This window comes from Streptomyces sp. NPDC026377, assembly GCF_055567715.1.
In genome coordinates, this window is record NZ_JBVHPV010000001.1 from 1 (window position 1) to 190,231 (window position 190,231).

Annotated in this window: 141 protein-coding genes, 2 tRNA genes, 1 pseudogene and 1 riboswitch; of the genes and pseudogenes, 51 read left to right on the plus strand and 93 right to left on the minus strand. The window is 71.9% G+C overall.

What is annotated here, in order from left to right:
• Window positions 1–382: 382 nt before the first annotated feature.
• Complete coding sequence (locus tag ACZ4MU_RS00005; protein ID WP_467869069.1) at window positions 383–1,390, minus strand: stage II sporulation protein M; 1,008 nt, start codon at window positions 1,388–1,390, stop codon at window positions 383–385.
• 165 nt (window positions 1,391–1,555) lie between these two features.
• On the opposite strand from ACZ4MU_RS00005, the gene ACZ4MU_RS00010 reads away from it, so the two are divergent.
• Window positions 1,556–2,542, plus strand: a complete 987-nt coding sequence (locus ACZ4MU_RS00010) for an RDD family protein (RefSeq protein WP_467869071.1) — start codon at window positions 1,556–1,558, stop codon at window positions 2,540–2,542.
• 71 nt (window positions 2,543–2,613) lie between these two features.
• Here the strand turns inward: ACZ4MU_RS00010 and ACZ4MU_RS00015 are convergent, their stop codons facing one another.
• From ACZ4MU_RS00015 to ACZ4MU_RS00050, 8 genes are all read right to left on the minus strand, one after another.
• Window positions 2,614–3,231, minus strand: coding sequence for a hypothetical protein (locus ACZ4MU_RS00015; protein ID WP_467869073.1), 618 nt, complete (start codon window positions 3,229–3,231; stop codon window positions 2,614–2,616).
• A gap of 208 nt (window positions 3,232–3,439) precedes the next feature.
• The gene (gene ahcY, locus ACZ4MU_RS00020) at window positions 3,440–4,897 is read right to left on the minus strand and encodes an adenosylhomocysteinase (protein ID WP_467869075.1); all 1,458 of its coding nucleotides are present in this window, start codon (window positions 4,895–4,897) and stop codon (window positions 3,440–3,442) included.
• Between the two features lie 365 nt (window positions 4,898–5,262).
• Window positions 5,263–6,228: a cation diffusion facilitator family transporter gene (locus tag ACZ4MU_RS00025; protein WP_467869077.1), complete on the minus strand. Its 966-nt coding sequence runs from the start codon at window positions 6,226–6,228 to the stop codon at window positions 5,263–5,265.
• A 69-nt stretch (window positions 6,229–6,297) separates the two neighbouring features.
• Complete coding sequence (manA, locus tag ACZ4MU_RS00030; RefSeq protein WP_467870545.1) at window positions 6,298–7,464, minus strand: mannose-6-phosphate isomerase, class I; 1,167 nt, start codon at window positions 7,462–7,464, stop codon at window positions 6,298–6,300.
• A 116-nt stretch (window positions 7,465–7,580) separates the two neighbouring features.
• Window positions 7,581–8,723 carry an SIS domain-containing protein gene (locus ACZ4MU_RS00035; RefSeq protein ID WP_467869079.1) on the minus strand — a complete coding sequence of 381 codons (1,143 nt, stop codon included), beginning with the start codon at window positions 8,721–8,723 and terminating at the stop codon, window positions 7,581–7,583.
• Window positions 8,724–8,819: 96 nt separating this feature from the next.
• Window positions 8,820–9,002 carry a Trm112 family protein gene (locus ACZ4MU_RS00040; protein WP_467869081.1) on the minus strand — a complete coding sequence of 61 codons (183 nt, stop codon included), beginning with the start codon at window positions 9,000–9,002 and terminating at the stop codon, window positions 8,820–8,822.
• A gap of 202 nt (window positions 9,003–9,204) precedes the next feature.
• Window positions 9,205–10,566: a phosphomannomutase/phosphoglucomutase gene (locus tag ACZ4MU_RS00045; RefSeq protein WP_467869083.1), complete on the minus strand. Its 1,362-nt coding sequence runs from the start codon at window positions 10,564–10,566 to the stop codon at window positions 9,205–9,207.
• 230 nt (window positions 10,567–10,796) lie between these two features.
• A complete protein-coding gene (locus ACZ4MU_RS00050) occupies window positions 10,797–11,216 on the minus strand; it encodes a DUF3499 domain-containing protein (RefSeq protein WP_358832918.1) in 420 nt (139 codons plus the stop codon).
• Window positions 11,217–11,489: 273 nt separating this feature from the next.
• Here ACZ4MU_RS00050 and ACZ4MU_RS00055 point away from each other — a divergent pair, with 273 nt between their 5' ends.
• Window positions 11,490–11,960, plus strand: a complete 471-nt coding sequence (locus ACZ4MU_RS00055; RefSeq protein ID WP_467869085.1) for a metallopeptidase family protein — start codon at window positions 11,490–11,492, stop codon at window positions 11,958–11,960.
• A gap of 42 nt (window positions 11,961–12,002) precedes the next feature.
• On the opposite strand, the gene ACZ4MU_RS00060 is transcribed toward ACZ4MU_RS00055, so the two are convergent.
• The 3 genes from ACZ4MU_RS00060 to ACZ4MU_RS00070 form a co-directional block, all read right to left on the minus strand.
• On the minus strand, window positions 12,003–13,571 hold the full coding sequence (locus ACZ4MU_RS00060) for a DUF5719 family protein (protein WP_467869087.1): 1,569 nt from the start codon (window positions 13,569–13,571) through the stop codon (window positions 12,003–12,005).
• Window positions 13,568–17,296, minus strand: a complete 3,729-nt coding sequence (locus tag ACZ4MU_RS00065) for a glycosyltransferase family 2 protein (protein ID WP_467869089.1) — start codon at window positions 17,294–17,296, stop codon at window positions 13,568–13,570. Before ACZ4MU_RS00065 ends, ACZ4MU_RS00060 begins: the two co-directional genes overlap by 4 nt.
• A 177-nt stretch (window positions 17,297–17,473) precedes the next feature.
• Complete coding sequence (locus tag ACZ4MU_RS00070) at window positions 17,474–17,737, minus strand: WhiB family transcriptional regulator (protein WP_067159810.1); 264 nt, start codon at window positions 17,735–17,737, stop codon at window positions 17,474–17,476.
• Between the two features lie 668 nt (window positions 17,738–18,405).
• Here ACZ4MU_RS00070 and ACZ4MU_RS00075 point away from each other — a divergent pair.
• From ACZ4MU_RS00075 to ACZ4MU_RS00085, 3 genes are read left to right on the plus strand one after another with little or no spacing between them, the layout of a single operon-like run.
• Window positions 18,406–18,969 (plus strand): cysteine dioxygenase, encoded by a 564-nt coding sequence (locus ACZ4MU_RS00075; protein WP_467869091.1) that lies wholly within the window; start codon window positions 18,406–18,408, stop codon window positions 18,967–18,969.
• A gap of 13 nt (window positions 18,970–18,982) precedes the next feature.
• A complete protein-coding gene (gene cofD, locus ACZ4MU_RS00080) occupies window positions 18,983–19,939 on the plus strand; it encodes a 2-phospho-L-lactate transferase (RefSeq protein WP_467869093.1) in 957 nt (318 codons plus the stop codon).
• The gene (locus tag ACZ4MU_RS00085; protein ID WP_467869095.1) at window positions 19,936–21,315 is read left to right on the plus strand and encodes a coenzyme F420-0:L-glutamate ligase; all 1,380 of its coding nucleotides are present in this window, start codon (window positions 19,936–19,938) and stop codon (window positions 21,313–21,315) included. The genes cofD and ACZ4MU_RS00085 overlap by 4 nt, the downstream gene beginning before the upstream one ends.
• 174 nt (window positions 21,316–21,489) lie before the next feature.
• On the opposite strand, the gene ACZ4MU_RS00090 is transcribed toward ACZ4MU_RS00085, so the two are convergent.
• The 3 genes from ACZ4MU_RS00090 to ACZ4MU_RS00100 form a co-directional block, all read right to left on the minus strand.
• On the minus strand, window positions 21,490–22,518 hold the full coding sequence (locus ACZ4MU_RS00090; RefSeq protein ID WP_467869097.1) for a DNA-3-methyladenine glycosylase family protein: 1,029 nt from the start codon (window positions 22,516–22,518) through the stop codon (window positions 21,490–21,492).
• A gap of 508 nt (window positions 22,519–23,026) precedes the next feature.
• Entirely contained in the window at window positions 23,027–24,109 is a 1,083-nt protein-coding gene (manB, locus tag ACZ4MU_RS00095) for a mannose-1-phosphate guanylyltransferase (RefSeq protein WP_467869099.1), read from the minus strand.
• Window positions 24,110–24,224: 115 nt separating this feature from the next.
• Window positions 24,225–25,568, minus strand: coding sequence for a peptidoglycan recognition protein family protein (locus tag ACZ4MU_RS00100; protein WP_467869101.1), 1,344 nt, complete (start codon window positions 25,566–25,568; stop codon window positions 24,225–24,227).
• 138 nt (window positions 25,569–25,706) lie between these two features.
• On the opposite strand from ACZ4MU_RS00100, the gene ACZ4MU_RS00105 reads away from it, so the two are divergent.
• From ACZ4MU_RS00105 to ACZ4MU_RS00120, 4 genes are all read left to right on the plus strand, one after another.
• Window positions 25,707–26,459, plus strand: coding sequence for a TIGR03089 family protein (locus ACZ4MU_RS00105; protein ID WP_467869103.1), 753 nt, complete (start codon window positions 25,707–25,709; stop codon window positions 26,457–26,459).
• Window positions 26,460–26,817: 358 nt separating this feature from the next.
• Window positions 26,818–28,290: an LCP family protein gene (locus ACZ4MU_RS00110; protein WP_467869105.1), complete on the plus strand. Its 1,473-nt coding sequence runs from the start codon at window positions 26,818–26,820 to the stop codon at window positions 28,288–28,290.
• A 220-nt stretch (window positions 28,291–28,510) separates the two neighbouring features.
• A complete protein-coding gene (locus ACZ4MU_RS00115; RefSeq protein WP_467869107.1) occupies window positions 28,511–30,247 on the plus strand; it encodes an LCP family protein in 1,737 nt (578 codons plus the stop codon).
• 105 nt (window positions 30,248–30,352) lie between these two features.
• Window positions 30,353–32,068 (plus strand): LCP family protein, encoded by a 1,716-nt coding sequence (locus tag ACZ4MU_RS00120; RefSeq protein ID WP_467869109.1) that lies wholly within the window; start codon window positions 30,353–30,355, stop codon window positions 32,066–32,068.
• Between the two features lie 78 nt (window positions 32,069–32,146).
• Here ACZ4MU_RS00120 and ACZ4MU_RS00125 read toward each other — a convergent pair whose 3' ends face one another.
• Window positions 32,147–33,157: a glycosyltransferase family 2 protein gene (locus tag ACZ4MU_RS00125; protein WP_467869111.1), complete on the minus strand. Its 1,011-nt coding sequence runs from the start codon at window positions 33,155–33,157 to the stop codon at window positions 32,147–32,149.
• Window positions 33,158–33,275: 118 nt separating this feature from the next.
• Between ACZ4MU_RS00125 and ACZ4MU_RS00130 the strand changes: the two genes are divergently transcribed.
• A complete protein-coding gene (locus ACZ4MU_RS00130; RefSeq protein ID WP_467869113.1) occupies window positions 33,276–34,739 on the plus strand; it encodes an LCP family protein in 1,464 nt (487 codons plus the stop codon).
• Between the two features lie 126 nt (window positions 34,740–34,865).
• Here the strand turns inward: ACZ4MU_RS00130 and ACZ4MU_RS00135 are convergent, their stop codons facing one another.
• The gene (locus ACZ4MU_RS00135; protein WP_467869115.1) at window positions 34,866–35,390 is read right to left on the minus strand and encodes an acyl-CoA thioesterase; all 525 of its coding nucleotides are present in this window, start codon (window positions 35,388–35,390) and stop codon (window positions 34,866–34,868) included.
• A 220-nt stretch (window positions 35,391–35,610) separates the two neighbouring features.
• Here ACZ4MU_RS00135 and ACZ4MU_RS00140 point away from each other — a divergent pair, with 220 nt between their 5' ends.
• Both ACZ4MU_RS00140 and ACZ4MU_RS00145 read left to right on the plus strand, forming a co-directional pair.
• Window positions 35,611–36,945, plus strand: coding sequence for an LCP family protein (locus ACZ4MU_RS00140; RefSeq protein ID WP_467869117.1), 1,335 nt, complete (start codon window positions 35,611–35,613; stop codon window positions 36,943–36,945).
• Between the two features lie 203 nt (window positions 36,946–37,148).
• On the plus strand, window positions 37,149–38,399 hold the full coding sequence (locus ACZ4MU_RS00145) for an LAETG motif-containing sortase-dependent surface protein (protein WP_467869119.1): 1,251 nt from the start codon (window positions 37,149–37,151) through the stop codon (window positions 38,397–38,399).
• Window positions 38,400–38,684: 285 nt separating this feature from the next.
• Here the strand turns inward: ACZ4MU_RS00145 and ACZ4MU_RS00150 are convergent, their stop codons facing one another.
• Window positions 38,685–39,053 carry a hypothetical protein gene (locus tag ACZ4MU_RS00150; protein WP_467869121.1) on the minus strand — a complete coding sequence of 123 codons (369 nt, stop codon included), beginning with the start codon at window positions 39,051–39,053 and terminating at the stop codon, window positions 38,685–38,687.
• Window positions 39,054–39,066: 13 nt separating this feature from the next.
• Window positions 39,067–40,323, minus strand: coding sequence for a helix-turn-helix domain-containing protein (locus tag ACZ4MU_RS00155; protein ID WP_467869123.1), 1,257 nt, complete (start codon window positions 40,321–40,323; stop codon window positions 39,067–39,069).
• A gap of 166 nt (window positions 40,324–40,489) precedes the next feature.
• On the opposite strand from ACZ4MU_RS00155, the gene ACZ4MU_RS00160 reads away from it, so the two are divergent.
• Window positions 40,490–41,155, plus strand: coding sequence for a class I SAM-dependent DNA methyltransferase (locus ACZ4MU_RS00160; RefSeq protein WP_467869125.1), 666 nt, complete (start codon window positions 40,490–40,492; stop codon window positions 41,153–41,155).
• On the opposite strand, the gene ACZ4MU_RS00165 is transcribed toward ACZ4MU_RS00160, so the two are convergent.
• On the minus strand, window positions 41,060–41,824 hold the full coding sequence (locus ACZ4MU_RS00165) for a hypothetical protein (protein WP_467869127.1): 765 nt from the start codon (window positions 41,822–41,824) through the stop codon (window positions 41,060–41,062). The two genes, ACZ4MU_RS00160 and ACZ4MU_RS00165, sit on opposite strands and share 96 nt — an antisense overlap.
• 45 nt (window positions 41,825–41,869) lie before the next feature.
• On the minus strand, window positions 41,870–43,027 hold the full coding sequence (locus ACZ4MU_RS00170) for an acyl-CoA dehydrogenase (RefSeq protein WP_467869129.1): 1,158 nt from the start codon (window positions 43,025–43,027) through the stop codon (window positions 41,870–41,872).
• Window positions 43,028–43,216: 189 nt separating this feature from the next.
• On the opposite strand from ACZ4MU_RS00170, the gene ACZ4MU_RS00175 reads away from it, so the two are divergent.
• A complete protein-coding gene (locus ACZ4MU_RS00175; RefSeq protein WP_467869131.1) occupies window positions 43,217–44,542 on the plus strand; it encodes a UDP-glucose dehydrogenase family protein in 1,326 nt (441 codons plus the stop codon).
• Window positions 44,543–44,566: 24 nt separating this feature from the next.
• Here the strand turns inward: ACZ4MU_RS00175 and ACZ4MU_RS00180 are convergent, their stop codons facing one another.
• The 4 genes from ACZ4MU_RS00180 to ACZ4MU_RS00195 form a co-directional block, all read right to left on the minus strand.
• The gene (locus ACZ4MU_RS00180; RefSeq protein ID WP_467869133.1) at window positions 44,567–45,814 is read right to left on the minus strand and encodes a dipeptidase; all 1,248 of its coding nucleotides are present in this window, start codon (window positions 45,812–45,814) and stop codon (window positions 44,567–44,569) included.
• A gap of 430 nt (window positions 45,815–46,244) precedes the next feature.
• On the minus strand, window positions 46,245–47,429 hold the full coding sequence (locus ACZ4MU_RS00185; RefSeq protein WP_467870547.1) for a dipeptidase: 1,185 nt from the start codon (window positions 47,427–47,429) through the stop codon (window positions 46,245–46,247).
• A 5-nt stretch (window positions 47,430–47,434) separates the two neighbouring features.
• Window positions 47,435–47,965 carry a 5-(carboxyamino)imidazole ribonucleotide mutase gene (gene purE / locus ACZ4MU_RS00190; RefSeq protein ID WP_467869135.1) on the minus strand — a complete coding sequence of 177 codons (531 nt, stop codon included), beginning with the start codon at window positions 47,963–47,965 and terminating at the stop codon, window positions 47,435–47,437.
• On the minus strand, window positions 47,962–49,101 hold the full coding sequence (locus ACZ4MU_RS00195; protein ID WP_467869137.1) for a 5-(carboxyamino)imidazole ribonucleotide synthase: 1,140 nt from the start codon (window positions 49,099–49,101) through the stop codon (window positions 47,962–47,964). The genes purE and ACZ4MU_RS00195 overlap by 4 nt, the downstream gene beginning before the upstream one ends.
• A gap of 208 nt (window positions 49,102–49,309) precedes the next feature.
• Between ACZ4MU_RS00195 and ACZ4MU_RS00200 the strand changes: the two genes are divergently transcribed.
• Entirely contained in the window at window positions 49,310–49,825 is a 516-nt protein-coding gene (locus tag ACZ4MU_RS00200; RefSeq protein WP_467869139.1) for a GtrA family protein, read from the plus strand.
• A 5-nt stretch (window positions 49,826–49,830) separates the two neighbouring features.
• Here the strand turns inward: ACZ4MU_RS00200 and ACZ4MU_RS00205 are convergent, their stop codons facing one another.
• Together ACZ4MU_RS00205 and ACZ4MU_RS00210 are read right to left on the minus strand one after the other, a co-directional pair.
• Window positions 49,831–51,093, minus strand: a complete 1,263-nt coding sequence (locus tag ACZ4MU_RS00205) for an ATP-binding protein (RefSeq protein ID WP_467869141.1) — start codon at window positions 51,091–51,093, stop codon at window positions 49,831–49,833.
• A 47-nt stretch (window positions 51,094–51,140) separates the two neighbouring features.
• Window positions 51,141–51,818 carry a response regulator transcription factor gene (locus tag ACZ4MU_RS00210; RefSeq protein ID WP_100574199.1) on the minus strand — a complete coding sequence of 226 codons (678 nt, stop codon included), beginning with the start codon at window positions 51,816–51,818 and terminating at the stop codon, window positions 51,141–51,143.
• Window positions 51,819–52,389: 571 nt separating this feature from the next.
• Here ACZ4MU_RS00210 and ACZ4MU_RS00215 point away from each other — a divergent pair.
• Window positions 52,390–53,910 (plus strand): peptide MFS transporter, encoded by a 1,521-nt coding sequence (locus ACZ4MU_RS00215; protein ID WP_467869143.1) that lies wholly within the window; start codon window positions 52,390–52,392, stop codon window positions 53,908–53,910.
• 84 nt (window positions 53,911–53,994) lie between these two features.
• On the opposite strand, the gene ACZ4MU_RS00220 is transcribed toward ACZ4MU_RS00215, so the two are convergent.
• From ACZ4MU_RS00220 to ACZ4MU_RS00245, 6 genes are all read right to left on the minus strand, one after another.
• Window positions 53,995–55,434, minus strand: coding sequence for a hypothetical protein (locus ACZ4MU_RS00220; protein WP_467870548.1), 1,440 nt, complete (start codon window positions 55,432–55,434; stop codon window positions 53,995–53,997).
• 38 nt (window positions 55,435–55,472) lie between these two features.
• On the minus strand, window positions 55,473–56,564 hold the full coding sequence (locus ACZ4MU_RS00225) for a hypothetical protein (protein WP_467869145.1): 1,092 nt from the start codon (window positions 56,562–56,564) through the stop codon (window positions 55,473–55,475).
• Window positions 56,561–57,445 (minus strand): hypothetical protein, encoded by an 885-nt coding sequence (locus tag ACZ4MU_RS00230; protein WP_467869147.1) that lies wholly within the window; start codon window positions 57,443–57,445, stop codon window positions 56,561–56,563. Before ACZ4MU_RS00230 ends, ACZ4MU_RS00225 begins: the two co-directional genes overlap by 4 nt.
• 33 nt (window positions 57,446–57,478) lie before the next feature.
• Window positions 57,479–58,135 (minus strand): peptidase, encoded by a 657-nt coding sequence (locus tag ACZ4MU_RS00235; protein ID WP_467869149.1) that lies wholly within the window; start codon window positions 58,133–58,135, stop codon window positions 57,479–57,481.
• A gap of 197 nt (window positions 58,136–58,332) precedes the next feature.
• A complete protein-coding gene (locus ACZ4MU_RS00240) occupies window positions 58,333–58,803 on the minus strand; it encodes an ATP-binding protein (protein ID WP_467869151.1) in 471 nt (156 codons plus the stop codon).
• Between the two features lie 80 nt (window positions 58,804–58,883).
• Window positions 58,884–59,252, minus strand: coding sequence for an STAS domain-containing protein (locus tag ACZ4MU_RS00245; RefSeq protein ID WP_467869153.1), 369 nt, complete (start codon window positions 59,250–59,252; stop codon window positions 58,884–58,886).
• A gap of 377 nt (window positions 59,253–59,629) precedes the next feature.
• Between ACZ4MU_RS00245 and ACZ4MU_RS00250 the strand changes: the two genes are divergently transcribed.
• A complete protein-coding gene (locus ACZ4MU_RS00250) occupies window positions 59,630–60,502 on the plus strand; it encodes an RNA polymerase sigma factor SigF (RefSeq protein WP_467869155.1) in 873 nt (290 codons plus the stop codon).
• A 50-nt stretch (window positions 60,503–60,552) separates the two neighbouring features.
• Here the strand turns inward: ACZ4MU_RS00250 and ACZ4MU_RS00255 are convergent, their stop codons facing one another.
• The gene (locus tag ACZ4MU_RS00255) at window positions 60,553–61,245 is read right to left on the minus strand and encodes an aspartate/glutamate racemase family protein (protein WP_467869157.1); all 693 of its coding nucleotides are present in this window, start codon (window positions 61,243–61,245) and stop codon (window positions 60,553–60,555) included.
• A gap of 54 nt (window positions 61,246–61,299) precedes the next feature.
• Between ACZ4MU_RS00255 and ACZ4MU_RS00260 the strand changes: the two genes are divergently transcribed.
• A complete protein-coding gene (locus ACZ4MU_RS00260; RefSeq protein WP_467869159.1) occupies window positions 61,300–61,917 on the plus strand; it encodes an HD domain-containing protein in 618 nt (205 codons plus the stop codon).
• Window positions 61,918–61,988: 71 nt separating this feature from the next.
• The gene (locus ACZ4MU_RS00265; protein ID WP_467869161.1) at window positions 61,989–62,888 is read left to right on the plus strand and encodes an NAD(P)H-binding protein; all 900 of its coding nucleotides are present in this window, start codon (window positions 61,989–61,991) and stop codon (window positions 62,886–62,888) included.
• Here the strand turns inward: ACZ4MU_RS00265 and hutI are convergent.
• From hutI to hutU, 4 genes are all read right to left on the minus strand, one after another.
• Window positions 62,867–64,036, minus strand: coding sequence for an imidazolonepropionase (hutI, locus tag ACZ4MU_RS00270; RefSeq protein WP_467869163.1), 1,170 nt, complete (start codon window positions 64,034–64,036; stop codon window positions 62,867–62,869). The two genes, ACZ4MU_RS00265 and hutI, sit on opposite strands and share 22 nt — an antisense overlap.
• Window positions 64,037–64,428: 392 nt before the next feature.
• Window positions 64,429–65,760 carry a formimidoylglutamate deiminase gene (locus ACZ4MU_RS00275; protein WP_467870550.1) on the minus strand — a complete coding sequence of 444 codons (1,332 nt, stop codon included), beginning with the start codon at window positions 65,758–65,760 and terminating at the stop codon, window positions 64,429–64,431.
• The gene (locus ACZ4MU_RS00280; RefSeq protein ID WP_467869165.1) at window positions 65,757–66,947 is read right to left on the minus strand and encodes an allantoate amidohydrolase; all 1,191 of its coding nucleotides are present in this window, start codon (window positions 66,945–66,947) and stop codon (window positions 65,757–65,759) included. Before ACZ4MU_RS00280 ends, ACZ4MU_RS00275 begins: the two co-directional genes overlap by 4 nt.
• Before the next feature lie 200 nt (window positions 66,948–67,147).
• Window positions 67,148–68,809 (minus strand): urocanate hydratase, encoded by a 1,662-nt coding sequence (gene hutU / locus ACZ4MU_RS00285; protein WP_467869167.1) that lies wholly within the window; start codon window positions 68,807–68,809, stop codon window positions 67,148–67,150.
• Window positions 68,810–68,923: 114 nt separating this feature from the next.
• On the opposite strand from hutU, the gene ACZ4MU_RS00290 reads away from it, so the two are divergent.
• Window positions 68,924–70,246, plus strand: a complete 1,323-nt coding sequence (locus ACZ4MU_RS00290) for a type III PLP-dependent enzyme domain-containing protein (protein WP_467869169.1) — start codon at window positions 68,924–68,926, stop codon at window positions 70,244–70,246.
• 357 nt (window positions 70,247–70,603) lie between these two features.
• Here the strand turns inward: ACZ4MU_RS00290 and ACZ4MU_RS00295 are convergent, their stop codons facing one another.
• Window positions 70,604–71,443 carry a MurR/RpiR family transcriptional regulator gene (locus tag ACZ4MU_RS00295; protein WP_467869171.1) on the minus strand — a complete coding sequence of 280 codons (840 nt, stop codon included), beginning with the start codon at window positions 71,441–71,443 and terminating at the stop codon, window positions 70,604–70,606.
• 145 nt (window positions 71,444–71,588) lie between these two features.
• Here ACZ4MU_RS00295 and ACZ4MU_RS00300 point away from each other — a divergent pair, with 145 nt between their 5' ends.
• Window positions 71,589–72,002 (plus strand): hypothetical protein, encoded by a 414-nt coding sequence (locus ACZ4MU_RS00300; protein WP_467869173.1) that lies wholly within the window; start codon window positions 71,589–71,591, stop codon window positions 72,000–72,002.
• 318 nt (window positions 72,003–72,320) lie between these two features.
• Here ACZ4MU_RS00300 and ACZ4MU_RS00305 read toward each other — a convergent pair whose 3' ends face one another.
• On the minus strand, window positions 72,321–73,313 hold the full coding sequence (locus ACZ4MU_RS00305) for an SGNH/GDSL hydrolase family protein (protein ID WP_467870553.1): 993 nt from the start codon (window positions 73,311–73,313) through the stop codon (window positions 72,321–72,323).
• A gap of 188 nt (window positions 73,314–73,501) precedes the next feature.
• Between ACZ4MU_RS00305 and ACZ4MU_RS00310 the strand changes: the two genes are divergently transcribed.
• From ACZ4MU_RS00310 to ACZ4MU_RS00320, 3 genes are all read left to right on the plus strand, one after another.
• Window positions 73,502–74,878 (plus strand): cystathionine beta-synthase, encoded by a 1,377-nt coding sequence (locus ACZ4MU_RS00310; RefSeq protein WP_365105764.1) that lies wholly within the window; start codon window positions 73,502–73,504, stop codon window positions 74,876–74,878.
• Between the two features lie 389 nt (window positions 74,879–75,267).
• Window positions 75,268–76,488: an acetyl-CoA C-acetyltransferase gene (locus tag ACZ4MU_RS00315; RefSeq protein WP_467869175.1), complete on the plus strand. Its 1,221-nt coding sequence runs from the start codon at window positions 75,268–75,270 to the stop codon at window positions 76,486–76,488.
• Between the two features lie 596 nt (window positions 76,489–77,084).
• On the plus strand, window positions 77,085–77,876 hold the full coding sequence (locus tag ACZ4MU_RS00320) for a hypothetical protein (protein ID WP_467870555.1): 792 nt from the start codon (window positions 77,085–77,087) through the stop codon (window positions 77,874–77,876).
• 135 nt (window positions 77,877–78,011) lie between these two features.
• On the opposite strand, the gene ACZ4MU_RS00325 is transcribed toward ACZ4MU_RS00320, so the two are convergent.
• The gene (locus ACZ4MU_RS00325; RefSeq protein WP_467869177.1) at window positions 78,012–78,335 is read right to left on the minus strand and encodes a hypothetical protein; all 324 of its coding nucleotides are present in this window, start codon (window positions 78,333–78,335) and stop codon (window positions 78,012–78,014) included.
• Window positions 78,336–78,470: 135 nt separating this feature from the next.
• Between ACZ4MU_RS00325 and ACZ4MU_RS00330 the strand changes: the two genes are divergently transcribed.
• A complete protein-coding gene (locus tag ACZ4MU_RS00330; protein ID WP_101388640.1) occupies window positions 78,471–78,701 on the plus strand; it encodes a DUF4287 domain-containing protein in 231 nt (76 codons plus the stop codon).
• Between the two features lie 122 nt (window positions 78,702–78,823).
• On the opposite strand, the gene ACZ4MU_RS00335 is transcribed toward ACZ4MU_RS00330, so the two are convergent.
• A complete protein-coding gene (locus tag ACZ4MU_RS00335; RefSeq protein ID WP_467869179.1) occupies window positions 78,824–79,696 on the minus strand; it encodes a Bax inhibitor-1/YccA family protein in 873 nt (290 codons plus the stop codon).
• A gap of 464 nt (window positions 79,697–80,160) precedes the next feature.
• Window positions 80,161–80,242: transfer RNA gene (locus ACZ4MU_RS00340), tRNA-Leu, on the minus strand.
• 397 nt (window positions 80,243–80,639) lie between these two features.
• Here ACZ4MU_RS00340 and ACZ4MU_RS00345 point away from each other — a divergent pair.
• Window positions 80,640–81,410: an ABC transporter ATP-binding protein gene (locus tag ACZ4MU_RS00345; RefSeq protein WP_467869181.1), complete on the plus strand. Its 771-nt coding sequence runs from the start codon at window positions 80,640–80,642 to the stop codon at window positions 81,408–81,410.
• A 68-nt stretch (window positions 81,411–81,478) separates the two neighbouring features.
• Window positions 81,479–84,004 carry an ABC transporter permease gene (locus tag ACZ4MU_RS00350; RefSeq protein WP_467869183.1) on the plus strand — a complete coding sequence of 842 codons (2,526 nt, stop codon included), beginning with the start codon at window positions 81,479–81,481 and terminating at the stop codon, window positions 84,002–84,004.
• 76 nt (window positions 84,005–84,080) lie between these two features.
• On the opposite strand, the gene ACZ4MU_RS00355 is transcribed toward ACZ4MU_RS00350, so the two are convergent.
• The 14 genes from ACZ4MU_RS00355 to ACZ4MU_RS00420 all read right to left on the minus strand — a co-directional run bounded on the left by ACZ4MU_RS00355 (window position 84,081) and on the right by ACZ4MU_RS00420 (window position 99,524).
• Window positions 84,081–85,355, minus strand: coding sequence for a phospholipase D-like domain-containing protein (locus tag ACZ4MU_RS00355; protein ID WP_467869185.1), 1,275 nt, complete (start codon window positions 85,353–85,355; stop codon window positions 84,081–84,083).
• A gap of 99 nt (window positions 85,356–85,454) precedes the next feature.
• Window positions 85,455–86,750, minus strand: a complete 1,296-nt coding sequence (locus ACZ4MU_RS00360; protein ID WP_467869187.1) for a class I SAM-dependent methyltransferase — start codon at window positions 86,748–86,750, stop codon at window positions 85,455–85,457.
• Between the two features lie 207 nt (window positions 86,751–86,957).
• A complete protein-coding gene (locus ACZ4MU_RS00365) occupies window positions 86,958–88,337 on the minus strand; it encodes an NAD(P)/FAD-dependent oxidoreductase (RefSeq protein WP_358833757.1) in 1,380 nt (459 codons plus the stop codon).
• 380 nt (window positions 88,338–88,717) lie between these two features.
• Window positions 88,718–89,632: a Ppx/GppA phosphatase family protein gene (locus ACZ4MU_RS00370; protein WP_467869189.1), complete on the minus strand. Its 915-nt coding sequence runs from the start codon at window positions 89,630–89,632 to the stop codon at window positions 88,718–88,720.
• Entirely contained in the window at window positions 89,629–90,165 is a 537-nt protein-coding gene (locus ACZ4MU_RS00375) for a DUF501 domain-containing protein (protein ID WP_467869191.1), read from the minus strand. Before ACZ4MU_RS00375 ends, ACZ4MU_RS00370 begins: the two co-directional genes overlap by 4 nt.
• Window positions 90,166–90,221: 56 nt before the next feature.
• A complete protein-coding gene (locus ACZ4MU_RS00380) occupies window positions 90,222–90,698 on the minus strand; it encodes an FtsB family cell division protein (RefSeq protein WP_467869193.1) in 477 nt (158 codons plus the stop codon).
• A gap of 99 nt (window positions 90,699–90,797) precedes the next feature.
• The gene (eno, locus tag ACZ4MU_RS00385; RefSeq protein ID WP_467869195.1) at window positions 90,798–92,087 is read right to left on the minus strand and encodes a phosphopyruvate hydratase; all 1,290 of its coding nucleotides are present in this window, start codon (window positions 92,085–92,087) and stop codon (window positions 90,798–90,800) included.
• A 574-nt stretch (window positions 92,088–92,661) separates the two neighbouring features.
• On the minus strand, window positions 92,662–93,360 hold the full coding sequence (locus ACZ4MU_RS00390) for a transglycosylase family protein (protein ID WP_467869197.1): 699 nt from the start codon (window positions 93,358–93,360) through the stop codon (window positions 92,662–92,664).
• Between the two features lie 2 nt (window positions 93,361–93,362).
• Window positions 93,363–93,560, minus strand: a riboswitch (cyclic di-AMP (ydaO/yuaA leader).
• A gap of 259 nt (window positions 93,561–93,819) precedes the next feature.
• Window positions 93,820–94,818: a transglycosylase family protein gene (locus ACZ4MU_RS00395; protein WP_467869199.1), complete on the minus strand. Its 999-nt coding sequence runs from the start codon at window positions 94,816–94,818 to the stop codon at window positions 93,820–93,822.
• Window positions 94,819–94,950: 132 nt separating this feature from the next.
• A complete protein-coding gene (locus ACZ4MU_RS00400; protein ID WP_467869201.1) occupies window positions 94,951–96,186 on the minus strand; it encodes a cytochrome P450 family protein in 1,236 nt (411 codons plus the stop codon).
• 167 nt (window positions 96,187–96,353) lie between these two features.
• Complete coding sequence (locus ACZ4MU_RS00405) at window positions 96,354–97,325, minus strand: nucleoside triphosphate pyrophosphohydrolase (protein ID WP_467869203.1); 972 nt, start codon at window positions 97,323–97,325, stop codon at window positions 96,354–96,356.
• 44 nt (window positions 97,326–97,369) lie between these two features.
• A complete protein-coding gene (locus ACZ4MU_RS00410; protein WP_467869205.1) occupies window positions 97,370–98,029 on the minus strand; it encodes a SurA N-terminal domain-containing protein in 660 nt (219 codons plus the stop codon).
• Window positions 98,030–98,097: 68 nt separating this feature from the next.
• Entirely contained in the window at window positions 98,098–98,532 is a 435-nt protein-coding gene (locus tag ACZ4MU_RS00415) for a GtrA family protein (protein ID WP_467869206.1), read from the minus strand.
• Entirely contained in the window at window positions 98,529–99,524 is a 996-nt protein-coding gene (locus ACZ4MU_RS00420; RefSeq protein ID WP_467869208.1) for a glycosyltransferase family 2 protein, read from the minus strand. The genes ACZ4MU_RS00415 and ACZ4MU_RS00420 overlap by 4 nt, the downstream gene beginning before the upstream one ends.
• Window positions 99,525–99,713: 189 nt before the next feature.
• Between ACZ4MU_RS00420 and ACZ4MU_RS00425 the strand changes: the two genes are divergently transcribed.
• Complete coding sequence (locus ACZ4MU_RS00425) at window positions 99,714–102,188, plus strand: YfhO family protein (protein ID WP_467869210.1); 2,475 nt, start codon at window positions 99,714–99,716, stop codon at window positions 102,186–102,188.
• 28 nt (window positions 102,189–102,216) lie between these two features.
• Here the strand turns inward: ACZ4MU_RS00425 and ACZ4MU_RS00430 are convergent, their stop codons facing one another.
• From ACZ4MU_RS00430 to ACZ4MU_RS00455, 6 genes and pseudogenes are all read right to left on the minus strand, one after another.
• Window positions 102,217–103,101, minus strand: a complete 885-nt coding sequence (locus ACZ4MU_RS00430; protein WP_467869212.1) for a glycoside hydrolase domain-containing protein — start codon at window positions 103,099–103,101, stop codon at window positions 102,217–102,219.
• A gap of 110 nt (window positions 103,102–103,211) precedes the next feature.
• Window positions 103,212–103,793 (minus strand): hypothetical protein, encoded by a 582-nt coding sequence (locus ACZ4MU_RS00435; RefSeq protein WP_467869214.1) that lies wholly within the window; start codon window positions 103,791–103,793, stop codon window positions 103,212–103,214.
• A 13-nt stretch (window positions 103,794–103,806) separates the two neighbouring features.
• Window positions 103,807–114,570 (minus strand): LamG-like jellyroll fold domain-containing protein, encoded by a 10,764-nt coding sequence (locus ACZ4MU_RS00440; protein WP_467869216.1) that lies wholly within the window; start codon window positions 114,568–114,570, stop codon window positions 103,807–103,809.
• 353 nt (window positions 114,571–114,923) lie between these two features.
• A pseudogene (locus ACZ4MU_RS00445) lies at window positions 114,924–116,330 on the minus strand (serine/threonine-protein kinase); the annotation flags it as partial.
• A complete protein-coding gene (locus ACZ4MU_RS00450) occupies window positions 116,327–116,740 on the minus strand; it encodes a hypothetical protein (protein ID WP_467869218.1) in 414 nt (137 codons plus the stop codon). The gene ACZ4MU_RS00450 and the pseudogene ACZ4MU_RS00445, both read right to left, overlap by 4 nt.
• A gap of 110 nt (window positions 116,741–116,850) precedes the next feature.
• Entirely contained in the window at window positions 116,851–118,908 is a 2,058-nt protein-coding gene (locus ACZ4MU_RS00455; RefSeq protein WP_467869220.1) for an HsdM family class I SAM-dependent methyltransferase, read from the minus strand.
• A gap of 181 nt (window positions 118,909–119,089) precedes the next feature.
• Here ACZ4MU_RS00455 and ACZ4MU_RS00460 point away from each other — a divergent pair, with 181 nt between their 5' ends.
• Window positions 119,090–119,800, plus strand: coding sequence for a hypothetical protein (locus ACZ4MU_RS00460; protein WP_467869222.1), 711 nt, complete (start codon window positions 119,090–119,092; stop codon window positions 119,798–119,800).
• A 32-nt stretch (window positions 119,801–119,832) separates the two neighbouring features.
• On the opposite strand, the gene ACZ4MU_RS00465 is transcribed toward ACZ4MU_RS00460, so the two are convergent.
• Both ACZ4MU_RS00465 and mfd read right to left on the minus strand, forming a co-directional pair.
• Window positions 119,833–120,516, minus strand: a complete 684-nt coding sequence (locus ACZ4MU_RS00465) for an HNH endonuclease family protein (RefSeq protein ID WP_467869224.1) — start codon at window positions 120,514–120,516, stop codon at window positions 119,833–119,835.
• A 219-nt stretch (window positions 120,517–120,735) separates the two neighbouring features.
• On the minus strand, window positions 120,736–124,284 hold the full coding sequence (mfd, locus tag ACZ4MU_RS00470) for a transcription-repair coupling factor (protein ID WP_467869226.1): 3,549 nt from the start codon (window positions 124,282–124,284) through the stop codon (window positions 120,736–120,738).
• Between the two features lie 250 nt (window positions 124,285–124,534).
• Between mfd and ACZ4MU_RS00475 the strand changes: the two genes are divergently transcribed.
• The gene (locus tag ACZ4MU_RS00475; protein ID WP_467869228.1) at window positions 124,535–125,695 is read left to right on the plus strand and encodes an acyltransferase family protein; all 1,161 of its coding nucleotides are present in this window, start codon (window positions 124,535–124,537) and stop codon (window positions 125,693–125,695) included.
• 66 nt (window positions 125,696–125,761) lie between these two features.
• On the opposite strand, the gene ACZ4MU_RS00480 is transcribed toward ACZ4MU_RS00475, so the two are convergent.
• Window positions 125,762–128,341, minus strand: coding sequence for an ABC transporter permease (locus ACZ4MU_RS00480; RefSeq protein WP_467869230.1), 2,580 nt, complete (start codon window positions 128,339–128,341; stop codon window positions 125,762–125,764).
• Window positions 128,338–129,126: an ABC transporter ATP-binding protein gene (locus tag ACZ4MU_RS00485; protein WP_467869232.1), complete on the minus strand. Its 789-nt coding sequence runs from the start codon at window positions 129,124–129,126 to the stop codon at window positions 128,338–128,340. Before ACZ4MU_RS00485 ends, ACZ4MU_RS00480 begins: the two co-directional genes overlap by 4 nt.
• A 579-nt stretch (window positions 129,127–129,705) precedes the next feature.
• Here ACZ4MU_RS00485 and ACZ4MU_RS00490 point away from each other — a divergent pair.
• Together ACZ4MU_RS00490 and ACZ4MU_RS00495 are read left to right on the plus strand one after the other, a co-directional pair.
• On the plus strand, window positions 129,706–130,038 hold the full coding sequence (locus ACZ4MU_RS00490; protein ID WP_467869234.1) for a DUF485 domain-containing protein: 333 nt from the start codon (window positions 129,706–129,708) through the stop codon (window positions 130,036–130,038).
• Window positions 130,035–131,633 (plus strand): sodium/solute symporter, encoded by a 1,599-nt coding sequence (locus ACZ4MU_RS00495; protein ID WP_467869236.1) that lies wholly within the window; start codon window positions 130,035–130,037, stop codon window positions 131,631–131,633. The genes ACZ4MU_RS00490 and ACZ4MU_RS00495 overlap by 4 nt, the downstream gene beginning before the upstream one ends.
• A gap of 76 nt (window positions 131,634–131,709) precedes the next feature.
• On the opposite strand, the gene ACZ4MU_RS00500 is transcribed toward ACZ4MU_RS00495, so the two are convergent.
• From ACZ4MU_RS00500 to ACZ4MU_RS00510, 3 genes are all read right to left on the minus strand, one after another.
• Window positions 131,710–132,612 (minus strand): cellulose-binding protein, encoded by a 903-nt coding sequence (locus ACZ4MU_RS00500; RefSeq protein WP_467869238.1) that lies wholly within the window; start codon window positions 132,610–132,612, stop codon window positions 131,710–131,712.
• Between the two features lie 302 nt (window positions 132,613–132,914).
• Window positions 132,915–135,782, minus strand: coding sequence for an SUKH-4 family immunity protein (locus ACZ4MU_RS00505; protein WP_467869240.1), 2,868 nt, complete (start codon window positions 135,780–135,782; stop codon window positions 132,915–132,917).
• A gap of 5 nt (window positions 135,783–135,787) precedes the next feature.
• On the minus strand, window positions 135,788–136,762 hold the full coding sequence (locus ACZ4MU_RS00510) for an SMI1/KNR4 family protein (RefSeq protein ID WP_467869242.1): 975 nt from the start codon (window positions 136,760–136,762) through the stop codon (window positions 135,788–135,790).
• A gap of 287 nt (window positions 136,763–137,049) precedes the next feature.
• On the opposite strand from ACZ4MU_RS00510, the gene ACZ4MU_RS00515 reads away from it, so the two are divergent.
• Both ACZ4MU_RS00515 and ACZ4MU_RS00520 read left to right on the plus strand, forming a co-directional pair.
• Window positions 137,050–137,652 (plus strand): YwqJ-related putative deaminase, encoded by a 603-nt coding sequence (locus tag ACZ4MU_RS00515; RefSeq protein ID WP_467869244.1) that lies wholly within the window; start codon window positions 137,050–137,052, stop codon window positions 137,650–137,652.
• Window positions 137,653–137,662: 10 nt separating this feature from the next.
• The gene (locus ACZ4MU_RS00520) at window positions 137,663–138,157 is read left to right on the plus strand and encodes an SUKH-3 domain-containing protein (RefSeq protein WP_467869246.1); all 495 of its coding nucleotides are present in this window, start codon (window positions 137,663–137,665) and stop codon (window positions 138,155–138,157) included.
• A gap of 296 nt (window positions 138,158–138,453) precedes the next feature.
• On the opposite strand, the gene ACZ4MU_RS00525 is transcribed toward ACZ4MU_RS00520, so the two are convergent.
• Window positions 138,454–139,782, minus strand: a complete 1,329-nt coding sequence (locus ACZ4MU_RS00525; protein ID WP_467869248.1) for a sensor histidine kinase — start codon at window positions 139,780–139,782, stop codon at window positions 138,454–138,456.
• Between the two features lie 317 nt (window positions 139,783–140,099).
• Between ACZ4MU_RS00525 and ACZ4MU_RS00530 the strand changes: the two genes are divergently transcribed.
• The 5 genes from ACZ4MU_RS00530 to pth all read left to right on the plus strand — a co-directional run bounded on the left by ACZ4MU_RS00530 (window position 140,100) and on the right by pth (window position 144,352).
• Window positions 140,100–140,171: transfer RNA gene (locus tag ACZ4MU_RS00530), tRNA-Gln, on the plus strand.
• Between the two features lie 128 nt (window positions 140,172–140,299).
• On the plus strand, window positions 140,300–141,787 hold the full coding sequence (glmU, locus tag ACZ4MU_RS00535; protein ID WP_467869250.1) for a bifunctional UDP-N-acetylglucosamine diphosphorylase/glucosamine-1-phosphate N-acetyltransferase GlmU: 1,488 nt from the start codon (window positions 140,300–140,302) through the stop codon (window positions 141,785–141,787).
• Between the two features lie 117 nt (window positions 141,788–141,904).
• A complete protein-coding gene (locus ACZ4MU_RS00540) occupies window positions 141,905–142,879 on the plus strand; it encodes a ribose-phosphate diphosphokinase (RefSeq protein ID WP_358836491.1) in 975 nt (324 codons plus the stop codon).
• 203 nt (window positions 142,880–143,082) lie between these two features.
• Window positions 143,083–143,670: a 50S ribosomal protein L25/general stress protein Ctc gene (locus ACZ4MU_RS00545; protein ID WP_467869252.1), complete on the plus strand. Its 588-nt coding sequence runs from the start codon at window positions 143,083–143,085 to the stop codon at window positions 143,668–143,670.
• 88 nt (window positions 143,671–143,758) lie between these two features.
• Window positions 143,759–144,352, plus strand: coding sequence for an aminoacyl-tRNA hydrolase (pth, locus tag ACZ4MU_RS00550; protein WP_467869254.1), 594 nt, complete (start codon window positions 143,759–143,761; stop codon window positions 144,350–144,352).
• 67 nt (window positions 144,353–144,419) lie between these two features.
• Here pth and ppc read toward each other — a convergent pair whose 3' ends face one another.
• Window positions 144,420–147,149, minus strand: a complete 2,730-nt coding sequence (gene ppc / locus ACZ4MU_RS00555; RefSeq protein ID WP_467869256.1) for a phosphoenolpyruvate carboxylase — start codon at window positions 147,147–147,149, stop codon at window positions 144,420–144,422.
• A 228-nt stretch (window positions 147,150–147,377) separates the two neighbouring features.
• On the opposite strand from ppc, the gene ACZ4MU_RS00560 reads away from it, so the two are divergent.
• From ACZ4MU_RS00560 to ACZ4MU_RS00570, 3 genes are all read left to right on the plus strand, one after another.
• On the plus strand, window positions 147,378–148,406 hold the full coding sequence (locus ACZ4MU_RS00560) for an acyl-CoA desaturase (protein WP_467869258.1): 1,029 nt from the start codon (window positions 147,378–147,380) through the stop codon (window positions 148,404–148,406).
• Window positions 148,406–149,104: a TetR family transcriptional regulator gene (locus tag ACZ4MU_RS00565; RefSeq protein WP_467870556.1), complete on the plus strand. Its 699-nt coding sequence runs from the start codon at window positions 148,406–148,408 to the stop codon at window positions 149,102–149,104. The genes ACZ4MU_RS00560 and ACZ4MU_RS00565 overlap by 1 nt, the downstream gene beginning before the upstream one ends.
• 291 nt (window positions 149,105–149,395) lie before the next feature.
• Window positions 149,396–151,087, plus strand: a complete 1,692-nt coding sequence (locus ACZ4MU_RS00570) for an FG-GAP-like repeat-containing protein (protein ID WP_467869260.1) — start codon at window positions 149,396–149,398, stop codon at window positions 151,085–151,087.
• Window positions 151,088–151,149: 62 nt separating this feature from the next.
• Here the strand turns inward: ACZ4MU_RS00570 and ACZ4MU_RS00575 are convergent, their stop codons facing one another.
• Both ACZ4MU_RS00575 and ACZ4MU_RS00580 read right to left on the minus strand, forming a co-directional pair.
• The gene (locus tag ACZ4MU_RS00575) at window positions 151,150–151,509 is read right to left on the minus strand and encodes a VOC family protein (RefSeq protein ID WP_467869262.1); all 360 of its coding nucleotides are present in this window, start codon (window positions 151,507–151,509) and stop codon (window positions 151,150–151,152) included.
• Window positions 151,509–152,510: a methyltransferase domain-containing protein gene (locus ACZ4MU_RS00580; protein ID WP_467869264.1), complete on the minus strand. Its 1,002-nt coding sequence runs from the start codon at window positions 152,508–152,510 to the stop codon at window positions 151,509–151,511. The genes ACZ4MU_RS00575 and ACZ4MU_RS00580 overlap by 1 nt, the downstream gene beginning before the upstream one ends.
• Window positions 152,511–152,641: 131 nt before the next feature.
• Between ACZ4MU_RS00580 and ACZ4MU_RS00585 the strand changes: the two genes are divergently transcribed.
• A complete protein-coding gene (locus ACZ4MU_RS00585) occupies window positions 152,642–153,139 on the plus strand; it encodes a MarR family winged helix-turn-helix transcriptional regulator (protein ID WP_067159986.1) in 498 nt (165 codons plus the stop codon).
• On the opposite strand, the gene ACZ4MU_RS00590 is transcribed toward ACZ4MU_RS00585, so the two are convergent.
• Window positions 153,098–153,877, minus strand: coding sequence for a response regulator transcription factor (locus ACZ4MU_RS00590; RefSeq protein WP_361391627.1), 780 nt, complete (start codon window positions 153,875–153,877; stop codon window positions 153,098–153,100). The two genes, ACZ4MU_RS00585 and ACZ4MU_RS00590, sit on opposite strands and share 42 nt — an antisense overlap.
• 228 nt (window positions 153,878–154,105) lie before the next feature.
• On the opposite strand from ACZ4MU_RS00590, the gene ACZ4MU_RS00595 reads away from it, so the two are divergent.
• Window positions 154,106–154,549, plus strand: coding sequence for a GNAT family N-acetyltransferase (locus ACZ4MU_RS00595; RefSeq protein WP_467869266.1), 444 nt, complete (start codon window positions 154,106–154,108; stop codon window positions 154,547–154,549).
• Between the two features lie 70 nt (window positions 154,550–154,619).
• Here ACZ4MU_RS00595 and galK read toward each other — a convergent pair whose 3' ends face one another.
• From galK to rsmI, 13 genes are all read right to left on the minus strand, one after another.
• A complete protein-coding gene (gene galK, locus ACZ4MU_RS00600; RefSeq protein WP_467869268.1) occupies window positions 154,620–155,765 on the minus strand; it encodes a galactokinase in 1,146 nt (381 codons plus the stop codon).
• Window positions 155,758–156,738, minus strand: coding sequence for a UDP-glucose 4-epimerase GalE (galE, locus tag ACZ4MU_RS00605; protein ID WP_467869270.1), 981 nt, complete (start codon window positions 156,736–156,738; stop codon window positions 155,758–155,760). Before galE ends, galK begins: the two co-directional genes overlap by 8 nt.
• Window positions 156,735–157,784 (minus strand): galactose-1-phosphate uridylyltransferase, encoded by a 1,050-nt coding sequence (gene galT, locus ACZ4MU_RS00610; RefSeq protein WP_467869272.1) that lies wholly within the window; start codon window positions 157,782–157,784, stop codon window positions 156,735–156,737. Before galT ends, galE begins: the two co-directional genes overlap by 4 nt.
• A 182-nt stretch (window positions 157,785–157,966) precedes the next feature.
• On the minus strand, window positions 157,967–158,641 hold the full coding sequence (locus ACZ4MU_RS00615) for a helix-turn-helix transcriptional regulator (RefSeq protein WP_467869274.1): 675 nt from the start codon (window positions 158,639–158,641) through the stop codon (window positions 157,967–157,969).
• Between the two features lie 264 nt (window positions 158,642–158,905).
• Window positions 158,906–160,747 carry an outer membrane protein assembly factor BamB family protein gene (locus ACZ4MU_RS00620; protein ID WP_467869276.1) on the minus strand — a complete coding sequence of 614 codons (1,842 nt, stop codon included), beginning with the start codon at window positions 160,745–160,747 and terminating at the stop codon, window positions 158,906–158,908.
• 49 nt (window positions 160,748–160,796) lie between these two features.
• Window positions 160,797–162,578 carry an outer membrane protein assembly factor BamB family protein gene (locus tag ACZ4MU_RS00625; RefSeq protein ID WP_467869278.1) on the minus strand — a complete coding sequence of 594 codons (1,782 nt, stop codon included), beginning with the start codon at window positions 162,576–162,578 and terminating at the stop codon, window positions 160,797–160,799.
• 257 nt (window positions 162,579–162,835) lie between these two features.
• Window positions 162,836–164,641, minus strand: a complete 1,806-nt coding sequence (locus ACZ4MU_RS00630; protein ID WP_467869280.1) for an ABC-F family ATP-binding cassette domain-containing protein — start codon at window positions 164,639–164,641, stop codon at window positions 162,836–162,838.
• Between the two features lie 325 nt (window positions 164,642–164,966).
• On the minus strand, window positions 164,967–165,857 hold the full coding sequence (locus ACZ4MU_RS00635) for a 4-(cytidine 5'-diphospho)-2-C-methyl-D-erythritol kinase (RefSeq protein WP_467870558.1): 891 nt from the start codon (window positions 165,855–165,857) through the stop codon (window positions 164,967–164,969).
• A 35-nt stretch (window positions 165,858–165,892) separates the two neighbouring features.
• On the minus strand, window positions 165,893–166,753 hold the full coding sequence (gene rsmA / locus ACZ4MU_RS00640; protein ID WP_467869282.1) for a 16S rRNA (adenine(1518)-N(6)/adenine(1519)-N(6))-dimethyltransferase RsmA: 861 nt from the start codon (window positions 166,751–166,753) through the stop codon (window positions 165,893–165,895).
• On the minus strand, window positions 166,750–168,123 hold the full coding sequence (locus tag ACZ4MU_RS00645; RefSeq protein WP_467869284.1) for a ubiquitin-like domain-containing protein: 1,374 nt from the start codon (window positions 168,121–168,123) through the stop codon (window positions 166,750–166,752). Before ACZ4MU_RS00645 ends, rsmA begins: the two co-directional genes overlap by 4 nt.
• A gap of 141 nt (window positions 168,124–168,264) precedes the next feature.
• The gene (locus ACZ4MU_RS00650; protein ID WP_467869286.1) at window positions 168,265–169,137 is read right to left on the minus strand and encodes a TatD family hydrolase; all 873 of its coding nucleotides are present in this window, start codon (window positions 169,135–169,137) and stop codon (window positions 168,265–168,267) included.
• Window positions 169,138–169,167: 30 nt separating this feature from the next.
• On the minus strand, window positions 169,168–169,593 hold the full coding sequence (locus ACZ4MU_RS00655) for a hypothetical protein (RefSeq protein ID WP_467869288.1): 426 nt from the start codon (window positions 169,591–169,593) through the stop codon (window positions 169,168–169,170).
• 181 nt (window positions 169,594–169,774) lie between these two features.
• Complete coding sequence (rsmI, locus tag ACZ4MU_RS00660; protein WP_467869290.1) at window positions 169,775–170,653, minus strand: 16S rRNA (cytidine(1402)-2'-O)-methyltransferase; 879 nt, start codon at window positions 170,651–170,653, stop codon at window positions 169,775–169,777.
• A 96-nt stretch (window positions 170,654–170,749) separates the two neighbouring features.
• On the opposite strand from rsmI, the gene ACZ4MU_RS00665 reads away from it, so the two are divergent.
• The 5 genes from ACZ4MU_RS00665 to ACZ4MU_RS00685 all read left to right on the plus strand — a co-directional run bounded on the left by ACZ4MU_RS00665 (window position 170,750) and on the right by ACZ4MU_RS00685 (window position 180,317).
• Window positions 170,750–172,522, plus strand: a complete 1,773-nt coding sequence (locus ACZ4MU_RS00665; RefSeq protein ID WP_467869292.1) for a dolichyl-phosphate-mannose--protein mannosyltransferase — start codon at window positions 170,750–170,752, stop codon at window positions 172,520–172,522.
• 354 nt (window positions 172,523–172,876) lie between these two features.
• Window positions 172,877–176,083: an NACHT domain-containing protein gene (locus tag ACZ4MU_RS00670; protein ID WP_467869294.1), complete on the plus strand. Its 3,207-nt coding sequence runs from the start codon at window positions 172,877–172,879 to the stop codon at window positions 176,081–176,083.
• A 351-nt stretch (window positions 176,084–176,434) separates the two neighbouring features.
• On the plus strand, window positions 176,435–178,075 hold the full coding sequence (locus tag ACZ4MU_RS00675; protein ID WP_467869296.1) for a penicillin-binding transpeptidase domain-containing protein: 1,641 nt from the start codon (window positions 176,435–176,437) through the stop codon (window positions 178,073–178,075).
• 106 nt (window positions 178,076–178,181) lie between these two features.
• Entirely contained in the window at window positions 178,182–178,670 is a 489-nt protein-coding gene (locus ACZ4MU_RS00680; protein ID WP_467869298.1) for a YbaK/EbsC family protein, read from the plus strand.
• A 486-nt stretch (window positions 178,671–179,156) separates the two neighbouring features.
• Window positions 179,157–180,317 (plus strand): serine hydrolase domain-containing protein, encoded by a 1,161-nt coding sequence (locus tag ACZ4MU_RS00685; protein ID WP_467869300.1) that lies wholly within the window; start codon window positions 179,157–179,159, stop codon window positions 180,315–180,317.
• Window positions 180,318–180,323: 6 nt separating this feature from the next.
• On the opposite strand, the gene ACZ4MU_RS00690 is transcribed toward ACZ4MU_RS00685, so the two are convergent.
• Genes ACZ4MU_RS00690 through ACZ4MU_RS00700 form a run of 3 tightly spaced genes read right to left on the minus strand, consistent with a single transcriptional unit; the run spans window position 180,324 to window position 182,927 of the window.
• Window positions 180,324–181,130, minus strand: coding sequence for an energy-coupling factor ABC transporter ATP-binding protein (locus ACZ4MU_RS00690; RefSeq protein WP_467870560.1), 807 nt, complete (start codon window positions 181,128–181,130; stop codon window positions 180,324–180,326).
• The gene (cbiQ, locus tag ACZ4MU_RS00695) at window positions 181,106–181,867 is read right to left on the minus strand and encodes a cobalt ECF transporter T component CbiQ (RefSeq protein WP_467869302.1); all 762 of its coding nucleotides are present in this window, start codon (window positions 181,865–181,867) and stop codon (window positions 181,106–181,108) included. The genes ACZ4MU_RS00690 and cbiQ overlap by 25 nt, the downstream gene beginning before the upstream one ends.
• A 1-nt stretch (window position 181,868) precedes the next feature.
• A complete protein-coding gene (locus ACZ4MU_RS00700) occupies window positions 181,869–182,927 on the minus strand; it encodes an energy-coupling factor ABC transporter permease (protein ID WP_467869304.1) in 1,059 nt (352 codons plus the stop codon).
• A 200-nt stretch (window positions 182,928–183,127) separates the two neighbouring features.
• Between ACZ4MU_RS00700 and ACZ4MU_RS00705 the strand changes: the two genes are divergently transcribed.
• Window positions 183,128–183,478, plus strand: coding sequence for an SsgA family sporulation/cell division regulator (locus ACZ4MU_RS00705; protein WP_467869306.1), 351 nt, complete (start codon window positions 183,128–183,130; stop codon window positions 183,476–183,478).
• A gap of 124 nt (window positions 183,479–183,602) precedes the next feature.
• On the opposite strand, the gene ACZ4MU_RS00710 is transcribed toward ACZ4MU_RS00705, so the two are convergent.
• Both ACZ4MU_RS00710 and ACZ4MU_RS00715 read right to left on the minus strand, forming a co-directional pair.
• Window positions 183,603–185,834, minus strand: a complete 2,232-nt coding sequence (locus tag ACZ4MU_RS00710) for an MMPL family transporter (protein ID WP_467869308.1) — start codon at window positions 185,832–185,834, stop codon at window positions 183,603–183,605.
• A gap of 97 nt (window positions 185,835–185,931) precedes the next feature.
• Entirely contained in the window at window positions 185,932–186,507 is a 576-nt protein-coding gene (locus ACZ4MU_RS00715; protein ID WP_467869310.1) for a TetR/AcrR family transcriptional regulator, read from the minus strand.
• A 154-nt stretch (window positions 186,508–186,661) separates the two neighbouring features.
• On the opposite strand from ACZ4MU_RS00715, the gene ACZ4MU_RS00720 reads away from it, so the two are divergent.
• A complete protein-coding gene (locus ACZ4MU_RS00720; RefSeq protein WP_467869312.1) occupies window positions 186,662–189,955 on the plus strand; it encodes a S41 family peptidase in 3,294 nt (1,097 codons plus the stop codon).
• Window positions 189,956–190,231 lie beyond the last annotated feature (276 nt).

The following is a 190,231-nucleotide window of genomic DNA, read 5'->3' on the forward strand; positions in this document are numbered from 1 at the left end:
GTTCTCAAGGTACGGACGCTTCCTTTGTTCCCGTTTCCGGGCCCTCCGGGCGCTTCCTTCGTTTCCGACTCTATCAGACTCTTTCGTGTCCGATTCCCTGTCAGCGGGATTCGCTTTCCAGGTTTTCGCTTTCGCGTTTCCCTTTCCGGCGGTTCCGACTCTATCAGAATCATTTCGGCCGAACTAATCGGCATCGTGATTCGAATCCATCGGAATGGCTCTGCGGAAATCGCATTTCCGTTGAGAGCGAGAGAAGACTAGCCAGTGCGTCCGAACTTGTCCAGTCCGTCGCAACCGTTTGAATCTACCTCCCCACGCAGACCGTGTCAACGGTTTTTGTGGGCGAAGAGGACAGTACCAGGTCAGACGGGTCGTACGCACATCAGGCGGCGGTGGGAACGCCCGCGCTGCGGTCCGGTTCATCGACGTCACCCGTCTCGCCCTCGCGTACGGCTCGGCGGCCCAGGACGTACACGTACAGGAGAAAGGCCAGCTCGGCGACGATGCCGATGGCGATGCGAGTCCAGGTCGGGAGGCCGGAGGGGGTGACGAACGCTTCGAGCAGGCCGGAGACGAACAGGACCAGGGCCAGGCCGATGGCCATTCCGAGGGCCGCGCGGCCTTCTTCGGCGAGGGCGTCACGACGGGTGCGCGGCCCGGGGTCGATGACCGTCCAGCCGAGACGCAGCCCTGTGCCCGCGGCTACGAAGACGGCGGTCAGTTCGAGGAGGCCGTGCGGGAGGATCAGGCCGAGGAAGGTGTCCAGGCGGCCGGCCGAGGACATGAGGCCGATGCCCACGCCCAGGTTCAGCATGTTGGAGAAGAGGACCCACAGGACCGGCAGGCCCAAGAACGCGCCCAGGACCAGGCACATCGCCGCTGCCTGTGCGTTGTTCGTCCAGACCTGGGCCGCGAAGGAGGCGGCCGGGTGGCTCGAGTAGTACGTCTCGTACTCGCCGCCCGGTCGCGTCATGTCCTTGAGCGTCTCCGGAGCGGCGATCGACGCCTGGACCTCCGGGTGGGTACCGATCCACCAGCCGATGATCGCGGCCAGTGCCGTCGAGATCAGGGCCGCCGGAATCCACCATCTACGCGCGCGATAGACGGCTGCCGGGAACCCGGCGGTCAGGAAGCGCGCGGCGTCGCGCCAGGATGCCCGGCGCGTGCCGGTCACCGTGGCGCGGGCGCGGGCGACGAGCTGGGTGAGACGGGCCGTGAGCTGCGGGTCGGGCGTCGAGGACTGTATCTGCGACAAGTGCGTCGAGGTGTGCTGGTAGAGGGCGACGAGTTCGTCGATTTCCGCGCCGGTCAGGCGGCGGCCACGGCGCAGCAGGTGGTCGAGTCGGTCCCACTCGTGATGGTGGGCGGTGACGAAGACGTCGAGGTCCATGGTCGGCTGCTGCTCCAGGCACTGGGTGCGTACGGTCCGTCCTACTGCGGCGCGCTGCGGGCCAGCTTGGCAGACTGAGGATTCCGAGGGTCGGGGAAGGTCGCCGCTTCGGCGGCCTCGGTGGAGGTCGTCGTCCCGGCGGCGACCATGAAGGGTGGGGAATCAGTGAGTGCGCTGGTCACGGGGGACGCGGTTGTGCTGGGGCTGCGGCCCGCGCGACTGCCCAGTCGCGCGCTCGCGCTGCTCATCGACATGACCGTGGCCTGGGCCGGCTATCTGATCGTCTCGTTCACGCTGTTGTTGGCCACCGCTTCCCTCGACGACGCGGCACAGGCGGCGATAGCCGTCGCCCTGTTCGTCCTCGTCCTCGTGGGTGTGCCCATAGCCGTCGAGACGCTGACGCACGGGCGCTCGCTGGGGAAGCTCGCATGCGGTCTGCGGGTGGTGCGTGACGACGGCGGGCCCATTCGTTTCCGGCACGCGCTCGTGCGCGGAGCCATGGGTGTCGTGGAGATCCTGCTGACCTTGGGGGTCGTAGCCTGCATCGCGTCGCTGGTTTCGGGTCGGGGGCGGCGGATCGGGGACGTGTTCGCGGGGACCCTGGTCGTACGCGAGAGGGTGCCCGCCGGGCGGCCCGTCGCCGTTCCGCCGCCTCCGCCCTGGCTGATGGGACGTTTCTCCGGACTCGATCTGTCGGCAGTGCCGGATGCGCTGTGGCTGGCCGTACGGCAGTACCTGACCCGGATGGGGCAGCTCGACGCGCAGGTGAGCTGGGCGATGGCGGTCCGGCTGGCCGATGACCTGGTGGCGCGGACGGGGGCGCCGACGCCGGAGGGGGTGCCTCCGGCGGCTTATCTGGCGGCGGTCGTCGCCGAGCGGCAGGCGCGTGACGCGAGGCGGGCGTTCGGGGCGCCCCAGGGCGGGGCGCACTTGCCCGCGCTCACCCCGATGCCCATCCCCCACGCGCCGGTCTGGAGTGCCGCTCCTGCGCGTACGCCCTCGGCGAGCACGCCGCCCGTCTTCGCGCCTCCCGCGCCTCCCGCGACGCCCCCGTCCGTCCCCCTGCCGAGCGCCGGCCCCTCGGCCCCGGTGCAGCAGGCCGAGCCCGGGTCGGGTGCCAAGTCGGCCACCGGCTTCGTACCGCCTGCCTGAGCTGTCCCCTCCGCCTCGCGGGACCCGGGGCCCGCAGATGTCGCCCCGCCCGCAAGGTCACCGGACAGGCTCTACGGGCTCCAGACCGACGGCGGGCTTTCGAGGGATTCGAGCTCGATTCCCGGCGCCGCGAGGACCACGTCGCCGGCGATGTGGACGCTGTGCTGTTCCCCCGTGTCCAGGGCGCTGACCTGGTACTCGTCCACGGTCAGGGGGCCGTTGTCAGTGGCGTGCGCTTCACTGTTCACCAGGGCCCAGGACTGGTCGAGGGTGCGGGGGGCCAGGACCGGGTCGGTGAAGGCGACGAGGCGTACGCGGGTCGCGGGGGAACCGGGGGTGAGGCGGAGCAGACGTGACGTGGCGATGAGGAAGGCCGGGGACGCGCCGGTGAAGGCGTGGGCGGGGACATTGCCTTCGGTGGCGTGGATGCCGGTGGGGTCGGTGCGGACCCAGGTGACGCCGTCGAGGGCGGCACCGCGCACCTGCCAGCTGCTGGCGTGGAGTTCGAGGCGGATGGGGCGGCCGAGGTCGTCGAGGGCGAGATCGACGGAGCCGGCGGGGTCGCCGGAGGGGGTGGTGATCTGCGAGACGTAACGCCAGCCGGAGGGGCCGGGCGCGCAGTGGAAATGTTCTTCACCGAGGGGGGTGTGGTCGTGCGGGTCGTGAAGCGAATACCGGCCGCGGGGCATGGGGTCCTGTGGTCCTCGGGGGCGTAGGGGTGGACCGTTGTACGGAGGCGGGGTACGGGGCAGGCCCCCGGCACGGGGGTCCGGGGGCCTGCCTGGTACCGCTGCGCTCGGCACTGCGTACTGCGTGACGCCTGGCGTCGTCGGTACCGCTTCGGGTCTGCCGGTACCGCGGCTGCCGGGTCCGTGAGGTACGGGCCCGGCGGCGGGATCAGTAGCGGTAGTGGTCCGACTTGTACGGGCCCTCGACCTCGACGCCGATGTAGGCGGCCTGCTCGGGGCGGAGCGTCGTGAGCTTCACGCCGAGCGCGTCGAGGTGGAGGCGGGCGACCTTCTCGTCGAGGTGCTTGGGCAGCACGTAGACGTCGGTCGGGTACTCCTCGGGCTTGGTGAACAGCTCGATCTGGGCCAGGGTCTGGTCCGCGAACGAGTTGGACATCACGAACGACGGGTGGCCGGTCGCGTTGCCCAGGTTCAGCAGGCGGCCCTCGGAGAGGACGATGAGGACCTTGCCGTCGGGGAACGTCCAGGTGTGGACCTGCGGCTTGACCTCGTCCTTGACGATGCCGGGGATCTTCGCGAGACCGGCCATGTCGATCTCGTTGTCGAAGTGGCCGATGTTCCCGACGATGGCCTGGTGCTTCATCTTGGCCATGTCGGCGGCCATGATGATGTCCTTGTTGCCCGTCGTGGTGACGAAGATGTCGGCCTTGTCGACGACCTCGTCGAGCGTGGTGACCTGGTAGCCGTCCATCGCCGCCTGCAGGGCGCAGATCGGGTCGATCTCGGTGATGATCACTCGGGCGCCCTGGCCGCGCAGGGACTCCGCGCAGCCCTTGCCCACGTCGCCGTAGCCGCAGACGACGGCGGTCTTGCCGCCGATGAGGACGTCGGTGGCGCGGTTGATGCCGTCGATCAGGGAGTGGCGGCAGCCGTACTTGTTGTCGAACTTGGACTTGGTGACCGCGTCGTTGACGTTGATCGCCGGGAAGAGGAGGGTGCCGTCGCGGTGCATCTCGTAGAGACGGTGGACACCGGTCGTGGTCTCCTCCGTGACACCGCGGATCTCGGACGCGAGCTGCGTCCACTTCTGCGGGTTCTCGGTGAGGGTGCGGTTCAGCAGGGTGAGGATGTGGGCGTACTCCTCGCTGTCCGCGGTGGACGGGTCCGGGGCCGCGCCGGCCTTCTCGAACTCGACACCCTTGTGGACCAGGAGCGTGGCGTCACCACCGTCGTCCAGGATCATGTTCGGGCCGCCGGTCGGGGAGTTCGGCCACGTGAGGGCCTGCTCCGTGCACCACCAGTACTCCTCCAGGGTCTCGCCCTTCCAGGCGAAGACCGGGACGCCCTGGGGGTTCTCCGGGGTGCCGTTGGGGCCGACCGCGATGGCGGCGGCGGCGTGGTCCTGGGTGGAGAAGATGTTGCAGGAGGCCCAGCGGACCTCGGCGCCGAGCGCGACGAGCGTCTCGATCAGGACGGCGGTCTGCACCGTCATGTGCAGGGAGCCGGTGACCCGGGCGCCGGCGAGCGGCTGGCTGGCGGCGTACTCCTTGCGGATCGACATCAGGCCGGGCATCTCGTGCTCGGCGAGGGTGATCTCCTTGCGCCCGAAGGCGGCGAGAGAGAGGTCGGCGACCTTGAAGTCCTGGCCGGCGTCGACAGTCGTCATGCGAGCTGCTCCTCATGGGTGGGTCGAGGGTGGTTGCGGAAGGTCTGCGGGCGCACCTGGGCAGGGCGAGGGCCGCGCGCACCCGCGGGTGCCCGGCGGACATCGCATGTCCGGGTGGACACCGGAGTGCCCATGGGCACCCAGCGGCGCCCGTCGCGCTCACAGCGCAGTCCGTCGGAGGCCCTCTCTCCCTCGGCCGGTACGCGGGGCGTATCGACCGACCGCCATCAGCAGCGACGTCTGGCTCTGGTCACGAATCTACACCGATCGGCCCAGCCGCCCCCAGCCCGTCCCGGATGACGAACCGCGGGAATCCAGGGGCGGGAGCCCCCCGGGGGCATGCCCGGCCGAGGGGAACCGCCTGCTCAGTGCCCGGTGCCTCCGGGCGTGGCCGCCGGGTCCGGGCCCGCTGCGGCTTCCGTCGCGCTGTAGATGTCCGGTTCCAGATAGATCACGCGGGCGATCGGCACGGCCTCGCGGATACGGGCCTCGGCCTCGTTGATCGCGCGGGCGACCTCGGCCGCCGTGTCGTCGTGCCGGACCGCGATCTTGGCGGCGATCAGCAGCTCCTCCGGGCCCAGGTGCAGGGTCCGCATGTGGATGACGGAGGTGACGGTGTCACCGTCGACGATCGCCGTACGGATCTTGTGCACCTCCTCCAGGCCCGCCGCCTCACCGAGCAGCAGGGACTTCGTCTCCACCGCCAGGATCAGGGCGATCAGGATCAGCAGGATGCCGATGCAGAGGGTGCCGATGCCGTCCCAGACGCCGTCGCCGGTGGCCAGCGCGATTCCGACACCGCCGAGGGCGAGCACGAGTCCGATGAGCGCGCCGAAGTCCTCCAGGAGGACCACGGGCAGCTCGGGCGCCTTCGCCCGGCGCACGAACTGCGACCAGGAGAGCGAGCCGCGCGTCTCGTTCGACTCCTTGATGGCCGTGCGGAAGGAGTAGCCCTCGGCGATGATCGCGAAGACGAGGACGCCGACGGGCCAGTACCAGGCCTCGATCTCGTGCGGGTTCTTGATCTTCTCGTAGCCCTCGTAGACGGCGAACATGCCACCCACCGAGAACAGGACGATGGAGACGAGGAAGGCGTAGATGTAGCGCTCGCGGCCGTAGCCGAAGGGATGCTGCGGTGTCGCCTCACGCTGGGCTTTCTTGCCACCGACCAGCAGCAGGCCCTGATTGCCCGAGTCGGCCAGTGAGTGGACGCTCTCGGCGAGCATCGACGACGAGCCGCTGAAGAGGAACGCCACGAACTTGGCTGCCGCGATCGCGAGGTTGGCGCCCAGCGCCGCCACGATCGCCTTGGTTCCGCCTGACGCACTCATACGTGCACGTGTTCCCTTCGTCGTTGGCGCGGCCGCCCGGGTGCCGCCATTCGGCCGCACATTGTTGCATCAGGCCACGACAGTGGCGCGAAAAACGGTGCCCGCTCCGGACAGCCCGGCCTTTTCACCTGCCCGCAGGAAGGCCGCCTGACCGGGAGTGAGGCGCAGGTCACCGAGGTCCAGGGCACCGGCGGTGCACAGGACGATCTGCGGGGTCGCGGCCGTCAGTTCCGTCGGAGCGGCGCCTTCCGGTCGTACGAAGCGGGAGAGGCGGAACTCCTCGATCGGGGTCCCGTAGACCTCCTCGCCGGTTTCCGACGCCTCGGGGCGCAGCACGCCGGGGTCGCCCGCCTCGAAGCGGACGATCCGCAGGAGTTCGGGGACGTCCACGTGCTTCGGGGTCAGGCCGCAGCGCAGCACGTTGTCCGAATTGGCCATGATCTCCACGCCCATACCGCTCAGATACGCGTGCGGGACGCCGGCGCCGAGGAACAGCGCCTCACCGGGCTGGAGTCGGACGTGGTTGAGGAGCATGGCCGCGATGACGCCCGGGTCACCCGGGAAGTGGTGGGCGAGTGCGGCCCAGACCTGGTGGATGTCGTCGCCCAGGCGCTCGCAGGCCGCGGCGGCCTCGGTCACCGTCGCCGCCATCTCCCGCGGGTCGGCGGTCAGTACGGCCGTGAGGACCTCGCGCAGCGCCGCCTCCTCGGGGTGCGCGCGCAGGAGGTCCACGTACGGCTTGAGGGAGTCCACGTCGAGCGCGGCGAGGAGATCCGCGGATTCCTCCGGAGCCCGGAACCCGCACAGGCCTTCGAACGTTGTCAAGGCACAGATCAGTTCGGGCTTGTGGTTGGCGTCCTTGTAGTTGCGGTGCGGGGCGCCGAGCGGAACGCCCGCGCTCTCCTCGTCCGCGTAACCCCGCTGTGCCTGGGCGAGATCGGGATGCACCTGAAGCGAAAGGGGGGCGCCTGCCGCCAGCACCTTCAGAAGGAAAGGAAGACGGGGACCGAACTTGGCGACGGCCGCGTCACCGAGCTCCGCCGTCGGGTCCGCCGCGATGACGTCGGAGAGCGCTGCCTCGCCCGCGCCCCGGTCGACTCGGGACGGGGCGCCCGGATGCGCGCCCATCCACATCTCCGCCTGCGGTTCGCCGGTGGGGTCGGTGCCGAGCAGCTCCGGGATCAGCGTCGTGGAGCCCCAGGCGTAGGGGCGCACGGTGTTGGCGAGACGGTCCATGGTTCGCGTGGTCACTTTCGCGTGGTCGTGTACGGAATCGGTCGCCGCGTGCCGCCCGTGTGCCCCGGCGGCCGTCCGGCGTCGATCACCCCGGGGTCGTACCGCACGGCACTGCCCTACGCCGGGGGCGGTGTCGAGGCGAGGGTGAGATAGGCGCTCGTGAAGTCCGCGAGGGCGAGGAGTTCCGCAAGGCACTCCAGCTCCGAGCCTTCCTCCGGCTCCAGTTCGCTGATCTGCGCGTCGTGGCCCAGGACGAGTTCGCGTGCCGCCGGAGCGGCGGAGAGCCCGCCGGCCGGGCGGTCGCGGAACAGGACGACGCGGGCGTGCAGCGTCGCGGGCTCCTCCACGCGGTCGCGGAAGAAGTCGTCCGGGTCGGCGCCCTCTCCGAGCGAGCCCGCGAGCAGGATCGAGTGCGACGCCAGCGCCTCGGGCAGCTCGCCGGCGAGCGCGGGGCGGCCCGCGAGCTCGGCCAGTACGGTCGCGAAGCGGCGGCCCGCCGGGGCGGCGCTCTCGCCTTCCGTCCAGATGAGGGGGAAGGAGTCGGCGAGTTCCGCCGCGAGGGTCTTCGCCGGGTTGCTGTACGTGGCGATGGCCGGGCCGCAGCGTTCCGCGGTGCGGTCGAGCCGGTCGGCGACCTTCTCCAGCGTCTCGGCGGGCGCGGAGATCAGTCCCAGGCGGTCGAGCAGGGCGAGGATGGGGGTGAGCAGGGCCCACAGGGCGCTCGGGGAGGCGGCCGGGGTGGACCCGTCCTCGTACAGCTCGTGCGGGGCCGTCGCCAGCGGCACCACCAGGCCGTGCACCCCGTCGACGGCCTCGGAGAGCGGGGAGCCCTTCGGGGCGACGGCCACGACCGTGCAGCCCCGGCGGTAGGCCTGCTCGGCGAGGAGGGCGAGGCCGGGCTCGCTGCCGTCCGTCGTGGTGATGAGCAGGAGGTCGACCGGGCCCGCCCAGCCCGGGAGGTTCCAGCGCAGGGCGCCCGCCGCGGCGGCCACCCCGGTCGGGACCAGCCGGGAGACCGGTGCGGAGGCCCCGGCCAGCGCCGCGACCAGATCGGCCACGCCCGCGGCGGCGGTGCCGGGGCCCGCGACGAGCACGGCGCGGGGGCGGCCCTCGGGGCGCAGCTCCGCGATGCCCGCCTCCGCGGCGTGCCGGGCGGCAGTGCGGACGCGGGCACCGGCGTCGGCCGCTCCGCGCAGCAGGCCGCGGCGGTCCGCGCGGGCCAGGGCTTCCGGTGCGTCGAGCAGTGACTCGTCGAGCATGTGCGGCGGCCTCCGGGGCGATCGGGGTTCCGGGTCACTCGGTTCCGGCGGGGCGCCGGTCGGGGGTCCGCGGGACGGGGTCCACGCGGGGCGGGATCACGCCGGGCGGCGGGCCTCGTCCACGAGGAGTACGGGGATGCCGTCGCGGACCGGGTACGCGAGGCCGCAGTCCGTGCCGGTGCAGACCAGCTCGGGCGTCTCCTCGGCCGTCGCGTCCTTGAGCGGGGCGTGGCACGCGGGGCAGGCCAGGATGGAGAGGAGGCCGGCTTCGAGCGGCATGGGGGTCCTTCCGGAACGTCTTCGTCGTCGCGTATGCGTGGATCGGGTGCCTGGATTCAGTTGCCTGGGCCGGGCCTTGTCACCCTACCGCCGGGGTGCGGTGCGAGCTTCCAGGATGGCCGGGCCGGGCCGGTGGTGGCGGGCGGCCCGGTGACGGACCGGCGGGGCCCCGGATCCCGGGCCCCGGCGGTCCGCCGCGCGGTCACGCCCGTACCAGCGCCAGGACCTCGTCGCGCACCTTCGCCATCGTCGGTTCGTCGCGCGCCTCCACATTCAGCCGGAGGAGGGGCTCGGTGTTGGAGGGGCGCAGGTTGAACCACCAGTCGGCCGAGGAGACCGTCAGACCGTCCAGCTCGTCCAGGGTGACGCCCTCGCGGCTCGCGAAGGCCTCGCGGACGGCCTCTGTACGGGCGGTCTGGTCGGTCACCGTCGAGTTGATCTCGCCGGAGCCCGTGTAGCGGTCGTACTCCGCCAGCAGCCGGGAGAGCGGGGCCTCCTGCGTGCCGAGGGCGGCCAGGACGTGCAGGGCCGCCAGCATGCCGGTGTCGGCGTTCCAGAAGTCCTTGAAGTAGTAGTGCGCGGAGTGCTCGCCGCCGAAGATCGCGCCCGTACGCGCCATCTCCTGCTTGATGAACGAGTGGCCGACGCGGGTGCGGACCGGGGTGCCGCCGTTCTCGCGGACGACCTCCGGGACGGACCAGGAGGTGATCAGGTTGTGGATGACCGTTCCGCCGGGGTGCTTGGCCAGCTCGCGGGCGGCCACCAGCGCGGTCACGGCGGACGGTGAGACGCCCTCGCCGCGCTCGTCCACCACGAAGCAGCGGTCGGCGTCCCCGTCGAAGGCGATGCCCAGGTCGGCGCCCTCGGCGCGGACGCGCTCCTGGAGGTCGACGATGTTGGCGGGGTCGAGGGGGTTGGCCTCGTGGTTGGGGAAGGTGCCGTCGAGCTCGAAGTACATCGGCACCAGCGTCAGCGGCAGACCGGCGAAGACGGTGGGGACGGTGTGGCCGCCCATGCCGTTGCCCGCGTCCACGACGACCTTGAGGGGGCGGATGCCGGAGACGTCGACGAGGGACTTGAGGTGCGCGGCGTAGTCGGCGAGGGTGTCGCGCTCGTCGATCGTGCCGGTGGTCGCGGCCGGTTCCGGCGCGCCCGACTCCGACCAGCTCTCGACGAGGGCCCGGATGTCGGCGAGCCCCGTGTCCTGGCCGACCGGGGCGGCGCCCGCGCGGCAGAGCTTGATGCCGTTGTACTGGGCCGGGTTGTGGGACGCGGTGAACATGGCGCCCGGCAGGTCGAGCCGGCCGGACGCGTAGTACAGCTGGTCCGTGGAGCACAGGCCGATCAGGGTCACGTCCGCGCCCTGGGCCGCCGCGCCGCGCGCGAAGGCCGCCGAGAGGCCCGGCGACGAGGGGCGCATGTCGTGTCCGACCACGATCGCCTCGGCGCCCACCACCCGGACGAAGGCCGCTCCGAACAGCTCGGCCAGGGACTCGTCCCACTGATCCGGCACCACCCCGCGGACGTCGTACGCCTTCACGATCTGCGACAGATCAACAGCCACGGCCCAACCCTTCTGAAAATCACCTGCGGAGACATGCGGCCCCCAGGACCGAGGCTACCGGCTGGGGGTGTCGGGGCTGCGGTGCCTGTGGAGAACGCCGCAGCCGTCGTTCTGCAACGCGGATGCCCCCGAGTGCGGCTGGTCCAACGCGCGCGTGCCGAGATTCCACGCCGCGGGCATTCCACGCGGCGGTCCGCCGTACGCGGCGGTCCGGCGGGCACGCCCGCTTCTCAGGGTTCGGGCGAGCGCAGTACGCGGAGGTGGCCGCGGCGGGCGACCTCCATGGGGTCGGCCGCGCGGGCGCCGCCGGCCTCGGCGGCGCGCTCGTGGGGGCGGGCCGCTTCCCGTACCGCGTTGGCAAGCGCTTCCAGGTCGTCACCGCTGGGGCGGGCCGGGGCGGAGGCGTCGGTGAGGCGGACGACCTCCCAGCCCCGGGGCGCGGTGAGGCGCTCACTGTGCTCGGCGCACAGGTCGTAGCAGTGGGGCTCGGCGTAGGTGGCGAGCGGACCGAGGACTGCGGTCGAGTCCGCGTAGACGTACGTCAGTGTCGCGACGGCAGGGCGGCCGCACGCGGTGCGCGAACAGCGACGTACAGGGCTCACGACGTTGGACGGTACCGCACTCTTGAGCGGGCCGCGACGACTCTCCACCGGGTCACTCCACCGTGTCGCGGTGTGAGCTCGGGCACAGCGGCCCTCTGAGCAACTGGGCTGACCTGCACAGGAGGAGGGGCGCACGGTGTGTGACGAGGGCATTGACGTTCCGTACTTGAGAATCTTCCGGTCAAACGACGTGAAATCCACTGTCCCGTATGGGCCGGTAATCGCTCTCAACCGAGAGAGAAACGGTCATCGCGCGACATGCCGTGGAGGGGGCCGCCGCCGCGATCGCGCGGCGCTCCGGAGGGCTACGCTGCGTCAGTGATGGACACTTCCCGTTCCGGCACCGGCGCCGGACCCGACTCCGTACCGCCCGGCCCGCGGCCCCGCCGCCGCGACCGGCACGGCAGGGGCATGCGCGGCCCGGTCGCCCCGCCGCAGGTGCCGCTCTCGGTGAGCCGCGCGGAGAGCTTCCGCGATCTGGTGCGGGACTCGGTGGAGCGGCTGGAGCGGCGCTGGCCGCAGTTGGCCGACGTCGACTTCCTCGTCTCCGACGTGCCGCTGCCCGAGTCCGACGACGACGGATGGAGCGACGAGGCCGTGCCGCTGGGGCGCGCGCTGCCCGCCTCCAAGGGAACGCCCGCGCGGATCGTCGTCTACCGGCGGCCCGTCGAGATCCGCACCAAGAGCCGCGACGAGCGGGCCCTGCTCGTCCACGAGGTCGTGGTCGAGCAGGTCGCCGAACTCCTCGGCCTCGCACCGGAGTCGGTCGATCCCCGCTACGGACAGGACTGAACCGCACCCGAAAAGGTCCCTCTCGGGCGCGGTCGGCCCGGCTCAGTCGTCCAGGACCGACAGATCCTGCTTCGCGGCCGGGACCGCCACTGTCCCCTTGTCGTCGGGGAGCGTCTGGACGGTGAACATCGGGATGCCGTCCTGCGGCAGCGCCAGGGTGCGGGAGGCGTAGACGGGGCCGCTGCCCGGCTGGGTCTCGACGGTGAGCGCGTACGAGCCCTTGAGCCCGGAGGGGACGGGCGGCTCCACCGCCAGCGTGGTGCCGGGCTTCACGGTGTACGTCTTGGTCTGCGGCTCGCCGCCCTCGGTGCCGGGCGACGCGGTGACCTTGACGGTGGCGGCGGCGGTCGGCGCGGTGAGGGCCAGCGTCGAGCCCTTGGCCCGGTTGTCGGTGACCGTGGACCGGTCGCCGACCGGCGCGGTGGCCGGAATGTAGGCGGTCTCCTGCTTGTCACCCGTGCCGCGCACGACCCGAAGTGCCGCCGCGACAGGCGTTTTTCCGCCATCCGAAGATGGGGTGAGGAACAGGGAACCCGCCTCACCCCTCGTCACGTTCTTCAGATCGAAGGACGCCGTCATCCCCGACTTCACGTGGACGGTGTCCAGACCAGCAGGGGAGAAGCTGCCGCTCGCACCGGCCAGCCTCACCTTGAGATCGGCGTCGTCGGCGCCCTTGGCGTACACCACCAGGCGTACGTCGGTGGCGTCGCCCGGGATGCCCGGGAGGACCTGGCTCGCCGCCGGGTCGGCCGACGCGGACAGCCAGTCCGCGCCCGCCTTCGCGTCCGAGGCCTGCATGACCGCGCCCACCCGCCCGGAGCGGGTCGTGACGTGAACGGTCAGGTCGTCGGCCGCCGCCGAGGTCAACGTTGACAACAGAACAGGGACGCTGGATTTCGCGGGGACCGTGATCCCCTCCCCCACCTCCGACTTGATGGGGCCGTCCTTGCCGAACAGCTCGACGTCGACGACCGCCGCGCCGTCGTCCGGGTTGGTCAGATGGACGTAGTCCTGCCGGGTTTTGGCGGTGGATGCGCCCGGGAACCAGAAGTCGGTGTCGGGCTCGGTGCAGCGGGTGCCGAGCACCGCGCGCGCGTCGCCCGCCGAGACCACCGTGGTCTGCTGCGCCGCCCAGCCCGGCGCCAGCGGGCCGTCGGCGGACCCGGCGAGGGCGGGCGCGTCGGCGCCGTCCGCCGTGGCCGACGCGGGCCTGCCGGGCTCCTTGAGGGTGACGACCGCCTTGCTGGGGTCGGGCTTCTCGGGGGTCTTCCCCTTCTTGCCCTTCTTGTCCTTGTCCGCCTTGGCGGTGGCCCTGGCGGGCGTGCCGTCCGTGAGCGGGGTGACGGCGGGCTTCAGCACGGCGCCGCCGGCCGTGCCCGCCTTGGCGCCCGCGTCACCGCCCTTGGGGGTGTACGTGGTGTACGTGGTCTCCGCCAGGTCGGAGAGGCTGGGCGCCGGGCAGAGCAGGCTGGAGCGCTCGACGGGCAGCCGCGCCGGGCCCTTCGCGTCCGCCTTCACCGAGTCGCCGCCCGGCGCGGTGACGGCCGCGAAGCCGGTGACGGCGGCGAGGGCGACGGCGGCCGCGATCAGGGAGAGAGTGCTGCGGTTCACTGGTTGCTCCCGTCGGGGCGGTGCGGCTGCTCGGTGTCGTGGCCCTGGCCGTCAGGGCTCTGGCCGGGGATGCGGCCGCCGTGGTCCTGCCCCTGGCCCGGAGCCTGCTCCCCGCCGTAGCCATAGCCGTAGGGGTCGTACGCGGGCTCCTGCGGCGGGTACTGCTGCTGGTACGGGTCGTACTGCTGGTACTGCTGCTGGTACGGGTCGTACTGCTGCTGGGGGTACTCGGCGTCGGTGTATCCCGAGCCGTCCCACTGCCCGTAGGGCTGCTGGGGCACCTCGGCGTACGGGGTGCTCGCGTACGGGTCGGCCCCGGGTGCCGTGGGGGCGGAGGACGGCGGGGGCGGGAAGTCCTGGCCGGCCGGGCGGTCGGGCTCGGCCGACGGGTCGGCTGCGGACTCCCCGGCCTCGGCCTGGGCGCGCAGGCGGCGGGCGCGGCGGCCCTCGCCGTCGCGCGCGGGGGGCAGCTCCGGCTGCTCCTCCTCGGGCAGGTCGTCGTCGATCCGGCGGCGACGGCCCGGCAGGGCGAGCACGACGAGCACCAGGGACAGGAGCGACTGGGTCCAGATCCACGCGGTGTGGGTGAAGGGGGCGTCGTAGGTGACATCCAGGCGGCCGCCGGAGGCGGGCAGTTGGAAGCCCTGGGCCCAGCCGTCGACGGTGGTCTTCTTCAGCGGCTTGCCGTCGAGGGTCGCGGTCCAGCCGGGTGCGGCCCGGTCGGCGATGCGCAGGACGCGGCCGTCCGCACCGGCGGGGATCTTGGTGTGGACGCCGACCGGGTCGGCGGCGACGGCCACCGGCTCGGCGACGGGCTGCGCGGAGCCCCCGGCGGTGGCGGTGGCGGCGGTGGCGGGCGGCATGATGACCGCGCGGGCGACCTGCCGGTCGACCCGCCACAGGGCGCTGCCGTCGAGCTGGCTGAGCCGGCTGAGGCCGGGGGTGGTGTCCAGGACCCGTCCGAAGGCGTGGGGGGCGCCGTCGCGTACCAGTACATAGCGCACGGCGAAGCCGCTGAGCTGGGAGGACTGGTCGGCGCCGGAGCCTGCGACCAGATTGGCGACGACCTTGTCCAGACGCGGGTCGCTGCCGCCGGAGGCGGCGAGTTCGGCGTCGCCGAGGCGGCCGCCGGAGCCGCGGACCAGGGTGTAGGAGACCTTGGCGGGCGAGGTGCCGCCCAGGACGAGGGTGCGGGCCTGGTCGCGGGTGCCGCTCTCCTCCGCCACGAAGGCGGGCACCTGCACCGGATCGCGGCGCTCAAGGGGCCCGTCGGCGCCGCGCAGCATCCAGCCGCCCGCGGCGATCAGCGGGGCGAGGGCGGCGGCCAGGGCGATCAGCGCGGCGACCGGCTGGCGCCAGCCGAAGCCGTGGGCGGCGACGCGCTCCTTGGCGCCCTCGGCTCCGAGCACGGCGGCGGCGATCAGGGCCAGGCCGTAGACCAGGGTGGCCGGGCCCGCCCAGCCGTCGTTGTTGGAGAGGGCGGCGAAGAGGAGGCCCATGAGGGCGACGACCCAGGCGGCGCGGATCGCGAACTCCCGCTCCCCGCGCAGCAGTGCGGCGAGCGCGGCCAGCACGAAGCCGACGAGGAGGAGTCCGCCGACCGTCTTGGGTCCGCCGGGGCTCGCGCCGAGCAGGTCGAGCGCGGAGGCCGCGCCCTTGCCGTACTCCAGTCCGGCCTCGCGGAAGAAGCCGGACGGGCCGGTGAGCAGGGTCAGCGACCACGGGGCGAGGATCAGCAGGGGGGTGCCGACGGCGGCTAGGAAGCGCAGGCCGTAGGCGGTGAGGTCGTCGCGGCGCAGCGCCAGGACCGCGAGGCCGAGCAGCACCGCGAGCGGCCAGACGACCGGGGTGAAGGCCATGGCGGCGGTGAGCAGCAGCGCGTACGTCCAGGTGGCGCGCCAGGAGCCGCGGCCCTCGGCGCGCAGACCGGCGGCGGTGATGCCCGCGCGCGCGATCGGCGGCAGGAGGACGGCGAGGACGGCGGTGCCCAGCCGGCCGGTGGCGAGGGCGCCGGTGGCGGCGGGCAGAAGGGCGTAGGCGACGGCCGCCCAGGCGCGCAGCAGGCGCGACTCGACGAGCGGACGGGAGGCGAAGTAGGCGGTGAGCCCGGCCAGCGGGACCGAGCAGACCAGCAGCAGGGTCAGGGCGAAGCCGGTGGAGCCGAAGCAGAGGGCGGCGAGGGCGGCGATGGCCGCGAGGTAGGGCGGGGCGGTCTGGGTGCCGCCGGTGCCGACGGGGTGCCAGGCGTCCGCGTAGCGGCCCCACAGCTCGCCGACGCCCGAGGGCGAGGGCAGCAGGGCGCCCCCGGAGAGGGCGCCGCCGCCGAGGAGTTCGCGGCAGGCGATTAGCGAGATCAGCAGGAGCAGGGCGAACAGGACGGGAGCGGGCTTGCGGGCGATCTTCTTCAGCCGCGCGAACTGCTCGATCTCCAGGAAGTCGGCGTCGTCGCCGCCGGGGCCGGACTCGACGGCGCCGTGCCGGGAGCCGCCGGTGTCCTCGGTGCCCGCGCCGAAGCTGGTGGCGACCTGTTCGACGGTGGCGCGGACGGTGGCGCCGGGCGGCGGGAAGAGCGGACGCAGTTCGCTCGCCTCCACCGCCGCCTTGCCGCGTCTCTTGCGTCCGGCGAGGATCCGGCCGGGCCGCAGCAGGGTCGCGGACAGGCCCATGATCTCGTCGACGGCCTGCCCGGGTGCCTTGCCCAGCAGATAGGCGAGGGTGCGCAGGACGGTGCCCACGACGATGCGCAGGAAGACGTAGGGCAGCGCGGCGGGACGGGAGTTGACGAGCATCGTGTAGACGGCGCCCGCCTTGTCGACGCGGTGCGGGTCGACGGCGGAGCGGCCCGCGCAGTCGACGGTGCGGCGCTCGCGGGCGGCGGCCTCGGCGTGCCGGACGACGGCTTCGGGGGCGACGAGGACGGAGTGGCCGGCGGCGTGCGCGCGCCAGCACAGGTCGACGTCGTCGCGCATCAGCGGCAGCCGCCGGTCGAAGCCGCCGAGCTCCTCCCACACATCGCGGCGGATGAGCATGCCGGCGGAGGAGACGGAGAGCACCGGGCGGACCTGGTCGTGCTGGCCCTGGTCCTGTTCCCGCCGGTCCAGGCCGGTCCAGCGGCGGCCGCTGCGGGCGATGGAGACGCCCACTTCGAGCAGCTGCTTGCGGTCGTACCAGCCGCGGAGCTTGGGGCCGACGATCGCGGCGTGGGCGTCGGAGTCGGCGACGCGCAGCAGTTCGGCGAGGGCGTCGGGCGCGGGGGCGCAGTCGTCGTGCAGCAGCCAGAGCCACTGCACGGGTTCACCGTGCGGCAGTTCGGGCAGGTCGTAGCTGTCGTCGCGCCAGCTGCGGGAGACGGGGTCCCAGCCGCTGGGCCGCTTCAGATAGGTGAGTTCGTCGGGGCCGAGCACCGGCGCGGTGCGGACGGTCTCGTCGACGGCGGCGCCGAAGCCGGTGCGGCGCGCGAGGTGCAGGACGCGTTCGTCCCCCAGGGCCTCGGTGACCAGACGGGCGGAGTCGTCGGCGCTGCCGGTGTCGGCCGCGTACGCGCTCTGTACGGGGCGTTCCTGGCCGAGCAGTCCGGCGAGGGCGTCGGGCAGCCAGCGCGCGCCGTCGTGCGAGACGAGCACTGCGGTGACGACGTGTCTCGGGAACTCGGGTGCGTGGGCGGAAACGAGCGGTGATGCCGCGGCCTCGGAGTACGGGGCCGTCGACTGGCTGTGCACGGACATCGAGGTACGGGCCCCTCCGGCCGGGGTCCGGGGGTTGGGGGCCCCGGAGGCTGCTGTGCTGACTGGCAGCGCCCCACACTAATGGCTGGGGAACACGGCAGTCCGCCGCCCGCGGGAGCCGGGGGGAGCCGGGCGGGTCCCGGAGGGGGACCTCAGGGGGCAAAGGCCCCGAAAAGACTAGACCGCCGCCTTCTTCAGACGACGGCGTTCCCGCTCGGACAGCCCGCCCCAGATGCCGAAGCGTTCGTCATTCGCGAGGGCGTATTCGAGGCACTCGGAGCGGACTTCACAGGCGAGGCAGACCTTCTTCGCCTCTCTGGTGGAGCCGCCCTTCTCGGGGAAGAAGGACTCGGGGTCGGTCTGGGCGCACAGTGCGCGCTCCTGCCAGCCGAGTTCCTCGTCCACATCGTCGACCAGCAGCTCCTGGAACACCTCGGTCATGTGCACCCCTCGTCTGTCTTTGCTGCCCCGTGATGCTGCCGTTACCGATTTCGGCCGAACGACACGAGTGAAATTACAAGTGTGTGGATCCGGGCCAGTCAAGCCGAGATCTGCTATTGGGCCCCGTATTCACTCTGCGGAACCAAGCCTATACGGAAAGTGTTCAAATCGGCAAAAACCATGACACATGCCATTGGCCCAATCGCACTTCCCTCACCTGCCCAGAGAAGACGAATCCAAAATCGATCTTGTTGCATCCGGCCGGAGGGAGCGATGGGGATCACAGTCCGGTCACGACGGCGCCGCGGTGTTTGCCGATGCGGTTGCAGCGCCACATCTCCGGCGCTGCCCGTGCACAAACCTTTCTCCGGGCGCCGTAACCGGATGAGGTGAAACATTGCGGCCAAATCGGGTATTGAGTTGACAGCTCGGCTGTTCTTGGTCACCTTTGACGCATGCCAGCAACCACAGCGCTCTTCGCGACCCACCTCCGTGGGTTCCGCAGCGCTGTCCAGGCGCGCTGTTGCTGTTCCAGCTGTTGATGCCGTAGCGCTCCAGCCTTCCTCCGTGTTCTGTCCGGCCCCCCGGGCCCTCGCGCATCCGCGCGCACACGCCTTCGCGACACCCCGCACTCGTCACCGAGTCCCTGCCGAGGAACCACCGCACCCATGAACAGCGACAGCGACCTGCAGATCGCCGGCGACATCTTCGAGGTCCTGCACCTCCTCCAGCCCGCCCGGGAGCACCCCGCGACCGTCGCCGACTTCGTCGGCCTGGCCCGCTCGATCGCCGCCGACCGCGCGCAGTGGGCCCCGCTCGTCCAGTACGACGCGACCAGCCGCTGGTACCACCGGCTGCGCACCGGGCCCGGCTACGAGGTGTGGCTGCTGTCCTGGGTGCCCGGGCAGCGCAGCGGACTGCACGACCACGGCGCCTCCTCGGGCGTCCTGACCGTTTTGCAGGGCGAGTTGAGCGAGCGCACCGAGCGCGGCACTCGCGCGCTGGCCGCCGGCTCCCAGCGCGTGTTCGCGCCCGGCTATGTCCACGAGGTCGTCAACGACTCGCTGGAACCGGCCGTCAGCCTGCATGTGTACTACCCGGGCCTGACCGACATGCCGATGCACGCGAGCCAGGCCGCTCAGTCCACGGCCGCCGCTCAGTCCACGGTCGCCGGTCTGTCCACAGCCGGCGCTCTGTCCACAGCCGCCGCCCAGGATGTCGTACCCGCCTGACAGACTGCTGTCCATGCGCATTGTGGTTCTGGCCGGCGGCATCGGCGGTGCCCGTTTCCTTCGCGGCCTCAAGCAGGCCGCGCCGGACGCGGACATCACGGTGGTCGGCAACACCGGTGACGACATCCATCTGTTCGGGCTGAAGGTCTGCCCCGATCTCGACACGGTGATGTACACCCTGGGCGGTGGCATCAACGAGGAGCAGGGCTGGGGCAGGAGCGAGGAGTCCTTCCACGTCAAGGAGGAACTCGCGGCGTACGGGGTGGGACCCGGGTGGTTCGGCCTGGGCGACCGCGACTTCGCGACCCACATCGTCCGTACGCAGATGCTCGGCGCGGGTTACCCGCTGAGCGCGGTGACGGAGGCGCTCTGCGCCCGCTGGCAGCCGGGCGTCCGGCTGATCCCGATGTCCGACGACCGCGTCGAGACGCATGTGGCGGTCGAGGCCGACGGGGAGCGGAAGGTCATCCACTTCCAGGAGTACTGGGTGAAGCTGCGGGCGTCCCTCGACGCCACCGCCGTGGTGCCGGTAGGGGCGGAGCAGGCCAAGCCCGCGCCGGGTGTCCTGGAGGCCATCGCCTCCGCCGATGTGATCCTCTTCCCGCCCTCCAACCCGGTCGTCAGCATCGGCACCATCCTGGCCGTGCCCGGCATCCGCGAGGCGATCGCGGATGCGGGGGTCCCGGTGGTCGGGCTCTCTCCGATCGTCGGGGGCGCGCCGGTGCGGGGCATGGCGGACAAGGTGCTGGCCGCCGTCGGCGTGGAGTCGACGGCCGAGGCGGTCGCCGAGCACTACGGGTCGGGCCTGCTCGACGGCTGGCTGGTCGACACCGCCGACGGCGCGGCGGTGGAGCGGATCGAGGCCGCGGGCATCCGCTGCCGCGCGGTCCCGCTGATGATGACGGACCTCGACGCGACGGCCGCGATGGCGCGCGAGGCGCTGACGCTGGCGGAGGAGGTGCGCGCATGACGGCCGAGGCCACCGCAGCCGCCGGGGCCACCGCAGCCGCTGCCCCCAGGGCCGTGGCCGTCCCGCCCTCGTACCGGGTACGGGCCGTGCCCGGGATACCGGAGGTGCGGGCCGGGGACGATCTCGCGCGGCTCATCGCGGCCGCCGCCCCCGACCTCGTGGACGGGGACGTCCTGCTGGTCACCTCGAAGATCGTCTCCAAGGCGGAGGGCCGGGTCGTCGAGGCGGCGGACCGGGAGGCGGCGATCGACGCCGAGACGGTACGGGTGGTGGCCCGGCGCGGCGCCCTGCGCATCGTGGAGAACCGGCAGGGCCTCGTCATGGCCGCGGCCGGGGTCGACGCCTCCAACACCCCCGCCGGGACCGTGCTGCTGCTGCCCGAGGACCCCGACGCCTCCGCCGAGGCGATCCGGTCCGGGATACGGGCGGCGCTCGGGGTCGAGGTGGGCGTCCTGGTGACGGACACCTTCGGGAGGCCCTGGCGCGCGGGGCTCACCGATGTGGCGATCGGCGCCGCGGGCGTGCGCGTCCTCGACGACCTGCGCGGGGGCACGGACACGCACGGCAACGAGCTCAGCGCGACGGTGGTGGCCAGCGCCGACGAGCTGGCGGGCGCGGGCGACCTGGTCAAGGGCAAGGCGGCGGGGTTCCCGGTCGCGGTGGTCAGCGGCCTCGCGCACCTGGTGACGGGGGGCGGCGTGGGTGACACGGGTGGCCCGGTGGGTGCCCGGGCGCTGGTGCGGGACGCGGCCGACGACATGTTCCGCCTCGGCACCTCGGAGGCGATACGGACGGCGGTGACCCAGCGGCGTACGGTCCGGACGTTCACCGACGAGCCCGTGGACCCCGGCGCGGTGCGCCGCGCGGTGACCGCGGCCGTCACGGCGCCCGCGCCGCACCACACCACGCCCTGGCGGTTCGTACTGCTGGAGTCCGAGCGGTCGCGCACCCGGCTGCTGGACGCGATGCGGGACGCGTGGATCGCGGACCTGCGGGGCGACGGGAAATCCGAGGAGTTCATCGCCAAGCGGGTGCGCCGGGGCCAGGTCCTGCGCGACGCGCCGTATCTGGTGGTGCCGTGCCTGGTGATGGACGGCTCGCACACCTACGGCGACCCGCGCCGGGACGCGGCGGAGCGCGAGATGTTCGTGGTCGCCATGGGCGCGGGCGTCCAGAACTTCCTGGTGACGCTGGCGGCCGAGCGGCTCGGCTCGGCGTGGGTGTCCTCCACGATGTTCTGCCGCGAGGTCGTACGGGAGGTCCTCGACCTGCCCGCGCACTGGGACCCGATGGGCGCGGTGGCGGTCGGACATGCGGCCGGGGCGCCCAGGGAGCGGGCTGAGCGGGGGGTGGAGGGGTTTATTGAGGTGCGGTGAGGGGTTTGGTGGTGGGGGGCGGTAGGGGTTTGGTGGGGGGCGGTGAGTGCTTGCCCCGGAGGCGCGTTGCACGCTTCGTCGGCGGGGTGCGGTGAGCGCTTCGCTGGAGGGGACGTGCGTTGAGCTCTTCGCCGTACGGGGTGGGTTCTTTCTGCGCTGACGTGACGCCCTCGTCTACAGCGCGCCGATGTTGCCCGGGGTCATCCGGGGCGCGCGGCGCGGTGGGGTGCGGCCGCTGAGGAGGATCAAGCGCGTGGCTCGGTGGCGCTGGCCGGCATACGGGGCCAGGAGCTCCAGCATCGCGGCGTCGTCGGCGGTGCGGTCGCCCGCCAGGGCGTACCCGACGATGCTCGGCAGGTGGTAGTCCCCGACGCTGACCAGGTCGGTGGCGCCCATCGCGCGTTGCAGCGTCTCGGCGCTGGTCCAGGGGCCGATGCCGGGGACGAGGTGGAGCCTCGCGGCGGCCGCCTCCTGGTCCAGGGCGATGGCCTCCTCCAGTCGGCGGGCCACGCGTACGGCGCGCAGGATCGTCGACGAGCGCTTGGCGTCCACCCCCGCGCGGTGCCACTCCCAGGACGGGATCAGGGCCCAGGTCCTGGCGTCGGGCATCACGTACATCCGGCCGGGGGCCGGGCCGGGGGCGGGCTCGCCGAACCTGCACACCAGCAGCCGCCAGGCGCGGTAGGCCTCGTCCGTGGTGACCTTCTGCTCCAGGATCGACGGGATCAGCGACTCCAGGACCAGCCCGGTCCGGGTCAGGCGCAGGCCCGGGCGGCGGCGGGCGGACTCGGCGAGGAGGCGGTGGCGGGGGGTGAAGCCGGTGGGGTCGTCGGCGTCCCCGAGGAGCGCGGGGAGGTTGTCCAGCAGCCACTCGGCGCCGGGGCCCCATGCCTCGGCCTCGGCGCGGCCGGCGCGGAGGGCTACGCGGAGGGTGCCGGGGCCCTGGGGGGTGCGGGAGGTTCGCCAGACTGAGCCGTCGGGGGTGGTGCGGAAGGTGGGGTCTGCGGGGCCCCTTCGCAGGGGGGCCAGGACCAGGGGGAGGTCCAGGGGGGTGGGGGGAGTGTAGTGGCGGTGGTGGGGGATGTGGGTGGGGGTGGGGGTGGGGGGGTGTGATGGGGGTGGGGGGGTGCGGGTGGGTAGGGGGATGTGGCCGCCTCGCACGGTGGTGCGGGTGGGGGTGCGGGGGGTGAAGCGGCCTGCCACGCTTCTGAGACTACTGGGTTCTTTTCCCCACCCCGCCCCTTCCCGTAAGCCCTGGGCGGGCGGCCGGGTGGGGGTGAGCCCCTGTGCCGGGGCTGCGCCCCGAGACCGCCCTCCTTTTGGGGCTGCGCCCCTGGACCCCCTGTTCGTCTGCGGGTGGGTGGGGCCTGGTCGCGCAGTTCCCCGCGCCCCTTCAGGGCCGGGCCTCGTCTGCGGGTACGTGGACGGCTGCTCGCGCCGTTTCCCCGCGCCCCCCTCAGGGCCGGACCTCATCTGCAGGTACGTGGACGGTTGCTCGCGCCGTGCCCCGCGCCCCTTTGGGGGCTGGGGTGCTGGATTTTTCTGGGCTCGGGCGGCAGTGGCTCGGCGGTCAGCATCCCCGAGGGGCCGCGGGCCCCTTCAGGGGCGCGGGGAACTGCGCGACCGGCCCCCACCCACCCCGCACGGCAAACCGACCACAAGCCCCACCCCGGGGCGCGGGAGGGGGGGGCCGGGGCGTAGCCCAAGGAGGTTATTCGTCCGAGGAGAAGCGGAGCGATGCTCCGGGGATCCTCGCCCCGCACCACACCCGTACCCCGTCCCGGAGTTCGTTGTCCGGGCCCACCCGCGCCCCGTCGCCGATCACCGCGCCCGCCAGCACGCAGCGCTCCCCCACCACCGCACCCGCCCCGACCAGGGAGTCCGTGAGTACCGCTCCGGGCTCGACCACCGCGTCCGCCAGGATCGTGCTGCCCGTGATGCGGGCGCCCGCGCCGATCACCGCGCGCTCGCCGACCACCGTCCCGCCGGTGAGCTTCGCGTCCGGGGCCACCGAGGCGCCGGGCAGGACGATGCGGTCGCCGCAGCGGCCGGGGACTGCGGGGGACGGCGCCCGGCCCAGGACCAGGTCGGCCGAACCCCGGACGAAGGCCTGCGGGGTGCCCAGGTCCAGCCAGTAGGTGGAGTCGACCATGCCCTGGAGGTGCGCTCCCGCCGCCAGCAGGCCGGGGAACGTCTCGCGCTCCACCGAGACCGGCCGCCCCGCCGGGATCGCGTCGATCACCGAGCGGCGGAACACGTACGCCCCCGCGTTGATCTGGTCGGTGACGATCTCCTCCGGCGTCTGCGGCTTCTCCAGGAACGCCGTCACCCGCCCGTCCGCGTCCGTGGGGACGAGGCCGAACGCCCGGGGGTCGGGCACCCGGGTCAGATGGAGGGAGACGTCCGCCCCGGAGGAGGAGTGCGTCCGCACCAGGGCGCCGATGTCCAGGCCGGTGAGGATGTCCCCGTTGAAGATGAGCACCGGCTCGTCCGGCCCCGAGCGCAGCCGCGACGCCACGTTCCTGATGGCGCCGCCGGTGCCCAGCGGCTCCGCCTCCGTCACGTACTCCAGGTGCAGCCCCAGCGCCGAACCGTCGCCGAAGTACGGTTCGAAGACCTCGGCCAGATAAGACGTCGCCAGCACGATGTGCTCCACACCCGCCGCCCGCGCCCGGGCGAGCTGGTGGGTGAGGAACGGAACGCCCGCCGCCGGGATCATCGGCTTGGGCGTGTGCACCGTGAGCGGGCGCAGCCTGGTGCCCTTGCCGCCGACCAGGAGGATCGCTTCAGTCACCTGTCGTCTCTGCTTCCTGCTGGGGCCGGGCGGAATCGTTCGTTCAACTACGGCCGGCCAGTTTATGCAGACGGGGCGCGCCCGGGCGGTACGCCCCCGCCCGGCCGCGCCCCGGTCAGCGCCGGCCCTGGAGCCGGGCCGACGACGACCGTGCCTTGCCGAGCTTCTTGTACAGGCGTGCCCCGGGGCACTCGGTGGCGAAGCCGTCCCGGTGCCCGGAGATGGCGTTGAGCCTGACGCTTCGTCCCTTGCGGTAGAGGTTCCCGCCGCCCGACGTGAGATGCGTGGTGCCAGTGGGATTCACCCCGTACAGACCGAGCTTCCAGGCGGTCAGACGGGCGATCGCGTCGAGGGCGTCGGCGGTCGGGTTGGTGGAGGTGTACGTCCCGATGACGGCGACGCCCATGGAGTTGGTGTTGAAGCCGAGCGTGTGCGCCCCGAGGACCGGCTTGGCCACGCCGCCGGCCCGGCCCTCGTAGATGGTCCCGCACTTGTCGACGGCGAAGTTGTAGCCGATGTCGCGCCAGCCGCTGCTGAGCACGTGGTAGCGGTAGATGCTGCGCAGTACGGACGGCGCCTGCGAGCAGCGGTAGTTGTTCCCCGACGCCGTGTGGTGCACGAAGGCGGCCTTGACCTTGCCGGTGTAGACGTAGCCGCGTTCGCGCAGGCCCTCGTCGGCGCCCCAGCCCCGGCGCGTGATGATGCGCGGGCGCGGCCCGATGTACGGGCGGGCCGCCGCCCCCCGCGCCCCGGCCTGCGGGGTCAGCGCGCGCTCGCGCCCCGGGCCGTCCTCCTGCTCCGCCTCGTCCGCCGCGCCCACCCCGTCCGGGTCCGCGCCCGGGTCGACCAGGTCGACGTGGAGGCCGCGGGGCAGCCTGCCGGGAGTCGTCCGGCCGGGCCCGGACGCCTCCGGCCGTACGCGCACCTGGACGCCGTCCGAATGGCCCACCCACAGCGGGGCGGTGGAGCCGTGGACGCGCGCGGCGTCGTCCTCGGGGCTGCCGGGGTCGGGGGCGTGCTCCTGGTTGTGGGTGTCGACGTCCTGCCAGCCGGACCAGGTACGGGACCCGACGGCCCGGGTGCGCACCTGAACGGTGCCGTGGAGTTGGTCCCTGGCGTCGTCCCAGACCACACCGAGCAGTGAGAAGGGTTCGGTGCCGCGCTCGGGCAGCCCCACGGCGCGGGCGGCGCCCAGCGTCCGGTCGCTCGTGCCCAGTGGGGCGAGCGGCAGCGACTGGGTGGAGCCTGCCGGTTCGGCGGCGGACGAGGACGAGGCAGCACCGGCCGAACGAGTGAGGGATGTGGCGGCAGCGGGCGAGGAAGCGGCAGACGTGGAAACGGCGGGCGAGGACACCGCGGAGGACACCGGTCGGGTCGCCGCGTCGGCGGACGTGGCGAGCGGCAGCGCGAGCGCGGTGGCGCACGCGACCGAGATCGAGGATGCAAGGAGTGCACGCATGCTGACGATCGTGGACATAAGCGTATAAATCTGTCCATCCCAGAAGTCGCCCGGAACTGACGGGTCGTCGGCCGACCGGTCTACGCGGACGGTCGTATCCCCGGGCGCGCCCACCGCCCCCACCCGTACGCTTGCCGCGTGAACGCCAGCGACCGCACCCCCGCCGACCTGCTGCGATCCGCGCTCGCCGCGGACCCGGCCCGCCCCCTGGTCACCTTCTACGACGACGCCACCGGCGAACGCGTGGAACTCTCGGTGGCCACCTTCGCCAATTGGGTGGCCAAGACCGCCAATCTGCTCCAGGGCGACCTCGCCGCCGCGCCCGGTGAACGCCTCGCGCTGCTGCTGCCCGCGCACTGGCAGAGCGCCGTCTGGCTGCTCGCCTGCCACTCGGTCGGCGTGGTCGCCGAGGTGGGCTCCGACCCCGCGGGCGCGGATCTCGTGGTGGCGGGGCCGGACGCGCTGGAGGAGGCCCGCGCCTGTTCCGGAGAGCGGGTGGCGCTCGCGCTGCGCCCGCTCGGCGGCCGCTTCCCGCAGGTCCCCGCCGGGTTCCAGGACTACGCGGTCGAGGTGCCGAGCCAGGGCGACCGGTTCGCGCCGTACGCGCCGGTCGACCCGACGGGGCCCGCGCTCGCCGTGGACGGAACCGAGCTGAGCGCGGCCGAGCTGGTCGAGCGCGCCCGCGCGGAGGCCGGGGCCCTGGGCCTGGAGCCCGGTTCGCGGCTGCTGTCGGCGCTCCCGTACGACAGCTGGGAGGGGCTGGCGCGCGGGCTGTACGCGCCGCTGGCCGCGGGCGCCTCGGTGGTGCTCTGCCGCAACCTGGACCAACTGGCCGACGGCGGGCTGGAGAAGCGGGTCGAGAGCGAACGGGTCACGCACCGCGCGGTGTGACCGGTCGGCGTGACCGCCGGACCCCTTCCGGGCGACCGGCCGGGTGACCGGCCCTGTGACGGGTGCGTGACCGGCCGTGTGACGGGTGCGTGACGGGTTCGCGCCCCGCCGGTACGGCCGCCCCGGCCCGTCCGCGACCGCCAGAACGGTCCTCGGACACCTGTCGCACCTTCGTCGCGCACACCCGGTACGACCATCCCTCCGGCGCCACCCTTGTGGCCCACAGCGGGCCGAGTCCCCGGGGTCCCGGGCTCAACTCCGGTGGATGATCGGCGGTACGCCACACAACCAAGCGCGCGCGACGACCGTCTACCGGGGTGCCCCGGCGGCTTTCCGTACGCCGCCGACCCCGTGAAGGATGGACGCCGACGTGACCGACAGCCCGCCCCGCGAGCCCGACCACCGGGCCGAGGACGAGCCACGACCGGACACGCCGACGCCCCCGGAGCCGTCCGGACCCCCCGTGTCCCCGCACGCCCCGGCCGACGCGGAGAAGTCCGCCGAGCCCGGTGAATCCGACGCCGCGGGCACGCCCGACGCGACCGAACCGCCCGAGGCGACCAGGCCGACAGCCTCGACCGAGCCGGGAACGCCGACCGGGCCGGAAGCCTCGGCCGACACCCCCGGAACAGCCGACGCATCCGGAACACCCGACGCCCCCAGCACCCCCAACCCCCGCCGCCACTGGCTGCGTTGGACCGCCCTCGGGGTCTCGTTCCTCGTGCTGGCCGCCGCCGGTACCGGGTGGTGGATCTACAACAAGCTCGACCACAACATCCGCACCGACACCACGGCCGCCGCCGAGCTGGAGCGCTACGAGAAGGAGCGCCCCCCGCCCGGCACCGGCAACGCCCAGAACCTGCTGCTCATCGGCTCGGACTCGCGCGCGGGCAGCAACAGCGCGTACGGCCGTGACGACGGCGGGAGCCAGCGCTCGGACACCACGATCCTGCTGCACCTGGCGGCGGACCGGAAGTCCGCGACCGCCGTCTCGCTGCCGCGCGACCTGATGACGGACGTACCCGACTGCCTCAAGCAGGACGGCACCCGCTCCAGCCCCCAACTGGCACAGTTCAACTGGGCGTTCGAGTTCGGCGGCGCCGCCTGCACCATCCGTACGGTGGAGAAGCTCACCGGGATCCGGGTCGACCACCACATGATCGTCGACTTCAGCGGTTTCAAGGACATGGTGGACGCGGTCGACGGTGTCGAGGTCTGCCTCAAGGAGCCGGTGGACGACCGGCAGGCGCATCTGAAGCTCCCCGCGGGCCGCCAGACGCTCCACGGCGAGCAGGCGCTGGGCTTCGTCCGCGCCCGGCACGGCTTCGGTGACGGCAGCGACACCGAGCGCATGGACCGCCAGCAGCAGTTCCTCGGCTCGCTGGTGCGCAAGGCGCAGAGCAATGGCGTACTGCTCAATCCGACCCGGCTCTATCCGGTCCTGGACGCGATGACGAAGTCGCTGACCACCGACCCGGGGCTGAATTCGCTGCGGGATCTGTACGACCTGGTGCGCGGGATGCGCGGCATCCCGACCGACAAGGTGCAGTTCCTCACCGTGCCGCGCCGGCCGTATGTGAACGACATCAACCGCGACGAGCTGGTCCAGCCGGACGCGCGGCTGCTCTTCCAGCAGCTCAGGGACGACCGGCCGCTCCATGTGGCGCCCACGGGCTCCGCGCAGCAGGAGAAGGGGGACACCCATGGCGGGACGGGATCGCCCGAGGGGGCCGACGGCTCGGGCTCGGACGACAAGCCCGACGATCCGGCTTCCCCCACTCCGACCCCGACGTACTCGGGTTCGAATGCCGCGGTGGGCATGTGCGAGTAAAGCGTGTGCCAACGGATAAGAAGCCGCGAGACGGATTGGGTGGATTGCCCGGTTGTAAGGGGCGTGGAATTTGTCACGGCCGTCGCTCTTGGCTCAACTGGACAGATAGTGTGACGCGACCCGGTGCTTGTGGCCTCCGGGGCCGGACACCGCAGGATCGAATGACTGAGCGCTTTGGGGGAAGTGACTCGAGTGGCACCGACGGAGGACTAAGGCAACCGTGGATGCGCAGAGCCGTGGGCGGGCAGAGGAAGTCGACCCGGCAGACCAGTGGGTGCTCAACCCGGAGACGGGCAATTACGAATTGCGACTGACTCCCTCCGGACCGCAGTCGTCCCCGTCCTCCTCGTCCCCCTCGTCCTCCTCGGCAGACGCCCCCGCTCGCAGAACCACCGCACCCGGCAGAGGCGGCCCCCGCCGCCGCGAGGTCCCCGGCCAGCGTGACAACCGCCGCGCGCCGGGCGCCCCGGACGGACCGGCGGCCGCCGCGGGCCGGCGCAAGCCCAAGCCCAAGGCCTCCCGCAGGAAGAAGGTGCTGGTCTGGACGGGCGGTGTGCTGGGGTTCGTCCTCGTCGCGGGCTCGACCGGCGCGTACCTGCTCTACCAGCACTTCAACAACAACCTGAACACCGTGGACGTCGGTGACGCGGGCAGCAAGCACGCCACCTCCGACGGGCCGGTGAACATCCTGATCATCGGTACGGACAAGCGCACCGGCAAGGGCAACGAGGGGTACGGCGACAAGGGCAGCGAGGGCCACGCCGACACCAACATCCTCTTCCACGTCTCCAAGGACCGGACGAACGCGACCGCGCTGTCCATCCCGCGCGACCTGGTCACCAACATCCCCGAGTGCCCGACCAAGCAGAAGGACGGCTCCACCAAGACGGTCCGGGCCGAGTCGATGGTGCGCTTCAACACCAGCCTCGGCCAGGAGGGCCGCGACCCCGGCTGCACCATGCGGACGGTCAAGGAGCTCACCGGGCTGAGCGTCGACCACTTCATGATGGCCGACTTCAACGCGGTCAAACAGCTCTCGACCGCGGTCGGCGGGGTGAAGGTGTGCCTGACCAAGCCGGTGAACGACCCCAAGTCGCACCTGAAGCTGCCCGCCGGTGTCTCCACGATCAAGGGCGAGCAGGCCCTGGCGTTCGTCCGGACCCGGCACAGCTTCGGCAACGAGAGCGACCTCGACCGGATCAAGCAGCAGCAGCAGTTCCTCAGTTCGATGATGCGGCAGATGAAGTCCGACTCGACGCTGAGCAGCCCGACCAAGATGTACGGACTGGCGAACGCGGCCACCAAGGCGCTCACGGTCGATTCCGGAATAGGGTCGATCAAGAAGCTGACCAGCCTTGCCCAGGACCTCAGCAAGGTCGATCTCAAGAACGTCACCTTCACGACCGTTCCGGTCATCGACAATCCGGCCGACGGCAAGGTGCACAAGACCGTGGTCATCGACCCGGTCAAGGCGCCGCAGGTGTTCAGCATGATGCGCTCGGACGTGTCCTTCACCGAGGTGAAGAAGAAGGAGAGCCAGGCCAAGGACGCCCAGGCGGCGCTCCTCAAGGGCGCCCGCGCCCAGGCCGCCGCCGTGCGCGTGCGGGTGCTCAACGGCGGGGCGGTGGCGGGCTCCGCCTCCCAGACGCTGGTGTGGCTGCAGAACAGCAAGGGCGTGCTGAAGTCGGACAATGGCGGCAACGCCCCGGCGAAGCTCGCGACCACCACGCTGACCTACGCACCCAACCAGGCCGACCAGGCACGTAAGCTCGCTGATCTGATGGGTCTGCCCGCGACCGCGCTGAAGCCAGGGAGCCAGGACGCGGTCGGGAAGACGCCGATGGTGCTCACCCTCGGCGCGGACTTCAAGGGCGCCGGGGTGCCGATCGTCGCTCCGGCCAAGGCGCCCGAAGGCATCCAGAAGGTCGAAGCGGACAAGTCGGTGTGCGCCAAGTGACACCCGCGTACGCAACTGATGCGTACGCGACTGGCGTGTGCCAAATGATGAGAGGTTTTCGGCCCCGATCGGGTGCGGAGACCACCTGAGACAGGGGGTATTGGGGTGGGGCAGAACAGCGTGCGCGGGGAGGGAACGCGGCCGCGTCGTGAGCGGAACGCCGATCAGCTCGGCTGGGACGAGTCGCTGTACGGCGAAGAGGCGGGCGGCGGGCGGCCGCCCGCTCCGCGCTCGTCCGGCGACGGCGCGGACGAGGGCACGGGCGCACCCGAGAAGGAGACGGCCGCCGACGGCGGCCACCGGCGCGGCGGTCCGCGCAAGCGGGTGAAGAAGAAGGGCAAGAGACGCGTACTGCGCTGGGTGGCCTCGACGCTCGCCCTGCTCATACTCGGCACGGCCGGCGCCGGTTACCTGTACTACCAGCACCTCAACGGCAACATCCGCAAGGGCGACCGCAGCGCGGGCGGCTCCAACGCCAAGAAGACCGCGGCCAACGCCGACGGCCAGACCCCGCTGAACGTGCTGCTGATCGGCTCCGACAGCCGCAACTCGGCGGAGAACCTGAAGCTGGGCGGATCGAAAAACAGCGTCGGCGCCCCGCCGCTCGCCGACGTACAGATGCTGATGCACGTCTCCGCGGACCGCAAGAGCGCCTCGGTGGTCTCCATCCCGCGCGACACCCGGGTCGACATCCCGGCGTGCGTGGACCCGAAGACCAAGAAGACGGTCCCGGCCACCAACAACCTCATCAACATGGCGCTGGCCCGGGGCGGCGCGGGCTGTGTCCTGGACACCTGGGAGAAGCTCACCGGTGTCTACATCGACCACTGGATGATGGTCGACTTCGCGGGCGTGGTGGCGATGGCCGACGCGGTCGGCGGCGCCGACGTGTGCGTCAAGCAGAACGTGTACGACGGGCCCAAGCCCAAGGTGTCCGGCGGCTCGCACCTGCGGCTCACCGCGGGCACCCACAAGGTCAAGGGCGAGCAGGCCCTCCAGTGGCTGCGCACCCGGCACGCCTTCGAGAGCGACCTGGGCCGCTCCAAGGCCCAGCACATGTACCTGAACTCGGTGATGCGCGAGCTGAAGAAGCAGAATGCTTTCACCGACACCGGGCGGATCATGAACCTGGCGGAGACGGCCACCAAGTCGCTCCAGGTCTCGCGTGAGCTCGGCACGGTCAAGAAGCTCTACGACCTCGGCATGGAGCTCAAGAGCGTGCCGATGGAGCGGATGAACATGCTGACCATGCCCCGCATCCAGGACCCCAAGAACAAGGACCACGTGCTGCCGGCGCCCGGCTCGGCCGAGACGCTGTGGTCGATGCTCCGCGAGGACAAGCCGCTCGACAAGAAGGACGAAGGACCGGCCAAGCCGGAGAGCAAGGGCCCGGCGGCCACCCCGGCCGGCTCGCTCGCGCTCACCGTCGTCAACGGCACCGGCGCGAACGGCGCCGCGCCCACCCAGAAGCGGGCCGGAACGGTCGCCGACACCCTGAAGAACAAGGGCTTCTACAAGGCGAAGGCCTCCGACGTCCGGGGCGCGGCCGCGGTCACCACGCTGACCTACCCCAAGAGCGCGGGCGCCCAGGGCAAGGCCGACGCGCTGTCGGTGGCGACCGCGATGGAGCTGCCGTCCAGCGCGGTGAAGGTCTCCGCCGACGTCTCCACGCTGACCCTCACGGTCGGAGCCGACTGGCGCACCGGCGCCACGTACCCGAAGAAGGCCGCCGAGGACAGCGACCCGCTGAAGGGCACGGAGAACGTCAACGGCGCCAACAAGTCGGACTGCATGGACATCTACTGGCCCTACCGCTGGTAGCGGGCGCGTACGCGCGAGGGGGCGCCCGGTGCTTCACGGCACCGGGCGCCCCTTCTTCGTTTCGCGTACGGTCCGGCGTCAGACCCTGACGGCCGGGCGGCGGCTCGCGATGACCTTCCTCGCCAGCGCCTTCGGGCTGGTCAGGAAGCCGTAGCCCCAGGACATGTGCATGGTGGCGAGCGCGACGGGGATCTGCAGGCGCGCCTTGAGGGACAGCCCCCGGCCCGCCGGGAGGGAGCCCGCCGTTATCGCGGCGAGGTAGCCGGCCGGGATCACGAAGCCCACCGGGGTGAGCACCGCGCCGACCACGACGCCCGCCGCGATCGCGCAGACGGCGGTCGGCGGGGCGAGGTAGCGCAGGTTGATGGAGCCCTCGTGGTAGCGGGCCACGACATGGCGCCACCGGCCGTAGTCCTTGTACTGCTTGGCCAGGGCGCGCACGCTCGGGCGCGGGCGGTACTGCACCTTCAGCTCGGGCGAGAACCAGATGAGGCCGCCCGCCTCACGGATGCGGAAGTTCAGCTCCCAGTCCTGGGCGCGGATGAACTCCTCGTTGTAGCCACCCTGTTGCTCCAGGGCCTCGCGCCTGAAGACGCCCAGGTAGACCGTCTCGGCCGGGCCCGCGGCGCCACCGGTGTGGAAGGCCGCGTTGCCGACGCCGATCTTGGAGGTCATGGCGGCCGCGACCGCGTCCTCCCAGGCGTTCTCGCCCTCGGCGTGCATGATGCCGCCGACGTTCTGCGCGCCGGTCTCCTCCAGGAGGCGGACGGCGGTGGCGATGTAGTTCGGGGAGAGCATGCCGTGGCCGTCCACGCGCACCACGATCGGGTGGCGGGATGCCTTGATGGCGGCGTTGAGCGCGGCGGGGGTACGCCCGGTGGGATTGGGGACGGTGTGGACGCGGGGGTCCTCCCGTACCAGCTCGGCGGCGATCTCGTCCGTACGGTCCGTGGACGGGCCGAGGGCGATCACCACCTCCATCTCGCCGTCGTACTCCTGTTCCAGGATGTGGCGGACCGAGTTGCGCAGATGCCGCTCCTCATTGAGGACCGGCATGATCACGGAAACAGCGGGGTGCGTGGCGTTCATCGTGGTTCACGTTACCGCGAACGGGGGACACCGTTGCGCGCGGCCGGGGCGGCGCCCGTTGTCGCAGATCGTATGGGCCTACCGTGCCGCTGTCCCCCTTTCGCCCGCGGAGGTCCCCGTGCCCACGCCGCCCCGCTCCCGCTCCCCCCGTACCGACCCGCCCCGCGCCAGACAGCAGGACGAGCGGCCCCGCTGGGGCATGCGGATGGCGACGACCCTCTCGGTCCTCGTGCTGGGCGCGGGCGGGGTGGGCCATGCCGTGGTGACGGGGCTCGACGGCGGGATCGGGCGGGTCGACCCGTTCAAGGACATGAAGAACCGGCCGCAGGCGGGCCACGGCACCAACATCCTCCTGGTGGGCACGGACGGCCGGGACAAGGTCACCCCGCAGGAGAAGGAGAAGTACCGCCTGGGCGGGGCGCCCTGCCACTGCACCGACACGATGATGATCGTGCACGTCTCGGCGGACCGGAACCGGGCGAGCGTGGTGAGCATCCCGCGCGACAGCTACGCGGAGGTCCCCGAGCACACCGACCAGAACACCGGCGAGCACCACAAACAGCACCCCGTGAAGATCAACGCGGCGTACGCGGAGGGCGGGCCCGCGCTGACGGTTCGCACGGTGGAGCACATGACCGGCCTCAAGATGGACCACTATCTGGAGGTCGACTTCACCAGCTTCATGAAGACGGTGGACGTGCTCGGCGGGGTGCGGATCTGCGCGGCGAGGCCGCTGAAGGACTCCTACTCCGGTCTCGACCTGCCCGCGGGCACGCACCGCCTCGACGGCGGCCAGGCGCTCCAGTACGTACGCTCCCGGCACACCGACGGCTCGGCCGACCTGGGCCGGATGCAGCGCCAGCAGAAGTTCATGGCGGCGCTGATCCACGAGGCGACGGGGTCGGGGGTGCTGATGAACCCGGTGCGCTTCCGCCAGGTCGCCTCGACGCTGCTGTCCTCGGTCCGGGCCGACCAGGGCTTCGGCGCGGAGGAGATCCTCTCGCTGGGGCGGACGATGCGGGACTTCTCCCCCGCGTCGTCGGAGTTCGCGACCGTGCCGATCGGGCAGATGAGCTTTCCGGTGAAGGGGATCGGCTCGACCGTGAAGTGGGACCCGGCGAAGTCCCGCAAGCTCTTCACCGAGCTGCGCGAGGACCGGCCGCTGGCGCGGCCCGTGCCGCGCACCCAGGACGCCAAGGGCCGCCCGCCCGGGACGACGGTCGAGGTGGCTCCGGACCGCATCCACGTCCAGGTGTACAACGGCACCCGCACGGACGGCCTCGGCCGTCGCGTCGACGACGCCCTGCGCGCGACGGGCTTCCGTACCACCGGGAAGCCGCTGGCGGGCGGCGCGGGCGACCTCCGCCGCACGCTCGTCGAGTACGACCCCCGCTGGGACCGCTCGGCGCGGTCCCTGGCCGCGGCCCTGCCCGGCAGCGACCTGCGCCCGGTCAAGGGCCTGGGTCCCACCCTGAAAGTGACGGCGGGCACGGACTTCACGGCGGTGCGCCCGGTGCGGGCGGAGGCGACGGGCGCGGGAGAGTTCGACACGGTGACGGGTGACCAGGCGGTGTGCCCGTGACGGGGCACGGTCGGTGACGGAGCGCTGCCAGACGGGGCAGGATCCGTGACGGAGTCCTAGCCATGACGGGTCACCGCCCATGACGCGGCGCGGCTTTCGGCGGCCGGGGGCCACCGCGTCCCGCGCTCAGTCGTCCAGGCCCTCCGCCGCCCGCTTCTCCCGGAGCTCCAGGATCGCGCGGCGCCGCGCCAGCCGGTGGGTGCGGCGGATCTGCGCCTCCTGGTAGCGGCGCTCGTCCCGCTCCGTCTCCGGCAGGACCGGCGGCACCGCCCGGGGCTTGCCGTCCGCGTCGACCGCCGCGAACACCAGGTACGCCGAACCGACCTGCTGCGCCGGGGTGGACTCGTTCCACCGCTCGGCAAGGACCCGTACCCCGACCTCCATGGAGGACCTGCCGGTCCAGTTGACCTGGGCCTTCACATGGACCAGGTCCCCGACCCGCACGGGCAGCAGGAACGCCATCTCGTCCATGGACGCCGTGACCGCCGGGCCGCCGGAGTGGCGACCGGCCACCGCTCCCGCCGCGTCGTCCACCAGTTTCATGATCACACCGCCGTGGACCGTGCCCAGGAGGTTGGTGTCGTGGGCGGTCATGATGTGGCTCAGGGTGGTACGGGACGCCGAGGTCGGCTTGCCCGGAAGATCAGTCATACGCCCAGCTTAGGGCGTGTCTTTTGGATCTTGTCGGCTTCGGTTGTGCCGCAGACGTGCGTGCCGGCCCCCGCGACCCAGGCAAGATCCGAAAGACACGCCCCGAGCCGGACCGGTCATGCGTTCATCGCGCGGACATTGCATCAGCTGTGCAACAGCACGGGCCCAGATCCCCACCCACCCTGTCAGACACGCGGGGGACCCGTGCATGCTTGACGGCATGAACGACGGATGGTCCGACGACGACCGCGGCGAGCGCTACGGCCGCGGCAGCTCCGCCGCGCAGCCGGAGGGCCCGCGCGTGATGCGCCATGTGCAGCGCCCCGCGGGCTCCGCGCCCGCGCGCCCGCAGCGCCCGGTCCCGCCGCAGCAGCCCTCGTACGACGACGGCGACGGCTACGGGCAGCAGCGGTACGGCGACGGTGTGCCCGCACCGGGCTCGTACGACAGCGGCTACAGCGACGGCCAGGTCTACGGCTCCCCGTCCGGACGCGGTCCCGGCGGGCCCGGCGGCCGGGGTCCCGGCGGCCCGGGCGGCGGGCCCGGCGCGGCGAGTTCTCCCGCGCGCCCCCGGCCCAACTGGCGGCGGCGCGTCATGGTCGGCTCGCTGGTCCTGGTGGTGACCGTGGTCGGCGTCGGCGTCGGCACGTACTTCTGGGCCGACGGCAAGGTGCGCCGCGAGGTGGACCTCTCCAAGGTCATCGAGCGCCCGGGCGACGGCAAGGGCACCAACTACCTCATCGTCGGTTCGGACTCCCGCGACGGGCTGTCCAAGGACGAGAAGAAGAAGCTGCACACCGGCTCCGCCGAGGGCAAGCGGACCGACTCCATGATGATCCTGCACACCGGTGACAACGGGAACACCATGATCTCGCTGCCGCGTGACTCGTGGGTGCGCATCCCCAGCTTCAAGGGCTCCCAGTCCGGCAAGCTGTTCCCGGCCAAGGGCCACAACAAGCTGAACGCGGCGTACGCGATGGACGGCCCCGAGCTGCTGGTGCGCACCATCGAGGCCAACACCGGGCTGCACATCGACCACTACGCCGAGATCGGCTTCGCCGGCTTCGCGGACATCGTGGACGCGGTCGGCGGCGTGGAGATCGACATCCCGCAGGACATCAAGGACAGGGACTCGGGCGCCGACTTCAAGAAGGGCAGGCAGACCCTCGACGGCCAGCAGGCCCTCGCCTTCGTCCGCAACCGCCACGGCTACGCGGCGGGCGACCTGGAGCGCACCAAGAACCAGCAGCGCTTCCTTTCGGCCCTGGCCAGCCAGACGGCGACTCCCTCGACCGTGCTCAACCCGTTCAAGCTGTACCCGGTGATGGGCGCGGGCCTGGACACGCTGATCGTCGACAAGGACATGGGCCTGTTCGACCTGGCCGACATGTTCTGGGCGATGAAGGGCGTCACCGGTGGTGGCGGCACGTCGATGAACATGCCGATCTCGGGCAACGGTCCGCAGTCGTCCCTGGTGTGGGACAGCGGGAAGGTCAAGCAGCTGGTGAACGAGCTGAACAACGACCAGAAGGTCACGGTGAGCGCAGCGCGCTGACGCCCCATCAGATACCCTCCGGCGCGACAAGACTCACAGAGAAACCACAGGGCACTGCACAACTGCCCGCCCTTGCCCCGCTTTGCCCGCCCAACTGGTGGGCCTGGCGGGGCTTTTGGCGTGAAGAAACCTCTACTGCGCCCCTTGTTCCGGCCATACGATCTCCGGCGTTCGTGGATTCTCCCGTACTCCGAAGGGCTGTAGTGAACATTCGCCGTGCTCTGGCGACGGCCGTCGCCGCCGCTGTGACCGCGCCCGTGGTGATCCTGTCGGCGGGCCCCGCGCTCGCCGACGTCCAGCCGGCCGCGCAGACGCAGAAGAAGCCGACCCTCGCGGAGCTGGAGAAGGCCGCCGCGACGGCGAAGAAGGCGTACGAGGACGCTCTCGCCGGGGAGACGGCGGCCAGGGCGGCCCTGGACGCGCTGGACTCGCCCACCGACCCGCTCAACGCGGCTCGCCTCGACACGGCGAAGAAGGCCGGTGAGGCGGCCGCCCGCAAGCAGGCGGCCGACCAGGCGCTCGCCCAGGCCGAGTCCGCGCTCCAGGGGCTGCCCGCCGAGGCGACGAAGGACGTGCGGGACGCCGCGCAGAAGAAGGTCGACGAGGCCAGGAAGGACGTCGAGAAGGCCACCGCCGACAAGGCCGCGGCCGACGTCCTGGCCAAGAATGCCGCCGACGCCTGGAGCGACGCGAGGGTCCGGGCGGCGCAGAAGATCGAAGCGGCGCAGAAGGAGGTCGCGAAGGCCCTGGCGGCGAAGGAGGCCGCGGACAAGGCGCTCGCCGACGCCAGGAAGGCGGCCGAGGAGCCGGTCTGCGACCCCGGCAGCCTGCTCGTCACCGCGGCCCTCACGGACCTGCCGTCCCGGATCACCGCGGGCACCAGCACCGACTTCTCGCTGCGGATCACCAACGGCACGGACAAGGCCATCGACAAGCTCCGGGCGTTCACCTACGTCTGGGCCGCCGACAAGAGCCACCGCAGGATCTCCGGCAGCCTGCTGCACCTCCAGTGGTCCACCGCCACGTCCCGGGGCTGGAAGGACGTCGACAGCCTGGACCGCGCGGGCACGGTCGAGAACCTGCGGGCCGGAGCGCACACCGACATGAAGCTCCGGCTCACCCTCGACGCGAAGACCCCGGCGGGCCAGGGCTTCGCCTTCGTCTCGGCCCTCAAGGGTGAGAAGTCCTGCGACGGCTCGGAGCCGCCGATGACCAAGTACCCGTTCGAGATCCTCGCGGCCGGCACCGGGTCCGGCACGGGGAAGAAGAGCACCTCGGACACCAAGCCGCTGGGCGGCACCTCCACCACCCCCCTGAACACCGCCACCACCGGCCAGCTCGCCGCCACCGGCTCCTCCTCCGCCACCCCCCGGCTCGCCCTGGCGGGCGGGGCGGCGGTGGTGGCCGGGGCGGGGGCGATGCTGGCCGCGCGCCGCCGCCGCACCGACGGCTGAACACCACTCCCGCAGCACGCCTCGGGCCCGTATCCGCGACGCAACGGATACGGGCCCGCGGTGCTCGGCCGCTACGGCGGGTTCCGCGCCAGCACGATGCGCTGGGCCTGGTTGGTGCCCTCGTAGATCTGCGTGCTTTACGGCATGTAACGCCCTGACCTGCATGAACACCCCTCCTGCGGAGGGTACCCCCAGCATTTCCCCATGATCATCAGGTAGTCACCGGGCCTGGCCGCTTCGGACCGTCTGGTCGTGCGTTGGGCACGTGGCCAAGCAGTGTGGGCCCTAACTGACCAGACTCTCTGCGATGGCCTCGAAGATGTCCGCGTCGGTTTCCTGCTGCCACTTCGGGAGATCGGCCCAGTCAGCGACGTATCCCGGCTTCGGGTCCTCAAAGTGCTTGAACATCTGCGCAGTCCAGCAAGTCGCCACGAACCGGCTCTTTTGCTCCCGAGAGAGCCTGGACGCGTGACCACCGCTGATCTCGACGAACTGGCGGACCTGCTCATACACGGCGTCTGCGGCTTCGCGTTCCCATTGGGGCGTGTCATCCCAGGGGGTGACGTACCCGGCTTTGGGCTCTCCAGGGAAGTGTCGGTGAACTCCTGCGATCCACGCTTCCCGGAACAGTCGTGCACCTGCGATCTGCGACATGCCATCCCTCTCGTTACGGCGTGCTCAGCATGGCGATGGCCGCCCCCAGCTCCGCCACACGATGGTCGTTGCTCAGGGGGCCGAACTTCTCGCACAGGGCTTGGAGTCTACGGGCGACGTATCCGGAGGCTGAGGCTTGGGCCAGGCCGAGAGCTTCCCGGCCGTACGTGACGAGCTGCTCGGGGTCGCGTCGCTTTGCACCGATAGCCGCAAGGTCGGTTGGCACTGCCCCCCTTCGGCGGTATGAGTGTCCTGCTGCCAGAGCGGTCTGGTTCAGCGCCCGCTTGAGGGTCTCTTCCGCCAAGTCGAGGCGGCCAAGCTGGACGTATCGGGCCCCACGCTCTTCACCCAGCCGGTCGCCGTCGAACCGAAGCCAGCCACCGTTCGTGCAGTCTGTGGTGAGGTGCTGAACTTCCTCAGCTCGGTCCAGTGCCCGTTCGCATGCTGACAAGTCGCCGAGTCCAGCATGCGCTTCGGCCTGTACTGATGCGACCCAGTACCGGGTAGCGAGGCCGCTATCACCCCGATCTGCGACGCGTTCAGCGGCTTTGAGGATTTGGGCGGCTTCTTGGCAGCGGCGCTCGGACATGTCCACATAGGCGTGCCGAACGAGGGCGCAGGCCCACATGTCATACGCCCTTGCGTCCTTGCTGACGGAAGCTGCCAGCGAGTACGCGGCGGCTGCGTCGGTGTACCGATTGGCGTCGAAGGAGACTTCACCAGCCAGTTGGAACAGGTCGGCCGCCGCATGCAGGAGCGGGCGGGAGTTGCCCTGAGTCCCCGCCGCCAGGGCTTCGTTCAGAGTCGTGAGCTGGTCACGGACGATGGGATAAACAGCGCCCTTAAATCGGGCCATCTGATAGACCTGCCAAAGGTGGCTGTTCATCCGCGCGAAGTCTGCCGGTGCGCCCCGGCAGACCCCCTCGGCAAGGGCTTCTGCCTCATCGAGTGGCAGGGCAGTCAAGACCCCACTGACGGTGAGGATGCGGAGGAACTCGCGGCGGATCATTTCGTCGGGGTCTCCCGCGCCTGTCTGGTCACTGGACTGACGTTCGGCAGCTTCCTGGTCCGTGGCTCGTGGCGGCGCCAGGAGGGCGTCAAGCTCGGTGAGGCTGACTTCGAGGGCGGCGGCCAATCCTCGTCGCTGGGGTGGCTGAGGTTTGATTTTGCCACCTTCCCAGCGTCCGACCGTCGTGCGGTCCACGCCGAGCAGCTCGGCCAATTCCTCCTGACTGTAGCCCAAGGCCTTGCGCCGTTCCGCCAGTCCCATGACGGCCCCTTCCTGTGCCCTAGACCTGCTGCATTCGCGTGCATGGAGCTGCCTCAAGAGTGCCGCATTGATGCCGTGGAGCGCTTGAACTCCTCCCGCTTTCCTTGGGGTTGCCGCAAATGAACGCGGTGGCGAACCTGCTGAAGGGTGCGGACATGACTGCGGAGTGGGAGCCGGGTACTGCGGTGTTCGACAAAGGCAGCCAGATGGTCGGAGTCGTCCACGAGCAGCGCGGCACCAAGCTGACCTTGTACCCCCGGTCTTCTGCTGGACGCAGTACCAGGGGCATGGACCGGGGCCGGAAGTGCTGGGGCAGCCGACGACCGCTCTTGAGATCGGATGCGGTACTGGGCGGGCTGTCGCATTTCTCGCGGAGCAGGGTGTCAAGGTCACGGGCATTGATCTCTCGCCCGTCATGGTGGACAGCATCACCCACCGGTGGGGCTCGCTCGGCGCGCGGTTCGTCTGTGCGGAAGTGCTGGAGCATCTGCGCGAGAACCCGGAGACGTACGAGGCGATCTATTCGATTTTTGGGGCGGCCTGGTTCGCCGACCCCGCACGCCTCTTCCCCTTGGTGGCGCAGCGGCTCACTCCCGGCGGAGTCTTCGCCTTCTCGCAGCCCCCCGCCATCCCGGGCGCCTACGGACCACAGGGCATGTACAAGGGCGGGTTCGCCGGGAAGGCGCTGTTCACCTACCGCTACAGCTACACCCCCAAGGAGTGGGAAAGCCTCCTTCTACGGGCCGGATTCGAGACAGCGGAAGTGCGGGTTCTTGACGCCCCGGAGCCTGACCACATCGGGACCTTGATTGGTCGTGCTGTGCTGAGCTGAGCCAAAGCAAAGCAAGAACGCCCCGGCCATCCTGGCCGGGTTCTGCTCACGCTGGGAGTTGGCCGGCCGCGACACAGAGCGACGGGAATCGTCACCGTTCAGGTCACGCTCCGCGCTGGCCGACTGGGCCTTCGAGTGACCGTAATCGTCACCGTGCAGCGTCAGAACCGTTTTCGGGCGACCGGTCTTCCCTTCCCGTTCCACGGTCACGACGATTCCGGGGAGTTCCTTGACCTCCGCTGCGGTCGCCCCCACGTACGGGAGGATTTGGGAGGACGTGGCCCGTCCCCCGTGGAGTTCGATCCGGGCGCGGACCTTGTCCGCGAGGCTGAGCGGCTGCCGCATCACGTTCGGAGCCTCGGCTCCCTTGGTGATCCGTACAGCGTCCTGGACGGAGCGGCGCACGAGGGAGAACGCGGCCCCCAGCATCTCGTCCGTGATGGTCTCGGAGCATTCAGCGGCGGCCAGGCAGCCCGCGACCCTGAGTGTCTGCTCGGCGGTGCGGTCGCCTGAGAAGAACACACACGAACGGCCCCCGGCGTCACGCCAGGGGCCGTGGTGTTTGTGCAGGTCGGAGGCGGTTTCCCGCGCGGCGTCAGCCCAGGATTTCCCCAGCATGACGCCCATGATCGGGCCGAAAAGGGCCCGAACGGACCGGAGGCCGATCACGGGCCGCGAACCCTCGAAAGTTGCCGCTGACCTGCGGAAACGTTGCTACGGCAGGTTCCTCGCCATGACGATCCGCTGAACCTGATTCGTGCCCTCATAAATCTGCGTGATCTTGGCGTCGCGCATCATGCGCTCCACCGGGTAGTCACGGGTGTAGCCGTAGCCGCCGAGGAGCTGGACGGCGTCCGTGGTGGCCTCCATGGCGACGTCGGAGGCGAAGCACTTCGCCGCCGCGCCCAGGTACGTCAGGTCCGCGTCGCCGCGCTCGGAGGCGGCGGCGGCCTGGTAGGTCAAGGCGCGGGCGGCCGAGATCTTCATCGCCATGTCGGCGAGCATGAACTGGATGCCCTGGAACTCGGCGATCGGCTTGCCGAACTGCTTGCGCTCCTTGACGTAGCCCTTGGCGTAGTCGAGGGCGCCCTGGGCGATGCCGAGGGCCTGGGCCGCGATGGTGATGCGGGTGTGGTCCAGGGTCTTCATGGCGGTGGCGAAGCCCGTGCCCTCGGCACCGATCATGCGGTCGGCCGGGATGCGGACGTTGTCGAGGTAGACCTCGCGCGTCGGGGAGCCCTTGATGCCGAGCTTCTTCTCCGGGGCGCCGAAGGAGACGCCCGGGTCGGACTTCTCGACCACGAAGGCGGAGATGCCCTTGGAGCGCTTCTCCGGGTCGGTGACGGCCATCACCGTGTAGTAGTCGGAGACGCCCGCGTTGGTGATCCAGCGCTTGACGCCGTTGAGCACCCAGGAGTCGCCGTCGCGCACCGCGCGGGTCTTCATGCCCGCCGCGTCCGAGCCCGCGTCCGGCTCCGAGAGGCAGTACGAGAACATCGCGTCGCCCTTGGCCAGCGGGCCCAGGTACTTCTTCTTCAGCTCCTCGGAGCCGGAGAGGATCACCGGGAGCGAGCCGAGCTTGTTCACGGCCGGGATGAGGGAGGAGGAGGCGCAGACACGAGCCACCTCCTCGATCACGATGACGGTGGCGAGCGCGTCGGCGCCGGCGCCGCCGTACTCCTCGGGGACGTGGACGGCGTGCAGGTCGTTGGCGACCAGGGCGTCCAGCGCCTCCTGCGGGAAGCGGGCCTCCTCGTCGACCTCGGCCGCGAACGGCGCGATCTTCGCCTCGGAGAGCGAGCGGATCGCGTCGCGGAGCATGTCGTGTTCTTCGGACGGGCGGTACAGGTCGAAATCAGCCGTTCCGGCCAAGGTGACTCACTCCCCAAGGGCGCTAACTACCGTTAAGTAACCTCAATTTTAGTGGGGTGTACGGCCCAGGGCATACGTGAGTTTGACGACAGGCGGACGAAGGCCGTGATCAAGGGGGATCGCAGGCCGCGCGGGGGCCCGACTATGCTCGGGCAGCGCCCTCAAGCCCGTACCTTCCAGGAGTACCGCATGGCCCTCAAGATCACTGTGATCGGCACCGGATACCTCGGGGCCACCCACGCCGCGGCCATGGCGGAGCTGGGGTTCGAGGTGCTGGGCCTCGACGTGGTCCCGGAGAAGATCGAGCTGCTGGCGCGGGGGCGCGTGCCGATGTACGAGCCGGGGCTGGAGGAGCTGCTGGCCCGGCACGTCGGCGGGATCGAGGGCTCCAGCGGGCGGCTGCGCTTCACCACCTCCTGGGAGGAGGCCGGCGCCTTCGGCGATGTGCACTTCGTCTGCGTGAACACCCCGCAGAAGCACGGTGAGTACGCGTGCGACATGTCCTACGTCGACTCCGCCTTCGCCTCCCTCGCGCCGCATCTGCGCGAGGGCGCGCTGGTGGTGGGGAAGTCGACCGTGCCGGTCGGATCCGCCGCACGGCTGGCCGAGACGTTGCCCGAGGGCGTGGAGCTGGCCTGGAACCCGGAGTTCCTGCGCGAGGGCTTCGCCGTGAACGACACCCTGCACCCCGACCGCATCGTGGTCGGCGTGGAGAGCGAGCGGGCCGAGAAGCTGCTGCGCGAGGTGTACGGGACGCCGATCGCGGAGGGCTCCCCCTTCGTGGTGACCGACTTCCCCACCGCCGAGCTGGTGAAGACCTCCGCCAACTCCTTCCTCGCCACCAAGATCTCCTTCATCAACGCCATGGCCGAGGTGTGCGAGGCGGCCGACGGCGACGTGGTGAAGCTGGCCGAGGCGATCGGGCACGACGAGCGCATCGGGAAGAAGTTCCTGCGGGCCGGGATCGGTTTCGGCGGCGGCTGCCTGCCCAAGGACATCCGCGCCTTCATGGCCCGGGCCGGGGAACTCGGCGCCGACCAGGCGCTCACCTTCCTGCGCGAGATCGACTCCATCAACATGCGCCGGCGCGGCCAGATGGTGGAGATGGCGCGCGAGGCGCTGGGCGGCGGGTCCTTCCTGGGCAAGCGGGTCGCCGTGCTGGGCGCGACCTTCAAGCCGGACTCCGACGACGTACGCGACTCGCCCGCGCTGAACGTGGCCGGGCAGATCCACCTCCAGGGCGGCCAGGTCACCGTCTACGACCCCAAGGGCATGGACAACGCCCGTCGCCTCTTCCCCACGCTCGGGTACGCGGACACGGCGCTGGACGCGGTCCGGGGCGCGGACGTGGTGCTCCACCTCACCGAGTGGCGCGAGTTCCGCGAGCTGGACCCGGCGGCGCTGGGCGAGGTGGCCGACGCCCGGATCGTGCTGGACGGGCGCAACGCGCTGGACGCGGTGAAGTGGCGCGAGGCGGGCTGGACGTTCCGGGCGATGGGTCGCCCGCGCGCCTAGCGCAGGGGGGCGCCGCCAGCACGCCTAGCGCGGGGGGTCCAGCTCCTCGATGGTGGCGGTGGAGGGGCCCCTTCGCGGCTGCGCGGCGCGGGCCGCGAAGTCGACGTCGCGGATGACCCGGGCGAAGTTGCCCCAGGTCAGCGCGGCGAGCTCGGTGTCGTCCCAGCCCCGGTCGATCAGCTCGGCGAGCAGGACCGGGTAGCTGGAGGCGTCCTCCAGACCGAGGGTGCGCGGGGCGTCCTCCGGCAGGCCGTACCCGCCCGAGAGACCGATGTGCTCCGGTCCGGCGGCCTCGCGCAGATGCTCGATGTGGTCGGCGACGTCCTGCACGCACGCGGGCCGCCCGGCGCGGGCGACCTGCGCCGGGGCGAAGCTCACCAGACACACCCCGCCGTTCTCCGGCAGCTCCGCGACGAGTTCGTCGGTGACGTTGAGCGGGTGGTCGGTGAGGGCGCGGGCGGCCGAGCGGGTGAAGATCAGCGGGGCCTTGGCCGCGCCGAAGGTGTGGCGGACGGTCTCGGGGGCCGCGCCGGACAGGTCGATGACCATCCCGAGCCGGTTCAGCTCCCGTACGACCTCCTGCCCGAAGCGGGTCAGGCCCGCGCGGGCCCAGGCGACCGTGGCGGTGAGGGTGACCGCGCGGACGCCGAGCGCGTGGTACGCCCGGACCGTGCCCAGCGAGTCGCCCAGCGCGTGGGCGGCGACCGGCCCGAAGAGCGAGGCGATACGGCCGTGGTTGCGGGCGTCGGCCAGGTCCCCCACGGCGTGCGCCGTGCGCAGCCCCTCCGGGCAGGCGTCGACGAGCGTACGGATGCGGTCGACGCGCTCCAGCGTGGCGCTGACCGGGTCCGGGCAGTCGGCCGGGACCATCAGCGACCACAGCTGCGCTCCGACGCCGCCGTGCCGGAGCCGGGGGATGTCGGTGTCGAGCGAACTCTCCCCGAGCTCGACGTCGTGCCACGGGGTGTGCACGAGCACCTGGGCGAGGGTGTTGTACCCGTCGGCGACGGGGTGGGCACGCAGCAGGGCATGAATCCGGGCACGCACCTCCGGGTCGAGGGTGTCCCCGGGGGGCTCGGCTTCCGGGTCCCGCCTGCGGGGGGCGGTGCTTTCGCGGGGCGCGGTGGGGTGGTCGCTCTCGCGGGGGGTGGCGGTGTGGTCGGGTTTGTTGGGTGCGGGAGTGTGGTCGCGTTCGCCGGGGGAGGCGGCGGGGTGGTCGGGTGCGCCTATCCCGGCGGTGGCGGCGTCGGCCTCGTCCTGCAGATCTGCCATGACAGCCTCCCGGTTCGACCTCGACGACGGCAGCGGTACGGTCAGCGTCACACGGGTGGGGCGTGGGGTCGCGACGGCTGTGGCGTTCGGGGGACGCGGGGGGTTCGGCCGGGGCGTCGTGTGCGGGTGAGGTGTGGTTGCTCGCGCCGTTCCCCGCGCCCCTGATCGGCCCGGGGTACGTATGCGGGTGCGGTGTGGCGGGTCGCGCCGTTCCCCGCGCCCCTAAAACCATCCGTCGTCTGCGGGCCGTCGTGGGCTGGTCGCGCCGTTCCCCGCGCCCCTGAGGGGGTCCCCGGCACCCGGCGGCAGAGCTCAGCCACGGCCCCCCAGGGGCGCGGGGAACTGCGCGAGCAGCCCCCACCCAGCCGCAGGTGAGCAACGGCCCGGGGCGCAGCCCCATCGGGGCCCGGGGCGCAGCCCCACAGCCGGGTTAGCCGTCCAGGGACTCCCGGGTTGCCAGTGACGGCCCCCGGCGGGACCGTTCGTCCCGCGCCACCCCCTCCGCATCCCGCAGCACCCGCACCGCGTTCCCCCACGTCAGCTTCGCCACGTCCGCCTCCGACCAGCCGCGGCCGAGCAGCTCGGCGATCAGGTTCGGGTAGCCGGCGACGTCGTCCAGGCCGGACGGGGTGAACGCGGTGCCGTCGAAGTCCCCTCCGATCCCGACGTGGTCGATCCCCGCCACGTCCCGCATGTGGTCGAGGTGGTCCGCCACCGTCACGACGGTCGCCACCGGGCGCGGGTGCGCCGCCTCGAAGGCGGCGTGCAGCGCCATCGCCTCCGGCGAGGTGTCCAGCGCGTGCAGCCCGTGCGCCCGCAGGTTTTCGTCGGCCGCCGCCGTCCACTCCACCGCCGCCGGCAGGATGAACTTCGGAACGAAGGTCACCATCGCCACTCCCCCGTTCGCGGGCAGGAGCGACAGCACGTCGTCCGGCACGTTGCGCGGGTGGTCGCAGACCGCCCGCGCAGACGAGTGCGAGAAGATCACCGGCGCCACCGACGTCGCCAGCGCGTCCCGCATCGTCGTCGCCGCCACGTGCGAGAGGTCGACCAGCATGCCGAGCCGGTTCATCTCGCGGACCACCTCGTGGCCGAAGGGGGACAGGCCCCCGACCCCCGGCGCGTCCGTCGCCGAGTCCGCCCACGCGGTGTTGTCGTTGTGGGTGAGCGTCATGTAGCGGACGCCCAGCGCGTACAGCGCCCGCAGCGTGGCGAGGGAGTCGTTGATGGAGTGGCCGCCCTCCGCGCCCTTGAGCGAGGCGATGCGGCCCGCCGCCCGCGCCTTCTCCATGTCGTCCGCCGTCAGCGCCCCCGCCAGCTCCCCGGGGTAGCGCGCGATGAGCCGGTCGACGCAGTCGATCTGCTCCAGGGTCGCGCTGACCGCCTCGTCGCCCGCCATGTCGGTACGGACGTAGACCGACCAGAACTGCGCGCCGACGCCGCCCGCCCGCAGCCGGGGGATGTCGGTGTGCAGATGCTCGCTCTGGTCCCGGCCCACGTCACGGCGGTCGAGGTCGTAGCGGACCTGGTTGCGCAGCGCCCAGGGCAGGTCGTTGTGGCCGTCGACGACGGGGTGCTGGGCCAGCAGCGTACGGGCCCGGGCGAGGTGGTCCACCGTGCTCACTTTCCGAAGCCGAAGGACGCCGAGGTCTCCACCTTCGCGCGCAGGCGCCTGCCCTTCTCGGTCGCCTGGTCGTTCAGCTCCTGCTGGAACTCCCGCATACGCGCCAGGAGTTCGGGGTCGTGGGCGGCCAGCATACGGGCGGCCAGCAGACCCGCGTTGCGGGCGCCGCCCACCGACACCGTCGCCACCGGCACCCCGGCGGGCATCTGCACGATGGACAGCAGCGAGTCCATGCCGTCCAGGTACTTCAGCGGCACCGGTACACCGATCACGGGCAGCGGGGTGACCGAGGCGAGCATGCCGGGCAGATGGGCCGCGCCGCCCGCGCCCGCGATGATCGCCTTCAGACCGCGGCCCGCCGCCTGCTCGCCGTACGCGATCATCTCGTGCGGCATCCGGTGCGCGGAGACCACGTCGACCTCGTACGGGATCTCGAACTCGTGCAGGGCCTGGGCGGCGGCCTCCATCACGGGCCAGTCGGAGTCCGAGCCCATGACGATGCCGACGAGGGGGGAGGTGGTGCTCATTCGGTGATCGTTCCTCTGAGGTAGTCCGCCGCGTGGCGGGCGCGCTCGCGCACGTCCGCGAGGTCGTCGCCGTAGGTGTTGACGTGGCCGACCTTGCGGCCGGGCTTCACGTCCTTGCCGTACATATGGATCTTGAGCTGGGGGTCACGGGCCATGCAGTGCAGATACGCGTAGTACATGTCCGGGTAGTCGCCGCCGAGCACGTTGCACATGACCGTCCACGTCGACCTCGGGCGCGGGTCGCCCAGCGGAAGGTCGAGGACGGCCCGGAGGTGGTTGGCGAACTGCGAGGTGATCGCGCCGTCCTGGGTCCAGTGGCCGGAGTTGTGCGGGCGCATGGCCAGCTCGTTGACGAGGATGCGCCCGTCGCGGGTCTCGAAGAGCTCCACCGCCAGGTGGCCGACCACGCCCAGCTCGTCCGCGATGCGCAGGGCCAGCTGCTGGGCCTCGCCCGCCAGCTCCTCTCCGAGGTCCGGCGCGGGGGCGATCACGGTGTCGCAGACGCCGTCGACCTGCACCGACTCCACGACCGGGTAGGCCACGGCCTGGCCGTGCGGGGAGCGCACCACGTTGGCGGCGAGCTCGCGGGTGAAGTCGACCCTCTCCTCGGCGAGCACGTCCACGCCCGCCTTGAAGGCGTCGGCGGCGTCCGCCTCGGAGCGTACGAACCACACGCCCTTGCCGTCGTAGCCGCCGCGCACGGTCTTGAGGATGACGGGGTAGCCCTCGCCCTCCGCCGCGAACCGCGAAACGTCGGCCGGGTCCGCCACCAGCCGGTGGCGGGGGCAGGGCGCGCCCATCGCGTCGAGCCTGGCGCGCATCACCCCCTTGTCCTGGGCGTGCACCAACGCGTCGGGCCCCGGCCGGACGGGAATGCCGTCCGCCTCCAGGGCCCGCAGGTGCTCGGTGGGTACGTGCTCGTGATCGAAGGTGATCACGTCGCAGCCGCGCGCGAAGGCACGCAGCGTGTCCAGGTCGCGATAGTCGCCGATGACGACCTCGCTCACCACCTGGGCCGCCGAGTCCTGGGGGGTGTCGCTGAGCAACTTGAATCTGATGCCGAGGGGGATGCCCGCCTCGTGGGTCATACGGGCGAGCTGACCGCCACCGACCATGCCGACTACCGGGAACGTCACACCCCCAGGGTATCGGGCGTCCCCCCGGGCCCCGGAAGGAGCCGGTCCGGGTGGCGGAGAGCGCTCGCCGGAGGCCGGGTGTGGCCGGGATTCGCGGGCGTCCACGAGCAATGCCCAGAGCCGCTGGTTAGCATGGCCGGGTTGGCGTACGACGTATGACACCGATTCCGAGCACCACCACCGATCCGAACGGGGCTGAGCGATCACCATGAGTGAACGGGGCGCATTGCGTACGCGGCTGCAGCTGCTCGCCCGGGAGATCGCGAAGTTCGGCGCCGTGGGCGCCGTCGGATTCGTCGTCAACGCGATCGTCTTCAACCTGTGCGTGCACGTGGCCCACCTCGCGGTGGTGCGCTCCGGTGTGATCGCCACCGCCGTCGCCATCGCCACGAACTACGTGGGCAACCGCTACTGGACCTACCGGCACACCGAGGGCGGCCGGCGCAGCCGGGAGCTGATGCTCTTCCTGCTGTTCAGCGGCATCGGCCTGGTGATCGAGAACGGTGTGCTCGCGCTCTCGCACTACGGCTTCGGCTACACCTCGACGGTCGCCGACAACATCGCCAAGAACGTGGTGGGCCTGGGCCTGGGCACGGTCTTCCGGTTCTGGTCGTACCGCACCTGGGTGTTCCGGGCGCTGCCCGCCCGGGAGGCGGTGGAGACCGCCGAGTCCTTTCTCGGCGACGCCCCCCAGCCCTACGCCCGCCACCACTCGGGGTCGTAGACCGCTCATCTGACGGTCTGCTCCGGTTCCCGCGGGCCGCGCGCCACCCGGCTCAGGAACAGGGCGAAGACCGCGGGCTGCTGCTGGAGCATCTCCAGGCGCCCGCCGTCCGCCTCGGCGAGGTCGCGGGCGACGGCGAGGCCGATGCCGGTGGAGTTGCGGCCGCTGATGCTCCGCTCGAAGATCCGCGCCCCGAGTTCGGGCGGCACCCCCGGCCCCTCGTCGGTGACCTCGACCACCGTCTGGTTGCCGGTGACGCGGCTGCGCACCGCGACGGTCCCGCCGCCGTGCATCAGCGAGTTCTCGATCAGCGCCGCGAGCACCTGGGCGACCGCCCCCGGGGTGCCCACCGCCCGCAGCCCCTGCTTGCCGGAGCGGACGATGGCGCGGCCCGCGCTGCGGTAGGCCGGGCGCCACTCCTCCAGCTGCTGCTTGACCACCTCGTCGAGGTCGAAGACGACGGCCGAGCCGGTGCGGGGGTCGCGGGAGTTGGTCAGCAGCCGCTCCACCACGTCGGTGAGCCGCTCGACCTGCGTGAGCGCGATCGTCGCCTCCTCCTTGACCGTCTCCAGGTCGTCGGTGAGCGCGATCTCCTCAAGCCGCATCGAGAGCGCGGTGAGCGGGGTGCGCAGCTGGTGGGAGGCGTCGGCGGCGAGCCGGCGCTCGGCGGTGAGCATCCGCCCGATCCGCTCGGCGGAGGAGTCCAGGACGTCCGCGACCCGGTCCAGCTCGTGCACCCCGTACCGCTTGTGGCGCGGGCGCGGGTCGCCGGAGCCCAGGCGCTCCGCGGTCTCGGCGAGATCGGTGAGCGGGGAGGCGAGCTTGTTGGCCTGGCGTACGGCCAGGAGCACCGCGGAGACGATGGCGAGCAGCGCCACCGCGCCGATGATCAGCAGGGTGCGCCCGACCTCGCGGGTGACGGTGGAGCGGGACTCCTCGACCAGGACGTTCTCGCCGCGCGCGCCCATGGCGCTGCCACGGATGAGCGAACCGCCGGGCCGGGTGCCGAGCTCGATGGGGGCGCGTCCGGGGATCTCGATGCGGGCGTAGCGGTCGGGGCCCACGCCCGCCAGCGACTGCGCGCCGACCGCCTCGCCCGCGAGCATCCGGCTGTCGATGACACTGACCAGCCGCAGCGCCTCGGAGTTCACGCTCTCCTGGGCGCTGCTGCTGATCGTCCTGGTCTCGACGATGACGAGGGAGACGCCGAAGACGGCGATCACCACGAGCACCACGGCGAGCGTGGAGTTGATCAGTCGGCGGCGCATGCCTCAGTGTCCCAGGACGCGAGGGAGGACAGCGGCGTACCCGGCCGTCAGCTCTTCTCGAAGCGGAAGCCGACGCCCCGGACGGTGGCGATGTAGCGCGGGTTGGCGGCGTCGTCGCCGAGCTTCTTGCGCAGCCAGGAGATGTGCATGTCGAGGGTCTTGGTCGAGGACCACCAGGTGGTGTCCCAGACCTCGCGCATCAGCTGGTCGCGGGTGACGACCCGGCCCGCGTCGCGCACCAGGACCCGCAGCAGGTCGAACTCCTTGGCGGTGAGCTGGAGCTCCTCGTCGCCCATCCAGGCGCGGTGCGACTCGACGTCGATCCGCACCCCGTGGGTGGCGGGCTGGGGGGCGGGCTCGGTGGCGCCGCGCCGCAGCAGGGCCCGGACCCGGGCCAGCAGCTCGGCCAGCCGGAACGGCTTGGTGACGTAGTCGTCGGCGCCGGCGTCCAGGCCGACCACGGTGTCCACCTCGTCGGCGCGGGCGGTGAGCACCAGGATCGGGACGGTGTGGCCCTCGGAGCGCAGCCTGCGGGCCACCTCCAGGCCGTCCATGCCGGGCAGGCCCAGGTCGAGCACGACGAGGTCGGCGCCTCCCTGGAGTCCGGCGTCGAGGGCGGTCGGGCCGTCCTCGCGGACCTCGACCTCGTAACCCTCCCGACGCAGTGCGCGGGCCAGCGGCTCCGAGATGGACGCGTCGTCCTCGGCGAGCAGTACACGGGTCATGGGGGTGATGGTAGTCCGCGACCGGGAGGGGCTGTCCGTGGAACCGGTCAGGGGCCGCGGGGGCTTCGCGGCCGCGCCCGTTCCGGATCGCGGCCCGGTCACTTCTTGATCGTCCGGAGGCCGTTCCTTGGTCGTCTCCGGGCCGTCCGCCCCTGCGGCTCTGGGATGCGATCCTGATGAACACCTTCGAATGTGGGCCGATGGTTCCAGCAACGCCTGTGATCCATCTCTCAAGTCCTTCCATATGCGGCTGTGTGGTGTCGTATGGTGTCTCAACGCCTTTAGCACTAACTCGGGGACCTTTGGCCTGCTTGGCGCGCCAAGGGTCTCTTTTCTGCGAAGGAACCGGAATTGTTGGTTCCGAATACAGTGAATGACCTATGGGCCGGGCCCCGGGCGCGATGGTGCGCCCCGGGCGTGGATCCCGGTGGGTCCGTCCTCTCGACTCCGTCACCACGGATGCGAACCCCTCGGGCGTAGGGGCGGGCGGTCTCCTGCCGGTGCCGGCCACCCCCCACCGGGCGCGATCACCGCTCACGAAGCGCGCGTCCCGAGCAAGCAAGGATCGACCATGGCGTCCAGCCTGACGAAGGACTCGGCGAGCACCACCGGTTCCGAGAAGACCTTCTTCGGCCACCCCCGCGGCCTGGCCACTCTCTTCATGACCGAGATGTGGGAGCGCTTCTCCTATTACGGCATGCGCGCCCTTCTCGTGTACTACCTGGTCTCCGGCGGCGCCGACGCGGCGACCGGGGCCCAGGGCGGCGGCCTCGCCATGCGGGCCACCACGGCCACGGCCATCTACTCCGTCTACGTCTCCATGGTCTACCTCATGGCGATGCCGGGCGGCTGGTTCGGCGACCGGGTCTGGGGTGCCCGCAAGACGGTCACCATCGCCGGTTCCGTGATCATGTGCGGTCACCTTGCGCTGGCCCTGCCCGGCCAGGCCCCGTTCTTCCTCGGTCTGATCCTGGTCGCCGTCGGTTCCGGCCTGCTCAAGGCCAACATCTCCACGATGGTCGGCCACCTGTACAACGGCGCCGACGACCCGCGCCGCGACGGTGGCTTCACCGTCTTCTACATGGGCATCAACCTCGGCGCCTTCGCGGCCCCGCTGGTGATCGGCACGGTCGGCAAGGAGCACAACTGGCACCTGGGCTTCGCCCTCGCCGCGCTCGGCATGGCCCTGGGCCTGGCCCAGTTCCTCCTCGGCACCAAGCACCTGAACCCGAAGAGCAGCCTCGTCCCGAACCCGCTGTCGCCCGCGGAGCGCAAGGCCGTCCTGGTCAAGACCGCGGCCGCCGTCGCCTCGCTCGCCGTCTTCTACGGCGTCGTGGTGGCCATCGGTGCCTACACCCTGAACTGGGCGCTGGTCCCGCTGACCCTGGCCGGTCTGCTCATCCCGATCGCCGTCCTGGTCCGCATCAAGCGCGACAAGGACCTGTCGACGGCCGAGCAGTCGAAGATGAACGGCTACATCTGGCTCTTCGTCGCCGCCGCCGTCTTCTGGATGATCTACGACCAGGGCGGCTCGACCCTGTCGCTCTTCGCCGACGACAAGACCGTCGACAACGTGGCGGGCCTGCACTTCTCGGCCACCTGGTACCAGTCGCTGAACCCGCTGTTCGTGATGGCGCTGGCCCCGGTCTTCGCCTGGCTGTGGCTGTGGCTGGCGCGGAAGAACCAGGAGCCGAACACCATCGTGAAGTTCGCGATGGGCCTGGTCATCATCGGTGCCTCGTTCTTCGTCTTCATCGTCCCGATGAACATGGCGGGCGACAGCGGCAAGGTCTCCCCGATGTGGCTGGTCTCGATCTACATGATCCAGACCATCGGTGAGCTGTGCCTCTCCCCGGTCGGCCTCTCGGTCACCACGAAGATGGCCCCGCAGAAGTACGCCTCCCAGATGATGGGCGTCTGGTTCCTCGCGGTCACCGCGGGCGACTGCTTCACGGGTCTGCTCTCGCTGGCCGGTGTGAGCCTCAACGGGCTCGGGATCATCGCGATGGAGGCCTCGATGGCCGCCGTCGCGGGCCTCGCGATCTACATGTACCGCAGGAAGGTCCAGGAGCTCATGGGCGGCGTGCACTGACCGCCGCACCACCTCCGTAGGGCCGAGGGCCGCCGCACCTGTCCGGGTGCGGCGGCCCTCGCCCTTTCCGCGCGTACGGGACGCTCAGCGCGTGCCCCGCAGCCGCCGCCACGGGGTGAACGTGAAGACCGCGCCGCCCAGCAGGACGGCCGTCCCGGCGACGAGGCCGAGGGCGCGCAGGGCGCCGCGGTCGCCTCCGCCGGTCTCGGCGAGGCCGCCGGAGGCGCCCGTACCGCCGGACGCGCCCGCGCCGCCGCCCGGGGTACCGGCCGAGCCGCCGGACGTACCCGACCCGCCCGACGCACCGCCCTGCTGGGCCGTGGTGTCGAGCTCCAGGGAGACGGGCGCCGTGCCCTTGACCGTGCACGGGATGATGATCTTCGAGCCGCCCAGGGTGACGTCGATCGTCAGCGTGCCGGGGCTGAGGGTCGACCTGCCGCTCGCGCCCGGTTTGTAGCTGCCGGTCATGTCGGAGAGGCTGACCGGGTCACCGGCGTTCAGGGGGCCGGAGTTGGGCGCGCCCGTCACCGTCACCGCGCCCTTGTCGGCGCCGCCGACGGTGATCTGCATGGACGGCTTCAGCGCGCCCGCCGGGAGCGGGGCAGGGCTGTTCATGACGCCCTTGGCGGTCTTGACCGTGAGGTCGTAACTCCCGCCGTTCTTCCTGGCGTTGACCGTCACCTTGGAGTTGATGCTCGCCGGGCCGGGGGACTTGCAGGCGAAGACGACCGCGACCTCCTTGCCGGGGAAGTCGCTCTGTCCGCCGGTGCCGCCGGTCGTGCTGCCGCCACCCGTGCTGCCGCCCGTGCCGCCCGTACCGCCTCCCGTCGTCGTGGTGCCGCCGGAGGCCGTGGTCCCGCCGGAGCTGGTGGTCCCGCCGCTCCCGGTGGTTCCGCCCGAGCCCGTCGTCCCGCCGGAGGCAGTCGTCCCGCCGGACGTCGTGGTGCCGCCGCTCCCGGTCGTCCCGCCGGAGGCAGTCGTGCCGCCCGACGTCGTCGTACCGCCCGACGTCGTCCCCCCGCCGTCCGTCACCTTGATCGTCGCCCCGGCCGCCACCGCCGCCTTCGAGGCGCACTTGGTGTCCGTCGGGATCGGCTTGCTGACGTTGATCGTGTACTTGTCCGGGGTGAGCGTGACCTCGCCCGCCTTGGTCAGCTTCAGCCGGGCCTTCATGTCCGGCAGGACCATCGGGCTGTTCTTGGGTATCGGCGGGTTCTGCCGCGGCCCCTCCACCGCGAGGTCGGCGCTCTGCGCCCCGGCCACCTTCACCGTGCCGGACGGCTTGACGGTGTCCTTCTCCAGGTCGAGCACATCGGGGTTCTTCGACGCGGCCTGGACGGTCTTCCAGACCACCTCGACCTCGTCGCCCACCTTCGCCTCGGCGGGCGCGGTGATCTGCACCCTGGTGGTGCCCTCCACGGGCGGCAGACCGGAGATGGGGGGCGGGATGCACTCGGTGGCGTAGGAGACCTCTGCCGCCCGGGCGGGCCCGGCGGCCAGGACGATCCCCGCGCCGCCGAGCATCAGCGCGATGCCGGCCGCGCTCGTCCTCCGTTGCGTGGTCACGTATGTCCCTTCGTCGTGGGGGTGTTCGGACGCTTCTCGGTCGGTGCGGAGTCCGGGGTGAACCACGGCAGGGACGTCGTCGCCGTACGCGTGGCGGGGGTGCCGTCGTCGGGCGGCGGGGGCGGGGGCGGTCCGGGGGCGGTGGTCCGGGGGGACCGGCCGGGAAGGACCCGGCGGGCACCGGCCGTCCGGCCCCGCCGCGCGTGCCCCGCCCCGCTCGGGCGGACCCTGTCCACCACGGCCATGCCGATACGGAACGCCGCCGCCGGGACGACCAGGCACAGCAGGATCCAGAAGAGCGTCACGCCCCAGGGGCGGCCCACGCCCCACGGCTGGGTGGCGAGCACCTTCGGCCCGTACTTCACCAGGACCTGGTAGTCGCCGTGCGCGCCCGCGGGCAGCTCGAAGCCCAGGCGGACCTCGGCCTTGCCGCCGGGCGCGACGGTGCCCTTCCACTGCCGCTCCTCCCAGCGCGGCGCGAACACGCCGTGCGAGGTGCCCACGTGGAAGACCGGGTCCTTCACCGGCGCCGGGCCGAGGTTGCCGACGGTGACGACCAGCGTGCGCGAGGGCGGCGCCCCGAACCAGGTGAGGATCCCGCTGCTCCCCTTGAGCTCGGGCGCGGTCAGGACGCTCAGGCGCCCGGTGCCGGACTGCTCGGGCAGCGGGGCCACCGGATGGCCCGTGATCCGCACCTCGGCGTCCACCGCGACCGACTCCCCCGTCACGGTGGCCACGTGCACCACACAGGGGCAGGGCTTGGGTGGCGCGGCCACCGGCAGCGGCTTGCTGAAGGACCCCCTGGCGTCGGTGGTCACCGCCCGTCCGTCCGCGTTGGCGCAGGAGTTGGTGCCCCCGATCACCCCCTGCCCCGGTGTGGACTGGCCGCAGACCAGCAGCATCAGGAGCGCGCCGGGCCGCCAGCCGGTGCCGCTCGCGGTGATCTCGCCGCCCTCGGCCGCCTCCTGCCGGGAGAGCGTCACGACGGGTCGCGCGTCCTCGGCGCTCGCCACCGCCGGTGGCGCCGCGGCGGTGAGCGCCGGCAGCAGGGCCGCGAGAAGTGCCGCCCCTGCCGTACACCCCCTCACGACGCCGCTCCCGTCGCCGACTCAGCCACGGGCCGGGCTTCCCGGGGGTCTGCGGCTTCCCGCCGGCGCCGTCGGCGTAACCACAGCGCCGCTCCCCCGCCCGCCACCGCGCATCCGGCGCCCGCCACCGGCCCCCACGGCACGATGGCCGCCGAGGCCGTACCCTCGGCGCGGGCGGCGCCGGGCGCCGTCGCCGTCAGACGCACCTCGACGCGGCCGAGGGCGGGCGGGTGCCACGGCTCGGTCAGCTCGACGCGCCCGCCGGGCGGCAGCTCCACCGGCAGCGGCCGGGCGGAGCGCCGCAGCCGCTGTCCGAACAGCCCGCCCACACGCACGGCCAGGCTCGGGGCGAGCGCCGTGTTGCCCCGGTTGACCAGGGCGTAACGGATCAGCGAGCGGGCCTCGTCGACGGTCACGTCCTCGACGGTGAGCGCGGCCAGGACGGGCCCCGCCACCCGCACCCGGACCCGCACCCGCTCCTGCCGGCCGCCGCCGGAGGCGACCAGCGCCGCCGTGCGGCCGCCGGGCGGCGTGCCCACCGGGACGGTGACCGCGAACGGCACCTCGGCCCGGGTGCGCGGTGGTATCCGCACCTCGGCGGCGGCCGGCGCGATCCAGGCACCCGCGCCGGTGGCGGTGCCGTCGTCGGCGCTTCCGCGCACCCGCAGGGTCAGCGGGCTTCCGGTGGGGTTGGTGAGCGAGAGCCGGTCCTCCAGGACGGAGCCGGGCGCGCCCTCCAGGTAGAAGTACGCTCTGCCGCCCCCGCCCGAGGCGGGCGCGGCGCTCCACTGCCCGCCGGCGGCGTGCGCGGCGGGGACGGTGGGGGCGGTCAGGGCCAGGGCCGCGGCGAGCACGGCCGGGCGGATCGGTCGCGGCGGCATCGGCGGCTCCCGGTCGGGCGTCGGTAGGGACGGTCAGCCGTGCGCGCGGGCCCCGCGCCGGGTCAGCCACAGCACCCCGGCCGCGCCGGTGAGCAGGACCGTGCCGCCGAGCGTGCCGAGGGCGAGGGCGGAGTCGAGCGGGCCGGTCCTGGGCAGCGACGGGGCGGCCGCGGGGGCGCCGGGTGCGCCGGTGACGTCCAGGGAGAGGGAGGGGCCGGGGCTGTTGCCCGGGGTGCAGGTCGTGGTCGTGCCCAGCGCCTTGATGGTGAGGACCGAGGCGGTGAAGGTGACCTTGCCCGACGCCTTGGGCGTGTACGTACCGCTCAGATCGCTGATCTTGATGGGGCTGTTGGCGGGGATCTCGGCCGTGTTGGCGGGGCCGGAGACCGCCACCGTGCCCTTGTCGGCGCCGCCGACCCCGACGACCGCGCTCGGCTTCATCGCGCCGGGGCCCAGCGCCACGGGGCTGGAGGAGACGCCCTTCTGGAACGACATGGTCAGTCGGTAGGCGGCGCCGCTTCTGACGGCCTTGATGTCGATGGGCGACACCGCGCTCTTGGGCCCGATCGGTGTCTCGCACTTGTAGTTGACGTCCACGACGTCGGCGTGGGCGGCCGGGGCGGCCATCAGCACCACCGGGCCCGCCACCGCAGCCGCAAGGGCGAGTGCTGTCCGCTTCTGGTACGACACGTACGACACCTCGAATTTCCCTCGGTCCCGAGGCCGTTCACGTTACTGACGGCACATCAGATTGGGCGTCAAGGTACGCCGGGGACCTTGTGGAGGGAAGACACACAGCACAGCGGATGACGGACGCGAGTGACGTGAGTGCCCCGAGCGGGCACCCCGTGCGGACATCCGCGGTCGCCGCGGGCGGGGAAGGCGCCCTACGCGGGCGCGGCGAGCTCCGCCCAGACCATCTTTCCGGGCACTCCGGGGGTCCTCAGGACGCCCCAGTCCAGACAGAGCCGCTGGACGATGAACATGCCGTGGCCGCCGGGCCGTCCCGCGCGGTGCGGAGTGCGGGGCGCGGGCTGGCCGGGGCCGAGGTCGGTGACCTCCAGGCGCAGCACCTTGGAGGTGAGGGCGACGCGCAGCTGCTCGGGGCCCTCGGCGTGCAGACAGGCGTTGGTGACCAGCTCGGAGACCACGAGCAGGACGTCCTCCGCGGCGGCGCGCCGGTCGGCGGTGGCGGCCGGGAGCCAGCCCCACTCGTACAGCGCCTGGCGGGTGAAGTCGCGCGCCAGGGGCACGACGCCACTGGCCCCCTCCAGGGCGAGGACGCGCGAGGCCGCCGCCGGGGCTCCGTCCGGCTCGGAGCCGCGGTCGCCCGGCTGATGCTGCCGGGTGGTGCTCATCAGCGCTTCACCTCACCGATTCACCGAACGCCTGGTTCGCCAACGTCTTGGGTCTGGTCTCCTGCCCCGCAACCGCGAGGTCAGTCGTCCAGTGCGGCCTCGAGCGAATCATGCACGGCGAAGACCGCTTCCGCCCCGGTGATCTCGAAGACGCGGGCCACCACGGGAAGCATCCCCGCCAGATGGACCCCGCCGCCTGCCGCCTCGGCCTTCAGCCGGGCGCCGAGCAGCACGTTCAGCCCCGTCGAGTCGCAGAACTCCAGCTGCGCGCAGTCGACGACCAGCCGGCTGCGGCCCGCCGCGACCGCGCTCTCCAGCGGCTCGCTGAGCAGCTCCGCCGTGTGGTGGTCCAGCTCGCCCACGGGCGTGAAGATCTCACTGCGGCCGTGCGAGCGGACGCCGACCTTGAGACGGCCCCCGTTTGCGCTTCCGACCGTGCCGCGGTCCATGCCCGTCCCTCTTCGCCGTGATCGCCGTGATTCGCCGTGCCACACCGTAAACGGTGCGGCCGTGGTTCGTGTCGCCCTTCCCGGTGCTTTCGCTGTGCTCCCCGTCACAAGTGACGCACCTCTCCGCACACGTCACCGGACACGGCTCCGTACACGCGGACTCCGCGAGAACACTACGCCTTCCCTACGCCCGCCGGAAGCCGAACACCACCCCGAACCGGACATATAGTAACAACTCGCCCTTGCGGCGGTAGGACCAAAGCGGGTAGGGGTAGGAGAGACAGTTTTTCACCGCGACCGGCCATGGAGGCGCCGCACACCGATCCGCCACGTATGGGCATCGGCAGCCATATGCCGAGAACGATGGAGGAGACCCCATGTCACCCCGGCTCGACGCATCCCTGGATACGTCGGCAACGCACGTACCGCACACCACCGTCGAGGGACTCGCCGATCTCCCGGAGATCCCTCCCTACGAAGACATCGCGCCGCTGGACGCGCGGGCCCTGTCGAAGACGCTCTTCGCCCGGCTCGACTCCCTCGAAGAGGGCACCCCCGCGTACGCCTACGTACGCAACACGCTCGTCGAACTCAACCTCGCGCTGGTGAAGTTCGCCGCCTCCCGCTTCCGCTCGCGCAGCGAGCCGATGGAGGACATCATCCAGGTCGGCACCATCGGCCTGATCAAGGCGATCGACCGCTTCGAGCACGACAGAGGCGTGGAGTTCCCCACCTTCGCCATGCCGACCATCGTCGGCGAGATCAAGCGCTTCTTCCGCGACACCTCCTGGTCCGTCCGGGTCCCCCGGCGCTTGCAGGAGCTCCGTCTCGACCTGGCCAAGGCGGGCGACGAACTCGCCCAGCAGCTGGACCGCTCACCGACGGTGGGCGAGCTCGCCGAGCGCCTGGGCATCAGCAAGGACGAGGTCGTCGAGGGGATGGCGGCGAGCAACGCCTACACCGCCAGCTCGCTGGACGCCCAGCCCGAGGAGGACGACACCGAGGGCGCGCTCGCGGACCGGATCGGCTACGAGGACCACGACCTCGAAGGCGTCGAGTACATCGAGTCGCTCAAGCCGCTGATCGCCAGACTGCCCGCCCGGGACCGCACGATCCTGTCGCTGCGGTTCGTCGCCAACATGACCCAGTCCGAGATCGGCGAGGAGCTCGGCATCTCCCAGATGCACGTCTCCCGGCTGCTCTCGCGCACCCTCACCCGGCTGCGCAAGGGGCTGACGGTGGAGGAGTGATTTCCCCCGCCCGCACGAGGGCCCGTCCCCCCGGGGGGACGGGCCCTCGGCTATGGCGCCAGCGCGGCGGCGACCGCCGCCTCGGCGTGCAGCCGTGTGGTGGGGAACACCGGTACGGGGCTGTGTTCCTGACGGATCAGCAGCTCGATCTCGGTGCAGCCGAGGATCACGCCCTCGGCGCCCTCGGCGACCAGCCGCGCGATCACGTCCCGGTAGGCGCCGCGGGACTCCTCCCGCACCACTCCCAGGCACAGCTCCTCGTAGATGACCCGGTGGACCAGGGCGCGGTCGTCGGCGTCCGGGACGAGGACGTCGAGCCCGTGCGCGCGCAGCCGGTCGCGGTAGAAGTCCTGCTCCATGGTGAAGGCGGTGCCCAGCAGCCCGACCCGCCGCACACCCCGGGCCCGTACCGCCGCGGCGGTCGCGTCGCCCAGGTGCAGCAGCGGTACACGGACGGCCGCGGCGACCTGGTCCGCCACCTTGTGCATGGTGTTGGTGCAGATCAGCACGAGATCGGCGCCGGCCGCCTCCAGGCCCTTCGCCGTCGCCGCCAGCACCTCGCCCGCCCGCTCCCACTCCCCGGCGCGCTGGAGCTCCTCGATCCCGGCGAAGTCGACGGAGTGCAGGACGCAGCGGGCCGAGTGCAGTCCGCCGAGCCGCTCGCGTACGAGCTCGTTGAGGAGCCGGTAGTACTCCGCGCTGGACTCCCAGCTCATACCGCCGATCAGTCCGATGGTCTTCATCGCGCCACTCTAGGCTGTGCTCACAACTGACCGCTGTGGACGAGGGGCGGGGCCGTGGGCAAGCACGAGACGACCGAGGTCGCGGGGATCGGGATACCGCGGGGGCGGGCGGCGGAGGCGGCGCGCACGGTCTGCGCGGAGTACGCCGACGCGGCGCTGTACCACCACTCGCTGCGGTCGTACTTCTTCGGCGCGGCCTGGGCCCGCGAGCGCGGCCTGGACTACGACCGCGAGCTGTTCTTCGTCTCCGCGCTCCTGCACGACCTGGCGCTCACGCCGCCCTTCGACAGCCACAGCCTGCCCTTCGAGGAGGCGGGCGGCCATCTGGCGCGGGTCTTCACGGCGGGCCTGGGCTGGCCGGACGCGCGCCGCGACCGGGCGGCCGAGCTGATCGTGCTGCACATGCGCGACGACGTGTCGCCGGAGGTGGACGTGGAGAGCAGGCTGCTCCAGGTGGGGACCAGCGCGGACGTGTCCGGCACGGGTCTCGAGGCCTTCGGCGCGTCCTTCCGGGCGGAGTTGGTGGAGGCGTATCCCCGGCTGGACTTCGCGCAGGCGTTCGTGGGCCTCTTCCACGACCAGGCCCGGCGCAAGCCCGGGTGCGCGGCGGCGGAGCTGGTGGCCGGGGGCTGGGAGAAGCGGGCGCTGGGCAACGGGCTGGATCGCGCGTAGCGGCCCCCTGTGGGCATGCTGGCCGCCGAGGGCTCGCCGGCCGCGGCGGCCAAGACCGCCAGGAGGCCTGTATGACCCCGGTGAACCCGGTCGTCGCCGTGACCGGAGCCAGTGGAGCCGTCGGCGGGCGGGTGGCGCGCCGGCTCGCCGAGCGGGGCGTGGCGACCCGGCTGGTGGGCCGCAGCCCCGGGCGGCTGCCGGAGCTGCCGGGCGCGGTCAGGGCGGCGCCCGCCGCGTACGGGGACGCGACCGCGATGCGGGACGCGCTGGCGGGGGCCTCGGCCATGCTGATGGTGTCGGCCCACGAGTCCCCGGGCCGCGTCCGCGAGCACACCACCGCCGTGGACGCGGCCGTCGCGGCGGGGGTGGACCGCATCGTGTACGTGTCGTTCCTCGGCGCCGCCCCGGACGCCGCGTTCACCTTCGCGCGCGACCACTGGCACACCGAGCAGTACATCCGGGGCACGGGCCTGGCGTACACGTTTCTGCGCGACAGCCTCTATCTGTCCGGGCTGGCCGCGATGGCCGGGCCGGACGGGGTGATCCGGGGCCCCGCCGGGCACGGCCGGGTCTCGGGCGTCGCCCACGACGACATCGCGGACGTGGCGACGGCCGTGCTGCTGGGCGAGGGCGGGGGCAGGCCCGGGGGCGGAGAGCACGACGGCGCCACCTACGACGTCACCGGCCCCGAGGCCCTGACCCTCACCGAGGTGGCGGCCGAGCTGAGCCGGGTGACCGGCCGGACCGTCACCTATGTGGAGGAGACCCGCGAGGAGGCCTTCGCCTCACGGGCCGGATACGGCGCCGAGGAGTGGGAGGTCACCGGCTGGGTGAGCTCGTACGAGGCGATCGCCGCCGGTGAGCTGGCGGGGGTCGCCGACACCGTGCCCCGTCTGACCGGCCACCGCGCCCAGTCCTTCGCCGAGTACCTGAAGGCGCATCCGCACGCCTACCGGCACTTGACGCCCTGACGCCAGACGTCGGTGACCAGCGGCACGCCGGGCCGGTAGGCGAGGTGGACGTGGCTGGGGGCGTCCAGCAGCGCCAGGTCGGCGCGGGCGCCGGGCGCGATCCGCCCGACGTCGGTGCGCCGCAGCGCGGCGGCGCCGCCGGCCGTGGCGGCCCAGACGGCCTCGTCCGGGGTCATCCCCATGTCCCGTACGGCCAGCGCGACGCAGAACGGCATCGAGGACGTGAACGAGGAGCCCGGGTTGCAGTCCGTGGACAGCGCGACGGTCACCCCCGCGTCGAGCAGCCGCCGGGCGTCGGGCCACTGGGCGCGGGTGGAGAACTCGGCGCCGGGCAGCAGGGTCGCGACCGTGGTGCCTGCGGCCAGCGCGTCGACGTCGGCGTCGGTGAGGTGGGTGCAGTGGTCGGCGCTGGCCGCGTCGAGCTCGACGGCGAGCTGGACGCCGGGCCCGTGGGAGAGCTGGTTGGCGTGCACCCGGGGGGTGAGCCCCTTGGCCTTGCCAGCGAGCAGGATGGCCCGGGCCTGGTCGCCGTCGAACGCGCCCTTCTCGCAGAAGACGTCGACCCAGCGGGCGTACGGGGCGCAGGCATCCAGCATCTCGCCGGTGACGAGCGCGACATAGGCGGCCGGGTCGTCGGCGTACTCGGGAGCGACGATGTGCGCCCCGAGGTAGGTCACCTCGTCGGTGTGCTCGGCGGCGATGCGCAGGGCGCGGGCCTCGTCCTCGACGGTGAGGCCGTAGCCGGACTTGGTCTCGAAGGTCGTCGTCCCCTGGCGCAGGGCCTCACCGAGGTAGCGGGCTACGTTCGCGCCCAGCTCGGCGTCGGTGGCTGCGCGGGTGGCGGCCACGGTGGTCCGGATGCCGCCCGCCTTGTACGCCTGGCCCGACATCCGGGCGTTGAACTCCCGCGTGCGGTCGCCGGCGAAGACGAGGTGGGAGTGGGAGTCGACGAAGCCGGGGAGGGCGGCGTGGCCGGTGGCGTCGTGGACCTCGTCGGCTGCGGGGGCGTCTTCGGCGCGGCCGACCCAGGCGATGGTGGGGCCGTCGATGACGACGGCGGCGTTTTCGATGAGGCCGAGGGGGGTGGGGCCGAGGATGGGGTCGTTGGTGATGAGGGTGGGGATGTGGGTGATGAGGGTGGTGGACATGGTTCCTCTCCGGTGTGTTCTCCCCCGCCCGGCCCCTTCCCGAAAGCCCTCTGGCGGGCGGCCGGGGGGCGTCGCTGTCGGCAGGCCGATGGGTGACTGGCTGACTGATTCGCGCAGTTCCCCGCGCCCCTTGAGGGGTCGTGTCCCGTCTGCGGGACGGTGGTCGGCTGGTCGCGCAGTTCCCCGCGCCCCTTCAGGGCCCGGTGGTCGTCCGAGGGCGCTTGGGCTGCGCGTGTGCGTCCGCCGCGCCCCCAGGTGCCCAGGGGCGCGGGGAACCGCGCGAGCGGCCCACCACGGTCCGCAGACGAAGGCGGGGTCCGGGGGGTGCGGCCCCCGGTAGGCCGTCTTCGTCCCGGCCGCCCGGGCGAGGGCTTTCGGGGCGGGGCGGGGACTCACTCCCGGAGGGACGCCACCGCCGCGGCCAGGGCGGAACCCACGTCCGGCACCCCCAGGTGCACCCCGCCCCGCACCACCCACCGCCCCCCCACCACCACATCCCGCACATCCGCCGCCGAAGCCGCGAACACCACCGTCTCCGCGCCCAGCCGCGCCACCGGCCCCGCCGTACGCACCGTGTCCAGCGCGACCGTGGCGAAGTCGGCCAGGGCGCCCGGCGCGAGGCGGCCCGCCTCGTCCCAGCCCAGGGCCGCGTGCCCGTCCGGGGACGCCGCCCGCAGCAGCGCCGCCGCCGTCCAGTGCCCCCGGGTCCGCGTACGCAGCCGCTCGTTCAGCTCCATGGCCCGCGCCTCCTCCAGCAGGTCGACCACCGCGTGGCTGTCGCTGCCCAGCGAGAGGGGGGACCCGGCGCGCTGGAGGGCGACCGCGGGGCCGATGCCGTCGGCGAGGTCGCGCTCGGTCGTCGGGCACATGCACGTGCCCGTCCCCGACCCGCCCAGCAGCGCGATGTCCTCGTCGGTGAGGTGGGTGTTGTGGACGCCGGTGGTCCGCGGCCCCAGCACCCCGTGGTCCGCCAGCAGCCGCGTCGGCGTGCACCCGTGCGCGGCCAGACACGCCTCGTTCTCCGCGACCTGCTCGGAGAGGTGGACGTGCAGGGGCGCCTGGCGCTCCTCGGCCCACGCCGCGACCTCGCGCAACTGCTCCGCGGGCACCGCCCGTACGGAGTGGATCGCCGCTCCGATCCGTACGCCGTCGCGCGGCTTGAGCAGCGCCGCCCGCTCGGCCCACGCCTGCGCGGTGCCGTCGCTGAACCGGCGCTGGTGGGCGTTGGGCGGCTCGCCGAAGCCGGACGACAGATACGCCGTGTCGAGCAGTGTGATGCGGATCCCGGCCTCGTCGGCGGCCGCGATCAGTGCCTCGCCCATCGCGTTGGGGTCGGCGTACGGCGTGCCGCCCGGCGCGTGGTGCAGATAGTGGAACTCGCCCACCGCCGTGATCCCGGCGAGCGCCATCTCCGCGTACACCGCCCGTGCCAGCGCGTGGTACGACTCGGGCGTGAGCCGCGCCGCGACCGCGTACATCGTCTCGCGCCAGGTCCAGAACGTGCCCGAGCCGACCTGGACCGTGCCGCGCAGGGCCCGGTGGAAGGCATGGCTGTGGGCGTTGGCCAGCCCCGGCAGGGTGAGACCGCGCAGGACGGCGGCGCCGGGCGGCGGCGCGTCGACTCCCTTGCGCAGGGCCGTGATCCGCCCGTCCGCGACCTCCACCAGCACGCCCGGTTCGACCACGGGGTCGAGCCAGGCGTGCTCCAGCCAGTACGACGTCACCTGCACGCCAGCCCCTCCAGAACGTCGGCGAGTGCGAGCACCCCGGCCACGCAGTCGTCCTCACCGGCGAACTCGGCCGGGGAGTGCGAGACGCCCGTGGGGTTGCGTACGAACAGCATGGCGGTCGGGACCGTCCCCGAGAGGATTCCGGCGTCGTGTCCGGCGCCGGTGCCGAGGACGGGGGTCCGCCCGCCGAGGATCTTCGCCAGTTCGTCGCGCAGGGCGTGCTCGAACTCGACGACGGGCGTGAACGACTCCCGTACGACGGTCAGGTCCACGCCGTCCCGCTCGGCGCGCTCCTCGGCGGCCCGCCGGACCGCGGCGACGACGGTGTCGAGGGTCGCCTGGTCGGCGGCGCGCGAGTCCAGCCAGCCGCGCACCAGGGACGGGATGGCGTTGACGCCGTTGGGCTCGCAGGAGATCTTGCCGAAGGTGGCGACCGCGCCCGCGAGTTCGGCCTCGCGGCGGGCCGCGAGGACGGTCTCGGCGTACGTCAGCATCGGGTCGCGCCGGTCCACCAGGCGGGTGGTGCCCGCGTGGTTGGCCTCGCCCGCGAAGTCGAACCGCCAGCGGCCGTGCGGCCAGATGGCGGAGGCGATGCCGATCGCGTCGCCGCTGAGGTCCAGGGCGCGGCCCTGTTCCACGTGCAGCTCGACGAACGCGCCGATCCGGGCGAGGCGTTCGGGGTCGGGGCCGATGGCTTCGGGGTCGTACCCGGCGCGCTCCATCGCCTGCGGCAGGGCGACCCCGTCGCCGTCGCGCAGCCGGTGCGCGGCCTCGACGGTCAGCTGACCGGCGGCGAGCCGGGAGCCGACGCAGGCCAGGCCGAAGCGGGCGCCCTCCTCGTCGCCGAAGTTGACGAGGGCGAGAGGGCGGGTGGGCACGGCCCCGCGCCTGCGGAGCTCGTCCAGCGCGGCGAACGACGACACGACGCCGAGGGGGCCGTCGAAGGCGCCGCCGTCGGGGACGGAGTCCAGGTGCGACCCCGTGACGACGGCGTCCCCGGCGGTGGGGTCGCCCGACCAGGCCCACTGGTTGCCGTTGCGGTCGAGCTCGTAGGTGAGCCCGCGGGACTCGGCCTGGGCCCGGAACCAGGCGCGGCAGTCGCTGTCGGCGGGCGTCCAGGCGAACCGGCGGTAGCCGCGGGTGCCGGTGTCCCGCCCGATGGGGGCGAGATCGCGCCACATCTCGTGGAACGAGGGGGCCTCCCCCGCCCGGGGGCGGGTGGAGGCGGAGGGATTCCCCGGGGGCTCCGCCCCCCGCCCCCCGCCAGGGACGTGCGCCCCTTCAGGGGCACGGGGAACCGCGCGACCAGCCCCCACCGACGCGGACCCGACCGCCGACCCGGGGCCCCCCGGGCCGAGAGGGGCCGACGGGGTCCCCCCCGTCACGCGTCACCCTCGCGCATCGGAACCCGCACCCCGCGCTCACCCGCGACCTCGTCGGCGCGGTCGTACCCCGCGTCCACGTGCCGGATCACACCCATCCCGGGATCGTTCGTCAGGACGCGGCGGATCTTCTCGCCCGCCAGCGCCGTCCCGTCCGCCACCGTCACCTGGCCCGCGTGGATGGAGCGGCCCATGCCGACGCCGCCGCCGTGGTGCAGGGAGACCCAGGACGCGCCGGAGGCGACGTTGACCATGGCGTTCAGGAGCGGCCAGTCCGCGATCGCGTCCGAGCCGTCGAGCATCGCCTCGGTCTCCCGGTACGGGGAGGCCACCGAGCCGCAGTCCAGGTGGTCGCGGCCGATCGCCAGCGGGGCCGCCAGCTCTCCCGACGCCACCATGTCGTTGAAGCGCTCGCCCGCCCTGTCCCGCTCGCCGTAACCGAGCCAGCAGATCCGCGCGGGCAGGCCCTGGAAGTGGACGCGCTCGCCCGCCATCTTGATCCAGCGGTGCAGCGACTCGTTCTCCGGGAACAGGTCCAGGATCGCCTTGTCCGTCTTGTGGATGTCGGACGCCTCGCCCGACAGCGCCGCCCAGCGGAAGGGGCCCTTGCCCTCGCAGAAGAGCGGGCGGATGTACGCGGGCACGAAGCCGGGGAAGTCGAACGCCCGCGCGTATCCGGCGAGTTGGGCCTCGCCCCGGATCGAGTTGCCGTAGTCGAAGACCTCGGCGCCCGCGTCCATGAAGCCGACCATCGCCTCGACGTGGCGGGCCATGGACTCCCGGGCGCGGGTGGTGAAGCCCGCCGGGTCCTTCGCCGCGTACGAGGCCATGTCGTCGAAGTCGACGCCGACCGGCAGATACGCCAGCGGGTCGTGCGCCGACGTCTGGTCGGTCACGATGTCGATCGGGGCGCCCTCGGCCAGCATCTGCGGCACCAGCTCCGCCGCGTTGCCGAGCAGGCCGATGGAGAGCGGCCGGCGGGCGTCGCGCGCCTCGACGGCGAGCTCCAGCGCGTGGCGCGGGCTGTCGGCCTTCACATCGAGGTAGCGGTGCTCGATACGGCGCTCGATGGCACGCGGGTCCACGTCGATACAGATCGCGACGCCGTCGTTCATCGTCACGGCGAGCGGCTGGGCGCCGCCCATGCCGCCGAGACCGGCGGTGAGCGTGATGGTCCCGGCGAGCGTGCCGTTGAACTTCTTCGCCGCCACCGCCGAGAACGTCTCGTACGTGCCCTGGAGGATGCCCTGGGTGCCGATGTAGATCCAGGAGCCCGCGGTCATCTGGCCGTACATGGTCAGGCCGAGCTGCTCCAGGCGGCGGAACTCCTCCCAGTTCGCCCAGTCGCCCACCAGGTTGGAGTTGGCGATCAGGACGCGCGGGGCCCACTCGTGGGTCTGCATCACGCCGACCGGGCGGCCGGACTGCACGAGCATCGTCTCGTCCTGCTTGAGGGTCCGCAGCGTACGGACCATGGCGTCGAACGAACGCCAGTCACGGGCCGCCTTGCCCGTCCCGCCGTAGACGACGAGCTTGTCGGGGTGCTCCGCGACCTCCGGGTCGAGGTTGTTCTGGAGCATCCTCAGGGCGGCTTCCTGCTGCCATCCCAGGGCGCTCAGTTCCGTACCGCGCGGTGCCCGTACGGGGCGGGGTCCTGACATGGCGAGGCCTCCTCACGACGTGACTCAGATATTCACATCCTGGCCGTCTGAATAGAACTAGTCAATACATCGGTACGTCTGCGCGTCGGCCGACCCGGTGATTGGCTGGAAGCCATGACCGACACCGAGGCGGCGGCGCGGCGCGACCAGGCGGTGCGGGCGGCCGTGGAGCAGGGCCTCGTCGGCCCCGGTGTCCCGCTGGCCGCCTTCCTGGACGTCACCGGCATCCGGGCGAGCGCGGCCGCGCTGACCTCCGCCTTCGCGGCCGTCACCGACGCGCCCGTGCTGCACGCCTTCGCCGTGAAGGCGTGCCCGCTGGTGCCGGTCCTGCGGCTGCTCGCGGCCGAGGGGCTCGGCGCGGAGGTCGCCAGCCCCGGCGAGCTGGCCCTGGCCCGCGCCGCCGGGGTCGCACCCGGCCGCACGGTCCTCGACTCCCCCGCCAAGACCCCCGCCGAGCTGTGCGAGGCCCTGGCCCTGGGCGTCGCCGTCAACGCCGACAACCCGCAGGAGCTGGCCCGCCTCGACGCGCTCGTCGCCTCCGTCGCGACCGCCTCACCGCTCGGTCTGCGGGTCAATCCGCAGGTGGGCGCGGGGTCCATCGGCGCGCTCTCCACGGCGACGCGGACGTCGAAGTTCGGGGTGGGGCTGCGGGACGAGGGGGCGCGGGAGTGGGTCGTGGCGGCGTACGCGGCCCGCCCCTGGCTCACCCGGCTGCACACCCACACCGGCTCGCAGGGGGTGCCGCTGGAGCTGATGGCCGAGGGGGTGCGGGCGGCGTACGAGCTGGCGGAGGAGGTCAACGCGCGCGTGGGCCGCCGGCAGATCGACACGGTCGACCTCGGCGGGGGACTGCCGGTGAACTTCGCCTCGGACGAGGTGAGCCCGACGTACGGCCAGTACGCGCGGCTGCTGCGGGCTCGGGTGCCCGGGCTCTTCGACGGCTCGTACGCGCTGGTGACCGAGTTCGGCCGGTCGCTGCTGGCCAAGCACGGGACGGTGCTGGCGCGGGTGGAGTACGCGAAGACGGCCGGGGGGCGGGCCATCGCGGTCACCCACGCGGGCGTGCAGATCGCGGCGCGCACGGTGTACGCGCCGCGGTCCTGGCCGCTGCGGATCGCCGCGTACGGCCCCACGGGCCGCCCCAAGCCCGGGCCGCCCGTCCTCCAGGACGTGGCGGGGCCGGCCTGCTTCGCGGGGGACCTGCTGGCCTCGGCGCGGCCGCTGCCGCGGCTGGACCAGGGGGACCATGTGGCGGTGCTGGACACCGGGGCGTACTGCTTCGCCCACCACTACGCGTACAACAGTCTCGCCAGACCGCCCGTGCACGGCTTCACGACGTCCCCGTCGGGGGTCCGCTTCGCGGTGGTGCGGGAGGGGCAGACGGTGGAGTCCGTAGTGGCGGAGTCGGGCGGCGCAACCCCGGACGCGCTGCTGTAGCCCGCGGCCCCCGCGGCCCGGCGGGGCCCGGCTCGCACAGTTCTCACCTGCGGGCCGGTGGCGGGTTGCTCGCGCAGTTCCCCGCGCCCCTGAGGTATCCCCCCGCGGCCAGAATTCCCAGCTGAGCCACAGCCCCCCGAAAGCGCCCCCGGCGCCCGAGCCCCGTACCCCCAAGGGGCGCGGGGAACTGCGCGAGCAACCCACCACAGCCCGCAGACGAAAGCGGGTCCCAGGGGCGCGGGGAACTGCGCGAACGGCCCACCACCACCCGCAGCCGACCCCCGGGCCGAAAAGGGGCGCGGGGAACTGCGCGAGCAACCCGCCACACACCCGCACACAAACCCCGGGCAACCCCAACTACTCCACGAACAAGCCGCGCCCCGCGGCCCCCGCGTCGAACTCCTCCAGCCGCGCCTGCGCATCCGGCAACCCGTCGCACATCGCCTCCAGCAACACCCTCCCCAGCAGCATCGGCGCACACGCCGTGTCGAAGGCGAGGCCCGTGCCGACCGCGGCCGGGATCAGCAGGTCGCTGTGGCGCGCCACCGGCGCGAACGCGGAGTCGGCGACCGTGACCACCACGAGCCCCCGCGAGCGCGCGTACGCCAGCGCGTCCACCACCTCCCGGGGATGCCGCGGCAGCGCGAAGCACAGCAGCGCCGACGCCCCGGCCCGCGACGCCGCGTCGATGCGGTCGACCAGCATCGACCCGCCCTCGTCGAGCAGGCGCACATCCGGATGCACCTTCGCCGCGAAGTACGCGAAGCCCCGCGCCTGCGAGGAGGCCGCGCGCAGCCCGAGCACGGGCAGCGGCCGCGACGCGGCCAGCAGCCGCCCCGCCTCCTCCACCGGCGCCGGATCCGCCAGCAGCCCCGCCAGATGGCGCAGGTTCTCGATCTCGGCCTGCACCGCCTGCTGGTACTCGTTGTACGCGTCCTCGCCCGTCGCGGGCGCGTCCGCGGGCACCATCTCGCGCAGATGGCGCCGCAGCGCCGGGTACCCGTCGAAGCCCAGCGCGACCGCGAAGCGCGTCACCGAGGGCTGGCTCACCCCGGCCAGCTCCGCCAGCTCCACGCTCGACAGGAACGGCACATCGGCGGCCCTGCGCACCATGGAGTGGGCGATCCGCCGCTGGGTCGGCGTCAGCCGACGCCCCTCGAAGAGCTGTTGCAGCCGCGCGGCAGGGCCGTCGCTCATGCCGTCCCCCTTCCTCACGCCCGTGGCTCCGGGGCCACCACCACGATATTCAGTCGCGCAGCACTCTGCATGACCATATGCAGAGGAGCAAGTACGGGGGCTACCCCCACTGTGCCCGCGCCGCGCGCTCCGTACCGTGGACGGCATGGAAGCCCGCGACGCCGAACTGCGCAAAGAACTGGACGCCACCCTGCGGGCTCGCAGGGAGCTCGGCGAGGAGTACGAGCCCGCGCTCGTCGACTCGTTCCTGGAGAAGGTGGAGCAGCGCCTCGACCCGGCGATCGACCGCCGGGTGCGCCGCCAGCTCGCCGAACAGCAGATGGTGGTGGCCCGCGGCGGCCGCCCCGCCGGCCGGCACCCCGACCTCGGCTTCGCCGAGCGCTTCGGGTTCGGCATGATCTCGCTGGTCCTCGCCATCCCGCTGTCCGCGATCGGCGCCGTGAACGCGGGGCTCAGCGGGCTCTTCATCACCTGGGCGGGCATCTTCGGCGTCAACGCCGTGCACGCCGCCCGCCCGTGGCCGTGGCCGCGCCGCCGGGGCGACGACGCCACCGACTGAGGGCGGACGGCGGAGAGAAAGCTGAGCGCGGGGACCGCCGCACCCCCGGTCGCCCGGGGGGCGGGACGACGGCGGTCCCCGCGCGGGACACGGTCCCGGGTCAGGGCCGGTCGCCGCGTCCTGGGCGTCCGGGAGTCCGGGAGCCGCTCCGGAGGTCCTCGACGCCGCTGGTGGTGCCGGCCGGGTCTCCCCGTCCGACACCCCTCACTGTGCCGTACGTGTGTTAAGCGCGTGCTGCGCGGACATGTCGTGCCCGTACCGGTTCCGCGACGAATGTGACGGCCCGCCACTTCCCCGGCGCCGTACGGGACTCAGCGCTCAGGGGTGGGCCGGATGCGCCGGGTGCGCGGTGGAGGGTTCGGTCGCGGTCAGCCGCCGCCGGCGCCGGTGCTTGAGCAGGGCCCAGGGCGCGCGGGCCGCGCTGACCTCGGTGCCGGGCTCCGCCGCCGCCTCCGCCGCCGCCTTGGCCACCGGCAGGATGTCCTCGTCGCGGTCCGCGTCCAGCCGGTCGGCGTCCGGCCACAGTCCGAGCGACGCGCAGAGCGTGGGCAGGACGGCCATCGCCGCCGTCGCGTACCCCTCGGCCGAGGGGTGGTAGTTGTCCGGGCCGAACAGCTCGCGCGGGTTCGCCTCGAACTCGGGGCCGAGCAGATGGCCGAGCGAGACCGTCCGCCCGCCCTGCTCGACCACCACGATCGTCTGCGCCGCCGCCAGCTGCCGCGAGACGCGCCGGGCCAGGAAGCGCAACGGCTGGTAGACCGGCTCGACCGAGCCGAGGTCGGGACAGGTGCCCACGACCACCTCCGCGCCCGCCGTACGCAGCCGCCGCACCGCACCCGCCAGATGCCGCACCGAGGTGGTGGCCGGCATCCGGTGGGTGACGTCGTTGGCGCCGATCATGATCACGCAGACGTCCGGGACACGCGCCGGGTCCGCCAGCATCAGCGAGACCTGGCGGTCCAGGTCGTCCGACTGGGCGCCCGGCTGCGCCACGTTGCGCAGCGTGACCATCCGCTCCGCCACCGCCGCGAGCCCCGAGGCGAGCAGCGCCCCCGGGGTCTGCCCGGCCCGCCGCACGCCCTGCCCGGCGGCTGTCGAGTCACCCAGGATGCCGAGCCGCAGCGGGGCCGTGCCATTGGCGAACGCCACCCCGTACAGCCCGTCGGCGCTCGGCGGATGCGGGGCGGTGGCGCCGCCCACCGAGCGCCTGGCCAGCGCCGCCTCCGCGAGCAGCACCCCGACGGCGGCCGTGGCGAGCAGCCCGATCCCGCCCCCGCCGAACGCCGCGCCCGCCGCGATGCGACGCGCCACCCTCGCCCGTGACCCCGCCGACATCCCGGCCGACACGGTCGACACACTCCCAGCCACCGCCACCTCCTTGGAGCCGTACATCAGCTACCTGCCCGGTGACGGGTGTCGCTCAATCCCGCTGTGAGGTGAACGGGCGCTCGCCGTGCGCATACGCTGGCGGGACCATCACGGAGACCCCGGAGACAACGGTGCAATTCCACGACTCGATGATCAGCCTCGTCGGCAATACCCCGCTGGTGAAGCTCAACAGTGTGACCGCGGGCATCCAGGCGACCGTCCTGGCCAAGGTCGAGTACTTCAACCCGGGCGGCTCGGTCAAGGACCGGATCGCCGTGCGCATGATCGAAGCGGCGGAGCAGAGCGGCGCGCTCAAGCCGGGCGGCACGATCGTGGAGCCCACCTCGGGCAACACGGGTGTCGGTCTCGCGATCGTGGCCCAGCAGAAGGGCTACAAGTGCATCTTCGTCTGCCCGGACAAGGTGTCACTCGACAAGATCAACGTTCTGCGGGCGTACGGGGCCGAGGTCGTCGTCTGCCCGACGGCGGTCGACCCCGAGCACCCGGACTCGTACTACAACGTCTCGGACCGCCTGGTGCGCGAGACGCCCGGCGCCTGGAAGCCGGACCAGTACAGCAATCCGAACAACCCGCGCTCGCACTACGAGACCACCGGTCCGGAGCTGTGGGAGCAGACCGACGGCAAGATCACGCACTTCGTGGCGGGCGTCGGCACCGGCGGCACGATCACCGGCACCGGCAGGTACCTCAAGGAGGTCTCCGGCGGGGCCGTACGGGTGGTCGGCGCCGACCCCGAGGGCTCGGTCTACAGCGGCGGGTCGGGCCGTCCGTACCTGGTCGAGGGCGTGGGCGAGGACTTCTGGCCGACCGCCTACGACCGTGAGGTCACGGACGAGATCGTCGCGGTCTCCGACAAGGACTCCTTCCAGATGACCCGCCGCCTCGCCAAGGAGGAGGGCCTGCTGGTGGGCGGCTCCTGCGGCATGGCGGTCGTGGCGGCGCTGCGGGTGGCGGAGGGGCTGGGCCCGGACGACGTGGTCGTCGTCCTGCTCCCGGACTCCGGCCGCGGCTACCTCTCCAAGATCTTCTCCGACGAGTGGATGGCCGGGCACGGCTTCCTGGAGGAGGCGGGCCCGTCCGCCCGCATCGGTGACGTCCTCGCCGACAAGGAGGGCGCGATGCCCTCCCTCGTCCACATGCACCCCGAGGAGACGGTCGGGGAGGCGATCGAGGTGCTGCGCGAGTACGGCGTGTCGCAGATGCCGATCGTGAAGCCCGGCGCGGGTCACCCGGACGTGATGGCGGCCGAGGTCATCGGCTCGGTGGTGGAGAAGGAGCTGCTCGCGGCCCTCTTCGCGCAGCGCGCGTCGCTCTCCGACCCGCTGGAGAAGCACATGAGCCCGCCGCTGCCGCAGGTCGGCTCGGGTGAGCCGGTGGCGGAGCTGATGTCGGTGCTGGGGGAGGCGGACGCGGCGATCGTGCTGGTCGAGGGGAAGCCCACGGGCGTGGTGAGCCGCCAGGACCTCTTGGCGTTCCTGGCGAAGTAGCCGCACCCCTTTTGCCCGGGCGGCCCCCCGGCTCCCTCCTCTGCTTGTCCACCGGACGGGCGGGGGCGGGGGAACGGGGGGCCGTTTTTCACCTGCGGGCTGGTTGTGGCCGGTCGCGCAGTTCCCCGCGCCCCTCGGTGGTCGGCCGCAGCCGGAGAACACAGCTCAGCCACAGCCCACCCAGGGGCGCGGGGAACTGCGCGAGCGACCACCCACCGGCCCGCAGACGCACCCCGGGCCAAAAAGGGGCTTCGCCCAGCGCCCGTCCACGCAGGGGACTGAGCGGGCGCTTAGAAAAGAGGCCCGTGTCACACGCGCCGACCGATGACCAACCCCGTACGTACGGGTAACTTCCCAGAGAGCCCGCCCGCTTAGCCTCTGGAGCCGTGATGCCCGAAGCCGTGATCGTCTCGACCGCCCGTTCCCCCATCGGCCGCGCCTTCAAGGGCTCGCTCAAGGATCTGCGGCCGGACGACCTCACCGCCACCATCATCCAGGCCGCCCTCGCCAAGATCCCCGAGCTCGACCCGCGCGACATCGACGACCTGATGCTCGGCTGCGGCCTCCCCGGCGGCGAGCAGGGCCACAACCTGGGCCGGATCGTGGCCGTGCAGATGGGCATGGACCACCTGCCGGGCTGCACCATCACCCGTTACTGCTCCTCCTCGCTCCAGACCTCCCGGATGGCGCTGCACGCCATCAAGGCGGGCGAGGGCGACGTCTTCATCTCGGCCGGTGTCGAGATGGTGTCGCGGTCGGTGAAGGGCTCCTCCGACGGGATGCCCGACACCCACAACCCGTTCTTCGCCGAGGCCGAGGCCCGTACCGCCGCCGTCGCGGAGTCCTCCGGCGCCTCCTGGCACGACCCGCGCGAGGACGGCCTGGTCCCGGACGCGTACATCGCGATGGGCCAGACCGCCGAGAACCTGGCGCGCGCCAAGGGCGTCACCCGCGCGGACATGGACGAGTTCGGCGTACGGTCGCAGAACCTCGCCGAGGAAGCCATCAAGAACGGCTTCTGGGAGCGGGAGATCACCCCGGTCACCACCCCGGACGGCACCGTCGTCAGCAAGGACGACGGCCCGCGCGCCGGCGTCACCGTGGAGGGCGTCCAGGGCCTCAAGCCCGTCTTCCGCCCCGACGGCATGGTCACCGCGGGCAACTGCTGCCCGCTCAACGACGGCGCCGCGGCGCTGGTCATCATGAGCGACACCAAGGCCCGGGAGCTCGGCCTGACCCCGCTGGCGCGGATCGTCTCCACCGGCGTGACGGGCCTCTCTCCCGAGATCATGGGTCTCGGCCCGGTCGAGGCGTCGAAGCAGGCCCTCAAGCGCGCCGGTCTCACCGTCGGCGACATCGACCTCTTCGAGATCAACGAGGCGTTCGCCGCCCAGGTCATCCCGTCCTACCGCGACCTGGAGATCCCGCTCGACAAGCTGAACGTCAACGGCGGCGCCATCGCCGTCGGCCACCCCTTCGGCATGACCGGCGCCCGCATCACCGGCACGCTCATCAACTCCCTCCAGTTCCACGACAAGCAGTTCGGCCTGGAGACGATGTGCGTGGGCGGCGGCCAGGGCATGGCCATGGTCATCGAGCGGCTGAGCTGAGCTGGAGCGGAGGGTAGGGGTCGCCCGAGGAACGAGGGCGGCACCTGCCCGCAGCGGAAGCGAAGCGAACGCGACCAAGTCGGCGCGCGGCTGAGCTGAGCTGGAGCGGAGGGTAGGGGTCGCCCGAGGAACGAGGGCGGCACCTGCCCGCAGCGGAAGCGAAGCGAACGCGACCAAGTCGGCGCGCGGCTGAGCTGAGCTGGAGCGGAGGGTAGGGGTCGCCCGAGGAACGAGGGCGGCACCTGCCCGCAGCGGAAGCGAAGCGAACGCGACCGAGTCGGCGCGCGGCTGAGCTGACGAAGCCCTACGCTGCGGCGGGGGCGGCTTCGGCGGCCGGGGGCGGGATCGCCCCCGGACACCGTTCCACCCCCGCCGCTTCCGGTTCGTGACCGAATCTCCCCCAGGATGTGACGTATATCCCGAGGGAGAGAGATCCGCCCAGGTCACAGCGTTTTCAGGGGGAGCGGGGATAAACCTCAGGCACAAAGACCTGTCCGTTTCGTGACGTAATGCACTGACAAGGGGAGCGGACGCCCGACAAGCTGATGTAGGAAGTCGGGGAATCGTTTGAATCCGGGAGTAAGTCAGTGAGCGCCATGTCTTTTGCCCTGCTGCTGACCACGGCCGCCTCCACGGCCGTGGGCGCCGCTGCCCTGCACGCCGCCCACGGGCTGCGCAGGCAGGTCGTGGCGCTGCGCGCCGACCTCGCGGCCACGAACGCCGGTCCGGCCGCCACCGTGCCCCACCAGGCGCGCGGCGGCGAGACCCCCGTCGCCGAGATACGCGCGGCCGTCGCCGAGGCGCTGGCCGAGGAGCGGGAGCGCGAGCTCGCCGAGGCGCGGGCCTTCTGGGCCGCGCAGGAGGCGCGCGACGCGGCGGACGCCCCGTCGCTCCTGGGCGGCCTCTCCGGCCTCGGGGAGGACGCCTCGCTGTTCCTCCCCCGGCAGTCCGACTTCGTCGGTCTGGAGGGCGTGGAGCTGTCCCCCGAGCCGTACGAGGAGTTCCCCGAGGACTCCCCGGAGCTGGCCGCCGCCCGCCGCCGCCACCCCTCGCACCCCGACTTCGTCCCGGCCCAGACCTCGGTCGTGGCCGACCACGAGTCCACGGTGGCGCGTCTGGAGCAGCTGGCCGAGGCGCGCACGGCGCTCGCGGACGTCCGCCCGGGCCCGCTGGGCACCCTCGACGTCTACGTCTTCGCCGACGGCACCACGCTGTGCATGACCCCGGGCCACCGCGAGACCTCCGAGCGCCTGGCCGAGGCCCTGCGCGAGGGCGAGGCGCCGGTGCTGCTGGGCGGCTCGGGCATCTCGGGCGCGTACGCCCTGACGTTCTCGTGCGGCGAGGAGAGCGTGTACATCCTGGCGGACCGGGTCATCGCCTCGCTGTAGGCCCGGCGCGACCGGTCACCGCTCCAGCGCGGCCCCCCTTCGGCGCCGTTACCCCTTCAGCGCCGCGACGCGGGGCGCGAGCTGCCGCACGGACCGGGCGTCGCGCGGCAGTGCCGGGTCTCTGTCCGCCGCGTCCTAGCCGAACGCCCTGCGCACCGCCCCCTCCACCAGCCCCACCGCCTCGGCCAGTCCGTCGGCCGGAGCCGCGCCCGTGCGCAGGGCCTCGGCCAAATCGCGGCCCGCCACCGACACTTGGTCCGCGACCGCGAACGCCCCCGCGTCCGGCATCACGCGGGGCTCGGCGCCGGGGGTCTCGGCGCGCTGGGCCCGGGCCGACAACTCCCTGGCCAGGGCGAGTGCCTCGGCCGCCGCGCCGCGGCGCAGACGGCTCTCGGGAGCGCCGCGCAGACGGTCGGCGAAGCGGTCCACGGCGGCGAGGAGCGGGGTCACATCAAGCACGCCGCGACCCTACGCGCCGCCCCGGGACTGTTGCCAATGCGCGCACGCTCAGGCACGGTGACGTGAAGGACCGTCCCCCGCGTTCCGGCCCCGCCCGGGCGGGGGGACCCCCAGGCAATGCGTCCGGAGGCGCCGATGTCCCAACTCTTCTCCGAAGAAACCCATCGCAACCTGCTCTCCCGCATCCCCCACTGCACCGGTCGTGAAGTCTCCGACTGGCTCCGCACCGTCGACGAAGGCCCCTCCCTCGTGAGGTTCGAGGAGAAGGTCAGCTGGCTCCGCAGCGAGCACGACCTCGCGTACGGACACGCCAAGGCGATCATCCACGAGTACGACCTGAGGCGGGCCGCGCGCCGCCTGCTCTAGGAAGGAACCCCTTTGTGCTCCGCCCCGCCGCGACCCCCGGCGGGGCGCAGTGCTGCCGGGCGGACGCGAAGGGGCCCGCCCGGCTCTCGCCGGACGGGCCCCTTCGCACTGCGTGACGGGCGTCAGTCGTCGCCCTGGAGGATCGCCACCAGACGCAGCATCTCCAGGTAGATCCAGACGAGCGACATGGTCAGGCCGAAGGCGGCCAGCCACGACTCCTCGCGCGGGGCGCCGTAGGTGATGCCGTCCTCGATCTGCTTGAAGTCCAGCGTCAGGAAGAAGCAGCCGAGCAGGATGGCGAGCACGCCGACCGCGAAGCCGAGCGGGCCGAAGCTGCGCAGGCCGCCGCCGTCGGCACCGCCGAACGCGACCACCAGCAGGTTGACCGCCATCACCAGGACGAAGGCGATCGCGATGGTCATACCGACGCGCGCGTACCGCGCGGTCACGCGGACCCAGCGCTGCTTGTAGGCGAACAGGGTGGCGCCGGAGACCGCCAGCGTGCCCAGGACCGCCTGGAAGGGCGCGCCGGACCAGCGCTCGTTGTACATCTCACTGATCACGCCGAGGAAGACGCCCTCGAACGCCGCGTACCCGATGATCAGCGCCGGGACGGGCTTCGCCTTGAACGACTGGATCATCGCCAGGACGAACGCCACCAGGGCCGAGCCGAACGCCAGGCCGTAGCTGGTCGACGAGACCGGCAGCAGCGTCCAGGCGAGCACCGCGGCGACGGCCACGGTGCCCAGCGTGATCGCGGTGCGCGAGACGACGTCGTCCATCGTCATCGCGGTGCCGCGGGCCGGGGCCTGGGGGGCGCCGTACTGCGTGTCCTGCTGGGCGTAGGGATTCGTCGCGTACGGGTTCGTCGCGTGCGGGTTCGTCGGTGCCTGCGCGTACGGGTTGCCCCCGGCCTGCGGCGCGGTGTTGAAGCCGGCGTAGCCGTTGTCGCGGCTGAACCCCCGTCGCGAGAAGACCGGGTTGCTGCTCCTCATCTCACTCCTCCATGGCCGCCCTGTGCGACCTTGATGTCAAGGGTAATGGGAAAGCAAAACAATCCCCTAGTGCTCTGGGAGGATCTTTCCTCGCCAGGCAGGACGTACACCAGGGGGCTCGCGGTCACAAGAGTGCCACGGACGGTGTCCGGGCGGTTCCCGGGCGGCGGCGGCCGGAGGTGGGTGGCGGGCCGGGCGGGACCTCCGGGGCGGGGCGGGACACCTCGGCGGGGCGGTTCCGGGGCGCCGGAGGGATGGCACACGGGTGGCGTCGGATGGGTGGCTCCCGGGTGGCGCCGGTGGGGTGGCTCCCGGGTGGCGCCGGTGGGCCGTACCGGGGGCGCGCGGAAACCGTTCACCCACGCACCGGTCATTCGCCGGTAATCGGCCATACGGAGCGCTGTCCGGTCGTTCCGCCCACCGAATTATCGGTTCTCCACGCTCTCCCCCGAGGGGGTGAGAGGTGCCCGGAGCCGGACTTGAACCGGCACGGCCCGAGGGCCAGCGAGGTTTAAGCTCGCCGTGTCTGCATTCCACCATCCGGGCTGGTCGCACGGTTCCTGCGTTCGCCCGAAGAGCCTATCGGGACGGCTCCCCCGCCCGGCGGGACGATGGCCGATGTTGTCTTATTTTATTGACGCTTGAGTGGGCGTCAGCCCGATCGAGAACCCTTGCGGCACATGCCGGAGGCGGTTGGCAGGCATACCGGTCAGCCGGACTGTGCGTAGCGGAATGACGCGAATTCGACTCCCGCCCGAGGGCCGTGCGGACGGCCGGCGGGGGCGGCGGCGCCTAGGGGACGGTGTCATACCGCAGGAGGAGGCGGGGGGCGCCCGCATAAGACTCAAGACGGCCCGCGAACGGGCACAGGGACTGACGATCCGGGGCCCGGCCGCGTCAAGGATGGAGGAGTCCCCGCACCACGTCCGACAGGAGCCTTCCGTTGACCACCATCCCCACCGCACACCGCGCCACCGCGGTGGCCGCCCGCGCCACCGAGCTGTCGAAGGTCTACGGAGCGGGCGAGACCCAGGTGGTCGCGCTCGACCGGGTGACGGTCGACTTCCACCGGGGCGAGTTCACCGCGATCATGGGCCCCTCGGGCTCCGGCAAGTCCACGCTGATGCACTGCGTGGCCGGGCTCGACTCCTTCAGCTCCGGCTCGGTCCGCATAGGCGACACCGAACTCGGCTCGCTCAAGGACAAGCAGCTCACCCAGCTGCGCCGCGACAAGATCGGCTTCATCTTCCAGGCGTTCAACCTGCTGCCGACGCTCACCGCGGCCGAGAACATCACGCTGCCGATGGACATCGCCGGCCGCAGGCCGGACAAGGAGTGGCTCCAGCGGGTCATCGACATGGTGGGCCTGTCCGGGCGGCTCTCCCACCGGCCCACCCAGCTCTCCGGCGGCCAGCAGCAGCGCGTGGCCGTGGCCCGCGCCCTGGCCTCCCAGCCCGAGATCATCTTCGGTGACGAGCCGACCGGAAACCTGGACTCCCGCGCGGGCGCCGAGGTCCTGGGCTTCCTGCGCAACTCCGTGCGCGAGCTCGGCCAGACCGTGGTCATGGTCACCCACGACCCCGTCGCCGCCTCCTACGCGGACCGCGTGATCTTCCTCGCGGACGGCCGGATCGTCGACGAGATGCTGCGCCCGAGCGCCGACGGCGTGCTGGACCGCATGAAGGAGTTCGACGCGCTGGGCCGCACCAGCTGACCTCGGGGCACCGCCCCCGCCCGTTCGCCCCTTCGCCCGGCCCCCACCCCAGGACTGAGAAAAGCCCCATGTTCAAGACCGCCCTGCGCAACGTGCTCGCGCACAAGGCCAGGCTGCTGATGACCGTGCTCGCCGTGATGCTCGGCGTGGCCTTCGTCTCCGGCACCCTGGTCTTCACGGACACCCTCAAGAGCGCCTTCAAGAACCAGTCGGCCAAGAGCTACGACCATGTGGCCGTCGCCGTCACCTCGTACGGCGGCGGCGACGACAAGAAGGACCCCGGCGTCAGCCGTCAGACCGTCCGCAGGATCGAGGCCCTCGACGGGGTCGCCTCCGTCAACGGGCGCGTCGACGGGTTCGCCGGCGTCGCCGACCGGCACGGCAAGCTGATCGGCCAGGGCTGGGCCAACAAGGGCGGCAACTACTCCCCGGGCAAGGACGGCAAGGACCCGGCGTACACCTTCACCAGCGGCTCCGGGCCGGTGCGGGACGGGCAGATCGCGCTCGACGAGGACACCGCGTCCAAGGGCGGGTACGCGGTCGGTGACCGGGTGCGGGTGGCGACCAACGGGCCGGTGAAGACGTACACCCTCTCCGGTGTCTTCACCACCGAGGACGGCTCGGTCAACGCGGGCGGCAGCCTGGTGCTCTTCGACACCAAGGTCGCCCAGGAGCTCTACCTCAAGCCCGGCTTCTTCGAGAACGTCAACATCTCCGCCACCCCCGGCACCGACGCGCGGAAGCTGCTCGACCGGGTCGTCCCGCTGATCCCCGAGCACGCCACGGCCAGGACCGGCCAGGCGCTCGCGGACCAGGAGGCCGACGACATCGAGCGGGGCCTGAGCGCGCTCAACCAGACGCTGCTCGCCTTCGCCGCCATCGCGCTCTTCGTCGGCGTCTTCCTGATCTCCAACACCTTCACCATGCTGGTCGCCCAGCGCACCAAGGAGCTGGCCCTGATGCGGGCGGTCGGCGCCTCGCGCTCCCAGGTGCGGCGCTCGGTGCTCACCGAGGCGCTGGTGGTCGGCGTCACCGCGTCCGCGGTCGGCTTCGGCCTGGGCATCGGCCTGGCGGCCGGGCTGCGCTCCGCGATGTCGGCGTTCGGCATGAAGATCCCGGCCGGTTCCCTGATCGTCACGGCCACCCCGGTGATCGCGGCGCTCGCGGTCGGCGTCCTGGTGACCCTGATCGCCGCGCTGCTGCCCTCCTGGCGCGCCGCGAAGATCCCGCCGGTGGCGGCGATGAACAGCGTGCACGCGGCGCCCACCGCCAAGTCCCTGGTGGTACGGAACACGATCGGCGCGATCATCGCGCTGCTCGGCGCGGGCGCGGTCCTCGCGGGCGCGGCGGCGGGCAAGGACGGCAAGGCGATGATCGGCCTCGGCGCGTTCCTGGCGCTCGTCGGCATCATCGTTCTGATCCCGCTGCTCTCCCGCCCGGTCATCGCGCTGGTCCGCCCGGCGCTGGGCAAGGTGTTCGGCGTCTCCGGCAAGCTGGCCGGGCAGAACGCGGTGCGCAACCCGCGCCGCACCGGCGCCACCGCCTCCGCGCTCGCCATCGGCCTGACCCTGGTCACCGGTCTTTCGGTGCTCGGCATCACGCTCGGCAAGGCCATCGACAAGACGACGACCGACAACATCAGGGCCGACTACATGGTCACGATGGCGAACGGCGGCGACCTGGACAAGTCCGTGGTGCCGGAGCTGCGCAAGGTCCGGGGCGTCACCGCGGTCTCGCCGAAGCAGTCCTCCAGCCTGAAGCTGGACGGCTCCGACCGCGAGGTCTCCGGTGTGACGCCGGGGGACATCGAGCGGGTGCTGCGCGTGGAGACGGTCTCCGGCTCGCTCGCCACCCTCGGCAGCGGCCGGATCGCCGTGGACGACGAGACGGCGAAGAAGCACGGCTGGAAGCCGGGCACCGCGCTGGCGGCCGAGTTCGACGACAGGAAGAAGACGAAGCTCACCGTCGGCGCGGTCTTCAAGAAGCAGGAGTTCCTTTCCCCGGTCCTTGTGGCGACCACGGTGCTCGACCCGCACGAGAGCCGGTCGTACCTCCCCGAGGTCTACGTGAAGATGGACGGCGGCGCCACCGAGGCCAACGAGCAGGCGCTGGTCAACGCCCTCGGCGACAACCCGGCGATCAGCTTCATGGACCAGAAGGACATCCGTGACACCTTCGGCGGCATGATCAACACGCTGCTGAACATCATGTACGGGCTGCTCGCGATGGCGCTGCTGATCGCGGTCCTGGGCGTCGTCAACACCCTGGCCATGTCGGTGTTCGAGCGGCAGCAGGAGATCGGGATGCTGCGGGCGATCGGTCTGGAGCGCGGCAAGGTCAAGCGCATGATCCGGCTGGAGGCGGTCGTCATCTCGCTCTTCGGCGCGGTGATCGGCGTGGGGCTCGGCACCTTCCTGGCCTGGGCGATCGGCCAGACCATCAAGGGCTCGATCCCGGCGTACGCGCTGGTCGTCCCGTGGGACCGGATCGCGCTGTTCCTGTTCCTCGCGGGCCTGGTGGGTGTCCTGGCCGCGATGTGGCCGGCCCGCAGCGCCGCCCGTCTGAACATGCTGACGGCGATCAAGACCGAGTAGCGGCGGAAGGCAGAAGAGCGAAGGGCCCGGGACGGCATCAGCCGTCCCGGGCCCTTCGCGTCTCCGTCTGCGTACGTCAGCTGCCGGCGCAGTACGACATCAGCCGGTCGTGGTTGGCCTTGAACTGGTCGTAGACCGCGTCGTCGTTGATCTTCAGGATGGTCTCGTCGTTGGAGCGCAGCGCCTGCCACGAGTAGTTGTGGCTGCCGGTCCAGACGATCTTCTCGTTGGTGACGCCCTCGTACGTGCCGTTCACCAGCAGGTACTTGGAGTGGACGCCGATGTTGACGGTGTGGCCTGCGGGCGGGGTCTCCCAGCACTCCACGCGCTGGGTGAGCTGCCCGGACAGGATCGACTCGACGGTCCTGCCCATCGACGGGACGTCGGGGTCCTTGCCGCCGCCCTGGGGGTTGGCGTCGGCCGCCAGGTACACCTTGCAGCCCGCGTCGACCATCTGCGTGAGCTTGGTGGCGATCTGGTCGCGGTAGAACAGGTTGGCCGCCATCCGCACCTCGGAGTGCTGGGTGGAGGAGCAGGCGACCTTGTCGAGGATCAGCTTGACCGTGTCGGTGGCCGGGTCCGTCGAGTAGGTGGTGCCGGACGTCTCCTTGCGCGGGAAGAAGTACGTCTTGTAGTTGGCGTTGGTCGAGCTGGTGGGCGTGGAGTAGTAGGAGTTGTTGCTCGTGCCCGCCGAGCCGTTCGCCACCTGGTCGTTGAAGTACGCCTGGTAGTTGGCGTAGAGACCGGCGTCGATGAGCGTCACGGCGTTGTTGAAGAGGTCGGTGCGCTGGGTGCCCGACATGTTGGCCGAGGTCTGCACCACGACGTTGTCCGCGCCTCCCGTGTGGGAGAAGAGGAAGAACTTGTTGTGGTTGATCGAGCCGTCGTCGGTGGAGTTGAGCTTGCGGTTGGCGATGCAGGCGCGGCCCTGCGGGCAGGACAGGATCCAGGACGCCTTGGTGCGGTCGGTGCCGAGCGCGGCGGCCAGGTTCTCGTACTCGCCGCCCTTGGTCAGCTCGGCGCCGTCGGGCTTGAAGTTGTGCGACTTGTAGTCGACGACGAGCTTCACGGCGACGCCGCGGTCCTTCGCGGCGATCAGCGCGGTGCGCAGGACGTCGTCGGTGAAGGTGTACATCGACATCTGGATGGTGCTGCCCGCGGGGGCATCGTTGACCAGCGAGACGACGTAGTCGCGGATCCTGTCCTGGTCGGCGGTGGTGCCCGAGGGGTCGTTGAAGATCGCCCCGTCGGTGACCGCGACGGTGTCGGCCGAAGCGGCGCCCGGCCCGGCGAGGACGGACATCACGGCAACGGCCAGGCCGAGGAGCCAGGTTCTGCGGTGGCGGTGCACACCGGCCTCCAGTGCATAGGGCTATGAATAGCACGTACATGACAAATCGGACGGCAAGATCCCGTCCGGCCTGTCGAAGGTATCAACGCGTCCCGCCCGCTACCGGTCCGGGCTCCCCCACCGGCGCGCGCGCAGCGGCATCCCCGAGGCGCCGCCCCGGCCCGTCTTCACCGCCAGGATCTGGTTGACGCCGATCCGGTTGTGCTCGAAGGAGAGGGCGCAGGCCGCCATGTAGAGCCGCCAGACCCGGGCCCGGCCCGGGCTCGTCAGCCGCACCGCCCGCGCCCAGTCCGCCTCCAGGTTGCCCACCCAGCGGCGCAGGGTCAGCGCGTAGTGCTCGCGGAGCGCCTCCACGTCCCGCGCCTCGAACCCGGCGTCCTCCAGGGTCGCCAGCGTCCGCCCGAGCGGGGCCAGCTCCCCGTCGGGGAAGACGTACGCGTCGATGAACTCGTCCACGTGGTAGCCGGCTTCGTCGCCCCCGGGGCGCCGGGCGATCTGGTGGTTGAGCAGGCGCCCGCCGTCCCTCAGCAGGGCGTAAAGGTCGTCCGCGTACTCCCGGTAGCGCACCGAGCCCACGTGCTCGGCCATCCCCACCGAGGAGATCGCGTCGTACGGCCCGTCCCCGACGTCCCGGTAGTCCTGCACCCGGATCTCGACCCGGTCGGCCAGGCCCTCCTCGGCGACGCGCTTGCGGGCGTGGGCGGCCTGTTGGGCGCTGAGGGTGATGCCGACGACCCGGGCGCCGTGGTGGCGGGCGGCGTGCAGGGCCAGCGAGCCCCAGCCGCAGCCGACGTCGAGCAGCCGGTCGCCCCCGGCGAGGCCGAGCTTGCGGCAGACCAGCTCCAGCTTGTCGTACTGGGCCTGTTCCAGGGTGGCGCCGGGGTGCTCCCAGTAGGCGCACGAGTAGACCATCGAGGGGCCGAGGACCAGCTCGTAGAAGGCGTTGCCCACGTCGTAGTGGTGGCTGACGGCCTGCCGGTCGCGGCGTCTGGTGTGCAGCGGGCCGCTGCGCCGGCGCAGCTCCTCGGCGGGCGGGGCGGGCGGCGGCAGGGGCCCGCCGAGCCGCAGCAGCTCGCGGACGGCGGCCCGCGGCGCCGGATCGCGCAGGGGACGGACCGCGGGCCCGCCGCGTTCCCAGAGCAGCCCGGCCACCAGGTCCAGAGCCCGGTAGAGGTCCCCCTCGATGTCGAGCTCACCGGCCACCCAGGCGCGGGCCAGGCCCAGTTCGCCCGGCTTCCACAGCAGCCGGCGCAGGGCGCGGCGGTGGCGCAGCACGAGCACCGGGGCGCCCGGCGGGCCCGCCTCGCTGCCGTCCCAGGCGCGGACGCGGACCGGGAGCTCCTCGCCCAGGAGTCCGCGGGCGAGAGCGGTCAGCCGCGTGGCGGCGTCGGCCATGGCGCACACCTTCCGTGAAGTCGTCCCCGGCGAGCCCAGCACCTTGCCCGGACAAGATTGCCCCGGGCACCGGCCGTCCCGCTACGGCGCCACGGGCGTACCGGGGTGACGTGCGGCGGGGCCGCCGGGCGCGCACGCCGAAGGGGCCGCCCGCACCACGGATGGCGGACGGCCCCTTCGGGCGTTGCTAGGGGAGGCTGACCGGGGTCAGGAGGCCTTCGCCTTCTCCTCGACCTTCGCGGCCGGGGCCGGGGCGGGCTTGGCGGCCTCGTAGAACTCCTCGCGCGGAGTCTCCATGGCGCCCAGCGAGACGACCTCGCGCTTCAGGAACATCGCGAGCGTCCAGTCGGCGAAGACACGGATCTTGCGGTTCCAGGTGGGCACGGCCAGACCGTGGTAGCCACGGTGCATGTACCAGGCGAGACGGCCCTTGAGCTTGATCTTCATCTTGCCCATGACGATCATCGCGACGCCCTTGTGGAGGCCGAGGCCCGCCACCGCGCCCTTGTTGGCGTGGGCGTACTCCTTCTGCGGGAAGCCCCGCATGCCGGAGACCACGTTGTCGCCGAGGACCTTGGCCTGGCGCAGCGCGTGCTGGGCGTTCGGCGGGCACCAGGCGTTCTCCACACCGGCCTTGCGGGCGGCGAGGTCCGGGACCTGGGCGTTGTCGCCCGCGGCCCAGATGTAGTCGGTGCCCTGGACCTGGAGGGTGGGGGCGGTGTCGACGTGGCCGCGCGGGCCGAGCGGCAGGCCGAAGCGGGCCAGCGCCGGGTTGGGCTTGACGCCCGCGGTCCACACGATGGTGTTGGAGTCGACCTCCAGGCCGTTCTTCAGCACCACGTGACCGTCGACGCAGGAGTCCATGGACGTCGAGAGGTAGATCTCGACCCCGCGGCCCTCCAGGTGCTCCTTGCCCCACTTGCCGAGCTGCGGCCCGACCTCGGGAAGGATCTTGTCGGCGGCGTCGACGAGGATGAAGCGCATGTCCTCGCGCTTCACGTTGGTGTAGTACTTGGCCGCGTCGCGGGCCATGTCCTCGACCTCGCCGATCGTCTCGGCGCCGGCGAAGCCGCCACCCACGAAGACGAAGGTCAGGGCCTTGCGGCGGACGTCCTCGTCGGTCGTGGAGTCGGCCTTGTCCAGCTGCTCCAGGACGTGGTTGCGCAGACCGATGGCCTCCTCGACACCCTTCATGCCGATGCCCTGCTCGGCGAGGCCGGGGATCGGGAAGGTGCGGGAGACCGCGCCGAGGGCGACGACCAGGTAGTCGAAGGGCAGCTCGTAGGCCTCACCGACGAGCGGCGAGACCGTGGCGACCTTGCGGTCCTGGTCGATGCTGGTGACACGGCCGGTGAGCACCTCGGCTCCGCGCACGACGCGTCGCAGCGGGACGACGACGTGGCGCGGGGAGATGCTGCCTGCGGCGGCTTCGGGGAGGAAGGGCTGGTACGTCATGTACGACCGCGGGTCGACGACCGTGACGGTCGCCTCGGCGTAGCGCATCTTCTTGAGAATGCGCCGTGCCGCGTACAGGCCTACGTACCCACCGCCTACGACGAGGATTCGGGGACGCTCCGTGGTGCTCATGCCATCGAGTATCCACCCCCCTGTGGAGCCTCGCTCGTGCGCCCCTTCACAAGGTCCGACGGGGTCTCTGCTACACTTCGCGGCCCACGTGACCGAGGTCATGGTGGCCGGAGGGAACCAAGGTACCGGGGAGAACGTTGTTCACCCCTCCTGAACTGGCCCTCACAGCCGCGCGTGGGCTAGACCACTGGGTCGGGAAACACGCTCGTAACACCGGGTCGACCCCCTGGATCGCGCCCTGTTGAGCCGTGCGGCCTACAGAAGAGAGGCCCACCGCCCCCATTCGGGGCCGACGAGCGGGTTTTCCTTGTGAAGAACTTCACGAACTTTCTCGCGGAGGGTGCTCCGGAGGGCCCGCCAGGGGCCCTCCGGAGCCGGTTTCACGCGATCGACCAGGCGATTCCGTCGAGGATGTCGTGCTCGCTCACCACGACCTCCGAGGCCCCCGTGCGCTCCATGACGGCCGTCAGGACGAGCGCGCCCGCGGCGATCACGTCGACGCGGCCGGGGTGCAGCACCCCGATCGCCGTGCGCTCCTCGTGGGTGGAGGACAGCAGGCGCTCGGTGACCCGCTTGACGTCCTCGTAGGGGATACGGGAGTGGTGGATCGCCGCCGAGTCGTACGCGGGCAGGCCGAGCGCGATCGCGGCGACCGTGGTCACCGAACCCGCGAGACCCACCAGGGTGCGCGGCTCGCGCAGCGGGACCGTGCGCCCGGCCTCGTCCAGGGCGGCCTCGATGTCCGCCCTCATCGCCGCGATCTGCTCGGGCGTGGCCGGGTCCCCGGGGTGGTGGCGCTCGGTCATCCGGACGCACCCCACGTCCACCGAGCGGGCCGCCCGCACATGGCGCGAGCCGACCACGAACTCGGTGGAGCCGCCGCCGATGTCGACCACCAGGTAGTCGCCGTCGGCGTGCAGCTCCTTGGTGGCGCCGGTGAAGGAGAACTCGGCCTCCTGGTCGCCGGTGATCACCTCGGGTTCGACGCCCAGGATGTCCACCACGCCCCGGACGAACGCGTCCCGGTTCTCGGCGTCGCGCGAGGCGGAGGTGGCCACGAAGCGCACGCGCTCGGCGCCGAACTCCTCGATGACCGCCGCGTACTCGCGGCAGGCCGCGAAGGTGCGCTCCAGCGCCTCGGGGGCCAGGCGGCCCGTGCGGTCCACGCCCTGGCCCAGGCGCACGATCGTCATCCGGCGGTCCAGGTCGAGGAGTTCACCGGTGGCCGGGGCCGCGTCGGCGACCAGGAGGCGGATCGAGTTCGTCCCGCAGTCGATGGCGGCGACCCGGGTCACTTCCCGTCCTCCCCGGGCACGCAGGGGGTGACGCAGGGGCCCTTCGCCCACCACTCGGGGAGCATCGCGATCGCCTCGTCGCCCAGCGGGTTGACGCCGGGGCCTGCCGCCAGCGAGTGGCCGACCAGCACGTGCAGGCACTTCACCCGGTCCGGCATGCCGCCCGCGCTGGGGAAGCCCTCCAGGACCTCGATGGCGTCACGGCGGGCGATGTAGTCCTCGTGGGCGGCGCGGTAGGCCGCGGCCAGCTCGGGGTCGGTCGCCAGACGCTCCGTCATCTCCTTCATGACGCCGTTGGCCTCCAGCGTGCCGATCGCCGACGCGGCCCTCGGGCAGCTCAGGTAGTACGTCGTCGGGAAGGGCGTGCCGTCGGGCAGCCGGGGGGCCGTCTCGACCACGTCGGGGTTGCCGCACGGGCAGCGGTGCGCGATCGCGCGCAGTCCGCGCGGCGGGCGGCCCAGCTGCTCCTGGAAGGCGGCGATGTCCGCCTCGGTCGGCTCGGTGCGGGGAGTGCGGGGCGGGGGCGTTTCCATCGCGGTATCTGTCTCAGTCTCTGTCTGTCTGGATCGGTCGCCGGCGGTTCACGTCGTCAGTCGCCGGGGCGGTCGGCCTTGTCCACGCCGTCCCAGAGGTTCTGGTGCCAGGGGCGGCCGGTGGCGGCCTTGCCGTCGCGGCGGCCCTTGCCGGCCGACGGGTCGGTCACGGTGTAGCCGGTCTCGCCCGGGAACTGCATGTGCAGGTGCTCACGGGCCAGCCGCTTGATGTACGCGTCGTCCTGGAGCCGCGCCTTCTCGTCGCGCAGCCGCTCGACCTGCGCGGCCGCGTCGTGCTCCTTGCGGCGCTCCTCGGCGATGTCGCCGCGCTGCGACACGTACTGGCGCATCGGGTACGCGAGGGCCACCACCAGCGAGCACATCACCAGGGCGAGCAGCGCGGCCCGCCCGGTGAGCCGGGAGCGGCGTGCCTGGCGCTTGCTCTGCGACCGGTAGACACGGGCCGCGGTCTGCTCGCCGAGCACCTTGAGCCGGGCCGCGGTGGAGAACCGGTCCCGGTTGCCCTTGGCCATGTCGCCCCGCTCCCCTCACGTACGTACAACGTCCCCGGACACGGTACGGGACCGCGGCCGGGGACGTACGTACGACAGGGCGGTGGGCCCTGGCCGTGCCTACTGGTTCGCGGGGCGGAAGCGCGGGAAGGCGCTGCGGCCCGCGTACACCGCGGCGTCGTCGAGGATCTCCTCGATGCGCAGCAGCTGGTTGTACTTGGCGACGCGCTCGGAGCGGGCCGGGGCGCCGGTCTTGATCTGGCCGCAGTTGGTGGCGACGGCGAGGTCGGCGATGGTGACGTCCTCGGTCTCGCCGGAGCGGTGCGACATCATGCACTTGAAGCCGCTGCGCTGGGCCAGCTCGACGGCGTCGAGGGTCTCGGTCAGCGAGCCGATCTGGTTGACCTTCACCAGCAGGGCGTTGGCCGACTTCTCCTCGATGCCGCGGGCGAGGCGCTCGGGGTTGGTCACGAACAGGTCGTCACCGACGAGCTGGACCTGGTCGCCGAGCCGGGCGGTGATGGTGCTCCAGCCGGCCCAGTCGTCCTCGAAGAGCGGGTCCTCGATGGAGACCAGCGGGTACGCGGCGACGAGCTCCGCGTAGTAGTCGGTCATCTCGGCGGCCGTGCGGGACTGGCCCTCGAACTCGTACTTGCCGTCCTTGTAGAACTCGGACGCGGCGACGTCGAGGGCGAGCGCGACGTCCTTGCCCGGGGTGTAACCGGCCTCCTTGATGGCCTCCAGGATCAGGTCCAGGGCGGCGCGGTTGGAGTCCAGGTTCGGGGCGAAGCCGCCCTCGTCGCCGAGGCCGGTGGACAGGCCCTTGCGCTTCAGGACGGCCTTGAGGGTGTGGTAGACCTCGGTGCCCCAGCGCAGCGCCTCGGAGAAGGACTCCGCGCCGATCGGGGCGATCATGAACTCCTGGATGTCGACGTTGGAGTCGGCGTGCGACCCACCGTTGAGGATGTTCATCATCGGAACGGGCAGCAGGTGCGCGTTCGGGCCGCCCAGGTAGCGGAAGAGCGGCAGGTCGCTGGCCTCGGAGGCGGCGTGGGCGACGGCGAGCGAGACGCCGAGGATGGCGTTGGCGCCGAGCGAGCCCTTGTTGTCCGTGGCGTCCAGGTCGAACATCGCCTGGTCGATCAGGCGCTGCTCGGTGGCGTCGTAGCCGACGAGCTCCGGGCCGATCTGCTCGATCACGGCGAGGACGGCCTTCTCGACGCCCTTGCCCTGGTAGCGGCTGGGGTCGCCGTCACGCAGTTCGATGGCCTCGAAGGCGCCCGTGGAGGCGCCGGAGGGGACGGCGGCACGGCCGGTGCTGCCGTCGTCGAGGCCGACCTCGACCTCGACCGTGGGGTTGCCTCGGGAGTCCAGGATTTCCCGGGCTACGACGACGTCGATGGACGGCACGAGCATCTCCTTCTGGGATGTGACGCGGAAAACGCCGGGCCGCGTGGTCCGGCACCCCTGAGCCTAACCGGCTCCGGGGCATCCACCAGCCGACCGACCGGCCCGTGGGACGAAACGGGGGGCAAAATGTTCCCGAACAAAACAAACCCCCGCGCCCTGCGGGTCCCCTGCGGGATGCGGTGCGGGTCCCCTGCGGGATGCGGTGCGTATTCGTCTGCGGCCCGGTGGGGGCTGGTCGCGCAGTTCCCCGCGCCCCTTCGGGTGCCTAGGTGCGCCTTTGTCCGCGGACCGGCTGGGGCTTGGCGCGCAGTTCCCCGCGCCCCTGGTGGTGCGGGCACCTACAGGGGCGCGGGGAACTGCGCGGGCAACACACCACCGGGCCGCAGGCGAACCCCCGGCCGAGAAGGGGCGCGGGGAACTGCGCGATCAGCCAGCGACGGCCCGCGGACGAAATCCCGGCTCGGAAGGGGCGCGGGCAACCCGCCACCGGCCCCCGGCCCAAGAAGGGGGGTGGGGGCCGTGTGCTCGGCCACAGACGGACCGCAGGCCCCGCACCCCCGGGCCGGGAGGAGGCTCAGCTCAGGTGGAGCTGCTGGTTCACGTAGATCAGGTTGGCGTCCTTGACGACGTCCTTGTTCAGCTCGAACAGCTTCTCCCAGCCGCCCTTGACCCCGTGCGCCGAGGCGATGGACCCCAGGGTGTCCCCGGCCTTCACCTGGTACTCGCCGTCGCCGGTCTTGACCGGGGCCGGACGGGACTCGCCGCGCGAGGCGGGGGCCGACTCGCGCTTCGGGGCGGGCGCGGCCTTGGGCGCGGCCTTCTTCGGCGCGGCCTTCTTCGGCGCGGCCTTCTTCGGCGTGGCCGGGGAGCCGGACGTGTCGACGTTCGCGGCCGAGCCGCCGGCGGTCAGGTTGCCCGCGCCGGCGCAGGACCAGGCACCCGGGCCCTGCATGGCGAGCAGCCGCTCGGCCGTGGCGATCTGCTGGCCCTTGCTGGCCAGGTCGGCGCGGGAGGCGTACTGCGTGCCGCCCGCCGCGGCCCAGGAGGACTGCGAGAACTGCAGACCGCCGTAGTAGCCGTTGCCGGTGTTGATGGACCAGTTGCCGCCGGACTCGCACTGGGCGACGGCGTCCCAGGTGGAGACGGAGGCGGCGGAGGCGGAGCCGGCGGCCATCAGCGGGGCGGCGACAGCGGCACCGGTGACACCGGCCAGCGTGACGACTCGGACGGCCTTGGACGGGCGGCGGTGCTTGCCCTTGCCGGAAAGCAGCATGGAGTTCTCCTCACCGACGCCTGCGAGGTGAGCTGTCGGGTTCGGGCGAGTGAGTGGCCCGGCCGCGCCCAGTGGCGCGTCTTCACCCCAAGCCGTTCCCTGGCCGCTTCGTACGTCTCGCCGTATGGCGTACGTCCCTCAACGGCCGGGCCCGGCGCTTACCTTGGGTCCCCCGCTCCTGCCTACGGCGCACAGAGCGTCGACTGTTCCCCGCGACCGGCGGCAGGATTCGGCGTTCCCGGTCGAAGGGGCCCGTGGTGACGAGCGCTTCGACCGTAAACACACCAACCCCTGATGTTCAAAGGGGCACATCAGGGAGAAATCGCCCCTCCCGACCCTCCCGCAACCCCCGTTTCCGCAGGTCGGGGGCGTAAGGCGCGTACCGGACGGACGGGACAGGGCAGTTGACGGAAAGAGACCCATGTCTCACTTGCGCAGAAGTGGACATAGGCCCCTGAACTACCCCTTGACCGGGGCCGGGTTGTCCGTCTTCGCCGGGTTCAGATCAAGGTTCTGGCCAGGCAGGATGAGGTTCGGGTCGGCGCCGATCGTCTTCTTGTTCGCCTTGTAGAGCGCGGACCAGCCGCCCTCGACCTTGTGCGAGCGCGAGATGTCCCACAGATTGTCGCCGGGGCGGACGGTGTAGTCGCCCTCGGCGGCGAGCACATCGCCCGACTCGCGTGACTCGGCGTCACCTCGCGAGGCGTGACGCCCCGATTCATGAGCGTTGTCCGTATTGCCCGGCTCGGTGGTCGCGGGGGTACCGGTCTCGGCCGGGTCCGGGGTGCCGCGGTGCTTGCCGCCGGTGGCGGACCCCGTGGCGGGGCCGGTGGCCGTGCCGGCGGGCTCGGTCGCGCCGTCCGTGCCGGTGGAGCCCGGCTTGCCGCTCGCGCCCGTGGACGGCGCCGAGGGCGTCGTGGAGGACTTGGGGGCGGTCGAGGACGACGGGGACGGCGTGGTGGACGCCGGCGGCTTCTTGGCGGGCGCGGACGGCGTGGCCGTGGTGTCCGGGGTCGCGGCCCCCTCCTCGGAGGGGACGTACGGCGAGGGCGTGGCGCCCGGGTCCACGGACGGGGCGCCGCCGCCCGTGGTGAGCCCGGAGATCCCCGAGCAGCTGGTGAAGGCCTTCGGGCCCTTCGCCGCGAGCACCTTCTCGGCGACCGCTATCTGCTGCGCCCGGCTGGCCAGGTCGGCGCGCTCGGCGTACGCCGTGCCGCCGTATTCCTGCCAGGTCTCCTGGGAGAACTGGAGCCCGCCGTACAGTCCGTTGCCGAAGTCGGCGCTCCAGGCGCCGCCGCTCTCGCACTCCGCCACGCTGTCCCAGGTGGACGCGGTGGCGGCGCTGGCGCCGCTCGCCGCGAAGAGCGGAAGGGCGAGGGCCGAGCCGGTCACCCCCGCCGCGACGACGAGTGCGGGAGCCTGGCGGGGGCGGCGGTGCCGTCCGTTCCCGGAGCGCATGCTGTGGCCTTCCGTGTGACTACGTCTATGACTGCTGAGCCGGGCGGGAAGCCTGGTTTGGCGAGTCGAGGGGTGAACGTAGCCGTACTCGAACGCTTGTCACAAGTCGATGCACCCGCGATAACGCGAACATCACAGTTTTGACGGACCGTCAGTTCCGCTGGGTGTGAACGCGACCGGAAGCGTGCGCAGTCCACGCATGATCAGGCCGCCCCGCCAGCGCAAATCGGCAGGATCTGCCGCTAGGCGCAGGTCAGGCAGGCGCCTCAACAAGGTGGCCAGCGCGGTCCTCGCCTCCAGTCTGGCCAGGGGTGCGCCCAGGCAGTAGTGGATGCCGTGGCCGTAGCCGAGGTGCTGGTTGTCGCGGCGGCCGAGGTCGAGCGTGTCGGGGTCGTCGAAGCGCTCGGGGTCGCGGTCGGCGGCGGCCAGCACGACCAGCACCGGGTCGCCCGCAGCGATGTCCTGGCCCCCGATCGTCAGCGGGCGGGTGGCGAAGCGCCAGGTGGCCATCTCCACGGGCCCGTCGTAGCGCAGCAGTTCCTCGATGCCGGTGTCCAGCAGGTCCGACTCCCCGGCCGCGAGCGAGGCCTGCAGCCGCTCGCGCTGCCCGGGGTCGCGCAGCAGCGCGTACATGCCGTTGCCGATGAGGTTCACGGTGGTCTCGAACCCGGCGAACAGGAGGATGAAGGCCATCGCCGCGGCCTCGTTCTCGGTGAGGTGCTCACCGTGGTCGCTGGCGCGGATGAGGCCGGAGATGAGGTCCTCGCCCGGGTTCTCCCGCTTGCGGTGGATGAGTTCGAGGAGGTAGCCGCGCATCTTCTTCACCGAGCGGGCCACGCCGCCGCGCGGGCCCTTGCCGTGCCGGATCATCATCCCGGCCCAGTCCCGGAAGTCGTCCTGGTCCTCGCGCGGGACGCCCAGCAGGTCGCAGATGGCGTAGATGGGCAGCGGGAAGGCGAACTCGTGGATGAGGTCGGCCTCCCCGCCCGCCGCGAAACGGTCGATGAGGGCGTCCGTCAACTCCTGCACCCGGGGCGCGAATTCGGCGACCGTACGCGGGGTGAACGCCTTCGACACCAGCCGCCGCAGCCGGGTGTGGTCGGGCGGGTCGATGTTGAGCAGATGCGTCATGAGCTCGGCCTTGCGCTCGCCCGGGATGCCCGTTCTGCCCCGGGCGTGCGCGGGCTCGTCGTGGTGCGCCGGGTTCTTGGAGAGCCGCTGGTCGGCGAGGGCCTGGCGGGCGTCCCCGTACCGCGTCACCAGCCACGCCTCGACCCCGCTGGGCAAGGTGGTGCGGCGCACGGGCGCGTGCTCCCGCAGCCAGGCGTAGGCAGGGTAGGGATCGGTGGCGAACTCCCAGGTGAACATCTCCGGGGCGGGGGGTGCCCCTGGCGGCGCCTGGTCCGGCGGGGTGGAGTGGCGGCCGGGGGCCCGGGTCGGCGGGGTCGGGGGCTGGGTGGCCGGGGTCGGGGCTCGGCCCGGGTCCTGGCCCGGAGTCGGGTCCTGGTTCCGGGGGTTCGTAGGGCTCACCGGTGTCAGGCCGTTTCCGTCGTGCGGATCGCGTCGCGGTACGCGCGTGCCGCCGCCCGCAGGGCCGCCTCCGGGTCCGTGCCGTCGGCCTCCGCCGCCACCGCCAGGGCGAGCAGCCGGTAGCCGATGCCCTCGCCGGAGGGCAGGGGCACCTCCAGGCCCGCCGTGCGGACCCGGGACGCCAGCTTGGCGGCGAGGGCGAGGCCGGGCTGGCCGAGGGGGATGCCATCGGTCACCGAGTCGCGGCGCTTCTCCTCGGCCTTCTGGCGCAGCCAGTGCTCCTTGACCTCCTCGGGCGTCTCGGCGTGCGCGTCACCGAAGATGTGCGGATGGCGGTGGATCAGCTTCTCCACGATCGTCCCGGCCACGTCGTCGATGGAGAACGGGTCCGCCCCGTCCTCCGCGCCCCCCTCCTCCGCGATCCGCGCGTGGAAGACGACCTGGAGCAGCACGTCCCCCAGCTCCTCGCGCAGCTCGTCGCGGTCGCCCTCCTCCACCGCCTCGACCAGCTCGTACGCCTCTTCCAGGGCGTACTTCGCCAGCCCCTTGTGGGTCTGCTGGGACGACCACGGGCACTCGCGGCGGATGCGGTCCATGACCTGGACGAGGTCGAGCAGCCGGGCGCCGGGCAGGTCGTACGAGCCGGGCAGCAGCTCCAGGTCGGGCATCGCGACCCGGCCGGAGCCCGCGAGCCGGGCCAGCCCGTCGGTGAGCCGGCGGTCGCCCTCGCCGGAGGGCAGGACGACGACCGTACGGCCCCCGGCGCACGCCGCGAGGAGCTCCTGGGCATCCGGCTCCGCGATCTCGGCCTCGACGCCCGCCTCGCGCAGATACGGCAGCTGCGGGTGGCCGGGGTCGGCGCAGAGCACCCGGTCGGCGGCGCGCAGCGTCTGCCACGCGGGCCAGGACAGCAGCCCGGGGGCCACCCGGTGGCTGGCGGTGAGCAGGACGACGCGGCCGGGTTCTTCGAGAGTCACCTCTCGAACCTACCCCGGCCGCCCGCCGCACCCGCCCCGGCCCGTCAGCCGGTGACGGGGGCCTCCTGCTCCGGGGCGTTCCGGGTCACCTGGGCGATCCACGGCGTCTTGGTGTCGGCGAGCTGGATCGCCTTGTCGTCCCAGGTCCCGTACCGCGGGTTCACGTCGATCTTCAGCTTCTTCGACGCCTCGTTGAGCGTCCTGGTGACGGAGGCCTGGCCGGTCGGCGTGGCGAGGTCGGCGCCGGTCGCGGCCGCCAGCCTGGTGAGCTGCACCTGCTCGCGCACCGCGTCGTCGATCTGGCCGGGGGCGACCCCGCGCTGCTGGAGGAGCATGGCGGCGAGCGCCTGCTCCCCGCCCGCCTGCCGGGCCATCGCCGCCCGCGCCTGCTGGAGCTCCTTGCGGCTGACGCTCACCCCGGCGTCGGCGGCGGCCCGGTCCAGCACCTTGTCGAAGATCAGGCCGTGCAGCTTGGCGCGGCTGAGCTGGCCGGTGTTCCGGATGAGCTGGGCGGACTGCGGCGAGGCCTGCTGCGCCGTACGGACGTCCTTGACCTGGGCCTGGAGGGCGGAGACCGGGATGCGGTCGCCCCCCACGACGGCGGCGGCGCCCGGATGGGCCTCGCTGCCGCAGGCGGTCAGGAGTGGCCCCGCGCCGAGGAGCGCGACACAGAGGGCGAGTGCGGTGCGACGGCGGCGGTGCAAAGGAGCCTCCCGGCGGATCGTGCGACAGTGCAGCGACCAGATGACCTATGACCTTGCGGTGATCGATGTTAGGCAGTCTCAGTGGTGTGGGCCACTGATTCGCTCAACGATTCGGCCGTCCCGCGGGTCTCGGGCCGCAGCATGATCGTCCGGGAGAGGACGAAGGTGACCGGGATGGCCGCCGCCGCGGCGATCAGCGGGGCCCAGGTGCTGCTGAGGCCGAGCAGGTCCACCAGTACGTACATCCCGGTCGTGGTGATCACGAAGTTGGCCGCGTTGGTGAGCGGGAAGAGCAGGAACTTCCGCCAGGTGGGCCGGGTGCGGTAGGTGAAGTACGAGGTGAGGAAGAAGGAGCCGACCATGGCCAGCAGGAAGGCCGTGACATGGGCGGCCACGTACGGCAGCCGCGGCAGGAAGAGCAGGTACAGGCCGTAGTACGTCCCGGTGTTCACCGCCCCCACCAGGGCGAACCGGACGATCTGGGCGGCGGTTCCCCGGGTCATCGGCGGGCGAACTCCCGGTCGGGGTGCTGACGCGGCAGCCGCCCGTCGGCCGGCGGAGCCGACGGCTCCGCCGCCCCCACATTGGTGTCCTGCACCAGGAAGTGCGGACGGCGCTTGACCTCGTAGTAGATACGGCCGACGTATTCACCGACCACGCCCAGCATCACCATCTGCACACCGGCGAGCGCGGTCACGACGACGAGCAGGGTGACATATCCGGGGGTGTCCACGCCGTTCACCATCGCGACACCGACGATCCACGCGGAATACGCCGTGGCGATCCCGAGCAGCAGCATTCCGAGATAGACGGCCGCCCGCAGCGGCTTGTTGTTGAACGAGATCATCCCGTCCAGGCCGTAGTTCAGCAGCTTTCCGAACGTCCAGGCGGAACGCCCCTGCTCCCGCACCGCGTTCTCGTAACTGAACGTGGTGGTACGGAATCCGACCCAGGCGAAGAGCCCCTTGGAGAAGCGGTTGTACTCGGTGAGTTCGAGCACCGCGTCGACCGTCCTGCGCGAGAGCATGCGGAAGTCTCCCACGCCGTCGACCAGTTCCACATCGACCAGGCGGTTGATCAGCCGGTAGTACAGGCGAGCGGTGAGGGTGCGGGTGACGCGGTCGCCCTTGCGGGTGCGCCGGGCGATCACCTGGTCGTGGCCCTGGGCCTGCAGGTCGAGCATGCGGCCGATCAGCTCCGGCGGGTGCTGGAGGTCGGCATCCATGATCACCACGGCGTCCCCGGCGGCGTGCCGCAGCCCGGCGAGCATCGCCGCCTCCTTGCCGAAGTTCCGACTGAAGGAGACATAACGGGCGCGCGGGTCGCGGGCGGCCGTCTCCTGGAGCAGCGCGAGCGTACGGTCCTTGCTGCCGTCGTCGACGTAAAGGAGCTCGAATTCCGCGTCGAGGCGGGAGATTTCCCTGGTCACCTGGTCATGGAAGCGGCCGATGATCTCCTCTTCGTTGAAGCAGGGCACGACAATCGAGATGAGCACGGTTCTCCCCCGTCGATACGGAGCGCGGAGTACGGCTGTGGCAGTCAACGAAGAACAACCGGGAAAGACGTCCGGGGCGGATTCACCGAATGACGGCCGGGCGTCGATTGCGTGAACTGAGCTCCCGGCCCGCTGATTTACCCGCACCGGTCCGGCATATTCGACGGCAGCGAACAGCAGAGGATCCCCATGCCGACTCTCGAAGCCGTCCAGCTTCCCCCCGCCGCCCCGCCCGCGCCCGCCGGAGCGCGCCGCCCGCGCGCACGGGCGTCCGCCCTCGCGGCCCTGGTCACCGTGGTCGCGGTGTGCGCCGCCGACGCGGTCGCCCGGTCCTTCCCCTTCGGGCGGCACACCCGCGGCGTCAACGACCTGGGCAACCAGTTCGTCCCGTTCCATGCCCATCTGTGGGACCTGCTGCACGGCCGCGCCCACGGCGGCGCGCTGGTCAACTGGCAGTCCGGGTACGGCACCTCGTTCCTGCCCGACATCGGTACGTATCTGGGCAGCCCGTTCGCGCTGCTGGTGGGGGTGTTCCCGCGCGACCGGATCGACCTCGCGGTGTATGTGATCACGGTCCTGAAGACGGCCGCGGCGGCCGTCGCCATGACCGTTCTGCTGCTCGCCCTGCGCCCGGGCGCGGGGCGGCGCTGGGTGGCCGGGGTGCTGGGGGCGGCGTACGCGCTGTGCGGCTGGTCGGTGATCGAGGCGACCTACAACCCCATGTGGCTGGACGGTCTGATCGCCTTCCCGCTGCTCTGCCTGGCCGGCGAGTGGGCCAGGACCCGCACCCGCCCGCTGGCCGGGCCGGTCGTGGTGGCGCTGGCCTGGACGGCGAACTTCTACACCGCGTACATGGCGACGATCGGCGCGGCCCTGGTCCTGCTGCTGCGGCTGTTCCTGGAGGAGACGCCCGGGGGGACGGGGACGGGCGCGCGGGCGCGGCTGTGGGCCCTGGCGCGCGCGGGGTGGACGACGGCGCTGGGCATCGGGCTCTCGGCCCCCGTCCTCTTCACGGTGTTCCTGGGCACCAAGCACGCGTATCCGGGCTGGAGCAAGGAGTTCGAACCGGTTCCGTGGAGCGACTTCCTGGCGCGCTGGCTCCCGGCGACATACAGCTTCTCCAGCCCCGCCCTGTTCCTTGGCACGGGGGCGCTGTTGCTCGCGGGCGCGCTGGCCTTCCACCGGGCGGTGCCGGAGCGCGAGCGGTACGCGTGGACGGGCCTGGCGCTCCTGGTCGCCCTCTCCTTCCAGTGGAAGCCGACGCATCTGGCGTGGCACGCCTTCCAGACGCCCAACGGCAGCCCGTACCGCCAGACGTTCGTGCTCAGCGGCATCCTGGTCATCGCCGCGTGGATCTGCGTGGCGGACGGCCTGCCGGAGAGGCGCGCGCTGCTCGGCGGGGGCGGGGTGCTGGCGATGATCGCGGGTGGGGCGGCCTTCAGCGAGCTGGTGTCGCCGTGGTCCTACCCCCTGTTCTTCGGCGGCCTGGCGGCCACGCTGGGGGCGCTGCTGGTCGCCGGGCGGGCGCGGGGCCGCCGGGCGGTGGCGCTGACCGCCGTACTGCTCCTGTCCGGGGCGCAGACCGCGCAGGCGGCGGTGACGGTGGCGTACGGCGACCGGGAGCGGCTGCACCGGCTCGACAGCTATCCCGCGTGGGGCGCGGCGCACGACGCGCGCGAGGAGGCGGTGGCCGGGGCGGACGGCTGGCCCGCGTACCGCACGGACCCGGGCCGGCGCCAGCTGACGGGCAACGACCCGCTGCTGGTGGGCGGCGAGGGCGCGTCGTACTACAGCAGCCTGACGCCGGACGTGCTGACCAGGACCATGACGGCGCTGGGCGGCGGCTGGACCTCGCGCGGCCGGTCCGTGCAGAGCCTGGACAACCCGGTGACGGACGCGGTGTTCGCGGTGGGGGCGCGGGTGCGGGCCGGGAAGGACGGCCGCCCGGAGGTCACCCGCGCCCCGGTGCCGCCGCTGGTGACGGTGCGGGGCGGTGGGAGCCCGGAGTACGGCGCGTCGCCTTTCCGGAACCAGGAGTTGCTGCTGGGGGCGCGGGTGTACACGCTGCCGCGCACGGTCGCCGAGGGGTGTGCGGCCGGGCAGGAGGCGTTCCTGTGGGCGCCGCAGTACACGGGGTGGGCGCGGCTGGGCACGGCGGGGAAGTGGGTCGAGTTCCGGGGCGGGGCGCCCAAGCGGCGGGCGGCGCTGGCCCCGCTGGGCGTCTCGGCGGGCCCGTCGTCCCGGGTGGTGCTGCGCCCCGCGTATCAGAAGGCACAACTGGGCTGTCTGGACCGGGGTGCGCTGACGGCTGCGGTGGAGCGGCTGCGGACGACGGGGGCGAGCGAGGTGGAGGTCACCGGCAGCGGGATACGGGCGGTGCTGCCCGCAGGGGCGGCCGGGACCGCGGTGTTCGCGATGCCGAGGATCGCGGGGTGGCGGTGCGCGGTGGACGGGGCCGCGGCCGGGCCCGCGGGAGCGTATCTGGGGCTGGTGTCGGTGGAGCTGCGGGGTTCGGCCTCCCCCACGGCCGTCTCCTGCTCCTTCCGCCCCCCGGGGCTGAGGGCGGGTTCGGCGGCGGGGGTGGCGGGGCTGCTGGGGCTGGGCGTCACGGGGGTGTGGGCGGCGGTACGCAAACGGCGGGCCGGGGCGCCGGTGCGCCCCTGACCCGCCGCTGTGCGTCCGGTGTGACCGGCTACTTCGCCACGACCGCGACCATCGAGTCCCAGGCGTTGCGGTCGACCGTGAGGGTCACACCGCCGTAGGTCTCCTTCTTGTTGATGGCGTACTGGTGGCCACGGCGGTGGCCCGACCACTTGGTCCCGAAGGGGTAGTTGGTGGTGGTCGACTCCGTGTCGTCGTACGCCGCGTACCAGATCGCGTCGGGCATGTCGGTGCCCGGCGAGACGGCGGCGACGGCGGCTGCGCTGGAGGAGGCGAAGCCGTAGTAGCCGGTGCGGTAGCCCTTGGCGTGCAGGGCCTTGTTCCAGGCGCGGGTGTAGGTGAGGACGGTGTCCTTGCAGGAGGTGTTCGTGAGGTCGAACCCCTCCATGTCGAGGTAGACCGGGCTGCCGGGCCGCATCCCGAGGGCGTTGGCCTTGGCCCCGGCGTCGGCGCCGTCCGTGGCCCCCAGGGAGGCGGCGGTCGAGGCGGTCATCTTCTCCGGGTTGCTGCCGGACTTGCAGGGCGGCTGCGCGCCGACGTAGAGCGGGATGAGCTTCCACCCCACGGCGCTGACCGCCTTCACCCAGTCACGGGTGAGCTGCGGCTGCGCGCACCCCCGGTTCTTGCCCCCGATGTACACGGCGGCGCCGCCGTACGGGGAGGCGGTCTTCCAGGTCTTCATCTGGGCGAGGGTGGGGGCGGTGCAGGTGTCGAAGGCGCGGCCGGTGTAGGTGGCGGGCTTGGAGAGGGAGACGGGGCGGGCGGGGCCGGCCGCGGTGGCGGCGGCCCCACTCCCACTCGCGCTTCCGCTCCCGGAGGCGGCCTCGGCGGTGAGCGCACCGGCCACGAGGAGGAGGATGCCGCCGGTGGCCATGGCTATGGTGCGGTGCTTTTTGGTGGTGCGGTGCTTGGACACAAAGCTCCTGGAGTACTCGGAGGAGTCGGACGGCCAAAGCCGTTTGGGCGCAGAGCGGAAAACAGGGCGACGAGCCGGAGATCCGGCTCGTCGCCCTGCGGAGCGTGTACTCAGTCGGTGCCGCGCACCCAGCTCAGGATCGCCTCGCGGTAGTGCATCGACTCTTCACCGCTCGTCATCCTGAGTTCGAACGCGTCGCGTGGCGTGAAGCCCGCGTCCCGGGCGAATACCCGGGACGCCAGCTCCGCTTGGCCTTCGCTTTCGAAGGCCAGCCAGCAGGAGTGCCCCTCCGGCGGTACCACGCCGTTGCGGTCGAGCTCCAGGGCCACGGCGAGCGCCGCGCCCTGGACCTCACGTACCCGTGGGTCGCCCTCACCGTGGTACGCGGCGACCGCCCGGGTGGCGTCGAGCGCGGCCGCGACGGCCGCACCGGACGGGTGGCCGCTCTCCGCGGCCCGGTCCCGGAGCCGGTCCACCAACGGAACCGACTCCTCCTGGAACCTTGCTTCCTCACCCTGGCCACCCAGCTCACGCCAAGCCGACTCGACGGACTGGACGGCCGCGAAGGAGTCGTCCTGCCGTGCGTACTTCTCGAAGAAGATCGACACGACCGAGTTGACCCTGGTGGCCACGGCGACCGAGAACCAGCGTTCCGCCGGCAACCGGTCAGCGGGGACTCCATGACTGGACATACGCCTCATCCACCTACCACTTGGCCAATCTCGGGGTGACGATCTTACCGCCGAGTCGCCTGATCAACGGTGCGCAGAACTCCTCGCAGAAGTCGTTGCTGGCGATCAGCAGCTGCGGTGTGACCCCCAGATTGATGGACTCCGTCAACAGCTTTCCTTCCGCGTGGTTGTGCCCGAGGATCAGCGGCGCCTTGGACTTGCTCGGCAGCCGCGGATAGACGCGCAGCCCCTCGTCCGCCGCGTCCGCGAGGGCGATCTGAGCATCGGTGATCTCGCTCCGAGCGCCGACCGCGAACAGGTCCATGCCGTTGCCCTCGGGCACGTGCAGACCGCCGACCGTCTTCCAACGGGCGCCCGCGCCCATCTTCTTGGTCATCGCGTCCACCCGGGCCTGGAGGTGCATCGGGTCCGGCGTGGACGAACCGTTGCAGTTGTGGACAAGAACCGGCGTGTCCCCGGCCTCCACGTAATACGTGTGGAGCCCGTCGATCGTCAGGTCGTACGTCGTCGTGTTCGCGTGGAACAGACGGACGCCCGTGACCTCGGCCGTGCCGGTCGGGGTCTGGAGGACGTCGCCCTCGTGGAGGTCCTTCGCCTCCACGAACGCCGACTGTGTGGCGTCGTAGAACGGGTGATGGAACGTGGTGGTGAGGTGGTCGCCCTTGGCAGTCACCTCCGCCGCCTGCGCCTTCTGCGGGGTCGCCGTCAGCGCGCCCAGCACCGCCGCCGAGGCCGCGAGGCCCAGCGCCGCCCTGCGGACCGCCTTCTTGACCTTCGCGCCGCGCTTCGTCGCCTTGACCGTGACGTCCACGAAGTCGTGGTCCGTCTTGGTGACGATGACGTCCGTGACCTTGTGCGACTCGGTACCCGAGACCCCGGGGGCCGAGTTCGCGACCACGTCGCCGACCTTGATCTTGTCGATGGCCTTGGTCGAACCGTTGGCCATCAGCACCTTGGTGTTGCCGGTGAAGCTGTGCGGAACGCCGACCCTGCAGCCGCCGCCCATCTCACTGCGTCCACCGGCCCCTTCCGCCTGGGCCCGGGACGCCGCCGTCTCCGTCGCATCCCGCGCAGCCGTCTCCTCAGCAGCCGCCCCCTTCCCGAACAGCCCGCCCACGGCCTTCATCGCCTTGGGCGCCGCCTTCGCCAGGAGGGCGCCGCCGATCTTGCCGAGGACGCCGCCCAGCGCGCCGGACGCCGCGCCCTCGACCGCCGAGCCCGCGAACGCGCCGACGCTGCATTCGTCGCCGCCCTTCTGGGCGCAGGCGAAGCCCTGGGTGACCAGGGAGCCGACCGCTCCGGCGACCGCCGCGCAGCCGATGGAGCCGACGCCCGCGGTGACCGCCTCGCAGCCCATGAAGACCGCCGTGGAGACCACGAACGAGGTGATCGCGGCCGCGTGGTGCTTCACGAACGTGGCCGTGGTCTTGGCCGCCTTCACGGTGGCGTGGTACGCCGTGCGGGCCGCCTTGGCGACGGTGTGAACCGCTGCCTTGGCCACCTTCTTCGCGGCGTGGACCACGCGCTTCACCGTCTTGGTGACCTTGTGGTACGCCGTGTGCACGGCATGTACCGCCGCGTGGTAGACCCGCTTCACCTTGCGTACCGCGTAGTGGTAGACGCGGCGCACCACCCGCACGGTGTGGCGGTAGACGTCACGGACCTTGTGGACGACCTTCTTCGCCACGTGCTTGGCGACCTGGACGACCTGGTGCACCACCTGGACGGCGGCGTGGTAGATCGGCGCCGCCACGTGGTGGACGACCGCGGCGGCCTTGTGGGCCACCTTCTTGGCGCCGCACACCACGTCGTACCAGGAGCAGTTGCCGGACTGGTCCGTGCCCGCGAGCGGGTTGTCGTTGACGTACGCGAACGGGTTCGCGGACACCGAGTTCGGGACCGGGTTCAGCGAGATGGAGTCCTTGTTGCGGAACTGGCCGGTCGCCGGGTTGTACCAGCGCGAGGCCGTGCCCACGTCGCCCGAGCCGGGCTCGGTCCAGCCGGACTGGAAGCCCAGGTGGCCGAGGACGGTGTTGGTGCCGACCCCCTTGCCCAGCGGGTCGTAGCTCGCCGAGCCGGACAGCGCGGTGGCGCCGGCCGTGAAGGTGCCGATGACGTCGTCGTGCTGGTCGGTGAGGGCCAGCGCGCTGCCGGAGGAGCCGTTGCCGACGCCGACCAGCGAGCCCGAGGCGTCGTAGGTGTAGGTGTAGTTGCCGTCGGAGGCGATGGTGTTGCTCGCGCCCGAGTACTGGAAGGTGCGGCTGCCCTGGGTCGCGGTGTCGGTGTCGGTGATGTTCCGCCCGGTCGCGTCCAGGTTGTACGCGTGGGTGCCCGCGGTGATCTGGGCGCCGAACGCGTCGGTGGTGAAGGCGACGGAGCCGTCCGACCCGGCCTGCTGGGTCATCGTGCCGCGCGCGGAGTAGCTGTAGTTGTGGTTGCCGTCACTGGTGAGCTGGTCGCGGGCGTCGTAGGTGTAGACGTCCGCGCCGACCCGGGTGCGGTTGCCGGAGGCGTCGTAGCCGTAGTTGGTCGTCGTGGAGCCGTTGTTCCACGAAGTGAGCCGGTTGGCCCAGTCGTAGGTGTAGGTGTGGCTCGCCGCGCCCGGCACCCCGGTCGTCGTCTTCGACGTCAGGTTGCCGTTCTTGTCGTAGCCGTACCCGAGGGAGGCCAGCCCGGTGGCGCCCTGCATCAGGGTGTCGCCGGTCAGCCGGTGGGAGGTGTCGTAGCTGAAGGTGCGGGTCTGGCCGGTGGTGCCGTACTTGATCTGGGTGAGCTCGTTGAGCTTGCCGTAGGAGTACGTCAGCCGGTTGTTCGTCGCCGCGTCGTCCAGGGTGGACAGCCGTCCCGCGGTGTCGTAGCCGTACGTCGTCGTGCCGGCCGCGTCGGTGCGGGTCAGCGGCGCCGAGTCGGCGTTGTAGGTGAAGCTGGAGGAGCCGGCCGAGCCGGTCGCGGAGAGCAGGTCGCCGCGGTCGTCGTAGCCGAACGCCTCGTGGGTGGCCGACTGGTGGTCGGCGTTGCCCGCGATGCCCGCCTCGGCGGTGTCCGCCGAGGAGACCCGGCCCGCCTTGTCGTAGGCGAAGGAGCGGGTGGCCGTGGCCGCGTCCGCGCCCTGGCCGTCCATGGTCAGGACCTGGTCGTTCTTGTCGTACGTCAGGGACGTCGACGTGCCGCCCGGCTTGACCGCCTTGACCATCCGGCCGTCGGCGTCATAGCTGAAGGTGGTCGTGGTGTCCGCAGCCGACGTGTACTGCGCGGTCTGCGGCTCGATCACCTTCTCCTGCTGGCCCCACGGGGTGTAGGTGTAGCGCCAGGAGTTGCCCCGCCCGTCGGTGAACCGGGTGCGGTGGCCCGCCTGGTCGTAGCCGAAGCTGGTGGTGATGGACTCGGTGGCGGAGACCGGCTGGATCTCCTGGGTGACCGTGCCCGCCGCGTCATAGGTGAAGCGGGAGGTGTGGCCGAGGGCGTCGGTCGTGGTGACCGCGTTGCCCACCGCGTCGTAGCCGATGGAGGACTGGGCCAGCAGGGTGCCGGCCGCGTCGTACTGCTTGTTGTACGCCGGCTGTCCGGCCGCGTTGTAGTCGGTCTGGGTCCAGGTGTTGTCCGGCAGGATCGTCTTCTGGGGGTTGCCCTCGAAGTCGTAGGTGTACCGGGTGGTGTTGCCCGCCGCGTCCGTGACGGACGTGGTCTCACCCGCCCGGTTGTAGCCGTACGAGGTGGTCACCCCGCCCGGCGTCGTGGTCGACGACACATGCGTGCCGTAGGGGTTGCCCGAGGTCACCGCGTAGGAGTTGGTGCTGGTCAGCGTCCGGGTGGACGGGAACCGCTCCAGCGTGGTGGAGGTGAGCTGGCGGCCCAGGTAGTCATAGGTCGCCTGGGTGGTGGCACCGGTGCCGTCGGTGACCGAGAGCGGCTCGCCGGCGTTGTCGTACGTGGTGTGCACGGTGGCGCCGTCGGGCCTGGTCACCTGGGCGACCCGGCCCAGCTGGTCGTAGAGGTAGCCGGTGGTGCGCCCGCCCGGGGTGGTCGACGACGTCTGGTTGCCCTCGCTGTCGTAGGTCCAGGTGGCGGGCGCGGTGACCGACGCGGAACCGCCGGCCGGGGTGTACTGCGGCAGGGTCTCGGAGACCTTGTTGCCGTTGGCGTCGTAGGCCGTGGTGGTCACGTCGCCGTTCGGGCCCTGCTCCTCGACGGCCTCACCGAAGGTGTTGAAACCGCTGGTGGTGACGGGCCGCACGGTCAGCGGGTTGGTGCCGTCGCGCTCCGCCTGGACGGCCGGGGCGGTGGTGACCGCCAGGTTCCCGGCCTCGTCGTAGGCGTAGGTGGTGGTGTTGAGGTTGGCGTCCGTCATGGACGTGCGCAGACCGCGCTTGTCGTACGTGTACGTGGTCTTCTGCTCGTCCGAGGAGGCGGCGGTGCCGCCCGCGCGTCCCTTGCCGTAGAGCGAGGTGACGTCGGTCGAGGTGAACGCGCGCTGGTAGACCTGCACGTTCGCGACCCCGCCGGGCAGGGCGTCGCCCACGGAGCCGCCGTACTTGGCGGCGCCGATCATCAGCGGCCCGCGCGCGCTCCAGGGAGCGCTGTTGGTGGCGCTGCCGGAGAGCGTGCCGTTGACGTACACCTGCACCGCGCCGTTGGAGGCGTTGTACACGCCCACCACGTGCGTCCAGGCGCCCGCGACGGGCTTCGCCGTGGAGTAGGCGGCCGGGAACGACGGCGAGGCCGCGTCCGAGCTGGTCTGCTCCATGGACCACAGCGGCGCGCCGGTGTGGGCGTAGTTGTACTGGAGCATGAACGCGCTGTTGGTGGTGCCGGCCTGGGCCACGACCGTGGCGTTGTGGGTCGGCAGGGACGCCATGTTCACCCACGCGGAGACCGTGTAGGAGGCGGCGGTGTCGAGCACCGGGCCGTTGGTGGCGATCTGCTGGCCCGTGGTGCCCGCGAAGGTGGCCGAGGAGTCGTTCCAGGTCACACCGGTGGCGGCGGCGGTGTTGCCGGAGCCGGAGGCGTCGGTGACCGTGGAGCCGGAGCTCTGGTCGAGCTTCCACCAGCCGGTCGGGTGCCCGGCGGCGTCACCGTACAGCGTCTCGGCGATCTTGTTGCCCATCGCGTCGTACGCGTTGGTGACCGTCCGGTCCCAGCCCGAGGAGTCGTGGCTGTTCTCGGTGGCGATCTCGTCGTCCGGCGTGTACGACACGCTGGTCACCCGGGCGACCCCGCCCGGGTCGACGGTGGTGGAGGTGTTGCGGGAGGCCGCGTCGACCGTGTGGGTGGTGACGGTCTCGCCGTTGTCGGTGGCGGAGGAGAGCAGGTTGCCCGCCGCGTCGTAGGTGTTGGACTCCAGGACGGTGGAGCTGGTGCCGTCGGCGCTCTTCTTGGTGACCGTCGACGTCAGACCGTTGTCGGTGTAGGTGTACGAGGTCGTCGAGCCCATGGCGTCGGTGACCGACGCGAGGCGGCCCGCCGGGTCGTAGGACCGGGAGGACTCGGTCAGCAGCGACGGCGTCCGCGGGTTCACCGGGTCACCGCTGTACATGGTGCCCTGGGTCAGCAGCTGGCCGTTGTCGTCGTAGGTGTAGCGGATCTCGGTCCCAGAGGAGGAGACCTCCTTGGTCTTGTTGCCCTGGCTGTCGTACGTGTAGGTGACCGTGTTGCCGTTGGGCGCGCCCGCGTTGGCGTTGGCGTCCTTCTTGGTGGCGACGTGGTCGTAGGCGTCGTACGTCTGCGTCTCGGTGCGGGTGTAGTCGCCGCCGCTGCCGTCGGCCACCGACTGCGAGGTGATGTTGCCGTCGACGTCGAAGACGGTGGTGGAGACCGCCGCGTGGACCGCGCCGGTGACCCGGTCGGTGAGCTGCGGGTCCTTCTCCTGCACGACCTGGCCGTCCGCGTCGTACGTGTACGTCGTGGTGAGTCCGGCCGGGTAGGTGTCGGAGACGACCTTCTTGCTCAGGACCTGGCCGACACCGTCATAGGTGTACGAGGTGACCAGACCGCCCGCGTCCGTGGTCGAGGCCACGTCGCCGCTCTTGAAGTACGAGACGGAGTTGACCGCCCCGCCGGGGCTGACCGTCTTCACCGGCAGGCCCTTGGGGACGTTGCCGCCGTCCGCCGCCGGGTAGGTGGCGGTGCCGTCGCTGAAGACGGTGGTGGTGGTGCGCCCGTTCGGGAACCCGGCCACGGCCGGACCGGTGATGGTGGTCTGGTTGCCCGCGCTGTCGTAGCCGAAGGACGTCAGATAGGTGTTGTCCGTCGCGGAGGCCGAACGGCCGTCGCGCCGGGTGAGCAGGATGTCGTTGCGCGGGTCGGCGGTGGTGAGCTGCGCCGTGGTGTCGTCCGGGAAGTACGTGAAGTACTCCGTGGAACAGGCGTTGGCCGCCTGGTTCTGGCAGGAGGTCGTGGAGACCGTGTTGCCGCGGACGTCGTGGCCGGTGACCGTCATCGCCCCGTTGGGGTTGGTGACGGTGTGCTCGAAGCCGCCGGTGTCGTAGCCGAAGCTGGTGGTGTTGCCGAGGCCGTCGGTCTCGGTCAGCGTCCGGTTGTTGTGGCTGACGTCGTACTGGTACGTCAGGGTGGCGTTGGCCGGGGAGGTGACCTTCACCGTGGAGACCGGCAGCAGGCCCGTGGAGTTCTTCGCGGCCTGGAAGTGCGCGGCCGCGTCCTGGGCGGTGAGCGCCGTCCGGTAGGTGGCGGCTTCCGCCAGCGAGCCGTTGAAGTACACGGTCGCCGGGTAGGGCAGACCGGTCCAGCCGGAGCCGGTGGTGCCGGCGCCGAGGTAGGCGGTGGTGCGCCCGCCGTTGGTGAGCGCCGCCGTGCCGGTCCTGGTGGCCGCCTGGGTGCCGTCCAGGTACAGCGTCTGGCCGCTGCCGGTGGCGGAGAGCAGCACATGGTGCCACTTGCCGTCGGTCACCGTGCCGGTGGTGCCCATCTGCACCGAGCCGGAGGTGGTGTAGAAGCCGCCGTAGAGCTTGTTGTCGGTGCCGATCCACAACTGCGGGGTGGTCGAGGCGACCGTGCCGCCGATCGGCGCGCTCTGCGTGTTCATCAGGATCGCGCCGCCGCGCGTGGTGGAGAACCACAGCTCGGCGGAGGCGGAGGTGCTGCCCGTCTGGACGTCCGGCACCTTCACGAAGGAGCTGGTGCCGTTGAAGGCGGCCGTCTTCTGGTCGCCGAAGGGTCCTGCGGCCCCGAGCGTCACGTTGCTGTACGTGCCGTCGCCGCCGCGCGTCTCGTCGACCGCGGCGGACGCGCCCGCGGCCTCACCGAAGCGGAAGTACGTCGCGGGGGCGCCGCCGAGGACCGCGCCCCGGTAGGTCTGGCTGGAGCCGGTGACCGTGGGGGCGCCGATCTTCCAGACGCCGCCGTTCTCGTCGGTCAGCTGAGTGAGCGCCGCCGTGCCCGGGTCGTAGGTCATCGCCGCGTACGTCTTGCCGGACGGGCGGGTGACCGACGACAGCAGGCTGGAGGCGTGCGTGCCGTAGTTGTAGAGCGCGCTGACGTCGGCGGCGACCAGCGGGCGGTCGTACCACGCGGCGCCCGCGATGGAGCCGTTGAAGTAGGTGGCGTAGCCGGTCTTGCTGGTGCTGCTCTGGTGCGGCTGGTCGGGCCAGTTGCCGCCGAGGAAGCCGGTGCCGAGGTAGTTGAACGGCTGGTTCTTGCCGAAGGCGGTGCCGCTCTTGATGGAGACGGTGCCCGAGAGCGAGCCGACCTTGGCGTTGTCCAGGAACAGCGACTGCGAGTTGCCCGCGGCCGAGAGCACCACGTGGTGCCACTTGCCGTCGGCGACCGAGGCGGAGGTGGTGAGCGGGGCGATGCCGCCGCTGTACCAGAACTCGGCGTTCAGCTTGCCGTCGCTGCCGACGTAGATCGACGGGGTGTAGTAGCCCGCCGCGTTGCCCGCGTCGATGGGCTGGGAGGCGTAGGAGTAGAGCACGCCCGGTCCGGCCGAGGTCTTGAACCAGAGCGACAGGGCGCCCGAGTCGGTGTTGTTGCCGGTGTCGTTGGGGAGCGCCACGGCGGAGGAGGTGCCGTTGAAGCCGGCGGCGGTGCCGCCGTTGGGCGGGCCCGCCTGGCCGAGCGTGACGTTCTTGTACGTGGCGTCGAGGGTGTGCTCGTTGCCGAGGACCGCGTCCTTGGCGACGGTGCCCGAGGACTCGCCCAGCGGCCACATGGCGCGCGGGTCGAGGTCGAGCGAGGCGTTCTGGTACTGCGAGCCCGCGGTGTAGGTGTACTTGGTGCAGGCGGTGGTGGTGGACGGCGGGCAGACCGAGACGAGCTGGTCGCCGGTGTAGCCGTAGGTCCAGGTCAGCGCGGTGGACGGGGTGCCGGCCACGACCGGGTCGGTGACGACGGTCGCCACATGGGCCGCCGCGGCGCCGGACGGCGTCGACCAGGTCACGTTCAGGGCGCGCCCGGAGACGGCGGAGGCCATCTTGGTGACGTGGCCGCCGGACCAGGTGAAGGTCAGCGCGCGGCCGTTGGCGTCGGTCACCGAGGTGATGCCGTAGCCGCCGGAGCCGAGCGCCTGGGTGAAGGTGTAGACGGTGTCGTCCTTGTCGGTCAGCGAGTAGCCGCCGGTGACCGACTTGAAGGTGGAGTAGCGGCCGGAGCCGGAGGAGAAGCTGCCGTCGCCGTTCCTGCCGTACCCGACCTGCGAGCCGTTGGGGTAGGAGACGACCGCTCCGGTGACCGCGCCCGCGGCGTTGTACTGCTCGGTGGCGCGGGTGTCGAAGATCGCCGACCAGCCGGAGCCGAAGGAGCCGGTCCAGCGCGGGTCGCGGGAGTTGTAGTCGCGCACCACGTCGAGGCTGGGGCCGACGGTCGAGATCGAGGCGTCGGTGTCGCTGGTGGTGTAGTTGCCGCTGGAGGCGTCGAAGCCGTGGTCACCGCTGTTCTGCGACAGCCCCGAGGTGACCACCGGCTGGGGCACCTGGATCTGGAGCGCGTACCAGTCGGCGGCCGGGGTGTAGAGCGAACCGTCGTAGCCCTGGACCGTCCAGTAGTACGTCTGGCCCCACTTGAGCTTGCCCGCCGGGACCGTCCAGTCTCCGTTGGCGATCAGGCCCGAGTCGGCGACCTTGGTGTTGGTGTTGTCGTAGACCTGGAAGACGTACTGCGGGGTGGTGGTGACGTCGTCGCCCGCCCACGCGGTCAGATGGGGCGTGGTGGTGTCGGCGACGGCGTTGTTGTTCGGGTACTGCTGGTAGATCTGCGGGGCCGCGTTGCCGGTGTAGGTGACCGACATGTACGGACCGAGCGCCGGGTCGTTGAACGAGCCGAACTGCTTCCAGTGCAGGTTGTCGTTGGTGGCCGCGTAGACGGCGAGGCCGTTGTCGGCGGTGGTGCCGTTGAACCACCCCTGGATGGCGGTGGTGCTCAGCGGCACGTCCACCCAGTCGCCCACGGTCCGGTCGGCGCCGGTGTTGGCGCAGGCCTTGGGCACGCTGGGGGTGGCGTTGCCGATGGAGGAGCCGTAGGACGGGCCGGGGTAGCCGGTCACCGTGCTGGGCTTCCACGCCTGGGTGACCAGGGCGACGTCGAAGCGCTCCGGGGTGCAGGTGGAGGCCCAGGTGTCGAAGAGGTGCAGGGTCGCCGAGGTGACCGTGGCCTTCGTGCCGTCCCAGGTGTTGTACCAGTGGTTGACGTAGGCGGCCGCCGAGTGCGGGCCGGAGTCGTAGGAGCCGACCTTGATGGTCTGCTCGGAGGAGTGGTCACCGGGGGCGCCGGACTCGGCGTAGGTGGTGGTCCAGCCGTCGGTGACGGTCGGGTCGACGGTGACCGGGAAGACGCGGGCCCGGTCGTGCAGCCAGCGCGGGTCCAGGGTGACCTTCAGGGCGGTCTTCGCGCCCTGGCGGACCAGCTGGTAGGTCACGGAGTGCGTGGTGGCCGGGTCACCGGAGCGCGGGTCGACCTTCGCGTCGTAGGCGTACGCGGAAGGGATGCGCTCGACGGTCTTGCCGGCGGTGTCCACCAGGTCGATGGAGCCGTCCTTCGCCTGCCGGGCGGTCAGGCCCTTGAGGTCGAGGGGGAAGGTCCAGACGTTGCCGGCCTGCGCGGAGTGCAGGACGATCGCTTCCTTGAGCCCGGTCGCGGTGGGCGCGAGCTCCAGGTCGGTCCCGGGCAGGACGTTTGCGTAGGTGACCCGGGAGCCGTGCGCGACGCCGGTGACGGGGGCCGCGCCCTGGAGGCCGTAGCTGAGGGCGTGCGAGCCGTCGGTGGCGAAGGAGGCGAGGGCGGGGTCGGCGGCCTTGGCGGCGAAGTCGACGTCGAGGGAGTTCGCCTTCTCGTGCCAGCGCTTGTCAGGGCCGGCTCTCACGTCCACGTCGATGGGCTGCCACTTGCCCTCGCCGTCCTTGTAGTTCACCGGCGCCATGGCGACCTGCCGGGTCAGCGTGCCGTCCGCGTTGTCGAAGACCGTGGCGGTACGGGTGGACTTGGCCGGATTGCGGTGGCTTGTCTTGGCGTTGAAGCCCTGGGCCGAGCGGCTCTTGCCGCCCTTGGTGGCCTTCGCGTACGGGTGGTACGCGTCGAGCTCGCCGCGGCCCTTGCCCGGCTTGTGCCCCTTGCCCTTGTTCGCCTTGGTGGCGGCGGCACTGGCGTGGTGGCCGTGACCGGCGGCGGTGCCGCCCTGCTGCTTGGGGAGCGAGCCCCAGTGCGGGTCCTTGAACCAGGCGGTGACGGAGCTCAGGCTGGGCAGCGATATCCGGCCCAGATGGGCGTCGTCGGCCATGGCCTGCTGGGTGGTCAGCATCAGCGCGAGGCTGGTGAGCAGCAGCAGCGCCACACGTCTGTGACGGCGGCGGTACAACGAGGGCCGCCGTATGGAACGGCGGAACGGGCGCGGGCGCACGAGGCGTCTCCTCAGACAAGGGATGAGAGGGCGAACAGGCCGATCAGGGCACAGCAAGGCCCTGAAGACAGAAACGCGCCGATCTTGTCCGTAAAGAGCACCTAAATGACAGTCAGCGGACCCGTTCTTGGCTGCCGCTTGAGCAACCCATTGCACGAGTGGAATGAGTTGTTCCGTCTGTCCGGTTCGGACTTTCCCCTACTTTTGCCAGAAGAAGGACCGCTCCATACCTGGGGCGGGTAGCCCCGGGCGAAAGGTCAAGCGCGTCCCGCGCCCGACGGGAGGCGCAGCAGCGCGTCGACGTGCCGTCGGATCTCGGCGGCCCGTTCCGGGTCGCCGGTGCCGTACGGACTCTCGAAGTACGGCAGGACCGCACGGTACTCGGCGAGCGCGGCGGCGGCCTCGCCGAGCTGCTCCAGGCAGAGCGCCGCGTCGTGGCGGAACGCCAGCGCCTGCGGGTCGGCCGGGCCCGCCTCGGCGGCCCGCTCCCCCGCGAGCCGGCGCAGCTCCGGCAGCGCCCGGCGGTACTGGCCGTCGTCCATCAGCGTCGCCGCGTACTGCTTGCGCAGGATCCGCACCACCGGGGAGCCCTCGCCGTGCCGGGCGGCGGCGGCCGGCAGGATCGCGCCGAGGATGTCGACGGCCTGGGTGATCCGCCCCTCGCCGAGCAGCCGCTTGGCCTCGTCGACGGCGCCCGCGACATCGGGCTGCGCGGGTCCGGGCGCCCGGGGTGGCACCGGCGGGGCCGCGGGCGGCACATGCGCCGGCGGCGGGGTGGCCGCGCGGTCCGGCCAGGGGGCGTGTGGGCGCAGGAACGGGCGCGTCGGGTCGAGCGGGTGCCCGGCCGGGGTCCCGCGCACCGGAAGCAGCGGGGCGAGCGCCTCGTACACCTCCTGCGCGGAGGCGGGCCGGCGCTGCGGGTCCTTGGCGAGCAGCCGCAGCACCAGCGCCTCCAGGGCCTCGGGCACCTCCGGCCGGACCTGGCGGACCGGGAGCGGCGGCTCGTAGAGGTGGCGGTGGAGCACGCCGAGCGCGGTGGTCCCGGCGAAGGGGACGTTTCCGCTGAGCAGTTCGTGGAGCAGCACTCCGAGCGCGTACAGGTCCGTGTACGGGCCGACCGCGCCGCCCATCGCCTGCTCGGGCGCCATGTACGCCGGGGAGCCGATCGGCGAGCCGGTGCGGGTGAGGCGGGTGGTGTCGTGGTCGAGGACCGCGGCGACCCCGAGGTCCAGGACGGTGACCGTGCCGTCGGGCCGCACCATCACGTTGCGGGGCTTGAGGTCGCGGTGGACGATCGGCACCGCGTGCACGGCGGAGAGGGCCGCGCACAGCTGGGCCGCGACCGCCACCGCCCAGGGCCAGGGGTAGGGCTCGTGCTCGGCGAGGTGGTCGGCGAGGTCGGCGCCCTCCACGTGCTGCATCACGAGGTAGAGGTCGTCGCCGTCGCTGCCCGCGTCGTGGACTGTGACCAGGCCCGGGTGGTCGACCTGGGCGGTCACCCGGCACTCGCGCACGAACCGGCGCCGGGTCTCGTCGGCGGCGCTCGATCCCGCCACCGCGTCGGGGCGCAGCAGCTTCACCGCGACCCGGCGGTCCAGGCGCTGGTCGTACGCCGTCCAGACCTGGCCCATGCCGCCCTGGCCGAGCAGCGCCGCCAGCTCGTAGCGGTCCGCGACCACGCGCCCGGCGCTCACCGGCCCTCCTCCTGGCGCAGCAGACTGCTCAGCTCGTCGAGCTCGGCGCGGACCTGGTGGATGCGCGGGGACGGCGGCGCGGGCGGACGGGGCGGCGGGGGCGGCAGCCGCCGCTGGTGGAAGTGGATGTCGGAGGCCAGGTAGTAGACGACCACCACGAGCGCCTGCGCCAGCAGGATCGCCATGCCGACGTCGGAGACCCAGCTGTCCTCGAAGTGGGTGTGCAGCATCGACAGACAGCCGAGGTTGACCGTCAGCTGCGCCCAGAACAGCGCCCAGTCGCGCCGGGTGCGGCGGACGATGGCGAGCCGCAGCATCGCCGTCCACGCCAGCAGGCCGAGGGTGAGCACCACCAGCACGGAGAAGACCACCCGGATGGTGATCACCTTCATGCTCGCGGGGCTCGGCATCTGCGCTCCTGACAGGGCGGGACGGACATCGCTGGCCAGAGCGTAGAGGTGACGCGCGGTCAGGGTCCACCCAGGTCGGGGGCGGTGGGACGGAACCTGACGGTCCGGATCTACTCGGGCCGTACGGCCCCGTCCGTGAGCCCGTCGTGCAGCCCCTGCACCAACTGCTCGCCCAGGCGGCCCGCGAGCCGCAGCGCGTCCTCGAACGCGGCCAGCGCCCGGAACCGCTCGCCGTAGCGGCGCTGTTCGTCCAGCGGCAGCCGGGGCAGCTGGAGCCGGCGCACGTCGAGCCGGGAGGCGGTGGTGGCGTAACTGCTGGCCTGGCGGTTGTTGGCGGTGCCGCGCAGGAACCCGGCGAGGAACCACGGGTCGAGGGCGGCCGGGGCGGGCCGCAGCAGCTGGAGGTTGCGGCCGAGCGCGGCCCCGGCGGCGGCCTCGTCGACGACCCGCGCGACCGTGCCGCCGCCGAGCACCGGCACCACCACGTCCCCGGGTTCGGTCAGCACCGGCTCCTCGGCGGGGCCGTCGGGCAGGGTGCCGGAGGGGGCGGTGCCGCCGAGCACGTCCTGCTCGGTGAGGACGGGCACGCCGGGTGCCCCGGTGCCCGCGCCGCCGGAGCGCAGCACCAGGGCGCCCGCGCGGGCGAGTTCGCCGACGGTGGTCAGCGGCAGCCGGGTGCCCGGGTGCGGGGCGGGGGCGGTGGCCGGCGGGGTCAGTTCGGCGGTCCGCCGCAGGGTCGCGCCGAGCTCCTCGCGTACGGCCTCCAGCGCGTCGGCGCCACCCGCCGCGGCCGGGGGCGGCAGATGGCGGGCGGGGGCCAGGTCCACGTCGTCGTCGAGGAGTTCGATGACGGGGACCGCGCGGGAGATGCCGGGCCGCTCCTCGGCGGTGCCGTCCCGGTCGAAGGGCGCCCAGGCGTCCAGGACCGCGCTCTGCACGGTCTGCCAGGGCAGCTTCTCCCGGCCGCCCCCCTCGCCGCCGGGCAGCCCGGCGGCGTCGACGAGCAGCAGTTCGGGCGCGGGGTGGGTGCCCGCGCCCGGCTTGCGCAGCACCCACAGATGGAGGGGGATGCCGTACGGCGGTGCGGCTCCGGCGGGCAGCGCGACGACCGCCCGCAGGGCGCCCCGGCGCAGCAGCCCGGCGCGGATACGGCGGCCGGAGCGGCGGGAGGCGGCGGCCGGGGGCATCAGCAGCACGGCCGTGCCGCCCTCGCGCAGCCGGGCCAGCGCGTGCTGCACCCAGGCCAGTTCGGACTCGGTGCGCGCGGGCAGGCCGTACTCCCAGCGCGGGTCGTAGGCGAGCTCGTCGTGGCCCCAGCCGCGCTCGTTGAACGGCGGGTGGCAGAGCACCGCGTCGACGGTGAGCGCGGGGAAGGCGTCGGCGCGCAGCGAGTCGGCGGCGGCCGTGCGCACCTCGGCGGGGCCGTGCAGGGCCAGGCGCAGTCCGGCGAGCGCCGCGAGCTCCGGGTCGGCGTCCTGTCCGTACACCGCCTGCGCGTGCGGGACCGCGCGCAGCAGCGTGCCGGTGCCGCACGCGGGGTCGAGCACCGAGGCGGCCTGCGAGGCCAGCGCGAGCGCGGCCATCAGCTCGGCGGGGCCGGGCGGGGTGAGGGTGTACTGGCGCGGGTTGGCGTCGAGGTGGCGGCCGAGCAGGAACTCGAAGGTCTGCCGGGCGCCCAGCTCGGCGGCGAGCTCCCCGACCCCCCGCAGCAGCGGTACGGACGCGGCGAGCTCGGCGGGGGAGGGAGCGGGGGCCGGGGCCAGGGCCGGGGTGTTCACAGCGTCGGTGTGAACAGTCTCCTCCAGCGTCCGCGCGAGCCCCTGGGCCAGTCCGGTGTCCCCGAGCGCGGCGAGGCGGCGCCAGGCGTCCGGGTCGTCACGGAGGAGCAGGAGCGCGCGGCCCGCGTGGACCAGGCCCGTCACGGCCCCCGCGGGATGGCCGGAGAGCTGCTGCCAGACACGCTCGCGCAGCGGCACCTCGGCGAGTTTCCCCTGGTCGCGCAGCCACTGCTCGACCTCGGGCAGGGCGAAGGAGGGGCTGGTCTCGGTGCCGCCGACGGGCTTGGGGAAGTCGGCGTGGCGGCGGCGCCAGTTGCTGACGGCCGCCCGGCCCACCCCGGCGAGCCGGGCGATCCCGGCGGCGGTCACCTCGCCTGCGTTGTCCGGCACGGGCCCGACTCCCCTCGTCTGTTGTGCCGCCCAGCATAGCGATCCCCTTCGGAGCACTCCATACACGAGCGTGAACGTGCACATTCCTGTGAACCTTGTTGACTCGGTTCACACTCTCTGTTGTGATGGGCCCATCGGTTCACCAGGCCCCCCCCCGGGGGTCCGACGGAAAGGCACAGCCATGTCTCAGCACCAGCGCAACTGGTTCGCCCGCCACAAGGTCCTCACCGGCGTCGGCGCGGTCGTCGCGGTCGTCGCCATCGGCGGCGCGGTCGGCGCGGGCGGCGGCTCGGACGACAAGGCGCCCACCGGCGCGGCCTCCCAGGAGGCACCGGGCAAGACGGGCGGGAGCCCGGCGGCCGGGAAGAAGAAGCCGGAGGCCGAGAAGAAGGAGAAGGGCCTGGGCGACGGCAGCTTCCAGGTCGGCACGGACATCAAGCCCGGTACGTATGTGAGCACCGGCAACAAGGACGGCTGTTACTGGGAGCGGTCCAAGGACGCCTCGGGCAGCACCGACGCGATTCTCGCCAACGACAATGTGACCGGCGCCAGTTACGTCACCGTGCTGGCGAGCGACAAGATCTTCAAGAGCAGCGACTGCGAGGACTGGCACCTGTTCGACCCCAAGGCCCCGGCCAAGGGCGCCCCCAGGACGACCCTCAAGGGCGACGGGGGCATGTTCAAGGTGGGCACCGACATCGCGCCGGGCACGTACAAGTCGGCCGGCAACAAGGACGACCAGTGCTACTGGGAGCGCGCCAAGGACGCCTCGCACAGCACCGAGGCCATCGCGGCGAACGAGAACGTGACCGGCACGGCGATCGTGAAGATCGGCGCGGGCGACGCGTACTTCAAGAGCAGCGGCTGCCAGGACTGGGTGAAGACGGGCTGAGCGTCAGCCGTGCCGCCGGGAGCGGACGGGCCTCACCCGGTGGGCAGCTCCTGCCGCGGGCACTCGGTGAGGACCTTCTTCATCGCCTGCTTCTCGGCCTCCGTCACCCACACCCCGTACTTCCTCTTGACTGCCACCTGGTCCGCCACGTACGTGCAGCGGCCGGCCGCGAACGTCGGCAGCCAGGTCGCCGCGTCGCCGTCGCTCTTGCGCCGGTTCTCGCCGGCGTCGACGGCCAGCAGGTTCAGCGGGTCGTTGGCGAACGCCACCCGCTTCTTCTTGTCCCAGCTCTGGGCGCCCTTCTGCCAGGCGTCCGACAGGGCCACCACATGGTCGATGTCGACCTTGCTGCTGCCCCGGACGAACTTGATGGTCCGGCCGGTGTAGACGTCCTTGGTCAGGGTCCCGGACGCGATGTCGCACTTGTCCTTGTACTTCACGTCCTTCAGGTCCCGTTTGAGGATGTCCTCCCGGGTGGCGCAGCCGTTGGCGTCGGTGTCGGTCCAGCCCCGGCCGAACTGGTCGCGCGAGTAACCGGTCTTCGGCGCCCGGCCCTTCACGGTGAGGGTGTCGACGGCCGCCAGGGCGCCGCCCCGCGCGGCGGGCGCGCCGGGCTTCGCCGTCCTGGTGCCGCTGTCGCTTTCGGAGCAGCCGGTGAGGGCGAGGGCGGCCGCGAGCACGGCGGCGCCCAGGGCGGTTCGGTTCGTAGGCGTCACAGCGGCCGTCCTCCAGGAAAGTTGGCGGGATCCCGAAATCCTAGGGACTCCTACCCGCCGGCCCGGCGGCCACAAGGGCTCGAAGGCGGAAAGTCACGGGCGGCCCGGACGCCCGCGCACGAAGGCGCGGGGCCCGCACCCCCCATGCCCCTCTCCCCCGGCGCCGGGCCGCCCGCCCCGGGGCGTCCCCACCCGGCCGCTACCGCGCTCCCGCCCGGCTCACGACCCCAGGATCGTGGTGAGGAACTCGCCCGTCCACGCCAGCAGTTCGCGGCCCACCACCGGCTTCCCGCCGATCCTGCCCGCCGTCGGGCGCGGCACCAGGATCTGGCGGGTGGGCGCCTTGATGACCGTACGCGGGTGGAGCCGCTTCAGACGCAGCTCCTGGGACTCGCGCAGCTCCACCGGCGCGAAGCGGATGTTGGCGCCCTGGAGCACGATCTCGCCGACCCCGCAGGCCCGCGCCAGCATCCGCAGCCCGGCCACGAGCAGCAGGTTCTCCACCGGCTCGGGCAGCTTGCCGTACCGGTCGGTGAGCTCCTCGCGGACGGCCCGGATGTCGTCCTCGGAGTTGGCCGAGGCGATCGCCCGGTAGGCCTGGAGCCGCAGCCGCTCGCCCGGCGCGTAGTCGTGCGGGACGTGCGCGTCGACCGGCAGCTCGATCTTGACCTCCAGCGGGGCCTCCTCCTGCGCCCCGCCCTCCAGCTGCGCCCGGTAGTCCGCGACGGCCTCGCCGACCATCCGCACGTACAGGTCGAAGCCGACGCCCGCGATGTGGCCGGACTGCTCGCCGCCGAGCAGGTTGCCCGCGCCGCGGATCTCCAGGTCCTTCATCGCCACGTACATGCCCGCACCCATCTCCGTGTGCTGGGCGATGGTCGCCAGGCGCTCGTGGGCGGTCTCGGTGAGCGGCTTCTCCGGCGGGTAGAGGAAGTAGGCGTACCCGCGGTCGCGGCCGCGGCCCACCCGGCCGCGCAGCTGGTGGAGCTGGGAGAGGCCGAAGTTGTCGCCGCGCTCGACGATGAGGGTGTTGGCGTTGGAGATGTCGATGCCGGACTCGACGATCGTGGTCGAGACGAGCACGTCGAACTTCTTCTCCCAGAAGTCGACGACGACCTGCTCCAGCTCGGACTCGCCCATCTGCCCGTGCGCGGTGCGGATGCGCGCCTCGGGCACGATCTCGCGCAGCCGTGCCGCCGCCCGGTCGATGGACTCCACCCGGTTGTGGATGTAGAAGACCTGGCCCTCGCGCAGCAGTTCACGCCGGATCGCGGCGCCGATCTGCTTCTCCTCGTACGGCCCCACGAAGGTCAGCACCGGGTGGCGCTCCTCCGGCGGGGTGGTGATCGTCGACATCTCGCGGATGCCGGTGACCGCCATCTCCAGCGTGCGGGGAATGGGGGTGGCGGACATGGTCAGCACGTCCACGTTGGCGCGCAGCTTCTTCAGCTGTTCCTTGTGCTCGACGCCGAAGCGCTGCTCCTCGTCGACGACGACCAGGCCCAGGTCCTTGAACTTGGTCTCGGAGGAGAAGAGGCGGTGGGTGCCGATGACGATGTCGACCGAGCCGTCCTTGAGGCCCTCGAGCGTCGCCTTCGCCTCGGTGTCGGTCTGGAAGCGGCTCAGCGCCCGCACGTTCACCGGGAACTGGCCGTACCGCTCGGAGAAGGTGCCGAAGTGCTGCTGGACCAGGAGCGTGGTGGGCACCAGGACCGCCACCTGCTTGCCGTCCTGGACCGCCTTGAACGCCGCGCGGACCGCGATCTCGGTCTTGCCGTAGCCGACGTCGCCGCAGATCAGCCGGTCCATCGGGACCGTCTTCTCCATGTCCTCCTTGACCTCGGCGATGGTGGAGAGCTGGTCGGGCGTCTCCACGTACGGGAAGGCGTCCTCCAGTTCGCGCTGCCAGGGGGTGTCGGGGCCGAAGGCGTGGCCGGGGGCGGCCATCCGTGCCGAGTACAGCTTGATGAGGTCGGCGGCGATCTCCTTGACCGCCTTCTTGGCCCGCTGCTTGGTCTTGGTCCAGTCGGCGCCGCCGAGCCGGTGCAGGGTCGGGGCCTCGCCGCCCACGTACTTGGTGACCTGCTCCAGCTGGTCGGTGGGAATGTAGAGCCGGTCACCGGGCTGGCCGCGCTTGGCGGGGGCGTACTCCACCAGCAGGTATTCGCGGGTGGCGCCCTGGACGGTCCGCTGGACCATCTCCAGGTAACGGCCCACGCCGTGCTGCTCGTGCACGATGTAGTCGCCCACTTCGAGGGTGAGCGGGTCGATGGTCTTGCGGCGGCGGGCCGGCATCCGGCCCAGGTCCTTGCTGACCGTGCGCTGCCCGGTCAGATCCGTCTCGGTGAGCACGGCCAGGCGCAGGGCCGGGTCGACGAAGCCGTGGTCGATGGCGCCGCAGGCGACCTGGACCACCGAGGGGGCGATCTCGGCCTGCCCCTTCGTCGCGTCCAGCACGGCGAGGCGGGCGGGGATGCCCTCGCCGCCGAGGACCTCCACGGTCCGGGCCGCCGGGCCGTGCGCCTCCGTTACGTAGAGAACGCGCCAGCCGTCCGCGAGCCACTGCTTGGTGTCCGCGAGCGCCCGCTGGGTGTCACCCCGGTAGGTCTCCGGAGCGTGCATGCCGAGCTTGAGGGCGGCGTCGTCCGCGTCCGTGTCGTCGGCCGCGAAGGGCGAGACGGACCACCACATCATGCCGAGCTCGCGGGCCCGGTCGCGGACGTCCGCGATGCCCCACAGCGAGGCCGCGCCGACGTCGATCGGGGCTTCGCCGCCGCCCGCCGTCGCCGCCCAGGAGGCCTGGAGGAACTCCTGGCTCGTCGCCACCAGGTCGGTGGCCCGGGTGCGCACCCGCTCGGGGTCGCAGACCACCGCCATGGCACCCTTGGGCAGCACGTCGAGCAGCAGCTCCATCTCGTCGACCAGGACCGGCGCCAGCGACTCCATGCCCTCGACCGCGATGCCCTCCGCGATCTTGCCGAGCAGCTCGGCCAGCTCCGGATGGAGCTCGGCGAGGGCGGCGGCCCGGGCGCGCACCTCGTCGGTGAGCAGCAGCTCGCGGCAGGGCGGCGCCCACAGACCGTGCTCGGCGACTTCGAGCGAACGCTGGTCCGCGATCTTGAAGTAACGGATCTCCTCGACATCGTCGCCCCAGAACTCCACCCGGAGCGGATGCTCCTCGGTCGGGGGGAAGACATCCAGGATGCCGCCGCGGACGGCGAACTCGCCGCGCTTCTCGACCAGCTCCACGCGCGAGTACGCGGCGGCGGCCAGACCCTCGACGATCTCGTTCAGGTCCGCCGACTGCCCGGTGCGCAGCGCCACGGGCTCCAGGTCCCCCAGGCCTTTGACCTGCGGTTGCAGAACGGAACGGATCGGCGCGACCACCACGCCGACCGGACCCGCCGCCGGGTCGTCGTCCCGGGGGTGCGTCAGGCGCCGCAGCACCGCGAGCCGGCGGCCCACCGTGTCACTGCGGGGCGAGAGGCGCTCGTGCGGCAGCGTCTCCCAGGACGGGAACTCGGCCACCTCGTCCGGGGGCAGCAGGGAGCGCAGCGCCGCCGCCAGGTCCTCCGCCTCGCGCCCGGTCGCGGTCACCGCGAGCACCGGACGCCCGCTCTCGCGGGCCAGGGCGGCCACCGCGAAGGGCCGGGCGGCGGGCGGGCCGACGAGGTCGACATGCATCCGGTGGCCGTCGGTGGCGGCCTTGACCGCTTCGGCGAGCGCCGGGTCCCGTACCACCGCGTCCAGCAGACCGTGCAGGCTCATGAAGGGCTTCCATCTTCGGGAGAGGGCAACGCGAACCGCCCGACACGTCGTACGGGCCGGGGGTTCCCAGCGTACGACGTGGGTGTGACAGCCGCGCGGGAAGCAGGCCCGGGGGCGCGCGTGACTCGGTTCACCCCTTCGGCGGTATTCCTGCGTAAAAGGTGAGCCTTTGCAAATCTTGTGGAAACCCATAGGCTCCGGCGGACGTGCCGATCGCCTGGCAACACGGCGGCGTCGCGGTGATACCGCCATGACATCAGTGCCCGAGGGGAACCCGCTCGACATGCCCGACCAGGCGCGGACAGCGCTCCTTCAGCCCGAGCCGGTGCTCACCAGCACCGGCATCCCGCAGCGGACCGGCCCCGCCGTCGAGGGGAGCCGCCCGAGCCGCATCTACGCCCTCGACGGCCTGCGCCTCCTCGCGGCCCTCACGGTCGTCATGTTCCACTACATGGCGCTCACCGGACGATGGCCGGAAACCGATTCCCGGGCCAGATTTCCGGCCACCTACCCCGTCGCCGCCTACGGCTGGCTCGGCGTCCAGCTCTTCTTCCTGATCAGCGGCTTCGTGATCTGTATGAGCAGCTGGGGCAAGCCGCTCCAGTCGTTCTTCGTCTCGCGCGTGGTGCGGCTCTACCCCGCGTACTGGTTCGCGGTCATCGCCACCACCGCGGTCGTGGCCGCCGTGCCGGGGGGCCTCAGCCCACACCCGGTCGACGCGGTCCTCACCAACCTCACGATGTTCCAGGAGCCGATGGGCGTCCAGAGCGTCGACAGCGTCTACTGGACCCTCTTCGCCGAGCTGCGGTTCTATCTGCTCTTCGCGGTGGTCGCCTGGCGCGGGCTGACCTACCGCCGCGTCCTGTTCTTCTGCTGCGCCTGGGCCGTGGCCGGCGCGCTCACCTACCAGGCGGACTCCCGCACCCTGCGGATGATCGTCATGCCGGACAACAGCTGGTGCTTCATCGCGGGTGTGGCCTTCTATCTGATGTACCGGTTCCGGCCGAACCTGATGCTCACCGGCATCGTCCTGTTCAGCCTCGCCGCCTCGCTGCCCGCCACCCGCAGCACCTGGGCGCACGCCCAGGAGCGCCTGAGCCACCCGGTGCCGTACTGGCCGGTCGTAGTGATCATGGCGGCGTGCTTCGCGGTCATGGGCCTGGTCGCCACCGGGAAGCTCTCCTGGATCCAGTGGCGCTGGCTGCCGTACGCCGGCGCCCTGACGTATCCGCTCTACCTCCTGCACGAGTACATCGGCTGGGAGATCATCGGCGCGCTCTCCCCCCAGGTGAAGCCGGTCCCGCTGGTCAGCGGGGTGATCGCGCTGATGCTGCTGGTGTCCTGGCTGGTGCACCGGTACGTGGAGCGGCCCCTGGGCAAGCGCCTCAAGCGGGGCCTGAACCAGCTCTGACATGAAGCGGCCCCGGAGAGTTCCGAAGAACTCCCCGGGGCCACCCCGCCGACCCCCGTACGGCGGCTATTCGCTCGCGATGGCTCCGAGCACGTTCATGCGGCCCGCCCGGAAGGCGGGGACCAGGGCGGCGAACAGACCCACGAACGCCGATCCGACGAAGACCGTGAGGATCGTCGGCCACGGGATGTCCAGGACCCCCAGGCCCTCCAGGGCCAGCAGCTTCTGCGCGGTCGTCCCCCAGGCCATGCCGAGGCCGAGGCCCAGCAGGGCGCCGAAGAGGGCGATCACCACCGACTCCAGGCGGATCATCCGGCGCAGCTGGCGGCGCGAGAGGCCGATGGCGCGCATCAGGCCGATCTCCCGGGTCCGCTCGACCACCGACAGGGCCAGCGTGTTCACCACACCGAGCACCGCGACGATGATCGCCAGGGCCAGCAGGCCGTACACGATGTTCAGCAGCTGCCCGATCTGGTCCTTCAGGTCCTTCTTGAAGTCCGTCTGGTCCTGCACCTTGTACTGCGGGTACTTCTTCAGCGCGGCCTTCAGGGCCGCGTAGGCCTCCTTGGCCTTGCCGTCCTCGGCCTTGGCGAACATGATCATGTTCTTCGGCACCCGGTCGGCGGGCAGATAGCGCTCGGCGGTCGTGACGTTGGTGTACATCGCGCCCTTGTCGACATTGGTGTCGTCCGAGGTGATCGCCGCGACCTTGAGGCGGGCCGTGCGGCCGCCCTTGAAGGCGACGGTCAGCGTGGAGCCGACCTTCACACCGTGCTCCTCGGCGAACTTGTCGCCGACCGACATCGCGTCCTTGCCGTACGCGTCGGAGAGCTTGCCGGAGACCGTCTCGCGGCGCAGGTCCTCGGCGTAGGTCGGGCTGGCCGCGGCCAGGTCCTCGCTGCCGGTCCTGCCGTCCGGGGTGGTGATCTTCACGTCCACCGACTTGTAGTCGGTGACATGGGCGATGCCCGGGGTCCTGCGCAGGGCATCGGCGGCCTGCGGCACGATCGGCCGGCCGTCGTTGCCGCCCGACTGGACGATGAAGTCCGCGCCGACCGACTTGTCGAGCTCGGCGGTGGCCGAGGCGACCATCGAGGAGCCGACCACCGCCAGACAGGCCACCAGGGCGAGCCCGATCATCAGGGCCGCGCCGGTCGCTCCCGTACGCCGCGGGTTGCGCAGCGCGTTGCGCTCGGCCATCCGGCCGACGGGGCCGAACATCCGCAGCACCAGGACGCTGATCACCCGCACCACACCGCCCGCGAGCAGCGGGCCGATCACCACGAAACCGATGAGCGTGAGGACCACACCCAGGGCCAGGACCCCCGAGCCGGACTTGGCCTTGTCGGCGTGGGCCGCGGCGTAGAGGCAGGCGGCGCCGGCGCCGGTGAGGACCAGGCCGATGACCGCCCGGACCAGGCCCGCCTTGCCGTCGGCCGGCGTGCCGGCGTCGCGCAGGGCCGCCATGGGCGAGATCTTGCCCGCCCGGCGGGCCGGGAGGTAGGCGGCGAGGACGGTGACGACGATGCCGAGCAGCATGCCGACCGCCGGGGTCGTCCACTTGACCGTGAGGTCGTCGGTGGACAGCTCCAGGCCCATCGAGCCCATGATCTTCATCAGGCCGACGGCCAGACCGACGCCCGCGCCGACGCCGAGGACCGAGCCGAAGAAGCCGAGCAGCAGCGCCTCGACCAGGACCGAGCGGTTGACCTGCTTGCGGCTGGAGCCGATGGCCCGCATCAGACCGATCTCGCGGGTGCGCTGGGCGACCAGCATCGAGAAGGTGTTGATGATCAGGAAGATGCCGACGAGGAAGGCGATTCCGGCGAAGCCGAGCATCGCGTACTTCATCACGTCCAGGAAGGAGCCGAGCGAGTCGCGGCCCGATTCCTTGGCCTCGGCGGCCGTCTCCAGCTTGTACGTCCCGGCGCCGAGCGTGGCGGCGACGTTCCGCTTCAGCTGCACGTCGCTGACGCCCTCGGCGGCGGTGAGCGAGACGTTGGTGAACAGGCCGGTGCGGCCCAGCAGTTCGCGCTGGGCGGTGGCGGTGTCGAAGTAGACGATCGCCGCGCCCGGGTTGGTCACCTTGAAGGAGGCGATGCCGGTGATCCTCGCCGTGAAGTCACCGGTGACGGCGATGGTGCGCAGCTCGTCGCCGATCTTCAGGTCGTGCTTGTCGGCGGTGTCGGCGTCGACCATCATCTCGGTCGGCCCGCGCGGGGCGTGGCCGGAGGTGATCTCCATCGCCTTGAGGTCGTTGCCCGTCCAGTTGGCCGCGATCGTGGGGCCTCCGTTGGAGGAACCCATGTTCTCGTTCTCGGAGTTGACGACCGTGACGCTGGAGCTGGAGACGCCGCCCTCGGCGGTCTTCACCCCGGCGGCGCCGCGCGCCTTCTGAAGGACCGAGGCGGGCAGCGTCTCGGGCCTGCCGGTCTGCGGGCGGTCGTCGGCCTTGGCGTTCTTCGGGCTGACGGTGACGTCGGCCGCGGTGGCGGCGAAGAGCTTGTCGAAGGTGGTGTTCATGGTGTCGGTGAAGACGAGCGTGCCGCACACGAACGCCACCGAGAGCAGGACCGCGACGGCCGAGAGGGCCATCCGTCCCTTGTGCGCGAAGAAGTTGCGCATCGAGGTCTTGAGCACGGTCACGACGTCCGCCCCCGCGCGTCGAAGTCCTTCATGCGGTCGAGCACGGCCTCCGCGGTCGGGCGGAACATCTCGTCGACGATCCGGCCGTCCGCGAGGTAGAGCACCCGGTCCGCGTACGAGGCGGCGACCGGGTCGTGGGTGACCATCACGATGGTCTGGCCCAGCTCGTCCACCGAGCGGCGCAGGAAGCCGAGGACCTCGGCGCCCGCGCGGGAGTCCAGGTTCCCGGTCGGCTCGTCACCGAAGATGATCTCGGGCCGGGCCGCGAGGGCGCGGGCCACCGCGACGCGCTGCTGCTGACCGCCGGAGAGCTGGGTGGGGCGGTGCTTGAGCCGCCCGGCGAGCCCGACGGTCTCCACCACGCGGTCCAGCCACTCCCGGTCGGGCTTGCGGCCCGCGATGTCCATCGGGAGTGTGATGTTCTCCAGGGCGTTGAGCGTCGGCAGCAGGTTGAACGCCTGGAATATGAAGCCGATGCGGTCGCGGCGCAGCTGGGTGAGCTTCTTGTCCTTGAGGCCGGTGATCTCGGTGTCGTCCAGGTAGATCTGTCCGCCCGTCACCGTGTCGAGCCCGGCCAGGCAGTGCATCAGCGTGGACTTTCCGGAGCCCGAGGGGCCCATGATCGCGGTGAACTGCCCGCGCGCGATGTCGACGTCCACGTGGTCGAGGGCCACGACGCGGGTCTCCCCCGACCCGTACGCCTTGACGACCTGGCGCGCCCGAGCCGCGACCGCCGTTCGCCCTCCAGTGCCCCCGTGCCTGGGAATGGTCACAGCCGTTGTCACGGTTCTTCTCCTCGTTGCGAGTCAGTGCGTCTGCGCGCCGGTGGCTCGGCGTTCCGGTGGTCCGGAGCCTCGTCGCCGCCGCGTGTCGTGCGTACGTCTTGAGTCTGGCGATCGAGGACGCCCGGCACCCTGGTGCCCGGCGGTGTCTTGAGTGGGGGGCTAGCCCCACCTCCCACCTGCGGCCCCCCGCAGCCGCTCGATGTAGGACCACGTTAAAGAACCGCTCCCCCTCTTCTCGTCCTCCGCCAGGACGAACACTCCCTGCCCCGAAGTAGGGAGGATCCCGTAGGGGCTCTCCACCCCAGGGCTGAGTCCCGCCCGGGGGCATCTCCACCCGGGACGCTCTCTTTCCCTCCCGGGGCGGGGACGGGGAGTGGCGGCGATCCGCCGCCCCGGCCGACCGCACCCCTGGGGACCTCGGGGACCCAGGAAAAGTTACCTACGGTAACAGGCCGTGCGGATGTCCGCGTACCGAAATTTTCCCGCCAAGGGCTCCCCATCCCTCTTACCGACCGGTAGGTTCGCCGCCACCCACCAGCGCTTCCGGCTTCCCGTCCCCCCTCTGCAAGGAGCAGCCGAATGACGCCCCACCACCCCTCCCCCGGACTCCCCCAACTCCGCGGTGCCTACCGTCTGTTGCGACGCGTCTCCACGCTCACCGCCCTCGGGTACTTCGTCCTCTTCCTGCTCCTCTCCGGGTACGCCCCGGGCCTCCTCTCCCAGCACATATCCGGAGGGCTCACCGCCGGACTGCTGCTCGGGCTCTGCCAGTTGCCCGTGACGCTGGCCGCGGCGGCCGTGTACGAGTGGACCGCCCAGCGCACCGTCGACCCGCTCGCCGCTGCGCTGCGCCACCAGGCGGCACAGCGGCCGGCGCACTCCCGCCGGTACACCGACGGAGGCCCCCGATGACCGGATTCGCCTCCGACGCCCGGGCCATGTCCCTGGTCGCGTTCATCGCGGTGATCACCGTGACCCTGCTCCTGTGCGTGATGACCGCCCCCGACCGGGACGACCTCGGCGAGTTCTACACCGGCTTCCGCTCGCTCTCGCCGCTGCGCAACGGCCTGGCCATCGCCGGGGACTACGTCTCGGCGGCCACCGTGCTCAGTACGGTCGGCGTCATCGCCCTGACCGGGTACGACGGTCTCGTCCTCACCCTGAGCACCGCCCTGTCGCTGGTGCTGCTGATGTTCCTGCTGGCCGAACCGCTGCGCAACGCGGGGAGGTTCACCATGGGCGACGCGTTCGCGCGGCGGGCGCCCGGGCCCGCCGTCCGGGTCACCGCGTGCCTGGTCACGCTCGCCGCGCTGCTGCCGCTGATGGTGGTCCAGCTGGCCGGAGCCGGTGACCTCATCGCGTTCGTCCTGGGCTTCGACACCGCCCGCTTCAAGACCGGCTGCGTGGTGATGCTCGGCCTGCTGATGATCGGCTACGCGGCGATCGGCGGCATGAAGGGCACCGCCTTCATCCAGGCGGTCAAGACCGTCGTCCTCGCCCTCTCCTCGCTCGCCGTCGCCGCCCTGGTCCTGCACCGGTACGGCTGGAGCGCCGGGCGGCTGCTCGGCGAGGCGGCGCGGGGCAGCGGCGCGGGCCCGGCGTACCTCTCCTCCGGGCTCCAGTTCGGCGGCGACGCGCTGGACATGGTCAGTTCGCAGCTCACGGTGGTGATCGGCGCGGCCTGTCTGCCGCACATCACCATGCGGATGTACAGCGCCCGCAGCGCCCGCGCGGTGCGGCGCTCGCTCTCCTGGGCGGTCTCGGCCGTCGTGGTGATCTGCTGCGCGCTGATCGTGATCGGCTTCGGCGCGGCGGCCGTCGTGGGCCGGCGCGCCCTCACGGCGGCGGACCCACAGGGCAGGACGTCCATCCTGCTCACCAGCCAGGCGCTCGTCGGCCCGCACGCCTCGACGGCCGGCAGCCTGCTCTTCACCGCGGTCGCCACCGCGATCTTCATGACGCTGCTGGCCTCCCTCTCCGGAATGACCCTGGCGTGCGCCAACTCGCTCGCGCACGACCTGGTCGCCCACGCGGTGCGCGGCAGGACCGGGGTACGCGACGCCACCGAGACGAACACGGCCCGGATCGCCGCGCTCGCCGTCGGCGTCCCGGCGATCGCGCTGGCGACGGCGGCCCAGAACCACAACCTCCAGCCGCTGGTCACCCTCTCCTTCTGCCTGGGCGCGTCCGCCCTGGCCCCGGCCCTCGTCCTCAGCCTGTTCTGGCGCCGCTACACCCGGGCCGGGCTGCTGTGCACGCTGATCGGCGGAACGCTCTTCACGGTGGTGGTGATGACCGGCACGAAGCTGGTGTCGGGCTCGCCCCAGTCCGTCTTCCCCGCCCATGACTTCACCTGGTTCCCGTTCACCACGACCGGCATCGTCTCCATCCCGTTCGGCTTCGCGGCGGGCTGGCTGGGCACGGTGCTCAGCCGCCGCGACGTCTACGCCCAGCGGCAGCGGTACGAGGCGGTGGAGGGCTGGATCCTGGCGGGCGCCAGGCGCTGACGCCCCGCCGTGGATCCGGGTCCCGGCGGCCGCGTGCCGGGCGACGGGGCGCGGACAGGGGTTCGAAGACAGGCTCTCAGCCCTCCGCCGGGGCCCGCCCCGTCAGTCCCGCCAGGCTGCTGCGCACGTGCGCCATGTGCGCGACGGCCTCCTCCCGGGCCTGGGCGTGCTCGCGCAGCACCCGTTCGGTCTCGCGCGCGATCCGCTCGGCCCGGACCCGCGCCGCCGCGACCAGCTCCGCACCCCGCGCCTCGGCGTCCTCCTGGCCGTGGCGGGCGGCTTCCCGCTCCTCGGCGAAGGCCCGTTCCGCCTCGGCCAGCGCGGCTTCGGCCCGGGCGGTCAGTTCGGCGTGCCGGGCGTCGAGCTCGGCCTCCCGCGCGGCCGTCTCCCGGTCGAGGGCCTCCAGGCGCCCGGTGTGCTCGCGCTCCTGCTCGGCCCGCGCGGCCCCGGTCCGCTCGCGCACCTCGCGCAGCGCGTCCGCCGCCTCGGCGCGCCACTCCTCCGCCTCGGCACGGGCCTGCTCCAAGTGCTCGTCGGCGCTCGCGCGGGCCGCGAGCAGCAGGTGCCGCGCCCGCTCCTCGGCCTCCGCGCGGACGGTCCCTGCGTGGTCGCGGGCGGCTTCGCGGGCGCGGCGCCCGGCCGCGTCCGCCGCGTCGCGCACGGCCGCCGCCTCCTCCTGGGCCGCCGCCCGTACGGCGTCGGCCTCCTCGACCGCGAGGGCGTACAGCGCCCGCGCCCGGCGGCCCAGCGACTCGTACGACTGCGGGCCCAGTGCCGCGACCCGCTCGCGCAGGGCCGCCGCTTCCGTCTCCATGCGCTTGGCGAGGACGGTGAGCCGTGCCGCGCGCTCCCAGGCGGCGTCGCGTTCCTCGCCCAGGGCGCCCAGCCGACGGTCGACCTGGTCGGTCCGGTAGCCCCGGCCGCCCCGGACGACGGCGAAATCCCGGGGTGGCTGCGGTGGTTCGGGCGCTGCGCTCATCTGTGACGTCCTCCGACCTCTTCGACCTCTCCGAACACGACGCGATCCGGCCACATCCTGCTGGATCGAAGCGAAGTGGTCATAACGCGACACTCCGCCCATCCGTAACGGTCAAGGATGCGTCAACTGCCGCCAGAACCGGAAGCCGTACGGAAACGGGTGCCGGAACGGCGACGAGGCGCCCGCCGCACGGCCGCGGCGAACACCTCGTCATATCAACGCACTTGCCCGCGTACGTATCCGTACGCTTCCGTACACATCCATACGCCTCCGTACGCCCCCGTACGCCTCCCGCCGCCCGCTCAGAGCAGCCCGTCCCAGAACTGCTCCAGCAGCACCGACCACCAGCTCTCCGGCGACGCCAGCGCCGCCGGGTCCAGCGCGGCGAGCTGCGCCTGGAAGTCGACCGTCCAGCGGCCCGCCTGCTCGGGGTTGAGCCCGTAGCGCAGCCGCCACATCCGGCCGAGGAGCGCCATGCAGCGGACGAACTCGGGCAGCCCCGAGTTCACGAACTGCGGCGGCACGGACTGGCCGCCCGGACCCGCCTCCACCGGCACCGCGACGATGTGCGCGGTGCCGTACTGGACACAGACCGCCCGGCCGAAGTCCGAGCCCATGACCAGGTACGAGCCCGCGTCGGGGGCCGCCTGCACCTGCCGCTGGGCGGCCAGTTCGGCGAGGGTCGGGACCGGCTGGCCGGGCACGGCCTGCGCCCAGAAGAACGGTCCGAAGTCGACCGGCAGCCCCGCCCACACCAGCGTCACCGCGACCGCCTCGGGCACGCCCTGGCGGGACACCGCCCGCTGGTCGAAACGGAAGACGCCCTGTGGGCCGAAGGCACCGGCGAGCTCGTGCGCCACGCCCTCCGGGGGGAGCGGCGGCGCGGGCTGCACCCGCGGCAGCGGCGCGCGCACCGGCTGCGGCCGGGCGGGACCGTCCGCGACCTGCGCCAGCTCGCCCTGGTGGGTGAGCAGGTGCTGGATGCCCTGGCGGCGCGAGGCGTGGTCCGTGCCGTACGGGGCGACGGAGGTGATCCGCACCTGCGGCCAGGTCTCCCGGATCATCCGGGCGCAGTAGCCACCGGGCAGCTCGCACGAGGCCAGCTCGGTGTGCAGCTCCAGGACGTGGTCCGGCGGCACGTTCATCGCGCGCAGCTCGTGGAAGATCTGCCACTCGGGGTGCGGGATGCCGGGCGCCGAGCGCCGGATGAGCTGCTGCTCGGAGCCGTCGGCGGCGCGGTAGCGGAGCACGGCCTGGTACCCCGGTCCCACGGTCGGCACCCCGGTGGGCTGCTGGGGGTAGCCGTACGCGGGCGGCTGCGGGGGCTGCGGCGCGCCCGGCCCCAGCTGGGCGGGCCCGGCGAGCATCGTGGCGGCGTGGTGGACGCCGCCGGGCCCGGCGGGCGCGCCGGGGGCCCCGGGCGGCCCGGGAGGCTGGGGCGCGCCGGGCCGTCCCCCGCCGCCCAGCTGACTGGGGTCGGCGAGCATGGTCGCGGCGTGGTGCGCACCGCCACCGGCGCCGGGCACCCCGGGGGCGCCGGGGGGCTGGGGCGCGCCGGGCACGCCCGGAGGCCCCGGCGGCTGGGGCGCACGGGCGGTGCCGGGGGCGCCGGGCGGCCCAGGAGGCGCGGGCGGCTGCGGGCCGGCTCCGAGCTGACTGGGGTCGGCCAGCATGGTCGCGGCGTGGTGCACGCCCCCGCCCGGCGGCGGCGGCGCGGGCGCCCCGGCAGGCTCCGGCCCTTCGGGCCCGAGCTGCGAGACCAGCTGCGTGGGTACGTAGGCGGGCGCCCCACCCGCCCGCGCCCCCGGAACCCCGGGCTCCCCGGGCGGCGGCGGAGTACTCCCCCGCGCCCCACGCGGAGGAGCGGCCTTACGGGTGGCGGCATCGGCGATGTCGGCGGCGGAGGGGGGTGTGCCTTGGGCGGGGGTGGGGGTGCCGGGGGCGCCGGGGCCCTGGGGCACACCGGGGGCGCCCGGGGCGCCGGGCCCACCGGGGCCGGGGGGCACGCCAGGCACGCCGGGGCCGCCCGGGGCTTCGGGCGCACCGGGGCCGGGAGGCACGCCCGGGCCGACCGGCGCACCGGAGCCACCGGGCGCACCAGGGCCGCCGGGCGCGTCGGGCGCACCCGAACCCGCCCCGCCGGGCAGCCCCGGCGGCGGGGCCTGCGGGTCCAGTGCCGGGGCGATGGCGGTCGGCGGAAGCTGGCTGCCGCCCTGGAGCAGCGCCGTCTTGGCCTCCGGGAGCACCCTCGGCGGCGGGGTGTCGTCCAGGTCCGAACCGGACAGCGGCGGGGCGAACACCGTCGCCGGAAGCGGGACGGAACCCTCGTCCGACCCGGCGTTCGTGTCCGTACCCGCCCACGGGGTCGCCCCGGCCGGCGCGTCGCCCGCGGGCGAGGGCCACGGCACGGGACCGGACGACGCGGGGGCGGGGGCGGGCCAGGTGGGCGGCTTGTCCTGCGCGGCGGCCGGGGACGGGCCGGGAGCCGGGCCCGGGGCGGGCCACGCGGGCGGCGCGTCCCGGTCGGCGGCCGGAACCTGGCCAGAAGCCGGGGTCGAGGCCGGGCCCGGGGCGGGCCACGCGGGCGGCGCGTCCTGGGCCGACGCCGCATCCTGGGCGGGGGCTGCCGGAGTCGGTGTCGCGGTCGGGGCGGGCCACGCGGGCGCCGCGTCCTGATCGGCGGCGGGAGCCGGGCCGGAAGCCGGGGGCGGAGTCGGAGCCGAGGCGGCGGCCGGGGCCGGGGTCGACGCGGAGGGCGGCGGCCCGTTTTCGTCCCGGCGGTCCGGGATCCCCATCCGGTCCGCCGCCTCCTGCAACCACTCCGGCGGCGTCAGCAGGAACGATGTCTGGTTGAGGTCGATGCGTGCGGGCGCGGGCGCGGGCGCGGGCACCGCGTCCTCGGGCTCGTCCGGCACGCCGTACTCCTCCTCGTACCGGCGGATCACCTCACCCACCGGCAGGCCGGGCCACAGCGTGGCCTCCCCGCTGTCCCGGGCGATGACGAGCCGCTGGCGGCCGCCGTCCGAGGACGGGCCCTCGGCCCGGTCCTCGGCCCACACCACGAACCCCAGCTCGAACTCCCGCACCCGCACCTCGCGGTGCTGGTACGCGGGCACGTCCCCGTTGATCCACTCTTCCGCGCGCTCCTGCGCCTGGGCGAAGGTCACCATCACACTCACTCCCCCACCGGCACGGCGCGCGCGAAGCCGCCGTCCACCATCAGGTTCGCCACGGTCTCCAGCTCCGGCGGGTTGCCCGCCAGACGCTGGAGGAAGTCGTCGAAGTCGGCGCCGCAGGGCAGCAGCAGCCGCTCCACGCGCTCCTGCACACCCCAGCCGTCCTGGTCGCGCGCGTCGTCGTACGCGCAGAACCAGACCGAACCGGTCCCGGCACCCTTCACCTTCACGGCGAGGATGCCGCCCTGGACGAAGGCCACGCCCAGGTAGTCCTTGGTCAGATGGTCGCGCAGGCACTTGTTGACGTAGACGAGGTCGTTGACCGCCGCCTGGTCGCGCACGGTGAAGAACGGCTGGTCCACCAGCAGCCCCAGCTCCGCGTCGAGCGCCGCGCCCACCGGCGCGCACCCGCCCGCCGCCTTCAGGAAGGTCCGGTAGGCCCCCGGCAGCCGGTACCCCAAGTCCTCCTCCACGCCCAGGATCTGGGCCTCGGAGACGCAGACCAGGTCCTTGGGCACTCCGAAGTGCGCCGGGCGCGTCTCCTGGAGCGGGCGGGTGCCGCGCTTGTCCTGGTCGACACCGGCCGTCGTCAGCCCCCCGTGGTGGCGCAGCAGCGCCTTCACCTCGACCGGGACCAGTTCGAGGCGGCGGGTGCCGGGCACGTGGTGCCAGGTCCAGCCGTGCGGGGTCGCGACGGCGGGGACGGTGTCCCACAGCTCGTGCCCGTCGGCGGCGAGCGCCGCGTTGGCCGAGACGTAGTCGGTCAGCCGCAGCTCGTCCACGCCGAAGCCCTCCGGCGGCTCCGCGATCTCCGCTGCGGCACGCGCGTACGCCGAGAAGTCCGGGTAGCCGTCACCGTCCACCCGTACCCCTCTGGGGTGGCGGGAGGCGCGGACCGGGTCCGGGAAGTTCACGACCTGCCCGGCGTAGGCCGCGTTCGGTGGCGCGGCGTGCCCGAGCCGACCTGTCGTCATGGCGGATGCCCCCTGCGTGCGAGCTGCTGCGTCTGGCTGGTGAGGACCAGACTATGCGGTGGGGCAATACCGGGCCCCTGCCGTGCGCCCGGCCCCCGCACCACCGTGACCTGGTGTCACAACCGGGTCACCGTGCGGCGATGGTGACGACACGGACGTAGTGACATCAGAGCCCCAGCTTCCGTACCACTGGGCACATTTGGCAGTCTGTTCCCGCAACGGGGCGTTAACGGGGGCGTTGACACCGGCGGCGAAGAGCGTCGGCAACGGGAGGGACAGCGAGCACCATGCACGGAACGACCGACATATCGGGTACGGCGGCGAAGGCCTCCCGGGCCGGGGCACCGGGGGCGGGAGACCCCCGGGCGGGGGCGCCGGGGGCGGGTCCGGGCGCGGGTCCGGGGGCGGGGGACCCCCGGCTCCAGTGGAGCGGTACGGCCGTCTCCGCGCCGGTTCTGCTGCACCGCCGCGACGGCATCCTTCCCGCCGTGGCCGCCGCGCTCTCGGTCCGGGGCGAGACGCTGACCTGCACCGCCGGAAAGGGCGACCAGCCGCCGGTGCTCCACCCGCTCGTACAGGACTTCCACGACACCCTCACCAGCGGCCAGCGCGAACGCTTCACCGGGCGCTGCCCCGAGGCGATCCTGCTCTCGCGCCGGCTCTCCTTCCTGGAGTCGGCCCGCGCGGGCAAGTCCCGCAGGTCCGGCCGCAAGCCGCTGACCCACAGCGAAGCGCGCCGCGCGCTCAAGCACGCCAAGGTCACCGCCCGCCGCATCCGCGAGGACGGCGACCCGCTGCACGGCAGCTACGCCCCGCCCTGCCGCTCCTGCACCGCGCTGCTCGCCCACTTCGGGGTGCGCGCCGTGGACCCCGCCGCCGAGAAGGGCTGAACCGCACACGATGCCGGACGTCTCCACCACCCGCTTCCCCGTGCCCGTCGACGCCGCGCTGCGCGCCGCCGGGTGGCACCCGGGGCGCTGGGACATCAGGCAGGCCGAGGCCTGGGCCGACGTACTGCGCTCGCACACCTCGCCCGCCGGGCACCGGCACACCGTGTTCCCGGCGGCCGTGGAGGCGTGGGCGGAGTTCGGGGGCCTGCGGCTGACGGCGCCGGGGCCCGGCCGCCACAACGCGCCCGCCACGGTCCGCTTCGACCCGGTGGCCGGGCTGCACCTGGCCCGTACGTTCGCCGACCTCGGCCGGGCGCTGGAGACGGAGCTGGCGCCGCTGGGGGAGGAGGGGGAGCAGCAGGCGGTTCTGGCGATCGATGCGGAGGGGAGGGTGTACAGCATCGACCACACGGGGGACTGGTATCTGGGGGCGGACCTGGATCTGGCCCTGAACACCCTGCTGACAGGCATCCAGCCCATCCGCCTGACGTCCCCGCGGCCCTGATCGGCCCGGCCTTCGTCTGCGGGCGCGTGGGTGGCCGGTCGCGCGGTTCCCCGCGCCCCTGAGGCAACCGCCCGCAGCCGGAGACCCAGCTCAGCCCCAGCCCCCCAGGGGCGCGGGGAACTGCGCGGCCAGCCACCACAACCCGCACAAGAAACACCGCCCCCCGCACACCCCCTAGGGGCGCGGGGAACCGCGCGAGCAACCCACCACGGTCCGCAGACGAACCCCGGGCCGAAAAGGGGCGCGGGGAACTGCGCGAGCAACCCCCACTCAGCCGCAGACGAACCCCGGGCCGATCAGGGACGCGGGGAACCCCGGGACGGGAGTACTGCCGATACTCGCCAGCCCCCCGCGTCCGTGACGCCCGAGACGAACACACCCCCCAGCCCCAGCACCCGCTCCCGCATCCCCACCAGCCCATTCCCCCCACTGGGCAGCCCCGCGTCCGCCGTCGCCCCGTCCGCCGGGCCGTTCTCGATCTGCATCGCCACCTCCGCGTCCCGGTGGGCGAGGCGGACCATCACCTTGGCGCCCGCCGCGTGCTTGTGCACATTGGTGAGCGCCTCCTGGATCACCCGGTACGCGGTCTGCTCCACCAGCGCGTCGTACGCCCGCTCCACACCGTGCACCGTCAGCTCCACCACCATCCCGGCCGCCCGGGACTGGCCGATCAGCGCCTCGATGTCGGCCAGGCACGGCCCCTCCTCCGCGGCCGCGGCCGCCGCGGCGGCCGCCGCGCCCACGGCCGCGAGCGGGACCGCCACCGGCACGTCCGCCCGGTCCGCCCGCCGCACCACCTCCCCCGTACGCAGCACGCCCAGCATCTCGCGCAGCTCCGTCAGCGCCTGGCGCCCCATGTCACCGACGAGGACCGCGTTCTTGACGGCCTTCTCCGGGTCCTTGCGCGCCACCGCCTGGAGCGCCGCCGCGTGCACCACCATCAGGGACACCCGGTGGGCGACCACGTCGTGCATCTCCCGGGCGATCCGGGTGCGCTCCTCCGTACGGGCCCACTCCGCGCGCTCCTCCGCGCGGTCCGCCAGCAGCGAGAGCTCCCGCTCCAGGGAGTCGGCGCGCTCGCGCAGCGACTCCATCAGCCGGCGCCGGGCCCCTATATAGAGCCCCAGGAGCAGCGGCGGGGCGGTCAGGCCGAGCGCCATCACCCCGGAGAAGAGCGGGACCAGCCAGCGCCCGCCGTCGAAGGCGCCGTCGTCGACGCTCTGGTTCATCCGTACGAACGTGACGATGAAGGTGCCCGCCAGGCACATTCCGGCCAGCGCGGCGGTGATGCGGCGCGGCACCTCGGACGCGGCGAGCGTGTACAGGCCGACGATGCCGAGCAGGAACCCCATATTGGCCGGGGTCACGGCGATGGAGACCAGCACGACGGCGACCGGCCAGCGCCGCCGCCCGGCCAGGGTCACCCCCGCCACCAGCCCGAAGAGCACCCCGGCCGGTACGGGGACCCCCGCGTCCCCGGCGAACTTCACACCCTCCAGTGCGCACTCGAACGCGGAGGCCAGCCCCAGTCCGATGTCCAGGGCGGCACCGCGCCGCCGTTCCCACCACCACCAGCCGCGGGAGGTCGTCCCCGCGGAGTCGTGGTCTGCCCCCGTTGCGGTCATGCCATCCAGCCTACGGGCGCCCGCCAGCGATTTTCCGGTGACTTCACCAGTACCGAACGCGATCGAACACGCGGGGTTCCGGCGCCCGTCCGCCCGTCCGGCGACCGGAGCGAACTCTTCCGTAGGTCACCGGGTACGCCACCGGGTACCTCACCGGGTCCGCCGCCAGGAGCGTCAAGAACGGGAGCAGCCAGCGCCCCGAGCGCACCGGAGCGCCGGGAGCGGATCTCCACCGTCGCATGGAAGGCGCTTGGTACGGCATAGTGTTGGGTGCCGATCCGGCGACCTGACGCAATGTCCGGTTAAGCCGGTTTCCATCCCCCGTGGTGTAATTGGCAGCACTGGGGCTTTTGGTGCCCTATGTCCGGGTTCGAGTCCTGGCGGGGGAGCTTCTGCGTCGGGTCCTGACCGTTTCGGTCAGGGCCCGCCGCATTTCCCCCTCCCCCACCCGGATTTCCGCCCGCCAACCCCCCGGTATCCTGCGGATGTCCACCCCACAAAGCCGAAGGGCATTCCCGTGAGCGCCACTCTTCCCCAGGTTCTCGGCTCCGCTCGAACCGGGGATACCCCACTGGCGGCCGTCGTCGTCCTCGCCGCGGGCGAGGGCACCCGTATGAAGTCGGCCACCCCCAAGGTCCTGCACGAGATCTGCGGGCGCTCGCTCGTCGGTCACGTCGTGGCCGCCGCCCGTGAACTCGACCCCGAGCACCTCGTCGTGGTCGTCGGCCACGCCCGCGAGCAGGTCGGCGCCCACCTCGGCGCGATCGACGCCTCGGTGCGCACCGCCGTCCAGCACGAGCAGAACGGCACCGGCCACGCGGTCCGGATGGCGCTGGAGGAGCTCGGCCAGTCCATCGAGGGCACCGTCGTCGTGGTCTGCGGCGACACCCCGCTGCTGACCGGCGACACCCTGGCCGCCCTGACCCGTACGCACGAGGCGGACGGCAACGCCGTCACCGTGCTCACCGCCGAGGTCCCCGACTCCACCGGCTACGGCCGGATCGTGCGCGACGCCGCCTCCGGCGCGGTCACCGCGATCGTCGAGCACAAGGACGCCACCGAGGAGCAGCGGGCGATCCGGGAGATCAACTCCGGGGTGTTCGCGTTCGACGGCGCCCTGCTCGCGGACGCGCTGGGCAAGGTCCGCACGGACAACAGCCAGGGCGAGGAGTACCTCACCGACGTGCTCGGCATCCTGCGCGAGGCCGGGCACCGCGTGGGCGCGTCGGTCGGCGGGGACCACCGGGAGATCCTGGGGATCAACAACCGCGTGCAGCTCGCGGAGGCGCGCCGGCTGCTGAACGACCGCCTGCTGGAGCGGGCGATGCTGGCGGGTGTCACGGTCGTGGACCCGGCCACCACGTTCATCGACGTGACCGTCACCTTCGAGCAGGACGCGCTGGTGCACCCCGGCACCCAGCTGCTGGGCTCCACGCACCTGGGCCGTGGCGCCGAGGTCGGTCCGAACACGCGGCTCACCGGCACGAAGGTCGGTCCGGGGGCGCGGGTGGACAACACCGTGGCGTACGACTCCGAGATCGGCGAGGGCGCGTCGGTGGGTCCGTACGCCTATCTGCGGCCCGGCACCCGTCTCGGCGTGAAGGCGAAGATCGGTACGTACGTGGAGACGAAGAACGCGACGATCGGCGAGGGCACCAAGGTGCCGCACCTGTCGTACGTGGGCGACGCGACCATCGGCGAGTACTCGAACATCGGTGCGGCGAGCGTCTTCGTGAACTACGACGGCGAGGCCAAGCACCACACGACGATCGGCTCGCACTGCAAGACGGGTTCGGACAACATGTTTGTTGCTCCTGTCACAGTGGGGGACGGCGCCTACACCGCGGCGGGCTCGGTCATCACCAAGGACGTGCCCGCGGGTTCGCTGGCCGTGGCCCGTGGCCAGCAGCGGAATATCGAGGGCTGGGTGGCCCGCAAGCGGCCGGGCAGCGCGGCCGCGCAGGCGGCTGCGGCCGCTTCCGAAGAGGCCGTTGGCGAAAACTGACGGGAAACATCCGCGCCTGTCACCGCGTACCGTGATAGGCGCACACGATTCGGCTGGCTCGTCGCCAAGGGACCGCGCGGGCTCAGCAGCAGAAAACACCTCTGAGGAGACAGTGCTGTGACCGGGATCAAGACGACCGGCGAGAAGAAGCTGATGCTCTTCTCCGGCCGCGCCCACCCCGAGCTGGCCGAGGAGGTCGCGCACCAGCTGGGTGTCGGCCTCGTGCCGACGAAGGCCTTCGACTTCGCCAACGGTGAGATCTACGTCCGCTTCCAGGAGTCGGCGCGGGGCGCGGACTGCTTCCTGATCCAGAGCCACACGGCTCCGATCAATAAGTGGATCATGGAGCAGCTGATCATGATCGACGCGCTGAAGCGCGCGTCGGCCCGCTCCATCACCGTGATCGTGCCGTCCTACGGGTACGCCCGCCAGGACAAGAAGCACAAGGGCCGCGAGCCGATCTCCGCCCGGCTGATCGCGGACCTCCTGAAGACGGCGGGTGCCGACCGGATCCTCACGGTCGATCTGCACACCGACCAGATCCAGGGCTTCTTCGACGGCCCGGTCGACCATCTCACCGCGCTGCCGGTCCTCGCGGACTACGTGGGCGCCAAGGTGGACCGCTCCAAGCTGACGATCGTCTCGCCGGACGCCGGCCGGGTGCGCGTGGCCGACCGCTGGTGCGACCGTCTGGACGCGCCGCTCGCGATCGTGCACAAGCGCCGCGACAAGGACGTCGCCAACCAGGTGACCGTCCACGAGGTCGTGGGTGATGTCGAGGGCCGTGTCTGCGTCCTGGTCGACGACATGATCGACACCGGCGGCACGATCTGCGCCGCCGCCGACGCGCTGTTCGCGCACGGCGCGGAGGACGTCATCGTGACGGCCACGCACGGCATCCTGTCCGGCCCCGCGGCCGACCGTCTGAAGAACTCCAAGGTCAGCGAGTTCGTCTTCACCAACACGCTGCCCGACCCGGCCGACCTGGAGCTGGACAAGGTCACCGTCCTGTCCATCGCCCCGTCGATCGCCCGCGCGGTCCGCGAGGTCTTCGAGGACGGCTCGGTCACCAGCCTCTTCGAAGAGCAGTAGGCACGAAACCCCAGGTCACCGGGGTCACAGAAGATCCTTTTGGGTGCGGCCTCCCGGCCGGGTAGACTCATCGAGTTGCTCGGCGAGGGAGGCCGTACCCGTTTTCCGGTACGGCGGTCCGTTATCGACGCGCTCTTCGTAGCAGGCCAGTCGTGGCCGGGTAACCAGCCACCCTTTTCCACCTGCTTATACGAGGAGTGCACATGTCCGAGGTCAAGCTCGCCGCCGAGGTCCGTTCCGAGTTCGGCAAGGGCGCCGCCCGCAGCATCCGCCGCGCCAACAAGGTCCCCGCGGTCGTCTACGGCCACGGCACCGAGCCGGTCCACGTCACCCTGCCGGGCCACGAGCTGCTGCTCGCCCTGCGTACCCCCAACGTCCTGCTCTCCCTGGACATCGACGGCAAGAACGAGCTGGCGATCCCCAAGGCCGTCCAGCGTGACGCCATCAAGGGCTTCCTGGTCCACGTCGACCTGCTGCTCGTCCGCCGCGGCGAGACGGTCACGGTCGAGGTCGCCGTCGAGACCGAGGGCGACCTGGCCCCGGGCAGCTTCCTCGTCGAGAACGTGCTGAACACGCTCTCCGTCGAGACCGAGGCCACCCACATCCCGACCTCCGTCACCGTCTCCATCGAGGGCCTGGAGGCCGGCGCCTCCATCCTCGCCAAGGACGTCCCGCTGCCCAAGGGCACCACCCTGGCCACCGACCCCGAGGCCGTCGTGGTCCAGATCCTGTCGGCGCAGGCCGAGGAGCCGGCCGCGGAGTCCGCCGAGGGCGAGACCACCGAGGCCTGAGCCGTACGCTCTGCCTGACGGGGTGGCGGGCCACTGCGGCCCGCCACCCCGTTTTTCTCTGTCGGCACGGATGAGGGACGCAGCACAGATGACCACGGATGCGAACGCGCCCTGGCTGGTCGTGGGCCTGGGCAACCCTGGCCCCGAGTACGCGGGCAACCGGCACAACGTCGGCTTCATGGTGGCCGACCTGCTCGCCTCCCGCGTCGGCGGCAAGTTCAAGGCGCACAAGGCGCGCGCCCAGGTCGTCGAGGGGCGGATCGGCCCGGCCGGGCCCCTCAACCGCCGGGTGATCCTGGCCAAGCCGCTGTCGTACATGAACCTCTCCGGCGGTCCCGTCACCCAGCTGCGCGACTTCTACAAAGTGCCGGTCGAGAACATCGTCGCCGTCCACGACGAGCTGGACATCGACTACGGGGTGCTGCGCGTGAAGTTCGGCGGCGGCGACAACGGCCACAACGGTCTGAAGTCGATGACCAAGTCCTTCGGGCCGGACTACCACCGGGTGCGCTTCGGCATCGGGCGCCCGCCCGGCCGGATGCAGGTCGCGGACTTCGTCCTCAAGGACTTCTCCTCGGCCGAGCGCAAGGAGCTCGACTACTTCGTGGACCGCGCGGCCGACGCCGTGGAGGCGCTGGTCGTCGAGGGCCTTGAGCGGGCGCAGTCGACGTACAACTCCTGACGCGGGCACGGGGAGAGCCCCGGCGGCCGTCCGGCCCCCGGGGCTCTTTCCTGTGCGCGTGCGGGGGTCAGCCGGTGTTGCGCAGGCCCGCCGCCACACCGTTGACGGTCAGCAGCAGCGCCCGCGCCAGCAGCGGGTCGGGGCTCTCGCCGCGCTCGGCCTCGGCGCGCTGGCGCGCCAGCAGGGCGACCTGGAGGTAGGAGATCGGGTCCAGGTAGGCGTCGCGGATGGCGAAGGTCTGCTGGAGCACGGGGTGCGAGCCGAGCAGTTCGTCACCGCCGGTGATCCGCAGGACCTCGCTGACGGTCAGCGCGTGCTCGGCCTCGATGGTGGCGAAGACGTGCTTGAGGTCCTCCGGCACCAGGGTGTCCACGTAGTGGCGGGCGATGCGCAGGTCGGTCTTGGCGAGCGTCATCTCCACGTTGGAGATGAAGTTCCGGAAGAAGTGCCACTGCTCGTGCATCTCGTCCAGGACGGTGTCCAGACCGGCCTCGCGCAGCGCCTTGAGGCCCGAGCCCACGCCGTACCAGCCGGGGACGATCTGGCGCGACTGGGTCCAGCCGAACACCCACGGGATCGCCCGCAGCCCGTCCAGGCCCGCGCCGGAGTCCGGGCGGCGCGAGGGGCGCGAGCCCAGGTGCAGCTCGGCGAGCTGGTCGACGGGGGTGGAGGCGAAGAAGTACGCGGGCAGGTCCGGGTCCTCGACCAGCCTGCGGTAGGCCGCGTGGGCGGCGTCGGAGACCGTGTCCATCGCCGCGTCCCAGCGCGCCAGCGCCTCGTCGGACTGGCGCGGGGCGGTGTGCAGGGCGGACGCCTGGAGGGTGGCCGCCACCGTCAGCTCCAGGTTCTCCCGGGCGAGGGAGGGGATGAGGTACTTGTCGGAGATGACCTCGCCCTGCTCGGTCACCTTGATCTCGCCCTCCAGGGTGCCCCAGGGCTGGGCGAGGATCGCGTCGTGCGAGGGGCCGCCGCCGCGGCCGACGGTGCCGCCGCGGCCGTGGAAGAGCCGCAGCCGTACGCCGTAGCGGTGGGCCACGTCGCGCAGCCGGCGCTGGGCGCGGTGGATCTCCCACTGGGAGGTGGTGATGCCGCCGAACTTGGAGGAGTCGGAGTAGCCGAGCATGACCTCCTGGACGTCGCCGCGCAGCGAGACCAGGCGCCGGTAGGAGGGGTCGGCCAGCATCTCGTCGAGGATGACGTCGGCGGCGCGCAGCTCGTCGGTGGTCTCCAGGAGCGGCACGATGCCGATCTTCGCCCAGCCCGCGTGCAGGTCGATCAGTCCGGCCTCGCGGGCGAGGACGGCGGCGGCGAAGACGTCGTCGGCGCCCTGGCACATCGAGATGATGTACGACTCGATGACCTCGGGGCCGAACCGCTCGAAGGCCTCCTTGACCGTGCCGAAGACGCCGAGGGTCTTCTGCCCGGCCTCGTCCAGCGGAGCGGGCGTGGGGGCCAGCGGGCGCCGGGAACGGAGCTCCTTGGCGAGCAGCTTCTGGCGGTACTCGCGCGGCATGTCCGCGTACCGCCAGGACTCCTCACCCAGACGGTCGAAGAGCTGCCCGAGGGCGTGGTGGTGCGCGTCGGCGTGCTCGCGTACGTCCATGGTGGCGAGCTGGAGGCCGAAGGCGGCGAGGGTGCGGATGGTGCGGTCCATCCGGCCGTCCGCGAAGAGCTCCCCGCGGTGGGCCCGCAGGGACGTCTGGATGAGGGTGAGGTCCGCGAGGAGCTCGGAGGTGCCCAGGTAGTCGCGGCCGGGCCGGTGCGCGGTGCCCTTGGCGAGCCGCTCCTTGGTGTTGACGAGCTTCTGGCGTACGCAGGTTGCCTTGAGCCGGTAGGGCTCCTCCGCGTTCAGCCGCTTGTAGCGGGGGCTGATCTCGGGGAGCGCCTCCAGGTCGGCCTGGAGGGAGGCGAGGAGCTCCTCGGTGGCGCCCGCGTAGCGGATCGAGTTGGAGAGCAGGCCGCGCAGGTAGTCGATCACCTCGAGCGCGTCGTTGATGCCGTGCTCGTGCTGGAGGATCAGGACGTCCCAGGTGACCTGCGGGGTCACATTGGGGTTGCCGTCGCGGTCGCCGCCGATCCAGGTGCCGAAGGTGAGCGGGCGGGTGCCCGCGGGCAGCTCGACGCCGACCCGGGCGAGCTCGGCCGCCAGGTCCTCCAGGACGTCGCCGACGGCGCCGGCGTGCAGCTCGTCCAGGTAGTAGATGGCGTTGCGGGCCTCGTCGGCGGGCTCGGGACGCACCACGCGCAGCTCGTCGGTCTGCCAGATGAGGTCGATGTTCTCGGCGAGCCGCAGATCGACGCGGCGCCGGTCGGCCTCGGTGACCGGGGTCTCCAGGAGGGCGGCGATACGGCGGAGCTTGTTGAGGACCGAGCGGCGGGCCGCCTCGGTGGGGTGCGCGGTGAAGACCGGGCGCACGTTCAGGTTCTTGACGGTCTCGCGCAGGTGCTCGGGGTCGGCGTCCTTGAGCATGTCGGCGGTGCGGGCGAGCAGCCCGCCCTCGGCGGCCCGGTGGGCGCGCAGCTCGCGGCCGCGGTGCACCTGCTCGGTGACGTTGGCGAGGTGGAAGTAGGTGGAGAAGGCGCGGACGAGCTTGGCGGCGGTCTCCACCTCGGTGCCGCCGAGCAGCTCGGCGGCGGCCTCGCCGTCCGTACGGGTGAGGGCGCGTACGCGCTCCACGAGCTCCAGGAGCTCGGGTCCTTCCTGGCGGACGAGCGCCTCGCCCAGGAGATCACCCAGTCGGCGGATGTCGGCGCGAAGCTCGGGGCTGGCGGCGTGGGTCTGGTCGGCACTGCTCACAGGTGCGGCTCCTTGCAGTGTTTGAGCACGTCTGGAGGGGTACTGGAGGCTTGCGGACCGCGCTGTCCGACGAGACACAGGATAGGTGTCCGTACGTGCGACGCGGTCCACTGCCCTCTTGTGCCCTCTTGTACGGCGGCGGGGCACTGCCATACTTACGTCGCCGTAGGTTACGGAGCCGTAGCCACGGCCTCTCGCCTCTCCACTCACCCCACGGGGGGATCCCCAATGACCACAAGCCCCGACCTCATCGATCCGGCCACCGAGCCGCCGGGTTCCCCCGCCACGCGCGGGGGCGAGAGCAAACGGTCCATCGAACAGATCGCGCTGCTGCTCTTCATCGTCGTCCCGTTCGTGGCGCTGCTCGCCGCGGTGCCGCTGGCCTGGGGCTGGGGTGTGAGCTGGCTGGACCTCGGCCTGCTGGTGTTCATGTACTACTGGGGCTGCCACGGCGTCACCATCGGCTACCACCGCTACTTCACGCACGGCTCGTTCAAGGCCAAGCGCCCCTTGCGCATCGCGCTCGCGGTGGCCGGTTCCATGGCGGTCGAGGGGCCCCTGGTGCGCTGGGTGGCCGACCACCGCAAGCACCACAAGTTCTCCGACGCGGAGGGCGACCCGCACTCTCCGTGGCGGTTCGGCGAGACGCTGCCCGCGCTGATGAAGGGCCTGTGGTGGGCCCACATCGCGTGGATGTTCAACGAGGAGCAGACCTCGCAGGAGAAGTACGCGCCGGATCTGCTCAAGGACCCGGCGATCCGCCGGATCTCGCGCGACTTCGTCTACTGGACGATCCTGTCCCTGGCGATTCCGCCGATCGTGGGCGGTCTGGTGACGATGTCGTGGTGGGGCGCGTTCACCGCGTTCTTCTGGGGCTCGCTGGTGCGGGTCGCGCTGCTGCACCATGTGACCTGGTCGATCAACTCCATCTGCCACGCGGTGGGCAAGCGCCCCTTCAAGTCCCGTGACCGCTCCGGGAACGTGTGGTGGCTGGCGGTTCTGTCGTGCGGCGAGTCCTGGCACAACCTTCACCACGCCGACCCGACCTCGGCCCGGCACGGCGTGATGCGCGGCCAGATCGACTCCAGCGCGCGGATCATCCGCTGGTGCGAGCAGCTCGGCTGGGCGTACGACGTGCGCTGGCCCAGCGACGACCGGCTCGACGCCAAGCGCAGCGAGCCCGGCGCCCCGTCCCGGCGGGCGGAGAAGGCCCACGAGGAGAGCGCCCGTAAGGACAGGGCCGCGAAGGCGGCATGATGGAGGACGTGGCGACCGACTCCAGCACCACCCGCGCGACCGGCACCAACGGCTCCGCGGGCACCGAACGACCCCGGCGGACCCGCCGTACCCGGATGACGGGTGCGCAGCGCCGCGAGCAGTTGCTGGACATCGGCCGCACGCTCTTCGCCGAGAAGGGCTTCGAGGGCACCTCGGTGGAGGAGATCGCGGCGAAGGCCGGGGTCTCCAAGCCGGTGGTCTACGAGCACTTCGGCGGCAAGGAGGGGCTGTACGCGGTGGTGGTCGACCGGGAGATGCGCTCGCTCCTGGACGGGGTGACCGGCGCCCTGACGGCCGGGCACCCGCGCGAGCTCCTGGAGCAGGCCGCCTTCGCGCTGCTCGACTACATCGAGAAGTACACGGACGGGTTCCGCATCCTGGTGCGGGACTCGCCCGTGGCGCAGTCCACCGGCACCTTCGCCTCGCTGATCTCCGACATCGCCACCCAGGTCGAGGACATTCTCGGCCTGGAGTTCAAGGCCCGCGGCTTCGATCCGAAGCTGGCGCCGCTGTACGCGCAGGCGCTGGTCGGGATGGTGGCGCTGACCGGGCAGTGGTGGCTGGACGAGCGCAGGCCCAAGAAGGCGGAGGTCGCGGCCCACCTGGTGAACCTGGCCTGGCACGGCCTTGACGGACTGGAGCAGAAGCCCCGGCTGATAGGGCACCGCAGAAGCTGAGAGCACGTCTTCGAGCGGTGGCGGACCACTGAAGATCTCGAATGGGTCGCGAGTTCTCTCGTGACCCATTTTTCTCTTCAACCCCACGGATATCGGCTGTAAGCTTCACGCACATTCCCGGGGGGGATTTGGGCATTCCTTCGTGAGCGGCCATGCGCGCCTCGACGTACGTTCGACGCGCCGCGTGCGGGCCCCGCGAGGACTGTTCCCGCGTGCTCCGCTTTTCGCGTGATCCGCGATGAATTCCCCCCGGTTCCACCCGCATATTCCCTGGGGGGAATTTTGTCTTCTGTGCGCATCTCGCGCCCGGGCCGCCTCGCGGCCTGCACCGCCCTCGCGCTCTCGGCCGGCATGCTCCTTTCGGGCACGGCCGCGGCCGACGAGGCGCCGAAGGCGCCGCACACGGCCGTGAAGCCGGCCGGGCCCCGCCTCACCGCGCAGCCCTCGCTGACCCGGCCGCAGCCCGCCAAGCGGTCCGCAGCCGCCGCGGCCACCCCGCTCAAGCCCCGCCTGGACGTCGACAAGGACGGCTCGGGCGACCTCCTCTACCGCGCCATCAACGGCAAGACCTACCTGGAGACGGCCCAGCAGGACCAGGAGTTCGCCAACACCTTCGGCCAGTACAAGGACCTGATCGCCCCCGGCGACCTGGACGGCGACGGCGCCCCCGAGGTGCTGACCGTCTCCCCGACGGGCACCCTGTCGCTGTACTCGGGTGTGAGCACCAGCGGCACCGCGTACGCCTACTGGAGCGGCCAGGGCTGGAACGCGTACAACAAGCTCTTCGCCCCCGGTGACGTCAACGGCGACGGCAAGTACGACCTGCTGGCCCGGACGCCCTCCGGCGAGCTGTACCTCTACCTGGGCAACGGCAGCGCCACCGGCGACCCGTTCGCGTCCAAGGTCAAGGTGGGCGGCGGCTGGCAGGCCTACGACCAGCTGGTCGGCGCGGGCGACATGAACGGCGACGGCATCGGTGACGTCGCGGCCCGCACCCCCGGCGGCGACCTGTACTTCTACGCGGGCACCGGCAACGCCGCCGACCCGCTGAAGGGGCGCGTCCTGGTGGGCGGCGGCTGGGGCGCGTACAACCAGCTCCTGCCCCTGGACGACGCCAACAACGACGGTCTCGCCGACATCGTCGCGCGCAGCGAGGGCGGCACGCTCTACCTCTACCTCGCCGACGGCAAGGGCAACTTCCGGGAGCGGATCGGTGGAGGCGGCGACTGGAACGTCTCCACCGTGTTCGCCTCGCAGGGCGGCAACACCACGTACGGCAAGAGCGACCTGATGGGCCGGGACGGCAAGGGGACGCTGTACTCCTACTACTCCCTCAACAACGGGAAGCTGAGCGCCCGCCAGAAGGTGAGCAGCGACGGCGGCTGGCTCGGCGCGCGCATGGGCTACGCCTCCTCCCTGGACGGCGACGGCGACCCCGAGCTGACCGAGGTCTACGAGAACAACCTGTACGCCGACAGCGCCTACATCAGCGGCGGCTGGGGCGGCTACAACCTGGTCGTGGGCCCCGGGGACCTCAACAACGACGGCAAGGGCGACCTGCTCAGCCGGGACGGCTCCGGCACCCTCTACCTCCAGCGCGGCAACGGCGAGGGCACCGGTTTCGCCTCCCGCCTCAAGATCGGCGGCGGCTGGAACGGGTACAACCGGATCGTCGGCGCGGGCGACCTCACCGGGGACGGCCTGACCGACATCGTCGCGCGCACCGGCGACGGCAAGCTGTACCTGTACGCGGGCACCGGCTCCTCCGCGTCCCCGTTCCGCTCGCGCGTCTACGTCGGCCCCGGCTGGCAGCAGTTCCGGAACATCGCGGCCCCCGGCGACCTCAACGGTGACGGCCGGGCGGACCTGATCGCCACCAACTCCCGTGGCGAGGCGTTCCGTTACGACTCCAACGGCTACGGCGGCTTCAAGTCCCGGGTGAAGCTGGGCGACGGCTGGAACACCTACAACGACCTGTACTAGGAGTACCGCGCCGGTTCCCCGCGCCCTTGAGGGGGCGCGGGGAACCGGCACGTCCGGGGCGCCTAGACGGGCTCCAGGAACTCCAGCCGGTTGCCGACCGGGTCCTCGGAGCAGAAGCGCCGGTGTCCGGGCAGGTGCTCGTCCCAGACCACCTTCGCGCCCCGCTCCTCCAGACGGCGCGCGAACGCGGCTATCCCGGTGACGCGCAGCCCCGGATGCGCCTTCCCGGCGGGCCGGAAGTCCTCCTCCACCCCGAGGTGGAGCTGGACCTCGCCGCGGGCGAACCAGCAGCCGCCCCGGGCCGCGAGCACCGGCGGCTTGGGGATCTCGGCCATGCCGAGGACCCCCGCGTAGTAGGCGCGCAGCAGGTCCTCGCTGCCGGGCGGGGCGGCGAGCTGGACGTGGTCGACGGCGGTGAGCATCAGCGGTCCTTCCTGCGGGCCACCGCGAAGACGCGACGGAAGGGGAAGACCGTGCCGTGCGGGCCCGGCGGGTAGGCGCGGCGCAGCAGGTCGCGGTATTCGGCGAGGAAGGCCTCGGTGGCCTCCTCGTCGTCGGCCAGCGCGGTCAGGGCCGGGCGCAGGGCGGTGCCCTTGACCCAGTCCAGGACCGGGTCCTCGCCGAGCAGCAGCTGGGAGTACGTCGTCTCCCACACGTCCGCCTCGCAGCCCAGGCCGGTCAGGCGCAGCAGGTACTCGGCGGGGCTGAGGATGTGGACGTACCGGCGCCCGTGGTCCCCCAGGCGTCCGCGCCAGCGCGGCGACTCGCAGAGCTCGCCGAGCAGGGCGTGGCTGGGTGAGGTGAAGTTGGCGGGGACCTGGAAGGCGAGGGTGCCGCCGGGGGTGAGGCCCTCGATCCAGCAGGCGAAGGACTCGGGGTGGTTGGGGACCCATTGCAGGGCCGCGTTGGAGACGATCAGGTCGTACGGCTCGCCGGGGGTCCAGTGGGCGAGGTCGGCCGGGCGGAAGTCCAGCCAGCCGCCGCCCGGGGTGGTGCCCGCGTGGTCCTTGTCGGCCTGGGCGAGCATCTCGGGCGAGAGGTCGAAGCCGGTGACGCGGGCGTCGGGCCAGCGCTCGGTGAGCAGGGCGGTGACGTTGCCCGGGCCGCAGCCCAGGTCCGCGATCCGCACGGGCGGGCGGGTCCCGGGGCCCGGGTGCAGGCCGGGGGTGCGCTGGGCACCCACGCGCGGAGCGGCGGGCCCGCCGGCGACGGCCGTGTCGGCGGCGGCCGCGTCGGCGGAGCCCGGCAGCGCCGGGATCCTCGTGAGCAGGTCGAGGAACGGCCGGGTGCGATGGCCGGAATGGTGCAGGTACTGCTGCGGATCCCAGACGGGAGCGGGCAGCGGGGCGGACGTCCGGCGGGACGTGCCGGTGGACTCCCGGGCCGGTGTCTCTACGGACTCCGGGACGAAATCGGAATGCATGTTCGAGCCCCCTTGCAGGTGCGGCTGACCGAAACGGAACAGGGTCCCGGGCCCTCCATGCCCAATGGTGGGGCTTTATATATCTTGACGTCAAGAGACTTCACATCGACAGACCCTCTACACTGATCGACATGGAGGACGAGGTCGACCGACTGGTCTCAGCATGGCGCCGCGAGCGCCCGGACCTCGACGTGGAGCCCCTGGAGGTGCTCAGCCGCGTCAGCAGGCTGGCGCGCCACCTCGACCGGGCGCGCAGACTCGCCTTCTCCGAGCACCAGCTGGAGCCCTGGGAGTTCGACGTGCTCACCTCGCTGCGGCGCGCGGGCGCGCCCTACCAGCTCTCTCCCGGCCAGCTGCTCACCCAGACGCTGGTCACCTCGGGCACCATGACCAACAGGATCGACCGCCTCGCCAAGAAGGGCCTGGTCGAGCGGCTCCCGGACCCCAGCGACCGGCGCGGAGTACTGGTGCGCCTGACCCCCGAGGGGCGCGACCGGGCCGATCAGGCGCTGGCCGGGCTCCTGGAACAGGAGCGGGCCATCCTGGCCCAGCTGTCGCGCACCCAGCGGGGGGAACTCGCGGCGCTGCTACGCCAGTTGACCGCCCCGTTCGACAACATCCCCGGCTAGCTCGGCCGGGCCGACCCCGGCCCGGCGCGCCAGGGCGACGGCGGCGAGGGTGGAGTGCACCCCGAGCTTGCCCAGCACGTTCTGCATGTGCGTACGGACCGTGTGCGGGGAGAGGAAGAGGCGTTCGGCGACGGCCTTGCGGCCCAGCCCCGCGACCATGCACCGCAGCACCTCGCGCTCGCGCGGGGTCAGCGACTCCACCAGCCGCTCGCTCTCGGTGCGGTGCTTGCGGGCGGCCGTGAGCTCGCGCAGGACGCCGGTGAGCAGCGCGGGCGGCAGATGCGTCTCGTCCCGCAGCACTCCTCTGATCACCGCGAGCAGCCGCTGGAGCGAACAGTCCTTGGCCACCCAGCCGGACGCTCCCGCCTGGAGGGCCAGCGCGGCGCGGCGCGGGTCGTCCTTCTCGGCGAGCACCACCGTACGAACGGCGGGCTGGCCCGAGCGGACCCCGGCGACCAGCGAGATGCCGTCCACCAGGCCGTCGGCGCCTCCGCCGTCCGGCACGGCCCGGGCGACCGGCGCCCCGGCGAGCGCGCCGAGGTCGGCGTCGACGAGCATCACGTCGAAGCGGCGGCCCTCCGAGGCCCCGCGCTCCAGACAGCGCAGCGCGGCCGGACCACTGCCGGCGGCCGCGACGTCGACGTCGGGCTCGGCCGCCAGTGCGGCGGCCAGCGACTCCGCGAAGATTCGGTGGTCATCCACCACGAGAACCCGGATACGAACCACAGACACCCCCATGCGTCGGGGAACGGACCGGCCGGGGCACGGCGCCGGGAAGGGATCGCGGCGCGGTCGCGCGGCCGCCGCCATGGACTGATCGATACCCCACCCCGGGCGTCGTACCCGACTGTCTCGCCCCCTGATCAACACCGGCCCCCACCGGTGCTTGCTTCAGAGTAGGGCCGTGGGCCGGAAGCGGAAGGCAATTTGCAGAACTGGTGGACCGGGTTGTTTAGGGTGTGGCGCATGTTTCGTTTTGAGACGGAAGTGGACAAGGCGCGACGCATTCTGCTGGGTCAGCGGCTCAAGGACACCAATACGGAACGCTCTTCGGCGCTGCGGGCCCTGCGCGGCACCCCGCACGAGAGGGAACGCCCGCTCCACGTCTGGGCGGTGGACGCCAAGGGCGGCCTCGCGGGCGGTCTCACCGGCCGGGTCTGGGCGAGCTGGCTCCTGGTGGACCTGCTGTGGGTGGACCCCGCCCACCGGGGTACGGGCCTGGGCGCCGAACTCCTCACCCGCGCCGAGGACTCGGCCCGCACCGACCACGCCTGCGCCCACGCGCGCGTGGAGACGTGGGACTTCCAGGCGCCGGGGTTCTATCTGGGGCGAGGGTACGAGGTGGTGGGCGAGGTGCCCGACTATCCGCCGGGCGTCACGGAGTTCATCCTCACCAAACGGCTCCGATAACCAGGCCGCCACCCGTCGGTCGCGTACGTCCTCGCTCAGCCGCCGTGAGCCGGGACGCGCCCCCTCCCCGTCAGCTCCTGCGGCGCGCCCCCGCCGACGGGAGGGCCTCGAAGACGCGGGGGGCGGTGTGCCCGGCCGCCGCGAAGGCCTCCTCGACCGCCTTGGTGACCGTGTCGGCCGCCGCCGCCTCGGTGAGGACGACCGCGGACCCGCCGAAGCCGCCGCCCGTCATCCGCGCGCCCAGCGCCCCGGCCGCCACCGACGCGGCCACGACCAGGTCCAGTTCGGCGCAGGAGACCCGCAGATCGTCGCGGAGCGAGGCGTGGCCCTCGGTGAGGACAGGACCGGCCGCGCGCGGATCGCCCGCCGCGAGGTGCGCCGCGACCCGCTCCACCCGCTCGTTGTCGCTCACCACATGGCGTACGCACCGGCGAACGGTTTCGGAGTCGAGGCTGGCCAGCGCCGCAGGGAGGCGCGCGAAGGGAATCTCGCGCAGGGTCCGCACACCGAGCGCCCGCGCGCCCGCCTCACAGGCGGCGCGTCGATCGGCGTACGCGCCGTCTCCGAGCGCGTGCTTCACCCGGGTGTCGACGACGAGGAGCGCCAGTCCGTGCGCGGCGAGGTCGAAGGGGACCTGCCGCAGCGAGAGGTCCCGGGTGTCCAGATGGAGCACATGGCCCTCGACGCAGCACGCGGACGCGGTCTGGTCCATGATGCCGCAGGGGACGCCCACGAAGGCGTTCTCGGCGCGCTGGGCGATGCGCGCCAGATCGGCCCGGCCGAGCCCGAGGCCGTACAGATCGTTCAGGGCGAGGGCGGTGACGACCTCCAGGGCCGCCGAGGAGGAGAGCCCCGCACCGGTCGGCACCGCCGAGGAGAGGTGGATGTCGGCGCCGGTGACCTGGTGGCCCGCCTCGCGCAGCGCCCAGACCACCCCCGCCGGGTAGGCGGCCCAGCCGCCGCCCCCCAGGGGCACCAGGGCGTCCGCGTCGAGCTGGACGACCCCGCCGTCCACATCGGCCGAGTGCAGCCTGAGCACCCCGTCGGTGCGCCGCGACACCGCCGCGACGGCCGTGTGCGGCAGCGCCAGCGGCATCACGAAGCCGTCGTTGAAGTCCGTGTACTCCCCGATCAGGTTGACCCGCCCGGGCGCCTCCCAGACCCCCTCGGGCTCCGCCCCGTACAGCGCGCGGAACCGCGCCGCCACCTCAGTCACCGGCGCTCTCCCACCCCTTGAGCCGCCGGGCGAAGTCCCAGGCGTCGGCGACGATGCCGGCCAGGTCCGCGCGGGAGGGCTGCCAGCCGAGCCGCTCGTGGGCGCGGGCGGCGGAGGCCACCAGGACCGCCGGGTCGCCCGGCCGCCGTCCGGCCGTGACCTCGGGCACCGGGTGCCCGGTGACCTTCCGTACGGTCTCGACGACCTCGCGGACGGAGAAGCCGTTGCCGTTGCCGAGGTTGCAGATCAGGTGCTCTCCCGGGGATGCCGCCGCCAGCGCCAGCAGATGCGCCTCGGCGAGGTCGGCGACGTGGATGTAGTCGCGCACACAGGTACCGTCCGGGGTCGGGTAGTCGTCGCCGAACACCGCGATCGACTCGCGCTCGCCGAGGGCGACCTGGAGCAGCAGCGGGATCAGATGCGACTCCGGGTCGTGACGCTCGCCCGAACTGCCGTAGGCCCCGGCCACGTTGAAGTACCGCAGCGAGACGGCCGCGAGGCCGTGGGCGGCGGCCTCCCCGCTGATCATGTGGTCGACGGCGAGCTTGGAGGCGCCGTAGGGGCTGGTGGGGGCGGTGGGGTCGGCCTCGGTGAGCAGGGCGGAGGCCGGTTCGCCGTAGGTGGCGGCGGTGGAGGAGAACACCAGCGTGCGCACGCCCGCCGTCCGCATGGCCTCCAGCAGCGCCATGGTGCCGCCGACGTTGTTCGACCAGTACTTCTCGGGGTGCGCGACCGACTCCCCGACCTGCGAGAACGCCGCGAAGTGCAGGACGGCGTCATAGGAGCCGTCGAGCCACCGCGACGCCTCCTGGATACGGCCCTCGACGAAGGCCGCACCCTCGGGGACGGCCTCCCGAAAGCCCGTGGAGAGGTCGTCGAGGACGGTCACCGAGTGGCCGGCCTCCAGGAGGTGGCGCGCCACCACGCTGCCGACGTATCCGGCGCCGCCGGTGACCAGGTACTTCCCGCTCATGTGCTCGCTACCTCTCGCAGTCGCCGGGCCGCGGCCTCCGGCGGCACGTCATTGATGAACACGCTCATGCCCGACTCCGAACCCGCGAGGAACTTCAGCTTGCCGGAAGTACGGCGGACGGTGAAAAGCTCCAGGTGCAGAGCGAAGTCCCGCCGGTCGGCGCTGTCGGGGAACGGTGCCTGGTGCCAGGCCGAGATGTACGGGGTGGGCGGTTCCCCCTCCCCGAAGATCCGGTCGAAGCGCCTCAAGAGTTCCAGGTAGACCTGGGGGAACTCTGTGCGGGCCGCCTCCCCCAGCGCCCGCAGATCGGGGACGCGGGCGCGCGGATAGAGGTGCACCTCGTACGGCCAGTGCGCGGCGTACGGCACGAAGGCGACCCAGTGCTCGGCCTCCAGGACGACCCGGTCGCCCTCGGCGAGCTCGCGCGCCACCAGGTCGTCGAAGAGGTTGCGCCCGCCGGTGCGCTCGCGGTGCTCGGCCAGCGAGCGGAGCATCAGGGCGGTGCGGGGGGTGGTGAAGGGGTAGCCGTAGATCTGGCCGTGCGGGTGGCCGAGGGTGACGCCGATCTCGGCGCCCCTGTTCTCGAAGCAGAACACCTGCTCCACCTGCGGGAGTTCGGCGAGCTCGGCGGTCCGGTCGGTCCAGGCCTCCAGGACGAGCGCGGCCTGCTCCTCGCTGAGGTCGGCGAAGGAGGCGTCGTGGTCGGGGGTGAAGCAGACGACCTCGCAGCGGCCGGAGTCCCCGGCGAGGGAGGGGAAGCGGTTCTCGAAGACGGCCACGTCGTACCCGGCGGCGGGGATCTCGCTGTGCCGTCCGTCGCGCGAGGGGCAGAGCGGGCAGTCGTCGGCGGGCGGGTGGTAGGTGCGGCCCTGGCGGTGGGAGGCGATGGCCACCGCGTCGCCGAGCAGGGGGTCGCGGCGGATCTCGGAGGCCGTGGAGACGGGGTCGAGCGGCCGGGTGTCCGTCTCGTCCCGTACGACGTCGTCCCGCAAGTCGTAGTAGAGCAGCTCGCGGCCGTCGGCGAGCCGGGTCGACGTCTTCTTCACCTGCACCTCCACCTTCAAACAGAACCAAACATAAAAAACCACGAGCCAACACCATGAGTCAATGGGCACGCCGAAGACGGGTCCGCCGGGGCCGGGTGGAACCGCTGCGTGGTCCGGACATGCCTGTGGGCGCGGCCGTCGTGCGGTCGCGCCCACAGCGCCTGCGGAGAAGAGGTCCCGGCTCAGCCCGCCGGGGGCACCGCCCGGTCGAGCAGTCCGGTGCGGGCGGCCAGCGCCGCCGCCTCCAGCCGGGAGCCGACGCCCAGCTTCATCAGGACCCGCTGGACGTGGGTGCGCGCGGTGGAGGGGGCGATGCCCATGCCCGCCGCGATCAGCCGCGTGTCCTCCCCGTCCGCGACCCTGACCAGCACCTCGACCTCGCGCGGTGTGAGCATCTGGAGCAGCCGCTGCCCCTCGTCGTCCGGCTGCGCGGCCGGGTTGAGCAGCTCCGCGAAGGCCCCCTGGAGCAGTTGCGGCGCCACCGCCGCCTCGCCCGCGCGTGCCTTGACCATGGCGCGTTCCACGCCCTCGATGCGCTCGTCGTGCCGGACGTAACCGGAGGCGCCCGCGGCGAAGGCGGCGGCGATCCCGCGCGGGCTCGGGACCGGCCCCAGCACCACCACGGCCACCTGCGGCCGCTCGCGCTTGATCCTGACGATCGGGTCGAACACTCCCGGCTCGGCGGGCCCGGCCGTGCCGAGCAGACACACCTCCGGCGCCCGCGCCACCACCAGCTCGGCCGCGCCCGCGACCGGGGCGGCCGCGGCCAGCACCCGGTGCCCGCGGAGCTTGAGCGCCGAGGCGAGCGCCTCCGCGAGCAGGCGGTGGTCGTCGACCACCATGAGCCGCACGCCCATCGAGCAACCCCCCATCCCCCGGGGCACGTTGCCAACTGCCCTGGCCCGGCCCTCCCTGCCCCGGCAAGCTACACGCTTGTTCGACGTCGCGCGCCCCCTACCGGTCAGAAGACGCCCGGATTGCCGAAATCCCCGGCATTCGGGACTACTTGGCGAAGGAGGGTGTCCGCGCAGGTGAACGCGGCGGCCCCGGCCGCGGAGGGTGCTCCGCGGCCGGGGCCGCCGTGGTGGAGAAGTTGACGCCGGAAGGACGGCGCCGCCGCCTCAGCCGGTGCCGAGACCGATCAGCAGGTACTTCTTCTCGTCGGTCAGCGTGCTCGGCTTCATGACCGAGGTGGCCGACATGAAGAGCTTGCCCTTGTCGTAGCGGATCTCGCCGTACTCGGGACCGAACTGCGAGAGCGCGGCGCGCACCGAGGTGTCCGCCGGGTTCTCCAGCAGGACCGTCTGCTTGAAGCTGCCGCCGTCGATGCTCACGATCTGGCTGCCCTTGTCGTACGGGGGCTTCTTGAACGCGATGACGTTGTTGCCGTCCATCCGCAGCGGGTACAGCGAGGAGCCGTCGCCCGCGTCGGCCTTGCCGGGCACGGGCTGCCCGGTCGCCAGGTCGAACGCCATGATCTCGTTGGTACGGCCGGAGTAGCCGTTGCCGCCCGCGCCGTCGTGCTGCTCGGTCGGGACGTACAGCTTGCCGCCGCCCGCCGCGACCGAGGTGCACTTCTCCACCTCGGTGGAGTCGCAGTCGGCGGCGTACTTGTCGCCCGGCGCCGGAATGCGGGCCAGCAGCTTGCCGGTCTTGTCGTCGATCGAGAAGAAGTCCGAGATCCCGCTGCCGTCGCCCGCGGTCTCACCGACGTCGGCGGCCACGACCAGCGGCTTGGAGGAGACGATGTGCGCGTACTGGACACCGGCCGGCATCCGGTACGAGGAGGCCGGAGCGCCCGTCTTGGGGTTCAGCGGCTGGATGGTGACCGTGGGATTGTCGTAGTCACCGCACTTGCGGACCGCGACCAGCGCGTCGCCGCCGCCGTATCCGGCGTCCTTGCACTGGTCGGTGGTGACCTTCGGCTGCCACAGCAGCTTGCCGGTGGCCACGTCCCAGGCGGAACCGCCCGAGGTGCCGCCGGTGGCGACCGTGCCGGCGCCGATGGTGACCTCCTCGTACATCGCCTTGCGGTCGCCGTCCTTGACGGAGTTCGTCCAGGCCAGCTTGCCGGTGGTGAGGTCGAGCACGGCGACCTCGGTGCAGCGCGCGTACTTCTCGCCGGAGGCCTTGGGGCCCTCGTAGACGATCGCCGTCTTGGCGTCGGAGGTGACGTGCGTGGTCGCCGCGCAGACCGCGCCGGGCAGCGGCAGCTTCCACAGCTGGGTGCCCTTGGCGGGGTCGTAGCCCACGATCTCGTTGACGCCCGACTTGGCGTACACCTTCTCGGTCAGCCAGGAGCCGTCCACGTGGACCAGGTCGCTCACCTTGGGCTGCGGCACCTGGAAGAGCACCTTGGAGGCGACGTTGGCGGGAGCCTGCTCCTTGCCGCCGCCCCCGGTCGAGCCGCCCTCCTTGCCGCCGTTGGCGCCCTGCGTGGAGCCGGACTTGGACTCGTCCTTCTTGTCGCCGTCCTTGCTCTTGGCGTACCAGACGCCGCCGCCGACGATCAGCGCGACCGCGACGACCGCCGAGACGATGATCGTCATCTGGGTGTTGAGCTTCCTGCCGCCACCGGGACCGCCCGGGGCGCCCTGCGGCGCCATGGGCTGGGTGGGCGGCTGTCCCGGGTAGCCGTAGCCCTGCTGCGGCTGGCCCGGGTAGCCGTAACCGGGCTGGCCCGGGGGCGGGGTCTGCGGATAGCCGTACGCGGACGGCTGCCCGGGGGCGGGGGCGTGCGGGTAGCCGTAGGCCGGGGCCGCGGGGGCGGTCGGCGGCTGGGCCGGCGGCGCGGGCGGCATCGCCGGGGGCGGCGGCGTGGGGGCGCCGAAACCGCCCGCCGGGGGCGGGGTGGGCGCGCCGAAGCCGCCCGCCGGGGGCTCCTGCGGGGCACCGAACCCCGGGGCCGGGGACCGCGGCGGCTCGCCCGGCGGCTGCTGGGGAGGCTGGGGAGGCTGGCTCATGACGTACGTACCTCTGCGGAAGGGAAGGGAGCGGAAGCGGGCGCGTTCATCAGTTGCCGAACCCCATCAGGGCCTTCTCCTTGGTGTCGCCCTTGGGGCTGGAGACGCGGCCGTTGAGGATGAAGAGCCGGCCGTCGCGGAAGGCCACGTGCTTGGAGAAGAAGCCGTTCTCGATGGAGGCGGTGGACGCCGGGTTCTGGAGCACGATCTTCGGCTGGCCCGCACCCGCGACCTCCGCGACCGCGCCGCCCTGCTCGGTGGTGGGCGCGATGTAGGCGAGGACCTTGCCGTTCTCGGCGTTCAGCGGCAGCATCGTGCGGGCGCTGCCCGCACTCGAACGCCACTTCTCCTTGCCGGTGTTGAGGTCGAACGCCACGACCGCGTTGGTGCGCCCGAAGGTGTCGCCCGAGCTGCGCTTGGGCTCGGTCGGCAGATACAGCGTGTTGGCGTCGGCGGCGGCGCCCAGGCAGCCCTGGAGGTCGCGGTCCATGATCGCCCAGCCGCACTCCGGCTGGAAGCTGTCCTTGCTGACCAGCTCGGAGCGGAGCGAGCCGTCCGGCTTGTACGTCGAGATGTTGTACTGCTTCTTGTCCTTGTTGGTCACGTAGACCACCAGCGGGTCGACGGAGAAGACCCGGGCGACCTTCCAGCCCTTGGGGAACTGCTTGGTCCACTTGGGCTTGCCGGTCGTGGCGTCCAGCTCCTGGATCTGGTCGACCGCGAGCGTGTCACCGCCGACCGTGCAGCTGCCCGCGGCGATCAGCCGGGAACCGCCCGCGAAGGCGTCCGAACGGCAGTTGCCGCTGCGCTCCTGGCCGAAGATCTTCTTGCCGTCCAGGACCGAGAACCCGCTGACGCCGCCCATCCGGGCCACCGCCACGGTGTTGCCGCTGATCGCCAGGTCGAAGCTGGTCATGATGTCGAAGGCGTTCTCCGACGGTACCGCCACCTTCCAGCCCGCCTTGCCGGCCGCGAGGTCGACCTGCTGGAGCTGGTTGCACTTGGCGTTCTTGGTGTTGTTCTCCTGCACACCGAGGACGATCTTGCCGTCGGCGGTGGTCTGGTGCGGCGCTCCGCACAGCGGGGCGCTCAGCGGCACGCTCCACTTCTGCTTGCCGTCCGTCACCGAATAGCCGGTGACCTCCTTGTACATCGCCTTGACGACGGTGTCGCCGATCACCCAGGGGCCGGACTGCTCGGCGCCGTTCTGGGTCAGCTGGGTGGCGTTCTCCTGGAGCCAGACCTTCGCCTCGCCGTCCTTGCGGCCCGCGTTGAGGTCGTCGTTCCCGGCGCGGCCGTCGCCCTTGCCGTCGCCCTGGTCGGTGGTGGGGGAGCCGCTGGGCTGCGCGCTCTGGCTCGCCTTCGACTCGGACTTCTTGTCGCCGTCCCCGCCCTTGGTGGCGAAGTACACGCCGCCGCCGACCACGAGCAGACCGGCCACGGCCGCCGCCACGATCACGGCGGGCTTGCCCTTGAAGGGGTTGCGTCCCCCGCCCGGCGGCTCCGGCATCGGGGCGCCCGGGTACTGGGGCTGCGTCGGGTAACCGCCGTACGGGCCCGCCTGCTGGCCGTAGGGGCCGGGCTGCTGGCCGTACGGACCGGGCTGGCCGGGCTGGCCGGGCGCCTGCGGATAGCCGTAGCCCGGCTGCGCCCCGGGGGCCTGCGGGTAGCCGTAGCCGGGGGCCGGGGCGGGCGCGCCCTGCGGCGGGCCGGGCGGCATCGCGGGCGGCGGGCCGGCGGGCGGCGGCGGCATCTGCGGCGGCTGGGCGGGCGGGTTGCTGGGTGCCCCGAAGCCCCCCTGCGGCGGCTGCTGGCTGGGCGGCTGGGTCACAGCGTGTCTCCCCCTTCGTGCGGACCGCTGCCCGAACGGACTCCCCCGCGTTTCCGGAGCGGAATCGGACATGGTCCCGCACAGTTTGCGTCAGTCGAGCGGGGCTTCTTTGTATCACCCGAACCCCCTCGAACAGGGGGCCGGTCCGTCCCTGTTCCCAAGGGCGGACCGGCCTGTGATGCGCCTGTTATGGAGTTTGCACGTGCTCTTTACGACTCGTCACCCGTCCTCACGAGCCCCACGCGTCACACCCGCCCCTAGGCCTCCTCGGCCAGTTCCAGCCATCGCATCTCCAGCTCGTCGCGCTCGCCGATGAGGGCGCGCAGCTCCGCGTCGAGCCGTGCGACCTTCTCGAAGTCGGTGGCGTTGTCGGCGATTTGTGCGTGCAGACCGCTCTCCCGCTCGGAGATCTTGTTCAGCTGCCGCTCGATCCGCTGGAGCTCCTTCTTCGCGGCCCGGGAGTCGGCGGAGGAGGCCGTGCCCGCGGGCCTGGCGGCGGCCGGGGCGGCGACCGGGACCGCCTCCTCGATCATCCGCCTGCGCCGCTCCAGGTACTCGTCGATACCGCGCGGCAGCATCCGCAGGGACGCGTCGCCGAGCAGCGCCCACACCCGGTCGGTGGTGCGCTCGATGAAGAACCGGTCGTGCGAGATGACGACCATCGAGCCCGGCCAGCCGTCGAGCAGGTCCTCCAGCTGGGTCAGCGTCTCGATGTCCAGGTCGTTGGTGGGTTCGTCGAGGAAGAGGACGTTCGGCTCGTCCATCAGCAGCCGCAGCAGCTGGAGCCTGCGCCGCTCACCACCGGACAGGTCCCCGACCGGCGTCCACTGCTTCTCCTTGCCGAACCCGAACTGCTCGCACAGCTGCCCGGCCGTCATCTCCCGGCCGGTGCCGAGGTCGACCCGGTCGCGGATCTGCTGCACGGCCTCCAGGACACGCAGTTCGGCGGGGAGTTCGGTGACGTCCTGCGAGAGGTAGGCGAGCCGCACGGTCTTGCCGACCTTGATCTGTCCGGCCGCGGGCTGCGCCTCGCCGTCGGTACGGGCCGCCTCCGCCAGCGCGCGCAGGAGCGAGGTCTTGCCCGCGCCGTTCACCCCGACCAGGCCGATGCGGTCGCCCGGGCCGAGCTGCCAGGTCAGGTGCTTGAGCAGCACCTTGGGCCCGGCCTGCACGGTCACGTCCTCCAGGTCGAAGACGGTCTTGCCGAGGCGGGCGCCCGCGAACTTCATCAGCTCCGAGGTGTCGCGCGGCGGCGGCACGTCCGCGATCAGCTCGTTGGCGGCCTCGATGCGGTAGCGCGGCTTGGAGGTGCGGGCGGGGGCGCCGCGCCGCAGCCAGGCCAACTCCTTGCGCATCAGGTTCTGCCGCTTGGCCTCCTCGGTCGCGGCGATCCGCTCCCGCTCGGCGCGGGCGAACACGTAGTCGCTGTAGCCGCCCTCGTACTCGTAGACGCTGCCCCGCTGGACGTCCCACATCCGGGTGCAGACCTGGTCCAGGAACCAGCGGTCGTGGGTGACGCAGACCAGCGCCGAGCGCCGGGCCCGCAGATGGGCGGCCAGCCAGGCGATGCCCTCCACGTCCAGGTGGTTGGTGGGCTCGTCCAGGATGATCAGGTCCGGGTCGGCGATGAGCAGCTTGGCCAGCGCGATGCGGCGGCGCTCGCCGCCGGAGAGCGGGCCGATGACCGTGTCCAGGCCGCTCTCGAAGCCGGGCAGGGCGAGACCGCCGAAGAGGCCGGTGAGCACGTCGCGGATCTTGGCGTTGCCCGCCCACTCGTGGTCGGCGAGGTCGCCGATCACCTCGTGGCGGACGGTGGCCTTCGGGTCCAGCGAGTCGTGCTGGGTGAGCACGCCGAGGCGGAGGCCACCGACGTGGGTGACACGGCCGGTGTCGGCCTCCTCCAGCTGGGCGAGCATCCGGATGAGGGTGGTCTTGCCGTCACCGTTGCGGCCGACCACCCCGATCCGGTCCCCTTCGGAGACGCCGAGGGAAACACCGTCGAGCAGGGCACGGGTGCCGTACACCTTGCTGACTGCCTCGACATTGACCAGGTTGACGGCCATTTCACTCCTGAACAGGGGGGCTGAATCGCCTCCAAGGTTACGTCCTGCGGAATCACCCGCGGTGCGACGCGGTGCACCCCCGTCCCGGAGGCACGGACCGTGGTGCGGTGCGGTGCACCCCGCCAGGGGCGCGGGGAACTGCGCGACCAGCCCCCACCGGGCCGCAGGTGAACAACGACGTCTTACGGGTGCGGACCGTGGTGGGTTGCGCGCGCAGTTCCCCGCGCCCCCAGGTGCCCAGGGGCGCGGGGAACTGCGCGACCAGCCCCCACCAGGCCGCCGGCGACCAACAACGCCTTACCGGACCCCCGCGCCCCGAAACGGCTCACGCAGCCACGACAGTCGCCCCCGGCGCGGGGGACAGCGCCACCCGGGCCGAGCGGCACAGGCCCGACGCCCCGAGCGCGTCCGCGATCCTCCGCGCCGCCGCCGCGTCCCGTGCCAGGAACGCCGTGGTCGGCCCGGACCCCGAGACCAGCCCCGCCAGCGCCCCCGCCCCACTCCCCGCCGCCAGCACGTCCACCAGGGACGGCCGCAGGGACAGGGCCGCGCCCTGGAGGTCGTTGGAGAGCGCGCCCGCCAGGGCGAAGACGTCGCCCGTGCGCAGCGCGGCGAGCAGGGCCGGGTCCGCCGAGGGCGCCACCGCGTCCGGGTTGAGCCGGTCGAACTCCCGGTACACCGCCGGGGTCGACAACCCCCCGTCCGCCGCCGCGAACACCCAGTGGAAGGAGCCGCCCACCTCCAGCGCGGCCAGCTTCTCGCCCCGCCCCGTGCCCAGCGCCGCCCCGCCGACCAGGCTGAACGGCACGTCGCTGCCGAGCTCGGCGCAGATGTCGAGCAGCTCCTCGCGGGACGCGCCCGTGCCCCACAGCGCGTCGCACGCCACCAGCGCCGCCGCGCCGTCCGCGCTGCCGCCCGCCATGCCACCCGCGACGGGGATGTCCTTGGCGATGTGGAGGTGGACGTCGGGCGCCAGCCCGTACCGCGCGGCCAGCAGTTCGGCCGCCCGCGCCGCCAGGTTCGTACGGTCCAGCGGGACCTTGTCCGCGTCCGGGCCCGAGCAGGTGACGCGCAGCGCGTCGGCGGGCGCGGCCGTGACCTCGTCGTAGAGGCCGACCGCGAGGAAGACGTTGGCGAGGTCGTGGAAGCCGTCGGGGCGGGCCGGGCCCACCGCGAGCTGGACGTTGACCTTGGCGGGGACCCGGACCGTCACCATCGGCGCCGTCGGTTCCGTCACGGCCCCCGGCGCCGTCACGGCTTCGCCTCCGCGATCCGCGCGAACTCCTCCACCGTCAGCGCCTCGCCGCGGGCCTGCGGCGAGATCCCGGCCGCGACCAGCGCCTGTTCGGCGGCGGGGGCGGAGCCGGCCCAGCCCGCGAGCGCGGCCCGCAGGGTCTTGCGGCGCTGGGCGAAGGCCGCGTCGACCACCGCGAAGACCTCCGCCTTGGTGGCGGTGGTCCGCACCGGCTCGGCGCGCCGGACCAGCGCGACCAGCCCGGAGTCGACGTTGGGGGCGGGCCAGAAGACGTTGCGGCCGATGGACCCGGCGCGCTTGACCTCCGCGTACCAGTTGGCCTTCACCGACGGCACGCCGTACACCTTGTTGCCGGGCCTCGCCGCGAGCCGGTCGGCGACCTCCGCCTGGACCATGACCAGGGTGCGCTCGATCGTGGGGAAGCGGTCCAGCATGTGGAGGAGGACGGGCACGGCGACGTTGTACGGGAGGTTCGCCACCAGTGCGGTGGGCGCCGGGCCGGGCAGCTCCTGGACCAGCATGGCGTCGGAGTGGACCAGCGCGAAGCGGTCCTTCTTCGCGGGGAGGCGGGCCTCGATGGTGGCGGGCAGCGCGCCCGCGAGCACGTCGTCGATCTCGACGGCCGTCACCCGGTCCGCCGCCTCCAGGAGCGCCAGGGTCAGCGAGCCGAGGCCGGGCCCGACCTCCACCACGACGTCGTCGGGCCGCACCTGCGCCGTCCGTACGATCCGGCGGACCGTATTGGCGTCGATGACGAAGTTCTGGCCGCGCTGCTTGGTGGGGCGTACGCCCAGCGCTGCGGCCAGTTCACGGATGTCGGCGGGGCCGAGGAGGGCATCGGGCTCAGTGGTGCTCACCGATACAGCCTACGGCCGCAGTGCGGCCACGGACTCGCCCCCCGCTGCACATAGAGCTTCTTCGCCCGGAGCGTCTGCTCGGCGGCGCTGGCGTGCTGCGGGAGGCCGCTGCCGCCGAGCGCGTGCCAGGTGCGGCCGTCGAACTGGTAGAGCCCGCCGTAGTTCCCCGTGGGGTCGACCGCGCCGGGGCGCCCGCCGGACTCGCAGTGGGCGAGGGCGCGCCAGTCGAGGTGGTCGGCGCCGCCTGCCGAGGCGGGCAGCGGCTTGGTGCCGACCCGGACGGTCTGGGTGACCGGCGGGCGCACCACGTGCTCGGCCACCTTCCGGGGTCTCTGCCGCACCCCGTCGACGGTTCGCAGCGCGTAGGTGACCTTGCGGAAGCCGCGCTGGCCCGGCCGGTCGACGACCTCGGTCCCGGCGAAGAGCGCGTCGTCCCTGGTCCTGACGACCTTGTACGGGATGGGCTCCTCACGGACCACGCGGCTGCCGGTGATCCGCATGACGGTGATCGTCTGCCCGTCGCGGGGGAAGGCGGAGGGCGGCACGGAGGTGGTGTCCTGGTTCCGCAGGGAGATCCCGGCCTCCTCGACGGCCTCGGCGACGGTCGCCGCGTTGGTGCGGATCGTGCGCTCGCGCCCGTCGGCGAGGAAGGTGACCTGGCGCTCGGTGCGCACGTCCAGGCCCATTCCGGTGCGGCCGATGGCCGAGGAGCGAGAGGCCGACAGATACGCGCCCTCGGCGCGCACCCCGAGCTGGCGCAGCGCCCCGTCCACGGTCTGGGCGGTGGTCCACACCTGGCGGCGCTGGCCGTCGAGGGTGAGGGCGACGGGGCGGCCGTAGCGCACGACGACCTCGTCGCCGCCGGCCAGCGCCTCGTGGCGGCCGGGCGCGACGATGTCGTGGTCCCCGACGCCGACGTGCTGGTCCGCGAGGAGTTCGTCGACGTCGTCGGCGAAGGTGTGCAGGGTGCGCGGGACGCCGTCGACGGTGAGCCGTACGGCCTTGTCGTTGACGAGGAACGCGGTGGTCCCGCCCGCGAGGAAGGCGACCACCAGCGCCTGCGGGATGAGCCGGCGCAGGGCCTCGGGCCCGGCGCCGAACAGCGCCCCGCCGCGGCGGCGCCGGGCGGCCCGCCGCGCCCCGGCCCGCGAACCCTCCCGCGGCCCGGCGCCCCGGCGCGGCCCGGGCACCTCCGCCGACTGCGTCCCGTAGGCGTCGTACGGCGGCCCGGCGGCCGGCGGCACGTCCTGCGGGTACGGCAGCTGTGCGTACGGCGGGGGCGCGTCCTGCGCGTACGGCGGCTCCACCGTTCTTGTCGCCGCGCGGCGGCCGCCGCGTACGGCACGGTGACTGCCCTGCGAATTGCTCACGGCGCTCCCGAGGTCCGGCCTGTCGTCCCGTCGAGGGCGGGACATTAGCGGAGCCTTCGTCACCGTCCAAAGCGATTCGACTACGGAGCGTCGCCGCGCTACCCTGCGCTCGCCCACCCGGGGCACCCGGGCCGTTATCCCTCAGTAATCGAAGGCGCGGGCGGTGTTCTCCGCGAGGGCCGCGGCCAGCACGTCCTCATGAACCCCCTTCACCGCCGCCATGGCGCGCACCGTAATCGGAATGAGATACGGCGCATTGGGCCGTCCGCGGTACGGCGCCGGGGTGAGGAAGGGCGCGTCCGTCTCCACGAGGACGAGTTCGAGCGGGGCGACCGCGAGCGCGTCGCGCAGTGGCTGGGCGTTCTTGAACGTCATGTTTCCGGCGAAGGACATGAAGTAGCCCGCCCGCGCGCAGAGTTCCGCCATTTCCGCGTCGCCGGAATAGCAGTGGAAGACCGTGCGCTCCGGGGCGCCCTCTTCCCGCAGTACGCGCAGCACGTCCGCGTGCGCCTCGCGATCGTGGATGACGAGCGCCTTGCCGTGCCGTTTGGCGATCTCGATGTGCGCCCGGAAGGACCGCTCCTGGGCGGCCATGCCGTCGGCGCCGGTGCGGAAGTAGTCCAGACCGGTCTCGCCGACGGCCTTGACGTGCGGGAGGGCGGCGAGCCGGTCGATCTCGGCGAGCGCGTCGTCGAGGGCGGCCTCGCCGCCGGGCCCCCGCGCCCCCTGGCGCGACCAGCCGTCGGGGTCGCCCAGGACGATCCTGGGCGCCTCGTTCGGGTGCAGGGCGACGGCGGCGTGCACGTTCTCGTGCGCCTCGGCCGTCTCCGCCGCCCAGCGGGAGCCCTTGAGGTCGCAGCCCACCTGGACGACCGTGGTCACCCCGACGGCCGCGGCCCTGGCCAGGGCCTCCTCGACCGTCGTGGACTGCATGTCCAGGTGGGTGTGCGAGTCGGCCACCGCCACACCGAGCGGTTCGGGCAGGGGCGGCGGGGCATCCTTGGCGGCACTCATGGGGCCGATCCTATGAAAGGCCCCGCCCGGTCACTTCTTGTGGTGGTGCTGGAAGGGGTGCAGGAGGTCGGACAGATGCCAGTGGTGGCCCGCCTCGGGCTCGGCCGCGGCCGTGGCGCCCGCCCCGGCCGCGGGCGCGGCGACCGGCTCCGGGTCGCCCCCCGAGCCCACGGGCCCGGCCGGTGCCTGGTGGGTGGACTGGTGGGCGAGCCACTGCTGCACGCTGGAGACCCGGCCGGCGCGCAGGGTGCGCACGACGTGCCCGCCGCAGTTCATACAGGTGGGCTGGGACAGCGGCGAGGGAACCCGCTCCCCGTCCGCCCTGTAGACCACGAACGACTGCCCCTTGCCGTCCACGTGGTGCTCTATCTCGTACGCCTGCTCCCAGCCATATCCACACCTCATGCACGCGAAGGCATAAGCCTCGTGTGCCGTGGTCTCAGCGATCTCACTCATCTGCCGGCTCCCTTGTCCGCTGGACAAGCTCTTGCGAGCGCTCCTTGCGAGCGGAGGCGGAAAGCGCCCCCGATCCATGGGACGCCTTTCGCCGCCGAAACGCATCAGGGGCTGTCGAGTGTTGGTGCCGATTTGGCCTTTCCTAGGCAAAAGCCCCGGTGCGCGGCCTGCGCTTTACTTTTTACGATAGTCCTTTGCCGTCCGCGGGTGCCTGTCGTGCCGCGTTCTTTGCCGCCACGACGGCGTCGAACACCTCGCGCTTGGGCAGGCCCGCTTCCAGGGCCACGGCGGCGATCGCCTCCTTGCGCCGCTCGCCCGCCTCCTCGCGCACCAGCACCCTGCGCACCAGCTCCTCGGCGTCCAGCTCGGCCGGACCGGTCTCGGGGGCGCCCTCCACCACCACGGTGATCTCGCCGCGCACCCCTTCGGCGGCCCAGGCGGCGAGGTCGCCCAGGCTGCCGCGCTTGACCTCCTCGTACGTCTTGGTCAGCTCACGGCAGACGGCGGCGCGGCGGTCGGCGCCGAAGACCTCGGCCATCGCGGCGAGCGTGTCGTCTAGGCGGTGCGGGGCCTCGAAGTAGACGAGGGTGCGGCGCTCACCGGCGACCTCGCGCAGCCTGCCGAGCCGCTCGCCCGCCTTGCGCGGCAGGAAGCCCTCGAAGCAGAACCGGTCGACGGGCAGCCCGGACAGGGCGAGCGCGGTGAGCACCGCCGAGGGGCCGGGCACGGCCGTGACCTTGATGTCCTTCTCCACGGCCGCCGCCACGAGCCGGTAGCCGGGGTCGGAGACCGACGGCATCCCGGCGTCGGTCACCAGCAGCACGCGCGCGCCGCCCTCCAGCGCCTCGACGAGTTCGGGCGTCCGGGCGGACTCGTTGCCCTCGAAGTAGGAGACGACCCGCCCCGAGGTGTGGATGCCGAGCGCCCGGGTCAGCCCGCGCAGCCGCCGGGTGTCCTCGGCGGCCACGACGTCGGCCCGCTCCAGTTCGGCGGCCAGGCGCGGCGGCGCGTCCGCGATGTCGCCGATGGGGGTGCCTGCGAGTACGAGTGTTCCGGTCACCCCGCCATCCTCCCAGCCTCCGGACGGTGCCGTTCGCCCGGACCGGATCGGGCCCGGCCACGGGACTCGCACAGGCCCTTTCCCTACGATGGCGCGGTGACCAGTACTGCGCCGCAGACCCTTGAGGGCCATGACGCCGAAGATCCGCCGCCCGGCTGGCAGGACCGGCTGCGCCGCTTCGGCTACGCGGCCGGGCCGAGAACCGGCCTGCGCGAGCGGCTGGTGCCGCCGTACACCCGGCCGTCCGGCCGGCTCTGGGCGGCCCTGAGGGTCTCCCCGGCGACCGGCGAGCGCCTGGTGCGCTGGTCGGGCTGGGGCGGCCCGCTGCTGGTCACCCTGGTGGCGGGGGTGCTGCGGTTCTGGCGCCTCGGCAGCCCGGACGCGGTGATATTCGACGAGACGTACTACGCCAAGGACGCCTGGGCGCTCATCAACCGCGGCTACGAGGGCGCCTGGCCCAAGGACGTCGACAAGGCGGTCATCAAGGATCCCTCGTCGGTGCCGATCCCCACCGACCCGGGCTATGTGGTGCATCCGCCGGTCGGCAAGTACCTCATCGGCATCGGCGAGAAGTGGTTCGACTTCACGCCGTTCGGCTGGCGCTTCGTGATGGCGGTGCTGGGCACGCTCTCGGTGCTGATGCTCTGCCGGATCGGGCGTCGGCTCTTCCGCTCGACGTTCCTCGGCTGCCTGGCGGGCGCGCTGCTCGCCGTGGACGGGCTGCACTTCGTGATGAGCCGGATGGCCCTGCTCGACCTGGTGGTCATGTTCTTCGTGCTCGCCGCCTTCGGCTGTCTGCTGATCGACCGGGACCGGGCGCGCGCCCGGCTGGCGGCGGCGCTCCCCACGAACGAGGCGGGCGGTCTGCGCCCGGACACGGCGGTGGCGGAGGGCCTGCGCCTGGGGTGGCGCCCGTGGCGGATCGCGGCCGGGGTGATGCTGGGGCTGGCCTGCGGCACCAAGTGGAACGGCCTGTACGTCCTGGTCTTCTTCTGCGTCATGGCGGTGCTGTGGGACGCGGGCGCCCGCCGGACGGCCGGTGCGGCGCGGCCCTACCGCGCGGTGCTCCGCAGGGACGCCTTCCCTGCCTTCCTCTCCACGGTCCCGGTGGCGGTCCTGACGTATCTGGCCTCCTGGACCGGCTGGTTCATGACCGACAAGGGGTACTTCCGGGACTGGGCGCACGGCCGCGACGGCCTCTCCCCCGACCATGTGAAGCTGCCGCTGCTGGGCAGGGTGAGCCTGCCGCAGTTCGACATGGGCTGGATGCCGGAGTCGCTGCGCAGCCTGTGGCACTACGAGTCCGAGGTCTACAGCTTCCACGTCAACCTCACCGACCAGCACACCTACCAGTCCAACCCGTGGAGCTGGATCGTCCTGGGCCGCCCGGTCTCGTACTTCTACGAGAGCCCCTCCCCCGGCACCGACGGCTGCCCCTCCTCCACCACCGGCAAGTGCGCCCGCGAGGTACTGGCGCTCGGCACGCCGCTGCTGTGGTGGGCGGCGTGCTTCGCGCTCCTGTACGTGCTGTGGCGCTGGGCGTTCCGGCGCGACTGGCGGGCGGGCGCGATCGTCTGCGGCGTCGCGGCGGGCTATCTGCCCTGGTTCCTCTACCAGGAGCGGACGATCTTCTTCTTCTACGCGGTCGTCTTCGTGCCGTTCCTGTGCCTGGCGGTGGCGATGATGATCGGCGCGATCCTCGGGCCGCCGGGCTCGGACGAGCGGCGCCGGGCGGTGGGCGCGATCGGCGCGGGCGTGCTGGTGCTGCTGATCGTGTGGAACTTCATCTACTTCTGGCCGCTGTACACGGGCACGTCGATTCCGCTCGATTCCTGGCGGAACCGGATGTGGCTGGATACGTGGGTGTAGCTGGGTAGACACCCCGGGAGGGCGCGGCGGACAGCCGCGCCCTCCCGGTCGTTATTGGTCGCTGATGGCCGCTGTCGGCCGCCCTCGGACGGCCCGGAGACGGCCCGGTTGCGACACCACGGCAGTTTTACAATCTGCCCATAGGGCGCACAGAGCGGCACGCCCGACCTGCGCAAACGGCAGTCCCGAGCGCTCCGCGAGGGTTCCCCGGCCACGAATCGTCCACAGTGCTATCTCCGCCAGGCGTTCAAGGGGCCTTCCGCAGGGGCGATCGGTCAGCGCTCCAAGCACTGCGCATACAAGCCCCCAGGCCGCACATGCGCTGTAAAGTGAGGTGCGACACTGGGGAGGGTCATGCTGGGGTGGGAGTCCATCGCGCTCAAACTGGCTGGTAGTGCGCTCAGGGCGGCAAGCACAGCAATCGTCCGGGCAGTCACTGCGCCTAATCATGGAGCGCTTACGGCGCGCCATCCGGCCAAGGGTCGGATGATGAACAAGATCATCCCAGCTCGGCAAGTCCACGACAAGGACATTCAACACTTCTCCAAGTTCGTAACATCAGCACTCGAGCCCGTGATCGCTACGGAATTCCGGGGAATTCCGGATTACGAAGTTACGTCCGCGGCCGAAGCCGCCAATGCAGCATTTACTGCTACTAAGGTCGACATGTTCGACTGCAGCTTGGACCCGGCAACCTTCGCAGACACCGTAATCAAGGAAGCTGAGGACCAAACAGCCTGTCGGATGCTGAGTGAAAAAGGCGAACAGCTCTACCAGCGCATAATCTTCGAGTGTTCCGCGCAGGTAATACACTTCGTCTCCACTTGGCCCTCCTTCCTGGCAGTGGTCAGCAAAGAGCAACTTGCGCGAATCAATCAACTTTTGATCGAGACAGATCGCGTCCGTTGGGCGGTTAGTGGCGAAAAGGACACACATATCCGTCGGTTCGAAAGCAGATACAAGCGGTATGTGGTTCAGAAGCTCGACCAATTGGAACTTTTCGGACTAACTCTTGCCAACCCCGACGCTAGGACTTATCCGCTAAGTACCGCCTACATCAGCCTGGCCCTTGCCGACGCTGGAGCCCAGGGCCACACAGGTGCCATCGACGGAAGTCTGGCATTCGTCAATAAGACCACCCGGCCGGGAACGAGTGACGTTTCCGGAACGCCAGGGAGCCTACGCTCCGAGGCCGCCATTGCTGCATTCCCACGTGTACTGCTCCGCGGAGATGCTGGATCGGGGAAGAGCACTCTACTCTTCTGGCTTGCAGTTAATGCTGCGCGAGGAACGCTTGACGACGAGTTGCAGCCACTCGCTGAACATATTCCCTTCGTGCTACCGCTCCGCCGTTTTGCTGATAGAGAGCTGCCGGCACCCGAAGAGTTTTTGACGGAAATTGGCAGGAATCTGGCTGGGGAAATGCCTGGGGGTTGGGTTAACTCAGTCCTTCACACCGGACAAGCCTTAGTCCTAATAGATGGAGTTGACGAGCTCCCCGAGGCACGCCGCGAGGAGGCAAGAAAGTGGCTTCAGGACCTGATCTCCGTCTATCCGCAGTGCCGCTACATCGTAACTTCTCGCCCTGCCGCCGCCGAGGAAAAGTGGTTGGCGCGAGAGGGATTTGTTGCCCTTGACCTTCTACCTATGGGCAAAGGAGACATTGAAAACTTTATTCAGCATTGGCACCAAGCCGCCCGTGAAGCCATGGGCTCTAACGCGGGAAAAAGCGACGACAACGATCTCAATACATTTCAAGCGGAGCTGATCACACAAGTTAACACTCAGCGTCAACTGCGGCGATTGGCGTCTAACCCGCTTCTTTGTGCCCTTCTCTGCACCCTCAACCGTGACAGAAGAATGCAGCTTCCGCGTGGCCGCATGGAACTTTACGCAGCAGCTCTGGAGATGCTGCTCGTACGAAGAGACAACGAAAGGAAAATCGCCCACCCCAATGCCCCAAACCTCACTCTTCACCAAAAGAAGCGTATTCTTGGAAGCCTAGCTTATTGGCTGCTCAGGAACGGCTGGACAGACTGCACCAACACACAGGCTGTCGAGCAGACACAGACCGCTCTCAGCACAATGCCTGCGGTACACGACGACGCCGAGAGCGTCTATAAGTATCTGATGGTACGCAGCGGCGTACTGCGGATGCCGGTCGAGGGGCGGGTTGACTTTGTCCACCGTACCTTTCAGGAGTACCTTGCAGCGGAGAACCTTATAGCGCTTAACGATATTGGCGTTCTAATCGAGCATGCTCATCTAGATCAATGGCACGAGGCAGTGACCATGGCCATCGGCCATGCCCGCCCGAGCGAGCGGAAAAAAATCTTATCGGACCTTCTGGATCGAGGGGACCGAGAACCTCAGTTCACGACACGTCTACATTTGCTTGCCGCAGCCTGCCTTGAGAATGCCGACGAGCTTGACCCGGAAACGTATCGACGAGTTCGTGAGAGCGCAGAGCGCCTGATTCCGCCAACCAAATTTTCGGAGGCGAAAGAACTCGCGGCAGCCGGCGAGACGGTTCTGGCGCTTCTCCCGCGTTCACACAAGGGCGTTAAAGTCAATCAAGCTGCCTCCACGGTACGTGCCGCAGCCCTAATCGGCGGTGACGCTGCTCTTGAGTTGATCTCTTCATACGGCCCCGATAGCCGAGTCGCCGTCCAAAGAGAACTTGCCCGAAGCTGGAACCAGTTCGACGTTCGAGAATACGCCGTTCGCGTGTTGTCGAAGTCTCCTACTTTCAGGAGATCGCTCGACCTTAACTCCCCCGAAGTGCTTGACGTCATCGAGTACTTCAGCGATCTGATTCTACTGAACATCGGTTTTGCGATTAAAGACCTGAACTGGGTCAAAAAGCTTCCCCGTCTCAAGCACCTATATATCTCATCATACAGCGGTCGTTTTAACGACGACGAAATGACCTCCATCGCCCCCTTGCACGCCTTGAATATCCAGTTTTCTAGTGAGGAGGTGCTGAGCAGCTGCATGCCACGTATGGATCGCTTGGAGATGCTCACCTCCCTGACTGTGCGGGGTAGTTTCAACAGAACAGCTTCACCCATTCATCTTGGGGCTCTACCGACCATGACTGGTCTCAAAGAAATAAGCTTGATCCGATGCGCTGAGCGGCCTCTGACAGGGAGAGCGGACCGCTTTCCGGAACTTGAGGAGTTGTCGCTCCATTCGGTCAGAAATCTCGACCTACGAGGGATCAGCGCCTTCGCCGGCGTTAAGCGGCTGTCGATGCAGTTCTTCGAACGGATCGAAAATGCCGAAGAGTTGCGACGCCTTGAGTCCCTCGACACGGCCACCGTGCTGCTGCACCGTGGAGCGAAAGACTCCTTGCGTGAAATTGCAGCGCACGCTCACTCATTGCGTTTCTTGCAGGTGAGGGTTTTTTCGCCCAATTCATCATTTGTAGACCTCGACCTGTCATGCTTTTCTAAGCCTCGCAAGCTCAACATCAGCGTGATCGCATACGGCCCCGCTGAAGTGCACACAACTGGCGTCGGCGAGGGTATTAAGGTCCATGTGGCTCATCGAAAGTGGTGACGAACACGTACGGGCGGCGACTCACTCAGAAGCATGCGGGCCTTTCCCGCTACGCTGGTTCGCACCACAGCAGATCGGAGAGTGCTGCACGGATGGGACCGAAGACGACCAAGGTCTACGAGGCGCTTCACGCACGGGCAGGACTTCATCTACTTCTGGCCGCTGTACACGGGCACGTCGATTCCGCTCGATTCCTGGCGGAACCGGATGTGGCTGGATACCTGGGTCTGAGCCGCTGAGCGGTGTCCCGGTCCGGTAACGGGTGGGGCCGGTGTCACCGCTGTCACGTAATGTTCCTCCCAAAGCAAACTCTTGAACGCGTTCAAGAGACTCCTGGGGAGGGGCTGCGAGATGCGCAGTGGAGCGAAGGCCGCCATCGTCGGCGGTGTGTTCGTGGTCGTCGGCACCGGTGTGGTGTACGGCGGCTACCAGATGGTGTCCGGGGACGGCTCGTCCTCCGGTTCGCATACGCGGGCGGCGCCGGTACGGACCGGCCCGCCCAGCACCGACGAGATCACCGGGACCGCCCGGGCGTTCTTCGACGCCTGGACCAAGGGGGACGCGGCGGCGGCCTCCGTCCTGACCAACAACAACGCCGCCGCCCAGAGCGCGCTCGCCGCCTTCCACGACGAGGCGCACGTGGGCAAGGTGACGATCACGCCGGGGGCGGCCACGGGGGCGACCGTTCCGTACACGGTGAAGGCGGAGGTCTCCTACGAGGGGAAGACCGCGCCGCTCGACTACAGCTCCCGGCTCACCGTCGTGCGGGGCGTGAGCACCGGCAAGGCGCTGGTGGACTGGCAGCCGGCCGTCGTCCACCCGAAGCTGAAGCCGGGCGGGAAGCTGGTGACGGGGGCCGCCAAGAACCCCGAGATCGAGGCCGTGGACCACCGGGGGCGGGTGCTGACCAAGGAGAAGTACCCCTCGCTCGGGTTCGTCCTGGACGCGCTGCGCCAGAAGTACGGCGACAAGGTCAACGGCACGCCGGGCGTGGAGACCTGGATCGAGGGCGGCGCCGAGGGCGCACCGAACCAGACGCTGCTCACCCTGGCCAAGGGCAAGCCCGGCAAGCTGACGACGACGCTCGACGCGGACGTCCAGGCGGCGGCCGAGCAGGCCGTGAAGCAGTTCGCCGAGTCGTCGGTGGTGGCGATCGAGCCGACGAGCGGGGAGATCCGGGCCGTCGCGGACAACCGCAAGGACGGGTTCCCCGCCTCCCTCCAGGCGTCCGTGGCCCCCGGTTCCACCATGAAGATCGTCACCAGCGCGATGATCATCGCGAATGGCGTGGGCGGGGCGGACCAGCCGGTCGAGTGCCCGGCGACGGTCCCGTGGGAGGGCTACACCTTCCACAACCTCCACGACTTCACCATCGCGCACGGCACCCTGACCGACGCCTTCGCGCAGTCCTGCAACACCGCCTTCATCAAGCCGGTCAAGCCGCTCACCGGCAAGGGGATCGCCGGAACCGCGCTCGGCCAGACCGCCCGGGACTACTTCGGCCTCGGCCAGAACAACTGGAAGCTCGGCGGCGTGAAGTCCTTCGACGGCCGCGTCCCGGACTCCTCCGGCGTGGAGACCGCCGCCTCCTACATCGGCCAGGGCAAGGTCCAGATGAGCCCGCTCGACATGGCGTCCATATCGGCCACCGTCATCGGCGGCGGGTTCCGCCAGCCGGTGATCGTGCCGAAATCCCTGGACGACCGGGAACTGGCCACCGCAAGGCCGCTGCCCGACGCCCTCGCCAAGCAGCTCCGGCAGATGATGCACGCGGCGACCACCGGCAGCGGGACCGCCGTCAAGGCGATGGCGGGGGTGCCCGGGCCCAAGGGCGCCAAGACCGGCTCGGCCGAGGTGGACCAGCAGGGCACGTCCAACAGCTGGTTCACCGGGTACGGCAACGGCCTCGCCGCGGCGGCCCTCGTCCAGTCCGGCGGCCACGGCGGGGACGCGGCGGGACCGGTCGTGGCGCGGGTGCTGCGGGCGGGGTGAGTGCCGGGGGGCGCGGCGGCCCGGGGGGCGCCGTGGCCCGGGGTGCGCGGGGGCCCGGGGAAACGACCTCGCGTGCTGCGCACGGCTCCCACTAGCCTGCGGGGGCATGAGCGCTCAAGAATCCCCCGCCCACCCCCAGTTCGCCGAGGCGCTGCGCGCCCTCGGGCTCGATGTGGAGGTACGCCGCTTCCCGGACGCGACCAGGACCGCCGTGGAGGCTGCCGCCGCCATCGGCTGCGATGTCAGCGAGATCGTGAAGTCGCTGGTCTTCGAGGTGGACGGCGTCCCGGTGATCGTCCTGATGGACGGCTCGTCACGGGTGGACGTGGAGCTCGTACGGCGTGAGCTGGGCGCGGAGAAGGTACGGCGGGCCGGGGCCGACCTCGTCCGGGAGACGACCGGTTACGCGATCGGGGGCGTCCCGCCCTTCGGCCATGTCCGCCGCACCCGGGTCCTCGCCGACCGCGCGCTCCTCGACCACGCGGTGGTCTGGGCGGCGGCGGGCACGCCCCACACCGTCTTCCCGCTCGACCCCAAGACGCTGATCGGGTACGCGGGCGGGGCGCTGGCCGACGTACGCGAGCGCACGGCGTGAGCCTGGCGGCCGCCGGCCGTCCGGGGCATCGCCCCCAAGCCCCCTTCTTCCGCCTGCGGACCGTGCTGGCTTGCTCGCGCAGTTCCCCGCGCCCCTGAGCACCACGGGGCTGCGCCCCTGTGCCCGTCTTTCGCCTGCGGACCGTGCTGGCTTGCTCGCGCAGTTCCCCGCGCCCCCAGGCACCCAGGGGCGCGGGGAACTGCGCGCTCAGCCACCCGACCACCCGCAGCCGAGCCGAAAGGTCACGCCCCGAAGGGGCGTTTCAAGGGGCGCGGGGAACTGCGCGAGCAACCCACCACCGGCCCGCACACAAACACCCGGCCCGAAAGCGCCGCAGGGAACCGCCCGGCCGGCGCACCACCGGGGCGTACGCGAACACCCCTCCCGGCAGGGGTGAAGGGGGCCCGGGAAGAATTCGGTTTTGGTGCCGCGTTCAATGGGGCGAGACGCGTCGGGCCCGGCGCCGGCAGGAACAGGAGCGGAACCGTGGACGCGCAGGGATCGACGGACCCGGGGTACGAACCCGTCCGGGACGCCTTCGTCCGGAACTTCACCCACCGCGGCGACCAGGGCGCGGCCGTCGCCGTCTACCGGCACGGCCGCAAGGTCGTCGACCTGTGGGGCGGGACCAAGGACGTCGACGGGCACGCGCCGTGGGCCGTGGACACCGCCCAGATCGTCCGCTCGGCCACCAAGGGCGTGGCCGCCGCCGTCCCCCTCCTCCTCCACCAGCGCGGCCAGCTGGACCTGGACGCACCCGTCGCCACGTACTGGCCCGAGTTCAAGGCCCACGGCAAGGACCGCGCCCTCGTCCGCCACCTCCTCTCCCACCGCGCCGGCGTCCCCGCCCTCGACCGCCCCCTCACCCCGGCCGAGGCCGCCGACGATGCCTCGGGGGCGGAAGCGGTCGCCGCGCAGGCGCCGTTCTGGGAGCCGGGGACGGAGCACGGGTACCACGCCCAGACGTACAGCTGGCTGCTCGCCGAGCTCGTCCGCCGCGTCACCGGCCGCACCATCGGCCGCTGGGTCGCCGAGGAGATCGCCCGGCCGCTGGGGGCCGACCTCTGGATCGGGCTGCCGGCGGAGGAGGCCCCGAGGGTGGGGCGCGTGGGAGCCGTGGAGGCACCCCGCGCTCCCGGCGGCATCACCCTGCGCCCCAAGCCCGCCGTCGCCGCCGCCTACGCCGACCCCGCCTCCCTCACCCGCCGCGCCTTCGGCGCCATCGACCCGCTGCCGGACGAGAACGACCCGGCCTACCGCGCCGCCGAACTCCCCGCCTCCGCAGGGATTTCGACCGCACGCGGCCTCGCCCGCTTCTACGCCGCCACCATCGGGGAGGTCGACGGGCGGCGCCTCTTCGCCCCCGCCACCGTCGCCCTCGCCCGTACCGAGGAGTCCAGCGGCCCCGACCGCGTCCTCGTCGTCAACACCCGCTTCGGCCTGGGCTACATGCTCCACGGCCCCGCGTCCCCGCTCCTGGGCCCCGGCTCCTTCGGGCACCCGGGCCGCGGCGGCTCCCTGGGGTTCGCCGACCCGGAGTCCGGCATCGCCTTCGGCTACGTCACCAACGGCCACCAGAAGGGCGTCACCGCCGACCCGCGCGCCCAGGCCCTGGTGCGCGCGGTCCGGGAGGCCATCACCCCGTAAGCCCGGTTACGCCTTCGCCGCCGCCGCCCGCGGGTCGAAGCCGAACGGCAGCTCCAGGCGGTGCGTGCGCATCAGTTCCTCGTCCGCCAGGACGTCCGCCGTCCGGCCGTCCGCCGCGATCGTGCCCCCGCTGAGGATCACCGAACGGCCGCACAGCTCAAGGGCGTACGGCAGGTCGTGCGTGACCATCAGGACGGTGACGTCCAGCGCCCGCAGGATGTCGGCCAGTTCGCGCCTGGACGCGGGGTCCAGGTTGGACGAGGGCTCGTCCAGGACCAGGATCTCCGGCTCCATCGCGAGCACCGTCGCCACCGCGACCCGGCGGCGCTGGCCGAAGGAGAGGTGGTGCGGGGGGCGGTCGGCGTACTCCGCCATCCCCACCCGCTCCAGCGCGGTACGCACCCGCGCCTCCAGCTCCGGCCCCCGCATCCCGGACGCCGCCGGGCCGAACGCCACGTCCTCGCGGACGGTCGGCATGAACAGCTGGTCGTCGGGGTCCTGGAAGACGATGCCGACCCGGCGCCGGATCTCGGCGAGGTTGCGCTTCTCCACGGGCAGCCCGGCCACCTTCACCGACCCCGCGCCCCCGACGAGGATGCCGTTGAGGTGCAGGACCAGCGTGGTCTTGCCCGCGCCGTTGGGGCCGAGCAGCGCGACCCGCTCACCGCGCCCCACGGTCAGGTCGACCCCGAACAGGGCCTGGTGGCCGTCGGGGTAGGCGAAGGCCAGCCCGCTCACCTCCAGGGAGGCGGGAGAAGCAGAAGGACCGGAAGAGGTCACCGACGTGTTCACAGAGTCCACCCCAACAGACAGATCACCAGAGCCGACGCGGGGAGCACCGCCGCGTAACGCCATTGCGCACCGGTCGCCGTCACCTCGTCGATGACCGGCATCGAACCCGCGTACCCGCGGCTGACCATGGCCAGATGGACGCGCTCACCACGCTCGTAGGAGCGGATGAAGAGCGCGCCCGCCGACTTGGCGAGGACGCTCCAGGCCTTCAGCCCCTTCGCCTCGAACCCGCGCGAGCGGCGGGCGATCGACATCCGGCGCATCTCGTCGGTGATCACGTCACCGTAGCGGATCATGAACGACGCGATCTGGACCAGCAGCGACGGGAGTTTGAGCCGCTGCAGGCCGAGGAGCAGGGCCCGCAGGTCGGTCGTGGACGCCAGGATCACCGAGGCGGCGACCCCGAGCGTGCCCTTGGCCAGGACGTTCCAGGCGCCCCACAGCCCGTTCACGCTCATCGGCACCCCGAGCACGTGCACCTGCTCGCCCGGCACCACGAACGGCATCAGCACCGCGAACGTCACGAACGGGATCTCGATCAGCAGCCGCTTGAGCAGGAAGAGCGCCGGGATGCGGGCGGTGGCCGCCACCGTGGCGAGCAGGACCGCGTACAGCCCGAAGGCCCAGACCGCCTCGCGCGGGGTCGAGACGACCACGATGACGAAGAGGAAGACGGCCGCCAGCTTGCAGTGCGGGGGCAGGTCGTGGACCGGCGAGGTGTCCTGCCGGTAGAGCTTGTGCGCGTGGCCCGCGCCCATCTCAGACCTTCTCCTTCTCGGGGAGGGAGGTGGGCGTGGCCTCGGCGGTGCCCCTGCGGCGGCGCACGGCCCAGAAGATCCCGCTGCCGGCCCCGATCGTCACCCCGACGCCGATCATGCCCGCGAGGCCGGTGGCCACCCGGTCGTCGCCGATGTCCTTCACCGAGTAGCCCGCGAGCGGGGAGTCCTCGGCGGCGTGCTTCTTCTCCTGGGTGTCGATGCCCTTGTCGTGGGCGACCTTCTCCAGGCCGTCGGGGGAGGCGGAGGCGTAGAAGGAGAAGAAACCGGCCAGCAGGAGGGCGGCGACGGCGAAGGCCGCGCGGACCCTGTGCGTGGACCTGGCCCCCGTGGGTACGGGCTCGGGGGCGGGGGCGTCGACCAGTTCGCCGCCGATCCGCAGCTTCAGCGGGGCGTGCAGGCCGCGGGCCCCGTGGACGAGGTCGGGCCGTACGGCGATGACCGCGCCCACGGTGAGCGCGGTGATGGCCGCCTCGCCGATGCCGATCAGGACGTGCACGCCGACCATCGCGGTGAGCACCTTGCCGAGCGGTACGTCGGTGGTGCCGCCGACCGCGTAGATCGCGGTGAAGGCGAGGGCGGCGGCCGGGACGGAGAGGAGGGCGGCGACGAAGGTGGCCGCGGTGACGGAGCTCCGCCTGCGCGGCAGCATCTTCACCAGGCCGCGGAAGACGGTGTACGCCACGACCGTCGTCACGATCGCCATGTCGGTGATGTTGACGCCGAGCGCGGTGAGACCGCCGTCGGCGAAGAGGATGCCCTGCATGAGAAGCACGACGGAGACACAGAGGACGCCGGTGTACGGGCCGACGAGTATCGCCGCGAGCGCGCCGCCGAGCAGATGGCCGCTGGTGCCCGCGGCCACGGGGAAGTTCAGCATCTGCACGGCGAAGATGAACGCCGCGACGAGTCCCGCGAGCGGGGCCGTCTTCTCGTCGAGTTCACGTCGGGCCCCGCGCAGGCTGACCGCGATGGCGGCCGCCGCGCCGACTCCGGCTACCGCGGAGACGGGGGCGTTGATGAATCCGTCCGGGACATGCATGGGTGCTCTCCGCTGGGCCTGGATGGCTGGAACCGATCGAGTGAACCGCTCGATGATAGTCGTGCACCTGCGAACGGGTCGCAAGAGCGCACGCGTGAGATTTACCAACCGTTCTCGCGCCCGGCACGCCCCTGAAAATATGGGACATTTGATGTCAAAGCACATGATGGATCGCGCAGAGTGAGTGTGAGGAGCGACCGATGTCCCCCGCCGTCGAGGAACACGCCCACGCGAGGATCGTCTCGGATGCCCCGCACCACCGACCGGTTCCGGTCGCCCTGCGCTACGACCCGGCCGCGGACCCCCTGACCGTGTGCTTCGCCTTCCCCGGTGGCAACGAGTGGGTCTTGCCCCGCTCGCTCCTGGAGGCGGGGCTGCGCCGGCCGGCCCGCCGCGGCGACATCGTCGTCTGGCCCTGCGGGCGGGCCCAGGCCGTCGTGGAGTTCCACTCCCCGGACGGAGTAGCGGTGGTCCAGTTCGACAGCTCGCCCCTGGTCCGCTTTCTGCGGCACACCTACAGCGTGACGCCCGCGCCGAGCGGACGGCCGTAGTCGCCCCGGCGTAGCCGGAGGTACGCAGCGAAAGAGCCGGCCCCTACGCGTGATGCGTAGGGGCCGGCTCGCCGCACGGTCCCGTCCCCACAGGCCGTGGGCGTCACGGGGGGTGTCCCGCGGATCAGACGCGCGTCAGCTCGCGGTCGTCGTCGCCGTCGGACGCCTTAGCCGCGTGGGCCTTGAGGCCCTCGCCCTCGACGTCGACGTTGGGCAGGATCTTGTTGAGCCAGCCCGGCAGCCACCAGGCCTTCGCGCCGAGCAGCGCGAGCACCGCCGGGACGATGGCCATCCGGACCACGAAGGCGTCGAAGAAGACCGCGATCGCCAGGGCGAAGCCGATCATCTTGATCATCTGGTCGCTGGCCCCGATGAAGCCGGAGAAGACCGCGATCATGATCACCGCGGCGGCCGTGACCACCCGGGCGCCGTGCCGGAAACCGGTCACGATCGCCTGGCCGGGACGCTCGCCGTGGACGAACGCCTCGCGCATCCGGGTGACGAGGAAGACCTCGTAGTCCATGGCCAGACCGAAGACCACGCCCACCATGAAGATCGGCATCATCGACATGATCGGGCCGGGGTTCTCCACCCCGAACAGCCCGCCGAGCCAGCCCCACTGGAAGACCGCGACGACCGCGCCGAGGGCGGCGACCACCGAGAGCAGGAAGCCGAGGGCCGCCTTGAGCGGGACCAGGACCGAGCGGAAGACCACCATCAGGAGCAGGAAGGCCAGGCCCACCACGAGCGCCAGATAGGGCAGCAGCGCGTCGTTCATGCGCTTGGAGAAGTCGATGTTCATCGCGGTCGCGCCGGTGACCAGGACCTCGGCCTTGGTCTCGGACCTGATGTCCTTGCCCGCGTCCCGGATCGACTGGACCAGGTCCTCGGTCTCCGTGGAGGAGGGCTTGGACTTCGGGACGACCGTGATGGTCGCGGTGTCGCCCGCCTTGTTCAGGGCGGGCGCCATGACCTCGGCGACGTCGGGCAGCTTCTTGATGGTGTCGGAGGTGCGGTCGGCCGCGGCCTTGGCACCGCCGGACGCCCCGGCGCCGTCCACGACGATCATCAGCGGGCCGTTGAAGCCCGGGCCGAAGCCGTCGGAGAGCGTGTCGTAGGCGCGGCGCTGGGTCGTCGAGGTCGGCTGCGAGCCGTCGTCGGGCAGACCCATCTCCAGGGAGGCGGCCGGGATGGCGATGGCGCCGAGCCCGATCACACCGGCGAGCAGCACCCAGATGGGCCTGCGCAGCACGAAGCTGGACCAGCGGGTGCCCATGTTCGGCTTGGTCTCGCCGGGCGCCTCGGCCGTACCGTCCGCACCGGCCTCCATCTTCTTGCGGGTGCGGCGCCCGAAGACGCGCTTGCCCGCGAAGCCGAGCACCGCCGGGATGAGGGTGAGCGCGATCAGGACCGCGATCACGACCGTACCGGCCGCGGCGAAGCCCATCTTGGTGAGCATCGGGATGTTGACGACCGCGAGGCCGCACAGCGCGATGACGACGGTCAGACCGGCGAAGACGACCGCGGAACCGGCAGTTCCGACGGCCCGGCCGATGGCTTCCTCGCGCTCGCGGCCCTCCCGGAGCTCGGCCCGGTAGCGCGAGACGATGAAGAGGGCGTAGTCGATGCCGACCGCGAGGCCGATCATCGAGGCCAGCGTCGAGGTGGTGTTGCCGAGGTCCAGGACGTTGGCGAGCGCGGTGATGGTCGAGACGCCGATGCCGACGCCGATGATGGCGGTGATCAGCGGAAGACCCGCCGCGATCAGCGAGCCGAAGGTGATCATCAGCACGATGCCGGCGATCACCACACCGATGATCTCGCCGGAGCCCGTCTCGGGCTTGGCCTGGAGCGCGTCACCGCCGATCTCGACGGTGAGCCCGGCCTTCTCGGCGGCCTTGCCGGAGTCCTCCAGCGCCTCACGGTCGCTGTCCTCCAGGGCCATGCCGTTGACCTTGTACTTCACGGATATGTACGCGGTCGAGCCGTCCTTGGAGACGGCGTTGGCCTGGTACGGGTCGGTCACCGAGGCGACCTGCTTCGAGCCCTTGGGCAGCTCGGCGAGGACCTTCTCGACCTCGGCCTTGCCGGCCGGGTCCTTCATGGACTTGCCGGCCGGGGCCTTGAAGACGATACGGGCGGTGGCGCCGTCGGCGCTGCCGCCGGGGAAGCGCTCCTCCAGCAGGTCGAAGGCCTTCTGGGCCTCGGTGCCCGGCATCGAGAAGGAGCTGGCGGAAGGAGTGGAGGCGGACGCGGCGCCGAATCCGGCGAGGAACAGCAGCGCCACCCACACGAGGGCGACATAGCGGCGGCGCCGGAAGGCGAATCTGCCGAGTCGGTAGAGGAACGTGGCCACGAGGGCGTACTCCCGGTCGGTCGTTGGCTTACAGGGCGTGGATAACCAGCCCGACGACGAGAGCGGCGTACGTCAGGTGGGGCAGGTTGGTGGGGAGCTAGACGGGATCGCCGAGGGCGGGGAGGACCACGGCGTCGATGTAGTTTCCGAGGAAGGCCTTGTCGATCGTCCTGTCCTCGACGAGCTGCCGGGCGACGAAGGCGCCGACCAGCATGTGTACGACATAGGGGAGCGCGGGACAGTCCGCGCGGACCTCGCCGCGTTCCACCGCGCGCCGCAGCACCTGGTCGAGGCCGGTGATCTCCGGCTCGATCAGCACCTCGCGCAGCGCCTGGTGGAGGTCCGGGTTGTCGTGGACGGCGCGCATCAGACCCCGCATCAGGGCGGAGTCCTTCTCCAGCTTGCAGTCGTCCTCAAGACCGACCAGCGCGTGGAAGTCGCGGCGCAGCGAACCGGTGTCGATCTCGTGGAGAGCGACCGGCTTGTTGTGCCGCAGCGCCCGCGCGACCAGCTCCGGCTTGTTCCCCCACTGACGGTAGAGGGTCGCCTTGCTGGAGCGGGTACGGGCGGCGACGGCGTCCATCGTCAGGGCGTCGTAGCCGACCTCGCGCAGCAGGTCGAGCACCGACTCGTACAGCTCCGCCTCACGCTCGGCGGTGAGCCTGCCTGCCATCTCCTCGACCTCCCATCCGAACGAAACGGTTTCGTACTCGTCAGACGATATCGCCGGAGCTGATCGAAACGAAACCGTTTCGCTTGTGTTCTGTGCCACAACTGGCAGGGCTCCATAAGTTGCCGCACCCCCGCGGCGCGGAAAGCATTGACGAGTGAGCGACGCACCCGAGGCCGACCAGCAGCCGGCGCCCGTCACCGACGGCGCCTACCTCCGCTTCCCCCATCTCCACGACGACCTGCTCTGCTTCGCCGCCGAGGACGATCTGTGGGTGGCGCCCCTGGTCCCGGCCGGCCACCGCCCCTCGCGGGCCTGGCGGATCACCGTGGACCGCACCAAGGTCAGCCACCCCCGGTTCTCCCCCGACGGCTCCCGGATCGCCTACACGACCTGGCGCAGCCTGGACCCGGAGATCCATCTGGCCCCGGTCGACGGCGGCCCGGCCCGGCGGCTGACCTACTGGGGCTCGCCCGACACCCGGGTCTGCGGCTGGACCCCGGACGGCCACATCCTGGCCGTCTCCTCGCACGGCCAGCCCTTCTCGTACTTCTCCTGGGCCTACAGCGTCCCCACCGACGGCTCCCCCGGCGGCCGGCTGCCCTGGGGCCCGGTCTCCGACATCGCCTGCGCCGACCTCGACGGCGAGCGCCGCACCCTGCTGCTCACCGGCAAGCCGCCGCACGAGCCCGCCGCCTGGAAGCGCTACCGGGGCGGCGCCATGGGCCGGCTGTGGCTGCACGGCGAGCGTCTCCTGCCGGACATCGGCGGCCATCTCGACTCGGTGATGTTCGTGGGCGACCGGATCGCCTTCCTCTGCGACCACGAGGGCGTCGGCAACCTCTACTCCTGCCGGCCCGACGGCTCCGACCTGCGCCGCCACACCGACCACGACGAGTACTACGCCCGGCACGCCTCCTCGGACGGGCGCCGGGTGGTCTACCAGTGCGCGGGCGACCTGTGGATCGTGGACGCGCTCACCCCCGACTCCGTCCCGCGCCGCCTGGACGTGCGCCTGGGCGGCCCGCGCGCCGGACGGCGTACGTACCAGGTGCCCGCCGCCAGCCATGTGGACGCGCTCTCGGTCGACACCACCGGCCGGGCCAGCGCGGTCGTGGTGCGCGGCAGCCTGTACTGGCTCACCCACCGCGACGGCCCGGCCCGCACGATCGCCGACACCCCCGGGGTCCGCGTCCGCCTGCCCGAGATGCTCGGCACCGGCGGCCAGGTGGCGTACGTGACGGACGCGGACGGCGAGGACGCGGTGGAGATCGCCTATCTGCCCCGGGCCAGCGGCGAGCGCGCGCCGAGGCGGCTGGCCTCCGGCGAGCTCGGCCGGGTCCAGGAGCTGATCGCGGACGCGGAGGGCGAGCGCCTGGCGATCGCCTCGCACGACGGCCGGCTGCTGCTGCTCGACGCCACCGAGGAGTCCGACGGCGAGGTCACCGAGCTGATCCGCTCGATCAACGGGCCCGTGCGCGACCTGGCGTTCTCCCCGGACGGGTGCTGGCTGACCTGGTCGCACCCGGGGATCGGCCGCTCGCTGCGCCAGATCAAGATGGCCCGGATCGCCGGTCCCGGCGCCCGGGTGATCGTGGACGTCACCAACGGCCGCTTCGAGGACGAGAACCCTGTCTTCACCCGGGACGGCCGCTATCTGGCGTTCCTCTCCTGGCGCGGCTTCGACCCGGTCTACGACGTCCACACCGGCGACCTCTCCTTCCCGCTCGGCTGCCGGCCGTACCTGGTCCCGCTCTCCTCGGCCACCCCCTCGCCCTTCGCGCTGCTGCCCGACGGGCGCCCGGCGGCGGGCGGGCTCGACCCGCTGGAGGAGTCGGGCGACGGCACGGTCACGGTGGAGGTGGAGGGCCTGGAGAGCAGGGTCACGCCGTTCCCGGTGGCCGCCTCCAAGTACTCGGCGCTGCACCCGGTCTCCGGCGGCGGCCTGGTGTGGCTGCGCTGGCCGATCTCGGGGGCGCTGGGCGAGACCTTCGCCAACCCGGCGGACACCTCGGGGCGGCCGACCCTGGAGCACTTCGACATCACCAAGGCCCGCAAGACCGAACTCGTCGACCACCTCGACTGGTTCGCGGTGAGCGGCGACGGCAGCCGGCTGGTCGTCGTCGACGAGGGCGACCTGCGCGCCGTGCCCGCCACCGAGTCCGGGGACACCGACTCCACCGTCTACCTCGATCTGCGCCGGATCCTGCACGAGGTGGACCCGCCCTCGGAGTGGCGTCAGGCCTACGACGAGGCGGGCCGGATCATCCGCGCCTACTTCTGGGAGCCGCACATGTGCGGCATCGACTGGAAGGCGGTCCTCGACCAGTACCGCCCGCTGGTCGAGCGGGTCGCCTCCCCCGACGAGTTCGCCGACCTGCTGCGCGAGGTGCTGGGCGAGCTGGGCACCTCGCACGCGTACGTCTCGGCCGCCCGCAGGAACGAGGGCCCGCCCCACTACCAGCGCCCCCAGGGGCTCCTCGGCGCCAACCTGGTCCACCGCGAGGGGGGCTGGATGGTCCGGCGCATCCTGCCCGGCGACTCCTCCGACTCCAAGGCCCGCTCCCCGCTGGCCGGCACCGGTATCCGCGAGGGCGCGGTGCTCACCCATGTCGACGGGCGCCCGGTGGACCCGGTGGCGGGCCCCTACCCGCTGCTCGCGGGCGCGGGCGGCACCACCGTCGAGCTCACCTTCCGGCCCGCCGGGGGCGAGGGGCGCGCCCGCCGGGTCGCGGTGGTCCCGCTGGTGGACGAGCGCCCGCTGCGCTACCAGGACTGGGTGGCCAAGCGCCGTGCGGTGGTACGGGAGCTGAGCGGCGGCAAGTGCGGCTACCTCCACATCCCGGACATGGGCGGTTCGGGCTGGGCCCAGTTCAACCGGGACCTGCGCCTGGAGATGTCCCGCCCGGCGCTGATCGTGGACGTACGCGGCAACGCGGGCGGCCACATCAGCGAGCTGGTGATCGAGAAGCTCACCCGCAAGATCATCGGCTGGGACCTGACCCGGGACGCCCAGCCGGTCAGTTACGCCTCCAACGCCCCCCGGGGCCCGGTGGTGGCCCTCGCCGACGAGGCGACCTCCTCCGACGGCGACATGATCACCGCCGCCTTCCGGCTGCTCGGTCTCGGCCCGGTGGTCGGCCAGCGCACCTGGGGCGGGGTGGTCGGCATGACCGGCCGCCACACGCTGGGGGACGGCACGGTGATCACGGTGCCGATGAACGCGGCCTGGTTCGACGGCTACCAGTGGTCCATCGAGAACCACGGGGTCGAGCCGGACCTGGAGATCCTGCGCACGCCGCTGGACTGGGCGGAGGGGCGGCATGCCCAGCTGGACGACGCGGTCCGGCTGGCGCTGGACCTCCTGCACGGAACGCCCGCGGCCATCCCGCCCGGATACACGGACGCCCCGGACCGACGACGGCCCGAGCTACCCCCGCGAAGCGGCTAGCGCCTCGGCCGCTCAATGGCCCGGTTTTCGTCCGCGGGCCGGTGGCGGGCTGGTCGCGCAGTTCCCCGCGCCCCTGGGCATCCAGAGGCGCCGCAATCCCCTGGGCGCCCCGCAGGGGCGCATTCAAGGGGCGCGGGGAACTGCGCGACCAGCCACATACGGCCCCCAGACAAGAACCGGGCCCTGAAGGGGGGCGGGGAACTGCGCGAGCAACCCACCACCGGCCCGCAGCCGAAAACCGGGCCCTGAAGGGGCGCGGGGAACTGCGCGAGCAAC

Excerpts from the sequence above, each read along its gene's own strand:
- ACZ4MU_RS00005 (WP_467869069.1), bottom strand. The coding sequence starts at position 1,390 with ATGGACCTCGACGTCTTCGTCACCGCCCACCATCACGAGTGGGACCGA.
- ACZ4MU_RS00015 (WP_467869073.1), bottom strand. The coding sequence starts at position 3,231 with ATGCCCCGCGGCCGGTATTCGCTTCACGACCCGCACGACCACACCCCC.
- ahcY (WP_467869075.1), bottom strand. The coding sequence starts at position 4,897 with ATGACGACTGTCGACGCCGGCCAGGACTTCAAGGTCGCCGACCTCTCT.
- ACZ4MU_RS00025 (WP_467869077.1), bottom strand. The coding sequence starts at position 6,228 with ATGAGTGCGTCAGGCGGAACCAAGGCGATCGTGGCGGCGCTGGGCGCC.
- manA (WP_467870545.1), bottom strand. The coding sequence starts at position 7,464 with ATGGACCGTCTCGCCAACACCGTGCGCCCCTACGCCTGGGGCTCCACG.
- ACZ4MU_RS00035 (WP_467869079.1), bottom strand. The coding sequence starts at position 8,723 with ATGCTCGACGAGTCACTGCTCGACGCACCGGAAGCCCTGGCCCGCGCG.
- ACZ4MU_RS00040 (WP_467869081.1), bottom strand. The coding sequence starts at position 9,002 with ATGCCGCTCGAAGCCGGCCTCCTCTCCATCCTGGCCTGCCCCGCGTGC.
- ACZ4MU_RS00055 (WP_467869085.1), top strand. The coding sequence starts at position 11,490 with ATGGACACTTCCCGTTCCGGCACCGGCGCCGGACCCGACTCCGTACCG.
- ACZ4MU_RS00065 (WP_467869089.1), bottom strand. The coding sequence starts at position 17,296 with ATGTCCGTGCACAGCCAGTCGACGGCCCCGTACTCCGAGGCCGCGGCA.
- ACZ4MU_RS00070 (WP_067159810.1), bottom strand. The coding sequence starts at position 17,737 with ATGACCGAGGTGTTCCAGGAGCTGCTGGTCGACGATGTGGACGAGGAA.
- ACZ4MU_RS00075 (WP_467869091.1), top strand. The coding sequence starts at position 18,406 with ATGAACAGCGACAGCGACCTGCAGATCGCCGGCGACATCTTCGAGGTC.
- cofD (WP_467869093.1), top strand. The coding sequence starts at position 18,983 with ATGCGCATTGTGGTTCTGGCCGGCGGCATCGGCGGTGCCCGTTTCCTT.
- ACZ4MU_RS00085 (WP_467869095.1), top strand. The coding sequence starts at position 19,936 with ATGACGGCCGAGGCCACCGCAGCCGCCGGGGCCACCGCAGCCGCTGCC.
- ACZ4MU_RS00100 (WP_467869101.1), bottom strand. The coding sequence starts at position 25,568 with ATGCGTGCACTCCTTGCATCCTCGATCTCGGTCGCGTGCGCCACCGCG.
- ACZ4MU_RS00110 (WP_467869105.1), top strand. The coding sequence starts at position 26,818 with ATGGACGCCGACGTGACCGACAGCCCGCCCCGCGAGCCCGACCACCGG.
- ACZ4MU_RS00125 (WP_467869111.1), bottom strand. The coding sequence starts at position 33,157 with ATGAACGCCACGCACCCCGCTGTTTCCGTGATCATGCCGGTCCTCAAT.
- ACZ4MU_RS00135 (WP_467869115.1), bottom strand. The coding sequence starts at position 35,390 with ATGACTGATCTTCCGGGCAAGCCGACCTCGGCGTCCCGTACCACCCTG.
- ACZ4MU_RS00140 (WP_467869117.1), top strand. The coding sequence starts at position 35,611 with ATGAACGACGGATGGTCCGACGACGACCGCGGCGAGCGCTACGGCCGC.
- ACZ4MU_RS00150 (WP_467869121.1), bottom strand. The coding sequence starts at position 39,053 with ATGTCGCAGATCGCAGGTGCACGACTGTTCCGGGAAGCGTGGATCGCA.
- ACZ4MU_RS00155 (WP_467869123.1), bottom strand. The coding sequence starts at position 40,323 with ATGGGACTGGCGGAACGGCGCAAGGCCTTGGGCTACAGTCAGGAGGAA.
- ACZ4MU_RS00175 (WP_467869131.1), top strand. The coding sequence starts at position 43,217 with ATGGCCCTCAAGATCACTGTGATCGGCACCGGATACCTCGGGGCCACC.
- ACZ4MU_RS00180 (WP_467869133.1), bottom strand. The coding sequence starts at position 45,814 with ATGGCAGATCTGCAGGACGAGGCCGACGCCGCCACCGCCGGGATAGGC.
- purE (WP_467869135.1), bottom strand. The coding sequence starts at position 47,965 with ATGAGCACCACCTCCCCCCTCGTCGGCATCGTCATGGGCTCGGACTCC.
- ACZ4MU_RS00200 (WP_467869139.1), top strand. The coding sequence starts at position 49,310 with ATGAGTGAACGGGGCGCATTGCGTACGCGGCTGCAGCTGCTCGCCCGG.
- ACZ4MU_RS00205 (WP_467869141.1), bottom strand. The coding sequence starts at position 51,093 with ATGCGCCGCCGACTGATCAACTCCACGCTCGCCGTGGTGCTCGTGGTG.
- ACZ4MU_RS00210 (WP_100574199.1), bottom strand. The coding sequence starts at position 51,818 with ATGACCCGTGTACTGCTCGCCGAGGACGACGCGTCCATCTCGGAGCCG.
- ACZ4MU_RS00215 (WP_467869143.1), top strand. The coding sequence starts at position 52,390 with ATGGCGTCCAGCCTGACGAAGGACTCGGCGAGCACCACCGGTTCCGAG.
- ACZ4MU_RS00220 (WP_467870548.1), bottom strand. The coding sequence starts at position 55,434 with ATGCTCGGCGGCGCGGGGATCGTCCTGGCCGCCGGGCCCGCCCGGGCG.
- ACZ4MU_RS00230 (WP_467869147.1), bottom strand. The coding sequence starts at position 57,445 with ATGCCGCCGCGACCGATCCGCCCGGCCGTGCTCGCCGCGGCCCTGGCC.
- ACZ4MU_RS00240 (WP_467869151.1), bottom strand. The coding sequence starts at position 58,803 with ATGAGCACCACCCGGCAGCATCAGCCGGGCGACCGCGGCTCCGAGCCG.
- ACZ4MU_RS00245 (WP_467869153.1), bottom strand. The coding sequence starts at position 59,252 with ATGGACCGCGGCACGGTCGGAAGCGCAAACGGGGGCCGTCTCAAGGTC.
- ACZ4MU_RS00250 (WP_467869155.1), top strand. The coding sequence starts at position 59,630 with ATGTCACCCCGGCTCGACGCATCCCTGGATACGTCGGCAACGCACGTA.
- ACZ4MU_RS00255 (WP_467869157.1), bottom strand. The coding sequence starts at position 61,245 with ATGAAGACCATCGGACTGATCGGCGGTATGAGCTGGGAGTCCAGCGCG.
- ACZ4MU_RS00265 (WP_467869161.1), top strand. The coding sequence starts at position 61,989 with ATGACCCCGGTGAACCCGGTCGTCGCCGTGACCGGAGCCAGTGGAGCC.
- hutI (WP_467869163.1), bottom strand. The coding sequence starts at position 64,036 with ATGTCCACCACCCTCATCACCCACATCCCCACCCTCATCACCAACGAC.
- ACZ4MU_RS00280 (WP_467869165.1), bottom strand. The coding sequence starts at position 66,947 with ATGTGGCGCGATCTCGCCCCCATCGGGCGGGACACCGGCACCCGCGGC.
- hutU (WP_467869167.1), bottom strand. The coding sequence starts at position 68,809 with ATGTCAGGACCCCGCCCCGTACGGGCACCGCGCGGTACGGAACTGAGC.
- ACZ4MU_RS00290 (WP_467869169.1), top strand. The coding sequence starts at position 68,924 with ATGACCGACACCGAGGCGGCGGCGCGGCGCGACCAGGCGGTGCGGGCG.
- ACZ4MU_RS00295 (WP_467869171.1), bottom strand. The coding sequence starts at position 71,443 with ATGAGCGACGGCCCTGCCGCGCGGCTGCAACAGCTCTTCGAGGGGCGT.
- ACZ4MU_RS00300 (WP_467869173.1), top strand. The coding sequence starts at position 71,589 with ATGGAAGCCCGCGACGCCGAACTGCGCAAAGAACTGGACGCCACCCTG.
- ACZ4MU_RS00315 (WP_467869175.1), top strand. The coding sequence starts at position 75,268 with ATGCCCGAAGCCGTGATCGTCTCGACCGCCCGTTCCCCCATCGGCCGC.
- ACZ4MU_RS00320 (WP_467870555.1), top strand. The coding sequence starts at position 77,085 with ATGTCTTTTGCCCTGCTGCTGACCACGGCCGCCTCCACGGCCGTGGGC.
- ACZ4MU_RS00330 (WP_101388640.1), top strand. The coding sequence starts at position 78,471 with ATGTCCCAACTCTTCTCCGAAGAAACCCATCGCAACCTGCTCTCCCGC.
- ACZ4MU_RS00335 (WP_467869179.1), bottom strand. The coding sequence starts at position 79,696 with ATGAGGAGCAGCAACCCGGTCTTCTCGCGACGGGGGTTCAGCCGCGAC.
- ACZ4MU_RS00350 (WP_467869183.1), top strand. The coding sequence starts at position 81,479 with ATGTTCAAGACCGCCCTGCGCAACGTGCTCGCGCACAAGGCCAGGCTG.
- ACZ4MU_RS00360 (WP_467869187.1), bottom strand. The coding sequence starts at position 86,750 with ATGGCCGACGCCGCCACGCGGCTGACCGCTCTCGCCCGCGGACTCCTG.
- ACZ4MU_RS00365 (WP_358833757.1), bottom strand. The coding sequence starts at position 88,337 with ATGAGCACCACGGAGCGTCCCCGAATCCTCGTCGTAGGCGGTGGGTAC.
- ACZ4MU_RS00375 (WP_467869191.1), bottom strand. The coding sequence starts at position 90,165 with ATGGAAACGCCCCCGCCCCGCACTCCCCGCACCGAGCCGACCGAGGCG.
- ACZ4MU_RS00380 (WP_467869193.1), bottom strand. The coding sequence starts at position 90,698 with ATGGCCAAGGGCAACCGGGACCGGTTCTCCACCGCGGCCCGGCTCAAG.
- ACZ4MU_RS00390 (WP_467869197.1), bottom strand. The coding sequence starts at position 93,360 with ATGCTGCTTTCCGGCAAGGGCAAGCACCGCCGCCCGTCCAAGGCCGTC.
- ACZ4MU_RS00395 (WP_467869199.1), bottom strand. The coding sequence starts at position 94,818 with ATGCGCTCCGGGAACGGACGGCACCGCCGCCCCCGCCAGGCTCCCGCA.
- ACZ4MU_RS00400 (WP_467869201.1), bottom strand. The coding sequence starts at position 96,186 with ATGTTCACCTGGGAGTTCGCCACCGATCCCTACCCTGCCTACGCCTGG.
- ACZ4MU_RS00415 (WP_467869206.1), bottom strand. The coding sequence starts at position 98,532 with ATGACCCGGGGAACCGCCGCCCAGATCGTCCGGTTCGCCCTGGTGGGG.
- ACZ4MU_RS00425 (WP_467869210.1), top strand. The coding sequence starts at position 99,714 with ATGCCGACTCTCGAAGCCGTCCAGCTTCCCCCCGCCGCCCCGCCCGCG.
- ACZ4MU_RS00435 (WP_467869214.1), bottom strand. The coding sequence starts at position 103,793 with ATGTCCAGTCATGGAGTCCCCGCTGACCGGTTGCCGGCGGAACGCTGG.
- ACZ4MU_RS00450 (WP_467869218.1), bottom strand. The coding sequence starts at position 116,740 with ATGCCGAGCCCCGCGAGCATGAAGGTGATCACCATCCGGGTGGTCTTC.
- ACZ4MU_RS00460 (WP_467869222.1), top strand. The coding sequence starts at position 119,090 with ATGTCTCAGCACCAGCGCAACTGGTTCGCCCGCCACAAGGTCCTCACC.
- mfd (WP_467869226.1), bottom strand. The coding sequence starts at position 124,284 with ATGAGCCTGCACGGTCTGCTGGACGCGGTGGTACGGGACCCGGCGCTC.
- ACZ4MU_RS00475 (WP_467869228.1), top strand. The coding sequence starts at position 124,535 with ATGACATCAGTGCCCGAGGGGAACCCGCTCGACATGCCCGACCAGGCG.
- ACZ4MU_RS00490 (WP_467869234.1), top strand. The coding sequence starts at position 129,706 with ATGACGCCCCACCACCCCTCCCCCGGACTCCCCCAACTCCGCGGTGCC.
- ACZ4MU_RS00495 (WP_467869236.1), top strand. The coding sequence starts at position 130,035 with ATGACCGGATTCGCCTCCGACGCCCGGGCCATGTCCCTGGTCGCGTTC.
- ACZ4MU_RS00500 (WP_467869238.1), bottom strand. The coding sequence starts at position 132,612 with ATGAGCGCAGCGCCCGAACCACCGCAGCCACCCCGGGATTTCGCCGTC.
- ACZ4MU_RS00505 (WP_467869240.1), bottom strand. The coding sequence starts at position 135,782 with ATGGTGACCTTCGCCCAGGCGCAGGAGCGCGCGGAAGAGTGGATCAAC.
- ACZ4MU_RS00510 (WP_467869242.1), bottom strand. The coding sequence starts at position 136,762 with ATGACGACAGGTCGGCTCGGGCACGCCGCGCCACCGAACGCGGCCTAC.
- ACZ4MU_RS00515 (WP_467869244.1), top strand. The coding sequence starts at position 137,050 with ATGCACGGAACGACCGACATATCGGGTACGGCGGCGAAGGCCTCCCGG.
- ACZ4MU_RS00520 (WP_467869246.1), top strand. The coding sequence starts at position 137,663 with ATGCCGGACGTCTCCACCACCCGCTTCCCCGTGCCCGTCGACGCCGCG.
- ACZ4MU_RS00525 (WP_467869248.1), bottom strand. The coding sequence starts at position 139,782 with ATGACCGCAACGGGGGCAGACCACGACTCCGCGGGGACGACCTCCCGC.
- ACZ4MU_RS00545 (WP_467869252.1), top strand. The coding sequence starts at position 143,083 with ATGTCCGAGGTCAAGCTCGCCGCCGAGGTCCGTTCCGAGTTCGGCAAG.
- pth (WP_467869254.1), top strand. The coding sequence starts at position 143,759 with ATGACCACGGATGCGAACGCGCCCTGGCTGGTCGTGGGCCTGGGCAAC.
- ACZ4MU_RS00560 (WP_467869258.1), top strand. The coding sequence starts at position 147,378 with ATGACCACAAGCCCCGACCTCATCGATCCGGCCACCGAGCCGCCGGGT.
- ACZ4MU_RS00565 (WP_467870556.1), top strand. The coding sequence starts at position 148,406 with ATGGAGGACGTGGCGACCGACTCCAGCACCACCCGCGCGACCGGCACC.
- ACZ4MU_RS00575 (WP_467869262.1), bottom strand. The coding sequence starts at position 151,509 with ATGCTCACCGCCGTCGACCACGTCCAGCTCGCCGCCCCGCCCGGCAGC.
- ACZ4MU_RS00580 (WP_467869264.1), bottom strand. The coding sequence starts at position 152,510 with ATGCATTCCGATTTCGTCCCGGAGTCCGTAGAGACACCGGCCCGGGAG.
- ACZ4MU_RS00585 (WP_067159986.1), top strand. The coding sequence starts at position 152,642 with ATGGAGGACGAGGTCGACCGACTGGTCTCAGCATGGCGCCGCGAGCGC.
- ACZ4MU_RS00590 (WP_361391627.1), bottom strand. The coding sequence starts at position 153,877 with ATGGGGGTGTCTGTGGTTCGTATCCGGGTTCTCGTGGTGGATGACCAC.
- ACZ4MU_RS00595 (WP_467869266.1), top strand. The coding sequence starts at position 154,106 with ATGTTTCGTTTTGAGACGGAAGTGGACAAGGCGCGACGCATTCTGCTG.
- galE (WP_467869270.1), bottom strand. The coding sequence starts at position 156,738 with ATGAGCGGGAAGTACCTGGTCACCGGCGGCGCCGGATACGTCGGCAGC.
- ACZ4MU_RS00615 (WP_467869274.1), bottom strand. The coding sequence starts at position 158,641 with ATGGGCGTGCGGCTCATGGTGGTCGACGACCACCGCCTGCTCGCGGAG.
- ACZ4MU_RS00620 (WP_467869276.1), bottom strand. The coding sequence starts at position 160,747 with ATGAGCCAGCCTCCCCAGCCTCCCCAGCAGCCGCCGGGCGAGCCGCCG.
- ACZ4MU_RS00630 (WP_467869280.1), bottom strand. The coding sequence starts at position 164,641 with ATGGCCGTCAACCTGGTCAATGTCGAGGCAGTCAGCAAGGTGTACGGC.
- ACZ4MU_RS00635 (WP_467870558.1), bottom strand. The coding sequence starts at position 165,857 with ATGGTGACGGTCCGGGTCCCCGCCAAGGTCAACGTCCAGCTCGCGGTG.
- ACZ4MU_RS00650 (WP_467869286.1), bottom strand. The coding sequence starts at position 169,137 with ATGAGTGCCGCCAAGGATGCCCCGCCGCCCCTGCCCGAACCGCTCGGT.
- ACZ4MU_RS00655 (WP_467869288.1), bottom strand. The coding sequence starts at position 169,593 with ATGAGTGAGATCGCTGAGACCACGGCACACGAGGCTTATGCCTTCGCG.
- ACZ4MU_RS00670 (WP_467869294.1), top strand. The coding sequence starts at position 172,877 with ATGCTGGGGTGGGAGTCCATCGCGCTCAAACTGGCTGGTAGTGCGCTC.
- ACZ4MU_RS00675 (WP_467869296.1), top strand. The coding sequence starts at position 176,435 with ATGCGCAGTGGAGCGAAGGCCGCCATCGTCGGCGGTGTGTTCGTGGTC.
- ACZ4MU_RS00680 (WP_467869298.1), top strand. The coding sequence starts at position 178,182 with ATGAGCGCTCAAGAATCCCCCGCCCACCCCCAGTTCGCCGAGGCGCTG.
- cbiQ (WP_467869302.1), bottom strand. The coding sequence starts at position 181,867 with ATGGGCGCGGGCCACGCGCACAAGCTCTACCGGCAGGACACCTCGCCG.
- ACZ4MU_RS00700 (WP_467869304.1), bottom strand. The coding sequence starts at position 182,927 with ATGCATGTCCCGGACGGATTCATCAACGCCCCCGTCTCCGCGGTAGCC.
- ACZ4MU_RS00705 (WP_467869306.1), top strand. The coding sequence starts at position 183,128 with ATGTCCCCCGCCGTCGAGGAACACGCCCACGCGAGGATCGTCTCGGAT.
- ACZ4MU_RS00715 (WP_467869310.1), bottom strand. The coding sequence starts at position 186,507 with ATGGCAGGCAGGCTCACCGCCGAGCGTGAGGCGGAGCTGTACGAGTCG.